Raw genomic sequence first — 225,606 nt, 5'->3', positions numbered from 1 at the left:
CGGCCGGTACGCCTGATCGATAACAGCGGCGGCTACAGGTACGGCGTGATGGGGCCGACCCACCTCGCCGTCAAGGACCATGGCATCCTGTTGCCCCTTCCCAAGATGATGGCCTTCCCGCCGGTATTCGATTTACCTTGATCAAGAAATGCAGCGACTCCAGGACATAAGACATCGGCTGATGCCGCCCCTTCTTGCAGCCTCCGTGTTGTGCATTTTCGCGGGCCTGTACCACTACTCGTCAGGGTTTCCTGCGTATTGGAAGACCAGGGTTTTCCTTGATTTTCTAGCCTGGATCGTGGCTTCCTCGGGTGTCGCGTGGCTGCTCCGGCAAAATGCGCGAACGCAAGCGCCCTATCTCTTTGCCTGTGCAGTATCCATTTATCTTTTCATCGGCGTCGGCCTGCCGGCAAGTCTTGCTGTCGCCTTGCTCTTTGCCTCGGCCTTCCTCTATGGACGTGCGTTGCTGCGCCTTGTCTTCCGGGAAGAATCCGGTGTGCCCAGCTGGTCTCAGTGCCTGTTCGCAGGTCTGCTCCTATTGCTTGCAGTTTTCGGGGTACTCATTCATTTCCCGGTCAACTACAGAGCGCTCTATCTTGCCATTCTTTCCGCCCCGGTCCTGAGCCTGCTTATTTCGGGAAAACTGCTCGATAACTGGCGCAGTTTTGCCAAGGGAGTGGCAACACGGACGAAGGAACTCGACAATATCCCGTACCGGTATTTCGTACTGGCGGTTATCCTTCTGGGAGCGGTCGCGCGGTACGCATTCTTTCCCACTGTCGGGTATGACGAAAATACCCAGCATTTGAGGCTATGGACCGAGCTTGCGTATCGCCACATTTATTCGTTTGATGTTCTGACCCAGGTGTGGGAGGTGGCCCCGTTTGCCGTTGAACTTCTGCACGCCATCGCTTCCCTGACCGCTGGCGCGGATGTGCGCGGTGCGCTGAACCTTGCGTTCCTGCTTCTGCTTTTCACGCAAATCTGGGCGATTCTCGCTGCGTTCTCCTTGAGGCAGTACGACCGGCTGCTTATATTGCTTCTGTTTGCAAGCACGCCGATGCTTGGCAACCTGATCGGGACTTTGCAAACTGAGTTGTTTCTGGCGCTGATGGTGGCAAGCGGCACCAGGTTCGCACTCGAAGCCAAAGACGGCTGGCTCAGTAGCAGGATTCTTGCTGTCATAGCCATTGCCGCGATGTGCTCCGCAACCAAATTGCCTGGCGCGCTGATTGGAGTCCTACTGATGGCGGCTGCCGCCGCTCAGGTCTGGCTGTCCCGCGACGCGCGGGAGCCACGACAGCGGATCAGGAGCCGAGCCGCCCTATTGCTGTTCGTCTGCCTCGCGATGCTGGTGGCGCTGAATTCTTACCTTACCGCCTGGAAGATTACTGGGAATCCATTTTTCCCGCTTTATAACGGCATATTCAAATCCCCATACTTTGAGGCAAAGAACTTCTCCGACACGAGATGGATCAAAGGTTTCAGCCTGAAGACCTACTGGGAGGTGTTCTTCAGGACATCCGGATTCCTCGAATCAAAGGATTTCGTTGCCGGATTCCAGTATTTGTTCCTGCCATTTATCGCGCTGCTCGTGCTTGCCAGAACACACCGCGCGAAGATGATGATCGTGCTGATACCGCTCATCGGATTCGGCGCTGTGATGTTTTCCATGACCCAATACTGGCGTTATGTTTTCCCCGCGCTTCCGCTCGCCACCGTCTTGATCGGAACACTCCTGTGGCAGGAACCTGCCAACAGGGGACCGGCATTGCATCTGGTTATCGCGCAACGCGTGATTCTTATCTGCATAGCCATCAATCTCTTCTTTCTTCCGGGCATTTCGTGGGTCTTCGAAAGCGCGCCCCAACAGGCCTACACGGAACAGGGACGGCTTGCCATTACTGACAAGATCTCGCCAACAAAGTTGATCACCGCATATTTGAATGAAAGACACGATGGCGCCAGGGTACTGTTTCCCGCGTCCGCGCCGTTCGGTGCTGGCCTGCGGGGTAGTCCTATTTATGTCAACTGGTACGCCCCTGCACGCGAGACCCGCTTTGGCGCAATCAAGAGCCTTGAGGCTGCGGCGAGCTTCCTGAAAGACGAGCAAGTGGGATTTGTGGTTTGGAGCACGTCGGACCGGTACACCCCCGAGAATCCGGAATGGTTCCTGCGCGAATATCTTAGCCGTGCCGGTTACCCCGAATTGCAGGCGAGTGGCTATATTCTGTACCGTGTCGTTGGCCACGACCTGGACTATCGCGAGATTTTCAACCTCCGGAAGCAGGTTTCGGACAATGCGGTGATGGTGGGAAACGACCCTCCCGGGACGCTGGCGACGGTCCCTACCAACGGTGCGACCATTATCCGGTATCACGCGAGCCTCGTTTGCCGGTCGCCGGCAGGGCGCTTTGTGGCTCAGATAAACTGGAATAATGGAACATCCTATTACCGTCTCATTCCTTGCGGCGAGATGCCCTCCGATTTCTCGGAGTCGTTGCCCGTACCCAGCGGCGCATCTCGCGCGGAAATCCGTATTGCAAGACAAGACACACCTGAAATCTCGCTGACTAACTTTACGCTAGAGACAAACTGAAATGAGTCTGACGCACGTGGAGCAGGCTGTTGCCGTGGTCATACCTTGCTACAAGGTGAAACAGCATATCCTGGATCTTATCCGGCGAATCGGGCCGGAATGTTCCAGGATATATGCCGTTGATGACTGCTGCCCCGAGGGCAGCGGGGACTTTGTCAGGAACAATTGCCAAGACCCTCGCGTGGTGGTCCTGCTGAACGACGTGAACCTGGGCGTCGGGGGTGCCGTCATGACTGGCTACCGAGCGGCAATCGCAGACGGAATGGATATTATCGTAAAGGTCGACGGCGACGGTCAGATGGATCCCTCGCTGATCCCGGATTTCGTAGCCCCGATATTGGCCGGCGAAGCCGACTACACTAAAGGAAATCGTTTTTTCAACCTGGAGGAGATTAGTGCAATGCCCAAGGCCCGGCTCTTTGGCAACGCTGCGCTCTCCTTCATGACCAAGCTTTCCTCTGGCTACTGGGATTTGTTTGACCCGACGAACGGTTATACTGCAATTCATCGCGAAGTGGCGCAGAGACTGCCCTTCGGCAAGATCAGCCGCCGATATTTTTTCGAGACGGACATGCTGTTTCGCCTCAATACATTGCGAGCCGTGGTAGTCGATATACCAATGGATGCGATCTATGGCGAGGAAGTCAGCAATCTGAAAATCAGCAATATCATCGGCGAGTTCCTCGTCAAGCATGCACGGAATTTTGCGAAGCGCATTTTCTACAACTACTACCTGCGCGACATGTCACTCGCTTCCATTGAGTTGCCGATCGGGATCGCAATGATGCTGTCCGGCTTCATTTTTGGGAGTTATCACTGGATGGTTTCCGGCGAGAGGGGCTCGCCTACACCTGCGGGCACCGTGATGCTCGCGGCCATCCCCCTCCTGATCGGATTGCAATTCGTCCTTGCCTTTATTGCGCATGACATATCGTCCGTCCCACGGCGGGCAATCCACAAGCGCGCCGTCCGCAGCCGGAAGGGGCTGGCAAGAGAATGATCAACCGCCAGTTCATTATCTTCGTCGGCGTAGGTATTCTTTCCGCCGCGATCGACATCGCCGCAATGCAAACCCTGATCCATTGGGGGATACAGTATGGAGCCGCTGTCTCCGCAGGCTTTGGGATCGGGCTGGTGTTCAACTATGCGTGTCACGCCCGCATCACTTTCAGGGCGCGCAGTTCGATAAGGACGGCCTTCAGGTTCGGCATTGTCGTGCTATCTAACTATTTTATTACACTAGCTTTCGTCGTTATCTCTCAACATCTTTTCGGCAGTGTGATGATAGGGAAAATCGCATCGCTACCTGTCGTTGCGGCCAACGGCTTTATTTTAAGCAGGCACTGGGTATTCAGATGATCACTTTTTCGCCAGTCGGTGTCGAGCAGGATAGGCTGCAGCGCTATCAGGAGCTTTTTCTAAAGTGTTTTCCTGCCTCGACGAAATTTGGTGCGGCCTTCTTGAGGTGGTTATACAAGGACAATCCCGATGGCAAGGTGATCGGGTTCGATGCCTTTGATGGAGATCGGTTGGCGGCCCACTACGTCTGCATTCCGGCAACGGTTCGGGTAGGTGGCGCGCCAGTCAGGGCGCTGCTGTCGTTGAATACGGCGACACACCCGGACTATCAAGGACAGGGCCTTTTCACCAAGCTCGCGGAAATGACATACCGGACTGGGGCCGAGCTCGGTTTTCATTGCGTGTACGGGGTGGCCAATGCCAATAGCACGCCTGGCTTCGTGCGCAAGCTGGGTTTCCAGCTTGTGCAACCGCTGGATGCCATGGTCGGGATGGGGCGACTCGGCATCGATTTTTCCCAAGTGTCGCGTGACGCTCAATTTGAACGAATCTGGACACCGGAATCCCTCAAATGGCGATGCTCCAATCCTGTCAATCCTGTCCATGGCTTTGATCTGGCGGACCGACTCGGACTATACGCCCAGGCTTCCGGCCGACTGCTGTCGGCCTACACAGAATTGCCTTTTCCGGCCGATCCTTGCATAGCGGGGCATGGCGGGCCTCGCTCGCCGCTACGCCTATATTTGGGACTTGTACCCGGCGCTTCCCACCGATTCTCGACGTATGCTCATATCCCGCAACGTCTGCGCCCATCGCCCCTCAACATGATATATCGCCCGCTTGACACACAGGGAACGACGCTGGATAGAGATCATATTCATTTTACCTTTCTAGACTTTGATGCCTATTGAAAAGTACAAGGTGAAGCCGGTTTCAGTATTCCTGTTCGCCCACCAGGACGATGAATTCGGTGTCTACCAGCAGATTCTCACGGAACAACGGTTGGGGCGGCGCATCGTCTGTGCATACTTTACTAGCGGCGTACCGCATGGAGCCGACCCGGCGCGCCGTAACCAGGAGTCGCTGGCCGTACTAAGCCGTCTGGGAGTACAACCGCAGGACGTGGTTTTTGCCGGCGCACAGCTCGATATAGCCGATGGCAAGCTGGTCGATTCGCTGCAGCCGGCATTCGTCTGGACCAAAGCGTGGCTGTCGTCGTTTTCATCCATTGGTGCCGTGTTCGTCCCGGCTTGGGAAGGGGGCCATCCCGACCATGATGGCCTGCATGCCTTTGCCGTTCAGCTTTGCACGGAACTGGGACTGGCCGCCGGCGTCAGGCAATTTCCACTTTACAATGCGCTGCGTTGCCCGCGGCCACTCTTCCGCATCCTGAATCCATTGAGCGAGAATGGCCCGGTCAGCACTACACGGATTCGCTGGCGGCAGCGCATCCGATTCCTGGGATATGCACTCAGCTATCCCTCCCAGCGAGGCAGCTGGATCGGATTATTTCCCTTTCTCCTCTTGCATTACATATTCTCCGGAACGCAAGCCGTACAGGCAATCAGCCGGCAGCGTATCCTTGAGCGCCCCCACGATGGTTTGCTGTATTACGAGCAACGCCGTTTTTCAACCTGGACTTCTCTCAGCTCGAAGATACTGGCTTGGCTTGCAAGTAGACCGCCAGAAACGGGGACTTAGTCGCGGCTGGTGAAGGGCAGATCGACAACCGTCGTGCTACACTCGCCACGGTTCATAGGGTACGGGTAAACGCGTCCTTTCTGCCGGCAACGAGGTGCAATCAGCATCACCCCGAAGCGCGACGACAGATTTGGAATCCCTTACCCTGCGCTCCGCCGTCTGCCCTCGACTGTGCAGAAACCGCGCGCCCGGAGACAGCAGACACCCCGAACGCCCGCGCGTACGCGGCGCCACAAAACTGACTGCGTATGGCACACCTTTTCCGCCCTTGAATGCGGCCAGTTTCCATCCGCACGATGCACGATGATTGGGATATTTGTCGGCTGCGGTACATATACGGTCCCTCTCCAAGAGCGCGTGACTACGCGTGTTCTCCGCACGCTGTTAAAGAAAGCCGATGAGCACTTCAATCAAGAAGACAGTACTGTATTTGATTCTGATTCAAGGGGGTAACTACCTCTTTCCGCTGCTGTTGCTGCCATATCTCGGCGGCGTGCTAGGGGTCAAGGAGTTCGGCGTGCTCGCCTATTGCCAGGCTATCATGCAATATCTGACCCTGCTGACCGACTATGGCTACAACCTGACGGCAACCCGGCTTGTATCCTTGCATCGGGACGACCCGCGCATGCTCAGCGAGGTGTTCTCTTGCACGATGGCAGGCCGGTTCGCGCTCATGCTCGGCGCACTCCTGCTTCTCATAGCCGGTATCGCCTTCGTTCCCGATATCACATCGCACTGGGCGGTTTTCGCCGCGGCCAGCCTGGGCCTGATTGCCAACGCGCTGACACCCTTGTGGCTGTTCCAGGGACTCGAGCGGATGAAATCGCTCGTTCTCCCTACCTTCGTTTCGAAGGCGGCAAGCGTACTTTGCGTGGTCCTCCTGGTGAAGGGCAATGGCGATGCGGCATTCGCGGCGCTCGGCATCAGTCTTGGCAATGTGGTGCTCGCCGCGGCGGCTCTGTTGATCGTGGCCAGAAAGAAGCTGGCGTCATTCGTGGCGGTACGGATGCGGGCCATTTACGACACCCTCACCGATGGCTTCCCGGTGTTCCTGTCAGTCGTGATGGTGAGCTTCTATGTAAACTTCAATTCAATCCTGCTGAATTATTTCTATGGCCCGGTGGCCGTCGGCCAGTTCGCAATGGCTGACAAGATCCGCCTGGCGGCACAAGCGGTCTTCGTGGTCATCGGACAAGCGTTCTATCCTCGCATCAGCCAATACAACGCCATTGATCCAACCGCGGCACGGAAGCTTCTGCGCGTTGCGATGCTTGCGATCTTCGGCTCCGCGGTTGTCATGTTCGCCGTGATTCTGCTAGGTGCGAACTGGGCTGTCACGTTCTGGCTGGGTGAGCAATTCCACTCATCGATCGCACTCCTGAAGTTGGAGGCGGTGCTCTTGCCCATCATCGGTGTCGCACTTGTCTTTGGCAATCTTGGCTTGATGGCCATGGGCAAGACCCGGCTGCTGAAGAATGTGTACGTCGCCGCGACGTGCCTCCACTTGATTTATGTCGTGCCGCTCACCCGCTATCTGGGTGCGCAGGGCACCATCCTTTCAGTCATACTGACCGAGTTGTTCGGGGCTGCCGCATTCGCATGGTTCTATTTTCGCGAGAGCAGGCCAGCCATCGACGAACAGGCGAAGCAGGATGCGCCAGCCTGACCGGTCCTGATCGGATACCTGAATGGGAGTTTGCCAGGCGCCTCCCGCTACACGGGCATGGGAAAACGGCGACTCCCATGCTGCCCGGAGCGCAGCAAGGACGATTCGTGTCGATGTTCCACGGCGTGAAGGCCAATGTGGAGCAGCCTCGGCGAGGTGCTCCACATGCGCCCTTGACGCCCGGGATCAGGCAGATCGCGTCATCCCGATCCGCTCGTCAATCGAACGTATCGGCCTCATCCAATAGTTTCCCCGCCGCATCCTTTGCGGCAAGCGTCGGTTCTGCGTCGATCGGCCACTGCACCGCTACGGTGGGATCGTTCCAGACCAGGCTACGCTCATGCTCCGGATACCAGTAGTCAGTGGTCTTATATAGAACTTCCGCGACATCGCTCATGGCAACGAAACCATGCGCAAAACCCGGAGGTACCCAGAGTTGCCGTTTGTTCTCCTCCGAAAGCACCAGGCCTGCCCACTTGCCGAAGTTCGGAGAACTACGGCGCAGGTCGACCGCCACATCAAACACTTCACCACGCGAAACCCGTACCAGTTTTCCTTGGGGATGCTGGATTTGATAGTGCAAGCCGCGCAGCACGCCCTTGGCGGAGCGGCTGTGGTTATCCTGCACGAATGGCGTGTCGACGCCCGTGACCTCCTGGAAATCTCTCTGGTTGAAGCTCTCGAAGAAAAAGCCCCTGTCATCGCCAAAGACCCTTGGCTCCAGAATCAGGACTTCCGGCAACGCTGTCGGTGTCGCTAAAAAAGGCATCTCCGTCCTCTCTAGTTCAATAGGCCAAGCAGGTACTTGCCATATCCATTCTTGGCAAGGGGCGCGGCCAGCGCCTGCACCTTGGCCGCGTCGATCCAGCCTTGCCCGTAAGCGATCTCCTCCGGACAGGCAACCATCAGGCCTTGCCGCTTCTGCAGCGTAGCAATGAAGCTCGCGGCATCCAGAAGGCTGTCGTGGGTACCGGTATCGAGCCAGGCGTAACCCCGCCCCATGATCTCGACGTTAAGCTCGCCTTGTTCCAGATAGCGGCGATTCACATCCGTGATTTCCAGCTCTCCCCGAGCCGAGGGCTTGATCTCGGCAGCAATATCGCAGACCTGCCGATCATAGAAATACAGGCCTGTCACCGCATAGTTGCTCTTGGGCTGCAGCGGCTTTTCCTCGATGCTGATAGCGGCCTGGTTGCCATCGAACTCCACCACGCCATAGCGCTCGGGATCATGCACATGATAAGCAAACACCGTGGCCCCGCTCTGACGGGAATCGGCATTTCTCAGAATTTTCGGCAGATCGTGCCCGTGGAATACGTTATCCCCCAGAACCAGGGCACAGGAATCGCCATTCAGAAAATCCCGGCCGATAATGAACGCCTGCGCCAGTCCGTCCGGTGAGGGCTGTACCGCGTAGCTGATGTTCATGCCCCATTGATGGCCATCCCCAAGCAACTCAGCGAAACGCGGCGTATCGTGCTGCGTGGAAATCACCAGGACTTCCCGTATTCCCGCCAGCATCAGCGTACTGAGCGGGTAGTAGATCATCGGCTTGTCATAAACCGGCATCAATTGCTTCGAAACCGCCTGTGTAACCGGATAGAGCCGAGTCCCCGCCCCACCCGCGAGAATAATACCTTTGCGTGCTGTCATATATTTTTCCTCGGATCGATTCATCACTGATTCCTCGATCATATCCAAAAAGCGCTCAAAACCCTGCTTTCACAGGGGCCGCTTCGGATAACACAACCATAGCCTCCGCACTCAATTCCCTAAATAGGCAACCGCCTCTCGCAGAGACTTGATGACTGCAGTGGCCCCGTTCGGTGCCTGCTCGTAACTCTTGCCCAGCGGGGGGATAAACAGCAAGTTACGAGCGACACCCGCCGCGATACCGGCTGCAATATCCGTGACCTTGTCTCCGACAAGCACCGATCCGGCAAGATCCACTTCAAAATCCTTGGTCGCCTGCACAAGCATTCCTGGCTTAGGCTTGCGGCAATCGCTGTCCCTCTTGTACTGGCCCACGCCATGCTCGGGGTGATACGGGCTGTAGTAGACCGCATCGACCTCCGCGCCGGCAGCCTTGAAGGCATCCTTCATCCACTCGGTCAGGATCTGGAAGTCTTCTTCGGTGTAATATCCACGCCCAATGCCGGCCTGGTTGGTAATAATAAAAACCCAATAACCAAGCTGCTTTGCGGCCCGACAGAGATCAAAAATCCCATCCAGGAACTCGAAATCGGCCGGAGTCGACACATATCCATGGTCAACATTCACGACGCCATCGCGATCAAGAAACAGTGCTGGCCGTCCCATCATTCCCCAATGCCCGCCAATTCGTCCTGGGCACGCGCGTAATCCTCGGGCACGCCGATGTCGATGAAATACCCCCGGGTTACGAAAACATTGAATTGCTGCTCTTTGACGGCATCCGCCAAATACTCGGTTTCAAACGAAAATGTCCGCCCCAATTCAAACTGATCCAGAATTCCACGCGGCAAGACATAGCATCCGGCGTTGATCAGGCCAGGGCCGGACATTCCCTTCTCCGCGAAACCGAGTACACGGCCGCTCAGGGTATCGAGGCGGCCATATCGCTTTGTGTCGGGCACCTCACGAGCCACGATGATCGGAGCGCGATGGCGACTCCAGTCCAGTTCGACGTCGCCGACCTCCAAATCCAGAAAGGTGTCGCCGTTGAAGACAAAGACATGCTCGCTCTTGCAACGGTTCAGGGCAGCCCGCATGGCTCCGCCCGTACCCAAGGGAACATTCTCGACCTCATAAACCAGTTCCATGCTCCCGAAACTGCTGCCAAAATGTCCCATCACCTTGTCCGCCAGGTAGCCGAGCGACAGCACCACCCGCGTGAAACCTTTGCGCGCCAGAGTTGCCAGGAGAGTCTCCAGGAAGGGCCGACCCGCGACGGGAGCCATGACCTTGGGCACATCCGCCACCACTTCGCGGAGGCGAGTACCGAGGCCACCAGCCAGAATGATAGCCTCCATCAAGCGGCCTCCCCGAAGATCTCATTCTCTATGATTCCGCAAAGAGTATGGCCCAGCACCAAATGCCCCTCCTGGATCTTGGGCGTATTTCCCGAGGGAACTGCCAGCAGATAATCGCAAAGTTCCGTCATGGGGCCACCGCGATTACCGGTCAGGCCAATCGTAGCGATGCCGGATTGGCGTGCCATCTCGAAGGCTTTGAGAATATTTGGCGATTTACCCGATGTCGAATAGCCGATCAGCACATCGCCCGGCTTGCCTTGTGCCTGAACCTGGCGTTCAAACAGTTTCTCGAAGCCGTAGTCATTGCCGATTGCAGTCATGATCGAGGAATCGGTCGTCAAGGCGACTGCCGGAAGCCCGGGCCGGTCGAATGCAAAGCGACTCACAAGTTCCCCTGCAATATGCTGGGCATCTGCGGCACTGCCGCCATTGCCCGCCAGAAGAATCTTGCCACCGGCTTTCAGCGATTTCACGCAAGCCAGAGCGGCCGCCTCGACAACTGCCAACAACGCCCGGTCACCGAGCATCTCGCCCATGATGCGCTGTGTTTCCTTGACCTGCTCAACGATGTAGGTGTTGTTCATGCAATGCTCCATGCTTGGGTGCCGTGCTTGGTAAAATGCGCGTTACTAACCTGGCCTTCATAATTATTCAATGTGCGAATCACTTCCATGCGCCGGTCGGGCGGCACAAAGAACATCATGAATCCCCCACCCCCAGCACCAGAGACCTTACCTGCCGACGCGCCGGCTGAAATAGCGGCATCATAGATCTCGTCGATATGCGGATTGGAGACGGTCCGCGCGCTTTTCTTCTTGTTCTCCCACCCTTGCCGCATGGAATCGACAATCCCGGCAAAATCGCCTTTAAGCAGGCACTCCTTCATCACGAAGGCCTCATGCTTGATGTTATGAAATGTCTCCATAGCATCCTGCTTTCCGGACTGCATATTATCACTTTGATCTGCGATTATCTTGGCCGATTCCCGTGACACGCCGGTGTAGAATAACACCAGTGACGCTTCCAGTTCGCTGATAATCCAGCTCTTGATGCGAAGCGGACTGATAAGCGCCCGTTCTTCCGCGTAAAACTCCATGAAGTTGAAGCCGCCGAAAGTGGCCGAGTATTGGTCTTGCCGCCCGCCCTTCAAGCCACAATCGATGCGCTCGATCTTGAAAGCCATGCGCGCAATGGTGTAGTCATCCAGCGGAAGCCTGAGAAGCTCGGCAAACGCCTTGATCATTGTCACGACCAGAGTCGAGGAAGAGCCGAGCCCCGAACCCGCCGGCGCATCGCAGAAAGTCGTCAACTCGAGCGCCATCGGCACCGAATTATTATAGACCTGCATGATTTCGCGATATACCGCGGCGTGCAGCGCCAGCTTTGAGCCGGTCGACAGAACATCATCGACGCTGTGTTCCGAAACAAGCACCTGGTCGGATGCAACAAATCGGACAATCGGCTCGTCAAGTATCTTTATTACTGCATACGCATATCTATCGATAGTCGCATTCAAAACTGCCCCAGTGTGGATGTCGCAATACGGCGACACGTCGGTACCACCACCGGCAAGACCAAGGCGAAGGGGTGCGCGAGCTCGAATAATCATATAATAATCACCTGAAATACACTCATCCAGACGGGGGGGCACCCCAAAATCATCAACTCAATGCCCTGAATTGGTACAGCATCGTTCTAGCCACGTATCACCACCGGCTCTGGCCGGCTCTCAGATCGTGGGAAAGCGATAATCAGCACCACAAAGCCAAGAAAGAAAGATATCGACTCGTGGGCGCTAGTTGCCAGCGATGTCAGAAGCAAATAAATGACGGCGGCCCTGGCGCGAGGGTCGCCCAGATTGATGCGGCGGCATAGCGCATACATCATCCACAGGAAGAATACGCCATACACAAGAAGGAAATCGAGCAGGGTCGATTTTGTCGAGACGTTGTTCAGCCCTTCAACAATATCAACCACCTCTGAAAAATTGAGCGGGAATTGCGCGCCAAGCCAGTTCATCGCCTCCCCCCCGAAGTGCTGCACAGCCCAATAGAAGCCATAGTAGCCGTAGCCTATCGGATCTGACAGCTGGCCGGCCAAGCCGGCAAGCCATAGCGTGAGACGTGTCGACCCTGAAGTGAAATTGCTAAGGTCATATGCAACGGCTTGCGCTTGCTGGAGACCAACCCAAACCACAACCGGCGCAAAGAGGAGGAGATAGGGGATTTGACGCCGGGTCAGGCTGATGCATAAGAACGCCACCAGGATGCTGATTGCAGCCCCCTTTGAACCGACTACCGCCAACAAGACAACCAGGAAGAGCATGAACACCGCCTGCCGCTTCGCCGAATAGCGGCGTGGCATCTCGGCCAGGAGATAGAGCATCATCGCATACCGCCCGACGAGCGTCGCAAAATGGGAGGTCTCCTGCATGAATCCACGCGCACGTGAATCCAGCGTTTCCTGGTATCCAGCGCCGAATATAATCTCCCTGACAGCCGGTGGCAAACTCCCCGAAAAGAAATCACCAAAGATGTAGCCAACTGCACAAATGACGAGCGCAACGATGAGTGCCGCGCGCAGGTGCTGAATGCGCACATGATCAAAGAACAGCAAGGGCGCCAACCAGACGGCCGACAGCACGAGCAGCGTAGCCGACTTCGTTACATATAGCGGTGTGAATCCGAAAAAAAGCGCGGACAGGAATGAGGCTACGAGACCATAACCAATCAGCCACCAGGCATTAATGCTGATAGCCGAATGAGCACGTCCCTCCACCAGGCGAACCAAGAGCACCAACGGCAGGCAACAAGCGATCAGCAAGGTGCCCGGCGAGGCCGCCAGATAACCGAGCATTTCAGGTCGATAAACCGCACCAAATGCCATCAATGAAATTGACGCCGAAAATGCGATTGACAGCAACCAGGAAATGATCATATTAATTCCGGACCGCGTGCTCTACACCACCCATGAGTCGAGTGATTTGCGCACGAATCTCGTCTGCAAAAAGCGTCCAGCTAGCATTGACTTCAACCGCATTGCGCCCGGCCTCGGCGATTCTCGTCCAATATACTTCGTCCCCAATTAGAGGCTCGACACCACGAATGAAGTCGGCCGGCGAATCGAAGGAGATCAGGTTCTCGCCGGCCTGAAAGTAGCCGCAGCTCTCGACATCGAGCCTGGTTGCCATCACAGGCAATTGATTGGCCATCGCTTCGAGTATCTTTTTCCGGATCCCGCCGCCGACATATGTCGGAGAAACCAGCGCAAGCGAGCTTTCGAAAACGGATTTCAGCGACGGCACGAAGCCCAGGGGTTTTACGCGCAGCTCCGCAAGCCTGTCCGGCGTCATGTCGACCAGTTCGGCAAGTCGCCCCATCTCCACCCCGGTGATAACCAGTGATAGCGGTTGCAGCTTTGGTTCGCGCGATGCCGGTACCCATACGGTATGGAGGAAGCGCTTCAAGCTGGCAACACTCTGGGTAGCGCGAGGATTCAGCAGAACCAGCAGGGGGGCCGCAGCAGGTCTCCTTGCCTCACGCCTCGGCGGAATGGGGATCCCTTCGGGAGCAAGGAAAAAATTGCTGCGGGTATCCTGCTCACGCGCGATCGCCAGGTCGTGGTCGGTCAGAAAGGCCACCGCATCGACACGGCGCCAGATGTGCATCTCCTCCATGCGCGTGAGCATGGCAAACAGGCCGGCCGCCAGCCTTCGCGGACCGCTCAGCGAGTCGCGATAGCTACGTACCAGTTCGTATTCAATATTGTGTTCCCGCAGGATGATCGGCACCTGCCAGCCCGTGGAACGCTTGATCTTCTCCGCCAATGCGACGGTGTGCGGGTGGAAACAAAGGATGGCGTCAAACTGGGCCGGGCCGATGGCTTCGATATAGGCTCGCGCGGCCGTCCCGGCCGAGTATTTTTCGAATTTGTATGGCTTCGCCTTGATCGTGGAGGCCAGGATGACGCCGATCGATTCCAGCGGCTTGAATGGCACGGCAATCTGGCGAACGCCGATCTGCTTATAACCCGCAGCCGCATCCTCGCTGTTCTCCGCACGCGGATAGGCATAGGTAACTTCGAGCTGCTCGGCAAGCGAGGCAAGGGCACCGTGAATGCCCTCCTTCCCTCCGTCCACCGGAGGAATCACCTCCTGCGGCCCCAATGCGAGTATCTTTATTCTCTTCATTTACGTCCGACTCGTGAATACAATGCAGCCGCCTTCGCGCACACGCGATAGTTCAGCCCGATATTTATTGGCATGACCAGGCCGCCATGGCGCAATAGCTGCTCGCTGAGCAGGTATTCGAACGCCACCGTGACAGCCTTGCTGAGCAGCAGGTCCTCTGAAACGCCGTCATTCAACCTGCCTTTCCAGGACCACGGGCTCGCCGGGCCAGTCAGGTGCACATGCAGGAGATGCTTCAATGGCGCATGCTTTCCAGCATGATCACTCAACCAGTTGCGAACGTCATCGTTCGATTCGCTCCCGGGTAGCGTATCAACAAGCTGCTTGAATACTGCGAATCCCGCCTGGTTGAGCAAGAAACAGAATGTCGATAAGTGGCGTCGCGTGGGATTCCGCGAATCCAGCAGCAGTAAATCAGTGGAGGGATGGATTTCGCCGGCAGCGGCGGGCTCGCCGATGGCTGCCAAACTGGGAATCATTGCCCGAAGGCGCTTGGCGATCAAGCGCCACGGATGTTTGGTGAACAGGGTGTCGTTCAGGATGAGATATAAGTCATGGCCATCAATGACTGACGCTGCCGAGGCATATGCGGAGATATCGAGATAGCGCCCGGTGCTCGTTATCCAGGACGCCCCTCCTTCTTGCTCTGCCGCGGTTGGCACCGGTGAACGCATGCTGACAAGGTATTCTTCCGCAGCACAGTTATCCGGCAACAAGCCACGCAGGAACGATCCCGTTACCTTCGAGAAGCGCGAAGCGGACGTATAATAACATGCTCCAATAACTGCAACTCGCATGCATTTTTTCTCACGAGTCGCTGGTAGCGGGTTGGTTGTCATTGCAGCTGAATCCAGGGTATTAATTTCGATGCACCGGGATGAAATAACGGGCACCTGATTCATGACGCGGCTTATAGGTCACTGCCTTATATCTCAATAGACCCTATTTCTCGCCATCGGCAGCCCGGCGATAGGCCATGCATGACGAATGAACAGCGTGCGGGAATGGCTCCGGCAGTACAGCACCTGATGCTCTCCTTGTACACGCCATTGATATCCTGCCCGCCACGTACATTCGCCATATAAAGACTCAATGACGCCCGTAGCTGTCCTTGATCCGCACAATGTCGTCCTCATCGAGATAACTGCCTGATTGGACCTCGATGATCTCCAATGGAATGCTTCCCGGATTGGCCAGCCGATGGATTTCGCCAAGCGGGATGTAGGTCGACTGGTTTTCGGTGAGCAGGATGGTCTTATCTCCGCAGGTGATTTCAGCGGTTCCCTTGACCACAATCCAATGCTCGGCCCGGTGATAGTGCTTCTGCAGGCTCAAGCTGGCCTTTGGCTTCACCTGGATGCGTTTGACCTTGAAGCGATCGCTTTCATCGACACTGTCATACCAGCCCCAAGGGCGATGCACCTTCCGATGCAAGGTGTGCTCTTTGCGTTGCTGCTGATCGAGGGTGCTGACGATGTGTTTCACTTCCTGACTGCGAGACTTGTCCGCCACCAGCACTGCATCCGGGGTCTCGACGACAACGAGGTCTTCTACACCAACGAGGGCAACCAATCGACTGGTAGCATGCACCAGAGTATTCCGACTGTCGGAGGTGATCACATCTCCCATATGGGCATTGCCAGCGCCGTCTTTCGGCAGCACATTCCAGATCGCATCCCAGGCGCCCAGGTCACTCCAGCCAGCATTGAGCGGCACCATCCTGATGGGAAACTCACTTCCAGGGCAACGCTCCACCACCGCGCAATCGACAGAGTCAGCCGGTATATCGGCAAACTCGAGATTGCCCGGCCGTATGAAGTTCTCATCCTTGCTCCGCTTTTCCCAGGACCGCCGCGTGGCTAGCAGGACATCGGGGCGGAAGTACTCGAGCGCGGCCAGCCAGAGTGAGGCGCGAAGCACAAACATCCCGCTGTTCCAATAGTAGCCACCCTCGTCCAGGTAGCGCTGAGCGGTGGGTGTGTCAGGCTTCTCGACGAAGGCCTCGACATCGAAGACCGCCGCTGACACATCAGCCCCGGCTTTTGTCTTGATGTAGCCATACCCCGTCTCGGGGCGCTCTGCCGGGATCCCGAGAATCACGATGGCGCCACCGGCAGCTTCGCGGACAGCGACCTGAAGGGCAGCCGTGTAGGCTGACTGCTCCGAAATGGCCTGGTCCGCAGGCGTTACGACAAGAATAGGATCATTCCCCGCCTCCAGTGCAGCAAGCGCCGCAACGGTCAATGCAGGCGCGGTACCGCGCCCGACTGGCTCCAGCAAGGCTGCGCCAAGGGCGGCGCCGATCTCCCGCATTTGCTCCAGGGCCAGGAAGCGGTGCCCCTCATTGCTTACGATAAACGGAGGGGCAACATGGATATCGTCAGAGCCCACCGCGGTGATCCTTTCGACGGCCTGTTGGAAAAGACTCTCCTTGCCCGTCAAACACAGGAACTGCTTTGGGAACCCCGCCCGTGACAAGGGCCAGAGCCTGGTACCAGAGCCACCGCAAAGAATAACTGGAGTAACCGAGATCATTGGTTTTTCCCTTGCCACACCGACACTGACTGCATCATCAAATTACCCACCCGACACATGGATCCGGAGCCTCAATTTCACACGATCGCACAATCTGCCGGCTACGCTACCAGGCGAACGTACGTCGCCATCATCCGCTGCACTGAGACGTCCTCAGTGAACTCGGTCATGAACCTGAGGCGAGCCCCCTCTGAAAGACGGGCGCGCTCCCGATCCGAATCCAGGATCTGATTGCACGCCTTGGCCAGCGCCACGGGATCGTTCACGGGAACGTTGATCCCGCTGACGCCATGCTGATTCACCCAAGGAACGCCGGAGCCTGGAATATCCGTAGCCACGATTGGCAGCCCGTATGCCATCGCCTCCAGCAACACCACGCCGAACGCTTCGGCCCTGGTTACCGAAGGCAGGCAGTAAAGGGCAGCGTGGGCGAAAAGCGCGTGCAAGGCGTCGTCGCTTAGTCTTCCAGCCAGATGGACACGGCTATCCATGCCTGCATTGCGGATTGAGGCCTGGAGCGATTCCTGCAATGGGCCACCGCCGACAATCACGACTACCGTATCGTCTCGAAGATGCTTGGCAGCTTCGATCAGCACGTTGAAGCCCTTGTACGAAACGAGTCGTCCGACGGCAAGGACCAGTTTCTTGCCGGATAGCTTGTTTGCCAGCTCTGGAGGGAGGTGCGACGAATCCTGTGTTGACGTGGTCCGCCCTCGGGTATCCGTCACACCGATCGGGACGACAGACACCTTCTTTGCGAAACGGCTGAGCAGGGGGGAAGCCTCGGCGTAGACCTGCGATGTAGCGACAATGCAGTCCGCCCGCTTCAGCAGGGCGACCTCAAGTGGCTTCATCAGTCTCCCCAGCACCCCCTTGTTAATCACGTCACTATGCCAATGCACCAAGAGGCGTGGCTTTTTGCCAATCAATAGACAGCACAGGGCGCCGAGCATGTTTGGCACATGCAAGTGGATCACGTCAGCCTTGCGCGCCTCTCTCAGGCACACCTTCAGATATTTCAGGCCTAGTGGTTGCGATGCAACCATCTTGCCTATCGGCGAGCGGACTACCCGGACACCATTGACAACACTGTTATCGTCGGCAGGCGCTTTCTTAAAGCAGACCACGGTTACGTTGTAACCCGAATTTGCTGCACCCTGCGCGAGACTGGACGTAACGCTTTCAATGCCGCCGGCGTCTGGGGGATAATATTTCCCGAAATGAACGATCCTTGACATCACCCTCAACACTCCAGCAATTCCCAACCCCAGCATCCCGACGCTTTTGCAAATCCCACAAGGCAAAGGACAGCAACGGGCCCAAAAGCAAAGCACCTCAGCCAGAATGGAATGAATTTCTTCAGCACTGGGATGCTCGTATACTCACAGATGGATGGCGCCAGTTATTCACGATGACGGCGCGACCACTGGATCAGGAGCAGCATCACAGTCAGCGCCAGTCCCGCCAGAATGCCTGCCCCGACAAACGGAGATTTCCGAGGGAAAACCGCACGCGGGCTGACATCGGCTGGTCCTAGCGCATGCGTACCAAATGTGCGGGCCGGGTCCAACTGCTCTTTCAGCGCACGTTGCCTGCGCTGAAGTTGCCGCACAGCCGCATCGTTCTCGGTAAGCAAATGCGTCAGTAGAACCCCTTCGGAGAATTTCCGCGCCACGTCTCCGCCAAACTCTTTCTGCGCAAGCTTCTGCAATTCGGATTTACGTCCTTCCTCCGCAGACAATGACTGCTCGACTGCAGCCTGCTCGTCCTTCAGCCTGTCGATCGTCGGTTTGGCGACTGTGGCATGGACACTGGCTATCTCACTCGCGATCCCGTTGATCGCTGTCCTGGCCTGCTCTCCACTATATCCGTGCACGGATACCTGAAGGAGATCCGAATTCCGCATCTGTGCTACGTTGGTGGATTTCAGAATCAGCTCGGCTTCCGGATTCACTTCATTTTCCGACCGCCGGATGGCAAGCCCGGAAATAACTGCCTCAAGAAACTGCGTGGATTTCATCCGGTCGACCGCTCTCGCCGGAGGTTCCAAAAGGGAGGCGGCCCCCTCATCCCCCGCGATCTGCCCGACCTGCAGCAAGGTACTGGCCTCCCACTGCGGGCGGATGAGAAAAGACGCGCCAAACCCAACGCTTCCGCCGAGAATCGCACCAGCAAGCAGCCAATACTTGGACTTCTTTAGGAACTCCAGTGTCATCCGACCAAGAGCAGCGTCCTGATCATCACGGGATACCGTAGACCTGGTAAATGGCATCGTCATCCTTACTTTCGAAAAATCATCCATCGCGGAACTTGAAAGCGCACAATGCGCCAATATAGCCATACATAAAAAATCATGAATACGGCCGAGAATATCGCAAGGACGATTCCATTATTCCAAAACAGTGTTGCGGGAACGACGGCAAACAAGCTGAGCAACCAGAGGTAAGGGGATGTCATCGAATTGCGCCGAAGCTTATGACGATGATCGGCGCTACCCACAGCCCAACGCATCAGTCGCTTATAGACCAGGGTGTGCAGATGCACGCCATCAGGATGCCCGGCCGGCACGCCCCTGACCACTTTCCGGCGATAGATGCTGAAGAGCGTCTCGAAAATCGGATAAATCACCATCAAGAATGGGTACCAGGCAGATATCTGCGGATGCCTTGCAATGAGCAGGATAGCCAGCTCCGCCAGGACAAATCCAATCAGATAAGCACCACCATCCCCGAGAAAAATTGTACCCGCGGGAAAATTCCAGATAAAGAAACCGAATATCGCCCCAATCATCGCAAAGGCCACGGTCAGCACGAACGCATCGCCAACCTGGAAGGCGACATAGGCCAATGACAAAAACATGATCATCGAGACCATGGATGCAAGGCCATTAAATCCGTCGATAATATTGATCGCATTCGCAAGCCCGGAAACCGCGAGCGCGGTAATAGCAATCGATACGACGGTAATGGAAAGAATCTGATCCACCAGTGCCACATCTACCCGGGCAAGCCTGGCATCGAGAATCCAACTGGCAGCCAAAGCCGAAACCATGGTGGCAATCAATCTCTCGCGCGGCGCCACGGATTTTGTCAAATCTTCCCAGAAACCGGCGCCAAATGCGAACACAGCGCAGGCCACGAGTTTCAGCATCGCGGCGCCAGTCACTACATCCGGCCGGTACCAGGTAATAATCGACACCACGACCAGGCTCGCCGCGATTCCGAGCCCTCCAATTCGAGGAACGGGCTTGGCATGATGTTTCTGTACACCTTGAAGATCCCAGTCGGCAGTGAAATGCTCATGAAGACGCGAGTACCGCACCACAAGGAAAGTGAGCAGCGATGACACGAGAAATGCTAAAGTAATAGTAATCATAGACACCCGTAACTACTGCGCCACATCAACAAGATTAATCATATGCGCAACCCGCGGCCGGATTAATTCCGGGAATCGCAGGAATATCCGACGCGGCAGCGGCTGATTTGCGCTGCCCTCTGAACGCCACAGCACTATCGGCAGATTCAACGCCATCAGATGCACAGAATTTGGTCGAGCAGGTAATGAACGCCCTGCCGCCAGTCTGGCAAGTGGATACCGAAAGTCCCGCGCAGCTTGCCAGTGTCCAGGCGCGAGTTGGCTGGGCGCGGCGCCGGCAGCGGGTAAGCGGTGGCCGGGATCGCTTCAATACGCGCCGGATCCACCTTCAACTCGACGCCGCGTGCCGCTGCATGGCGCAGGACTTCGGTGGCATAGCCGTGCCACGTGGTTTCGCCGGCGGCGGCCAGATGGTACACGCCGCCCGGGAACACTTCGCGCTGGCCGTGCAGCCAGTGACGCGCCACGATCTGCGCCGTCACGTCGGCAATCAGCGCTGCGGTCGTCGGCGCACCGAACTGGTCAGCGATCACGCGCAGGCTGTCGCGCTCCCGGCCCAGCTTGAGCATGGTCTTGGCGAAGTTGCCGCCATGGGCGCCAGCCACCCAGCAGGTGCGCAGCACCAGCGCCTGCGCGCCGGACGCCGCGATGGCCTGCTCGCCGGCCAGCTTGCTCTTGCCGTAGACCGATTGCGGGTTGACCGCATCCGTCTCCACGTAAGTGCCGTCCTTGCGGCCGTCGAACACATAGTCGGTCGAATAGTGCACCAGCAGGCTGCCCAGCGCCCTGGCCTCCTCGGCCAGCACGCCGGCGGCGGCGCCATTGACCGCGAACGCGGTCTGCGCGTCGGTCTCGGCCTTGTCCACTGCCGTGTAGGCGGCAGGGTTGACGATCACGTCGGGCCGGTGCTGGCGGACCAGCCGCCGCAGGGCGTCCGTGCGCGACAGGTCGCATGCGGCTCGATCGAGTGCGATCACATTGCCGAGCGGGGCCAGGCTGCGGCGTAGTTCGAACCCGACCTGGCCGTTGCCTCCTGTTACAAGAAAGGTTGGGATACTCAGCGCCTTATGCTGCATATTGCTTCTCAACCCAGTTCCGGTATTCCCCGGACATCACATCCTGCACCCACGCCTGATTGTCCAGATACCAGCGGACGGTCTTGCGCATGCCGCTCTCGAACGTCTCGGCCGGCTTCCAGCCGAGTTCGCGTTCCAGCTTGCGGGCATCGATGGCATAGCGCCGGTCGTGGCCGGGACGGTCCTTGACGAAGGTGATCTGGTCCCGGTACGAGCCGGACGCCTTGGGGCGCAGCTCGTCGAGCAGGTCGCACAGCGTGTGCACCACGTCGAGATTGGTCTTCTCGTTCCAGCCGCCGACGTTATACGTCTCGCCCAGACGGCCGCGCGCCAGCACTTCGCGAATGGCAGCGCAGTGATCGCCAACATACAGCCAGTCCCGCACGTTCAGGCCATCACCATACACCGGCAGCGGCTTGCCGCCCAGCGCGTTGGCGATGATCAGCGGGATCAGCTTCTCGGGGAAGTGATACGGACCGTAGTTGTTGGAGCAGTTCGTGGTCAGCACCGGCAGCCCGTAGGTGTGGTGGTAGGCGCGCACCAGGTGGTCGGACGCCGCCTTCGATGCCGAATACGGGCTGTTGGGCGCGTAGGCCGTGGTCTCGGAGAACTGTGGATCGCCGGCCTCGAGCGAGCCGAAGACTTCGTCGGTGGAGACGTGCAGGAAGCGGAAGGCCGCCTTGGCTTCATCATCCAGCCCGCCCCAGTAGGCCCGCACCGCTTCGAGCAGCGTGAAGGTGCCAACGATATTGGTCTGGATGAACTCGCCCGGGCCGTGGATGGAGCGGTCGACATGGCTCTCCGCGGCAAAGTGCACCACGGCGCGCGGCCGGTAGGCCGCCAGCAGCTGGTCCAGCGCGGCGCGGTCGCAGATGTCCGTCTGCGAGAAGACATGACGGCTGTCGCCGTCCAGCGAGGCGAGCGTCTTGCGGTTGCCGGCATAGGTCAGCTTGTCGACATTGACAATGCTGTCGGCGCCGTCGGCGCCCAGCCAGTTCAGAACAAAGTTGGCGCCGATGAAGCCTGCACCGCCAGTAACCAGAATATGAGACAAAAGCTGCGCTCCCTGCCCTTCGATGTATTTCGAGAGCCCGGCCAATGCCGAGCGCCCGCCTTGATCCATTGTGGGGACGGCGGGATCTTAAGTACCTGCAGAAGTGGCGGTATTCTATCCGACCGGGGACGGGGCCTTGCCCGGAACTGACATCTTTTTGTAGCCTGTTGTAACGTCTTCCCCGAATTGTCCGCACAATATTGGAAATAAAAAACCAATTTATTGTGCAATTATTCAGGCAAATCAAATTTGTGACTAATACTCAACATTTCGCCATCGGCGACCTGCAAGGCTGCGCGGCCTCTCTGGACGAACTCATCACCCAGCGGCTGCCCGCGGATAGCCGGCTGCGCTTCGTCGGCGATCTGGTCAACCGCGGCCCGGCTTCGGCACGCACACTGCGGACCGTACGCCAGCTTGGCGAGCGCGCCGAATCCGTGCTCGGCAATCACGATATCCACCTGCTGGCCGTTGCCGCCGGCGTGCGCAAAACCGGTCGCGGGGACACCCTGGGGGATATTCTCGAAAGCCCCGATTGTAACGAATTGATCACCTGGCTCAGGCATCGGCCTCTGGCGATCCATGAAAACGGCTTCCTGCTCGTGCACGCCGGCGTGCTGCCGCAATGGACGGCAGCGCAGGTCATGGAACTGGCCGGAGAAGTGGAGCGCGAGTTGCGCGGCCCCGGCTGGAAGGCTTTCCTGGGCGGCGTCTTCGGCAATGCGGCGAACCGATGGGACGCAGGGCTGCGCGGCATCGAGCGTCAGCGAGTGGTGGTCAACGCCCTCACCCGCCTGCGGTTCTGCAACGAGGAAGGCGTGATGGATCTCAAGACCAAGGACGGACCCGGCAGCATGCCGGCCGGCTATATGCCCTGGTTCGACGTGCCCGGCCGGCGCACCGAGGACACCACGGTCGTATGCGGACACTGGTCGACGCTGGGGCTGGTGATGCGACCCAATCTCATGGCGCTGGATACCGGATGTGTCTGGGGGGGCAAGCTGACGGCGGCACGGCTGGCGCGGGATCCGGCGCAGCGCTCGTTGATCCAGGTGGCGTGTCCGCAATATTGCGACCCGCTCGCCTGAAGCCGAAGCCCATGGCCGGGGGCAAACCGCCCTACGGCATGGACGCCGGCACGTGCGTAGCGGCGCGTTCGCCGCTCTCACCCTCCCGGACTGTTGCCGTCCCGGCTTCGCCGTTGACCCGCACCGCCAGTTCAGCAGCGTGCGCCTGCGCACCCTGGCTCAGATGGCTCACCACTTCCCGCGCGGCCTCGGCCAGCTCGCGCCGGCTGGCGCTGGAAGCGGTCAGGGTCGGCGCGAAACACAGCCGCGCGATGATCGGCGGCGACCGCAGGATGGCATCCAGCGTCTGCAGCAGGGTCAGATCCCCGATATACGCCGGTGCCACGGTTGGCTGGCCGGTGGCGGCATCCAGGTAGGCCAGCCCGACCGGCTGCACCGGCAGCCCGCCCGAGATCGGCGCCTGCATCAGGTTGGCATGAAACGGCAGCACGCTGGTGCCGTCCGTGGTGGTGCCCTCCGGGAACACGCAGACCAGGTCACCCTGCAGCATCACGTCGGTGATGGCGTGCAGCACGCGGTGCGCATCGCGCTTGCGCGCGCGTTCGATAAAGATGGTGCCGGTCTGCCCGCACAGCCAGCCGATCACGGGCCAGTCGCGGATCTCGGACTTGGCCACGAAGCGCACGGGTTGCCAGCAATTGATGACGTAGATGTCCAGCCAGGAGATATGGTTGGACACGACCATGGCGCCGCGTGGCGCCGCCTGTCCGGGCTGCAGCCCCTGCACCTCGACCGTGACCCCGCAGATCCGCAGCAGCCGCCGCGACCAGCGGCGGATATGCCATTGCCGCGATGCCACGCCCAGCCATGGGAACAGCACCGCGCAGGTCAGCAGGCCGCGCAGCAGGTGCAGGACCAGCGCGATCTTGCGCAGCCGGATCATGCAAGCCTCGCTGGCAAACCTGCCCGAATCGTCTTGCCCTTGCCCATTTGGCCCGGCATGGCGCTCAGTGCAGTTCGTAGACGACGTGGCCGCCGACCAGCGTGGTGCGCACGCGGCCACGCATGTCGTAGCCCAGCCAGGGCGAGTTCTTGCCCTGGCTCTTGAGCGCGCGCCGCTCCACCTTCCACTCCTGCTCGGGATGGAAGATGCAGATGTCGGCCGCGCTGCCCGCAGCCAGCGTACCGGCTGCCAGGCCCAGCACGCGGGCCGGCTCGGCGGTGATGCGGGCCAGCGCGCGGGACAGCGGCACCTTGTGCTCTTCGGCCCAGCGCAGCGTCAGCGGCAGCAGCAACTCCAGGCCCGTGGCGCCGGGCGATGCCTCGGCGAAGGGCAGCAGCTTTTCATCGTCGTCCACCGGCGTGTGGTCCGAGCACAGCGCATCGATGGTGCCATCCGACAGGCCCGCCACGATGGCGTCGCGATCGCGCGCGCTGCGCAGCGGCGGCGAGAAACGCATCTGCGAGTTGAAATAGCCGATATCCATGTCGGTCAGCGACACATGGTGGATATTGACGTCGCAGGTCACCTCGAGGCCTTCGCGCTTGGCCTGGCGCACCAGCTCGATGCCGGCGGCCGAGGACAGCCGGCACAGGTGCACGCGCGCGCCGGTGCTGCGCATCAGCTCGAAAATCGTATGCAGCCGCACCGTCTCGGCGATCACCGACATGCCGGACAGGCCCAGGCGCGACGCCACCGCGCCGCTGGCGGCCACGCCGCCGCCGAGGTAGGGATCTTCCGGGCGCAGCCAGACGGTGAATCCGAAGGTCTGCGCGTATTGCAGCGCGCGCAGCAGCACCTGGGTATTGCGGATCGGCGCCTCGGCCTGCGAGAAGCCGATGCAGCCGGCCTCGGTCAGCTGCGACATCTCGGTCAGCGTCTCGCCCTTGAGGCCAAGCGTCAGCGCACCCAGCGGATAGACGTGGGTCTGGTTGAGCGTGCGGGCGCGGTACTTGAGCATTTCCACCAGGCCGGGCTCGTCGAGCACGGGGTCGGTGTCGGGCGGGCAGACCAGGCTGGTCACGCCGCCGGCGGTAGCCGCCGCCACCTCGGACTCGAGCGTGGCCTTGTATTCATAGCCGGGCTCGCGCAGCCGCGCGGACAGGTCGACCAGGCCGGGGCAGACAATCAGCCCGGTCGCGTCGATGGTCTTGTTGGCATGGAAATCCGCCGGCGCGCTGCCCACGCCGACGACCTTGCCGGCGGCGATGTAAAGGTCTTGCTGCGCATCGACGTTCGCGGCCGGGTCGATCAGGCGGCCGCCCTTGATGTGGATCTTCATATCGTGTCGCTTGGCTTGTATTCGGTTGTTCTGGCTTGCCTGGGCCGGGTCGGCCGGGCGCTGTCAGTCATTGTTTCCGGCCACGATGCCCATCACGGCCATGCGTACCGCAATGCCGAAGGTCACCTGGTTGAGGATGACGGATTGGGATCCGTCGGCCACGGCGGAGTCGATCTCCACGCCGCGGTTCATCGGTCCCGGGTGCATCACGATGGCATCGGGCCTGGCCAGCGCCAGGCGCTCCGGCGTCAGGCCGTAGGCCTTGAAGTATTCCTGCGCCGACGGCAGCAGTGCGCCGCTCATGCGCTCGTTCTGCAGGCGCAGCATGATCACCACGTCCACGCCCTTGAGTCCCTCCTCCATATTGTGGAAGACGCGCACGCCCATCTGCTCCAGTCCCGAAGGCAGCAGCGTGCGCGGGCCGATGGCGCGCACTTCGGGCACGCCCAGCGTGGTCAGCGCGTGGATGTCGGAGCGCGCCACGCGCGAGTGCAGGATATCGCCCACGATGGCCACCGTGAGCTTGGTGAAATCCTGCTTGTAATGGCGGATGGTGTACATGTCGAGCAGCCCCTGCGTGGGGTGCGCGTGGCGGCCGTCGCCGGCGTTGATGACGTGCACATGGGGCGCGACATGCTCGGCGATCAGGTAGGGCGCGCCGGAACTGGCGTGGCGCACCACGAACATGTCGGCCGACATCGCCGACAGGTTGTTGATGGTGTCGAGCAGCGACTCGCCCTTGCTGGTGGACGAAGCGTTGATGTTCAGGTTGAGCACGTCCGCCGACAGCCGCTTGGCGGCGATCTCGAAGGTGGTGCGGGTGCGTGTGGAGTTCTCGAAGAACAGGTTGAACACACTCTTGCCGCGCAGCAGCGGTACCTTCTTCACATCGCGGTCGGAGTCGGACAGCGAGACAAACTGGCTGGCGGTATCGAGGATGTGCGCGATCATCTCGCGCGACAGGCCTTCGATCGACAGCAGGTGCTTGAGCTCGCCGTTCTTGGTCAGTTGCGGGTTGCGGAACGTCTTGATCATGGCAGGTAGAAAGGGCCGGGCGGTGGCGAATGACAGGTACAGGTCCGAAGCCTGCCGGCCGGCGCGCGCAGGCCGGCCGGGCTGGCAGGCAGGTTTAGTTGCCGGTGGCCTCGTTGGCGAAGGCGAAGCGCATGTCCGCGCCGGCGCCCTCGTGCGACAGCACCAGCGTGGTCTTGGGCGGCAGGTCGACGTGCGCGGCGACGAAATCGGCTGCCGTCGGGAGTTCGCGGCCACCGCGGTCCACCAGCACCGCCAGCGCCACGCGGGCCGGGCGGCCGTAGTCGAACAGCTCGTTGACGGCGGCGCGGATGGTGCGGCCGGTGGCCAGCACGTCGTCGATCAGCAGGATCTTGCGGTCCTGCACGTCGAAAGGCAGCGTGGTGGGCTGGGCCTGGCTGTGCAGGCCCTTCTTGGCATAGTCGTCGCGATGGAAGGCGACGTTGACGACCCCGTGGCCATCGAGCTTCAGGTCGGCGGCCAGCCGCTCGGCAATCCAGGCGCCACCGGAGTAGATACCGGCCACCGACCATTGCGCGCGTTCGGCTTCGGGCAACGCGGCCTGCACCTGGTCGCGCAGCGTGCGGTAGAGCGCCTCGGCGTCGGGAGAGGAAGTCTGGGTCATAGCGGATGCTGGTCGAAGTACTGTTGCAGGATGATGCTGGCGGCTTCGGCGTCGAGCGCGCCGGGCCGGGCTCCGGCCATCTGGGCCAGGCGGGACGTATAGCGCTCGTCGACCCACTCCACCGGCAAGCCGAAGCGGCCATGGATCTGGTTGCCGAAGCGGCGCGCGAGCCGCATGGACGGCTGCTCCCCGCCCTCCGGGTTGACCGGCATGCCGACCACCAGGAGCACCGGCGACCACTCCCGGATCAGGGCAGCCACCGCCTCGAAGCGGCCTTCCACGGTGATATTGGGGAGGATGGTGAGCGGGCGCGCCTCGCGCGTGATGAAATTGCCGAGCGCTACGCCGATCTTCTTCTCGCCGTAGTCGAACGCCAGGGCGGTGCCGTCGGTGGGCAGCGGGCGTGGCGCTGGCGTCGCGCCTGCCTCAGGCATGCCCTGCCTCACCCGAGAGCATGGTGAAATCGATGCCCAACAGGCGTATGGCGGCGGCAAAGCGTTCCTCGGGAGGCACGCTGAAAATGATTTCGGGATCGGCCTGGACGGTCAGCCAGCCGTTGCGGCTGAGCTCTTCCTCGAGTTGCCCTGCGCCCCAGCCGGCATAGCCCAGCGTGAGCAGGAAGCGGTGCGGGCCGCTGCCGTTGGCGACAGCCTCCAGCACGTCCTTGGAGGTGGTCATCTCCAGGCCGCCGGGCACCGCCAGCGACGACACATAGATGCCAACCGGATCGTGCAGCACGAAACCGCGCTCGGTCTGCACCGGGCCGCCGAAATACACCGGCTGCTGCGCCACCGGCAGGATCTCCAGCTTGAGGTCGATCTTGTCGAACAAGGTGGCCATGTCGATGTCGATAGGCCGATTGATCACCAGGCCCAGCGCGCCGCGTTCGTTGTGCTCGCACAAGTAGACGACGGAACCCGAAAAAGTCGGGTCTGCCATGCCGGGCATGGCAATCAGGAACTGATTGGTGAGATTGATTGGGGCTTCCAGCGTCGCCATCCCTGCATTTTATCAAATCGTTGCCATCCGTCCGGAAAAGATTCGCGGATGCCGCACTGCAGCATCCCGGATCCGCTCCGGTGCGCTTCCCTGCCGGCCCTTCTTACTCCTTGCGCGTCAGCGCGGCAAGCTCGTCCGCCGTGAGCCAGCGCCATTCGCCCGGCGCCAGCGTCGGCTCGAGCACCAGCGCGCCGATGGCGCTGCGGTGCAGCGCCGCCACATGGTTGCCGGCCGCCGCCACCATCCGCTTGACCTGGTGGTACTTGCCCTCGGTCAGGCTGAGGCGCAGGCTGTGCTCGCCAGTGGCCTCGCAGCCGGCGGCGGCGATCGGGGCCGGCTCGTCGTCCAGCTTCACGCCGGCCAGCAGGGCCTCGACCTGTGCCTGAGTGACCGGCTCGGCAGTCGTCACCTCGTAGATCTTGGGCACCTTCTTCTTGGGCGAGGTCTGGGCATGGATGAACTGGCCATCGTCCGACAGCAGCAGCAGCCCGGTGGTGTCCTGGTCCAGCCGGCCGACCGCTTGCACGTCGCGCTGGCGCAGCGGCACCGGCAGCAGGTTGTACACGCTGGGATGATGACGCGGCCGTTGCGAGCATTCATAGCCAACCGGCTTGTTCAGCACGAGGTAGGCCTTGCTGTGGCCGATCCACTCTTCGCCGTCCACGGTCAGGCGCAAGCCGTCGACCTCGAACTGCTCGCGCGGGTCCTCGCACAGGGCGCCGTTGACCTCCACCAGTCCGGCGCCGATCAGGTCGCCGCAATACCGGCGGGTGCCGAAGCCTTGGGATTGGAGGATGCGGTCGAGTGTCATGGCCATGGCTTGCTTCTTGATATCTGAATGCTGGGTTACTGGATTGCTGCGCCGGCGCGACAGGATCGGCACCGCGCTCATCCGCCGGTATGTTAGGGTAACAGGCTTCTTCCGCCCATTTCCCGGAGCCCCCGATCTTGCCCCCGCAACCCGCCGAAGCGCGCCAGCCGTACCGGATCGACCGGCGGTTCGGGCGCGGCCTGGTCTGGTTCCGGCGCGATCTGCGCGCCGACGATCATGCGGCGCTGCATTATGCCCTCAAGCACTGCCGCCGGGTATGGTGCGTCTTCGTATTCGACCGCGAGATCCTGGATCCCCTGCTGGCACGGGGCCTGTCCGCGGACCGCCGGGTGGAGTTCATCCTCGCCTCGCTGGCGCCGCTGGACACCGCGCTGCGCGCCGCCGGCGGCGGCCTGATCGTATTGCACGGGCACGCGCGCCAGTCAGTGCCCGCACTGGCCGCCGGGCTTGGCGCCGAAGCCGTGTTTGTCAACCACGACTACGAGCCCGCCGCCCAGGCCCGCGATGCCGAGGTCGGACAGGCGCTGGCGGACCGCTCCTGCGCCTTCTTCAGCTTCAAGGACCAGGTCATCTTCGAGCGCGACGAGATCCTGACCGGCCAGGGCAAGCCGTTCTCGGTGTTCACGCCCTACAAGAACGCCTGGCTCAAGGCCCTGCTCCCGTTCGACCTCAGGCCCTACCCGGTCGAGCCCTATTTCTCGTCCCTGTCGCCCCTCCCCCCGGCTTACGAGCGGCCACTGCCAACGCTGGAGGCGCTGGGCTTCGCGCCCGCCAACCTGGCCGGGATCGCCATGCCCACCGGCAGCGCCGGCGCCCACGCGCTATTTGACGAATTCTGCGAACGCATGGACGACTACGCGGGTCGGCGCGACTACCCCGCGCTGCGCGGCCCGAGCTACCTGTCGGTGCACCTGCGTTTCGGCACCCTGTCGATCCGCACGCTGGTGCGCGCCGCCCACGCCGCCACGCTGCGCGGCGGCGCGGACAGCGCAGGCGCCGCCACCTGGCTGTCGGAGCTGATCTGGCGCGATTTCTATTTCATGATCCTGCACCACCATCCACGGGTCGCCGCAGGTCGCGCCTTCCACGCCGCCTACGACGCCATCCGCTGGGTCGGGGGCGCCACCGGCGAGCGCTGCTTCCAGGCCTGGCGCGACGCCCGGACCGGTTATCCGCTGGTGGATGCGGCCATGCTGCAGATCCGGCAGAGCGGCTACATGCACAACCGCCTGCGGATGGTGGTGGCAAGCTTCCTGGTCAAGGACCTGGGCGTGGACTGGCGGCGTGGCGAGCAGTACTTTGCCGACCAGCTCAACGACTTCGACTTCTCCGCCAACAATGGAGGCTGGCAATGGGCCGCATCCACCGGGTGCGATGCGCAGCCGTACTTCCGCATCTTCAACCCGATCACGCAATCGGAAAAATTCGACCCGCAGGGAAGGTTCATCCGCAAATACCTGCCGCAGCTGGCGCGGCTGCCGGACAAGTACATCCATGCGCCGTGGACAGCGTCGGAGAATGTGCTGGCCGCAGCCGGAGTCAGGCTTGGCGAGGACTATCCACGCCCGATCGTGCAGCACGACGTAGCGCGCAGGGAAACGCTGGCGAGGTATGCCGTGGTGAAGGAAAGAAGTGAAGCGGGATCAGCCCCGAGCGCAGAGGCCGTCAAAGCGAAGGCACCAGCAAACGATCCGGCGTAGCCGTGTGGCCCGCACGCGGAGCAGGCCACACCCACGGCGATGCGAAGCGAGCCGTGGCGATACGACTCCCCGAAGGGGGAGGTGAAACTGCCTTTGACTTTGAAGTTAGAAGCCGTTTCAAAATGAAGCGAAGCGGTCCTGGCTAGGCGCGCGGCCGCAGACAGGACAACGGGTACGGCAAGGCCGCGCAACGACGCCAGAATCATTTCTGAAACGGCTTCTTGGGCAGTGAAGCCTTTGACGTGGCAGTCAACCCCACAAGCAACAAACCCTCACGCCGCCAGCATGGCACTCTCCCGATAATGCCGCTGCGCCTCCTCCGGCCTCTCGGTTTCCTCATACAACCTCGCCAACGCCAGATGCGCCCTGACCCGCAACCGCTTCTGCAAATCCCCATCCGCATACTTCAGCGCCCGCTCGAAACTCGCCTGCGCCTTGCCCCAGAGCTTCTCGCCCAGGCACAGCATGCCCAGCGTGTAATACAGGTCCGCATCCACCGGATGCTGCGCCAGCCATTTCTCGGCCTGCTGGATCTGCGGCAGCGCGTGGCCCGGCTCGGCGCACTCGGCATAGCGCAAGACCAGCCGGCTATCCCAGTTGACCTTGAGCGCGTCCTCCACGATCTTGCGGGCCTCGTCCTGCCGGCCAAGCGCGGCGAAGTAACGCGCAGCGGGTTCAGCGATGCGGGCCGCGCGGCGTTCGTCGGCCGATAGCGAGCGCCAGAGATCGTGCAATGCCTCGCTGTCGTGGCGGCGCTCTTCCAGCAGGGCTTCGCAGGCCATCTGCTTGAGGCGCAGCGCGAGCACCGGATGCAGGGCGTTGCGCTTCTCCAGCGAGCGCGCCAGGCGCAGGACTTCAGCCCAGTTCTTCAGGTGCTGGTGCGCGCGCAGGGCGATGCGCTGCACATGGATCTGGCGCGAGCCCTGCGACTGCAATTGCGCGATGGTTTCCAGCGCGCCTTCGGCGTCGCGCGCGTCGACCAGCAATTCGGCCATCGACACCAGCCGCGCCTGTTCGCGCTCGGGATCGGTGACCTGCGCCATCCAGGCATCGCGGCGCTCGGTTTCCTGCATGCGGTGCGCCGCGCGCGCGCCGATCAGCGCCGCGGTCTGGGCCTGCTCGGGCCAGGCCTGGGCCTCGCGCGCCGTGCGCTCGGCGCGGGCGAAGCGTCCGGCGAACAGGTTCTCGATGGCCTCGCGCAAGGCTGCCTGCGCGCGGTTCATGCGGCTGCGTTCGCGGTAAGCCGCCGCGCGTGCCGGCATCTCGGACAGATGGCGCACGGTGGTGAGGATGGTCCAGACCACGAAAAACGCCAGCAGCAGCAGGGCCAGCGCGAGGTTCAGCGAGAGTTCGACCCGGTATGGCGGGTAGAACAGGACCACATTGCTTTGGTTGAATTGCGTGAACAGCGCCAGCCCGACCGCGCCGCCAAACAGGATCGCCACCCAGAAAAGAAGCCGCATGCGCTACTCCTTCTTGAGCGCCTGCAGCGCGCCGAGGCTTTCCGCCATGGTGGGCAACTGCACCGTCACGGCACCGGCCTGGGCCTGCTTGAGCAGGGTCAGCACGGCCTGCACGCGGCGCGACTTGGTATCGAAATAGCGCCCCAGCATCGCCTGCGCGGCCGCCAGGTCGTTGCGGAATACCGGCTCGTTGCGGGACAACAGCGCCAGGCGCGCATTGAGCAGGCGCAGCTTGACGTTCTCGCGCAGGAACCAGCCCTGGTCGCCGGTCAGCAGCAATGCCTGGGCATCGTCCACGCGCCGGATGCGGATGACCTGCATCAGCTCGTCGCGCACATTGCCCCACAAGCGGCCAAACCAGTTGCCGACCGCATTGCCGGCCGACGCGGCTTCGTCCTTGACGCCATTCCTGGTGGGCTTGCCGGCCCCTGCCTTACCGGCCTTGCCGGCGGCCTCGGCCTTGGTGTCCGATTTGCGCGCATCGGCCTCGCTGCGCTCGAGCATGCGTTCGCTGGACAGCAGCGGCAGCGTGTCCACCTGGTTGATGGCCTCGTCAAGCTTGATGGCCGCGCCGGTCAAGTCGGTGTCGGGCACCGCCTTCATGCGGGCGATATCGCGCGCGATAGCCCGGCGCAGCAGGTTGTACTGGGGCTTGTCGGTACGCGCCAGGCGGGTGTCGGCGCTTTGCAGCGCGGCGAGAGCGACCTGCACATTGCCGGTCAGCTGCAGTTGCTGTCCCGCATTGGTCAGCAATTGCTGGATCTCGGCGATCTCCCAGTCGTCGCGGTTGCGCATCAGGTCCTGGTAGACCTGTTCCAGCGCGGCCTGCTTGTCGCGCGCCTCGCCCACCTGGCCGTCCAGCGCGCCGACCTTGGCCTGCAGTTCCTTGACGGTGTCCTGCGCGTTGCGCGACAGCACGCGGGTTTCCTGCACCAGCGCATCGTTGCTCTGCTGGCGCCGCGCCAGCTCCTGGGTCAGGTGATCGACGCGCTGCTGCAACCACCAGAAGCCGCCGCCAATGGCGAGGATCAGCAGGATGAGCAGCAGCCACCATGGATTGAGCCGGGGCGTAGCGCGTGCGGGCAGCGAGGCGCCGGCCCCGTGGGGCGGGCTGGCAGCGGGAGGGGAGGTAGTGTCTTGCGTCACGCGATCGACCTTCGTTGACGTTGCTGGCGGTGAATTGACGGGTTGGACCGGCGGGGGCGACGGAGCCGCCGCCGGTACGGAAACGGAGGCCGCGTCACCTGCCGGCGGCAGCGCGACCGGCATCGGCGCCGGCGGACCGGCATGCGCCTGGGCCCACTGGCGGCAAGCCGCCAGCAGCCCCTCGTCGCCCGGCGCGGCACGCAGCAATTGCGAAAACCCCAGGGCGGCGGCCTGCTCGGCGATTCTCGCATGGGGCGCGATGCACTGCACCTGGCGCAGGCAGGCCAGCTCTTGCGGGCTGAGCGCCTGGCGCGCCAGCGCATCGAGATTGCGCACCGCTTCGGAACTGGTCAGCAGCCAGGCCTGTGGCGGCGCGCCCGGCTTGAGCCCGTCGCGCACCGCTTGCCACTGCATGCTGCCCGGCGTGGGGATGGAACGCTGGTAGGCTTCGACGGCGCACACCTCGGCGCCCGCCACACGCAGGCGCTCCGCCAGCCAATCGCGCCCGCCATTGCCGCGGACGATCAGGACCTGGCGCCCGTTCAGCGCATCCGCGCCGAACTGGGTTTCGAGCTGCCGCCACAGGGCTTCGGAATCGAAGCGGGCCTCAAAGCCATTGCCAGCATCGGCGCCATCGGCCTCAAAGCCATTGCCGGCAGCCGCAACGCCGGCCGGCGCGATGATGCGATGGGCGGGCACGGCGATCCCGCGCTCGGCCAGGGCCGCGACGCTGGCCGGGCCGACCACCGCGACCGGCACGGCCTCGGGCCACTGGGGCGCGGGCCGGTCCTGCACCTGGGCCAGGGCGTCCAGCGCGAAGGCCACCGCATTGGGACTAACGAAAACGACCAGCGAGAAGTCCGCCAGCCGCGCCAGCGCCGCGCGCAGGCGCCCTTCGTCGGCCGCGGGGCCGATCGCCAGCAGGGGGAAGCCAAGCACGTCCAGGCCGGCGGCCGAAAGGGCCTCGGTCAGTTGCCGGGACTGCCCGGCGGGTCGTGTTACAACGACGGTCGGGCGGGGCATGGGCCGGCCTCAGGCAGGGGCTTGAGGGGATGCCGGATCAGCCAGCGCCGCAAGGATCCCGGCCGCACCCTGTGCCAGCAGGTCCTGGGCAACCGCCTTGCCGAGCGCTTCGGCCTGGCTGGCTGCCCCGGCACCCTCGACCACGGCGGCGGCGCGGGCCCGCACGCAACGGCTGCCGTCCGGCAGCGCCACGAAGGCCTCGATCTGCAGTTGCGAGCCTTCCCAGTGCGCGTGGGCGGCGAGCGGCACCTGGCACGAACCGCCCAGCATGCGCGACACGGCGCGCTCGGCCGTCACCGCCAGCGCGCTGGGCACGTGGTTGAGCGGAGCCAGCCACTCGGCCAGTTCGGGGCGCCCGGCGGGAATCTCGATGCCAAGCGCGCCCTGCCCTGCCGCCGGCAGCGAGCTGGCCGGATCGAGCACGGCGCGGATGCGCGCGGCCAGTCCCAGGCGCTTGAGGCCGGCGGCGGCCAGGATGATGGCGCCGTAGTCGCCGCGGTCGAGCTTGGCCAGGCGGGTGTCGAGATTGCCGCGCAGCGGCTGGATGACAAGGTGTGGATAGCGGGTCCGCAGCGCAGCCTCGCGGCGCAGGCTGGAAGTGCCGACCACGGTGCCGGCCGGCATCTCGTCCAGCGAGGCAAAACTGGCCGAGACCAAGGCATCGCGCGGGTCCTCGCGCTCCATGATGGCGGTCAGGGCGAAGCCTTCGGGTAACTCCATCGGCACATCCTTGAGGGAGTGCACCGCGAGGTCGGCGCGGCCTTCGGCCATCGCGATCTCGAGTTCCTTGACGAAGAGGCCCTTGCCGCCGACTTTGGACAGCGTCCGGTCTAGAATCTGATCTCCACGCGTGGTCATGCCAAGAATGGACACATGGCACGCGGGATAGTATTGTTGCAACGCAGCACGCACATGTTCGGCCTGCCACATAGCCAGACGGCTTTCGCGGGAGGCGATCACGAGCTTGCGCGGTGCAGCGCTGGAGGATGACGGGGGAACGGATGCTTGCATCCGCGAATGTTAGCACGCACCCCAAGCCGCTCCGGGCCAACCGAACGCATAAGAGCCAAGAGATAACAGGAGATTGCATGACGCAGCAAGCCGCGCGCCCCGCCGGCCGGCGCAAGCCAACCGCCAGCCGGGCAGACGCCCCCGAAGCCACCCTGGCCTCCGCACCGCCCCCCGCCACCGCAGCCCCGGCCGGCAAGACCGCCGGCAGCAAGCGCACCGCCCGCGCGGCCGCGCCCAGGCCTGACGCCGTACCGGCGGCCAATACCCCGGCCCGCCGCGCCAGCGACAAGGACCTGCCCCTGCGCGAAGACATCCGCTTCCTGGGCCGCCTGCTGGGCGATTGCGTGCGCGAGCAGGAGGGCGAATCCGCCTTCGAGCTGGTCGAGACCATCCGTCAGACCGCAGTGCGTTTCCGCCGCGAGAACGACCGCGCCGCCGGCGCCGAGCTGGATCGCCTGCTCAAGCGCCTGTCGCGCGACCAGACCAATTCGGTGGTGCGCGCCTTCAGCTATTTCTCGCACCTGGCCAATATCGCCGAGGACCAGCACCACAACCGCCGCCGCCGGGTGCATGCGCTGGCTGGTTCGCCATCGCAGCCGGGCAGCCTGGCCCGCGCCCTGCAGGCCATCGATGCCGCCGGCGTGACCGGCAAGACCTTGCGCAAGTTCTTCGACGAAGCGCTGATCGTGCCCGTGCTGACGGCGCACCCGACCGAAGTCCAGCGCAAGAGTATTCTCGACGCCGAGCGCGAGATCGCCCGCCTGCTGGCCGAACGCGACCTGCCGATGACCGCGCGCGAGCGCGACCACAACACCGCGCTGCTGCGCGCCCGCGTCACCACGCTGTGGCAGACCCGCATGCTGCGCAACACGCGGCTGATGGTGGTCGACGAGATCGACAACGCGCTCTCCTATTACCGCACCTGCTTCCTGCGCGGCATCCCGCAACTGATGAGCGAACTGGAGGAAGACATCGCCGCGGTGTTCCCCACCACGCGCAGGAACAAGTCCGCGCCGGCCAACCCGGATCAGCTCGCGCCCTTCTTCCAGATGGGCTCGTGGATCGGCGGTGACCGCGACGGCAATCCCAATGTCACCGCGGACACGCTGGAACACGCCGCGAGCAAGCAATCGGCGCTGATCCTGGAATGGTACCTGGACGAAGTCCACGCGCTCGGCGCCGAGCTGTCGATGTCGAGCCTGATGGTGGAAGCCAGCCCGGCGCTGCTGGCGCTGGCCGAAGCCTCGCCCGACCATTCCGAGCATCGCGCCGACGAGCCCTACCGGCGCGCCCTGATCGGCATCTATGCGCGCCTGGCGGCGACCTGCAAGGCCGTCACCGGGCACGCCGCGCCGCGCCACCCGGTGGCCGACGCCGCGCCCTATGCCGACGCGCAGTCCTTCGGCGCCGACGTGCAGGTGGTGATCGACTCGCTGCGCGCCCACCATGGCGAGGCGCTCGCGCGCACCCGCATCGACGCGCTGGCCAAGGCCATCGGCATCTTCGGCTTCCACCTGGCCTCGATCGATATGCGCCAGGTGTCCGACGTGCACGAAGCCGTGATCGCCGAACTCTTTGCCGCCGCTGGCGTGGAGGCCGACTACGCGGCCTTGCCGGAAGCCCGCAAGCTGGAACTGCTGCTGGCCGAGCTGCGCCAGCCGCGCCTGCTGACGCTGCCCTGGCACACCTACTCCGAGCAGACCCGCAGCGAGCTGGCCATCCTGAACATGGCGCGCGAACTGCGCGCCCGCTACGGCGCGCGCGTGGCCCGCAACTACATCATCTCGCACACCGAGACGCTATCGGACCTGGTGGAGGTGATGCTGCTGCAGAAGGAAGCCGGCATGCTGCGCGGCACGCTCGGCAGCAAGGCGGACCCGGCACGCACGGAACTGATGGTGATCCCGCTGTTCGAGACCATCGAGGATCTGCGCAATGCCGCCGGCATCATGCAATCGCTGCTGGAGCTGCCGGGCTTCGCCTCGGTGATCGCCCACCATGGCGGCGAACAGGAAGTGATGCTGGGCTACTCCGACTCCAACAAGGACGGCGGCTTCCTCACCTCCAACTGGGAGCTGTACAAGGCCGAGCTGGCGCTGGTGCAGGTGTTCGAGACACGCCGCGTGAAGCTGCGCCTGTTCCACGGCCGCGGCGGCACGGTCGGCCGCGGCGGCGGTCCGACCTACCAGGCCATCCTGTCGCAGCCGCCGGGCACGGTCAATGGCCAGATCCGCCTGACCGAGCAGGGCGAGATCATCAACAGCAAGTTCGCCAACGCCGAGATCGGCCGGCGCAACCTGGAAACGGTGATCGCCGCCACGCTGGAAGCCTCGCTGCTGCCGACGCAGAACGCGCCCAAGGACCTGTCCGCCTTCGAAGCCGTGATGCAGCAACTCTCGGACCGCGCCTTCTCCGCCTACCGCGACCTGGTCTACGAGACGCCCGGCTTCAAGGACTACTTCTTCGCCACCACGCCGATCACCGAGATCGCCGACCTGAACCTGGGTTCGCGCCCGGCCTCGCGCAAGCTGATGGACAAGAAGCAGCGCCGCATCGAAGACCTGCGCGCGATTCCCTGGGGCTTCTCCTGGGGCCAGTGCCGGCTGCTGTTGCCGGGCTGGTACGGCTTCGGCAGCGCGGTCAAGGCCGTGCTGGACGAGGCGCCGGACGAGAAGGCGCACAAGGCCGCCGTTGCCACGCTGCGCCGCATGGTCAAGACCTGGCCGTTCTTCTCCACGCTGCTGTCCAATATGGACATGGTGCTGGCCAAGACCGACCTGGCAGTGGCCTCGCGCTATGCCCAGCTCTGTGAAGACGCCGCGCTGCGCAAGACCGTGTTCGCGCGCATCAGCGCCGAGTGGCACCTGACCTGCGAGATGCTGGCGCTGGTCACCGGCCGCCAGGAGCGCCTCGCCGACAACCCGCTGCTGGCGCGCTCCATCAAGAACCGCTTCGCCTACCTGGATCCGCTCAACCACTTGCAGGTGGAGTTGCTCAAGCGCTTCCGCTCTGGCAAGGACGGCGACGACATCCGCGTGCGGCGCGGCATCCACCTGACCATCAACGGGGTGGCGGCGGGCCTGCGCAACAGCGGTTGAGTCAACGCTGCGCGCAAAAAAGCCGCCATGGTGGCTGGCACCATGGCGGGAATACCCGTCCGGCCGGCAGGCCGGACGGCGCAGAGCGTGGCCCGCCTGACCATTGCGGCCGGTCATCCCGGCCGACACGGTAGCGGGCGGGCGCGGTTCAGGCGGCCAGGCCTGGTGTCAGGCGTCACCCAACGAACGCGCCCGGCACCGGATCTTCGCCGAGCACCGAAAGCAGGATGGCCCAATGCATCGCTTCATCGCCAAGGATGCTGCCGGCGGCCTTGGTCAGCTCGCGGTTATGGAAATTCGGCAACACGCCCAGATAGGCCGCGGTGGCCCCTTTCTCCAGCCCGGCGGCGAAGCGCAGTACATCGGCCTGCGTCTTGAGCTGATCGGTCGGGAAGTTGTACTCGGCCGGCTTCTTCGCCATCACCGGACTGCCGCCCAGCTTGGACACGGTGCCCCCCAAGACTTGCGCGTGCGCCTTGTGATGCGTCTGGAACTTGACCGCCGTATCCAGCACCGGTTTTTGCAGCAGGCCGCTCTCGGCACCCACCTGATAGGCCGCGATGGCCTGGTATTCCAGCCCCAGGGCGACGTTGAGAATCGCGATATCGTCCTTGGTGCTGCCGGACCGGGTCTGGGCCCATGCCGGCATCGACTCGCCCAGGCTCATCACCGCCAGCGATCCCAGCGCGAATAGCCCGGGTACCTTGAGCAAGCCGCGCCGGCGCGCATCCGGCGCGGCGAGGATGCGGCCGTCCGTTTCCTCGCTGGCCTGGCGCTTCGTCTGCTCGGACATCGACTGCATGCGTTCCATGGTGTTCTCCTGTGTACTGACTAGGGTCTAGAGAGGGACGGCGCCCGCTGTGGTGGCGCCTGTCTCTTTTACGCACGCATTTCGCAATCGGATGCACACGCGGATTCGCATGCCGTAGCCGGCCCGTGCCTATAATCCGGACACATCTCTCGGCACTTAGCACTTAGCACTTAGCGCCACTTACCGAACCCTGCCCCCGGTGCCCTCTCCCGCCGAACCCGCCTTCGCCCCCAGGCCGGCCGACGCCGACCGGCTCGCCGCATTGCTGCAAGCCGCCGCGATGGGCGACCGGCAGGCCTTGCGCCAGCTCTATGAGCAGACCGCGACGAAACTGTTCGGGCTCGCGCTGCGTATCACCAGCAGGCACGACTGGGCGGAGGATGTGGTGCAGGAGAGTTTCGTCAGCATCTGGCATCACGCCGGCGACTACCGGCCGCACCTGGCCGCGCCGATGACCTGGATGACGGCCATCGTGCGCAACCGGGCACTGGACTGCCTGCGCCGGCAGGCGGCGGCCCGCGCCGGCCAGACCGTGGAACTGGACGACAGCCTTGGCGAGTGGCTGGCCGACGATGCGCCCGGCCCCGCGGATCTGGCGCTCGCCAGCCAGGAAGCGCGGGCGCTGAACCAGTGCCTGCAACGGCTGGAACAGCCGCAACGCCAGGCGATCTCCCTGGCCTACCTGAAGGACATGAGCCATAGCGAACTGTCCGAGCAATTGCAGGTGCCGCTGGGCACCATCAAGTCATGGATACGGCGCGGCCTGGAACGCCTGCGCACGTGCCTGGAAAGCCTGTCATGAACCTTAGCCGCCACCCCGACCTGATCGACCGCCTCGCCGCGCAGTACGCGCTGGGCGTGTTGCGCGGGGGCGCGCGCCGGCGCTTCGAGCAACTGGCGCGGCAGGAACCCGCCATCCGTGCCGCGATCGGGCACTGGCAGTCGAGGCTGGCCGGCCTTGCGGAGCTGCAGCCGGCGTCGGAGCCCGTCGACAAGGTGTGGTGCGGGATCGAGCAGCGGCTGGGCTGGCAGCCCAAGCCTGACGCCGCCGCTCCAGCCGCTGAGCCGGGAGGCTGGTGGCGGCGCCTCTGGGTCACGCCCGTCTTCTGGCGTGGCGCCACCCTGGCGGCGGCGGCCCTGGCTGCCGTGGCGATCGGCCTCAATGTCCGCATGGCGCGCGAGCTGGAGGCGGCCCCGCCGGTCAATGCGGTGGCGGTGCTGAACGACGAGCGCGCCCAGGCAGCTGTGCTTGTGACGTGGGATGCACGCTCACAGGCCTTGACGCTGCGTCGCCTGGATCACTTGCCGCTGAACGACGCGCAGGCGTTGCAGCTCTGGGCCTTGCCGGAAAGCGGCAAGCCCCAGTCCCTGGGCGTGATCGGGCACCAGCGCCTGGTGCGCCTGACCGTAGCCCAACAGGTCGGCAAGGTGCCGGCGCTGGCCATCAGCGTGGAGCCGCCAGGCGGCTCGCCCGATCCGAACGGGCCGACCGGGCCGGTGGTATTCAAGGGCCAGGTCATCGCCAACACCCCCAACACCCTTTAGGCAAGGCTGGGAGGACGGCGCTGGCGTCGCTGCGCGGCCTTGTCGTACCCTTTGTACTGCCTGCGGCCGCGCGATGCCCGGCAGCGATATAATCCCGGTTTCCCCGATTTTTCCCGCTCGCGCCGCGGCCCGCCGCCGGCTTGCGAGCCAACCCAGCCTTACCGCCCATGACCTCCCAACTTGCCAAGAAAGGCGAAGCCTGGTCCGCCCGCTTCTCCGAACCGATGTCCGACCTGGTGAAGCGCTACACCGCTTCGGTGTTCTTCGACAAGCGCCTGGCCCTGTTCGATATCCAGGGTTCGCTGGCGCATGCCGCCATGCTGGCCAAGCAGGGAATCATCGCCGAGGCCGACCGCGCCGAGATCGAGCGCGGCATGACGCAGATCCGTGGCGAGATCGAGGCCGGCGGCTTCGAGTGGAAGCTCGACCTGGAAGACGTTCACCTGAATATCGAAGCACGCCTGACCGCGCTGGTCGGTGATGCCGGCAAGCGCCTGCACACCGGCCGCTCGCGCAACGACCAGGTGGCCACCGATATCCGCCTGTGGCTGCGCAGCGAGATCGACACCATCATCGGCCTGCTGGGCGCGCTGCGCGGGGCGCTGCTGGACCTGGCCGAAAAGAACGCCGACACCATCCTGCCGGGCTTCACCCACCTGCAGGTGGCCCAGCCGGTCACCTTCGGCCATCACCTGCTGGCCTACGTGGAGATGTTCACGCGCGACGCCGAGCGCATGGCCGACTGCCGCCGCCGCGTCAACCGCCTGCCGCTGGGCGCCGCCGCGCTGGCCGGCACCAGCTACCCGATCGACCGCGAGTTCGTGGCGCAGCAGCTGGGCTTCGACGGCGTGTGCCGCAATTCGCTGGACGCCGTCTCCGACCGCGACTTCGCCATCGAGTTCTGCGCCGCCGCCGCGCTGGTGATGACGCATATCTCGCGCTTCTCGGAAGAGCTGGTGATCTGGATGAGCCCGCGCGTGGGCTTTATCGACATCGCCGACCGCTTCTGCACCGGCAGCTCGATCATGCCGCAGAAGAAGAACCCGGACGTGCCCGAACTGGCACGCGGCAAGACCGGCCGCGTCAACGGCCACCTGATCGGCCTGCTGACCCTGATGAAAGGCCAGCCGCTGGCCTACAACAAGGACAACCAGGAAGACAAGGAGCCGTTGTTCGATACGGTGGACACCGTGGCCGACACGCTGCGCATCTTCGCCGACATGGTGCCGGGCATCTCGGTCAAGCCGGAAGCCATGCGCGCCGCCGCGCTGCAGGGCTATGCCACCGCCACCGACCTGGCCGACTACCTGGTCAAGCGCGGCCTGCCCTTCCGCGACGCGCACGAAGCCGTGGCCCACGCGGTGCGCGCCTGCGACGACCGCCGCTGCGACCTGGCCGACCTCACCGTGGCCGAGCTGCGCGACGCGACCGGCCTGGGCGACAAGGCCGCGCTGATCGGCGACGACGTGCACGAAGTGCTCACGCTGGAAGGCTCGGTCGCCGCGCGCAACCACATCGGCGGCACCGCGCCGGCGCAGGTTCGCGCTGCCATCGCCGCCGCGCGCGCGACGCTTTGAATCAGCGCGCCGGCGCTTGAAGCAGCGCAGCACGCCGATGTAAGTCTCGCGCCAGTTCCGCATTGGAAAAAGCCGCCAGGGCCCATGCCCCGGCGGCTTTTTTTATCCATTCGATTCTTGCGCAATGCGGTAGGTATTAGCCCCAAGCGCCGAAGCATTTTGTTACAGATAAACTAAATGCCGAAAAAACAGGGGGAGACAACCCATGTATTACTTGCTTGGTCTGTCACGGCAGATCGACAGGTTGAATCAGCACACGGGCAGGCTTGCAAACATCATGATCCTGCTGTCGTGCCTGATCAGCGCAGGCAACGCCCTGCTGCGTTACGGCTTCAACCTCAGCGACAACTGGCCACTCGAGCTGCAGTGGTATATGTTCGCCATCGCGGTGATGTTCGGCGCGTCCTACACCTTCCAGCGCAACGAGCATGTGCGCGTGGACCTGATCTACGGCAACGTATCGGAGCGCGCGCAGCACTGGATCGACATCTTCGGCATTATTTTCTTCCTGCTGCCTTCCTGCGTGCTATTTACCTGGCTGTCGTGGGAATCGCTGTTCCTGCCCTCGTGGCGCATCCTCGAGCAATCCGGTAATTCCGGCGGCCTGCCGCGTTACCCGATCAAGCTGGTGGTGCCCCTCGGCTTCGGCCTGCTTGCCTTGCAGGGCGTATCCGAGCTGATCAAGCGCTTCGCCGCCCTCAAGGGCCTGGTGCGCATCGAATCGAAATACGAGAGGCCGGTGCAATGATCCCATTGGAATATATGCCGCCGCTGATGTTCGGCGGCCTGGTGGTATTCATGCTGATCGGTTTCCCGGTCGCATTTTCCCTGTCGGCGGTGGGGCTTGCCTTCGGCATCCTGTCCATCGAGTTCGGCTATTTCCCGGTCAGCTTCCTGCAGGCGGTGCCGAGCCGCGTGTTCGGCAGCGTGCTGGCCAACGAGCTGCTGCTCGCCATCCCGTTCTTCACCTTCATGGGCGCGATCCTGGAGAAGTGCGGGCTGGCCGAGGACATGCTCGACTCCATGGGCCAGCTGTTCGGCCCGGTGCGCGGCGGCCTGGGCTACTCGGTCATCATCGTGGGCTTTATCCTCGGCGCCATCACCGGCACCGTGGCGGCGCAGGTGATCGCCATGGCGATGATCTCGCTGCCGGTGATGATGCGCTACCGCTACAACATGAAGTACGCCACCGGCGTGCTGGCGGCGTCGGGCACCATTACGCAGCTGGTGCCGCCGTCGCTGGTGCTGGTGGTGCTGGCCGACCAGCTCAAGACGCCCGCCGGCAGCGCCGACGTGGGCAGCATGTACCTGGGCGCCTGGGGCCCGTCGGTGATCCAGATCGCGCTGTTCGCGCTCTACACCTTCGTGCTGGCCCGCATCAAGCCCGACTGGCTGCCGCCGGTGCCGGCGGAGGAGCGCACGCTGCGCGGCTGGGCGCTGTGGCGCAAATGCCTGCGCGGCATCATTCCCTGCGCGGTGCTGATCTTCCTGGTGCTGGGCACCATCATGATGGGCATCGCCACCCCCACCGAGTCCGGCGCCATGGGCGCGATCGGCGCGCTGGTGCTGGCGGTGCTGCGAGACCCCGGCTTCGGCAAGCTCGACCGCAATATCTACCGCACCGGCCTGGCCGCCACCGGCGTGGCCATCGTCGCCGGCACGGTCGCCTTCGGCTCGCATGCCTTTCGCATTCCGCTGGCGGTGGTCTACCTGGCCATCGCCTGGCTGCTGCTGCGCGCCGGGCAACTGAGCGAACTGCGCGGCCTGATCATCGATGCCTACCAGTCCACGGCGCGCATCACGGCCATGGTGGTGTTCATCCTGATCGGCTCCACCTGCTTCTCGGTGGTGTTCCAGGGCGTGGACGGCGGCGCCTGGGTGGAGCATATGTTCACCTCCCTGCCCGGCGGCTGGATCGGCTTCCTGCTGGTGGTCAACCTGTTCATCTTCTTCCTCGCCTTCTTCCTCGACTTCTTCGAGATCGCCTTTATCGTGGTGCCGATGCTGGCGCCGGTGGCAGTCAAGGTGCTGGCGCCAGTGGTGGCCGACTCGATGGGCGGCAACCCGGAAGCGGCGGCCACCGCGGCGCTGGTGTGGTTCGGCGTGATGCTGTGCGTGAACATGCAGACCTCCTTCATGCACCCGCCGTTCGGCTTCGCGCTGTTCTACCTGCGCGGCATCGCGCCCAAGGAAGTGAAGAGCTCCGACATCTACTGGGGCGCCCTGCCCTGGGTGGGCCTGCAGCTGATCATGGTGGCGCTGGTGATGTTCTGGCCGGGCATGGTCACGATGTTCCTGGACAAGGGCTCGCTGCACCATACCAATGCGGCTGAGGTCAGCATTCCGCTGGGGGGTGAAAGCAGCGGACCGGCCTCGGCGCCTTCACCGGGCAGCGGCACCCTGGAGCTGCCGTCGGCGCCGGCCGAGAGCGAACCTGCCGCGCCGCAGTTCGAGTTCGACAAGAAGAAATAGCGGGCCTGACGCCCGGCGGCGGCAATTGCCAGAGTCAAAAGGCCCCGCGAGAGCCGGGGCCTTTCCTTTAACTGCATGTGTTGAAAAACTGCTGAAGAACGGGGGGAGTTGCCTTGGAACCAGTGCCCGGCCCAGGCACTTTCTTCCGATCCTGCCGATGCATGTCAGACGGCAGGTATTGCCCAGCCTTCGAAATGAAGCTGCGGCACACGCTTGAACTCGCGCACGTTGTTAGTCACCAGCACGGCACCGGCTGAAACGGCATGGCCCGCGATGGCGGCATTGTTCTCTCCGATCGGCGTGCCGCGGCTCGCCAGCTCGACACGGATGGCCGTCGTCGCATCAACAGCAGCCGCATCCCACGGCAGGACACCGTCAAGACGGGAATCGAAGGCGGAAACCAGGGCCGCATGCTTCGGCGATGCCTTCTTGCCGATCGAGCCGAAGCGCATTTCGGCGTAGGTCACCGCCGAAATGACGATGCGGTGCTGAGCGTCGACGCAAGACTGGAGCTTTGCGAGCACTTCAGGCGGCCGTTCACGCATGATGAAGGAACAGATGTTCGTGTCAAGCATGTAGAGCCGCGTCACTGGCCCGCCTCCTGGCTGCCGTCGTCCGCGCCAGACAGGTCAAAACGCCCTGTCTGGACGACGGGTGGACGTTGCGCCAGGAAGTCCGCGTCCGCCAGCGGCTCGTTTGCGAACGACGCCCAGGTCGGCCGTACCGGTCGCAACAAAATGGTATCCCCCTCGCGGCGGATCTCGAGTTCTGTTACACCCTCGAATTGCATGTCCTTGGGAATTCGGACAGCCTGGTTCGCGTTGTTCTTGAAGATGGAAACGGTTCGCATGGACGCCTCCTCAACATGCTGAAGAACCACGACACCATTCTATACATATGCCAGCATATGTCGATTTTGAGGTGCATACCGGCAAACACTTGCGGGAAGGGCCGGGGCAAGGGGGAAAAGCCGTCGCCATGAGAGACGGCTTTGGCGCATCCGGCTACTTCACGCAATCCACGAAGTACGCCTTGCCGCCACCTTCCACCTCCTCCTCGACCAGGCCGTGGATATCGGTCTCGAAGCCGGGGAACAGCTTGTTGAAGTCGCGCGCGAACTTCAGGTACTGCACGATGATGCGGTTGAAACGCTCGCCCGGGATCAGCAGCGGGATGCCCGGCGGATACGGCGTCAGCAGGATGGCGGTGACGCGGCCTTCCAGTTCGTCCACGGCAACGCGCTCGATCTCGCGGTGCGCCATCATGGCCCAGGCGTCCGACGGCTTCATCGCCGGCTCCATGTCCGACAGGTACATCTCGGTGGTCACCCGCGCCACGTCGTTGGCCTTGTAGACGCTGTGGATCGCGTCGCACAGGTCGCGCAGGCCCATCCGCTCGTACTGCGGGTGCTTGCCGACGAATTCCGGCAGCACGCGCCACAGCGGCTGGTTCTGGTCGTAGTCGTCCTTGAACTGCTGCAGCTCGGTCACCAGCGAGTTCCAGCGGCCCTTGGTGATGCCGATGGTGAACATGATGAAGAACGAGTACAGCCCGGTCTTCTCGATGATGATGCCGTGCTCGGCCAGGTACTTGGTGACGATGGCCGCGGGGATGCCGCGCTCGCTGAACTCGCCGTCGACGTCCAGGCCCGGCGTGATGATGGTGGCCTTGATGGGGTCGAGCAGGTTGAAACCATCGGCCAGGTCGCCGAAGCCGTGCCAGCGCTCGTTGGCCTTGAGCATCCATTCCTCGCGGTCGCCGATGCCGTCCTCGACCAGCGCATCGGGGCCCCACACCTTGAACCACCAGTCGCCGTTCATGCCGGCGTCGTAGTCGCCTTCCACCTTGCGCATGGCGCGGCGGAAATCGATCGCCTCCTGGATGCTTTCTTCCACCAGCGCGGTGCCGCCCGGGGCTTCCATCATCGCCGCCGCCACGTCGCAGGAGGCAATGATCGAGTACTGCGGGCTGGTGGAGGTATGCATCAGGTACGCCTCGTTGAACCGGTAGCGGTCCAGCTTGCGCGTGTCCGAATCCTGCACGAGGATCTGCGAGGCCTGCGACAGGCCGGCCAGCAGCTTGTGCGTGGACTGCGTGGCGAACACCAGCGCGTCCTTGCTGCGCGGACGGTCGCGGCCGATCGCGTGCATGTTGTGATAGAAGTCGTGGAATGCCGCGTGCGGCAGCCAGGCTTCGTCGAAATGCAGCGTGTCGATCTCGGTGGCCAGCATCTCCTTGATCTGCTCGGCGTTGTACAGCACGCCGTCGTAGGTGCCCTGGGTGATGGTCAGGATGCGCGGCTTCTGGTTCTTGGCCTGGCTGGCGAACGGGTGCGCCTCGATCTTGCGGCGGATGGTCTCCGGATCGAACTCGCTCTTCGGGATCGGGCCGATGATGCCGTAGTGATTGCGCGTGGGCATCAGGAACACCGGAATCGCGCCCGTCATCATGATCGCGTGCAGGATCGACTTGTGGCAGTTGCGGTCCACCACCACGATGTCGCCCGGCGCCACGTTGGCATGCCACACCATCTTGTTCGAGGTGGAGGTGCCGTTGGTGACGAAATACATGTGGTCGGAGTTGAAGATGCGCGCGGCATTGCGCTCCGAGGCCGCCACCGGGCCGGTGTGGTCGAGCAGCTGGCCGAGCTCGTCCACCGCGTTACAGACGTCGGCGCGCAGCATGTTCTCGCCGAAGAACTGGTGGAACACCTGGCCGACCGGGCTCTTCAGGAAGGCCACGCCGCCGGAGTGGCCGGGGCAGTGCCACGAGTAGGAGCTGTCCTGCGCGTAGGCGATCAGCGCCTTGAAGAACGGCGGCGCCAGCGAATCCAGGTAGACCCGGGCCTCGCGGATGATGTGGCGCGCGACGAATTCCGGCGTGTCCTCGAACATGTGGATGAAACCGTGCAGCTCGCGCAGGATATCGTTGGGGATATGCCGCGAGGTGCGGGTCTCGCCGTACAGGAAGATCGGCAGGTCGGTGTTGCGGCGGCGCACTTCGTTGACGAAGGCGCGCAGCTTCTCGATGGCCGCCGCCTCGGGGCGGTCGTCCTCGCTGACGAATTCGTCGTCGTCGATCGACACGATGAACGAGGAGGCTCGGCTGGACTGCTGCGCGAACGAGGTCAGGTCGCCGTAGCTGGTCAGGCCCATCACCTCCATGCCTTCCTGCTCGATGGCTTCCGCCAGCGCGCGGATGCCCGAGCCGGAAATATTCTCGGAGCGGAAGTCTTCATCGATGATGATGACGGGGAAACGGAATTTCATAGGGCATCCTTGGACGGCAAGAAGGACTTGAGCCACATGGCCCGGGGACTGCGCCCCCGGGTCGGCATGTGGCTCGACATTCAGGCTTGGCGCGCGGCCCGGCTGGCTTACCGGCGGGGCCGCGACGCGCGCATTGTAAAGCGATCAGGTCTTCGGCAGTGTGACACCTTGCTGACCCTGGTACTTCCCGCCGCGGTCGCGGTAGGAAGTCTCGCAGATCTCGTCGCTTTCGAAGAACAGCACCTGGGCGCAGCCTTCGCCGGCATAGATCTTGGCGGGCAGCGGCGTGGTGTTGGAAAACTCCAGCGTCACATAGCCTTCCCATTCCGGCTCGAACGGCGTCACGTTGACGATGATGCCGCAGCGCGCGTAGGTGCTCTTGCCCAGGCAGATGGTCAGCACGCTGCGCGGAATGCGGAAATACTCCATGGTGCGCGCCAGCGCGAAGGAGTTGGGCGGGATGATGCAGACATCGCCCTTGAAGTCGACGAAGGATTTCTCGTCGAAGTTCTTGGGATCGACGATGGTGCTGTTGATATTGGTGAAGATCTTGAATTCGTCGGCGCAGCGGATATCGTAGCCGTAGCTCGAAGTGCCGTACGACACGATCTTGCGGCCGTCTTCCTCCCGTACCTGGCCGGGCTCGAAGGGCTCGATCATGCCGTGCTGTTCCGCCATGCGGCGGATCCACTTATCGGATTTGATGCTCATAGGGGTATCGGGATGAACAAATGAGGGCAGGCTCGGGCGCGGTCGGGAACGACCGGGAACGCTGCTCGCATTTGCTCACAGGCGCGCCGGACCTGCCGGGGCCTTGCGATGGGCCGCATTGTACAACCAAAATCCGGCATCCCCGCCGTCAATGGGGCCCCGCCCCGGGAACGGGCCACCTGGCCCCGGGCTTCAGGCGCTGGTCTGCTCCGGCGCCTGGTAGCGAAAGCGCTGGCGTCCGGTATAGAGCAGGAAATGGCGCCCGGTACACCGGGCGAACAGGGTCAGGTTGACGCGCTGGGCCATGCGGTAGCCGATCTGCGTCACGCCCGAGCGCGACAGCAGGAACGGTTGCCCATCGCGCTTGTCCAGATAGACCGTCAGCGGGCGCTCGCCGGGCAGGAAGACCTGCCGCGCGCGCCCCTGCTCGTCGACCACCTCGATCTCTTCGATCAGGGGGACGGCGGCCTGGGTCAGTTCGGGGCGCAGGGACATGGGAAACCGGCGCCGAGGGGCCGGGCCGTCAGGACTTGGCGATGACGCCGCAGGCGATGCGACCGCCCGAGTTGCCCGTGGGCTGGGTCTTGTAGTCGTCCGGGTCCTTGTGGACGACCACCGCGCGGCCCACCACGCTGGCGGGGCCCGGGGCCACGGTCACGTCGGACAGCTCGAAGCTGGCCTGCGCGCGGCCGCTGGCGTCGGCCTTGAGGTTGTTGATGTCGCCGGCATGGTGGTCGGGCATCGACATCGAGCCGTGCGGCTTGGCCGTCGGGTTGAAGTGGCCACCCGCGCTCATGGCGTCGGGCGCGGAGCAATCCCCTTTCTCGTGCACGTGAAATCCGTGCTCGGTATTGGGCGGCAGGCCGGTCACATCGGCCTTGACCAGCACGCGGCTGCCATGCTGGGTGAAGGTAATGACGCCCTGCGTGGCGGTGCCGCTCCTGGAAGCCAGCGTGGCGACGGCGGTATCCGCCCCGCCCATGCCAGCGCCGGCGCAGCCGGCCAGGCCGCCTGCCAGGGTTCCCGCCACCATCAAACCGAAAAGTACACGCTTCATGCCAAACCTCCTCTCACGGTATTGTCCGGGGCGATTGTACTGCTCCCATGCCCGGCGCCGCGGCCCGTTTGTGATCCGGAGGCGCCGCGGCCGGGGCGATGTACGTGCCGTATGCAGCACCGCCATCACCGCGCCGGGACCTGGGCAGCGGAATCGGCGGGCGTGTCCGTGGCGCTCAGGTGTTCTGCACCACGATGCTGGGGAACTTGCTGGTCATGTCGCGGGCGCGGTCGGCCACCTTGACCGCCACCTTGCGCGCCATGGCGCGGTACAGCTCGGCGATCGGGCTGCCGGGGTCGGACACCACGGTGGGATGCCCGGTGTCGGCCTGCTCGCGAATCGAGCGGTTCAGCGGCAGGCTGCCCAGCAGGTCCACGCCATAGTCCGCGCACATCTTCTCGCCGCCGCCCTCGCCGAAGATATGCTCGACGTGGCCGCAGTTCGGGCAGCAGTAGACCGCCATGTTCTCCACGATGCCGAGGATGGGAATGCCCACCTTCTCGAACATCTTCAGGCCCTTCTTGGCATCCAGCAAGGCGATGTCCTGCGGCGTGGTGACGATCACGGCACCCGTGACCGGCACCTTCTGCGACAGGGTCAGCTGGATATCGCCGGTGCCCGGCGGCATGTCGACGATCAGGTAGTCCAGGTCGTGCCAGTTGGTCTGACGCAGCAACTGCTCCAGCGCCGAAGTGACCATCGGGCCACGCCAGACCATGGGATTGTCCTGCTCGATCAGGAAACCGATCGAGTTGGCCTGCAGGCCATGGCCTTCCAGAGGCTCCATGGTCTTGCCGTCGGTCGATTCGGGGCGGCCGTCGATGCCCAGCATCATGGGCAGGCTGGGGCCGTAGATATCGGCGTCGAGCATGCCCACGCGCGCGCCCTCGGCGGACAGCGCCAGCGCCAGGTTGACGGCCGTGGTGGACTTGCCCACCCCGCCCTTGCCCGAGGCCACGGCAATCACGTTCTTGACGCCGGGCAGCAGCTTGACACCGCGCTGCACGGCGTGGGCGACGATCTTCATGCTCACGGCAACGTTGACGTTGCTCACACCGGGCAATTGCCGCAGCGCCGCCGCCACCTGCTCGCGGATCGGCTCGAGCTGGCTCTTGCCGGGATAGCCCAGCTCGACTTCCAGCGACACATCGCCGCCTTCGACCCGCACATTGCGGGCTGAGCGCGTAGACACCAGATCCCGGCCCGTGTTGGGATCGATCACGGTGCGCAGGACTTCGGTAACCTGGTCGACGGTGAGGCTCAAGACAATCTCCGCTACAAAAAATGGGGAAGGCGCGTACTGTATCAAAGTATGCGCGAAGGGCCGGCCGGGAGTGGCGCCGGGTCGGTAAGCCCATGCGTCGCACATGGAATTACACGCACTTACAACTTTCACAGCCGGATGCTTGTGCACCCGGCTTCATGTCCATATTGTAGTGCGCCAGGAAGGCGTAGCCGCCGAATAAGGTCCAGACCCTTGTCTTCGGGTGCCTTCCGCGTTATTTCTATCGGTGTTGCGCGCACCACCAAAAATCTGCCAAGAAAATTCGTCCTGAAGGAGAAAGCATGAAACTCAAGCTCGCCAGCCTTGCCATCGTCGCCGTCCTGGCCGCAGGTTGCGCCACCGAACAAGGCACCCAGACCGCGATCGGCGGTGGCGCGGGTGCCGCGGTGGGCGCCGGCCTGGGCAATCTGATCGGCGGCAACACCAAGGGCACGCTGATCGGGGCCGCCGTGGGCGCCGCCGCCGGTAGCGCGCTCGGCTACAACTGGAACGCGATTCGCGGCAAGCTGAACAAGGACACGGCAGGTACCGGCACCCAGATCACGGAGCAGCCGGACGGCTCGCTCAAAGTGAACATTCCGAGCCAGGTGACCTTCGACACGGACAGCAGCAGCATCAAGCCGTCATTCCGTTCGGTCCTGGACCAGGTTGCGCAAACGCTGAGCCAGCACCCGGACGTGGCCGCCACGGTGGTGGGCCATACCGACAGCACCGGCAACCCCAATTACAACATGCAGTTGTCGCAACGGCGCGCCCAGAGCGTGGCCGGCTACCTGGGTGACCGCGGCGTCGCACGGGGCCGCCTGGCAGCCGAAGGACGAGGGCAGACCCAGCCGGTGGCGGACAACGCCACCGAAGCCGGCCGCCAGCAAAATCGCCGCGTCGAAATTTTTTTGAAACCAATTCAAGGATGACGCAGTCATAGAAACAGGTACCGCTTGTCACCGTTGCTGGCTCGCGATGGGTGGCTGACCTCCCGGGCGGTACCTGATTTCTCCTCCTTTTCCGTTGTGGAAAGCTGCGCCGGTTCTTGACCGGCGCTTTTTTTGCCCCCATGCTTTTAAGTGCAGTATGAGACACTAAAAGCACGCTCTTCCCGCTGCGCCCGCCCTGAGTGCACGCGCTGCCTGCCCCGCTTGTTAGAATAGCCCTCTCACGGTGCCCGCCTGCGCTCGCGGCGACATCCCTGCCTTCTTGTCCAACCCCCTCCTGACCGGCAATCCTTCCATGACCGCACGTCGCATCCTCGTCACATCTGCCCTGCCATACGCCAACGGCCAGATCCATATCGGCCACCTGGTGGAGTACATCCAGACCGACATCTGGGTGCGCTTCCAGCGCATGATGGGCAACGAGGTCTACTACGTCGGCGCGGACGACACGCACGGCACGCCCGTGATGCTGCGGGCCGAAAAGGAAGGCATCACGCCCAAGCAGCTGATCGACCGCGTGTGGACCGAGCACAAGCGCGACTTCGACAGCTTCATGGTGTCGTTCGACAACTACTACAGCACCGATTCCAGCGAGAACAAGGAACTCTCCGAAAAGATCTACCTGGCGCTCAAGTCCCAGGACCTGATCGCCGAGCGCGAGGTCGAGCAGTTCTACGACCCGGTCAAGAACATGTTCCTGCCGGACCGCTTCATCAAGGGCGAATGCCCGAAATGCGGCGCCAAGGACCAGTACGGCGACTCCTGCGAGGTGTGCGGCACCACCTATGTGCCCACCGACCTGAAGAACCCGTACTCGGTGGTGTCCGGCGCCACGCCGGTGCGCAAGTCCTCCGCGCATTACTTCTTCAAGCTGTCCGACCCGCGCTGCGAAACCTTCCTGCGCGAATGGGTGGGTGACCTGGCGCAGCCGGAAGCCGTCAACAAGATGCAGGAATGGCTGGGCGCCGAAGGCGAAGCCTCGACCCTGTCGGACTGGGACATCTCGCGCGATGCGCCCTATTTCGGCTTCGAGATCCCCGGCGCGCCCGGCAAGTATTTCTATGTGTGGCTGGATGCGCCGATCGGCTACTACGCCAGCTTCAAGAACCTGGCCGAGAAAAAGGGCATCGATTTCGACGCCTGGGTGGGCCCGCACTCCAACGCCGAGCAGTACCACTTCATCGGCAAGGACATCCTGTATTTCCACACGCTGTTCTGGCCGGCCATGCTGCGCTTCTCGGGCTACCGCACGCCCACCAACGTGTTCGCCCACGGCTTCCTGACGGTTGACGGCGCCAAGATGAGCAAGTCGCGCGGCACCTTCATCACCGCGCAGAGCTATATCGACACCGGCATGAACCCGGAATGGCTGCGCTACTACTTCGCTGCCAAGCTCAACGCCAGCATGGAAGACCTCGACCTGAACCTCGAGGACTTCATCGCCCGCGTCAACAGCGACCTGATCGGCAAGTATGTCAATATCGCCAGCCGCGCCGCCGGCTTCCTGGTCAAGCGTTTCGACGGCGTGGTGAACGAGCCCGCGCTGGCCCATCCGCTGCTCAAGCAACTGCGCGAAGCCGCGCCGCACGTGGCGCAGTTCTATGAAGGCCGCGAGTACAGCAAGGCGCTGCGCCTGGTGATGGAGCTGACCGACGCCGTGAACGCCTTCGTCGACACCGAGAAGCCGTGGGAACTGGCCAAGGACGAAGCCAAGCGCGACGCCCTGCACGCGGCCTGCTCGGTCTCGCTGGAAGCCTTCCGCCTGCTGACCGTCTACCTCAAGCCGGTGGTGCCGCAGATGGCCGCCGGCGTGGAGCGCTTCCTCAATATCGAGCCGCTGAACTGGCGCGGCATCGACAAGCAGCTGTCGGCCTCGCGTCCGGTCCAGCCCTACTCGCACCTGATGACGCGCGTGGACGCCAAGCAGGTCGACGCGCTGCTGGCGGCCAACCGCGACTCGCTGCAAGCCACGGCACCGGCCGGCCAGGCGGACACGGCCGCGGCCGCCATCGAGCCGATCGCCGACACCATCACCATCGATGACTTCGCCAAGATCGACCTGCGCGTCGCCAGGATCGTGGCCTGCCAGAAGGTGGAAGGCTCGAACAAGCTGCTGCAGCTCACGCTGGACCTGGGCGAAGGCAAGACGCGCAACGTCTTCTCCGGCATCCAGTCGGCCTATACGCCTGAACAGCTGGTGGGCAAGCTCACGGTGACGGTGGCCAACCTGGCGCCGCGCAAGATGAAGTTCGGCCTCTCGGAAGGCATGGTGCTGGCCGCCTCGGCAGCCGATGAAAAGGCCACGCCGGGCCTCTATATCCTGGAGCCGCACGAAGGCGCAGTGCCGGGCATGCGTATCCGCTGATGCCCCAGGGCGGCCCGGCGCGCCGGACCGCCGATTGACGCAGCGCCGCCGGGAAGCCCATACTGCACCCGTACCCGACAGGGTGTAGATGGGATCCCAGGCATGCCCGACAGCGTTCCCGGCCACGCCGACTCCGGCGCGCCAGCTCCACTCGCCGGCGGCGCCCGGCTGCGCCAGCCCTTCCCGCTCGCCGCCTTCCACCCCCGCCTGCTCGACACCCTGCGCGACTACGGCCGCGCCACCTTCTTCAAGGACCTGGCCGCCGGCCTGACCGTAGGCGTGGTGGCACTGCCGCTGGCGATGGCCTTCGCCATTGCTTCCGGCCTGCCGCCGCAGGCGGGGCTGTTCACCGCCATCATCGCCGGCTTCCTGATCGCCGCGCTGGGCGGCTCGCCGGTGCAGATCGGCGGTCCCGCCGGGGCCTTTATCGTGATCGTCTACGGCATCGTGGCCCGCTACGGCGTGGCCAACCTGCTGATCGCCACCATCCTGGCGGGTGGCCTGCTGTTCGCCATGGGCCTGTTCCGGCTCGGCACGCTGATCCGCTTTATCCCGGTAGCCATCGTGATCGGCTTCACCAACGGTATCGCGGTACTGATCATGGTGTCGCAGATCGCCGATTTCCTCGGCCTGCAAACCGGCAAGCTGCCTGGCGACTTCCTCTCGCAGATGCGCGTGCTGGGACGCTCGCTGCCGACGGTATCCTGGCCCACGGTGGCGCTGGCAGCCGGCTCGCTGGTGGTGGTGGCAGGCTGGTCGCGGCTGGCCCTGCTGGCTGGCCAGCGCTGGCGGCCTGCGCCGGCGAACCCGGCTGATGCGCACGGCCGCCTTGGCCGCGCACTGGCGATGGTCCCCGGCACGGTGGTAGCGCTGGTGCTTGCCACCACGCTCAATGCACTGCTGCATCTGCCGGTGGAAACCATCGGCACCCGCTTCGGCGGCATCCCGCAGGGCCTGCCGCCGTTCGCGCTGCCGCACCTGAGCTGGCAGCTGGTCCAGCAACTGGTGGCGCCCACCCTCACCATCGCACTGCTGGGCGCCATCGAGTCGCTGCTGTGCGCGCGGGTGGCCGACAGCCTGATCGACGATCGCCACGACCCCAACCAGGAATTGATGGCACAGGGCATCGCCAACATCGTCACGCCCTTCTTCGGTGGCATCCCGGCCACCGGCACCATCGCCCGCACCGTCACCAATGTGCGCAGCGGCGGGCGCACGCCGGTGGCGGGCATGATCCACGCGGCCACGCTGCTGCTGATCGTGCTGGCGGCGGCGCCGCTGGCCAGCGCCATCCCGCTCGCCACGCTCGCCGCCATCCTGCTCTATGTGGCGTGGAACATGGGCGAATGGCATGTCTTCGGGCTGGCGCACTTGAAGCGCTACAGCAACAACTACCGCATCATCATGCTCGGCACCTTCCTGCTGACGGTGGTGTTCGACCTGACCGTGGCGGTGCAGGTGGGCCTGGTGCTGGCCTGCCTGTTCTTCATCTACCGCATGGCCGCGCTCACGCAGATCGAAGCCATCGCCCCCGCCGCCCTGCCGCCGGCGGCCGACGGCAGCCCGCTGCCGGCCGGCGAGGTGGCGGCCTACCACATGACCGGCGCGCTCTTCTTCGGCGCGGTCAACAAAGTGGAAGCGCTGATCGACCCGCGCGACCGTACCCGGCCGGTACCGGCGGTGCTGATCCTCGATGTGGGCAAACTGGTGGCGCTGGATACCACCGGCCTCGATACGCTGGATGCGTTGCGCAAGACGCTGGCGCGCCGCGGGGGCACGCTGGTGCTGTGCGACGCGGCCGCGCAGGTGATGTCGCTGATGCGGCGCGCCGGCTTCCTGGAGAAGCTCGGGCCGGCCAATTACTGCGGCACGCTGGCAGCGGCCTGCACCCGCGCCGGCGCGCTGCTGGCAGAGCAGAGCGGCCGGTCCGTACCGCCCGCTGCCAGCTAGCGCAGCGGGCGGCCTTCGCTCAGCCGCCCTGCGTCCGCGAGGGATCGTCGCTGCGCGAGGTGTGGGTCACCTTGCCGCCGGCGTCGAAGTGGACATTGAAGAAAGCCTTCTCCTGCGCGCTTTCCCACCAGCGGTAGCCCCACACCTCCTCCTGCTTGAGCGCGAAGGCTTCCACCTTGGTGGGCTTGCCCAGCAGGCGGCGGATATCGTCCTGGCTCATGCCGGCGCGCACGCGCGCGAAATGCTCGGCGCTCAGCACCTGCTCGATGACGCGCACCGTGCCGTCGGCGCCGATCGTCACCATCCAGGTGGTCGCACCCTCCGGCCCGCGCGGGTACTCCAGCCGGCGCCCGCCGCCCTCCTCTTCCCAGACGATCTCGGGACGCCCGGCCTGGCGCCGCACGTCGTCCTCGCTGGATTCGCCCACCACGATGCCCTTGAACAACTGGCTGTCGGGCTTGACCGAGTTCCAGGTGGCGCGCGCGGTATCGCCCGCCTTCTTCATGGCTTCGTCGACCTTCTGCTGGTCGCACCCGAACAGGGCGAGCACGGAGGAAATCAGTCCCATGGCGGCGAGGCGTCGGTACGACGCGGTAGTGGCTGGAGTGGCTGCCCGGCCGGCGCGCGCACGCCGCGCCTCAGGGCCGTGCGGCAGCGGCTGCGCCCGAGGCGGCGGCCGGCGCGTTGTCCATTGCATTGCTGTCGGTATCCTGGCTGGCATCGGTCTGGCTCCTGGTATTTCTGGCGCGGTTGCCGCCGCCGCTGAACAAGTTGCCCCAGCTATCGAAACGGCGGTTGAACAGCAACGATAACCCATTGATCGAGCCGCCCTTGGCAATCAGCGACCAGCGCCGCGAGAATGCCCAGGTCAGCTTGACCACATTGGTGGCGCTGGTCAGGCTCTGCTCGTAGCCCACCGAGATCTTCTCGGTGACCGCCTTGCCGACACTCACCACCTGCTGGTCATTCAGCCCGGCAGCGCTCGGCCCGATCGAGAACTCGTCGATGCCGAGATGCTGCACGATGCCCTTGCCGGCGCGCCCGCCGAGCATGCCCAGCGCCGCGCCGCCCAGGGCCGCGCCGCTGAGCTGCTGCTGGCCGGCGGCGGCGCCTTCCGCGCCGTAGCCGAACATCAGCCACGACAGCTTATCCTCGTCCGGCACGTTCGGCTCGGACACCAGCCTGACGCGCGGCAGGCGCACCGTGCCGGTCACTTCCACGCCGGCCTCCACCTCCTGGTTGCGCCGCATGGCGCGGATATTGAGGTTGGGATTGTCCACCGGCCCGTTGAAATTGACGATGCCGCGATCGATGTTGAGCTTGCGCCCGAACGCTTCATAGGTGCCGTCGGTCACGCGGATGGTGCCGGTGGCGCGCAACGGGGCGAGCGGCGCGCTCCGGACACCGAGCTGGCCGGCCAGGCGCAGGTCGGCGCCGGCACCGCGAAAGCGGAAGTCGTCGCCCAGGTCGAGCGTGAGATCGATCAGCGGGCTGAAGCGGCTCGCCGGCTTGGATTCCGGGGTGGGGGTGGCGGCGGTCTTGATCTGGCGCTGGTCGCGGCGGCGCACCACCACCACGTCGTCGCCCAGTTCCGGCGCGCCGGCCTTGGGCAGGTCGAACAGCCCGCGATCCACGCGGAACTTGCCGCGGATCACGATCTGGCGGTTCTCGTTGACGATGCTGGCGTCGCCGGAGACGATCAGCGTGCGCTCGGGGCTGGCGAAGATCTGCAGCTTGTCGGCCACGATCTTGCCGGCCAGGTTGGGATCGGTCTCGCCCAGCTTCACATTGCCGGTGGCGACGATCTTGCCGTCGCCGCCGCGGAACTCCACCTGCTTGAGTTCGATGGTGTTCTGGTCGAGCACCACGCGCACGATGCCATCGGTCAGCTTGATGCCTTCGTCGTAGAGCGTGAGCGCGATGCCGCTGCCGTCGATATTGCCCGCGAGCAAGGGCTTGCCGACCGTGCCGGCCAGTTGCAGGGTCGCCGCCAGCCGGCCGTCGAACGCGTATTGCGGCCCGCTCAGCGCTTCCAGGGTCTTGATCCGGGGCACGTCCAGCGAGACCTTGCCCGCCAGCGTGGAGTCCGGCGTCACCGTCATCAGGCCCTGCTCGCGGACCAGCCCGGCCGAGGCGTCTACCGCCAGCTTGCCGATCCGCGCGGCTTCCATCCCGCCGCGCAGGTTGATGCGGTTGCCGGCCAGATCGGCGCGCAGCGCGGTCTCGCCCAGGCCCAGCGTGGTGAAGCCGCGCCCGGCGTTCACCGAGACATCGCCACTGCGGCGGCGCAGTTCGGCAAATCCGGAGGCGGTCTCGGCCAGCGTGATGTTCCAGCGACCGTCCAGCACCAGGTCCGAGCGCAGCGGCGGCGCCTCGCCCGTGAAGGCCTCGGCCAGGCCCAGCAGGTTGGCCACCTGCAAGCCATCGAGGTTGCCCTGGGTACGGATGCGGCCGTGGTCGAACTCGAAGGCTTCCACATGGACCCGGGCATGGTCGAACAGCAGGCTGGTCGCGCCCAGCCGCACGCGCTGGCCGGCTACCTGCAGCTGGGCCGGCGCGGACAGGCGCACATTGGCGGTGCCGCGCTCCTCCAGCGTGGCGATGGTGCCGCTCCAGCCGGCCTGGCCCTTCCAGCTGCCCTGCCCCGACAAGGCAAGCTGCAGCGGCTTGTCATGCATCGCGCCGGCCGCCTTCAAGTCGAAGGCGTGCCTGGCTTGCGTACCGCTGAGCGTGGCATCGAGCGTGCGCAGCATGGCGAAGGGGCCGCGATAATCGCGCGCGCTCAGTTGCAGCGCCAGCGGTCCGTCCAGGCCCCCGCGCAGTTCGGCCTTGCCGCTGGCGCTGGCGACGCGGTGCGGACCCACCACCAGCGCCTGGGCGTTGTAGCTTGCTGCGATCTCTGGCCGCGCCAGGGTGCCGGTGATATCGGCGTCGAGCTTGAGCACGCCGGCCACGCCGAACTTGAGCCGTTCCAGCTGCGGGGCGTCCACATGCAGTTTCAGGCGATCGCCGCGCGCGCCGAAGCTGCCGCTGAGCTGTGCCAGGTTGCCCGCCATATCGAGCGTGGCCTGGCTCGGCAGCAAGCGCTCGCCGGCCAGGCGCAGCTTGCCCTCGCCGCGCATCGGCAAGCCCGCGTAGACGCTGTCGCGCACCGCGAAATCGAGCGCCACGCGGCGCTCCGGCGCCAGCGTGCCGCTGGTGGTGAACTCGGCGTTGATGCGGCCGGGCGCCACCTGGGCCAGCCGCGCGGGATCGAAGTTCGACAGCTTGCCCTTGAAGCTGAAGGGCTGCCCGTCCTTGAGCGAGAGCTTGCCTTCGGCGTTCAGCGTGCCAGGGCCGATGCCCGCGCGCAGCGACGCCAGCGTCAGGGCGTCGGCATCCAGGCGCGCATCGGCGAACAGCTTGAATTCGCCGCCGGACAAGTCCAGCGCCACGCTCTGGCGGCCAGGTTCCAGCCGCAGGATCACCGGCCCGGACAGGCCGGCACGCTTCAGGCTGCCATAGAGCGCCTGCGGATCGAGGTTGCGCACGTCCAGGTCGAAGCCGCCACGGCCGCCGCGCAACTCGCCGCCGCCGCGGATCTCGCCGCGGCCGGACAATGCCACCTGCAGGTCGCGCACCGCCTGCGCGGCCTCGCTGACTTCGATCTTCGCCTGTACCGACTCCACCGGCAGCTTCCCGGTGTCGTACGGGCCTGCGTCATGATTGGCGATGCGCACTTCGCCCGCTACCCGGAGGGGCGTGTTGTCAGCTGCGCCTCCGGGCCTGGCGCCGGCATCGGAGGCAGGCGCCGCGCTGGCGCCGGAAGCAGCCGCTGCCGCCCCGCCCGCGCCGGCCCCGGCAGCCCCGTCCACCGGGCGCAATTCGGCCTGCACGGTGAGGTTGGCCCGCGGCGCGGATGGGCTGAACAAGCGCGGATTGATATGCTCGCCATTGACCAGCACGTGGGTGAACGGCACCTTGCCGAAGGGCGTCAGGTCGGCCTCGGCGCGCCCCCGCAGGCGGTCGCCGCTGGCCTCGGCCTCGGCGCGCAAGGCCGCCAGCGAGCCACGCAGTTTGGCACTGATGCTGAAGGATTCCTGCTGCCAGCTGCCTTCCAGCAAGGCCGTGCCGGTCAGCGCGAATGGCGCCTGGCCGGCAAGCTGCGCATTGGCGGCGAGCCTGCCATAAGGCGTGAGCAGCCGTTCGATGCTGGCCAGATGGCGCTGGCCGTCGGAATGCAGCGACCCCGCCAGATCCGAGAACACCATCTCGCTGGGCGTGGCCGGCGGCCCCTGCAGCAGGGTCAGGTGTTCGAGTGTCAGCGTATCGACGTCCACCGCCAGCGGCAGTTCGAGCGATTTGGGCAACGTGGCGGGCGGCGCTTCCGGTGGCGACGGAGGCAGCCGCAGCGTCACGGTGCCGATGCGCAGCCAGTCGACATGCAGCCGGGTCGGCGACCAGGCGAACGACCAGCTGCCGTCGAAGCGGTCGACGGTGACCCGCGTCTGGCCAGCGGCGAACACCACATCGCGCAGGTGCAGGCCGCGGGCCACGGTGCCGCCCTCCAGCTTGCCGGCCAGGGTCCCGGCGGACAGCCGCGTGGCCAGCGACCACAGCTGGCGCGTGCCGGCTTCGGTGCGCAGCGCCAGCACCGCCGCCGCCAGTACCGCCAGCACCAGAACCAGCAGCAGCGCGGCCAGCCAGCGGCCCAGGCGCGCGCGGCGCGGTCGCGCCGGCCCGGGCGCGCCGCTGTCGCGGGCGGGTACAGGGGGCATGTCGGGGATGCTCATGCGGCAAGCACCATGCGGCTGCTTCGAGACGGATCGCCGGACTGGCGGCAGAAGGCCATGGCCGTGGTCATCAGAATGCGACTCCCAGCGAAATATGCGGGCGGAACTGCTTCTGCTGGATGCCGTAGCCGACATCGAGCTGCACCGGCCCCACCGGGCTGCGCCAGCGCGCGCCGACGCCAACGCCGTTGTAGAGCTTGACGCCGGTCAGGTTATCGGTGGCCGTGCCCGTATCCCAGAAGATCGCGGCGCCCCAGTCGTGCAGGAACCAGTACTGATACTCCAGGCTGGCGGTGCCCAGGTATTTGGCGGGCAGCACGCTGGCGCCATTGCGCGTACCGATCGACTGATAACCGTAGCCGCGGATCGAATCGGTGCCGCCGGCGCGAAAGCGCAGCGATGCCGGGATCCCGGTGACGTCGCCGCGGGTGATGTCCGCGCCCAGCTCGAGCCGCGCCACCACCAGGTCGCGCTTGCCCACGGGAATGTACTGGCGGATGCGGCCATAGAGACGGAGAAAGGTTTCGTCGCTCAGTACGTTCTTGACCGCCACCCCGAGCTGCGTGTTGACGACATTGCCGCGGCGCGGAAACACCGGGTTGTCCACATCGCGCCGCGCCCACGCGAAGGCAGGCACCAGCGCCCGGCTCAACTGGGCCTCCTCGCCGAAGGGCTGCAGCCTGTCATAGTAGTAGTCGAGCGACATGGCGGTGTCGTACTTCTCGCGCGAGCGCGAGCGCTTCAGGCCGGTGCGCAGGCTGGTCAGGTCGGTGCTTTCCAGGTCGATGGTGCGCTCGTAGCTGGCGTAGACGCTGTTGCGGTAGGTCCGGCTGTCGGGCGGCATGGCGATCTCGCCGAACGCATACTGGCGCTTCTGCTCCACGCGCGCCTGCGAATCGAACATCCAGGCCCGGTTGAACAGGTTGTAGTAGGAGTACCGGCCTTCGACCTGGGCGCCGGTATCGGTGGTGTAGCCCACGCCGGACGACAGCCGGTTGACCGGGTACTCGCGCACGCGGACGTGCACCGGCACGGTGACGCTGTCGGCGTTCATGTCGACTTTCTGGGCGTTGCTTGCGCCGGTGCCGGCCTCGACCACCTTGCCGTCTTCCGTCGCCTCCTGCTCGCCGAGGTCGATCTGCACATTGGAGAAGTAGGGCTGGTTCTGGATCGCACGCTGGAATTCCAGCAAGCGCTCCACGCGGTATGGCTCGCCCTCGTACAGCGGATTGACATTGCGGATGATCTGTTCGGGATAGCGGCGCAGGCCGCTGATCCGCAGCGGCCCGAGACTGTACGCCGGCCCGCTGGCAAAGCGCGCGCTCAGGTCCGCCGCTTGTTCGTCGGGGTCGACGCGCGCCTGCGAGCTGGCCAGCCGGGCACCGTAGTAGGTATGGCTCTGCAATTCCACCAGCGCGTCTTCCTTGGCCTTGGACCAGTCCGCCTGGCGGAACGGTTCGCCCGCCGGCAGGCCCCATTTGGCCCGCATCTCGGCCACCTGCTCGGGCGAGCGGGTCGCGGCCGGGCCGGTCACCGTCACGTCGACCGCACGGATCACCGTGCGCGCGCCGGGATCCACCGTGATGTGGACGACGCGCGCGTCGCCGCTGCCTTCCACGCGCGCGGTGGTCTGGGGATCGAAGTAGCCTTCGGTGGAAGCGAACTGGCGCACCTGGTCGCCCACCGTCTCGACCATATAGTTGAACTGGTCCGGCGAGATATCGTCGCGGTCCCGGTAACGCGACAGGTCAAGGTGCTCCTGCAGGATGTCCTTGATTGCCTTGGGAGCGTCCACCTCGACTTGGTAGGCGGCCGCGGCCGGGCCGGCGCACAGCGCCATGGCGGCCAGTAGCAAGGGCATCAGGCGGCGCGGCGCGGCCGTCGTCCCCGGCGGTCCGCCGGAGGGGGCGACAGAGCCGCCAGGCGGGTTGCGCTGGTTCCCTGGATCCATCCTCATCGATTGGTGCGTGTCGGGCAAAGTCCATATTTGACCACACCCGCGCGTCCGGCCTGCCCGAGCGGGCCAAAAAGACCACCGCCGCGGCCAAATCGAGCCAATCGCATGCAATCCCGTTGCAGGCCCTCCCGATACGGTAAAATCCGGGCTGTTCGCCAATTTCACCCAGATTCCCGCCATGGCCCTGTACGAATCGGATATCACCCAGTTCCTGAAGTCGCTCAAGGAAGAACACCCTTCCCTGGAAGCAGAACAACGGCAGGGCCGCGCCCTGCTGTGGGACAAGACGCCGATCAACCTCGAGGAGCGTGCCCGCGCGGAAGTCTCCCGCGTGCCGCAAAAGCCATACGTCTACTCGCTGGACTGAGCCTTTACCGGCCCGTCCCGAGATGAACCAGAGCGAGCAGGACAAGCTGGCGCCGGCGCTCGAGCTGCCGAGCGTGGCACCCGGCCAGGACTCCACCCCGGCCGCTGTCGATGGCATGGCGTTCGCGCGCCTGTACGGCGAGCCGCTGTTCAAGCTGCCGCAAGACCTGTACATCCCGCCGGATGCGCTGGAAGTCTTCCTGGAAGCCTTCGAAGGGCCGCTGGACCTGCTGCTCTACCTGATCCGCAGGCAGAACTTCAACGTCCTTGATATCCCGATGGCGCAAGTCACGCGCCAGTACCTGGCGTATATCGAGCAGATCCGCAAGAGCAACCTGGAACTGGCGGCCGAATACCTGTTGATGGCGGCGATGCTGATCGAGATCAAGTCGCGCATGCTGTTGCCGGTGAAGAAAGCCGACAACGAGGATGAAGCCGAGGACCCGCGCGCCGAACTGGTGCGCCGCCTGCTGGAATACGAGCAGATGAAGCTCGCAGCCATGCGCATCGACCAGGTGCCGCAGCTCGGGCGCGATTTCCTGCACTCCCAGGTCTATATCGAACAAAGCCTCGCGCCGCGCTTCCCTGACGTCGAGGTAGCGGACCTGCAGGCCGCCTGGGCCGACGTGATCAGGCGCGCCAAGCTCAACCAGCACCACAAGATCTCGCGCGAGGAATTGTCGGTGCGCGAGCATATGAGCCACATCCTGCGCCGCCTGCAGCATGCCCGCTTCATGGAGTTCACCGAGCTGTTCGAAGAAGCCGTGCGCTCCGGCAAGGGCGTGCCGGTGGTGGTGGTCAACTTCATCGCCATGCTCGAACTCTCGCGCGAATCCCTGGTGGAGATCACCCAGGCAGAGCCCTTCGCGCCCATTTATGTGCGATTGGCGTACATTCCAAGCTAAGCCCTGCCGTTAGTGCCGCCCGCCCCGGGCCACATGCTCTACAATCCGCCGACAGTCGGCGCCATCAAGAGCACCAGACCGGCTTCTCGGGCGCGCAGCGCGCCAGGGTCATACCTACCACGACCAGCACACCAACTTCATGAAAGTCATCTCCTCCATTCACGAGTTGCGGGACCAGTTGCGCGGGCAGAACCGGGCGGCCTTCGTACCCACCATGGGCAACCTGCACGAAGGCCACCTGTCGCTGATGCGCCTGGCGCGCCAGCACGGTGACCCGGTGGTCGCGTCGATCTTCGTCAACCGGCTCCAGTTCGGCCCCAATGAGGATTTCGACAAGTACCCGCGCACGCTGCAGGACGACATCGAGAAGCTGCAGAAGGAAGGCGTGTACGTGCTGTTTGCGCCCACCGAGCGCGATATGTACCCGGAGCCGCAGGAATACCGCGTGGAACCGCCGCACGACCTGGGCGACATCCTCGAAGGCGAATTCCGCCCCGGCTTCTTCAAGGGCGTCTGCACGGTCGTGATGAAGCTGTTCTCGTGCGCGCAGCCGCGCGTTGCCGTGTTCGGCAAGAAGGACTATCAGCAGCTGATGATCGTGCGCCGCATGGTCAACCAGTTCGCGCTGCCGATCGACATCATCCCGGCCGAGACGGTACGCGCCGAGGACGGCCTGGCGTTGTCTTCCCGCAACCGCTACCTGACGCCCGACGAGCGCACCGAGGCGCCGGTGCTCTACAAGACGCTGCACGAAGTACGCGACACCGTGCTGGCCGCCAACCGCGCCAGCGCCGACCTGGCCGCGATCGAGGCCGGCGCCCAGGCCGCGCTGCAAGCGCGCGGATGGAAGCCGGATTACATTGCCATCCGCAAGCAGGTCGATCTGCAGGCCCCGACCCGCGAACAACTGGTTGCCGGCGAGCCGCTGGTGATCCTGACGGCCGCGAAGCTGGGGGCAACGCGCTTGATCGATAACCTGGAGATCTGACCTGATACGCCCAGTGCGCCAAAACCGCCGGGCACTCAGGTTTCTCCCATGAAAAAGGCCAACCACGCGGTTGGCCTTTTTCATCGGCATGCACCCAGCCGGACTGCCCGCAAGAAACCTCAAGCCCCCCGCACCCCGGCACGCTGCAGCGTCTTCGCCACATGCCGCCGATGGCCGCTCCGCCGCTTCCACCAGATCAGCACGCCGGTCACCGCGAACAGCAAGGGCACCAGCCCGAACACCGAGATAAAGATCCGCCCCGGCAACCCAAAGGCCTCGCCGGTATGCAGCGGGTACATCCAGTTGAGGAAGGTATCCCCCGCCGGGGCATCCATCGGATCTCGCGCACCCAGGCGCCTGCCGGTGTGGGCGTCGAGCCAGATGCGGGTGGCGCCGCTGCCCTGGCGCACCTCGCCGGGCTGGCGCACGCGGACCTCGAAGGGATCGCCGGCCTTGCGCGGAAAGCTCACGCGCGTCACCAGCGCGGCCGGATAGAGCGCCTGTGCCGTGCTCACCGCCTGCGCGGCACCCAGCTGTGGCGTGCCGGCCGGCGCCGGGGCCGAGACCGGCTTGCCGGGCGGCGTCACCGTCGCCACGCTGGCCACCAACGGCGTCACCCACTTCGGCAGGTTCAGGTACCAGCCGGAAAACGCGATGGTGGCGAGCACCGGTGCCACCAGGATGCCACCGGCGCGATGCAGCGAGTAATTGAAGCGTGACCACGAGCCACCATGGCTGATGCGGAACGCCTGCACGATGGCACGCAACCTGAACCTGGGCCACCACAGCACCACCCCGCCGATCACCATCACCAGCAGCAGCATGCCGGCAATGCCCAGGATGGTCCGCCCGGTCTCGCCGGACAGCAGGTAGTGGTGCAGCTGAAACAAGGTCGGCATCAGCAGCGGCCGCGACAGGCCGGGCTCGCCCCAGACCCGTTCGCCCTTCACCGCCAGCGTCACCGGATCGACCATCACCTGGCGCGAACGGCCGGCGCTGGGCGGCCCCTTGAGCGGATACCAGGCCACGAACACGTCATGCGGCGCGGCCGGCAGCATCAGCAGGCCGGGACGGCCATAGCGCGGATCGCCCTGGAGCTTGTCGGTCACCGCCTGGACCGTCGCCGGCGCGACCGGCAACGGCGTCTCGGCCGAAGCGGCGAGCAATTCCGGATTGAGCAGCACATCGATCTCGTCGCGCCAGGCGATGGCCGCGCCGGTCAGTCCGAGCATGATGAAGAACAGGCCCAGCCACAGGCCGATGTAGAGGTGGATCTTGACGAAAACGACGCGCAGGCGGCCGGTGACCATGGGAAAGGGAAGCGGTTGTGTGGGGTGCGGGGGTGCGGACTAGGGATCGCATGCCAGTGAAACAACTCAGGCATCACACCGGCAATAATGAGAATGCGAAAGATTCGCGATTCTATCAGGCGGCGCCCGCTGCGGCACGCCACCTTGGATGATCGGCCTGGCGACGGCCGATCCTTGCCGGTTTGCGGCAGAATGGCGAATGCCGCACCGCCGGAACCCCTGCGCTGAACATGACCCGATCGATCGAACTATTGCCCGCCGGCGCGCAAGACGCCGCCCTGATTGCCGATCTGCACACGCGCAGCTGGCAATTCGCCTACCACGGCCAGTTGCCCGCGGATTACCTTGAGCACACCGCCCCGGCCGAGCGCCTGCAAACCTGGCAAGCCCGGTTGCAGCAAGGCGCCGAGGCTCCGCTGGAGGTGATCCTGGCCCGCGTCGACGGCGAACCCGCCGGCTTTTACTGCCTGCAGCCCGAGGCCGAGCCGCAATTCGGCATCTACCTGGACAACCTGCATGTGCTGCCGCAGTGGCACGGCCTGGGCCTGGGCAAGCGACTGTTCGCGCATTGCGCGCGGCGCGTGGCCGGCGGCTGGCCCGGGCAGCCGCTCTTTCTCTATGTGCTGGAAGGCAACACGCAGGCGCGCGAGTTTTACCGGCGCCTGGAAGGCATCGAATGTGAACCGTTCGACGATCTGTTTCCCGGCGCCAAGCTCATCGTGCCCGTGCGCCGCGTGCGCTGGCCCGACGTGGACGCGCTGCTCAGGCGCCTGGGCGGCCAGCCGGAGCCCGCTGCTCCAGCCAGCCGATGATGGGTTGCCACTGCTCCCAGTCGCGCGCCACGCGCGAGGGCGCCACGTCCCACAGGGTCAGGCCGTGCGCGGCCAGTTGCACGTAGTTCTGGGTGTCGCGCAGGAAACCCAGCACCGGCAGCCCCAGGTCCGCAACGAAGCGCTGCAGCTGGTCGGCCGAGCGGGTGCGCAGGTCGACCCGCATGCCGATCACGCCAACCTCCACCTCGCCATGGCGCACGCGCTTGTCGCCGGCCAGGCGGGCAAGGAATTCCTGGGTGGCGAGAATATCGAACAGCGAAGGCTGCAACGGCACCACCACGCGGTGCGCCAGCTTCATCACATCGTTGTAGCGCCAGCCGTGCAGGCCGGCGGGGGTGTCCAGCACGACATGGGTGGTGCCCTTGGGCGGACGCGCGATCTGGTCCGAGCTGATGTCCCAGGTGCGGATCGGCGGTGCCGAGGCCGGGCGCAAACCCAGCCAGGCGCGCGAGGATTGCTGCCGGTCCGTGTCGCCCAGCATCACGGCATGGCCGGCGCTGGCGAAGTAGCCCGCCAGGTTGGTGGCCAGCGTGGTCTTGCCTACGCCGCCTTTGGGATTGGCAATTACGACAACGGGCATGGGAAGTCTCCGGGATATCGTGCCACGGCAGCGCTGCCCGCAGGCGCGCCGCTCCGGTTTCCGCCATGGCCTTGCCGCCTCCAGGCCCTGGCGGAGCAAGCCCGTCCACGAGTTTAGCAGTTGCCGTGGGGCAGCGGCTCGGCCGGCAAGGCTTGCAGCGGCGCCAGCAAGGCCGCCAGGTCGAGGTGCGCGGCCAGGGTGTCCGCCAGGCGCTCCAGTGACGCCTCGCGCAGCGCGGCCAGGTCCACGCCTTCGGCCCGTGCCAGCCCGGCCCAGCGCAGCAGCGCGCCGCACGCCCCGGGCTGGTCGAACAGGCCGTGGACGTAGGTCGCCAGCACCTGCCCGTCGTCCGATTGCGCGCCGTCGGGGCGCTCGCCCTCCAGCCACAGCGCCGGCCGCGCCAGCGCCGGGCCGGTGGTGACGCCCATGTGGATCTCGTAGCCTTGCACCGCGGCGGGCGCCTCGGCCACCCCCAGCGCCAGCCGCCCGCTCACCACGCGCAACTGCTTGTGCGGCGCCAGCAGGGTGTCGAAGTCCAGCAGGCCGAAGCCTTCGCTGCTGCCGGCCGGACCCTCATTGCCGGCCGGATCCGCCACCTGCCGCCCCAGCATCTGCATGCCGCCGCAAATGCCGATCACCTTGCCGCCATAGCGCAGGTGCCGCCGCAAGGCCGGCTCCCAGCCATGGACGCGCAGGAAGGCCAGGTCAGCCCGCACGCTCTTGCTGCCGGGCAGCACGATCAGGTCGGCCGGGGGAATCGGCATGCCCGGGCCGATAAAGCGCAGGTCGACCTGCGGATGCGCGCGCAGCGCGTCGAAATCGGTGTGATTGGAGATGCGCGGCAACACCGGCACGATCACGCGCAGCAACTCGCCCTGCTTCGCCGCCTGCGCGCCGACGATGGCGTCTTCGGCATCCAGGTGCAGCCCGTGCAGATAGGGCAGCACGCCCAGCACGGGCTTGCCGGTGCGCGCTTCGAGCCAGTCCAGCCCGGGCTGCAGCAGCGCGATGTCGCCGCGGAAGCGGTTGATGATGAAGCCCTTGACGCGTGCGCGCTCGGACTCCGACAGGCAGTCCAGCGTGCCCACCAGGTGGGCGAACACGCCGCCGCGGTCGATGTCGGCCACCAGCACCACCGGACAGTCCACCGCTTCGGCAAAACCCATATTGGCGATATCGCGGTCGCGCAGGTTGATCTCCGCCGGGCTGCCCGCGCCCTCCACCAGCACCACTTCGTAGGCGTCCGCCAGGCGCCGGTGCGAGGCCAGCACCGCCTGCATCGCCACCGGCTTGTAGGCGTGATAGGCGCGTGCATCGAGATCCAGCCGCGCCTGGCCGTGGATGATGATCTGCGCGCCGGTGTCGCTGCTGGGCTTGAGCAGCACCGGATTCATATCGGTATGGGGCGCCAGCCCGGCGGCCTGCGCCTGCAGGGCCTGGGCGCGCCCGATCTCGCCGCCGTCGGCGGTGACGGCGCTGTTGAGCGCCATGTTCTGCGGCTTGAACGGGACCACGCGCACGCCCGCGCGCGCCAGCACCCGGCACAGGCCCGCCACCAGGGTGCTCTTGCCCGCGTCGGAGGTGGTGCCCTGCACCATCAAGGTACCGCGCAAGCCACCCGCGAACGCCCGGGCGCCGGCTTTGGAGAGATTTTTTTGCATCGTGGGATTATCGCACCGGCACGCCGCCGGCCAGCCCGCCGGGCGCCATTGCGAGCGTGCGGTCGCGGGAGGCGCCCGCTACAATAGCCGGATGACTCCGGCCCATGCTTCCGCCACTGCCTCCGCCGTCGAGCCCGCCAGCGCATCCAGCCATGCGCCGGCCGGCGAACGCGCAGCCCAGGCCGCTACCGCGCCGCACGCCAGGGTGCCGGCCGTCCCGGTACGCCAGCTCACGCTGGTACTGGGCGGGGCGCGCTCCGGCAAGAGCCACTTTGCCGAACAGATGGCCACCGATCACGCCGCCGCCACCGGCGGCCCGGTCACCTATATCGCCACCGCGCGCTACGACGACGACACCTCCGACGAGGAAATGCAGCTGCGCATCGCGCTGCACCGCGCCCGGCGCCCGGCCGACTGGGGCCTGGTCGAATCCCCGCTCCACCTGGCCGATGCGCTGTACGCCAACGCCCGCCATGACGGCTGCATCCTGGTGGACTGCGTCACGCTGTGGCTCAACAACCTGCTCTTCCTCGACGGCCGCAGCTATCCCGACCATGGCCTGGTCACGCCGCCATCCGCCTTCACCGAAGAAATCGATGCCTTGCTGGCGGCGCTGCCCACCCTGCCCGGCCATGTGATCCTGGTCTCCAACGAGATCGGCTTCGGCGTGGTGCCGATGGGTGCCATCACCCGTTTCTATGTGGACGAACTGGGGCGCCTGAACCAGAAGCTGGCCGCCGCCGCGGACCGGGTGCGGCTGCTGGTGGCCGGCATTCCCATCAGCGTCAAGGGCGCCGATCCGGCGTGCTGATGCTGTCCTCGCTGTCGCCACTTGCGCCGCTTTCGTCGCTGACGTCGTGGTGGCCGTTCCCCATCTTCACCTGGCCGGCCTGCGTGGCCGCCGCCATCGCCGGCGTGCTGCTTGACCAGTGGCTGGGCGAGCCGCGCCGCTGGCATCCGCTGGTGGGTTTCGGCAAGCTCGCCGCCGCGCTCGAACGCCGTCTCAACCGTGGCGGCGCACCGCTGCGCCAGCGGCTCGCCGGCCTTGCCGCCTGGTCGCTGATGGTGCTGGTGCCGGCCGCCCTCGCCGCCCTGCTGGTGCATGCCGCCGCGCAATTCAGCGCGCTGCTGGCCTGGCTGCTGCAGGCGCTGGCGCTATACGCCGCGCTGGGCGCGCGCAGCCTGGCCCAGCACATCGCCCCGATTGCCACCGCGCTGGCGCAAGGCGACCTGGCCGACGCGCGCCGGCTGACCGCGCGCATCGTCTCGCGCGACACCACGGACGCGGATACCGAGGCCCTGGCGCGCGCCGCCTGCGAATCGGCGCTGGAGAACGGCAACGACGCCGTCTTTGGCGCGCTGTTCTGGTTCCTGGTGGGCGGCGCGCCGGCCGTGCTCGCCTACCGCCTCGCCAACACGCTCGATGCGATGTGGGGCTACCGTACGCCCAGGCTGCTGTATTTCGGCTGGGCGGCCGCACGCCTGGACGATCTCCTCAACCTCGCCCCCGCCCGCCTTACCGCGCTCTCCTACGCCCTGCTGGGACGCACCGCGCAGGCGCTGCGCTGCTGGCGCGTGCAGGCGCCGGCCTGGTCCAGCCCCAACGCGGGACCGGTCATGGCCGCCGGCGCCGGCGCCGTCGGCGTGGCGCTGGGCGGCCCCGCGCGCTACCACGGCGAATGGGAAGACCGTCCGCCGCTGGGCGCGGGCCGCGCCCCCGGCGCCGCCGACGTGCAGGCCTGCCTGCGGCTGGTGCAGCGCACGCTCTGGCTCTGGCTGGCCATCGCCGCCGCCAGCGCCCCCCTCCTCCACTACGGCATCGCATGAGTACAACGATCCGCCACGGCGGCGACCTGCTCGCCGCCGTGCGCCGCTTTGAACGGCCCGCCGAAGACTGGCTCGACCTGTCCACCGGCATCAATCCCGACGGCTATCCGGTACCCGCGCTGCCCGCCGACGCCTGGCAACGGCTGCCGCAGGACGACGACGGTCTGGCCGGGCTGGCGGCGCAAGCCTATGGCGCGCCATCCGCCTTGCCGGTGGCCGGCTCGCAGGCCGCCATCCGCAACCTGCCGCCATTGCTGAAGCCGGGCCGCGTCGGCGTGGCCACGCAGGGCTATAGCGAATACGCGCCGGCCTTCGCCCGCGCCGGGCATGAGATCGTGCCGCTGGCCGAACCGGATTTCGCCCGCGCCGATCTTGCCGCGCGGCTGGACCATCTGGTGGTGGTCAACCCCAACAACCCGACCGGCCGCACGCTGCCGCCAGGCACGCTGCTGGCCTGGCACGCAGAACTGGCCGCGCGCGGCGGTACGCTGGTGCTCGACGAAGCCTTCATGGACTGCACGCCGGCGCTCTCGCTGGCGGCCCTGGCGGAGCGCCCCGGCCTGGTGGTATTGCGCTCGCTGGGCAAGTTCTACGGCCTGGCCGGCGTGCGCTGCGGCTTCGTGCTGGCCGAACCCGCTTTGCTGGCGGCGCTGGCCGGGCAACTGGGACACTGGACCGTGGCCGGCCCGGCACGCGCGGTGGCGCGCCTGGCCCTGGCGGATCACGCCTGGCAGGCCGCCACGCGCGAACACCTGGCGCAGGCCGGCACGCGGCTCGAGGCGATGCTGCGCGGACATGGCCTGGCGCCGGTGGGCCGCCCCCTGTTCAGCTGGGTGCCGCATGCCGATGCCGTCCTGCTGCACGATGCGCTCGCGCGGCAGGGTGTATGGACACGGCTGTTCGACGCGCCGGCTGGTGGCCTGCCGAGCCTGAGGCTGGGTTTGCCACCGGCGCGGGAAGCGGCATGGCAACGGCTTGACGAGGCGCTGGCCCATGCCTGTGCCGCGATTTCCACGGGCGATCGCCGCCCCGCAACCCTGCCGGCAGGCAACCTTCCCGACTGAGCCGATGACAACGCACACCCCGATGACTGCCCACACCCTGCTGGTCCTCGCCACGCTGGCGGGCGGCGCCGTTTGCGGCAACGCCGGCGCTGCCGTCTCGGTGATTGACGACGCCGGGCAGACCGTCACGCTGGAGCAGCCCGCGCGCCGCGTGATCTCGCTGGCGCCGCACGTCACCGAGATCCTTTACGCCGCCGGCGGCGGCTCGCGCATCGTCGGCACGGTGAGTTACAGCGACTACCCGCCGCAGGCGCGCGACATTCCGCGCGTGGGCGACAACAAGGCACTGGACCTGGAGCGCATCGCCGCGCTCAAGCCGGACCTGATCGTGGTGTGGCGCCATGGCAATGCGCAGAAGCAGACCGACCGCCTGCGCGCGCTCGGCCTGCCGCTGTTCTACAGCGAGCCGCGCAAGCTGGAAGGCATTCCCAGCAATATCGAGCGGCTGGGCGTGCTGCTCGGCACCGAGGCTACCGCCAACAGTGCCGCCGCCAGCTTCCGCCAGCAGGTCGACAAGCTGCGCCAGGCCTACGCCGGGCGCCCGCCGGTCACGGTGTTCTACCAGGTGTGGCAGCAACCGCTGATGACGCTCAGCGGCCAGCATCTGATCAGCGACGTGCTGGCGCTTTGCGGCGGGCGCAACCTGTTCGCCAACGAGGCGCTGCTGGTGCCCACGGTATCGGTGGAGTCTGTTGTGGCCGGCAATCCGGAAGCGATGATGACGGCGAGCATGGGTGCGACCCGTTCCGACCGGCCGCTGCCCGACTTCAATATGTGGGAGCGCTGGAAGCAGGTCACGGCCGTGGCGCGCGGCAACCTGTACGCGATCGACGGCGACCTCGTCAACCGGGCCGGGCCGCGCATCGTCCGTGGCGCGGAGATCGTGTGCAAGGATCTGGAAAACGCGCGCAGCAAGCGGCCGGCGCAGTAGCGCCTGGCTGGCCCCGGTTCAGCGCGTCAAAGCCGGTTCCACCAGCGCAGGCGCGCCGTGGCGCCGCCGAGCGTGAAGCGGCAGCTCGCGCCCCAGGCGATGTCCCAGCCGAGCGTGGTCGCCAGCGGCACACCGAGCCAGTGGGCAGCCAGCATGCGTATCGGCCCGGCATGGGTGACCACCCACAGGCAATCGGGCGCCGCCGCCGGCAAGGCATCTGCCCATTGCGCCACGCGCGCCATCGCCTCGGCCGCGCTCTCGCCGCCGTGCGGGCGCGCATGCAGCAAGTCCGCCGCCCACGCATCCAGCTCGGCACGCGGCACCGCATCCCAGGCGCGCCCCTCCCAGTTGCCGAAATCGAGTTCGCGCAGCCGCGCGTCGGCTTCGGGTTCCAGGCCAGGCAGACCGTCCGCCAGCAGCGCGGCGGTGGCGCGGGCGCGGGCCATCGTGCTGCTGACGATGCGGCCGGGCGCCAGGCCCTGCAGCGCCGAGCGCATCTGCGCCGGCGCCGGCGAGACGGGCTGGGCCAGCGGCAGGTCGAGCGCGCCGTAGCAGATGCCCTCGGCCACCAGCGGCCGCGCGTGGCGGATCAGGACCAGGTCCATGCTGCCGCCGCCAGATAGACCGCCAGTTCGGCCAGTTGCTGCGCCATGCCGAGACAGTCGCCGGTATAACCGCCGATGCGGCGCACGAAATAGCGGCCAAGCAGCAGGCGCAGTACCAGCAGCACGGCCAGCACCACGGCCGCGAACCAGGGCGAAACCAGCAATAGCGGCAACGCGCCGCACAGCAGCGCAAACAACAGCCCGATGCCGGACAGGCGCTGCGCCACCGGCTTGGCCTTGCCCTCGGCGCGCACATAGTCGAGCGTGGCGAGGTAGCTCACCGCCATGGCGCGGCTTGCCGCATGCGCGGCCACCAGCACCAGCAACAGCTCGCTTATGCCGCTGCGCGCGGCGATCGCCACCAGCAGCTGCCACTTGAGCAGCAGCGCCACCACCAGCGCGATCGCGCCGAACGCGCCGATGCGCGAGTCGTGCATGATGCGCAGCACGTCCTCGGGGCGATAGCCGCCGCCGAAGGCATCGACGCAATCGGCCAGGCCGTCCTCGTGGAAAGCGCCGGTCACCAGCAAGGTCACGGCCATGCCCAGCAGCAAGGCCACGCCGGGCGGCCACCATTGCATCGCCCCCCAGCTCGCCAACGCGCCAAGCACGCCCACCAGCAAACCCACCAGCGGGAAATAGCGCGCCGCCGCGTTCAGGTAGTGCGGCGCGAAGCCGACCCAGCGCGGCACCGGCACCCGCGTGAAGTAGCCGACCGCGGTCAGGAAATAGCGAAGTTCATCGAGCATGGGCCATTGTGGCAGGATTGCCGCCGCGCGCTAGTGATTCAGGACACTGTCTAGGCCGCAGCCGTGCTGACGCCGGCGGCGTCGAAGGTGGCCATCTCGCGCAGGAAGGCCGCGGCCGAGGCCACCAGCGGATAGGCCAGCGCGGCGCCGGTGCCCTCGCCCAGGCGCAGGTCCAGCGCCAACAGCGGTTGCGCACCGAAGTGATCGAGCAAGCGGCGGTGGCCGTGCTCGTGCGAGCAATGCGAGAACACGCAGTACTGCAGCACCTCGGGCGCGAGGCGCTGCGCCACCAGCAGCGCGGCCGAGGCAATGAAGCCATCGACCAGGATCACCATGCGGCTGGCGGCGGCGGCCAGGAAGGCGCCGGTCATCATGGCGATCTCGAAGCCGCCGAAGGCAGCCAGCACGTCGAACGGTGCCACCGCGTCGGCGTGCAGCGCCAGCGCCTGCGCCAGCACCGCGCGCTTGCGCGCCAGGCCGGCATCGTCCAGGCCGGTGCCGCGGCCGATGCACTCGTCGATCGGCGTATCGGTGAGACGGCTCACCAGGCAGGCCGCCGACGACGTATTGGCGATGCCCATCTCGCCGAAGCCGATCACATTGCTGCCCTGCTGGGCATGGCGCAACACGCGCGCCATGCCTGCGGTGAGGGCCGCCTGCACCTGCTCCGCGCTCATCGCGCGCTCCTGCGCGAAGTTGCGCGTGCCCGCCGCGATACGGCAGTTGACCAGGCCCGGCGCGGACGGCAGCGGCGCGCGCACGCCCGCGTCCACCACTTCGAGCGCCAGCCCGTGCAGGCGCGAGAACACGTTGATGGCGGCGCCGCCAGCCAGGAAATTGAGTACCATCTGCGCCGTCACCTCGGCCGGATAGGCACTCACGCCGGCATCGGCCACGCCGTGGTCGCCGGCAAAGACGATCACGGCCGGCCGCTTTAGCTCAGGCGCGGCGCTGCCGGTGATCAGGCCGATCTGCAGGGCCAGGTCCTCGAGGCGGCCGAGCGCGCCGAGCGGCTTGGTCTTGGCGTCGATGGCGGCTTGCAGCGTGGGGCGCAGGGTGGCGTCGAGCGGGGCGATGGTGGGTAACAGCATGGTGTTCGCAGCGACGAATCGCTGAAGCTAGAAGAGGAATGAATAGCCGTGATCTTACATTTCCACGCCGCGCTGGGCCTTGATGCCCTGCTGGAAGGCGTGCTTGACCGGCGTCATGTCGGTCACCGTGTCGGCCGCCTCGATCAGCGCCGGCGGCGCGCCGCGGCCGGTGATCACCACGTGTTGCATCGGCGGACGGGCGCGCAGGTCTTCGATGACGGTGTCGACATCGAGGTAATGCAGCTTGAGCGCGATATTGAGTTCGTCGAGCAGCACCAGGCCGATGGCGGGATCGCGCAGCAGCCCGCGCGCCACTTCCCAGGCTGCCTGCGCCTTGGCCACGTCGCGCACACGGTCCTGGGTTTCCCAGGTGTAGCCCTCGCCCATCACGTGGAAGGCGCACTGCTCGGGAAAGCGGCGCAGGAACATTTCCTCGCCGCTGGGAAAGGCACCCTTGATGAACTGCACCACGCCGGCCTGCATGCCGTGGCCCAGCGCGCGCACCACCATGCCAAAGCCGGAACTGGACTTGCCCTTGCCGTTGCCGGTGGTGATCACGATCACGCCGCGCTCGTCCTGGGCCGCTGCGATCTTGGCATCCACCACGTCCTTCTTGCGCACCATGCGCGCCTTGTGGCGCTCGTCGCGGGCGGCGTCTTCGGATGAGGGGGAGGGATTGGCTTGGGGTTCGGTCATGATCTTGCTCGGTTCGATTCTGGTCTAGGTCCGGTCCGGTTGCGGACGGGTATTCGGATAGCCGTCGGCAATCAGCGCGGTATGGAGGCCGTCGCTGACGCTGACAATCGGCGTGCGCAGCGCGTGCGAACAATGCGCGGGGGTCAGCACCTGCGCTGCCGGCCCGTGCAGGCAAAGCCCGTCCTCGGCCAGCAGCAGGGCATGGCTGGCGTAGCGCCGCGCGAGATTGAGGTCGTGCAGGATCACCACGATGGCGTGGCGGCCGGCGCGCGCCAGCCCCGCCAGGGTTTCCAGCACCATGATCTGGTGGCGCAGGTCGAGGTGGGCCACCGGTTCGTCGAGCAGCAGCAGCGGCGCCTGCTGCGCCAGCGTGGCCGCCAGCGAGACACGCTGGCGCTCGCCGCCTGACAGGGTCAGCACGTCGCGCGCGGCCAGCGCATCGAGGTCCAGCTCGCGCATCACCGCCGCGACCACCGCGTCGTCCTCGCGGCCGGCCCAGCCCCATCCGGAGAGGTGCGGGTGACGGCCCACGGCCACGGCGTCGCGCACGGACATCGAGAAGGTATCGTGCACCGCCTGCGGCAGGTAGGCGCGGCGCAGCGCCAGCGCCGCGGGCGGGATCTCCAGCGGCGCGCGGCCGTCGAGCCGCACGGCGCCGCCGTCGGGCTTGCGCAGCCCTGCCAGCACCGCCATCAGCGTCGACTTGCCGACGCCGTTCGGCCCGACGATGCACCACAGCTCGCCGGCCTGCACGGACAGGCTCAGGCCATCGAGCAGCGCGCGCGCGCCGGCCCGCAGCTGCAGCGCCTGCAGCGTCAGCGGCGGACAAATCGAAGCGGGTTCGTTCCAGCTTGGCATAAGGATCAGCGCGGCCTGCGCAACAGCAGGAAGAGAAAGGTCGGCACGCCCAGCAGCGCCGTGATCACGCCCACCGGCAACTGCGCCGGCGCGATCACGGTGCGCGCCACCAGGTCGGCTGCCATCAGCAGCGTACCGCCGAGCAATGCCGAAGCCGGCAGCAGCAGGCGCTGGTCGTTGCCCCAGGCCAGGCGCACCAGGTGCGGCACCACCAGGCCGACAAAGCCGATCGACCCGGCCGATGTGATGGCCACCGCGATCGCCAGCGAGGCCAGCACGAACACGGACATGCGTACCGCGCCCACCCGCACGCCCAGCGACTGCGCCACCGTTTCGCCGAGCAGCATCACGTTGAGCGCGCGCGCCAGCGGCATGGCCAGCAGCACGGCCAGTGCCAGCGCCCCCAGTGCAAGCCCGTAGCTGGCGGTGCCGCCAAGATCGCCGGTGAGCCAGAACAGCATGCCGCGCAGGCGCGCCTCGGGCGCCACGCTCAGGATCAGGGTGATCAGCGCACCCCAGCCCGCGGCCAGGATCACGCCGGTCAGCAGCAGCCGCGAGCCGGCCTCATGATGGCCGCCCTGCACCTGCGGGTGCAGCAGGTCGCGCCGCGCCAGCACGGCCACCAGCACCATCGAGAACAGCGCGCCACCGGCAGCGCCGGCCTGCACCGCCCACAACGGCCACATCATCAGCATGGCGGTCAGCGCGCCCGTGGCGGCGGCGCCCGACACGCCCAGCACATACGGCTCGGCCAGCGGATTGCGCAACAGCACCTGCATCAGCGCGCCGGTCAAGGCCAGCAAACCGCCGCAGGCAAACGCAGCGGCCGCGCGCGGCAGGCGCAGCTCACGCACGATGGCGCCGGCGGTATCGTCAGTGGCACCGGACAGCGCGTGCCAGACCTGGGCGCCCGACAGCGACACGCTGCCCACCGCCAGCGACAGCAGGAACACCGCCACCCCGGTGGCGGCCAGCATCAGCCAGACGGCGAATGCGCGGCGCATCTCAGGCGGCCACCATCAGCGCTGGCGCCAGCCCAGCGTGATAAAGCCGGCGCGTCCCTGCGTGTTGAAGGGGTAGGCGAGCTGGTAGTTCTTGTCGAACAGGTTTTCCACGCGGGCGGCGACGAACCATTGCTTGTCGATGTTGTAGCGGGCATTGAGGTTGACGATACCGTATCCGCCCAGCGTACGCGAGCCGCTATCGAGACGCGCCGACGAGATGATCCACTCGCCGCCCAGGCGGAAGTCGCCGAACTGGCGGCCCACGTCGAAGGCGACATGGCGGCGCGCGCGGCGCAGCAGCTGCGTGTTGCTCTGCTCGTCCACCGGGTTCTGGAAGGTCGCGCTGGCGCCCACGTCGGTGCCCATCAACCTGGCGCGCCAGGAAGCCTCGATGCCCTGCACCTTGGCCTTGTTGACATTCTGCGCCAGGTACAGGCCGCTGGGCTGCAACGCCGCGGTGATCAGGTTGTCGTAGCGGGTCTCGAACGCGGTCACGCGCAGCAAGCCGGCGCTGTCCGTGCTGTATTGCGCGCCCACCTCGACCGACTTGGCGCGCTCCGGCTTGATGCCGGGCTGGCCATAGTTGGGGTAGTAGAGTTCGTTGAAGGTGGGAGCGCGAAAGGCATTGCTGGCGTTGGCGATCAGCTTGATCGCGTCGGTCACGTTGTAGCCGTAACCGGCGAAGTAGCTCGCCTGGCTGCCGAAATCCGAATAGTGGTCGTTGCGCACATTGAGCTGCAGCTGGTGCTTGCCCAGGCGGCCATCGTAGCCGCCGAACACCGATGCAATATTGCGGCCCGGGGCGCCATAGACATTCGAGCTGAACTCCTGCTGCGCGTACTCCGTGCCGAACAGCAGCTTGTGGGTGGGCGCCAGCGCGTATTCGTTCTGCCAGGTGTACTGCCGGTTGCGCGTATTGAAGTTGCTGTTGAACAGGCCGTTCAAGGTGTTTTCGCTGTTGTCCCCGCTCTGGGCCACCTTGAAATGCGTGGTCCAGTCCCGGGTCAGCTTGCCATTGACGAACGCCGACACCGTGTACAGCTCGCTGTTCATCCACCAGACATCGGTGGGCTTGCCCGTGGTGCTGTCGTAGGAGAGCTTGCTCTTGGAATAATAAGCGCTGACACCGGCGTCCCAGTCGCTCGAGAATCGGTGCTTGAGCTGGCCCGATACACTCTTGTTGTCGTAGGGATTGTCGTTCGGGTTGGGGCCGATACCCTTCTTTGCCTTGGCCGGATTATCCCCGTTCCACTGCGCGGCGTTGATCGCCGAGAAGCCATCGGTCTTGAACGCGGAGCCGGTGACGTTGAACGAGGTGTCGCCCACCTGGCCGCCGTAGCCCACCGTAGCCTGGCGCGTATTGTTGCTGCCATACTCGACCTGTGCATTGGCCGTCGGCGGCTGGCCCTCGCCGCTCTTGGTAAAGATCTGCACCACGCCTCCGATCGCGTCCGAACCATAGAGCGCCGAGACGTTGCCGCGCACCACCTCGATATGGTCGATCTGGTCGGGCAGGATATTCGACAGCTGGGCGGTGCCGCTGCTGGCCGCCGAGACCCGCACGCCGTCGATCAGGATCAGCGTCTGGTTGGAATTGGCCCCGCGCATGAACAGGCTGGTATTGGCGCCCATGCCGCCATTGGTGGCAAACTCCACGCCGGCCTGGGTGCGCAGCAATGAACGCAGATCGGGCGCCTGCGAATTGACGATGTCCTGCCGGGTCACCACCGTGGTGTGCGGCAGCGCCTCGGTCAGCGGTTGCGCGGTGCGGGTGGCGGTAACCACCACCGGTGCGAGCTGGGTGTCGGCAACAGGCTGAGCGGCTGGCTGGGAGGCCGGCTGGGCGGTGGACGACTCGGCCGGCTGGGCCATGGCAACACCGGATGCGCTTGCGGCCAGCAAGGCGACCAGCGCGGCGGGCAGTTGGCGGGAGACGAAAACGGTAGCGGTGTGGCAGTGCGCCGGCAATGCCGGACGGCTCGACCTGGAAGACGATGAGCGCATGATGCGAAGTGGGAGAGAACAGCCTGGTCCGTTCCCCCGCGGACCGTCTGGCGACGAAGCGCGCCGCTGCTTCGTGCCGGAAGGCGGTGAAAAAAGCGGGCGCGCTCTCGTTCAGGCCGGTATCCGGGCTGACGACATCGGTCCGACCGCCTTCCCGAACCTTGCGGTTCAGTGGCATGTGGGTCGGCCTTGCGATCTTGCGATCGCGGTCGCTTACCGTTGCGGGGGCAGCACAGGTTGGCCCTACCCTGCCCTGGCGGCGGTGGCTGGCTCCCTGTTTCCCGTTGAACTGCAACCCTGTAGTGAATAGGATTACGAGCACCTGGAACGTGCGCGAGTGTATGCAGTTTCCAGTCCAGCGTCAATGGTGCGGGAAATCAGCAGGAAAACGGCTGGAAACAGGCATAAAGACGTCGCCACGAATGCCGTTAAGCGACGATGCGTGCAACTTTCGACGCGTTGGCCCGGTCACACCCGACTGCTTTCGCCGTGTGCGCGATGGCGCTTGGGCTAAAATCCCAATACCCGAGACCCTAGATATGACAGGCTCCATGCTCACCGAACTCGAACAACTCGCCGCCAAGATCGGGCGCGTGCTGCACCATGCCGACACCCTCGCGGCCGAGAACCAGCGGCTGCGCGAGGAAATCGACCGCCTGCAGGCCGAGGCCAGCCAGCTGCGCGGTGATCGCGAGGCCATGGCGGCCGACCGCGAACTGCTCAATATCAAGATCGAGGAAGCGCAGCTGCGCATCCAGTCCATCCTCGACAAGCTGCCCACCGCCAGCGACGCCCGCCAGCTCGACCTGCTGGGCGAAGGCGAGACACCCGCCCGCGGCGGCGAAAAAGCTACCGGAGAAAACGCATGAGCAATAAGCAAGTCGAAGTCAACATTGCCGGCCAGTCCTACCGGTTCGCGATTTCGCCCGACAACGAAGCCGCGCTGCTCGAAGCCGTGGCACTGGTAGACGACCAGATGACCCGACTAAAGGGGGGAGTCTCCGCCAAGGGCGTGGAGCGCGTGGCCGTGATGGCAGCCATCAGCATCGCCTCCGACCTGCTGTCGCTCAAGCGCAAGCAGCAGGAGGACGGCGCGATTCCCGTCGACGCGGTGCGCGCGCGCATCCGCGAACTCAACGAGCGCGCCGACGAAGCGCTGCGCCAATACGCCCACGTGGGCACCAATACGACCGCGCCGCGCGGCTGAAAATGCAGCCACTGGCGGTGCCCCGCACGGCACAGCCAGGGCGGCGATGCGTGCGCCGTGCATGCGTTATGTGGCCGACGTGCCGCGCGCGTCAGCAAAATGTAACGACAGGCAAAGACGGGCTTGGTATTGGAAAGCAGTGCGGTGTATAGTGGAGCCAAGCCGCACGAAGCCACATAGTTGCGGCGCTTAGGTCGGGTTATCGCGCCTGACCGCCGTTTTCATCCCATCCTAGTTCGAAACGGCAAACGTCTGACAGCACGTCCGGAGCAGTATGTTCGGTAGTGCAACAAAGTCAGACGTTTGACAGTTTCCCTGCCTGGTTCGTCAGGATCATATTCCTTGAACCGATAAGCATTTGTTGGTGCGGGATAATGCCGCGTGGGCGAGCGCGTCACTCGATTCATAGTCTGCAGTCCGGGACTCCCTGATTTGGTGATGTACCCGAAATGCGGCTTCCGCAGCCACTCTGAACCTCACTTGGGTTCAGGATGCCGATCCAGCGGCCGAGGCGGGGACCCCTCTAAAAGGCGGTGGTTTTTTGACCACCGCCTTTTTCTTTGCCCACGTTTTTTGCCCGCGTTTTTGCACGGGGCGCCCGCTTTCGCTTCTCCGCGCGCAGCCACCGGTGCCCGCGCACAGTTTTCTTTTACCCGGGCTTGCTGCACCATAGCGCTGTTGCCAACGCCACGCCTGCCCTGCCCATGAGCCGATCCCCGCAAGCCGATACCGCCGCGCGCGCCCGCCAGTACTGGCTGATGAAATCGGAGCCCGACGAGGCCAGCATCGACACCCTGGCCGAGCGGGGCACCTTGCCATGGACCGGCGTGCGCAACTACCAGGCGCGCAACTTCATGCGCGACGCCATGCGCATCGGCGATGGCGTGCTGTTCTATCACTCCTCCTGTCCGCAGCCCGGCATTGCCGGCCTGGCCGAGGTCAGCTCGCAACCCTACCCCGACCCCACCCAGTTCGACCCGAAGAGCGATTACTACGATGCAGCCTCCAGGCAAGACGAACCGCGCTGGATGCTGGTCGACGTGCGCTTTGCCGGCAAGAGCCCGCTGATCTCGCTGGCCGACCTGCGCGCGCACGAGGAACTGGCCGACATGGTCGTGCTACGCCGCGGCAACCGGTTGTCGATCACGCCGGTGACACCGGCCGAATGGCGCTTCATCACCACGCGGCTGATGCGCTGAAGCCGCGCTGCACCGGCGCGCATCGCGGCGCGACTGCGCCCAGCGGCGCAAGGCAGCGTGGAAACAGGCTGCCGGCAACATAACGGCAACACCCGCAAATTCGATCCCGCCTCATGAGCCCTTCCCTGATTCCCGGACTGCTGCTGCTCGGTGCCTTCACCGGCTTCTGCGCGGGCCTGCTCGGCGTGGGCGGCGGCATGATGATGGTGCCGTTTCTCACGCTGCTGTTCACCGCCATGGCCTTTCCGGCCGAGGCCATCGTGCATATGGCGATCGCCACCTCGATGGCGACCATCCTGTTCACCTCGCTGTCCTCGGTGCGCGCCCACCACAAGCGCGGCATGGTGCGCTGGAAGCTGGTGCTGGCCCTCGCGCCGGGCATCCTGATCGGCGGCATGATCGGTGGCGGCAAGGTATTCGCGGCCCTCAAGACCGGCTGGCTGTCGTTATTGTTCTCGCTCTTCGTCGGCTTCTCCGCGTGGCAGATGCTGCGCAACCGCAGGCCGGCGCCGCACCGGCAGCTGCCGGCCACGCCGGGCATGCTCGGCGCCGGCGGAGTGATCGGCTTCCTGTCCAGCCTGGTGGGCGCGGGGGGAGGCTTTGTCTCGGTGCCGTTCATGACCTGGTGCAATGTGCCCATCCACAACGCCGTGGCCACCTCGGCCGCGCTAGGCTTTCCCATCGCGGTGGCGAGCGTGATCGGCTATGTATGGAGCGGGCTGGGCCAGGCCGGGCTGCCGCCCGGATCGCTCGGCTATATCTACCTGCCCGCACTGGCGGTCATCGCCACGGCCAGCGTGCTGACCGCGCCGCTGGGCGCGCGCACTGCGCACAGCATGGACGTCGCACAGCTGAAGAAGATCTTCGCCTGCCTGCTGTTCTGCCTGTCGGCCTACATGCTGTGGAAGGCCTGGCATGCGTTCTGAACATCCGCATGGCGAAGAAAAGCCAGAGCGCGGCGGATACAAGTAGATACAAGGCCGATCGCGACGTTACGGAACGATCACCCGAGCCGCGCGTCTGATACGCATCGTTTTGAAAGGGAGAACGTCATGAAACAACTGCTTGCCGCAACGCTGCTGGGTACCACCGCCATGGCCGCTTCCGCCCAGGGCGGCGGTCCGGTCCACGAGCCGGCGCCCGCCGGCGTGCTGTCATTGTCCGCCCAGGCCGCCACCGAAGTGCCGACCGACGTGGTCCACCTCACGCTGACGGCCGAGCAGGAAGGTGCCGAGCCGGGCGCCATCTCCTCGTCGCTGTCGGCCAAGACGCAGGAAGTGATCGCGCAGGCAAAGCGTACCAGCGGCGTGCAGGCGCAATCCGGCGGCTTCAGCATCTATCCGTCCAACGACAAGAACGGGCGCATCAGCACCTGGCGCGGCCGCGCCGAGGTGATTCTGGAATCCCGCGACTTCACTGCGGTATCCAGGCTCGCGGGCCAGCTCGCCAGCCAGATGCAGGTGCAGAACATCAGCTTCTCGCTGTCGCGGGAAGCACGCCAGGCGGCCGAAGCCAGGCTCACCGAACAGGCCGTGGCCTCGTTCCGCGACAAGGCGCAGGCTACCACCAGACTGTTCGGCTACGGCAGCTATACCATCCGTGAAGTGCAGGTGGGCGAAGTCGGCGCGGTGCAGCCGATGCCGCGCATGTACGCGGCCAAGGCCATGATGGCCGACTCCGTGCCGGTACCGGTCGAGGGCGGCAAGGCCCAGGTCACCGTGACAGTGAACGGTTCGGTGCAGATGCTGAAGTAAGCCGCGCGCTCGCCGGCGGGGCGCATGCTTCCGTCTCCCATGCCTCGGGAGAGAACGAGCGCCTGCACCGCGTGACGACGGGGCGGCGGCATCGACCGCCACCCCGACCGGCCCGACCGGCCTACAAGGCCGCGAACTGCTGGCGCAGCACGTTCTTCTGCACTTTGCCCATGGTGTTGCGCGGCAATTCTTCCACCAGGTGCACGCGCTTGGGCACCTTGAAGTTGGCGATGTGCCCCTTGAGCGAGCCGATCAGGTTGGACTCGTCGAGCGCGGCGCCCGGCTTGCCGACCACCACCGCCACCACGGCCTCGCCGAAATCCGCGTGCGGCACGCCGATCACGGCGCTCTCCGCCACGCCGGGCATCTCATCGATGAAGCTCTCGATCTCCTTGGGGTAGACGTTGTAGCCGCCGGAGATGATCAGGTCCTTGCTGCGGCCGACGATGGTCAGGTAGTCGTCTGGCACCTTGCGCTCGCCGGCCTGGCTGACGATGGCGCCGCCGAAGCGGCCGACGTCGCCGGTCTTGAACCAGCCGTCTTCGGTGAATTCTTCCAGCGTCTTTTCCGGCATGCGCCAGTAGCCCTTGAACACATTGGGGCCGCGCACTTCCACATTGCCGATTTCGCCCGCCGCGCACGGCTTGCCGTCGCCATCCGCCACGCGCACCGACACGCCCGGCAGCGCCTTGCCCACGGTGCCGCCGATACGCTCGCCGGCCTCTGTCTCATACGGATTGGAGACCAGCATCACGGTCTCGCTCATGCCGTAGCGCTCCAGGATGGTGTGCCCGGTGCGCGCGCGGAACGCATCGAAGGTTTCCATCAGCAGCGGCGCCGAGCCCGACACGAACAGCCGCATGCGGCGGCAGGTGTCGTCGTCGAAACGCGGCTCCTGCAGCATGCGCACGTAGTAGGTCGGCACGCCCATCATCACCGTTGCGCGCGGCAGGAATTTCAGCACCTGCGCCATGTCGAGCCTGGGCGCCCAGATCATCTTGGCGCCGGCCAGCAGCGCGCCATGCGAGGCCACGAACAGGCCATGCACGTGGAAGATCGGCAGCATGTGCAGCAGCACGTCATCGCTGCGCCAGCCCCAGTATTCATGCAGGGTCCTGGCGTTGGCGGCCAGATTGCCGTGGCTCAGCATGGCGCCCTTGCTGCGGCCCGTGGTGCCCGAGGTGTAGAGGATGGCGGCGAGGTCGTCGGCGCCGCGCGCCACCGTGCGGAAGGTGTCCGGCTGCGCGGCGGCGCGGGCCAGTAGCGAGCCTGAGCGGTCCTCGTCCAGCGTGAAGACATGACGGGTGCCGTGGCGGAACGCCACCTTGGAGACCCAGCCGAAATTGGCGCTGCTGCACACCACCACGGCCGGCTCCGCGTTGCCGACGAAGTAGTCGATCTCGGCTTCCTGGTAGGCGGTATTGAGCGGCAGGTAGATGTAGCCGGCGCGCAGCGTGGCCAGGTACAGGAACAACGCCTCGGGCGACTTCTCCACCTGCACCGCCACCCGCGCGCCCTCGGGCAGCTTGAGCGCGCTCAGCAGGTTGGCCAGCTTGGCGGTGGCGCGGTCAAGGTCGTCCCAGCTGTAGTAGAGGCCGTCGTGGGTTTCAATGCAGCAGGCGCTGCGGTCCGCCGGAAAGCGGGATTCGAACAGGGCGAACAGGTTGGCGTTCATATTGCGGAAGATATAAAACGGAATCGGCAATAGCATAGGCGTGGGCGCTCGATAGCCGGCCAGCTCAACAGCCGGTCATGATAGGCCCGTTGCTACTGCCCGGTAAAGCGCGGCGGGCGGCGGTCCAGGAACGCGGCCACGCCCTCGGCATGGTCGGCGCTGCCGCCGTAGCGGAAGTGCGCGTCCTGTTCCGCCGCGCTCAGCGGCTCGGGCGACGCCGACAGGCGCCGGATGGTTTCCTTGTTGATGCGGGCAGCAAGTGGCGCGCCGGCAACAATGCGCGTCACCGCCGCTGCCACTTCGTCGGCCAGCCATTCGCGTGGCACGACCCGCGTCAGCAAGCCCTTGTCGCGGGCCTCGGCGGCGTCGAACACGCGCCCCTCCAGCAGGATTTCCAGCGTCACGGCGCGCCCCGCCAGGGCCAGCAGCCCGCCGAGCTCGCCGGGCGCCATGGGAAACCCGAGCCGGTTGATGGGCACGCCGAAGCGGCTGTCGTCGGCGGCGATACGCAGGTCGCAGTGACAGGCGATCTCCAGCCCGCCGCCCACGCAGACCCCTTCGATCCAGGCCACCGTGGGATGCAGGCAGCCGCAGACGGCGGCCAGCGCCGGCGCGATCACGTCGGCATGATAGCGGCGCAGCGCGGCGGCATCGCCACGCTCTTCGGGAAACTCTGCGATGTCGGCGCCGGCCGCAAAATTGCCGTCGGCGCCACGCACCACCACGCAGCGCAACGAGGTATCGGCCGAGAGCCGCGCGAAGCCTTCCGCCAGCGCGCGCCACATCGCCACCGAGATGGCGTTGAGCTTGCCCGCGTGCGACAGCGTGACGGTGGCGACGTCGCCGTCACGCGTGAACTCCACCGCACCGCTCATGCGCGCTCTCCCGGCATTCCGGGCGTATCGGTATGCATGCTTCGATTCCTCTTCAATCGGTTCAATCGACTCAATCGATCTTGGCGCCGGACTGCTGCACCACCTGGGCCCAGCGCTTGATCTCGGCGCGCTGGAACTGTGCAAACTGTTCCTGCGTGTAGACCGGGATATCCGAGCCGTTGGCAAGCCAGATCTGCTTCATCTCGGGCGTGCTCAGTGCTTTCTCCACTTCGGCATACAGTTTATCGACGATCTCCTTGGACGTGCCCTTGGGCACCCACATCGCATACCAGGTGGAGACGTCATAGTTCTTCACGCCGGCCTCGGCCGCGGTCGGCACGTTGGGAACGGTGGCCGAACGCTTGTTCGATGCCACCGCCAGCGCCTTGATGCGGCCGCCGCGGATATGCTGGGCCGAGGAACCGAGCCCGTCGAACACCATGTCCACCTGGCCGGCCATCAGGTCCGACAGCGCCGGCCCCGCCCCCTTGTAGGGAATATGGGTGATGAAGGTCTTGGTCTGCAGCTTGAACAGCTCGCCCGCCAGATGGTGGGAAGAGCCGTTGCCGGCCGAGCCGTAGTTGAGCTTGCCGGGATTCTTCCTGGCGTAGTCGATCAGCTCGCCCAGCGTGCTGGCGGGCACCTTCGCCGGGTTCACCACGATCACCTGCGGCGGCTGCGCGATCACCGTGACCGGGATGAAATCCTTCTCGATGTCGTAGTCCAGCTTCTTGTAGAACGACGGTGCGATCGCATGGTGGGCACCGCCGATGAAGACGGTGTAGCCATCCGGTGCCGCCTTGGAGGCGATGCTGGCGCCCACCGTGCCGCCGGCGCCGCCGCGATTGTCGATCACGAACTGCTTGCCCATCTGCTTGGAAAGCTGCGCGGTGAGCGGACGGGCAAAGGCGTCGGTGCCGCCGCCGGCTGGGAATGGCACGATCACGGTGACCGGCTTGGACGGCCAGGCATCGGCCTGCGCCGCGGTGGCAACCGCGCCAAGACCCGCGCCGAGCGCGCAGGCCAGCCCTGCCAGTTGAAACTGACGACGATTCATTGTTCTGTCTCCTCTCTCTTATGCTGCGGAAGGTATTTCGAAGGATCAAGCAAAGGGCTGCCCGAACAGCCCGGCGACAAGGCCCTGCCTACGACCTGGCCAGGGTCACAACAACTTCCCGACGGCGCGGCTGATCCGTGGGTTGCCGTTGCCGAGGCGAGCCAGATTGTCATCCAGCGCCTCGGTCACGTAGAGGTAGTTGACCATCATGCCCAACGACTGCGCGCGCCCCTTGCGGGACAGGTCGGCAGCCCAGTTCAGGCGCTCCACGCAGGCGCCGTTGCCCAGGTGGAAGCGCGCCACCGGATCGGCCGGCAGCGCCTGCTGGCGCTCGCGCACCAGATAGTGCGCGGCCAGCGCCAGCGCGGTGTCGCGCACCTGCGCGTCCTCCGAGCCGGCAGGCAATGCGGCGAGCCAGGCGGCGCCATCCGCCGGCTGGCTGCCATGATGGCCGCGCCAGCGCGCGAGCCGCTTGTCGCCCAGCACCCTGGCGACCGTCTCGCCATCCTGCTTGCGCAGCCACTCGGCGAAACCGGGAATCGGCGACAGCGTGGCGAACTGCTTCAGCTTGGGGAATTCGCGCTGCAATTCCTCGATCACCCGCTTGAGCAGGAAGTTGCCGAAGCTCACGCCGCGCAAGCCCGCCTGCGTATTGGAGATCGAATAGAAGATGGCCCACTTCACGCGCCGCAGGTCCTCCAGCGGCGCGGCCTCGTCCAGCAGCGCATGGACGTTGGCCGCCATCTCTGGCACGAACGCCACCTCGACGAAGATCAGCGGCTCGCGCGGCATGCGCGGATGGAAGAAGGCGTAGCAGCGGCGGTCCGAGTCGAGCCGGTTGCGCAGGTCGGCCCAGGAGGCGATCTCGTGCACGGCTTCATAGCGGATCAGCTTCTCCAGCAGCGAGGCCGGCGAGTCCCAGGTGATCGGCTGCAGCTCCAGCAGGCCCACGTCGAACCAGTTGGAGAACAGCGCCTCGAGATCGTCGTCGAGCGGACGCAGGCCCGGCACGCGTTTATGCCAGCGCAGCATGTCGGCGCGCAGGCCGATCAGGAAATGCAGGCCGCAGACGCTGCCGCCCTGCTCGCCGTGCAAGGCCGCCAGCCGCTTGAAAAAGCGGATGCGCGCGTTGGACAGCGCTTGCGACAGTCCGGAGGCGGACTTGCCCGCCTTGCCGTCCTCGCCCGCCTCCGCGCTGCCGCTGGCCGCCACTTCCGCCAGCACGCCGAGCATGGCCTGGCGCGCATCGTCTCCGGCCGCCTCGTACTCGGCGCGCCAGGATTGCGCGGCGGTATTGGCGGCGCCGTCGGTCAGGCGCGCGTCGAAGCACTGGCGCAATTGCTCGCGCTGCCGGCGCAGCACGCGCGCCGGCAATACCGCAGCCTTGGCGTCGGCCCTGGCATCCGGCCTGGCCTTACCGGCGGCATCGCGCTCGCCCTTGCGCCCCCACCAGCGGCCAAAGCGCGACAACAGGGTTTCACCGGCGGGCTCGTGGCCGCTGAGCGGCGCGCTGACTTTCTGTTCGCTGAGGGAATCCATTGGCTACCTGCTATCGATCGATGGAAGATTTGTCCGACGAGCCGGCGCTGCCGCCGTCCTTGCCCGCCAGCCGCAGGCGTCCACGCCGCGGCGCGCGGGTATCCGGCACCGCGTCGGCGGTGCCGGCATGCGGCGCCGCCTCCGCCGCATCCAGCGCCCGGAGCGCGCCGCGCTGGCGCAGCAGGTGCGTCTTCATCAGCGTTTCGGCGCCCTCGGGATCGTGCGCCTTGAGCGCGGAGAACACGGACAGGTGCTCGGCGCAGGACTCCTGCATGCGCCCTGGCAATTTCAGGCTCTTGTGGCGCGACAGCCGCAGCACCTTGCGCAGGTCGCCGATCAGGCCGGACAGCCAGCGGTTGCCGGCCAGGCGCTGGATCGCTTCGTGGATCTGGTAGTTGGTTTCGTAGTAGGCGTCGATATTGCCGGCCTGCGCGTAGCGCGCCAGGTCGGCGTGCAGGCTTTCGAGCGCGTCCAGGTCGGTGCTGGTGGCATTGCGCGCGGCCTCGTAAGCGCAGCGCCCTTCCAGCAGCGCCATCAGCGGAAAGATTTCGTCGAGGTCCTGCTCGGACAGCGCATTGACGAAGCACCCCCGGCGCGGCTCGAGGCGCACCAGCCCTTCGGCGGCCAGCACCTTGAGCGCCTCGCGCATCGGCGTGCGGGAGATCCCCATCGAGCCGGCCACGCTGGCTTCGTCGATCCACGCGCCGGGCATCAGTACGTGCTCGTCGATCATGGCGCGCAGGCGCTCCGCGACTTCGAGATACAGGGCCTGCTGGACGATGCGCATGACGTCTCCGGAGGGAAGATGGCGTTGGCATCGGGATGGCTGCCGCAGTGTCTTGCCAGTCCCAATAATTCATAATTATGAATAACCGTAGCGGGATGACAAGCGAATTCGATGCTGCGGAGCCGCATAAGTCACTCCCGCATGGCAGGCGGGACTGCCGGAAGGCGGCTCGCGAGGCGCCGGCGCGGCGAAGCCGGGGACCGTGCGCGGACCGCGCTTATCCGGCCTGCTGCAAGATCCTGCGCGCCCGCTCCAGCACCGGCCGGTCGACCATCTTGCCGTCGACGGCGACCGCAGCGCCATTGGCATCCGCGGCAGTGGCCACGATGCGCTGCGCCCAGGCGAGCTGGTCGGCGGACGGCGCCAGGCCGGCATGCACCGGCGCCACCTGCTGCGGATGGATCAGCAGCTTGGCGCCAAAACCGAAGCGGCGCGCGCGCGCGGTGTGCCGGGCCAGTTCCGCGGCATCGCCCAGCGCCGTGCAGACGCCGTCCACCGGCGCCGGCAAGCCCGCCGCGCGCGAATGCGCCACCAGCTTGCTGCGGAAATAATCCAGCGGCTCGTCCTCGTCCGCCACGTCAAGGTCGAACATCAGGTCGATGCTGCCGAACAGCAGCCGCACCACGCCGGCGGCGCGGCTCACGTCGCGCAGGTCGGCAAAGCCGGCCGCGGTTTCCATCAGCGGATAGCAGCGGGCCTGCGGCATGGCGCGGGCCAGGGCCGCCAGCGCCACCGCGTCGGCCTTTGGCAGCACCAGGCCGAAGGCCTGCTGCGCGCGGCACCAGTCCAGGTCGCCCGCGTGATACTCGCTGCCGGCGGCATTCACGCGCACCAGCAGTGCCACGCCGGCAGCAGCAGCCTGCGCCTGCCATTGCGCCCAGCCTGCGCGCAGGCCCTCGCGGGCGGACACCTTGGCCTGCGGCGCCACCGCGTCCTCGAAATCCACGATCACCGCATCGGCACCCGATCCGATGGCGGGACCGATGCGCTCGGCACGCGTGGCGGGCACGAACAGGTAGCTGCGCGCCAGCGCATGCAGCTTGGCGGTCGCGCTCATACCGCCCCCACGCCGCGCAGCGCCTCGACTTGCGCGGGCGTCAGGCCCAGTTCGGCCAGCACCGCGCCGGTATGCTGGCCGACCGCGGGCACCGGGTCCATGCGGGCGTCCTGCGCGCCCGGCGGCAACAAGGCCGGCACCGGGCCCGCCGGCGTTTCGACCTGCCGCCAGCGTTCGCGCGCGGCCAGCTGCGGATGGGCCCAGACGTCGGCCATGGTGTTGACGCGCGCATTGGCGATGCCCGCCGCGTCGAGGCGCGCGGCAACCTGCTCTGCGTCGAGGGCGGCAAAGGCTGCCACGATGCGCGCGCGCAGCGCGGCGCGATTGGCGCTGCGCAGGCTGTTGTCGGCATAGTCGGGATGCGCTGCCAGCGCCGGGTCCTCCAGCACGCTCGCGCAAAACACCTTCCACTCGCGTTCGTTCTGCAGGCCCAGCATCACGGTCTTGCCATCGCCGGTGGGAAACGGGCCATACGGGTAGATGGTGGCGTGGGCCGCGCCGGCGCGCGGCGGCGGCTCGGCGCCGTCGAAGGCATAGTAGAGCGGAAAGCCCATCCACTCCACGGTGGACTCCAGCATCGAGATGTCGATGCGCTTGCCGCGCCCGCTCTGGCTGCGCTCGATCAGGGCCGCCAGGATATTGCTGTAGGCGTACATGCCGGCGGCGATGTCGGCCACCGAGGCGCCAGCCTTGACGCCTTCCGCAGGCGTGCCCGTCACCGACACGAAGCCCGATTCGCTCTGCACCAGCAGGTCGTAGGCCTTCTTGTCCCGGTAGGGACCATCGGCGCCATAGCCCGAGATATCGCAGACGATCAGGCGCGCAAAGCGCTCGCTGAGCGCGGCGTAGTCCAGCCCCAGCCGCGCCGCCGCGCCGGGGGCCAGGTTCTGCACCAGCACGTCGGCCCTGGCCAGAAGCGCATCGAGCACGGGCGCCGCCTGCGCGTGCTTGACGTCGAGCGTGAGGCTTTCCTTGGAACGGTTGGTCCAGACGAAGTGCGAGGACAGACCGTGCACGCGGCCATCGTAGGCGCGCGCGAAATCGCCCGCGCCAGGGCGCTCTATCTTGATCACGCGCGCGCCGAGATCGGCCAGCTGGCGCGTGCAGAAAGGCGCGGCGATGGCCTGCTCCAGGGAAACGACGGTGATGCCTTTCAGCGGTTGGGACATGGCTTGATCCGGTGGCACGGTGGTGCGATGACGGGTTGGAAGGTGCCGGCGCGCACGCGAGCGCGCACGGCCAGCCCACAATCTAGCCGCAGCCGCGCCCGCTGGGAAATAGGGAATACCTGGCGGGCTATAAGTAGAATAAATACCTGCCCCGTTCCTACCCTTCCTCCAGCATCCAAGGACACCCGATGGATATCCGCTCCATGCGCTACTTCGTGGCCATCGTCGATCACGGCAGCCTGACCCGCGCCGCCGAAGTGGCGTGCGTGGCGCAGCCCGCGCTGAGCCAGCAGCTGGCCGCGCTCGAAGCCGAGTACGGCGTGCCGCTGGTGCACCGCGGCCCCAAGGGCGTGAAGCCCACCGAAGCCGGCAAGACGCTGTACCGTCATGCGCGCACCATCCTCAAGCAGGTGGAAAGCGCCGGGGCCGACGTGCGGGCCGCGGGCGCCGAGGTCTCCGGCGCGGTCGCCATCGGCCTGCCCACCACGGCCGCCGCCGCCTTCGGCATGCCGCTGATCCGCGCGGTGCGGGAGCGCTATCCGCAGGTGCGCCTGCAGCTGTTCGAAAGCATGAGCGGCTATATCTCGGAACTGCTCAACAACAACCGGCTGGATTTCGCCATCCTGTTCCGCGATACGCCCTCGCGCGCGATCGAACCCGAGGCGCTGGCGAGCGAGTCGCTCTACCTGATCGGCAACCTGCCGGAGAGCACCGGCGCCCGCCGGCGCCGCCCGGCCGGGGCTGGCCGCGACACCATCGCGCTCAAACAGCTGGCGGGCGTGCCGCTGGCGCTGCCAAGCGGTTCGCAGGGCCTGCGCGAAGTGCTCGAGCGCAACTTCGCGCAGGCCGGCGTTGCGCCGAACGTGGTGGCCGATCTCGACTCCCTGTCCTGCCTGCTGGCCACCGCGCGCGAGGGACTGGCCTGCACCATCCTGCCGGCCTCCGCGGTGAACCCCAGCGATGCCGCCATGCCCACCCGGCTGATCCTGCCCGAGCTGCGCCGTACGCTGTCGCTGTGCTGGCCGCGCGCGTTGCCGCGCACGCGCGCGGCGGAAGCGGTGGCCGAGATCCTGCGCGAGATCGTCGCCGCGCGCATTGCGCAGGGCGGCTCGCTGAAGCCGGCGCCGGGCATGCCGGACGCCGTGCCGGAATAAATAATACTTATGGCGCTAGTCGGCGATTGAATTTCCCGGGCGTGAACCCCTCGTGTAGAGTTGCCGCCAGCAACGGGCAAAGGCGCGGCCAGACGAAAAAGCCGGTGCGCCACCCGACATCGAGGAGACACCATGCAACGCACCCGCCATGCCCTGGCCGGCATCGCCGCGGCGATCACGCTGTTCGCCAGCGTCGCCGCGCAGGCCGAGGCCTACCCGGTCAAACCCATCCAGATGATCGTGCCGCAGGCGCCCGGCGGCACCAACGACATCGTCGCCCGCCTGGTCGCGGCCGATCTGTCGCAACGCCTCGGCCAGCAGGTGGTGGTGGAAAACCGCCCCGGCGCCGGCGGCAATATCGGCACGCAGGCAGCCGCGCGCGCCGCGCCCGACGGCTACACCCTGCTGATGACCATCAGCAGCACACAGGCCATCAATCCCTCGCTGTACCGTCAGGTGCCGTTCGACCCGGTGCGCGATTTCGAGCCGATCTCGCCGGTGGCAAGCGTGCCCAATGTGCTGGTGGCCAATCCCGCTTTCCCGGCCAGGACGCTGCCGGAGCTGATCGGCATGGCCAGGGCCAAACCCGACTACTACCGCTTCGCCTCTGCCGGCAACGGTACCCTGAACCACCTGCTGGGCGAGATGCTCAACAGCATGGCCGGCATCAAGCTGGAGCACGTGCCCTACAAGGGCGTGGCCCCGGCGCTCAACGACGTGCTCGGCAACCAGGTGCCGCTGGCCTTCGCCAGCCTGCCGTCGGTGCTGCCGCATATCAAGGCGGGCAAGGTGCGCGCGCTCGGCGTCAGTTCCGCCAAACGTTCGCCTTTCGCGCCGGACATCCCCACCATCGGCGAGACCGTGCCGGGCTATAGCGGCGACCTGTGGGTGGGCCTGTTCGCGGTCAAGGGCACGCCCAGGGAGGTCACGCAGAAGCTGTCCCAGACCATGCAGGCAGCGCTCGCCGACAAGGCCCTGCGCGACAAGCTGGCAGCGCAGGGGGCGGAAGCGCTCACCGGCACGCCGCAGCAGTTCGCCGCCATGCTCAAGGCCGATATGGACAAGTGGGCCGTGATCGTGAAGAAGTCCGGGGCGCAGGTGGACTGAGGCCGCAGCGGGCGGCTTGATGGTCAGAGCGAGGCCTCGTGGCACGGCCGGTTCGCTCCCCTCTCCCGCTTCGCTTCTTGTAGCTACTAGCCCCCCTCTCCCCATGCGCGGAGAGGGAGTGACAACCATCGGGCACTTCAAACTGCGCTGGCGCGTCCGGTCAGCCTGGTCCGGCGCTTTGGGCTGAGGTTGTCAAGCGTGTGAGGCCAGCAGAGCAGCCTGCACCCGCTATCCTTTCATCCGCCGCCAAAGGCGCTATCGCACCGAAGCCTGCGCCGCATGCCCGCGGCGATAAGCCCACACCACCATCGCCACGCCCGCCAGGATCATCGGCAGGCTGAGCCACTGGCCCATGGAGAAGTTAAGCGCCAGCAGGCCAAGGAAATTGTCCGGCTCGCGCGCAAACTCGGCGAGGAAGCGGAAACCGCCGTAGCCGATCAGGAACACGCCCGAGACCGCGCCCATGGGCCGCGGCTTCCTGGAGAACAGCCACAGGATGATGAACAGCGCCACGCCTTCGCCGGCGAACTGGTAGAGCTGGGAAGGATGGCGCGGGATATTGTCGCCGGCCTGCGGGAAGATCATGCCCCACGGCAGGTCGGTGGGGCGGCCCCACAGTTCGCCGTTGATGAAGTTGCCGATGCGCCCTGCGGCCAGGCCGCAGGGGATCATCGGCGCGATAAAGTCGGTGACCTCCATCCAGTGCCGGCCGCGCAGCTTGGCGAACAGCCACATCGCCACCACCACGCCCAGGAAGCCGCCGTGGAAGGCCATGCCGCCCTCCCACACCTTGAAGATCTCGAGGGGGTGGGAGAAATAGTAGTCGGCCTTGTAGAACAGCACATAACCGAGGCGCCCGCCCAGGATCACGCCCAGCACGCCATAGAACAGCATGTCGTCCAGGTCCTTGGCGCTCCATCCCTGGGCGGCGATATGCGGCTGGCGGATGCGCAGCCGGCCGAACCCCAGGAACATGATGAAGCCGGCGAGGTACATCAGCCCGTACCAGCGGATGGCGAGCGGGCCGAGGTGAATGGCGACCGGATCGAATTGGGGATGAATCAGCATGTTTGCCGTGAAGTTGGGTTGTAGGAAGACCGCATGCGTCCTGTGTCCGGTGACCTGCGCGCCCTGCATCGGGAAGCCGCCGGGGCGCCGGACTCAGCGCTCGGGCTGCGGCTGCGCCGGGCGCCTTCTGCCCGGCTTGCGGTCCGGTTGGTCGCCGGGTTTTATTTCCGGCTTTATGCCAGCCTTTTGCGTCACGGTCATGGCAGCAGCCAGCGCCCCGGCAATCTCGATAAACGACCCCAGCACCGGGCTTACGCTGCCCGCGCCGGCCTCCCGCCAGACCAGGCCGGTCTCGATATCGGGCCCGGCACCGCGCAACGGCAGGTAGGACACACCGGTACGCCGAAGGTTGCAAAGCGAGGCCGGCACCAGCGCCACGCCCATGCCGGCCGACACCAGGCTGACGATGGTCTGCATCTGGATGGCCTCCTGGGCAATGACCGGCGTCAGGCCTTCGCGCGCATAGCAGCCCGTAATGATGTCATAAAACGCCGGCGCGCTTCGCCGCGGGAAGATGATAAGCGGCTCATGCCCCGCATCTTTGAGTGAAACACTACCATCCGCAGCGGCGCCCTCCCCTTCGGCGCCAGCCGGACGCCAGCCCTGCGGCACCGCCATCACCAGCGGTTCGCGCACCAGCGGCAGGTAGCAAACGCCAGGCGGCATCGCCGGCAGTTGCGGACGGATCACCAGCCCGGCATCGATGCTGCCCTCCATCAGCGCCTCCAGCTGGATATCGCTGGTGGCTTCACGCAACTGCAGGTGCACCATGGGATGGCGCGTGCGAAAGCGCCGCAGCAGGTCGGGCAGGATGCCGTAGTCGGCCGTGCTGACAAAGGCCAGCGAGAGCGAGCCGGCCTCCCCCCGCGCCAGCCGCTGGGCGAGTCCCGGCAGCGCGGCGGCGTCGGCCAGCACGCGGCGCACCTCGGGCAGCCATTGCTGGCCGGCCGGGGTCAGCGCCACGGAACGCCGTGTGCGGGCGAACAGCTGCACCCCGATCTCCTCCTCCAGCGCCTGGATCTGCTGGGATAGCGGGGGCTGGGTCATGGCCAGGCGGCGCGCAGCATGGCCAAAATGCAGCTCTTCGGCCACGGTGACGAAATAGCGCAACCGGCGCAGGTCCACATCGGCTCCTGATATGTCTTTCGACTCAATAAAGGTTGAATAATATATTTGACACCATAAAAGGCAAGCGGCATGCTCTCCTCGACAACATGGCGAGCGCCTGCCCGGTCTTCAGGTGGCAGATAGCTGAACCAGCCAAACCGCCTGCGCAGGCCGGCACACTTCCCCCCGGAGATTCCCATGGCATACAACAAACGCTCGCAGCACATCACGCAAGGCGTGGCGCGCTCCCCCAACCGTTCGATGTACTACGCGCTGGGCTACAAGAAGGAAGACTTCGACAAGCCGATGGTAGGCATCGCCAACGGCCACTCCACCATCACGCCGTGCAACTCCGGCCTGCAACGCCTGGCCGACGCCGCTGTTGCCGCCATCAAGGCCTCCGACGCCAATCCGCAGATCTTCGGCACCCCGACCATCTCGGACGGCATGTCGATGGGCACCGAAGGCATGAAATACTCGCTGATCTCGCGCGAGGTCATCGCCGACTGCATCGAGACCGCGGCCCAGGGCCAGTGGATGGACGGCGTGGTCGTGATCGGCGGCTGCGACAAGAACATGCCGGGCGGCATGATCGCGCTGGCGCGCACCAATGTGCCGGGCATCTACGTCTACGGCGGCACCATCAAGCCGGGCAACTGGAAGGGCAAGGACCTGACCATCGTGTCGTCGTTCGAGGCCGTGGGCGAATTCACCGCCGGCCGCATGACCCAGGAAGACTTCGAAGGCGTGGAAAAGAACGCCTGCCCGTCGTCGGGCTCGTGCGGCGGCATGTACACCGCCAACACCATGAGCTCCTCGTTCGAGGCGCTGGGCATGTCGCTGCTGTACTCGTCGACCATGGCCAACCCGGACCAGGAAAAGGTCGACAGCGCCGCCGAGTCGGCACGCGTGCTGGTCGATGCCATCAAGAAGGACATCAAGCCGCGCGACATCATCACGCGCAAGTCGATCGAGAACGCGGTCTCGCTGATCATGGCCACCGGCGGCTCCACCAACGCCGTGCTGCACTACCTGGCGATCGCCCACTCGGCCGAAGTGGAATGGACCATCGACGACTTCGAGCGCATCCGCCGCAAGGTGCCGGTGATCTGCAACCTGAAGCCCTCCGGCCAGTACGTGGCCACCGACCTGCACCGCGCGGGCGGCATTCCCCAGGTCATGAAGATCCTGCTCAAGGCCGGCTTGCTGCATGGCGATTGCCTGACCATCACCGGCCGCACCCTGGCCGAGGAACTGGAAAACGTGCCCGACACCCCGCGTGCCGACCAGGACGTGATCCTGCCGATCGAAAAGGCGCTGTACAAGGAAGGCCACCTGGCCATCCTGAAGGGCAACCTGGCCGAAGAAGGCGCGGTCGCCAAGATCACCGGCCTGAAGAACCCCGTCATCACCGGCCCGGCCCGCGTGTTCGAGGACGAGCAAAGCGCCATGGACGCCATCCTGGCCGACAAGATCAACGCCGGCGACATCCTGGTGCTGCGCTACCTGGGCCCCAAGGGCGGCCCCGGCATGCCTGAAATGCTGGCCCCCACCTCGGCCATCATCGGCAAGGGCCTGGGCGAATCGGTCGGCTTCATCACCGATGGCCGCTTCTCGGGCGGCACCTGGGGCATGGTGGTCGGCCACGTCGCTCCGGAAGCCCACGTGGGCGGCACCATCGCGCTGGTGCACGAAGGCGACTCCGTCACCATCGACGCGCACAAGCTGCTGCTGCAGCTCAACGTGAGCGAGGAAGAGCTGGCCAGGCGCCGCGCGGCATGGAAACAACCGGCCCCGCGTTACACGCGCGGCGTGCTGGCGAAGTTCTCCAGGCTGGCTTCGACGGCGAGCAAGGGGGCTGTGACGGACTGAGGCTGAGGCATACGGTCCGGTCTTCACTGCCGAAATGGAAAAAGCCCGCGAGCGATCGCGGGCTTTTTCCATGGTGCGATGGAGGCTGCGTGAGGCCAAGCGAATTGCCCTGACATGCAATCCCCCACAGCCACAGTCCGAAGAACGAGAACGAAGGACCGAAGGGACCGAAGGCCCGAAGCATCCCAAGAAAGAAGCGCTGTTCCCCCAACACCGACTCGGTGTAGCCGTGTTTGCCGCCTCGAGGGGCGGCAAACACCCAAGCGCGATGCGAAGCGAGCCGTCAGGGTTTGCTGGCCGTATGGGGCGCCTTCTTTGCCTACTTTCTTGGCAAGACAAGAAAGTAGGCCGCCTCCCCGCAGGGGAGGTGAAACTGCCTTTGACTTTAGGCTTTTGAAGTTAAGCAGTTGCAGTTGCAATCAAACCGTACCCCCTCCCCTCACATCCCGCCCGGGTCCCGCTCGATCTCTTCCAGCGTGGCGTCCAGCCATTCCACCAGCCGGGCCTCCAGCGCCTGCGTCAGCTCCGACGCCAGCTGTGCTGTCAGCGGGGCCAGCCGCGATTGCAGCGTGGCCTCGGTATGGGCCTCCACCACCTGCGGCCATTCGGTGCGAAAGCGCATCATCACGCGGGTCAGCAGCTCGCTGCGTACCGCGCGCAGTTCTTCCTCGCTGGGCGGCGGCGCGCTGGCGTGGGAAACGGAATAGGCGCCGTCACGCGTGGACGGCGCCGGCTGGGACAGCGTCGGCACGTCGGGCACGGGAACGGCAGAGCCAGGCTCCATCGGCATGACGACGTGGGTCACAGCCCCAGGCCAGGCCGCGTCGTTAAGCTGCGCAGGCGGGCCGGCGTCACCGGCCCGCGCCGCGGCGCCGGGCATGGCCCCCGCGCCGGGCAGGGGCGGCGTGGCGCCATCGGCGGGCAGTTCAACGACCTCCGTCAGCAACGGGATGCTGTCGTTCGGCCCCATGCGCGGAATCACGCGCGAGGTGGTGCGTTCGGTCATGCGGCGCCCCCCTTGCCCTGCCCGGCCTGGGCAATATCGTGGTGAGCCAGCGGATAGCCGCGCTCACGGTAGAGCCGGAAGCGCTCGCGGCCCGCGGCGCGGTCGTCGGCGTCGCTGCCCACCACCTCGATCATGCGCTCGAAGCTGGCGAACTGCGCGGGCGGCCGGGTGTCGAGGTTGATCAGGAGCTGGTGATGCGGGGCCTGGTCCAGCGTGGCCGCCAGCACGATCGGCGTCACCTCGGCGTGCGGGCTGTCGACCCCGCAATGGGGCAGGAAATCAAGCGCGGAGAATGTCCACAGGCGCATGTCGAGTTGCGCCAGCTGGTCCGGCGTGCCATGCACCACCAGCTTCTGGCCGGCGCCGTAGGCCTTGCGGACCAGCCGGCAGGCGTAGCCGAGCTTGTCGGGCACGTTGCTGTGGAAATCGATACGCGTCATGGGCAAAGAAGACAATCCTGTGAGGATGCGACGGGATGGGACGGCGCGCGCAGGCGCCGTCCCATCCCGTTTCCAGCGTCAAGCATCATGCGGCAGGCATCAGCCGGCGCGGTCCATCAGGAACTGCGTCAGCAGGGGCACCGGACGGCCGGTCGCGCCCTTGGCCGCGCCGCTCTTCCAGGCGGTGCCGGCGATGTCCAGGTGGGCCCAGTCGTACTTCTCGGTATAGCGCGCCAGGAAGCAGGCCGCGGTCACGCTGCCGGCCGGGCGGCCACCGATATTGGCCATATCGGCGAAGTTGGACTTGAGCTGGTCCTGGTAGTCATCGTCCATCGGCATGCGCCAGGCGGTGTCCATGGCCTTGCGGCCGGCTTGCTGCAATTGATCCGCCAGGCCGTCGTTGCGTGCATAAAGGCCGCTGTTGACGTGGCCCAGGGCAATGATGCAGGCGCCGGTCAGGGTTGCCACGTCGACCACGGCGGCCGGCTTGAAGCGCTCCACATAGGTCAGCGCGTCGCACAGCACCAGGCGGCCTTCGGCGTCCGTATTGAGGATCTCGATGGTCTGGCCGGACATGCTGGTCACCACGTCGCCGGGCTTGATGGCATTGCCGCTGGGCATGTTCTCGCAGGTGGGCACCACCGCAATCACGTTCAGCTTGAGGCCCATCTCGGCCGCTGCCTGCAGCGTGCCCAGCACCGAGGCGGCGCCGCACATGTCGTACTTCATCTCGTCCATGCCCTCGCCGGGCTTGAGCGAGATGCCGCCGGTATCGAAGGTAATGCCCTTGCCCACCAGCACCACCGGCGCCTGCTTGGCCGAGGCGCCGTCGTAGCGCAGCACGATGAACTGGGGCGGCTCCACCGCGCCCTTGGTGACCGCCAGGAAGGCGCCCATCTTCAGGGCTTCGAGCTGCTTGCGGCCAAGCACTTCCACCTTCAGCTTGTGGCGCTTGGCGATGCCGCGGGCGGCATTGGCCAGGTAGCTCGGCGTGCAGATATTGGACGGCAGGTTGCCCAGGTCCTTGGTGAGTTCCATGCCGTTGGCGATGGCCGCGCCGCGGACCACGGACTGGGCCGCTGCCTTGGCGTCGGCCGCGTCGACGGTCAGCACCACCTTGCGCAGGCCGGCGGGCTTGTCGCCGCCGTTGGACTTGCCACTGGCACTGGCATTGACGCGCTTGAGGTCGGGATGGCGTTCGTGCAGGCGGTAGCCGGCTTCGCGGATCAGGGTGACGGTGGTGATCAGGCGCCAGGCCAGGTCGCGCGCATTGCCGGCCTGCTGGGGTGCCTGCTGCTGGGCGAGGCACCACAGCACATTGACGGCGCGCGTGCCGGACAAGGCACGCAGGGCGGTGCGCACGGCTTCGGCAAAGGCCTTGTCGCCGAACTCGGCTTCCTTGCCGAAACCCACCAGCAGCACGCGGGCGGCACCCACGCCGGCCACTTCGTGCAGCATCAGCTGCGTGCCCCGCTTGCCCTCGAAATCGCCCAGCTTGATCAGCCGGGACACCAAGCCCTTGGTCGCCACGTCGAGCGCCTTGGCCACGCCTGCCAGGCTCTGCCCTTCGAACAGGCCCACCACCAGGCAATCGGTCTTGGTTGCCAGGAAACCATTTTGGCCCGCTTTACTCCAATCCAGGGCTTTTGTGCTAAATTCCATCGCGCTTCCTTCCAGGGGCTCGTCCACCACGAAAGCTCCTATTATCCGCGATTTGCTGCAGCCGGTCCGCTATCCTCAATTGGCAGGGTCCGGCGCACCGCATCGCCCGCGCCGGCCGGCAGCCCGGAACCGACACCGCATGATCTTTCAACAAGCCTTGCGTCGCGAGCTCGCATACACCGCCGGCGCGGTGTTCCTGGTCATGCTGACCTTCATGCTGACCTCGCTCGTAATCCGCATTCTCGGCATGGCCGCCAACGGGCAGGCCAGCCCCAACGACGTCCTGATGCTGATCGGCCTGGCCACCATCGGCTACCTGTCGATCCTGCTATCGGCCACGCTGTTCATCTCCACCCTGATCGTGCTGACGCGCTGGTACAAGGACTCGGAGATGGTGGTGTGGTTTTCGGCCGGCATCTCGCTGCGCGACCTGGTCAAACCGGTGCTGCAGTTCGCCGCGCCGTTCATCATCATGTCGCTGCTGCTGGGCATGTTCGCCTGGCCGTGGGCCAACCAGCAAAGCGCGCTGTTCCGCGACCGCTTCGAGCAGCGCGGCGTGCTGTCGATGATCGCCGCCGGCCGCTTCATCGAGCCGGCCAAGGGCAATTACGTGCTCTTCATCGAAGGCATCGACGCCGACATGAAGCACGCGCGCAACGTCTTCGTCGCCAACGCCGAAGCCGACAAGATCGGCGTGGCCCTGGCCCACCAGGGCGAGTTCCAGACCATGCCCAACGGCGACCGCATGGTGGTGATGGAGAACGGCCGCCGCTATGCCGGCACGCCGGGCAAGATCGACTACCGCATCGTCGAGTTCGATCAGTACGCGGTCAAGGTGGACAACAAACCACCTGAATCCGATGCCAACCTGCCCACCAAGAGCCGTGACACCATCGACCTGCTGCGCAACCCGACCAATGAAAACCTGGGCGAACTGCTGTGGCGGATGTCGCTGCCGCTGCTGGCCTTCAACTTCGTGCTGATCGCCATCCCGCTCGCCTACGTCAACCCGCGCCTGGGCCGCTACACGCCGCTGGTGTTCGCGGTGCTGATCTACCTGACCTACAGCAACCTGATCAACCTCTCCCAGGCCTGGGTGCGCTCCGGCTCGATCCCCTTCGCCATGGCCTGGTGGCCGTTCCACCTGATCGCCCTGCTCGGCTCGGTGCTGCTGTTCCGCTACCGCCAGAACCGCAGCCTGGGCGGCTGGCGCGCGGTCTTCGGCCTGCAGCGCAAGGCCAAGGGAGGCCAGGCATGAAGATATTGCGCGTCTATGAGCGATATTTCGCGCGGCTGATCTACGGCGTCTTCGCCTTTATCCTGTTCGCGGTCCTGTCGCTGTTCGTGTTCTTCGACATGCTCAGCGAGCTGGAAAGCGTGACCGGCCGCTACACCTCGCTGGTGGCGTTCTTCCACGTCATCCTGCAGGCGCCCACCCGTATCTACGAGATGCTGCCGATCGCCGTGCTGATCAGCGCGATCTATGTCTTCTCGCAGCTGGCCAGCCAGTCCGAGTTCACCATCTTCCGCGTGGCCGGCCTCAATACGCGGCAGGCGCTGTTCTCGCTGTTCAAGCTGGCGATACCGCTGGCCATCGCCACCTTCATCTTCGGCGAATTCATCGGCCCGGCGGCGGAGCAGTATGCGCAGAAGATCAAGCTGGAAGCGCTGGGAGCCACGGTCTCCTCGGGCTTCCGCTCCGGCGTGTGGGTCAAGGACCGCGACCGCGACGCCACCAAGGGCCACGAGGTCACCCGCTTCGTCAATGTGGCCGGCCTGCGGCCCGACCAGAGCATCACCGGCGTGACCATCTACGAGTTCGACGACCAGTACCGGCTCAGCGTGATCCGCGTGGCACAGGAAGGCCACTACCAAGGCAACCAGTCCTGGCAGCTTTCCGGCGTCACCGAGACCCGTTTCCTGGAGTTGCCGAGGGGCGAGGCGGGCAAGGCCGATCCGCTGGCGCCGGCGTTCCGTGGCGAGCAGCATGCCTTGTCCACCATGGCCATGCGCTCGGAGCTGACGCCGCAGATCCTGTCCGTGCTGCTGGTCGAACCCGAGCGGATGTCCACGCTCGACCTGTTCCGCTACATCCGCCACCTGCGCGACAACAAGCAGGACACCCAGCGCTACGAGATCGCCTTCTGGAAGAAAGTGATCTACCCGCTGACGCTGTTCGTGATGGTAGCGTTGGCCCTGCCCTTCGCCTACCTGCACGCGCGCGCCGGGGCGGTGGGCGTGAAGGTATTCGGCGGCATCATGCTGGGCTTGTCCTTCCACCTGTCCAATACGCTGTTCTCGCACGTTGGCTTGCTGCATACCTGGCCGCCGATCGTCTCGGCCCTGATTCCCGGCACGCTTTACCTGCTGGTGGCGCTCGGCGCGTTGCGCTGGGTTGACCGGCACTAAGGACCGGACGTGAGCACGCCCGCCACGCCCGCCCCCCGCCAGGCCCTGGTGCTGTTCGGCCACGGCGCGCGCGATGCGCGCTGGCGGGAGCCGTTCGACCGGCTGCACGCCAAGCTGACGGCTGCGCTGCCGGATTGCGCGGTGCGGCTGGCCTTCCTGGAACTGATGTCGCCTGCACTGCCGGACACGCTGGCCGAACTGGCCGCGGCGGGCGTTGCCGATATCGACGTGGTGCCGGTCTTCTTTGGTCAGGGGGGGCATTTGCGGCGTGATCTGCCGGCCCTGCTGGACGACTGCCGCCGGCAGCATCCGCGGGTGGCGATCCGCTGCGCGACGGCGGTGGGCGAGGCTGAAAGCGTGCTGGATGCGATTGCGGCTTATTGCGTGGGGACGCTCGGCGGAGCGGGACAAAGCGCCTGAGACACTGAGCGGGGAACCGGCAAGATACGCCAAAACCAGCACGCGGCGGCATTTGACGCGCCCGCCCTCTCCCCGGTTGCTCTCCCGCCAGCGGGAGAGGGGAGCAGACCAGCACATGGCATCCTCGTAACGCATGATTGGATGCAAGGGCCACGCGCAAGCCCAAGACCCAAAGACAAAGCCGGACAACGCTACGTTGCCCGGCTTTTTCCTTCCCGGCGCCCCTGCATCAGGCTGCGCGGGTTTCCCCATACGCAACGCCGCCGTCCACGTCCTGCGGCACCGCCTCGCTGGCCCTCGACGCCAGCGCTTCGCCGATCATCAACAGGCTCGGCTGCGCCGGATCGATCCACGTCGCCGCCTCTCCCGCCGCCATCTGGCGCAGCGTGAACTGGCGGCTGCGCTGGTGCGCCGAGGTAGCAGCCTCGACCACCCACGCAGGCGTGGATGCCGGCTTGCCATGGGCGATCAGTTGCGCCGCAATGGATGCCGCCTGGTCGCGGCCCATGTAGTACACCACCGTATCGGCCTTCACATCGGCCTCCACGTCGATCGTGTCCGCTGCCTTGGCCTGGGTGGCGAAGGCGACGCTGCGCGCCACGCCACGCTTGGTAAGCGGCTTGCGGATGGCGGAAGCGGCGGCCAGCGCGGCAGTGATGCCCGGCACGATCTCGTACTCGATACCGGCCTCTTCCAGCGCCTGCAATTCCTCGTCGGCACGGCCGAACAGCATCGGGTCGCCACCCTTGAGACGTACCACGCGATCCTGCTTGCGCGCCTGGTCGATGATCTGGCGGTTGATGAACAACTGCGCGGTGGAACGCTGGCCGCAGCGCTTGCCGACCTCGATCAGCTGCGCCTGCGGACACCATGCCAGCATCTCGGGCGATACCAGCGCATCGTGCAGCACCACCTGGGCTTCGCCCAAAAGCCGTGCACCGCGCACCGTAATGAGGTCCGCGGCACCGGGACCTGCCCCGATCAGGTAGACCTTGCCCATGCCATGCTCCTTCGCGTTTGCTTGATCGATTCGCCTATCCACTCGCCTCAGGCGAACGCACGAATCATGCCCGCAGCCACCGTGTGGTTGGTGGCTTCGTCGATCAGCACGAAAGCGCCGGTGGCCGGGTTGTCGCCGTAGACGTCGCAAACGATGGGCTTTTGCAGCGAGATCTGCACCGAACCGATATCGTTCAGGCGGATATCGTGGCGGCCGGTTTCATGCGACAGCGTATGCACGTCCAGTACGCGGTCCACCGACGACACGCGCGCGAACACGCTGGCCGTGGTGTGCTTGAGCACGTACTTGCGGGCCGGATTCAGCGATTCGTCGTCGAACCAGCACAGGTCGGCCGTCAGCTTCCTGGCCGAAGCGCTGTCCGCACCGGCGGCCACGAACATATCACCGCGCGACACATCCACGTCTTCGGACAGGCGCACCGTCACGGTCTCGCCGACGCTGGCCGACTCGGCCATGCCGTTGGGGGTCAGCACTTCCGCCACCACGGCGTCGCGGTTGGCCGGCAGCACGCGCAGCTTCTGGCCCACGCGCACGGTGCCTGCCTCGACCCGGCCGGCGTAGCCGCGAAAATCGTCCGCCTGGGCGCCATCCTGGCGGATCACCAGTTGCACCGGGAAGCGCAGCGCGGCATCGCCCTCGGGAGCGGGTTCTTCCACCGGCAGGGCTTCCAGCAGCGGCAGCAGCGACTCGCCCTGGTACCAGGGCATGGCCTGGCTGGCGTGCACGATATTGTCGCCGCGCAGCGCCGACACCGGCACGTAGCGCACGTCCTTCAGGCCGAGCTGGCTGGCCAGCTCGGCGTAGGCGGTGCGGATCTGGTTGAAACGCTCCTCGCTGAACTCGACCAGGTCCATCTTGTTGATGGCGACGATCACGTGCTGCAGTTCCAGCAGCTTCAGGATGGCCGAATGGCGCTTGGTCTGGGCCAGCAGCTCGGCGCGGCCGCCGGTCACGGTCACGCGGGTGGCATCGACCAGCACGATGGCGGCATGCGCGGTGGACGCGCCGGTCACCATGTTGCGGGTGTACTGCTCGTGCCCCGGCGTGTCGGCAATGATGAATTTGCGGCGCGCGGTGGAGAAATAGCGGTAAGCCACGTCGATGGTGATGCCCTGCTCGCGCTCGGCTTCCAGGCCATCGGTCAGCAGCGAGAAGTCGATCTGCTCGCCGGCGGTGCGCTTGTTCTTGGCATTGGTCAGCGCGGTCAGCTGATCCGACAGCACGGACTTGCTGTCATACAGCAGGCGGCCGATCAGCGTGCTCTTGCCATCGTCGACCGAACCGGCGGTGATGAAACGCAGCAGGCCTTGGTGTGATGCTTGTTTGGTCATGTCAAATCCTTTCTTCTTCCCTCCGCAGCGCCCGCTCCGGCGCTCAGGCGGGGGGCAGCGCTAGGCGCGTGAGGGCGACGTGTACATTGGTACACGAGCACTCTCGCAACGACGCGATGTGCCCGCCTGAGCATCCGGGTTAGAAGTAGCCTTCTTTCTTGCGGCGTTCCATCGATGCTTCGCTGGTCTGGTCGTCCATCCGGGTCGCGCCGCGCTCGGTGATCTCGGTCACGGCCGTCTCGGCGATGATCTCGATCGGCGAGGCCGCGGTGCTGGCCACCGGGCAGGTGCAGCTGATGTCGCCCACGGTGCGGAAGCGCACCGACAGCACTTCGCTGACGTCGCCGTCCTGTTTGGGCGTGATCGGCGTCACCGGCACCAGCAGGCCGTTCTTCTTCACCACTTCGCGCTCGTGCGCGTAGTAGATCGGCGGCAGTTCCAACGCTTCGCGGGCGATGTATTGCCACACGTCCAGCTCGGTCCAGTTGGAGATGGGAAACACGCGCATCTGCTCGCCGGCCGCCATGCGGGCGTTGTACAGGCTCCACAGTTCCGGGCGCTGGGCCTTCGGGTCCCATTGGCCGAACTCGTCGCGGAAGGAAAAGATGCGTTCCTTGGCGCGCGCCTTTTCTTCATCGCGGCGGGCACCGCCCATCAGCGCGTCATACTTGTTCGACTCGATGGTTTCCAGCAGCGTCACGGCCTGCGCCGCGTTGCGCGAATCGGTTTCCTTGCGCAGGCGCACGGTGCCGCGCCTGATGGAATCTTCCACATGGCCCACCACCAGGCGCGCGCCGAGCTCGGCCACGCGCTGGTCGCGGAAGGTGATCACTTCCGGGTAGTTGTGGCCGGTGTCGATATGCACCAGCGGGAATGGCAGTTCGGTCTTGCGCTCACCCAGGCGGAAGGCCTTGAGCGCCAGGTGCAGCATGACGATGGAATCCTTGCCGCCCGAGAACAGCAGGGCCGGGTTGCGGCACTCCGCCACCACCTCGCGGATGATGTAGATGGATTCCGCCTCGAGCTTGTCGAGGTGATCGTTCTGCACTTGCAGCAAATGCGCCACGTCCGGCGCGCCCGCGATTTCGTTCATGATGCCCATTTCGTCTGGCCTCAATGCTTGATGTTCTGTTCGTGAAGCCCGCACTCTTTCGAGTCCTTGCTCTCCCACCACCACCGTCCGGCGCGCACGTCCTCGCCGGCGCGCACGGCACGCGTACAAGGCTCGCAGCCGATGCTGGGGTAGCCCTTGGCATGCAGCGCGTTGACCGGCACGTTATGGCGCTTCAGGTAAGCCCACACCTCGGCCTCGCTCCAGTCGGCGAGCGGGTTGAACTTCGGAATGCCGCGCGCCTCGTCCATTTCCTCGAACGGCAGTTCCGCGCGCGTCACCGCCTGCTCGCGGCGCTGGCCGGTCAGCCAGGCATCGGCGTGCGACAGGGCGCGGTTCAGCGGCTCCACCTTGCGGATGCCGCAGCAGCTCTTGCGCAGGTCGACGCTGTCGTAGAACGCGTTCAGGCCGTGGTTCTTCAGGTAGTTCTCGATCGCCTCGGGGTCCGGCGTGAAGCGCTCGATGTCGTAGCCGTAGTGCGCCTTGACCTCGTCCAGCACCGCCAGCGTCTCCCCATGCAGGCGGCCGGTTTGCAGCGTGAAGACGCGGATGCCGGCGCGGACCTGCTCGGTACCGCGCAGGATAGCATCCGTCACCACCATGTCTTCGGCCGCCAGGCTCGACGCAAAGCGCGCGCGAAAAAAACGGCCGGCGATGCCCGCCAGGCGCTGGCCCAGCTCACGCTCCTTGACCTCGAGATCCGCCACGCTGCCGGTGTATTCCGGCGCGGTCCACAGTGCCGGGGGGCGCAGCGAGGAGACGGGGGCCTCGACGATAGCGATCTCGCTCATACCGTTTCCTTGCCCAGCGCTTCGGCGCGGTTGCGGCGGAACAGCGGCAGCGGCTCGTCCACCGATGCCTGGTAGGCCACGGTGAACTCGGTGAAGCCCTTGATGGCGTCGTCGATGTTCTTGTCGGCGCGCACCGCGAAGGCATCGAAGCCGCAGCGCTTCATGAAGTTGAGCTGGTCGCGCAGCACGTCGCCGATGGCGCGCAGCTGGCCCCTCCAGTCGTAGCGGGTGCGCAGCAGGTAGGCGGTGGAAAAGCCACGGCCATCGCGGAACACGGGGAAGTCCACCGCCACCACGGACACGCCGGCGAAGGCGGCCTGTGCGTCGGCGGGTTCGTCTTCCGGTGCCAGCCAGATGCCGGTGATGCCGGCGGCGCGGCCGGCCAGTACGCCGTCCTTGTGCGCCAGCCAGGCGCTCAGCGGAAACAGCACAGCGTCCTTGCCTTGTGCCGCGGCGACAATCTGCTCGTCGGTCAGGGCCTGGCCCTCGGCGCCGCGCAGCACTGTCCACGCGTCGTCGACGATGACCGGGGTGGGGTTGGCGCCTTCGCCGCGTTGCAGTTGAATGATCTTTGCCATGTCGTTATCTCCGGTGCTCAGGCTTCGGCGCGTTCGCGCTGCCCGCTGGTCCTGCCCTGGGCATAGACGCGTTCCTTGAACGGGGCGATGCCGATACGGCCCAGCACGTCGATGAAGCCTTCGTCCTCGTGGCGGTTGGCCACATAGGTATCGATGATGCGCGACACCACGTCGGGCATTTCCTCGGCCTTGAACGACGGGCCGATCACCTTGCCGATGGCGCTCTGGTTGCCTTGCGCGCCGCCCAGCGTGACCTGGTACCACTCCTCGCCGTCCTTATCCACGCCCAGCACGCCGATATTGCCGACATGGTGGTGGCCGCAGGCGTTGATGCAGCCCGAGATGTTGAGCGAGATCTCGCCCAGGTCGTGCACATAGTCCAGGTCGTCGAAACGCGCCTGGATGGCCAGCGCGATGGGGATCGACTTGGCATTGGCCAGCGAGCAGAAATCGCCGCCCGGGCAGGCGATGATGTCGGTCAGCAGGCCGATGTTGGCGGTCGCCAGGCCGGCCTTCTTCGCCTCTTGCCACAGGTCGTACAGGTCGTGCTTGCGCACGTCCGGCAGCACCAGGTTCTGCTCGTGCGCCACGCGCAGCTCACCGTAGCCGTAGCGGTCGGCCAGGTCGGCGACCAGGTCGATCTGCGCATCGGTGGCGTCTCCCGGGGGCGATGCCGCGCCCGGCTTGGTCGACAGGGTGACCGCGGCGTAGCCCGGCACCTTGTGCGCATGCACGCTGCGGCTCACCCAGCGGGCGAAGGCCTTGTCTTCCAGCAAGTGCTTTTCATACGAAGCATCGGTGTCGGCCAGCTTGTCGTAGGCCGGCGGCGCGAAGTACTGCGCCACGCGGTCGAACTCGGCCTGCGTGATGGTGGCGGGACCATCCTTGCTGTGCTGCCATTCTTCCTCGACTTCCTCGGCGAACTTCTCCACGCCGATGGCCTTCACCAGGATCTTGATGCGCGCCTTGTACTTGTTGTCGCGGCGGCCATAGCGGTTGTACACGCGGATTGCCGATTCCACGTACGACAGCAGGTGCTGCCAGGGCAGGTCTTCCTTGATCACCGAACCCAGGATCGGGGTGCGGCCCAGGCCGCCGCCGGCCAGCACGCGCAGGCGCGTCTCGCCCGCGGCGTTGCGGTAGGCGTAGATGCCGATATCGTGCATCTGCACCACGGCGCGGTCGTCGTCCGAGGCGGAGATGGCGATCTTGAACTTGCGCGGCAGGAAGGCGAACTCCGGCTGGAAGGTGCTCCACTGGCGCAGCAGTTCGGCCAGCACGCGCGGGTCCACGGACTCGTCCGGGGCCACGCCGGCGAACTGGTCGGTGGTGATGTTGCGCACGCAGTTGCCGGAAGTCTGGATGCCGTGCATTTCGACGCTGGCGAGTTCGGCCAGCACGTCAGGCACGCGCTCCAGTTCCATCCAGTTGTACTGGATGTTCTGGCGGGTGGAGAAGTGGCCATAGCCGCGGTCGTACTCGCGCGCGATATGCGCCAGCATGCGCATCTGCCTGGAGGACAGCAGGCCGTACGGAATCGCCACGCGCAGCATGTAGGCATGGCGCTGCATGTAGAGGCCGTTCTGCAAGCGCAGCGGCAGGAATTCTTCCTCGCTCAGTTCGTCGGCGATGCGGCGGCGCACCTGGTCGCGGAACTGGGCCACGCGTTCGTTGACGATGCGTTGGTCATACTGGTCGTACTGATACATGGTGTGGGTCCGTTCAGTATTCGTTAAATTCGTTGGATTCAGGAGACGAGCTTGATGGCGACCAGCGTCAGCGTGGTCGCCAGCGCGGCGCGCACCAGCCGCTCGGGCAGCGCCCGCGACAGTTGCGCGCCCAGCCAGATGCCGGGGATCGAACCCACCAGCAGGGCGAGCAAAAGCGTCCAGTTCACCGTGCCGAGCCACACATGGCCCAGGCCGGCAAGCGCCGTCAGCGGGACGGCGTAAGCGATATCGGTGCCGGCCACTTCAGCCGGCTTCATACGCGGATAGAGCAGCAGGATCAGGGTGGCGCCAACGGCGCCCGCGCCGATCGAGGACACCGTCACCAGCACGCCGATCACGGCGCCCACCAGTACGGTGGCGATGGTCTGGGCACGGCCTTCGAGCTGGAATTGCGGGTTGCGCGACAGCCAGGCCAGCAGTTGCTTGCGGAACAGCAGCGACAATACCGTCAGGATCACCGACACGCCGATGGTCAGGCGGATCGCGTGCAGCCACTGCGCATTGAGTTCGCCGGCGCTCTTGAGCACCAGGATGGCCACCACCGCGGCCGGCAGGCTGCCGATGCACAGGCGGCGCACCACCTGCCACTGCACGTGGCCGTGGGCGCGGTGCGCCAGCGTGCCGAACCCCTTGGTGATGGCGGCGAACGCCAGGTCGGTGCCGACCGCCGTGGCCGGCGAGAAGCCGAACAGCAGGGTCAGCAGCGGCGTCATGAGCGAACCCCCGCCCACCCCGGTCAGACCGACGAGGACGCCTACTAGCAGACCGGAAACGGTATAGGCAAGGGACATGGGGAGCTCACGAGGCCGGTGGGTGCCCGCCACTGCCTGAAAACGAGGCACGCGCGCGGAGGTTCCGACGGTTCATTAACAAAGTTCGAGAATCGTAATAAACTGGCCTCATATCTCAAACTAATAAGAAGTTGTTTGTTTATACGAACACAGTTATATGAACCTGCACCAGTTCCGCTTTGTGCGCGAAGCAGTACGTCAGAACTACAACCTGACCGAGGCCGCTAAAGCGCTCTACACATCACAACCAGGCGTTTCCAAGGCCATCATCGAGCTGGAGGAAGAGCTCGGCGTGGACATCTTTACCCGCCACGGCAAGCGCATCCGCAGCCTGACGGAGCCGGGCCGGCGCATCCTGGTGTCGGTGGAGAAGATCCTGCAGGAAGTGGAGAGCCTGAAACGGGTCGGCAAGGACTACGCCGCCCAGGACCAGGGCAACTTCACCATCGCCACCACCCACACCCAGGCGCGCTACGCCCTGCCGCGGGTGATCGCGGAGTTTACCAAGCGCTACCCGAAAGTGCGCCTTTCCATCCAGCAGGGCAATCCGGCGCAGATTGCGGACATGGTGCTGCACGATCACGCCGACATCGGGATCGCCACCGAAGGCATCTCCGCGGACAAGAACCTGATCTCGTTGCCGGGCTATCAATGGCAACATGTGCTGGTAACGCCACCCGAGCATCCGCTGCTGGAAAAGAAGCACCTGGCGCTGGAAGACCTGATGGGTTACCCGATCATCACCTACGACCCCAACTTCGCCGGCCGCCCCAAGATCGACAAGGCCTTCGAGCTGCGCCACCTCAAACCGGACATCATCCTGGAGGCCATCGACGCCGACGTCATCAAGACCTATGTGGAGATTGGTCTTGGCGTGGGCATCGTCGCCGGGGTAGCCTTCGACGCCGAGCGCGACCGCAACCTGCGCGGCATCCCCGCCGGCCACCTGTTCGGCACCAATGTGACGCACCTCGCGGTCAAACAGGGCGCCTACCTGCGCAGCTTTGTGTATACCTTTATTGAGTTGTTTTCGCCGACCCTGAACCGCAAGCTGGTGGAACAAGCCATGTCGGGCGAGCACGAAGCCTACGAACTCTGATTTTCCGCCCCTCGGGCGCGGTCCCGCCAGGGGTGCGCCGGCCGCCAGCCGGCGCGTGTGGCGGCTGACCGGCTTTCATCGATTTACCACGTTGGCCAGACTCGCCAGAGTCGACTGGCCGACTTCATTGGCCACCCTACCCGGCCAGAAAGACAACATGATCAACAACTGCTTCACCCTCCTGCCCAATCTTCAGGCTCTCGCTACCCAGTCCAGCCACCCGGAGGCCTGCCAATGACCACGCAAGCCACCCTCCACTGGACCGAAAACGGCGAAGAACGCAGCGCGGACTGGCGCTCCGAGGCCGGCATGCCCCCGCCCAAGCGCGTGGTCATCGCTGACGACACCACCAGCGCCGACACCGCCTACCGCCTCGCCTGCGAAGGCACCGCCATGCTCTGGCGCGGCGACTTCCAGAACGCCCGCCAGCTGCTGCAGGCCCTGGCCCGCCGCGCCGACAAGCCCAAGAAGGCACCCAAGGCCGGCAAAGCGCCCCTGGTGAAGCCCACGCCCACCGAAGCCTTCCACCTGCACCGCCAGGCCCAGTCCCAGCGCGCCCGCACCCTGGCCATGCTGCTGCTGCCCTTCGACGCCGACCACCTGGTGCCGCTGCGCCGCGCACCCGACACCCGCGAAGCCTGCCTGGAAGCCTACGGCGAGGCCGACGCGCCCTACGTGGCATCCATGCGCGAACTGCTCGGCCTGATCGGCGCCCACGAATGGCGCAAGAAGGGCGTGGAGATCCCCGCCCTGGGCGACCGCATCCACCCCTACTACGGCGTGTTCTCCCCGGTGCGCGGCGAATACATCGACCTGGTGGCCAAGGCGCAGCTGCCCGCCGGCGCCGCCAGCCTGGCCTTCGACATCGGCACCGGCACCGGCGTGCTGGCCGCCCTGCTGGCCCAGCGCGGCGTCAAGCGCGTGATCGCCACCGACCAGGACCCGCGCGCGCTGGCCTGCGCCAGCGAGAATATCCGCCGCCTCGGCATGGACGACCAGGTGGAAGTGACCGAAGCCGACCTCTTCCCTGCGGGCCGCGCCCCGCTGGTGGTCTGCAACCCGCCCTGGGTGCCCGCACGCCCCAACTCGCCGATCGAGCGCGCCGTGTACGACCCCGACAGCCAGATGCTCAAGGGCTTCCTCGCCGGGCTGGCCGAGCATCTGGAACCGAAGGGCGAAGGCTGGCTGTTGCTGTCCGACCTGGCCGAGCACCTGGGCCTGCGCACGCGCGAAGCGCTGCTGGGCTGGATCGGGGAAGGCGGGCTGAAGGTGTTGGGACGCCTGGAGGTCAAGCCGCACCACCCGAAGGCCGCCGACCAGACCGACGCGCTGCATGCGGCGCGCTCGGCCGAGGTGACTTCGTTGTGGCGGCTGGCGATACGCTAGGCGTTCACTGCATCGCCTTCATTCGCTGCAGCAATGCAGCAATGAGCGAACCGGATCACGGCCCGGACAACATGCCGCGCAAGCTGGATCAGGATGCGTGGTTTCTGTGCGAAACCACCTCCATCCGCTACTAGGCATTGTGCGCGAGGCTGTGCAGAGCCGGCGGACCACAATGCTTCGCTGATCCAGCATGCCGGCACCATCATGGAGGAGCAGGGCGAGATCGCCCGCTTCGCCGCCAAGGCCCCGCGCCTGACCGAACTGCCCGTGCCCAATGCGCCGGATTCCGGTTTCTTCCAGGTCCCGCTGCCCCACCTGTCGATGCTGCGGATCGGCGGCGGCGATGTCGCCGACAAAACAGGTATTTATCACGCCGCCGATATGTGCTGGCCCCGTTCAGTCCCGGCACTATTGCATATACGGTATCAATGCATTGCGGTGAACGGCATGAGGCGCCACGAGACGCGCCAGCGCTGGTCTGGACAGGGTTGCCTGGCAAGCCGGAAAACCTGTTGCCGTATCAGGGTTTCCCCTTGTGCGTGCCACAGGAGTAAATTCATGCTTCGCCATGCCCGATCCGGCTCCAGCCACATGGATGCCAGGATCGGAAACTGGAGATCGGAGTGGAGACCATGCCGTGCCAGGCTGTCGACGCAAGGCCGGGATGCGGCGTTATCCCTCTGGAAGGACAGTGATCATGTTGCGCTCCGCCATCGGCAAGCAGGATTTCACGCCACTGGCGAGCCACGTGCCCAAGCGCCCCCCGGTGCTCTTTTACTCAAGTCAGCAGGAAAGGAAGCAAACCCATGAGCTCCACCATCGAAGCACTGTTCCCGAAGCATGAAGGCGCCCCCGACAGCATCGTCAGCGCGCTCAACCACCAGCAGATCGTCGTCGCCTTGTCGGCACTGGTGGCCGAGCAGCGCGTTGCCGTGCTGCATATGCTGTACCCGCGTACCGACGCGCGCACGCACCGCAGCCTCGACACGCTGGTCAGCACGCTGCACGGCCACGGCCTGCACGAGGTCGCCACGCTGATCTCGCAGGAAGCGCACTATCTCGCGTTCAAGGATCCCGTGAAGGCCTGGAAGGCGTTCCAGGAAATCCGCCATGACTCGCTGGCGATCGGCGTTCACCTGTATTACAAGGGGAGCACCGGTGATGATGCGGAGAAGGCCCTCGATGCGGATGCGCATCCGAAGACCGACACCTCCCCGCGCCACTCCTGAACGGATTGCCGCCGAGACTGGCGGCATGGCGGGCGTTGGCGGCTGACGCCTGCGCCCGCGATGGCCCCGCTTGCCCTGGGTAGGGCAAGAATCGCCACCGCTCCCGTCCGGGCCAGGTGTGGTAGTTCACTACCAGGAATCCGCCTCCGCGCTGCTATTCCAAAAATTCCTCCCGCGATGTGTCGATATTGACGCCCGCGGTTCGTCGTCTCAATGGCGGCGCGCGTTGTGTCCGCCTATTCTGCAGAGAATCACAAAGGAGATCGGACATGCATTACATCGATGGATTTGTCGTCCCCGTGCCGACGGCCAACCGGGAAACCTACCGCAAGTTCTCCGAGGCTGCCGCGGTGGTGTTCAAGGAACATGGCGCGCTGTCCCTCGTCGAGTGCTGGGGCGACGACGTGCCCGAAGGCAAGCTCACCTCATTCCCGATGGCGGTCAAACTTGAGAAGGACGAGACCGCGGTCTTTTCCTGGATCACCTGGCCGTCGCGCAAGGTCCGCGACGAGGGGATGAAGGCCGCCATGGCCGATCCCCGCTTGCAGAACCAGGGAGAGATGCCCTTCGACGGCAAGCGGATGATCTTCGGCGGCTTCGAGATGATCGTGAACACGTAGCCGGACAGGCCGCCGGCCGGCACCACGGGTCCGATGCGCCTCCTTCGGGACGCAGACCGGACCCGGCCTTGGCGCCTCGTGTGGCGAGATGCACGAGGGCATGCCCAGCCTGGGCACCGATGCGCCTTTTTCCTATTACGTCGTCCCTGCGCCAGAGCGCGAAAGCCGCTGCGACCTCGGCAGCGACGACTGCGCCATCGACGATTTCGGCACCGGGCACAGCTCGCTGGTAAGCGTCGCGGCAAGGCCGTGTTGACTACTTGCACCCAATGCGATTCAGGTGCGTGAACCGCATCCATTATTGCGGGCGTCCGTACCCTGAGGGCCGCTACCGTATGGCTCGCGCCATCACGATGACGTCACCAGTGAATCTCGGATTGCTTGTGCGATATAGGATGTCGAAGCCCTCCCGCTGCCAGAACGCGAACGCACGCGGATTCGTGGAAATCACAGCCAGCCGAATCATCGTGCAACCCCAGCCTCGCGTCATCTCCTCAATCAAACGCAATGCGGTCCGTCCGTAACCCCGACTCTGATGTGCTTCAGAGAAGATCAGCAATCCGATGAATGCACAGTCGCTGGTCGGATAGGCTCGAATCACATCGGCGCAACCCACCATGTCTGTACCAACACAAAGTCCAATCGTGAATTTGTCGGCTGCTTCCTTCCCCGCGGGCATACTGTTGAAAAAATCATCGACGTCGGCATTCGAAGGCGCGCGCCCCTCGACCAAATGAGAGTACGAAGGGGCCTCCATAAAGACCCGCAAAACCTGCGCTGCATCGCTTGCTGAATCGGGAGTAAGGGTGCGAATGGTGAGCATAAGAGTCTGGGCGTGACTAACCGCTACCAATTCTAAACCGCCAGCCACTATGCGCAGGGGCGGCCGGGGTCTCGCCGTGTGTGATTCCAGTTCGATATTCTTACCCTGCCAACCGGTGGATCCACGAAGGCAAGGTAGCGTCTCGCCGGGATGGCTCCTGGCTGCATTTCCGTTGCCTGCGCAGGCGCATACGGATCGCAAACTGGATCCCGAGCGGCCAATGCATGTCGGTTGACCCACGCCAGCGCTGCAAATCAGATATTCAAATCAGATATTCAAATTTATCAACGCAAAACCCTTTGACCGGCACGCGTCAGCCACCTAGGCTAGTCACACCTGCCGACGAGCAGCATGAAAAATCGCCGGAACGTGACCCGGAGATGTCCGTATTTCCTTTCATGAAGCGGAAATACGGACATCCTTGAATTCACTGCAATTCAGGCATTTTTCACCATTTATCCAGAGACACCTGCTCAGCAACAAAGCTCAAGATCTTGCCTTTGCCGCGCATCCGCGCCGCCTGTTTCCAGGCAGGCCGGAGCACGGACACGGGCTCCTTTTTTCAGGCGGACCCGCTCGCTGCGCCCTGAACGCGCGAGGCATTTCCCCTGGCGTCATCAGCATCCTTGCATTTTTCACCCCGGCATACTCGCGCCGGATCTGTAGTGACGTTAATCGTCATCAAACCTGCAGTCTTAACTGAATGGTGGATCTCATGGAAAAGTCTCAAGTCACTGAGCAAATCAAGAGCTATATCCGCGCTATCGAGTTGCCTGCGCCGGAGGCGCGGCTGCAGTCGGTGTACAACCCGCGCGCGGCGGCGTTCCAGGACGACACCGCGGGCGCTGCCGTCAATGCCGGCAGCCTGGTGTCCTTCGTGTCGGGGCTGACCGCGCAGCACAAGAGCGACGTGCTGAACTCCACCCTGCTGGCGCAGCTTGCCGCCAACAAGAAATTCGACCGCTACAACCAGACGCGCCAGTGGTATGACTTCTATGTCTCGGTGCTGGCACAAGTGGGCTGGGTGGTGCCGGCCTTCGCCTACAGGCAATACACCCCATCCGGCAGCTCGCTGGTGCTATCCGACGCGGTGCTGGCCATCCTGAGCGCCGTGGCCACGGGCAAGGAACTGGAAATCGTGCGCGTCACGCTTGAATCGCTGAAGACCAACCCCGGCAATGAAGGGCCGCTCGTCCTGTTCGACCAGCAAAGCTTCCCGGAAAACCTGGGCACTTTCCAGATCTTCCCGGTCGGCGAAGACGACGGCCAGGTGGTCATGGCGCTGGCGGCGATGGAATTCAAATCGCAGCGGCATGTGACGCGCTTCCTGTGGTTCACCTGGGAAAGCCGATCCGTCCAGCTGTTCCAGAGCGCCCAGAAGGCGGTGCTGAACGAAGACGTCTATGGCCGGGTACGTCAGGAGGTGATCAACAAGCTGGGCGATCGTGCCTCCCAGTACATCAAGGACATCGAGATCTGAAGTGGCCTCCTGACCTGAGCAAGCCGACTCCAGCCACGGCCATCGCGAGAGCGGTGGCCGTATTCCGACGCAAGGATCCCTACCATGCCCTACCCCATTGAAACGCAACGCAACCTGCCAGAGGCCGCGGGTAACGTGGATGCCGGAAACCTGGTGACCTTCGCGCACGATGTCCCGGCGCAAGCCCGGCAGGATCTGCTCAACTCCAACCTGCTGGCCCAACTGGCGGCGGACAAGCAGATCTCGCGCTTCGCGGAAAGCGCCGCGTGGTACAAGCGCTACGGCGACACGCTCAGCAACCTGACCTGGCAGGTCACGCGGATGCGCTTCTCGCGGTATGTGCCGCCGGGCCTGCAGTTCAACCCGCGGGAGATCGTGCTGGCGGAAATGTCCAAGGTGGAGTCCCCACAGAACGTTGGCCTGGTGCGCAACACCATCGATACGCTGAACAGCCTGCCCGATGACGCCAGGGCCCGCGAGGTGCTCCAGCGGTTCAGCAGCACGGATCACGAGCTGAACCTGCAGGTCAGCTTTGGCGACGGCGGATCGGCCGTCGACATCGTGTGCGTGATCTTCGCCACGGAGGAAGATATCGTGGATCCGCTCGTGCAGGAGTTCGACGTCGCCGCGTTGAAGAGCGAGATCCGCATTGCGCTGCTGTCGGGGGTGATCAACGAACGGCTCTACCCGGCGATCAGGCAGAGTGTGATCGACAAGCTGGGGGACAAGCGGGGGGAATTCATTGTGGCGGTTGAGTCGGGAAACGCCAACAGTCTTGTTGCGTAGCTGTATGCGTGGACGGCGTCGGTCTGCTGTGTCCACCCCGAAAGGCTGTATTCGACCTGGCTCGTGAAGTGCAGTTTTCTGGGGCCTCGTAGCTGCTGATGCAGATCTGCGTGAAAGGGGTTCTTTTGGGGCTTCTAGCTGCTGGCGCGGCTGTAAGCCCCAAAAAACTACCCCCTTACGCCCCACCAACGCCGCCCCCTGATTAAAGACCCTTTCCTAACACGGCTTAGCCCGCCAGCTTCCGGAAGGTCTCCAGCACGGCATCGCCCTTGAACGGCTTGACGATCCAGCCCTTGACGCCGGCCGCCCTGCCCCGGTCCTTCATGGCCGGGCTGCTTTCCGTCGTCAGCATGACGATGTTGACGGTCTTGTTCGCGAGCTCTCCGCGAATTTTCTCGACCATGGTCAGGCCGTCCATATTGGGCATATTGACATCGCTGATGACCAGCCGGATGCCGGCATTCGCCTTCATCTTGGCCAGACCGTCCTTGCCGTCCACGGCGGTGTCCACGTCCAGGCCGTTCTTCCTCAGGAAGCCCGCCACTTCATCACGCACGGTGCCCGAGTCATCCACAACAAGAATCTTTGCCACTTTTCTTCCCCTGTTTTTTTGGTCAGAACAGCTCCAGCTCCCCGCCGCTCTCCTCGACAGCTTCTGTGTCTGCAACGAAGTCGAGCGGCGCACTCGTAAACACGCATACCGTTGCGCCGAGCTGCACGGATGCGTTGATCGAGACGGTGTACGAAGCGCGATAGTCCGGCTTCAAATCCTCAAGGTGCGAAACGCAGTGCGCGCTCAGCACATACGGCGTCGACATCCCCAGGTCGGGGAAATGCCGCAGCAAATCCTGGTTGACGGCCCCGCAGCAAAGATTGCCGGTTTCCACGAAGGCCTCCCGCAACGCGCCCTGCGCGCCATCCCGCATGAAATACGCACGCGTGGCTTCGTCATCCTCGAAATGCAGCACCAGCAGCAAGCGGAAGACCACGGACGAGATGGTGAGGACGACGACTTCGGCATCCGCCGCATCGCTCTCCCACACATGCCGGGCCGGTGAAACAACGCAGGCGTCGTCCGCCTGCACGGTCAGCCGGGACTGCGCCGCCCGGAAAAAGATGCGTTCGAAACTGTCCTGCGCGCGAGAACTGATCACGTCGATGCCCGATGTCTGGTTTGCCCGAGGTTTGCCCGAGGTTTGCCCAATTGCCGATTGCCGATTGCTCAATGCAGCTGCGCCTGGAACTGGTTGGCAAGCGCCTCGACGCTGCTAAGCGACGCGGTGATCATCTTGCCGCCCGCCTGGATATCCTGGAACGTGGCCGTCGTCGTCAGGTCGTTCTTGTGCAGGCTGTCGCTATAGCTCTTCGACAATGCCTCCGACCGCGCGGCGAGCGTCCTGACCTCCCCCGCCACCACCGCAAAGCCGCGCCCGACCGTGCCCGCGCGAGCCGCCTCGATCGACGCATTGAGGGAGACGATCACCACATGCCTGACGATGGAAGCCAGCTCCTGGTTCTGCACATGCATGGTCTGGTTGCGCTCCATCAGCGAGATCATCTGCTCATGCCAGCGCTCGAACGTGGATGCCAGACCCCGCAGCCGCGCCGCTTCGCCGGCGATCATCCTGGCCTGGCCGGCCCATTGGTCCCGTTCCGCCCGCGCCGCCTTGAGCGCCGCGCGAGCATCGTCGGCGGCCTCCGACTGTTTTGCCGCATCGCCGCGCAGCTGCTGGATTACCGCTTCCAGCGCGCGCTTTTCCTGCTCGCCCTGCTCGAGGCGCTCGGTCTGGCCTGCATTGACCTTGCCGAGCGCCTCGAGCCGGGCCTCCATGTCGGATCGCAGCAAGGCCATCGCCTTCGCGCTGTAAGACCTGTGCGCCAGCCGCGCCAGCGCGGCGGTCACGGCGCCGCCGGCGAGGGCCGCTACGAGATACTGCCCAATCTGTCCCATCTGTCCCATCGCAAACAATCCTTCTTGATCCGCATCAGATATTGGTCATGGCTGGCGCTTCGGCCTGCATGCCCACGCTGTCCACGGCCAACGAGTCCGGCAGGCAGACGATGGTCTGGAACTGGCGGAATTCCGCGCCCTTGCGATCGTCGGTAAAGCGCAGCGCGATGCTGCCGTTCTCGCGCATCAGGAACGCGTGCACGGCGTCCATGCCCACCCCGCGCCCCGACACCGCCGTGACGGTTTCCGCAGTCGAGAAGCCGGGACGGAAGATAAGCTGCGCGATTTCCTCGTCGGCAAGCACGTCGCCGACGCCGATCCATCCCCGCTCGACGGCGATGTCCCGGATCCGGCCAAGGGCCAGGCCGCGGCCGTCATCGCTGAGGGTGATCTGCAGCGAGCCCTGGTCGACACCGACTTCGATATCGATGTTGCCGGCGCCCGGCTTGCCCTGTGCGTTGCGCACCTCGGCGTGTTCGATGCCGTGATCCATGGCATTGCGCAACAGGTGCGTGAACACGTTCTCCAGTACGGCAACGGCCTCATCGCGCAGGCGATAGCCGTTGTCGTCGATGCGCACGACAGGCGTTGCCTTGCCCAGTTCGCTCGCCAGCGAAGGCAGCGACGCCAGCACACCGGAAAGCGCCTCGCCGAAGCTCTCGGTGCCGAGCAGGCTCAGCGTCTGGCGCACCGCGTCGCGCATCGACACCAGGTCGTGCAGATTGGCGGGATTCGCCGCTTCGAGCAGCCGCAGGCTTTCGCGGATCTTTTCCTTGCCGGCCATCATCAGCGCTGCCGCGCCGGCGCCATGGCCGGGGCCCTTGCGGCCAAGGCTGACCTCGTTGATGCTGGCGTAGCGCTCGATCGCCTCCCGCACGCGCGCCAGTTCCTCCATCAGGCCGGCCTGGTCCCAGGCACGGCTATCGTCATCCGACTGGCGCAGCGAGGCATAGCGCTGCTCCGTCTCGTGCACCACGTTGGTCAGGTGCTGCAGGTTGTAGGTGCGCGCATTGCCCTTGATGGTGTGCATATTGCGGAACAGCGCGGCAACGGCAGCGCTATCCGCCTCCGAGTACTGGCGGATGATGCGCTCGTTCTCATGGACAAAGCCGGTCGAACTCTCGATGAACTTGTGGAACTTCTCCTGGCTGACCGCCAGGATTTCCCCGATGATCTCCAGGCTGCGCCTTTGCTCGCTGGCTTCCGCCGCCAGCTGGCGCAGCTGGGTCACGTCGCGCACGCACAGCATCAGCCGCGTCACGGTGTCGTTGTCGTCGGTGATGGCCGACCAGCTCAGGTCGAGCACCTTCAAACGGCCGTCCGGCATGCGCCTGGACACCTCGCCGGCCAGCAGATGCTGGTTGAACACGAAGTTCATCGCATCCTGCCCCAGGCAGGCCCCGACGGCGGCTTCGATCTGCGACAGGCTGTCCGCGCCCAGATCCGTGTCCGCGAAGACCAGCTCCATGAAATCGCGCCCCGCGATATCGGTGGTCTCGAAGATCTCCTCCAGGTACACCGAGTATTCCGGATGCACCACCGCGCCTTCGACCACGGTCAGGATGCCCTGCTGCATGTTCTGCAGGATCGCCTGGATATCGGCCGTCTTCTGGCGCAGCAGCGCGGCGTTCTCCTGGATCTTCTCGATCATCTGGTTGAACGCCACGATGGAATGGCCGATCTCGTCCATCCGCCCCACCGGCACGCGGCGCGTGAAATCCTGGCTGGCGGCAATCTCGCTCATCATCGCCTGCATGCGCGTCAGCGGACGGGTGATCTGCCGGTACAGCAGCGCGCCGACGATCGTCAGCACGATGACGGCGATGCCGCTGACCACGCCGATGGCGGTGGTCGTCGTCGCCAGCTTGCCGTTCAGGCCGGTGATGGCCTGGTCCTTCTCCCGGTTCTTCTCGACGCGCAGCGTCTCGACGATCTTCTCCATCTCGTCGCGATACCGGGCCACATTGGCAAACAGGAAGGCTTGCGCAATATCGTTGCGGCCGGCGGCCTTCATCTCCGCCGTTTCATGGATCGCCCCGAAATAGTTCTCCAGGCTCTCCCCGGCCTGCGTCAGCAAGCCCTTCTGCGCATGGCTGTTCGCGCTCTTCGACTGACGCGCCAGCGCCTCGCGCAGGGCCGCCTCCCTGGCCTTCAGTTCCTCCTGGGCCTGCGTCACCAGATTGCCATCCGGCGCGTACACCAGCGCCATCGTCGCCAGCTGCACATCCTTGACCAGCGACACCACGTCGGCCGAAGCCAGCGCGCTGGGCACCACGCCCTCCGTCACCTCCCTGACCTCCGATGCACCGGCCCGGGTCTGGTAGACGGCATAACCGCCAATCGCCAGCAAGGCCACGAACATCAGGACAACCAATAGCGTAATGCGATGACGGATGGTCATTGATCCAAGCCCCTGTCAGCAAGTATTTCAAGCCCCGGAATAGGGGAAAAATTGCCCGTTTTAAACGGAACGAGTAGTGGTGCGACAGGATTATTGCGGCACGAGTGTGACTGCGAGATGACGCAAGCGTGCGTGGGCCAAAATGTGTGCCGCCCCTCGAAAGAGGGGTTCATAAGTGCTCAACTGTTCTGTTTTGCCTGTTCTTCTCGCAGTTTCTCCGCGTTGAATCGGCTGGCGCTTACGGTGGCCGCAAGGTACTGACATGCCGCTGTCACCTCTGGCCGCTAGCCTCTGCGCCACCCTTGGGGAGGGCGAGCGATGGAAAGTCTGGTTGGGTTGCTGGAGAAAACGGAGGCAGGCCGCGCGGCACTCGGACAGCGCGCCGGGACCCTCTGCCGGCGCAGCCGCGCGCTGCTGATCATGGTGGATGGCCGGACCAGCGTGCAGGACATGGTCAGCCGGGCCGGGCAACTGGGGCTGGATGCAAGTGCGGTCACGCAACTGCTGGAAGACGGACTGATCAAGGTCGCCGCCGGACACATGGACGCGACGCATCGCAAGCCAGCCGGGGACGCGCAGCTTGATTCACCGGCGCCCGCCGATGCCACGCGGAAGCGCTCGCTCGCGGCGGCCAGGATGTACCTGATGGATGTGATGGCGCGCACGTTCGGCACGGCGGATCATCCGATTCGGGCGCGGCTGGTGGAAGCGACGGACCGGGCTGCTGTTGAAGCGGCGTTTGAAGAATTCCTTGTGGTGCTGGGGGATATGGCCAGTCCGTCGCTGGTGGCGCATATCGAGGGAGCGTTCCGGGAACTGCTGCCGTTGGGGTGAGTGGATTTTGCCCTGGCTGGGTGGTTTCCCGATTGTCTCCCCTCTCCCGCCCTGCGGGAGAGGGCGAGCGAGGGAAGAAGACATAGCGATCTCATCCGAAAGTCGAGCCGCGAACCGGCGGCCATTCGTCTGTGACTTTGCGGGTTCCCACGCCCGATTACCCTTGATTGCAGTGACTGGAGGATAGTCGGCTACCCGGTTGGCGATGTCAATTCGGGGCCAGACGGTGCCGTGCTCCAATCGTGCGCCCGATTCTCGCCATTGAGTCTTGCGCCCGACTGCTCCCCTTCATTGACGGTGAAAGAAATGAAGAGGAGCATTGCCGCCGACATAGGAGCGAACGTCTCCGCTCGGCCACAGGCGTTGAAATAAGGTCTGGTGCACAGAATGAAAAGCGATATCTCCAACGTCGACACCCTGCGGCGCGCACTCTCCGAACTCGGCACGGACGCCATCAATCACCACGGCCGTCCGCTAACCGAGCATCTCGTCGGCACCTACGAACTACTCCGCGCCTGGGGCAATCCCGACTTTATCTCGCTGGCCGGCGGCTTCCATAGCATCTACGGTACAGAAGAATTCGCCACCAAAGCGCTACCTCTTTCCAGCCGCGGCACGATTTTCGCCCTGCTGGGAACGCAGGCTGAAAACCTGGCCTACCTCTTCGGCATTGCCGACCGGAGAAGGCTCTACCACGTCCCGATCTCCAGCCCGTTTCATGTTGTCATCCCGGCGAGTGGGCACCAGATCGCTATCAAAGGCGAAACCTACGCGGCGCTGCTGGAGATCGAAGCGGCGAATATTGTCGAGCAGGCGGCCAACCAGAAGGGGGTTCCCCAGAGCGTGGTTCAATTCTGGCTGGATGCCTTTGAATCGCGGCGGGCATTTCTCTCCGATGGCGCGGTGGCAGCCTATCGCGCCGCGCTGGCTGGCTAACGCGCAGGACAGGATCATGGCAATCAAGGCGGTATTCTTCGATGTTGGCGAGACCCTGGTCGACGAAAGCCGAGACTGGGGCGCTTGGGCCGACTACCTGGGCGTTTCAAGGCTTTGTTTCTTCGCCGCGCTCGGCGCCGTCATCGAGCGCGGCCATCATCATCGCTCCGTGTTCGAACTGCTCCGGCCGGGCGTGGATTTCGCGACTCTGCGCCATGAGCGGGATGCGACCGGAGACCGATACTCGGTCACGCCACAGGATCTTTACCCCGACGTTCTTCCCTGCCTGCATCTTTTGCGCGAAGCCGGGATTCTGATTGGCATCGCGGGCAATCAGCCGATCGAGGTGGAAGGCGCCTTGCGCTCCCTCGGCGTGCCGGCTGACATCATCGCCTCGTCGGCTTCGTGGGGTGTGGAAAAGCCCGACGCTGCTTTCTTTGAGCGCGTGATTGCCTCCACGAACGGCCTTGCGCCGAACGAGATTGCCTACGTCGGAGACAGGCTCGACAACGATGTTGAGCCGGCCCGAAAGGCTGGGATGGCTGCGGTGTTTTTGGTCCGTGGGCCTTGGGCGGCGATTCAGTCCAGCCAGGGACACTTTCCGACCCCGCCGCATACCATCGCTGACCTTTCCTCTCTCCCTGAACTTCTGAGTCGCTTGTGACGGAGCCATGATGCTTTTCATGGCACGGAAGCTGCTGCTTGACTGGTCCGTTCTAGAATCATGAATACATGCAGACTTCGAATCTCAGGAGACAAACCTATGCTGAAAGTCTGGGGCCGCCGCAGCTCCTTCAATGTACAAAAAGTCCTGTGGCTGATCGGCGAACTCAACCTCCCCCACCAGCATATCCCCGCCGGGGGCAGCTTCGGTGTCAACGGAACGCCTGAATTCCTGGCAATGAACCCGCATGGCAAAGTCCCCGTCATCGACGACAACGGCACTGTCATCTGGGAATCCCACAGCATCCTCAGATACCTCGCCGCCACCTACGGCAGCCCGGGCTTCTGGGTTGAAGATGCAGGCCAGCGCTCCAACGCGGACCGCTGGATGGACTGGTCCCAGACCACCCTGCAGCCAGCCTTCCTGACCGGTGTGTTCTGGGGCTTCTATCGAACGCCCCCGGCCTTGCGGGACTGGAGCCGCCTCAACAAGAGCATCGAACAGTGCGCGCAGCACTTCCAGCTTCTGGACCGCGTTCTTTCGGACCGTCCATTCCTCGCCGGCGACAGCCTGACGCTGGCGGACATCCCCGCCGGGACCAACCTCTATCGATACTTCGAACTGGAAATCGAACGCCCCGACCTGCCCAATGTGCAGGCGTGGTACGAGCGGCTCAGGCAACGTCCGGCCTATCGCCAGCACGTGATGGTTCCGTTCGACGAGTTGCGTGGGCGGCTGGACTATTGAGCCAACCAAGCCAGCTCGAGGCGGCGGGCGACACCGATGTATAGCGAGACACAATACGGTAGAAAACTACCTGATAACGGAGCGGGACTCTCGCGAAAGGACGCCGAGCTGGTGATCGACCAGATGCTGGACCTGGCAACGGACGCGGCCTTCAGGAAAGTCGCCAAAGGGCTCGCTGAGCATTGGCGCAACGATTGAGGCTAACCGGAAGCGCCTGGCCAAGGTGTGGATACCCATTCAGACAGCGGGGCTCCCAGGACACCACCAAACGTCCCCGGCAAGCCCCTGCACGCTCTACACATCGAAGGAAGCGTCGCTCAGGAAATCGTCAGAGCGCGCTCTGCATGGCAGTCCGCAATCTCAGACGCTACCCGTGATTCCGCCGTGCTCAACCCGCACCCGCTGGCCTACCCCGACATCGGGCTGCTGATGGTAGGTGACCACCCGGCTGGAGCCATCTTCCATGCGGACACGCACCTGGTAGTCGGTGTCGCTGCGCACACGCTGCTCCACCATATTGCCCGCGACCCCGCCGCCAAGCGCGCCCAGGACGGTTGCCACGGTCCGGCCCCTGCCCCCGCCGATCTGGTGCCCGAGCAGGCCGCCAGCCACCGCGCCGCCCACCGCGCCCAGCCCGCTGGCCTGGCCTGGCTGGGTAACCGGCGTGATGGATTCGACCGTGCCGACATTGCCGTTGAAGGCGACATGCTGTTGCCAGTCGGGCGAGTAGGCACGCTCGACATGGGTGATATGAGAGACCGTATGGATGCGCGGCCGGACGACGGCCGGTGCTGCCGCTTGGGTCGTGCTGTAAGCGGGCGCCGTAGTGGCTGCCATCTGGGTGGGGACGGCCCGCTGCGCCAGAGGTGTCGCGTCGCTGCCGTGAACCGCGGGCAGCATGCCCGTCATCGCGGCCACGCCGACGAGGCTGGCGACGATCACCGCACCTGCCGCGGTGGCAATCAGCGGATGCAGGCGATTCGATTGCTGGCTCGTGTTTTCCATCTCGATCTCCGTGAAGATGCCGCGCTTGGTCTGCGAATTACAGTTTTCTAAAAAGCGGAGAGACCCAGCTTGCCTGTCGGCCAACCAGCCTCTCCGCAAGGCTCCCGCGCTCGAGCGTTGTCGCCATGGCCTGCGGCCGAGCAACTTGCCCTCCCGTCCGTCATGCGGGAGCCGCTTATGGATCGTTTCTTATTGCTTATTGCTTATTGCTTGCTGGCCTTGTCGACGTTTGCATTGGCCGTGGCCTTAGCCGAGACGGCCGGCGCATCGGCCTTGGCCTGCGCCTTGTTCGCGTCATTGCTTGCCTCGACTTTCGTCTTGCTGGCCGTTGCGTGCGCGACGTGCTTTTCCTTTGCCTTCACATGCGCCTTGGCCGGCTTGCCGTGCGCATCCTTGGCCGGCATTGCCTTCCCACTGGCTGCCGGTGCCGCGGCAGCTGCCTTGCCGGCATCCGCCGGTGCGCCCATCTTGTCCTTGTCGGCCTTTACCTGGCTTTTGGCCGCCTCGGCTTGCGGATGCGCAGCGGAAGCGGGGGCACCGGTCTGGGCGAATACGGTCGTGACGAGTGCAGCGGAAGCGAGAGCAACGAAGAGCTTTTTCATGACTGGGACTCCATAAGATTCTTGAGATCATCGGCTCGGCAATACGCCGCGCTTACATGCAAAAACGGGCGCCTCGCAGCGCCCGTTGACCCTCAACTCGTGACAATCCGTAAGTTCTGCAACCGGCAAACGAACATTGTCGACCGCTGTCGCCGCGCTGCCCGACGCGCCAGCACGGATTGCGCCGGCTCGCCGACCGGTTGCTGGTAGACCGAAAGCGCCTTCGCGCCCTCTGTGTTGATCGGCAGAACACGCGAGCCGGCGTCGAGTCCGGCGGACCGGGACAGTGCCGCGCCGCTACGCGACAGGGAAGCGCTCGAACAACCCGTCCCGCATCCATCGCCACGCGCGTGGGCGGGTCGATGGCAAGCGGGGACAATCCTGTCATCCGCTACGGCAGTTGTTTGCCTCGGAGGGTAGGCGCTTGCCGATGCGGATTGCCGGCGCGCCTTTGGTGCCGACCTTCGGCGCGCGCCCGCCCCTTGTCGCGTCCTGCTGCATTGAGGCCGTTGCGATCGGGCATGCGATTGTCGGGATGGTCGCCGAAATCGTATCCGATCCGGACTTCTTCGCCCATGCCGCCGCGAACATACTGCGCGTGCGCGGCTACCGAGGTAGCGGCCAGGATGGCGCTTGCCATGAGGGGGAACAAGCGGATCCTGTTCATACGATTCTCCTGCGTTCCATGTTGTTCGAAATAGAGGGTAGAGACGAATGGAGAGCCCCGAAGGCACAGATCCCGCTCGTGACGAGCCCGCCCCCGCATGCCGCAGGTTTGGGGCTCGGCGAGCATAGTTGGAGCGGGCCACTTGCGTTGTAAGTATTTGTAATGCCCGCCAGGTGCGTAAGGGGAATCAACGCGGGGCACCGCGCGGCTCCCTTTGCCTTCCCGTCAACAGTCTGAATCGGAATGTCGGCTTCATCGCACTGCGGATCCGGCGATGCGCCCCGCTCCTGAGCCGCAGCTCATACCGCCTACAATATTGTCCATGAGCAAGCGGCCCCGGACAGCATCATGCTCATGCATCCGCTCGGCGGCTTGCGGGGCCATTCACAGGAACAACCTTCGTGCAAAATCAGAAGCGCATATTGGCTGCCTTGTTCGCGTTGACGCTCTGCCCGCTGGCCAGGGCCGACGTCCACGAGGCAGCGCATGACGTCAAGGAAGCCACCGTGCATGCCGCCAAAAGAACCGGTGAACTGGCACGGGACGCGGGTCACGGCATCGGCCAGGCCGCCAAGGCCGTGGCCCACGATGTAGCAAGCAAGGCACGCGAGGGCTATTACGCTACCAAGCGCGCTGTACATAAAGAGTCACAATAGTCAGCCGCGGTCGCCTGCCAGCCCCTTGCCCGGGTTGATCAGGAACTTCTCCCCTGTCGCGCGCTTGTTGTAGATGGCGATCACGTCAGGATCCAGCGCCTCGGCCAGCGATATCTCCTGCGAATAGTGGCTGGCGAACGTCGTCTTCAACTCCGCGACCACACGCTGCTTGAGCACGTTCGCCGACTCGGCCCCGATCTTCTGCAAGAAGGAAAACAGCAGCCAGCCGCCCATTCCCCAGGCCATGCCGAAGTTGCGGCTGAACTCGGTCGAGGACGTGTCCAGCCCCCCGTAGAGGTAGACCTGCTTGTGCGTGGTCGAGCCATAGCGGCTGTACTCGCCGCCTTTCCTGCTCAGCGCCGCCTCCATGCAGGACAGGATCTGTCCTGCCAGCTTGCCGCCGCCGGTGGCGTCGAAGGCGATCGTCGCGCCGGTGGCGGCGACGGCCTCGGTGAGATCCTGCATGAACGTGGGCGAGGCCGCGTTGCATACGTGGATGGCACCCTGTGCCTTGAGCAGGTCCGCCTGCTCCTGCTTGCGCACGATGTTCACCAGGCCGATGCCATCCTTGAGGCAGATCTTGTTGAGCATCTGGCCCAGGTTGGACGCCGCGGCGGTGTGCACCAGGGCGGTATGTCCCTCGCGGCGCATGGTTTCGACCATGCCCAGCGCGGTGAGCGGATTGACGAATGACGAGGCGCCTTCGGCAGGCGTGGCGCCGTCCGGCAGGGCCAGGCACTGGTCCACCGGGAGGCACCGGTATTGCGAGTACATCGCGCCGCCGATCACCGCCACCGTCTTGCCCAGCAGCGCCTGCGCCGCCGCGGACGCGCCGGCCTCGACCACCACGCCGGCGCCTTCGTTGCCGACCGGCATGGATACGTCCAGCCGGCCCGCCATGCTCTTCATCGCGCCGTCGGGAACGCGTGCGGTGACCACAGGACGTTCGGCCGTCCCGCTGCCCTTCGCCGTGCTCATGTCGGCGGCGCCGAACAGCAGCCCGAGGTCGGACGGGTTGAGCGGAGCGGCTTCGATGCGAACGAGCACTTCGTTGGCGCCCGGCCGGGGAACATCGACGCTGGCGAGCGACAGTTCCAGTTCGCCGCTGCGCTTGATCAGCGAACGAAGTTGCAGTGCAGTGCGTGTGCTGTCGATGCTCATTTGGGTCTCCTGGGTCGTTTGGCATGCGGCGGGCCGGTGGCACCGGCGCCGCGGGATCTGGCCGGCAAGGGACAAGCGCGGCCTGCCAGCAGCGAGCAATGTAGCAAGTTCCGGCGGAACGCGCTGGCGGCGGAAATGCGAGGATCCCACCCGCCCCGCTTGCTCTGCTGTTCCAGCCTGAAGCGCACAGGCAGGCTGCGGCATCCGCAAGGTTGCGGGCTTGACCTAGACTCAGACCATGAGCGCCGGGGACCCGCATGAAGAATCCAGTATCGACCGACGAGATGGCCAGCAGGTTTGACGTGCATCCCGACGTGCTCAAGCTCGGTCTGGTCAGTTTCCTGACCGATCTCAGTTCCGAGATGATCTTCTCCGTGTTCGCCATCTTCTTCATGACGATTGCCGGGGCATCTGCCGCCTTGCTCGGCATGATCGAAGGACTGGCCGATCTATCCGCCTCCTCGCTGAATTACTTCGCCGGCTGGCTGTCGGACCGCAGCGGCAGGCGCAAGGTCTTTGCCCTGGCCGGATATGGCTTCTCCACGCTGGCCAAGGTCATCCTGCTAGCCGCCACCACGATCGCCGGGCTCGGTGTCTTCCGTGTCGTCGAGCGGCTGGGCAAGGGCCTCCGGGGACCACCGCGCGACGCGTGGTTGTCGGCGCTGGCCGACCAGGAACGCAGGGGCTATTCGTTTGGCGTACACAAGGCGCTGGACAAGGCAGGCGCGGTCGCCGGTCCCCTCGCGGCTTATGCCCTGCTCTCGTGGCTTGGCGAGGGCGCCCGGACGTTCCGGATACTCTTCTGGATCGCGCTCGTTCCCGCCCTGCTGAGCATCGTGGTCTTGTGCTTCATCACGGACCAGCCGGGGGTCCGGCACGGGCGCGAGAACATGCTCGATACGTGGGAAACCCTCAGCCCGGATTTCAAGCGCTACCTGGTCCCGGCGGGCATTTTTTCGCTCGCCTATTTCAGCTTTGGCTTTCTGCTGCTGCGGGCGCACGGCACCGGTTTTTCCGTCAAGGACATCGTGCTGCTTTACGCCTTGTTCAATCTCTCCTTCGTGGTGGCTTCGCCGCTGATAGGCCGGCTCGGCGACAGCGTGGGACGCGCGCGCATCATCATGCTGGGCTACCTGATCTATCTGTTGATGAGCCTTGGATTCGCGTTCGCGACCCGGCAATGGCAGACCATGGTCCTGTTCGTGCTCTACGGTGTGTTCTTTGCCATCGACGAGGCCCAGAGCAAGGCGTTCATCGCGGATATCGAACTGGAGCGGCGCGCCTCCGCGATCGGGCTCTACAACTTCGTGACCGGCCTGCTCTACCTGCCTGCGTCGCTGATCGCCGGGGCGCTGTGGCGGCTGCACCCGGCCAGCGCTTTCCTCGCCGCTGCGTGCCTGGCCCTGACTGCGCTGATCGCGTTCGCATTCCTGCGACCGGGCCAGCGGCATCGCGCCGGCACGCTTCCCCCGGCCGGTTGAATGGACGGGCGCGAGGAAGTCCACCGCTCCCGCCGCGCGTTCGCTCCCTTGATACCCTAGGGAACTCGACCTCCAGATCGCTGGCTGATCGAATCGGCTCGCGCTGGGCGCCTTCCGCATTGAGATCCCGAACGCAGGCTTACCGGACCGGCGAGCACGCCATCGCTGGCTGGTCCCCTCCGCCTCGCTTCCCTCAACCTGCCGCAGGCGTTTCGAAGCCGGTCGCGATCTCGTCGATATCATCATCGACTTCACCGGCGCCCTCTGCCTGGAGCGCAACGTCCGCTCGCTGGCGGACGGCGGACGCTTGATCCAGGTCGGCATAATGGGCGCCCGCAAGCCGTCCGCGCCTTTCTCAAAACTGAGCCGAGTACTGCAGCAGCAGGAAATTGATGCCAGGGTTGGGCCGCTTGATCCTGCCGTTGGAGTAATGCTGCAGGCGCAGCGCAAGCTCGGAGCCGGCGGCATCGCCGAAGTGATAGCCGACGCCCAGCCGGTCGCCGAACTGGAACGCCGTGGAGAAGACGGTCGAATCCGAGATCCGCGTGCGCGAGAGCAGGTGGGCGCCCACGCCAAGGTCTGTGAAGAAGCCTGTGCGGCCTGCGCCCTGCAGGCGGAGCACGGGCGTCAGACCGATGTCGCCCATCACGCCGCTGCTGCCGCCGTGCGGATCCCAGGCGCCGACGGAGGCTTCCAGGCCCAGGCGCAGCCGTAACCACCCGGATACGGGCGACCAGAGATCCTGCTTCAGGTCCCAGCGGACCTCGAAGCGGGCAAGGGAGGCTTCAGGGGCTGCGCCAAGGGAGATGCCGGCGCGAGGCGGCTCGAACCAGCCCGCGCCGGCGACGGGCGGCCCCGCCTGGGCCAGGGCGCTGCCGCCGCAGAGCATGAGGATGGCGGCAAAGCGGGAGGTGCGCATTGTGGGATCCTCTTGTAACGCAGCCGCGGCACTCTTCCCAGCGTAGTTCAATTTCCTGAGGACCGTGCGGAGCATTCATCGCGCAGCAAGGTGGAAAAGACACCGAGGCACGATTCCGGCTTGCACGCGCATGCAGGCTCTCCCGCCCCCGATTGCCACATTCCCTTTGGCTATGTCCTCATAGCCGATGATGCATTGCGGCGACAGCCGGTGTCTCCCAGACTATGGCGGAAACCACGAATCGCGATGGAGACACCATGCAGGCAACAAGCGCGTACAGCGCAAGCAAGACGCGCGGCGGCGCATCGATTGCAGTCGCGGCCATGGTGGCGGCCGCATCCGCCCTGGCCAATGCACAGGGCCAGGCCGACACCACCGACCCGGTCCGGCTTGGCGTGATGCAGGGCTTTCCGCCCGCACCGGACAAGCGCGTCACCAAAGCCAATGCATTCCAGCTGCCGAACCTCCGATGGGCATTCCGCCACACCCGCGAGACCTCGCCTACCGCCGGCATCGATCGTGCCGCTTCCGCCCTGCCACTGCCGGCACATCCGGCGGGGAATCTCGACGATGTGACATTCGAATGCGACGGGAAGCCGGTCAGGCTATCCAGCTACCTGCGCGATACGTACACCGACGGCTTCATCGTCCTGCACGAGGGGCAGGTTGTCTACGAACGCTACTTCGATTCCTTCGGCCCCCGGCAGCCGCATATCTGGGCCTCGATGACGAAGTCGATCACCGGCCTGCTTGCCGCCATGCTGATCGACGAAGGCAAGCTGGATCCCCAGGCAAAGCTGGCAACGTACGTGCCGGAACTTGCCGGGAATCCCTTCGGGGAAGCGACGATCCAGCAGAACCTGGACATGGAGGTCGCGCTGAGCTACCCCGCGAGCCTGCCTCCGGATCTCGGCCTGTTCGGCGCCGTTGGCATCGTGCCCCGCCGGGAGGGTGCGCCCGACAATATCTACGACTTCCTGAAAGTCGCCCGCAATCCACAGGACGCCACCGGGGCCAGGGTCTGGTACTACCAGAACGGTTCGCCCGAGGCGGTTGCCTGGGCGCTGCGCAGGATCACCGGCCAGTCCTGGAGCGCGCTGGTCTCCGAGCGGATCTGGTCGAAGTTCGCACAGGACGATGCCTATATCCAGGTGGACCCGCTCGGCACCGAGATGGCCAGCGGCGGCATGAACAGCACCCTGCGCGACGCTGCCCGCTTTGCCGAGGCCATCCGCAAGGCCAGTGCGGGAGCGGACCCCGACGGCATCCCTGGCAAGGCGGTTCGCCTTGCCCTGAGGCCCAACGGCAACCAGGCATTGTTTGCCAAGGGCAACCTGGCCAACGGCAGAAGCAACTACGCGTACCGGGACTACTGGTACCAGGTGAACGACGGCGACGGCTCCATCGAGGCAAGCGGGCGCTTCGGCCAGAAGATCTATATCAACCCGAAGAAGGCGCTGACGATCGTGAAGTTTTCGTCCAATCCGGACTCCGCGCCACGGGCCACCAGCGCCAGCGCGGCACCGGCCGCACCGGCACCGCGCCGGCCCGTTGAATCCCCGGAGGCGTTCGCGGGTGCCGCCAAAGCCATCTATGCAGCGATTCCGCGATAGGCCAGGCCCGGGCGCGGCCGGCCAGTCCGCTCACGGCATGCCGCTCGCCGGCTCGCCGCCCGTGAACCGCGGCGTCCGCTTCTCGATAAACGCCTGCACGCCTTCCCGTGCATCGGCGCTGCCAGCACGCGCCACAAGCAACGCCTGCTCCAGCGCGAGGTGCTCCCGCAGGCCGCGCGCGGGCGTGCCACTGCACAGGGTCTTGATGGCGGCGAGCGAGCCGCCCGCCGCGCGCGCCAGCCGCGCCACCAGCGCCTCGGCGGCCCCGGCGAGTTCGGCTTCCGGGTGCAGGGCATCGATCGCCCCATGCTGGAGGCAGCGCTGCGCGTCGATCGCCTCGCTGAGCATCAGCCACTGCTGCGCCCGCACGGCGCCGACACGGCGGGCCAGGAAGTACGAGGCCCCGGCATCGGGCGACAGTCCTATGGCGGCATAGCCGGTGCGCAGCACCGTCGACGGCGTTCCCAGCACAAAGTCCGCGCATAGCGCCAGGCCGATGCCCGCGCCGGCCACCGGCCCGTTGACCGCGGCCACCACCGGCAGCGGCGCCGTGGCCAGCCGGTACAGCGCCGGGTGCAAGGGGGTGAGGATGTCGTCCACCAGCGCATCGAGCGCCGTCCCCGCCGCCGCGAACTCGCCGATGTCGCCGCCGGCGCAAAAGATGCGCCCTTCGGCGGCGAGCAGCACCGCGCGCGGCTTGCGCGCCAGCACGTCGTCGATCGCACGCACCAGCGCGCGGCTGGCGGCGAGGGTCAGCGAGTTCGCGCGTTCGGGCCGGCTCAGCACGATGCGGCCGATCTCATCGGCCATGCCCCAGCTCACACCGTCGGATTGTTGCATTGCTTCGTCCGCATATGCGTGTATTGCGTGGAGTGCGTGTACTGCGTGGAGTGCGCCAGATACCAGCGGCGCTTCATGCCGGCAGTTTCCGCGCGATCAGTTCCTTCATGATCTCGTTGGCGCCGCCATAGATGCGCTGCACGCGCGCGTCCGCGTACAGGCGCGCGATCGGGTACTCCATCATGTAGCCGTAGCCGCCGAAGAGCTGCAGGCATTCGTCGGTCACCTTGCCCTGTTGCTCGGTGCACCACCACTTGGCCATATAGGCCGCCGTATCGTCGAGCGTGCCGTCCAGCAGCCGCTGGATGCAGTCGTTGACGAAGCTGCGCACCACATGGGCCAGCGTGGCGCACTCGGCGAGCTTGAAGCGGGTGTTCTGGAAATCGTACAGCGACTGGCCGAAGGCCTTGCGCTGCTGGGTGTGCTCCAGCGTCAGCGCCACCGCGCGCTCGATCACCGCCGCGGCCGGCACGGCAAGCAGCATGCGTTCATAGGGCAACTGGCTCATCAGCTGGGCAAAGCCCCTGCCCTCCTCCCCGCCCAGCAGGCGATCGGCCGGCACCCGCACGCCATCGAAGGACAGCTCGGCGGTGTCGGAGGCATGCTGGCCCAGCTTCTCCAGCCGCCGCCCGACCTGGAAGCCGGGCAGATTCTCCGTCTCCAGCACGATCAGCGACACGCCCCGGCCGCCGGCCTCGCCGGTGCGCACCGCCACCACCAGCAGATTGGCGGTGAAGCCGTTGGTGATGAAGGTCTTGGCGCCGTCGATCACATATGCATCGCCGTCGCGCCGGGCGCGGGTGCGCAGCGCCTGGAGATCGGAGCCACAGCCGGGCTCGGTGAGCGCGATGCCGGCCAGCATCTCGCCGCTGGCGAGCCTGGGCAGCCAGCGTTGTTTCTGCGCTTCGGTGCCGTAGTCCAGGATGTAGTGCGCCGCGATGGTGTGCACCGCGGTATTGGCGGGCACCTCGGCCTTGGCGAGTTCGTCCTGCACCACGCACTGGTAGGCCAGGCTGGCACCGGCGCCGCCATAGGCCTCGTCCATTTCAGGCAACAGGAAACCCATCTGCCCGAACGGGCCCCAGACCTCGCGCGGGATATAACCCTGGCGGCGCCAGCCGTCCAGGTGCGGCGCCAGCTCGCCGGCGACATAGCGGCGCACCTGCTCGCGGAAGGCCTCGATCTCTTCGTCCATCCATTGATGGCGGTACGGTTGCGGCAGCATGGTTCAGATTCCCGTCATGCCGCCGCTGCACATCAGCGTCTGGCCGCTCACGTAGTCCGACTCCGGAATGCAGAGCATGTACACCGCGCCGGCGGCCTCGTCAGGGGTGCCGCCTCGACCCAGCGGAATGGCCCGTTCCATCATCGCCATCAGGTCCGGGTTGACGCCGACCTTGATCTCGCGCCCGTCGATATTGGCGGTGGCTTCGTCCGCGGTGCTGCCGGTCAGGCGGGTCTTGATCAGGCCGAAGGCCACGCAGTTGACGGTCACGTTCATGCGGCCCCACTCCTTGGCCAGCGTCTGCGTCATGCCGACGATGCCGGCCTTGGCGGTGGCGTAGTTCGCCTGGCCCGCGTTGCCGAACAGGCCGGCCACCGAGGAAATATTGACCACCTTGCGCACCACGCGCGTGCCGGCGTCGGCTTCGGCCCTGGCGAACCCGCGGATCACCGGCTGCGCGGCGCGCAGGATGCGGAACGGCGCCGTCAGGTGGCAGTCGAGCATGGCGTACCACTGCTCGTCGGTCATCTTCTGGATCACGTTGTCCCAGGTGTAGCCGGCGTTGTTGACGATGATGTCGAGGCCCTTGTACTCACTGACGGCAGTGCCGACGAAGCGCTCGGCGAAGTCCGGCGCGCTCACGCTGCCGACGCAGGCCGATGCCTCCCCGCCCACGTCGCGGATGGCTTGCACCACCTCCTGGACCGGTTCGGCATCGAGGTCGTTGATAACGATGCGCGCGCCTTCGCTGGCCAGCTTGAGCGCGATCGCGCGGCCAATGCCACGGCCGGCGCCGGTGACGAGGGCAACCTTGCCTTCGAGTTTTCGAGTCATGGCTATGTCTCCTGCGATATGTGGATATGTGGATATGTGGATATGTGGAGTGGCAGACGGGGCTCAGGGCAACGCGACCAGCGCTTCGCCCGCGATCTTGGTTTGTCCGTACTGGTTGGCGCTTTGCACCTCGATGCGCACGCAGCGTTCGCCGTCGACGTCGAGCTTGCCAACCACGCGGCCACTGCACTGCACGATATTGCCCAGATGGGTGATGCCCTGGAAACGCACGTCGAAACGGCGCAGGCGCGACTGCGGCGCCCAGCCGGTGAGCAGCCGCCCCAGCCACGCCATGCCCAGCATGCCGTGGGCGAACACGTCGGGCAGGCCGGCGCGGCGCGCGAAGTCGAGGTCGACATGGATGGGGTGGTGATCTCCGGAGGCGCCGGCGAACAGCGCCAGCGTGCGGCGGTCCACCGGGGGCAGGGTCAATGCGGGCAGCGTGTCGCCGACCTGCACCGAATCGAAGCTGGGGGTTGTCATGCCAGCCTTGCCAGTCATGTCGCTCATGTCCGCTCCTTCAATTGCGCACCACGGTCAGCGCCCGCATCCGGGCCACCAGCTCGCCACGCTGGTTCGTCGCCCGCGACTCGGTCTCGATGAATTCGAGCGCGCCGTTCTTCTTGTCGTAGATGTCCTTGATCCGGGAGCGGACGGTTACCGTGTCGCCCGCGACGACGGGGCCGAGATACTCGAAGCTCTGCTCGCCGTGCAGCACGTTCTGGATCTTCACGCCGAGGCGGTCGAGCAGGCCGAACATCGCGCCTGAATCCAGCTCGGCGGTGAACAGGAAGGTCGGTGGCGCCGGCAGCCCGGCATAACCCGCATCGTGCGCGGCGGACTCGTCCGTGTAGACCGGGCTGGTCTCGCCGATGGCCTTGGCGAAGAACTGCAGCCGGCCGCGCTCGACGGGCAACGCCGAGCTGCCGAGCTCAAAGCCTATCCATTTCCTGTCGATCATGATCCGGCGCGCTCGTAGAGGGTGACCACGCAGGCGCCGCCGAGGCCCAGGTTGTGCTGCAGCGCCAGCCGCGCGCCGTCCACTTGCCGCGCCCCGGCCCGCCCGCGCAATTGCTCGACCAGTTCCGTGCATTGCGCCAGCCCCGTGGCACCCAGCGGGTGGCCCTTCGACAGCAGGCCGCCGGACGGGTTGGTGACCACCTTGCCGCCATAGGTGTTATCGCCGTCGACCACGAATTTCTCCGCGCCGCCCAGCGGGCACAGGCCGAGCGCCTCGTAGGTGATCAGCTCGTTATGGGCGAAGCAGTCGTGGAGTTCCACCACGCCGATGTCCTCGGGACCCACGCCGGCGGCTTCGTACACCTGCCGCGCGGCGCTGCGCGTCATGCCGAAGCCCACCACGTCGCGCATATCGCGCGTGCCGAAGCTCTCCGGCGTATCGGTGGTCATGGCCTGCGCGCGGATGCGCACCGTCGCGTCGAGACCATGCTTCCTGGCGAACGCCTCGGACACCAGGATCGCCGCCGCCGCGCCGCAGGTCGGCGGGCAGGCCATCAGGCGGGTCATCACGCCGGGCCAGAGCATGGGCGCGGCCATCACCTCTTCCTCGCTCACCACGTTGCGGAACAATGCCAGCGGATTGTTGGCAGCGTGGCGGCTGGCCTTGGCGCGGATCTTGGCGAAGGTCTCGACCCGGGTGCCGAACTCCTTCATATGGGCAAGCCCCGCGCCGCCGAAGTAGCGCAAGGCCAGCGGCAGTTCGACATCGGTCAGCTCGGCGGCAAGCGCGTCGAAGCGCTCGAAGGGACTGGGCCGGTCGCTGAACACCGCGCCTAGCGCGCCCGGCATCATCTGCTCGAAGCCGAAAGCCAGCACGCAATCGGCCACGCCGCTCGCCACCGCCTGACGCGCCAGGTAGAGCGCGGTCGAGCCGGTCGAACAGTTATTGTTGACGTTGATCACCGGGATGCCGGTCATGCCGACTTCATACAGCCCGCGCTGGCCGGCGGTGGAATCGCCGTACACGTAGCCAGCGTACGCCTGCTGCACGCTGGCGTACCCGACGCCGGCATCCGCCAGTGCGGCCCGCACGGCCCTGGCGGCCATCACGGGATAAGGCTCGCTTGCCCCCGGCTTGGTGAATGGAATCATGCCGGCGCCGGCAACGATCACGGATGAGGCCATGGCTACTCCTTGCGTATGGTCAGAATGGTCAGGATGGTCGGGTTCAGCCGACTTGCCGCTGTTGCCCTTCCCAGAAGGGCTTGCGCAGTTCGGTCTTGAGGATCTTGCCCGCGCCGGACAATGGCAGGGCGTCGCGGAACTCCACGCTGCGCGGGCACTTGTAGCCGGCGATCAGCGTCTTGCAGTGGGCGATCAGCTCCGGGGCCGTGGCGCCGGCGCCCGGCTTGCCCACCACCACGGCATGCACCGATTCGCCCCACTCGGCACTCGGGATGCCGATGACGGCGCTGGCCATCACGGCGGGATGCTGGGCGAGCGCGTTCTCGACCTCGGCGGAATACACGTTCTCGCCGCCGCTGACGATCATGTCCTTCATGCGGTCGACGACGAAGACAAAGCCGTCCTGGTCCATGTAGCCGCCGTCGCCGGTGTGCATCCAGCCGTCTCGCACGGCCGCGGCGGTCTGCTCCGGCTTGTTCCAGTAGCCCTGCATCACGGTGGGGCCGCGCACCGCCACCTCGCCCACCGCGCCGCGCGGCACTTCGATGCCGTCGCCGTCGACGATGCGGACCTCGGAGGTGTAGCTGGCGCGGCCGGCGGAACGCAGCTTGCCTTGCTTGCGGCCCTCCGGCGTGTGATACCAGGCGGGATTGATGGTCGCCAGCGGCGACAGCTCGGTCATGCCGTAGGCCTGCACGAAGCCCACCCCGGGCAGCGCGGCCATGGCGCGCTCGAGCACCGTCTCGGAGATCGGCGAGGCGCCGTAGAGGATGGTCTGGAGCGCACTCAGGTCGCGCGGCTTTTTCATCGCAGGGTGATCGACCATCATCTGGATCATGGTCGGTACCAGCAGCACATGGGTGACGCGGTCGCGCTCCAGCGTATCGAGCACCAGTTCGGGATGGAAGGCCGGGACGATCGCGTGCGTGTTGCCCTCGATCCATTGCGGCATGGCGAGCCCCATGTCGGCCAGGTGGAACATCGGCGCCGCGTGCAGGTAGGTGCCGCCGGGCGTGGCCAGGCCCTCGGCGCGCAGCGCCAGGCCCGAGCAGCACAGATTGGCGTGGCTCAGCATGACCCCCTTGGGAAAACCCGTGGTGCCGCCCGTGTAGAAGATGCCCGCGAGGTCTTCATCGCGCCGCACGGCATCGGGGACGGGAGCGGTGCCGGCCAGCAGCGCGTCGTAGCCATGCATGCCGGGCGGCACCTCGCCATCGCCGCAGTAGATCAGTTCACGCAGCGTGACGGCGTCGCGGCGAAGCTGCGCCGCGAGCGTGCTGAAGGTCTCGTCGACCAGCAGGATGGTCGAGCCCGAGTCGTCCAGCGAATACAGGATCTCCGCCGCCGACCAGCGCGTATTGCAGGGATTCAGCACGCCGCCGGCCCAGGGCACCGCCATCTGGTATTCGAGGAAACGGTCCGAGTTCAGCGACAGCATCGCGACGCGGTCGCCGCTCTGCATGCCCAGCTTTTGCAGGGCGCCGGCCAGGCGCGCCACGCGCTCGGCCAGCTGGCGGAAGGTGCGCTGGCGATCGCCGCAGCGCACCGCGATGCGCTCGGGGTGTTGCTGCACTGCACGATGCAGTGCCTGCGTGAGGTACATGGCTGTCTCCGTGTCGTTTTGGCGAATACGCTGGCGTCTTTGTGCGTCTTTGCTCGTCCTGCGCGCCTTGTATTTCTTGTATTGCTTGTGCCGCCCATGGTAGAAACGCGCGGCTGGGCGTGCAATTGCGCATCACGTCGAATGCATGGCAGAAGACCTCAATCCACGACTCTCTCCCGATCCATGCCACCTCCGCCGGTCACCATCTCCATCGCCCTGGTGCACGGCATGCTTGCCGGGGTGCAGGCCCGCGGCCAGTCTTGCGACGTCTACCTGGCCGATGCCGGCATCGCCCCCGCGTTGCTGCAGGAGGCCGGCTCCCGCGTGACCGCGGCCCAGTACATCGACCTCTTCCGCTCCCTGATCCACCGCCGCGGCGACGAAGGCCTGGGCTTCCTGTCGCGGCCGCTCAAGCCTGGCAGCTTCGCCCTGACGGCCCGCTCGGCCCTGGGCGCACCCAACCTGGAGACGGCCATCCGGCGCATTGCGCGCACTTTCCGGCTGGTGCAGGACGACCTCGAACTGCGCCCGGTGCGCGAAGGCGAACTGGCCGGGCTGGCGTTGCACTTCGTCAACCCCGCGGCGGCACGGACGCCCTTTCTGCACGAGATGCTGCTGCGTGTCTTCTGGCGCCTGCTGGCATGGATGGCGGGCGGACAGCTGCCGGTGGCGCGCTTCGATTTCGCCTTCGATTGCCCGCCGCATGTGGGCAGCTATGGCAAGGTCTTTCCCGCGCAGCTGAATTTCGGCCAGCCCCGGTCGGCTTTCTGGTTCGACGCGGCCCGGCTGGAAAACCCGGTACGCCGGGACGAGGCCGCGCTGCGCGCCTTCCTGGCGGAAGCACAGGCCAATGTCATCATGCCGCGCCGCGGCGAAGAAAAGACCAGCGCGCGCGTGCGCGCGCATCTGCAGACCGGGCAACCCGCCTGGCCCGACCTGGCCGCCACGGCGCAAGCGCTGCATATGTCGACCTCGACGCTGCAAAGACGCCTGGCCACGGAGGGAACTTCGTTCCAGGCATTGAAGGACGCGCTGCGCCGTGATATCGCGATCGTCCGCCTGAACACCGGCACGGCGCCCCTGGCAACGCTGGCGCAGGAACTGGGCTTCACCGACAGCGCGGCATTCCAGCGCGCCTTCAAGGGCTGGACGGGCAGCGCGCCGGGGACATATCGCCGGGGCGGCGCGTAAGCGCGCGAGGGGCACGCGCCGGACTGCACTGGCGCCGACGATGCGGACGATGTGCATGACGCGAACGGCGCAGATGACGCGCCGCGCGATCCGCCCCCGCCGAAGAATGGTTAAGATACCCGTTCCGCAGTCTGGCCGGACACCGATAACAAAAGACCCAGAGGAGACCACGCATGCCCAACCCGTTCATCCGCACCACCCTGCTGGCCACCGCCCTGCTGCTGGCCTCCCTCTGCGCCCGGGCCGATATCCGCGTCGGCATCGACGTCTCCACCACCGGCCCGGCCGCCTCCATCGGCATCCCTTCCAAGAACACCGTGCTGATGTGGCCGCAGACCCTGGGCGGGCAGCGCGCGCAATACGTGATCCTGGACGACGGCTCGGACCCCGCCGCCGCGGTGCGCAACGTGCGCAAGCTGATCTCCGAGGAAAAGGTGGATGTGGTGGTCGGCCCCAACATCACGCCCACCGCCATTGCCGCGCTGGACGCGGTGGCGGAAGGCGAAACGCCGATGCTCGCGCTGGCCGCCTCCGCCGCCATCATCGAGCCGCAGTCGGACCCCAAGCGCCGCTGGGCCTTCAAGATGCCGCAGAACGATTCCCACATGGCAACGGTGCTCACCGAGTACATGAGCAACCACGGCGTCAGGACGGTCGGCTTTATCGGCTTCAACGATGCCTATGGCGAGAGCTGGTGGCGTGAGTTCTCGAAGCTGGCGGAGGTGCGCAAGCTCAGGGTGGTGGCCAGCGAGCGCTTCTCGCGCAACGATACGTCGGTGACCGGGCAGGTGCTGAAGCTGATGGCCGCAAACCCGGATGCCATCCTGATTGCCGGCGCGGGCACGCCTTCGGTGCTGCCGCAGAAGACGCTGGGCGAGCGCGGCTACAAGGGCAAGGTGTACCAGACGCACGGCATCGCCACCTGGGATTTCCTGCGCATGGGCGGCAAGGATGTGGAGGGGACGCTGTTCCCCACCGGGCCGGTGGTGGTGGCGCGGCAGTTGCCGGATGGCCATCCTGTGAAGAAGGTGGCGCTGGAATTCGTGACGCGCTATGAGGCAAAGTACGGGGCCGACAGCGTGACGCAGTTTGCCGGGGATGCCTGGGGCGCCTGGATGCTGCTGGACGACGCGGCGCGCCGTGCCGCCAGGAGCGGCGCGCAGCCGGGCACGCGGGAGTTCCGCCACGCCATGCGCGATGCGCTGGAGGCCACGGCCAACCTGACCATCCCCAACGGCGTGATGAATATGAACGCGAAGGACCACCAGGGCTTCGACCAGCGCTCGCGCGTGATGGGTGTGATCCGCAATGGCAGGTTTGCCTACGCGGGCGACCAATAAGAGCAAGGACGTTTTGACATGAGCAATGCAACGACAGCAACTTCGCAGGCTTCGGCCTTGACGGTCGGCTTTATCGGCCTGGGCGCGATGGGCACGCCGATGGTGCGCCACCTGATTGCCGCCGGCCACGGCGTGCGCGCGCTGGTGCGCCGCCCGCAAGCGCGGGCCAGCGCCCTCGCGCTTGGCGCCCAGCCTTGCGCCACGCCGGCCGAAGTCGCGCGCGGCGCGGCGGTGGTGTTCACCAACGTGACGTCGTCCGAAGACGTGCGCGCGGTGCTGCTGGGCGAGCACGGCGTGATCGAGGGCGCTGCGCCCGGCACCATCTGCATCGACCACAGCACCATCTCGCCCATCGTCACGCGCGAGATTGCCGCCAGGCTGGCGGAGCGCGGCATCGAGGCGCTGGACTGCCCGGTCTCGGGCGGCACGGCCGGCGCCGAGGCAGCCAGCCTGACCATCATGGTGGGCGGCAAGGCGGAGTTGCTGGAGCGCGTGCGCCCGCTGCTGGCGCTGCTGGGCAAGACCATCACCCATATCGGCGGCAACGGCGCGGGACAGGTCGCCAAGCTGTGCAACCAGATCGCGCAGGTGGTCAATATCGAAGGCATTGCCGAAGCCATGCGCTTTGCGCAGGCGCAGCAGGTGGACAGCGGCCGTGTGCTGCAGGCCATGGCCACCGGCATGGCGGGCAGCCGCATGCTAGACCTGATGGGGCCGAAGATGGTGGCGCACGACTTCGCGGCCGGCATCGAGGCACGGCTGCACGACAAGGATTTCGGGCTGGCGGCCGACATCGCCAGGCAGCTCGGGCTGGAACTGCCTGCCATGCAGGCCACCTCCCGCCAGCTGGGCATGCTGATGGAGAAGGGCTGGGGCAAGGACGATACGTCGTCGCTGCTGCGGGTGCTGGAGGGCTGACCGGGGCGCTATGCCACGCCCATCATCCGCCGTACCGCCATCGTCAGCGGGCTGTCCCGGTCCGCCAAGTCGTTCATCGCATTGAAATGGTGCTTGTCCGGCATCGGCACATGCGCCGTGCCGGGCGCCGATGCGTTGGCGGGCCCGGCGCCGGCATAGCGCAGGTCCTCCAGCCAGCACCTGGCGCGGCAGCGCCGCCCCGCTGGCCGGAGCCAGTTGTGACCTGGCGGGATTTACGGCATAATTCCCGGCTCAGCACCGTGCTGGCACGCCGGACTCCCGGCAAATCCGCCAGCACCCACTCCGCCCGGGTGGTGAAACAGGTAGACGCAGGGGACTCAAAATCCCCCGCCGCAAGGCGTGTCGGTTCGAGTCCGACCCCGGGCACCAATGCCGAAGAAGCCGTCCCGGTTCCATCCGTGACGGCTTTTTCATTTCCCGAATGCCGTCACGACATTGAAGACGCGACCTTGAATACGCGACCGTCGAGACACGACCGTCAGGACCCGCCCCGCTCCACCAGCACAATGGTCACCAGCAGCGAAGCATCGCTGATCGCCGTCACGTCGTGCGCCGCGCCGGACGCCAGGTAGACCAGGTCGCCCGGGCGCAGCAGCCGGTGGCTGCCGTCCACGCCGATATCGACGTCGCCCTCCAGGCATTGCACGGTGATTGGCCCGGCTACCGCATGCGCCGGCAGGTGCTTGCCGGCGCTCAGCACCAGCCGCATGACCTCCAGGCGGCTCTCCTTGAAGAGCGCTGTGGTGGGCGTCTGCCCGAGGCGTTCGCCCAGCGGCAGCACGCTGGCAACCTGGCCGGAGGATAGGTGTGGCAGGGACATGGACGGCTCCTCGTTATGTTCGGTGTGGGGCGTGGCGACCCTTTCTGCTTGTGTGGCGTGTGCGGCGTATGCAACATGGACGACATGCGCGACCTGCTACGTACAGGAAAACTCGACGCGTTCCCCGGCGTCGCTCATCGGCTGGCCAAACGTAATCCAGCCGTGGCCCCGGAGCGCGACCTCGTCGCGGCGGAGGATGATTTCGTCGTCGCCGTCCATGGTGATATGGGTGCCGTTCGCGCTGCGATCGATCAGTATGTACTTGCCGGCGCGGGACTCGACGATCGCGTGGAATCTCGAAGCCTGCCGGTCCGCCACCACGATGGTCATGGCGGCGTCGCGCCCGATGGTGGCCGGTGGCGACGCGCCGTCCATGCGGACCTGGGTCTCCCGATGCCGCAGCGTCAGCAACGCGGGGCGGCGCGCGCGCGGATTCGCTTCGGCCAGCACGGTCATGTCGGCATTCTGCTGCCATATGGCTTCGAACAGTTCGATGGGCCGCTCCTTGCCGCGCACCTGTATCGGGTACAGGTAGCGCGTTGCCTGGCGCAGCCTTGCGGACAGATGCGCCACCGCATCCTTGCTGGTGATGATCTGTCCCCGCGAGGCGAGCTTGGCAAGGCGAGCGGCAAGGTTCACCGTGTCGCCGAACACGTCGCCCGCGCCGTCCCGCAGGATCGGGCCATGGTGAAAGCCGATATGGATCGACAAGGGAACGCCGGATACCGGTGGCAGCAGGGCGACAGCCTGCTGCATGTCGAGTGCCGCCTGCATCGCCTCCCCGGCCGATGGAAACAGCACCATGACCTCGTCCCCGATGGTCTTGACGACCCGTCCCTGCAAGGCCGACGAGCAGGATTTCATCACGGCGATGCATTGCCCGATGGCGCCGAAGGCGGCCGCATTGCCGGCCGTCTCGTACAGCCTGGTGCTGTTGCTGACGTCCGCGAACAGCACTGCCCCATCTCCATCGGACACGTCAGGTTTCGGTTCCCGGTCCATATGCGTCTCAACCCATCCGGTCCACTCAGGATCCGCTCAGGATCCACCCGGCCGTTCGCGCGGCGCTCTGCACTGATGGTAGTACGCGCACGGGTTTTGTCCCAACCGCGGCAGGCATGGGCGCAGTACGGCCCCGCCGCTCAGAGGAATGTTTCCGCGATATCGATCGAGGAGCGCTGGCCAAGCGCGTCGAAGTTGTTCGCCAGCCAGGCATCGGCCCGTTCGCGGCCCAGCGTAAAGAGGCCGCGCAGGAAGTCCCAGTCCGCATTGAATTTGCTCGACGCGCCGAGCCGCGCCATTTCATTTTCGGCATCGATGCTGTGGATCAGCATGCGGCGGTAGCGCGCCGGATCGAGCGCGCCCTCGTCGATCAGCCGGGTGATGAACTCGATGGCGCGCATCTCGCGCATCAATGACGAGTTGAAGCTCAGCGTGTTGATGCGGTCGAGGATGTCGCGTGCGGTGGTCGGTACCTGGGGGATGCGGATCGGGTTGAGGCGAATGATCAGCACGTCCCGGCTGTCGGTCTCGTAGATCAGCGGATAGATCGGCGGATTGCCCATGAAGCCGCCATCCCAGTAATACTCTCCGTCGATCTCCACCGCCTGGAACAGCGACGGCAGGCAGGCCGAGGCCAGCACCGCCTTGGCGCAGACCTCCCCGGTGCCGAACACGCGGATGCGGCCGCGCAGCACATTGGTGGCGCACAGGAACAGCTTGACGCTCTTGCTGTCCCGCAGCACGTCGAAATCGACCGTTTCGGCCAGGATGTCCTGCAGCGGGTTGAGGTTGCACGGGTTGAACTGGTAGGGCGAGTAGAAGCGCGTGAGATGGTCGAACATCATCCACGCCGGCGACAGTTCCATATGGCCGCCGCCCATCATCCGGTCCAGCCAGGTGGGTTGCATGGGGCTCAGCCGCGCCCAGTCGGATACCTTGCGCCAGCAGGTCTCGAGCGAGCGCCGCGCCCCTTGCGCGCCGCCGCTGGCGAGGCCGTAGGCGAGCACGGTGGCGTTGATCGCGCCGGCGCTGGTGCCGCTGATGCCGTCGATACCGATGCGTCCGTCTTCAAGCAAGCGGTCGAGCACGCCCCAGCTGAAGGCACCGTGGGTGCCGCCCCCCTGCAGCGCGATATTGATGCGGCGGACTGCGGGGGGTTGCTTCGCTTCCACTTCCATGGCGGCCTCCTGGGCGTGCTTCGGGTGGCGGCCGCCGGTTTCAATCCTGCCGTGCCGGTTGAGGCACCGGCTGGGCAAGCCGCCATGCCAGGTTGCGGCGGGCGCGGGCTTCGCAGCGAGCCTGGAATACCTCTGTATGGTAGATGCGGGGCCGCGCCAGCAGGGTGGCCAGGAAGGCCCGGGCGCTGGCGTCGAAAGCGGCATCGTCCAGTCCCGGCTGCTCGGCCCGCAGGTTCGCTTCGTTCTGGCGGAATCGCGCCCGGCTTCCCCCCAGGTCCGCCAGGTCGACATCGAGGGCGAACCGGGTATCGGGATCGGCAGGCGCGCACGCGTGCGTGGTGGCCAGGATCATCCGGGCAACGTGGCCGGCCGCGGCAATGCGGCCACCGGCGTGGCGTTGCAGCCACGCGGCGCTGCGCTGCTCGTTGTCCGCGGCGCCGGGGCTATAAATCACATCGTGGCACCACAGCGCCAGCTCCACGGCGTCCGCATCGGGAATCCCGGCGCGCGCCCAGTCCACATGGCGCAGACAGCGGCGAATGTGGTGGAGCGTGTGATAACGGCGCGCCGGCTCGGCATAGTGCCGCGCCAGGTCGGCATAGACGGCTTCCCCGTGCGCGCCGCCACAGCGCGACCACAGCGCCAGGAAGCGCGCTTGCGTCTGGTTCATTCCACCTCCTTCGCGCCGGCACTTCGGAATATCTCGTCCCTTGCGCTGCCCGGGCAGGCAACTCCCTCGACTATTCTATGTTTGGGCGCCATGCCCGACACGCCTTCCGGCGAGGCCAGCCGGCCTTGGGAGTACCGGCGTGCCGACGCGGGAGCATTGCCATGCAAGCTCGATTGGCCGGTCCGGTCTGCGCAGCCATCTTCTCGGTCTGCGCCTGCGCAAGCCTGCAGCCCGAGCAGACCGGGAACAGGTTGATCGGCAGCCCGGAAAGCAGCGTGCGCGATACGTTTGGCGCGCCCAGCGAGCGCTACCGGCTGGCCAACGGCGCAACACGCTGGATCTATTCCCGGCAACCCCTCGGCTTTTACGTCTACGCAGCGGATTTCGATGCCGGCGGAAAGCTCACCGGCTTCCGCCAGATGCTGACGGAAAATGAGATTTACAAGGCACAGGTCGGAGTCTGGACCAAACGCGACATCGAAGAACGCTTTGGCAAGCCGCGGGACCCGATCCAGTATTACCCGCTGATGAAGCGGGAGGCCTGGTCCTATCGTCTCTACAGGGACGGTTACCTGCCGGCCCACTTTAGCTGCTATTTCGACGACAGCGGTGTGTTGCAGCAGACCATGATCATTGTCGATCCGTTGGGCGGCGGCGGCCATGGCAGGGTCAGGTGAGGGAGCGTGATTCGTCCCTGGCTATTTGGCTATTCACTTTGCATAGCGCGTTGCATGCGGGGCGGGCTGCTTTCATGAAGCCTCCCCCACCAGCGCCCGGATCCATGCATGCACGACCCGCACCTCCGGCGAAGTCTCGATCCGCTCCGAAGCCATCAGGTAGTACGAGTGCGCCGACGACAGGCTGACCGGCGACAGCCGCACCAGTTGCCCGGACTTGAGCAGATGCAGCAGCAGCGAGCGGCGTCCGTACGCGATGCCTTGCCCGCGCATGGCGGCGTCCAGCATCAGGCCGGTATCGGTGAACGTGGTGACGCGATGGCTGCGCGGCATGGGCAGGCCCGCCTCCCGGAACCAGGGCTCCCAGCCGTGGCGGCTGTGCGAGAGCAGCATGGCTTCGCCGAACAGCCTGGGCAGCGCGCGCTGCGATAGCGTGGCGAGGTAGGACGGCGCGGCCACGGGAAACCACTCGTCGTGCCCGAGATCGAGATGCGGCTCGACCGGCTTGGCGCGGGCGAAACGCAGCGCGATGTCGGCCTCGCCGTGGCGCGGCACGATCATCTGGCTGGTGGGGTCGAGCGCGATGGCGATCTGCGGATGGTTGCGCTGGAACTCGGCCAGCGCGGGCACCACGCGAAAGCGGGCGAACGACGGCAGCAGGCTCACGCGCACGGTGCGCGCATCGCGTGGCGGGCCAAAGGCTTCGCCCAGCGTGACCAGCGCCTGCCGCACCGGCCCAAGCAGGCGCTCGGCCTCGGGCGTGGGCGTCACGGTGCGCGTGGTACGCGCGAACAGCGCCACGCCGCATAGTTGCTCGAGCTCGCGGATGCGATGGCTCACCGTACTGTGGGCCACGCTGAGCTCCTCGGCAGCGCGGTGGAAGCTGCGCAGGCGCGCGACGGCATCGAAGGCCAGCAACAGCGGAATTGGCGGGATGTGCTTCATGATGGGGCACGCGGGCCATCCGCCGGCTCAGCGCAGGCGGCCATGGCCATGGTTTCGGCTATGCCCGGGAAGCAGCCGGAAGCGACGACGCGAGAAACGGAAAGGCTTCGGATGACGATGCGCGATCATAGCGCACGCGCGGTTCGCCACGCCCAGCCAAAGAGGCCGGCGAAGGCCAGCGGGCCCCACGCGTACAGCAATTCGCCGAGGTCCGGCAGCCAGGCGCGCTGTGCCAGCGCGGCGTCCCCGGCGCGTGCCCAGTCGGCGGCCAGCAGGGTCAGGCAGGCCGCCTGCACCAGGATGCTGCGGCCCGCCCGCTCGGTGCCGATGGCGGCAGCGGCGGCCAGCGGCAGCAGGCCAAAAGTCAGGGCGGACAGCATGGGCATCTCCCGGCGCCGTGGCGCGCTTCTTCTACGGATGGAAAGACGCCACTGTAGGTCCGGACCGCCCCCGCTTTGATGAAAGATGCAGCGGGATTATGCGATGCGGCCGACCAATGCGCTTCCGACCGGCCTGACGAAGCCTGCGCTGCCAACCAGTGCAGGCGGCACGCCGGGGCGCGTCCGCGCGGCTCTGGTATGGTGGGCGCTCCGCCTTCCGCCGCCACCGAGCCGCATGCCTGCCTCCTTGTCCGCCACGCTGTCCGCCACCTTGCTGCCAGCCGCCTGGGTTTCCTCGCTGCCGGGCGCCTTGCCGATGAACCCGTCCTGGTGGTGGCCGGCGCTGTTCACGCTGGCCGAATGGACGATCCGCCTGGCCATGCTGGTCTACGTGCCGCAGCGCCGCGCGCCGGCGGCGGCGCGCACCTGGCTGCTGCTGATCTTCTTCCTGCCGTGGCTGGGGCTGCTGCTGTATGCCCTGTTCGGCCGCATCTACTATCCCAAGTCGCGCCGTGTGAAGCTGGCGCGCATCAACCAGGGCATCGAGCGCGTGCGCGGCCCGCTGGAGCGCTTCGCGCCGCTGCAGCCGCTGCCCGCTGGCGTGGCCGCCGATACCGCCGGCCTGATCGAGCGGCTCGGCTCTTACTGGCCGATGCGCGGCAATGCCGTGGCGCTGATGGATGACTACCAGGCCGTGGTGGCCAGGATGATCGCCGATATCGATGCCGCCACGCGCCAGGTCCACCTGCTGGTCTACATCTACGCCGACGACGGCACCGCGCGCGCCGTCACCGATGCGCTGCTGCGGGCCAGCGCACGCGGCGTGCAGTGCCGCCTGCTGGTGGATGCGCTGGGCGCCCGCGCGGGATGGCGCGCTTTCTCCGGCATGCTGCGCGAGGGCGGCGTGGAAGTGGTGCAGGCCCTGCCGATGCGCTCGCTGTCGGCGGTGCTCAAGGGCAAGAGCGCGCGCTTCGACCTGCGCAACCATCGCAAGATCCTGGTGGTGGACGGCCGCATCGGCTACATCGGCTCGCAGAACGTGATCGATGCCGAGTCCATGCCGGGGCTGCCCAACGAGGAGCTGGTGGCGCGCGTGACGGGACCGGTGGTGGCCCAGCTACAGGCGGTATTCCTCGCCGACCGCTACCTGGAAACCGGCGAGAACGGCGGCGGCGGCTTCACCCCGGAGAACTTCCCGCCGGTGGAGCCGCAAGGCCCGCATACCGCGCAGATGCTGCCCAGCGGCCCGGGCTACGGTACGCAGAACGCGCAGATGGCGCTGATCAGCATGATCCACCAGGCGCGCAGCGAGGTGGTGATCACCACGCCCTACTTCGTGCCGGACGAAGCCTTCCTGCAAGCGCTGCACCTGGCCTGCTACCGGGGCGTGGCGGTGCACCTGGTGCTGTCGCAGCGGATCGACCAGCGTTTTACCCAGGCCGCGCAGGAAGCCTACTTCGGCATGCTGCTGGACTCGGGCGTGCGGATCCACCTGTATCGCCCGGCTTTCCTGCATGCCAAGCACGTCACCATCGACGACGCCGTGGCAATGGTGGGATCGACCAATATGGATATCCGCTCTTTCGCGCTCAACGCGGAAGCCGCGCTGGTGATCTACGACCGCGCCGTGGTGGCCCGCATGCGGCAGATCCAGCAGCGCTACCTGGCCAATAGCGCGCTGGTGGATCGCGCGGAGTGGCAGCGGCGTCCGCTGCATACGCGCACCTGGCAGAACCTCTGCCGGCTGGCGGATTCGCTGCTGTAGCGGCGCGGCCGCGGGCATCGGCGCCCGCGGCCGGCATGCCGGCGGCTTAGCGTGCTTCCACGAAGCCCAGTACCGTTTCCAGCATGGTCTTGAGGGTGGGCTGCAGGCGCGTGGCCAGGACCTCGTCATAGGCGAACGGATAGGTCTCGCTCATATAGACCGACTGCGCCAGTTCGAGCTGCACCGCGTGCACGCCCTGCGCCGGCGCGCCATATTGGCGCGTGATGTAGCCGCCCTTGAAGCGGCCGTTGAGCACGGAGGTATAGCCGGGGGCGGCGCTGGCGATCTCCAGCAACTGCTCGGCCAGCGCGGCATCGCAGCTGGCGCCGTTGGCGCTGCCGAGGTTGAAGTCGGTCAGCTTGCCGTCGAAGAAGCGCGGCAGCACCGAGCGGATCGAGTGCGCGTCCCACAGCGCGATGGTGCCGTGCGCGGCGCGCAGGCGGGCCAGCTCCTCGGCAAGGGCAGCGTGGTACGGTCGCCAGATGGCGTCGCGGCGCGCCGCGATCTCGTCGTCGGCGGGGCCGTTGCCGTCGGCGTACAGCGGCATCTTGTCGAAGGTATCGACCGGGCACAGGCCGGTGGTGTCCTGGCCGGGATAGAGATTGGCGTTGTCGGGCGGGCGGTTCAGGTCCACCACATAGCGCGAGTGCGTGGCCACCAGGATGGAGGCGCCGATTTCGCGCGCGAAATCGTAGAGGCGTTCGAGGTGCCAGTCGGTATCGGGCACCGTACGCGCCTCGGCGGTCAGCCGTGCGGAGACGGAGGCCGGCAGGTGGGTGCCGACGTGCGGCATCGACACCAGCAGCGGGCGGGTGCCGCGATGCAGCGTGAAAGCGGGGGTATCGGTCGAGAAAGCCATGTTTTGTGTTTGCAACCTATAGGCAAAGGCAAAGGCGCTGGTACTCGCTGATGCGGCCTGAAACTTGTATCGTCAAGCATCAGGCCGCATGCGGGGCGCCGGATTTCAGTCTGTCAGCAGGCTGGCGCGCGCCGCGGCGAAGCGCTTGCCGGCCTCGGCCTGCGCCGGGTGCGCGCCATGCCGCACGCGCGTGCGGCCCGCCGTGCGGACTTCCGCTAGTGTCTCATGTCCGTGGTTGGTGAACACATGGACCGCCAGCGCCTGGCTGCCGGACAGGCCCGCCAGCGCCGGGTGCGCCCCGTCGAGCACCACGAAATCGGCCTGCTGCCCGACTGCCAGCGCGCCGATGGCGCGGCCCGAGGCGCGCGCGCCGCCGGCCGCGGCGTCCAGGTAGAGGCGGTCGGCCACTTGCCTGTGCGTGTCCGATGCCAGCACGTTGCGCTTTTGCAGGGCAAGGCGCTGGCCGTACTCGAACAGCCGCAGTTCTTCCGCCAGGCTGACGCTGGCATGGCTGTCGGAACCGATGCCCCATGCGCCGCCCTGCGCCAGGTAAGGCGCGGCGTCGAACACGCCGTCGCCCAGATTGGCCTCGGTGGTGGGGCAGATGCCGGCCACCGCGCCGCTATGCGCAAGGCGCCGCCGTTCGTCCCAGTCCAGGTGGGTGGCATGCACCAGGCACCAGCGGGCGTCGACCTGCGCATGGTCGAGCAGCCACGCCACCGGGCGCGTGCCGGTGAGCGTGATGCACTCGTCCACCTCGCGCTGCTGCTCGGCGATATGGATGTGCACCGGCGCGCGCGGGTCCATGGCGTGCAGGCCCGCCACGGCATCGGCAAGGCTTTGCGGCGGCACCGCGCGCAGGGAGTGCGGCGCCAGCCCCAGCCGCGCCTGGCCGTGGCATTGCGGGGCCAGGCGGCCGAGCAAGGCCAGCATGGCGTCGACGTCGTGCAGGAAGCGGCGCTGCTCCGCCAGCGCGGGCTTGCCGCCGAAGCCGGCGGTCTGGTACAGCACCGGCAGCAGCGTGATGCCGATGCCGGCGGTCGCGGCCGCGCGCAGCAGGCGCAGCGACATCTCGGCGGGATCGGCGTAGGGCTTGCCGTCCGGGTCGTGATGCACGTAGTGGAACTCGCACACGCTGGTATAGCCGGCGCGCAGCATCTCGATATAGAGCTGCGTGGCGATGGCCTCGAGCGTATCGGGCGAGAGCCGCAGCGCGAAGCGGTACATCAGCTTGCGCCAGCTCCAGAAGGAGTCGCTCTCCTGGCCCTCGGCCAGCGCTTCGCTGCGGTATTCCGTCAGGCCGGCAAAGCCGCGCTGGAACGCGTGCGAGTGCAGGTTGGCCATGCCCGGCAGCAGCGGGCCGGCGGCACGCGGCACGGCGCTGGCCGGCACGGCGCCGGCCTGCACGGTGGTGAGCGCGCCGGCATCGTCCCAGGCCAGCAGTACATCGCGGGCCCAGCCCGTGGGCAGCAGGGCCTCGGGGGCGAACAGGCTTCCCGCTCTCATGGCTGCACGCCTTGCGCCGGCGCGGCGCCCGGGTAGACCTTGCCCTGCCGCACCACGGCGGCGGCCGGATTGCGGCCGAACCAGTAGGCCAGCTCGGCCGGCGAATCGACCTGCCACAGCACGAAATCGGCGGCGCGCCCCGGGGCCAGCAAACCGTGACGATCCGCCGCGCCGAGCGCGCGCGCTGCATGCGCGGTGACACCCGCCAGCACTTCGGGCACGGTCAGCCTGAACAGGGTGCACGCCATATTCATCATCAGCAGCAGCGAAGTGACGGGCGAGGTGCCGGGATTGTGATCGGTGGAGATCGCCATCGGCACCCCATGCCGGCGCAGCAGTTCGATCGGCGGCAGGTGGGTGTCGCGCAGGAAATAATAGGCGCCCGGCAGCAGGACCGCCACCGTGCCCGACTCCGCCATGGCCATGACGCCGGCTTCGTCGAGATGCTCCAGGTGGTCGGCCGACAGCGCGCGGTAACGCGCGGCCAGCGCCGAGCCGCCCAGGTTGCTGAGCTGCTCGGCATGCAGCTTGACGCGCAGGCCGTGGCGCTGGGCGGCCTGGAATACGCGCTCGGTCTGCGCCAGGCTGAAGCCCACCGATTCGCAGAACGCGTCCACCGCATCGACGAGTCCCTCCTCGGCCAGCGCCGGCATCATGGTGTCGCACACCAGCGCGATATAGTCGTCGGCGCGGCCCGCGTATTCCGGCGGCAGCGCGTGCGCGCCGAGAAAGGTGGTGTGCACCGTCACGCCGAAGGCCTCGCCCAGGCGGCGCGCCACGCGCAGTTGCTTGCGCTCGCTGGCGAGGTCCAGGCCGTAGCCGGACTTGATCTCCAGCGCGGTCACGCCCTCGGCCAGCAGCGGCGCCAGGCGCGCGGCCGCCAGTGCGAACAGCGTGTCCTCGTCGGCGGCGCGGGTGGCGCGCACGGTGGAGACGATGCCGCCGCCCGCGCGGGCGATCTCCTCGTAGCCGGCGCCGGCCAGGCGCATGGCGAACTCGTCCGCGCGCTGGCCGCCGTAGACCAGGTGGGTGTGGCAATCGACCAGGCCAGGCGTGATCCACGCGTTGCCGGCATCGAAGCGCGGCAGCGCGGCGTAGTCCCGCGGCAGTTCGGCCAGCGGGCCGAGCCAGGCGATGCGGCCCTGCTGAACGACCAGCGCCGCGTCGCGGATGGCCCGGGCGGGATCGCCATCGGGCAGCAGGTGGCAGCGATGCCAGACGCCGTCGGCGGACGCGGCGGGCGGATGGGTGACGGCGGCCTGCGCCGGGTTCAGGTTCATTACGGGTTCTCCATTTCCAGGGTGACGCACAGGCAGAGCGCGGGCTCGGACATCGCCTGCAGGCGGTACGGCACCGCCACGCCTGCGGCGAACAACAGGCCATCGTCGCTGGCCAGCACGGCCTGGCCGCCCTGACCGGCGGCGCCGTGCCGCCATGCCCCCTCGATGACAAACAGCAGCACGGCATGCGCGCCGGGGGCCAAGGTGAATGCTTCGCGCGCCGCGACCAGGCTGGCGCGGCAGCGGCCGCGGCGCGTCATTACGTTGAAGTCGCGCGTGGTGCCGTCCAGCAGCGTGGCCTGCACGCCGCGCTCGCCGGCAAAGGCGAACGGCGCGCCGACGGTATCCAGGCGATGGTCGAAGCTGCCGTCGTCGGCCTGCAGGCGCACGCCCGCGCCTTCGAGCAGCACGATCTGGCGGTCGATGCCGGGGAAGGCCGAGAACGGACCGTCGGCCGCGATATCGGCCACGCTGACGCGCCACTGGAAATCACCCATGCCGGCGCCCTCGGGCCATGCCGCGATCTCGCGGGTGACACCTCCGCCGTTCTTCCAGGGCTGGGGCGCCAGCGCGCCGAGCGAGAAGCGCTCCATGCCGCGCATGCCTTCCAGTGCGTCGCTCATGCCTCGCCCGCCTTCGGTGCCTGCGCCAGCATCGGCAGCTTCAGGCCCTTCTCGCGCGCGCAGTCGATGGCGCTTTCGTAGCCGGCATCGGCATGGCGCATCACGCCGGTGGCCGGATCGTTCCACAGCACGCGTTCGATGCGCCTGGCGGCGGCATCGGTGCCGTCGCAGACGATCACCACCCCCGCATGCTGCGAGAAGCCCATGCCCACGCCGCCGCCGTGATGCAGGCTGACCCAGGTCGCGCCGCCGGCGGTGTTGAGCAAGGCGTTGAGCAGCGGCCAGTCGGACACGGCATCCGAGCCGTCGCGCATGGCTTCGGTCTCGCGGTTGGGGCTGGCGACCGAGCCGCAATCCAGATGGTCGCGGCCGATCACCACGGGCGCCTTCAGCTCGCCGCTCTTCACCATCTCGTTGAAGGCCAGGCCCGCGCGGTGGCGCTCGTCCAGCCCCACCCAGCAGATGCGCGCGGGCAGGCCCTGGAAGGCGATGCGCTCGCGCGCCATATCGAGCCAGCGATGCAGGTGGCGGTCCTCGGGGAACAGCTCCTTCATCTTGGCATCGGTCTTGTAGATGTCCTCGGGGTCGCCCGACAGTGCGACCCAGCGGAACGGGCCCTTGCCGCGGCAGAACAGCGCACGGATATACGCCGGCACAAACCCCGGGAAGTCAAAGGCATTGGCCACGCCCTCGTCAAAGGCGACCTGGCGGATGTTGTTGCCGTAGTCCAGCGTGGGCACGCCCATCTGCTGGAAGGCCAGCATGGCCTGCACATGCTTGACGATGGAAGTCCTGGCGGCCGCCTCGACCGACTTCGGATCGGCCGTGCGCGCGGCTTCCCATCGGGCGACGCTCCAGCCCTCGGGCAGATAGCCATTGACCAGGTCGTGCGCCGAAGTCTGGTCGGTGACGATATCCGGACGCATGCCGCCGGCCTGCGCGCGCCTGACCAGCTCCGGCATGATCTCGGCGGCATTGCCGAGCAGGCCGACGGAAATGGCCTGCCGGTTGCGCGTGGCCTCTGCGATCATGGCCAGCGCCTCGTCGATGCTGGTGGCCTTCTTGTCGACGTAGCGCGTGCGCAGGCGGAAGTCGATGCGCGACTCCTGGCATTCGATCGCCAGCACGCAGGCGCCGGCCAGCACGCCGGCCAGCGTCTGCGCGCCGCCCATGCCGCCCAGGCCGGCGGTCAGGATCCACTTGCCGGACAGGTCGCCGTTGTAGTGCTGGCGGCCGGCTTCGACAAAGGTCTCATAGGTGCCCTGCACGATGCCTTGCGTGCCGATGTAGATCCACGAGCCGGCGGTCATCTGGCCGTACATCATCAGGCCGGCGCGATCGAGTTCGTTGAACTTGTCCCAGGTGGCCCAGTGCGGCACCAGGTTGGAATTGGCGATCAGCACGCGCGGCGCGTCGGCATGGGTGCGGAACACGCCCACCGGCTTGCCGGACTGCACCAGCAGCGACTCCTCCTCGCCCAGATTGCGCAGGCTGTCGAGAATGGCGTCGAAGCATTCCCAGTTGCGCGCCGCCTTGCCGATGCCGCCGTACACCACCAGGTCCTGCGGGCGCTCGGCCACGTCGGGATCGAGGTTGTTCTGGATCATGCGGTAGGCGGCCTCGATCAGCCAGTTCTTGCAGTGCAGCGCGGTGCCATGCGGGGCGCGGATCTCGCGCGGGCCGCGCTGGGCTGCCGCCATGGTGAATTGTTGTTCGTTGGCGTTCATGTCTGGTTCTCCTGCGGGTTGGTTTCAACCTGCGCTGCGGTAGTTGGCCATGCGTCGTATCCAGGCACGCCTGGCCTCTCCCCTCACGGGGAGGGGGTTGGGGAGAGGGGCGGTTTGGCGAGGAGCCACTTGAAGCGGAGCCAATGGTGTTGTCCGGCCTGCGTGCTTATGAAGAAACGCCCACCTGCGACGGCAGGATCTGCCGCACCGCTTCCGGCCAGCCGGCACCCGCATCGCCCTGCGTCACCCACTGCTTCATCGCCTCGATGTCCGGCGCGAGGTAGCGGTCCCCTTCCACAAAGGCCACGCGTGCGCGGATGCGCGCCAGTTCGCTTTCGATCAGCGGCGAGGACTGCAACGGCCGGTGGAACTCGATGCCCTGCGCCGCGGCCATGGCTTCGATGCCGACCACCACCGCGGTGTTCTCCGCCATATCGCCCAGGCGGCGCGCGCCATAGGTCGCCATCGACACATGGTCCTCCTGGTTGGCCGAGGTGGGCAAGCTGTCCACGCTGGCGGGGTGCGCCAGCGATTTGTTCTCGGAGGCCAGTGCCGCGGCGGTGACCTGCGCAATCATGAAGCCGGAGTTGAGGCCACCGTCGCGCACCAGGAACGGCGGCAGGCCGGACAGGCCGGTATCGAGCATCAGCGCCAGGCGGCGCTCGGAAATGGCGCCGATCTCGGCAATGGCCAGCGCGATGATGTCGGCGGCGAAGGCCACCGGCTCGGCGTGGAAGTTGCCGCCCGAGATCACGTCGCCTGCTTCGGGGAATACCAGCGGATTGTCCGACGCGGCGTTGGCCTCGATCTGCAGCACGCGCGCGGCGTGCTGCAGGTTGTCCAGGCAGGCGCCCATCACCTGCGGCTGGCAGCGGATGGAGTACGGGTCCTGCACATGGCCGCAGGTCTTGTGCGAATCGACGATGGCGCTGCCGTCCAGCAGCGCGCGCACCGCGCCGGCCACGGCGATCTGCCCGGCCTGGCCGCGCGCGGCGTGGATGCGGGCGTCGAAGGGCTTGACCGAGCCCTTGATGGCCTCCAGCGACAGCGCGCCCGCCACCAGCCCGGCGGCGAACACGTCTTCGGCGGCAAACAGGCCGGCCAGCGCCAGCGCGGTGGAGACCTGGGTGCCGTTGAGCAGCGCCAGCCCTTCCTTGGGGCCCAGCGTGAACGGCTCCAGCCCGGCGTGGGCCAGGCCCTCCACAGCCGGACGGCGCACGCCGCCGATCATCACCTCGCCCACGCCGATCAGCGTGCACGACATATGCGCCAGCGGCGCCAGGTCGCCCGAGGCGCCCACCGAGCCCTTGGCCGGGATGCAGGGCGTGACGCCGTGGTTGGCCAGCGCCAGCAGCGCCTCGATGATCTCCGGACGGATGCCCGAATGGCCGCGCGCCAGGCTCACCGCCTTGATCGCCAGGATCAGCCGCACGGTGTCGGCGGCCAGGTCGGCGCCGGTGCCCACGCTGTGCGACAGCACCAGGTTGCGCTGCAGCTCGGCCAGCTTGTCGTGCGGGATGCGGGTCTGCGCCAGCTTGCCGAAACCGGTGTTGATGCCGTAGACCACCGCGTCGGCGTCGATGATGTCCTGCACGGTGGCCTGGGACGCGCGCACGCCGGCCCAGGCGGATGCATCCATGGCCAGGCGCACTTCGCCGCGATGGATGCGGCGCAGGTCGGCCAGCGTGACGGCGCCCGGCTGCAACGTCAGCAGCGGCCGGGAGGCTTGAGTGGTTTGGTTTGCGCTCATTTGTATGTCCCTGTCTATACAGCCAGATTTGTAATTGGCCCTGGTTTCTGAAAACACGGCGGACGGCTGGGTCAGCCGAAGGCCGGATTGCCGTCGGCGCGGAATCGGCTGCCGAGGCGATAACGGTTGCCTGGATGCAGGCAACGCACGAAGGTAACGGGGGTGCCGCTGGTCCAGGTGCGGCGGGTCAGCAGCAGGCAAGGCTGGCCGGCCGGCATTTCCAGCCGGGTGGCCTGCTCCGGGGTGGCGGAGATGGCGTCGACCACGTGCTCGATCTGGTCGTAAGGCACATGGCGCAGCAGGTATTCGCCCGGCTTCATGCCATCGGCCGCGGCGAAATCCTGGTTGATGAAGTCCGGCGCCGCGCGCGGATTCACATAGCGGTCTTCGAGTTGCACCGGCACGCCGTCCTCGCGATGCACGCACACCGAATGGAACACCGATTCGCCGGTGTGCAGGTCGAGCGCGGCGGCCACCTCGATGGAGGCCGCCACGCGTTCCACGACGATGACGTCGCAGGCGTAGTCATGCCCGCGCATGCGGATCTCGTCCTGCAGGTTGACCACGTTGAGCAGCGTCGATTGCGGCTTGTGCTCGGCCACGAACGTGCCCACGCCGGCCACGCGCACCACCCTGCCCTGCTCGGCGAGTTCGCGCAGCGCGCGGTTCACCGTCATGCGCGACACGCCAAAGCGGGTCACCAGTTCCTGCTCGGACGGCACGCGGTCGCCCGGCTGCCACGCGCGGCTCTGGATATGGCGCGCGATGTATTCCTTGACCTGCTGGTAGAGCGCGGCGGGAGCGGCATCGGGAACACCCCGGCGGTTGGCGGTGGCGGCTTTCATGGCTCAGTGCTCGGCCGAGGCCATGGCCTCGGCGCGGATTTCCTCGGTCAGCAGCGCCTTGAGTTCGGAGAACGCCGGCGAGGTCTTGATAGTGTAGTGGCGCGGATGCGGAAAGCCGACGTCGATGGTGCGCTTGATGCGGCCCGGCCGCGCCGAGAACACGGCGACGCGGTTGGCCATGAAGATGGCTTCGTCGATATCGTGCGTGACGAACAGCACCGTCTTGCGCGACGCCTCCCAGATGCCCAGCAGCAGTTCCTGCATCAGCACGCGGGTCTGGTTGTCGAGCGCGCCGAAGGGCTCGTCGAGCAGCAGGATCTTGGGATCGTTGGCCAGCGCGCGGGCAATGGCGGTGCGCTGCTGCATGCCGCCCGAGAGCTGCTTGGGATAGTGATGCTCGAAGCCGCGCAGGCCCACGCGCTGGATGAAAAAGTCGCTGCGTTCGCGCTGGTCGGCCTCGCTCATGCCGCGCTCGCGCAGGCCGAAGCGCACGTTCTGCTCGATGGTCAGCCACGGAAACAGCGTGTACGACTGGAACACCATGCCGCGGTCCGCGCCGGGGCCGGTGACAGGCTGGCCGTCGAGCAGCACGCGCCCGGTGGTGGGCGTGTCCAGCCCCGCGACGATGCGCAGCAGCGTGGACTTGCCGCAGCCGGAGGGGCCGAGGATGGTGACGAAGTCGTTGTCCGCCACCTCGAAATCGGTCGGCTGCAGGGCCACGGTCTGGCCGCCGCGCGGGTTGACGAAGGTACGCGAGACCTGCTGGATGGACAGCGCGCTCATTTGATCGAACTCCACGGGAACAGGCGCTGGTTGGCCAGCTTGAAAGCCAGGTCGGAAACCAGGCCGATACAGCCGATCACGATGATGCCGAAGATGATCTGCCCGGTATTGAGCAGCGCCTGGCTGTCGGTGATCATGTGGCCGATGCCGGAGGACGAGCCGATCAGCTCGGCCACGATGACGTAGGTCCAGGCCCAGCCCAGCACCAGGCGCAGGATCTCGGCGATCTCGGGCGCGGCACCCGGGATCAGCACGCGCCGCACGATGCCGCTGCTGGAGGCGCCCAGCGTGTAGGCCGCCTCCACCAGGTCGCGGCGCGCGGCGCCCACCGTCACCGCCACCATCAGCACGATCTGGAAGAAGGAGCCGATGAAGATCACCAGCACCTTCTGTGCCTCGCCGATGCCGGCCCACAGGATCAGGAGCGGAATGAAGGCCGAGGCCGGCAGGTAGCGGCAGAACGAGACAAAGGGTTCGAAGAAGGCTTCGGCCGCCTTGTAGGCGCCCATGAAGATGCCCAGCGGCACCGCCAGCGCGGCGGCCAGCACGAAGCCGCCCAGCACGCGCCACACCGTCATGCCGATATCGCCGGCGAAGTTGTACTCGGTGAACAGCAGCACGCCCTCATGGGCCATGGTCATCGGGTCGGCCAGGAAGGTGCGCGGCACCATGCCGCCCAGGGTCACCGCCGCCCACACACCGAAGAACAGCACGAAGAACAACAGACCCAGCACCCAGCGCGCGCGCTGGGATACCGGCGCCAACGGCGCCAGCCAGGGATGCCGGCGGGCCGGCGCGGCGGCGGCCCTGGGCGCCGCCGTCTTGGCCGCCGGCGTGGCGGCGGGCGAACCGATGCGAACCTGCGTCATGGCGCCGCCCTCTTTACTTGATGAAGCGCGCGTCGTACAGGGCCGTGACGTCCGGCACCTGGCGGATCACGCCGATATCCAGCAGCACCTGCGCCGCTTCCTTGCTGAAGCTGGCCAGCTCGCCGCCGAAGAACTTGCGGTTGGCCTCGCGGTCCTGCCAGCGCAGGTAGGCGGACGACTTGGCGAACTGCTCGCCGCTCTGCTTGACCGCCGCGCCCATGATGTCGTTGGCCTTGGCCGGGTCCTGCCTGATCATGTCGAGCGCTTCGAAGTAGCTGTCGACCAGCGCCTGCGCGGCCTTGGGATTGTCCTTGAGCCACTTGGGCGCGCAGCCCAGGGTGTCCATCACCATCGGGTAGTCCAGCGTGGTGGCCAGGATCCTGCCCTTGTCCGGGTTCTGGCGCACCGACGACAGGTACGGCTCATAGGTCATGGCGGCGTCGTTCTGGCCCGAGACGAAAGCCTGCGCGGCCGCCTGCGGCGACAGCGTGGTGGTCTTGACATCCTTCAGGGTCATGCCGTTCTTCCTGAGCATCCAGGCCAGGCCGAAGTAAGGCGCGGTGCCGGGCGCATCGACGCCGATGGTCTTGCCCTTGAGGTCGGCGAAGCCCTTGACGTCGCCGCGCACGGCCAGGCCGTCGGCACCGTAGGATTTGTCGAGCTGCACGATCTGGGTGATGGGCACGCCGTTGGCGTTCCACGCCACGTGGGTCTCGACCGTGGTGGCCGCGCACTGGATGGCGCCGGCGGCGAGCGCCAGGTGGCGGTCCTTCTGCGGAATCATCTTGATGTCGACGTCGACCCCGTGCTTCTTGAAGATGCCCGCCTTGTCGGCCAGCGTCAGCGGCGCGAAGCCGGTCCAGCCGCTCATGCCCAGCGTGACCTGGGTGGTCTGGGCCTGCGCGGTGCCGGCGGCACCGGTGGTGACAGCGGCAACGGCGGCAAACACGGCTAGCGAGAGACCGCTACGGATACGAAATCCCATCTTCCTGGCTCCTTTGGTGTGATGCGAACGAGGGCCGCGCCAGCATCGGCAACGGCCGGACCGCCCGGCTCGGGCGGCGCCGTACTTGCGGCGCCGGTCATTTGCCAGGCAATTTAGCAACCCTGTATATACAAGTCAATGCAGTAGTTAACCCGAGGCGAGAGGCGAAACCGGCGTTAGCGGCACCCAGGATCCGGCATGCCGCGCATCGGCCACAAACCAAGGGAATACACCGGGTTACGCCGCCAGGCCGGACGCCGCGCCTTGCCCTCTGCCGGGGCGTCCGCACTGGAAACGGCCCGGTTCGCGCACCAGAGCGGTGTCGTGTTGCCGGCGGGACATCACTTGCTGTCTATACAGGATCGGGCGGCGACATCTACGCAAACGGCGTGCCACGAGGACGCCGCACAAGGAGCATCCCGCCAGACGGAATGCAGGCGCCGGGCGCAAGGCGTCAAGCGTCGAAGAAGGACACCACCGTGGGATAGCGCAGCCGCAGGCGCAGCTCGCGTTTGAGACGGGCGTTTTCCAGCCGCCGGGATTCGCTCATGAAGCTGAGCAGGGTGGGCTCCACCGCCTCGCGCAACTGCGCGCGGGCCAGGCGCGGCGGGCGCGGCAGGCCACGGCGGTCGGCCACCAGGTCGAAATAGTCGGCCATGCGCATTTCCGAATCGTCGCTGGCATGCACCACCCGCTGGGCCCGGCCGCGGAAGAGCGCGGCCACCATGGTGCGGGCCAGGTCGTGCGCGTGGATGTGGTTGGTATAGACATCGTCCTGGGATGCCAGCGCCGGCGTGCCTTTGGCCAGGCGCGCCAGCGGCAGCCGGTCTTCGGCGTAGATGCCGGGGATGCGCACGATCGAGGCGCGCCAGCCGGCATCGCGGCCAAAACGGCGCACGGCGCCTTCGGCCGCCACGCGGCGCCGTGCGCGCGCGGTTTGCGGGCGCACCGGGTGCGATTCGGCCAGCCGGGCGCCGCCGCGGTCGCCATACACGCCGGAGGTGCTGGCATAGACGAAGGCCGGCCGCCCGGCGCCTCGCGCGGACCCGCTGCCGCCTCGCTCGGGTAGAATGGCGGGCTTGGCAGACCAGCCGGCAGCACGCGCGGGAGACCGCCGCCAGGCACCGCGCCGCAAGGCGCGCAGCAGCGCCAGCGTGCGTGGATCGCCCTCGCCTCGGGCGGGTGGCGGCGCCAGGTGGAGCACCCTGCCGGCCAGGCCGGCCAGGCGCGCCAGCGTGGCGGGCCGGTCCAGGTCGGCTACCAGCGGCACGGCGCCGTTGTCCCGTAGCGCAGCGCGGCGGGACGGCTGCGAAGTGACGGCAAAGACGCGCCAGCGCGTCGACAGAATACGCAGGCAACGCGTGCCGATGTCCCCGCAGCCGACGATGAGAAGGCGCGGGCGACCCAGGCGGCGTCGCGACAGATTTTTGCTCATAGAGTGATTATGGCTTATCAAGTTACCGTCATGCCCAGTGGCCGCACGTTCGAAGCGGCCGCGGACGAATCCATCCTCAGCGCGGCCCTGCGCCACAGCATCGGCCTGCCCTACGGCTGCAAGAACGGCGCGTGCGGGTCCTGCAAGGGCCGCGTCACCGCCGGCGACATCGTCCAGGGCGATCATGCCGCTTCCGCGCTTTCCGCGCAGGAAGAGACCGAGGGCCGCGCGCTGTTCTGCTGCGCCAGGGCCGCCTCGGACATCACCATCGAATGCCGCGAGGTGCAAGGCGCCGGCGACATTCCCATCAAGAAGATCCCGTGCCGGGTCGCCTCGATGGAACGCGTGGCCGGCGACGTCATCGTCGCCCGCCTGCAACTGCCCGCCACCGAGCGCATGCAGTACCTGGCCGGCCAGTATGTGGAATTCCTGCTGCGCGACGGCAAGCGCCGCAGCTACTCGATCGCCACGCCGCCGCACCAGGAAGGCCCGATCGAGCTGCACTTCCGCCATATGCCGGGGGGCACCTTCACCGATTACGTGTTCGGCGCCAAGGACGGCCAGCCGGTCATGAAGGAGCGTGACATCCTGCGCTTCGAAGGCCCGCTGGGCAGCTTCTTCCTGCGCGAGGATTCCGACAAGCCCATCATCCTGCTGGCTTCCGGCACCGGCTTCGCGCCGATCAAGGCCATCGTCGAGCACGCCGCCTACACTGGCATCACGCGCCCGATGACGCTCTACTGGGGCGGTCGCCGCCCGGCCGACCTCTATATGCATGCGCTGTGCGAGCAGTGGTCGCGCGAGCTGCCCAATTTCCGCTATGTGCCGGTGATCTCCGACGCGCAGCCCGCCGACGACTGGGACGGCCGCACCGGCTTTGTCCACGAGGCCGTGATGGAAGACCACCCGGACCTGGCCGGCTTCGAGGTCTACGCCTGCGGCGCGCCGGTGATGGTCAACGCGGCGCGCAAGGACTTCTCCCTGCGCTGCGACCTGCACGAGGACGCCTTCTTTGCCGACTCGTTCACCTCGGAAGCCGACCTGCACCCGGCCGGCTCGGTGCCGCCGGCGCCGGCGGCCTGAGCGCCGCCCGGTCCGTTCCCTAGCTGCAACAATGCCCGGCTCGCGCAAAATTCGTTTTGACAGCCGGGCGCATGCGCCTTATATTGGCCGCCATGAACTACGCTATCAATCGACGCAGCTACCGTACGTTGCTCCCCACCGGGGTGCCTCGCGGCTGACCGTCCATAGCATCTGTTCAGGTCGACAAGCCACGGGCAATCCCCGTGGCTTTTTGTTTTTCCGCTCTCCTCTCCCCTGTTTCACGCCGACCCCTGGAGTCCGCCATGGCATTTGCTGAGTACCCTGTCCAATCCCTGATGTACATCACCAACCGGCCCGAGCTCGTCTTTACCGAAGGCAAGGGCTCGTGGCTGACGGACCACAATGGCAAGCGATACCTGGACTTCGTGCAAGGCTGGGCGGTCAACTGCCTGGGGCACTCCAACCAGGGCATGATCGACGCGCTGGTGGCGCAGTCGCAAAAACTGTTCAACCCGAGCCCGGCGTTCTACAACGAACCGATGCTCAAGCTGGCCAAGCAGCTCACCGACACCAGCTGCTTCGACAAGGTTTTCTTCGCCAACAGCGGCGCCGAGGCCAACGAAGGCGCGATCAAGCTGGCGCGCAAATGGGGCCGCAAGCACAAGCACGGCGCGTTCGAGATCATCACCATGGACCACAGCTTCCACGGCCGCACGCTCGCCACCATGAGCGCGTCGGGCAAGGCCGGCTGGGACACCATCTTCGCGCCGCAGGTGCCGGGCTTCCCCAAGGCCGACCTGAACGACCTGGCCTCGGTGGAAAAGCTGATCACCGACAAGACCGTGGCCATCATGCTGGAGCCGGTGCAGGGCGAAGGCGGCGTGATCCCCGCCTCGCGCGAGTTCATGCAGGGCCTGCGCAAGCTGGCCGACCAGCACAAGCTGCTGTTGATCGTCGATGAAGTGCAGACCGGCTGCGGACGCTGCGGCACGATGTTCGCCTACCAGCTGTCCGGCGTGGAGCCGGACATCATGACGCTGGGCAAGGGCATCGGCGGCGGCGTGCCGCTGGCGGCCCTGATGTGCAAGGCCGAAGTGGCCAGCTTCGAAGCCGGCGACCAGGGCGGCACCTACAACGGCAACCCGGTGATGACGGCAGTCGGCAGCGCCGTGATCTCCCAGCTGACCGCGCCCGGCTTCCTGCCGAGCGTGGTGGAGAAAGGCGCCTACCTGCGCGAGCAGCTGCTGGCGCTGTCGTCCGAGTTCGGCCTGGGCGGCGAACGCGGCGAAGGCCTGCTGCGCGCGCTGGTGCTGAACAAGGACATCGGCCCGCAACTGGTGGAAGAAGCGCGCGACATGCAGCCGGAAGGCCTGCTGCTGAACTCGCCGCGGGCCAACCTGCTGCGCTTCATGCCGGCGCTGAACGTCACCATCGGGGAAATCGACCAGATGATCGGCATGCTGCGCACGCTGCTGAAGAAGCTGGCCTGATAGCATCCTGGTCCTGTTGACGAAAAAAAGCCCGGTGCATTTGCACCGGGCTTTTTTTTCCGGGCCATCGGTCTGCTCCCTCTCCCGCTTGCGGGAGAGGGAGCGACAGCCGTCGTCATGGCAGATGGTCTTGGCCGATCCGGCGGCCTCGGCCGGCGTTTCGGCGATCTTGCCCAGGCGATCTCACTCGCCCAGGTAAGCCGCCCTCACCTTCGGATCGTCCAGCATCTGCTTGGCGTCGCCGCTCATGGTGACGAGGCCCGACTCCATCACATAGCCGCGGTGCGCGGCCTGCAGCGCCAGCCGCGCGTTCTGCTCCACCAGCAGCACGGTCACGCCCATCGCGGAAACGTCGCGCACCACCTCGAAGATCTTCGCGACCATGATCGGTGACAGGCCCATCGACGGCTCGTCCAGCAGCAGCAGCTTGGGCTGGCTCATCAGCGCGCGCGCCATGGCCAGCATCTGCTGTTCGCCGCCCGACATGGTGCCCGCCAACTGGTTGGCGCGCTCCTTCAGGCGCGGGAAGATGCCGAACATGCGGTCGATGTCCGACTTGATGCCGGCCTCGTCGGTGCGCGTGTAGGCACCCATCTGCAGGTTCTCGGTGATGGTCATGCGCGCGAACACGCCGCGCCCTTCCGGCACCATCGCCAGGCCCTGCTTGAGCAGCGTGTAGCTGGGCACACCCTTGATGGATTTGCCCATGTACTCCACGTCGCCGCCGGCCCAGCCCTGCAGGCCGGTAATGGCCTTCATGGTGGTGGTCTTGCCGGCGCCGTTGGCGCCGATCAGCGTCACCAGTTCGCCGTCCTTGATCTCGAGGTCGACGCCCTTGACCGCCTGGATGCCGCCGTAGGCGACCTTCAGGCCGGAAATCTTCAGTACTGTGTCTTTCATGGTCTCTTTCCCCCGTCAGTGCGCCGGGGTACCGAGGTAAGCCTCGATCACCGCTGGGTTGCTCTGGACTTCATGCGGCAGGCCTTGCGCGATGACCTTGCCGTAATCGAGCACGGTCAGGCGGTTGCACAGGCCCATCACCAGCTTCACGTCGTGCTCGATCAGCAGGATGGTCTTGCCGTCGCTGCGGATCTTGTCGAGCAGGCCGCGCAACTCCACCTTCTCGGTGGCGTTCATGCCGGCGGCGGGTTCATCCAGCGCCAGCAGCTTGGGCTCAGTGGCGAGCGCCCGTGCGATTTCCAGGCGGCGCTGGTGGCCGTAGGAAAGATTGCGCGAGGTGAAATGGGCATACTTGGCGATGCCCACGTACTCGAGCAGGTCGTGCGCCCAGTCTTCCACCGACTCTTCCTCGCGCCGCACCGAGCGCGGACGGAATACCGCCCCGAGCAGGCCCGCCTTGGTGCGAACATGGCGCCCCACCATCACGTTTTCCAACGCGGTCATGTCGCCGAACAGGCGGATGTTCTGGAAGGTCCGGGCAATACCGGCCTTGGCCACCTCGTGCACGGCGGTCGGCCGGTAGGGCGTGCCACCAAGCACGAACTCGCCGGAGTCCGGCGTGTACAGGCCGGTGATCACGTTGAAGAACGTGGTCTTGCCGGCCCCGTTGGGACCGATCAGGCCGTAGATCTCGCCCGGCTTGATCTGCAGGCCCACCTCCGACAATGCCTGCAGGCCGCCGAATCGCTTGTTGACCCCCTGTACCGACAGGAGGATGTTCTCGTTGCTCATAGTGTCCTCCTGGTCAGAAACGGCCAACGCTGCCCGGGCGGCGCACCACCGGCCGGTCTTCCTTGCGCGGCGACGGCCACAGGCCCGCCGGGCGATACAGCATCACGCCAACCAGCGCCAGGCCGAACAGCAACTGGCGCAGCACTTCGGCGTCGACGATGGTGTGGCCGAAGAGCATGTTCTGCGCCGGCTCCGCCACCGCGCGCAGCAGTTCCTGGAAGCCGACCAGCAGGATCCCGCCCAGGATCACGCCCGGGATATGGCCCATGCCGCCCAGCACCACGATGGCCAGGATATAGATGGACTCCCACAGCACGAACGATTCAGGCGAGACGAAACCCTGGAAGGCGCCGAACACCGCGCCCGACGCCCCCCCGAACGAGGCGCCCATGGCGAACGCCAGCAGCTTGATGTTGCGGGTATTGATGCCCATCGCCTTGGCGGCGATCTCATCTTCGCGGATGGCCACGAAGGCGCGTCCGATCCGCGAGTTCTGCAGCCGCAGGCAGATGAACACAATGGCCATCACCAGCACCACCAGCAGGTAGTAGTACATGAACACCGGCGTGAACTTCAGGCCGAAGATCTCGTGCGACTTGGAGAAATCGAAGCCGAAGATGTGGACCGGGTCCACCGCGGTAATCCCCTTCGGGCCATTGGTGATGTTGAGCGGGCGGTCGAGGTTGTTCAGGAAGATGCGGATGATCTCGCCGAAGCCCAGCGTCACGATGGCGAGGTAGTCGCCGCGCAGCTTGAGCGTTGGCGCGCCGAGCAGCACGCCGAAGGTTGCCGCCACCATCACCGCCAGCGGTAGCACGAACCACATGGAGACGTGCAGGCCATGCGGAAAGAGCTGGTGGATCCACTCGAACTGGTTAGCCAGGTGAGGCGAACCCAGCAAGGCCATCATGTAGGCGCCGACGGCATAGAAGGCGATGTAGCCCAGGTCGAGCAGGCCGGCGAAGCCCACCACGATGTTCAGGCCAAGCGCCAGCATGATGTAGATCAGCGCAAAGTCGAGCACGCGCACCCAGTAGTTGCCGCCCAGCGTCTGCACGAGGAACGGCGCGCACAGGGCGATCACCAGGAAGCCGAGCAGCGCGGCCATGGTCTTGGCCGGCGTTTTGGTCACCGGCGCTGTCTGCGCCGTGGATGGAATCGGGGTATTCATGGATTCTCTCCTTGGGCTTAGGCGCGTTCGGAAACCCGCTCGCCCATGATGCCGGACGGACGGAAGACGAGGACGATGATCAGCACGATGAAGGCGAACACGTCCTGATAGTTGGAGCCGAACACCCCACCGGTGAGGTCACCGATATAGCCGGCTCCCAGCGCTTCGATCAGGCCCAGCAGCATGCCGCCGACCATGGCGCCGGCGAGATTGCCGATGCCGCCCAGCACTGCGGCGGTGAACGCCTTCAGGCCAGGGATGAAGCCCATGTAGAAGTGGGCATTGCCGTAGTTGGTGGCCATCATCACGCCGGCCAGCGCAGCCAGCGTGGCGCCGATCATGAAGGTGGCGGAGATCACGAAGTTCGGGTTCACGCCCATCAGGCCCGCCACCTTCTGGTTCTCGGCGGTGGCGCGCATGGCGCGGCCGAGCTTGGTGCGGTTGACCAGGAGCAGCAGGCCCGACATCACCATCAGCGCCATGCCGATGATGACGATTTCCTTGCCCGTGATGGTCGCGCCGGTCGAGCCGATATCGATCGGGCTGGACGGCAGCAGTTGCGGGAAGGTCAGCGGGTTGCGCGACCAGATCATCATGGCAAGTGTCTGCAGGATGATGGAAACGCCGATGGCGGTAATCAGCGGGGCCAGCCGGGGCGCGTTGCGCAACGGCCGGTATGCCACCCGCTCGATGGTGTAGGCCAGCACGGCGCAGACCGGCATGGCGATCAGGGTCGCGATCACCAGCGTGAGCCACTCGGGCAACCCGGGGAAAAATTTCTGCAACCCAAGAATGGCTGACAGGGCGGTCAGGGCGCCGATCATCAGCACGTCGCCGTGGGCGAAGTTGATGATCCCGAGAATGCCGTAGACCATGGTGTAGCCAAGTGCGATCAGCGCATAGATGCTGCCGAGCACCAGACCGTTCACGATCTGCTGGATAAGGATATCCATGAAAACTCCTTGCTTCCGTCCGAACCTCCATAGTGTGGATGCCGGTCGGACGGTGATATATGAGTGGTTTGGTAGTGTGGTCGTTTGCTGGTAAGCGGCCCGCCTACTCCACCCTTGGTAAGGATGCCGTACGTATGGCAAGGCTAAAAAAACGGCACCGCAAGGTACTCACGGTGCCGTTCGGATGGGCCGGTAAGCCCGGTTTACATCTTCACGACGTCAAGTACGGTCTTCTTCTTGTCCTTGTATTCGTAAAGGGTGATGGTGCCTTCCTTCATGTCGCCCTTCTCGTCGAAGGCGATGTTGCCGATCAGGCCCTTGTAGTTCGTCTTGGGCATCTCGGCCAGGATCGCAGCGGCATCGGTCGAGTTGGCGCGTTTCATGGCGTCGACGATGACCATCACGGCGTCATAGGTAAACGGTGCGTAGATCTGCACCGGCGTATTGAAGCGAGCCTGGTAGCGCTTGTCGAAATCCGCGCCCTGCTCCATCTTCGACAGGGCCAGACCGGCCTCCGAGCAGATGATGTTGGACACGGCGTCGCCAGCCAGTTCGGCCACCTTGTCGGTACACACGCCGTCGCCGCCCACGATCTTGGCGGGGATGCCCAGCTCCTTGGCCTGCTTGGCGAACGGACCGCCAGTGGCATCCATGCCGCCGTACATGATCACGTCGGGTTTCTTGCCCTTGATCTTGGTCAGGATGGCCTTGAAGTCGGTGGCCTTGTCGTTGGTGGCTTCGCGGGCCACCACGTTCACGCCGGACGCCTTGGCGGTCTTCTCGAACTCGTCGGCCAGGCCCTTGCCGTAGGCGGTGGCATCGTCGACGATGGCCACGGTCTTGGCATGCAGGCTCTTGGACGCGTAGTTGGCCAGTGCCGGACCCTGCTGGGCATCGGTAGCCACCACGCGGAAGGTGGTCTTGAAACCCTGCTTGGTGTAGTCGGGATTGGTCGACGACGGCGAGATCTGCACGATGCCCGCATCGCTGTAGATCTTGGAGGCCGGGATCGATACGCCTGAGTTCAGGTGGCCAACCACGGCCACGACCTTCTCGTCCACCAGCTTCTGCGCCACGGCGGTGCCCGTCTTCGGGTCGCCTGCGTCGTCTTCGCCGACCAGCTCGAGCTTGATCTTCTTGCCGCCGATCTCCAGGCCGGTCTTGTTGACTTCTTCCACGGCCAGGCGGGCGCCGTTTTCGTTGTCCTTGCCAAGGTGGGCGATACCGCCGGTGAGCGGTGCCGCATGGCCAATCTTGACTACGACTTCACCGCCGCCTGCCGGGGCCATGGCCGCGGCAGGAGCCGACGCTGCCGTTTCGGCCGGCTTTTCTTCCTTCTTGCCGCAAGCAGTAACCAGCGCCACTGCAGCCGCGATCGGCAGAATCTTGGCAAACGTGATTTGCATGAGTGATCTCCTAGGATTCACATGATCAGGGTAAACCAACGCCCCCCGGACGTTTCCCTGAACCGCCATTGTTTAGTTTCAATTTGAAACGCGCGAATTGTATTCCCTTTTTATACGGATGCAATACGCGACGCAACAACCTGAAGGATTAACCCGCCAAATGAGCTAGGGAATTTCCCCAATGCCGACATTGGGGCAATTCCCGTCTATAAGGCGGGGAGCTGTTGATACTAACAAGAATCGTGCCTACCTCACACCACAGGCCGCCTTTGCAGCGTTTTCGTCACTCCCGGCGGGCCCGTATTAAATAGGTGTTTCATTTAATATGAACCGCCGCATTCAAATAGAGCACACACACCCGCCAGCACCATAATAGGGAAATCCCCAATTATAGGGATTTCCCTAAATTGTATTGTCTTGCAGATAGGCATACGGACTTCAGCACCGGCGCTGTGCATTATCAGGCGATATATCGATGCGATAAATTGGTGCCACCGAAAGGAAATAAGAGTTTACGCGGCACAATGGAATGCACCAAGATTGGGCAATGCATTTCCGGTCCCCACGCAAGGGTGGATCGGCGAAACGCAGCGGCGGCACGACAGAAAGGGAGCGGATTAGCACCCGGCGCGAGCACTTGGCCAGGAGGCGAAGCTGTGTGCCGGGGATCGGCGTTGGCACACAACGCGGCCACGGAAGCCGGCGGGAGGGATGCCGCTCAGGGGAAAGGAAGGAAGGACGGGGGCGGGCGAACACCGCCGGCATGCCGGCGCCCCTCCCAGGGGCCGCCCGGCATGCCGTCGGGGAATCAGGCGGAGGTCACCTGCTGCAGGCCGCGCGGCAGCGGGAACGACATTTTTTCCTCGATGCCATCCAGCGCCCGCACGTTGCGTGCACCCAGGAGATGCAGGCGCTCGACAATGGACTGGGCCAGCGCTTCCGGTGCGGACGCACCCGCGGTCAGGCCGATACGGCGCTTGCCGGCAATCCATTCCGGACGCAACTGCTCGGGGGCGTCGACCATATAGGCCGGCACGCCCAGCCGCTCCGCGAGTTCTCGCAGGCGATTGGAGTTCGAGCTGTTCGGGCTGCCCACCACGATCACCACCTCCACCTGGGGCGCCATGAACTTCACGGCATCCTGGCGGTTCTGCGTGGCGTAGCAGATGTCCTGCTTCTTGGGCTCGCGGATCAGCGGGAATTGCGCCTTGAGCGCCTGCACGATCTCGAGCGTCTCGTCGACGGAGAGCGTGGTCTGGGTCACGAACGCCAGACGCGCGGGATCGCTCACCCGCAGCCTGGCCACATCGGCGACGGACTCGACCAGCAGGATGCCGCCTTCGGCCTGACCCATCGTGCCCTCGACCTCGGGGTGCCCCTTGTGGCCGATCATGATGATCTCGCATCCCTCGGCACGCATCTTCCCGACTTCCACGTGCACCTTGGTCACGAGCGGGCAAGTCGCGTCGAAGACATTAAGGCCACGCGCGGTGGCATCGGCACGCACCTCCTTGGAGACGCCATGCGCGCTGAAGATCACGGTGGAGCCCGGCGGCACTTCTTCGAGTTCGTCCACGAAGACTGCGCCCTTGCGCCGCAGGTCGGCCACCACATAGGCATTGTGGACAATCTCGTGGCGCACGTAGATAGGCGCCCCAAAGCGTTCAAGGGCGCGCTCGACGATCTCGATGGCGCGATCCACGCCGGCGCAGAAGCCGCGCGGCTGCGCCATCAGGATCTCGGCATCGGGGGCAGTGGTGGGTTCAGACATGCAAGGATTCGATTCAAGGGTGCCGGCGACTGGCCGGGCGGTGGTCTGCTCAGAGAATGCCGATCAGTTGGACATCGAACAGGATGGTCTGTCCGGCCAGCGGGTGGTTGAAATCGAACAGCGCCGAAGTCGCGCCGATCTCCTTGAGCACTCCTGCATACTTACCGCCGCCTGGCGCGTTGAACTCGACCAGGTCGCCCGGGGCGTAGTCCTCTTCGAAAGAGCTGTTCTCGCGCAGCGTCGCCAGCGAAACCCGTTGCAGCAACTCGGGGTTGCGCGGGCCGAAGGCGTGCTCCGGCGCCAGCCGGTAGGTCATGCGCTCGCCCTCGGGCATGCCCAGCAGCGCCTGCTCCAGGGTGGGCGCGAACTGGCCCTGCCCCAGCAGCAGCGTAGCGGGCTTTTCTTCGAACGTGCTGACGATCTCAGTGCCGTTCTCGAGGGAAATGCTGTAGTGCAGGGTCAGGAACGAGTCCGCCAGTACGGTCTTGCGACCGTCCGCGGCGCCGTCCTTCGGGCCTGACGCAAAAGTTTGCAAATTCATGGATGCTCAACCTGTCAACAACCCGTATTGTAAGCGACTCGACCGCGCGCCGCCTTGTCCGCGGTCCCATTGTTCGGGGGGGATCGTGTCATGCGCATTACCGACTGGCCCAGCAACGAGCGGCCGCGCGAAAAGTTGCTGCTGGGCGGCGCCGCCGCGCTCTCGGATGCCGAACTGCTCGCCGTGTTCCTGCGCGTGGGCATGGCCGGAAAAAGTGCGGTTGATCTCGCACGCGAACTACTGAACGACTTTGGCACCCTCAGCGCCCTCTTTTCCGCCAGCCAGGAGCAAGTGGCCCGCGTCAAGGGCATGGGCGCCGCCAAGTACGCCCATTTCCAGGCGGCGCAGGAACTCACGCGGCGGGCGCTGGCCGAGCGGCTGTCGTTGCCCGACGGGCTCGATTCGCCCACCGCTGTGCGCGACTACCTGCGCCTGACGCTGGCACAGCGTCAGCATGAAGTCTTCCTGTGCCTGTTCCTCGATGCGCGCAACCGGCTGCTGGCCAGCGAGGAACTGTTCCGTGGTACCCTGACGCAAACCAGCGTATACCCTCGCGAAGTGGCGCGACAGGCACTGTTTCATAATGCCGCCGGCGTGATCGTCGCACACAACCACCCGTCGGGACACGCCGCACCCAGTGCGGCCGATCTCGCCATGACGCGCGCGCTGGCGCGTTCCCTGGCCTTGATCGACGTCCAGGTGCTGGATCACTTCATCGTGGCGGGCAGCCATGTCCACTCCTTTGCGGAACATGGCCAGCTATGAAGCCAGGTGTGGCGCGAACGGCACGGATGGGCCGCACCTGCACGGCAAAGTGCGGAAGGCATTGATTTGCCGACGCTTTCCGGTCTATAATGCTCGTTTTGCTGAAGTCTTAACCGCTGCAGTCCGGGCCAGCGCGCCTTTTGTTGATCTGTTGCGAACATTGTCCACGAATAGAAGATTTAGGAGTGCTTCATGGCACGCGTCTGTCAAGTGACCGGGAAAGCGCCGATGGTCGGCAACAACGTTTCCCACGCAAACAACAAGACCAAGCGCCGTTTTCTGCCCAACCTGCAGAATCGTCGTTTCTTTGTTGAATCGGAAAACCGCTGGGTGAGCCTGCGCGTCTCGAACGCCGGCCTGCGCCTGATCGACAAGAAAGGCATCGACTCCGTGCTCGCAGACCTGCGCGCACGCGGCGAAGTCTAATTAGGAGCACATCATGGCCAGCAAGGGCGGACGCGATAAAATCAAGTTGGAGTCGACTGCAGGTACGGGTCACTTCTACACGACCACCAAGAACAAGCGCACGATGCCGGAAAAGATGGAGATCATGAAGTTCGATCCCGTCGTCCGCAAGCATGTGTCGTACAAGGAAACCAAGATCAAGTAATTGATCCTGTCTTCCGCATGCCGATCGCGCGGCATGTCTGTGAAAACCCCGCATCCGCGGGGTTTTTGCTTTTTCCGGGCCGGCTCTGCGCCATCTGTGCGCCACCATATGCACTGAGCGCCGCAAAACGCCGCCGCGTTGCGCACCCGCCTCTCCCCGGCACATGCGCACACCCACGCAGCGGTGCGGTCGGTGTACACTTTCCAGCTTTCCTGCCTCCCGACCGCGCGCCGCGCGCGTCTCTCGCACCATGAACTTCGATGTCGCCATTGTCGGCAGCGGACTGGCCGGTCTGACGGTCGCGCTGCAACTGGCCGACACCCATCGGGTTGTCATCATTTGCAAACGGGCCATGACGCAAGGCGCCAGCGACTGGGCACAGGGCGGCATCGCCGCCGTGCTGGACTCGGGCGACAGTCATGACGAGCACCACCAGGACACCCTGGTGGCGGGCGCGGGTCTGTGCGACGACAGTGCGACACGCTATATCGTCGAGCACGGGCGCGAAGCGATCCAGTGGCTGATCGACCGCGGCGTGCCGTTCACGCGTGACGACCAGGCCGAACTGGGTTACCACCTGACCCGCGAAGGCGGCCACAGCCGCCGGCGCATCATCCATGCCGCCGACGCAACCGGCCATGCCGTCGTGTCCACGCTCACCGAGCAGGCGCGCCAGCATCCCAACATCACCATCATTGAAGACCACTTCGCGGTGGACCTGATCACTTCGCGCAAGCTGGGGTTGCCGGGCAACCGCTGCTATGGGCTGTATGTGCTGAATGACGCCAGCGGCGAAGTGCAGACCATCACCGCCACGCACACGGTGCTGGCCACGGGCGGCGCGGGCAAGGTCTATCTCTACACCACCAACCCCGACACGGCCACCGGCGACGGCATCGCCATGGCCTGGCGTGCGGGCTGCCGGGTGGCGAACATGGAATTCATCCAGTTCCACCCGACATGCCTGTACCACCCCTACGCCAAGTCCTTCCTGATCTCGGAAGCGGTGCGGGGCGAAGGTGGCCTGCTGAAGCTGCCCGACGGTACCCGCTTCATGCCGGAACACGACGCGCGCGCCGAACTGGCCCCGCGCGACGTGGTGGCGCGCGCCATCGACTTCGAAATGAAGAAGCGCGGCCTGGACTATGTGCACCTGGACATCAGCCACCAGCCCGAGTCCTTCCTGCGCGAGCACTTCCCGACCATCCACGCGCGCTGCCTGGAACTCGGCATCGATATCGCGCGCGAACCGATTCCCGTGGTGCCGGCCGCGCACTACACCTGCGGCGGCGTGGTGACCGACACTTTGGGCCGCACCGACCTGGCTAATCTCTACGCCGTGGGCGAGACCGCCTGCACCGGCCTGCACGGCGCCAATCGCCTGGCCTCCAATTCACTGCTCGAATGCATGGTGATCGGGCGCGCGGCGGCCATCGATATCGCCTCGCAGGACAAGGCGGGGCAACCGGATATCGCCCTGCCCGCCTGGGATGAAAGCCGGGTGGCCGATGCCGACGAAGAAGTGGTGGTGTCGCACAACTGGGACGAACTGCGCCGCATGATGTGGAATTACGTCGGCATTGTGCGTACCAGCAAGCGCCTTGAACGCGCACAGCACCGCATCAGCCTGCTGCGCGAAGAGATCGCCGAGTATTACGCCAACTTCCGCGTCACGCGTGACCTGCTGGAGTTGCGCAACCTGGTGGAAGTGGCGTCGTTGATCGTCGATAGCGCGTATTCGCGGCACGAAAGCCGGGGCCTGCACTTCAGCCGTGATTATCCGGAGACGCTGCCCAAGGCGCTGCCGACCGTGATGCAGCCGCTCCTCAAGCGCGAGCGGAGAAAGTAACCAGGGGCATGGGGAGAAGCACCAAGGATATGCTTTTCTCCCCTCTTCCCATCAGGGGAGAGGGTGAGAACGGAGCGCAACGCTCGTCGCGCTAGGCCAGGATGCGCAACGAATAGTCCGTGGCCCGCACATCCTTGGTCAGCGCGCCCACCGAGATCCGGTCCACGCCGGTTTCCGCGAACGTGCGGATGGTGTCGGAGTTGACCCCGCCGGAGACTTCCAGCAAGGCTCGCCCGGCATTGATGCGTACCGCATCGCGCATCATCGCCTCGGTAAAGTTGTCGATCAGGATCGATTTCGCCCCGGCCGCCAGTGCCTCTTCCAGCTCGGCCAGGCTTTCCACTTCAACCTGCACCGACACGCCGGCGTCAAGCGCCGCCGCTGCCTGCATGGCGGCCGTGATGCTGCCTGCCGCGGCGATGTGGTTCTCCTTGATCAGGATGCCGTCGTACAGCGCCAGGCGCTGGTTGTCGCCGCCGCCGATCCTGACCGCGTATTTCTGCGCCAGCCGAAGCCCGGGCAGGGTCTTGCGGGTATCGAGCACGCGCGCGCTGGTACCCTCGACCAGGTCGGCATAGCGCCGCGTAGCGGTGGCCACGCCGGACAGCAGCTGCAGGAAGTTCAGCGAAGGCCGTTCGGCGGTCAGCAGCGAGCGTGCCGGGCCGGTGATCTCGCACACCACCGAGTCCGGCGCCATGCGCGCCCCTTCGGCCTGCTGCCAGCACACCTGCAGCGCGGGATCCACCGCGCGCATGCAGGCCTCGAACCAGGGCTGGCCGCACAGCACCGCCTGCTCGCGCACGATCACGCGCGCCCGCGCCGGCTTGCCGGCGGGTACCAGCAGGCCGGTCAGGTCGCCGCTGCCGACGTCTTCCGCGATGGCCGCACGCACATTGGCTTGCAACGCTTCGGCAAGCGCCGGGCCATAGCTATCGAAAACAGGATTCACGCTTGAAACCACGGCTGAAGTTACGGTTGAAGTCATGTTTGGAGGGATGCTCATGCCGGACCGATGCCCTTGAACAATGCCTGCTCGCTGGCCAGATCGGCCTTCGGCCGTACATTGGCTTTCTGCTGCGCGGCAAAATCGAGCATGCGGTCGATACAGGTCACGGCCTGGCGGCCGATGCCGGCATCGACGTGGATCTCGTTGCGGCCATTCTCCAGCACCTCGGCCAGGTTGGTCAGCGCGTTCATCGCCATCCACGGGCAGTGCGCGCAACTCTTGCACGTGGCGCTGTTGCCCGCAGTCGGCGCTTCAATGAAATGCTTGCCCGGCGCGGCCATGCGCATCTTGTGCAGGATGCCGTTGTCGGTCGCCACGATGAATTCGGTGGCGTCCAGCTGCTGGGCCGCCGCGATCAGCTGCGAGGTGGAACCGACCACATCCGCCTGCTCCACCACATTGGCCGGAGACTCCGGATGCACAAGGATCTTGGCCTTGGGAAACTCGCGGCGCAGCAGGTCCAGCTCGATGCCCTTGAACTCGTCATGCACCAGGCAGGAGCCTTGCCACAGCAGCATATCGGCGCCGGTCTGCTTCTGGATATAGCTGCCCAGGTGCTTGTCCGGGGCCCACAGGATCTTCTCGCCGCGCGCGTGCAGGTGCTCGACGATTTTCAGGCCGATGCTGGAGGTCACCATCCAGTCGGCGCGCGCCTTCACGGCGGCGCTGGTATTGGCGTAGACCACCACCGTGCGATCGGGGTGCGCATCGCAGAAGGCGGCGAATTCGTCGGCCGGGCAGCCCAGGTCGAGCGAACAGGTCGCGTCGAGGTCGGGCATCAGCACCGTCTTTTCCGGACTCAGAATCTTGGCGGTCTCGCCCATGAAGCGCACGCCGGCCACCACCAGCGTCTTGGCGGGATGGTCGCGGCCGAAGCGCGCCATCTCGAGCGAATCCGACACGCAGCCGCCGGTTTCCTCGGCCAGGTCCTGCAGGTCGGCATCGACGTAATAGTGTGCCACCAGCACCGCATTGCGCTCTTTGAGCAGGGCCTTGATACGTTCCTTCAGCGCCGTGCGCTCCTGCGCCGACAGCACGGGGGGCACCTTGGCCCAGGCGTGGGCGACGCAACTGCCGCCCGCGGGTGACTCCGTCAAGAGGTTCGGTTTCTCGAACTCGACGGACTTGATCGTTTGTGGGGTCATCTCCGATACTCCTCTTGGCCGCGCGCCTTGGTCTCGCTGCAGGCCCTTGCATTGGGGGAGTTTAGCGAAAACAAAAGCCCCGCCAGGGGCGGGGCTTTCGGGCGAGCTAAATTGTATCAGGCCACGCCGGATCAGGCATCAGCCCGCGTCAGGCATAGCGGCGCAGGCGCAGCGAGAAATCATGCAGGGCCTGGATGCCGCTGGCCTCGGCGCGATGGCACCAGGCCTGCAGCTGCTGCAGCAGTTGTTCACGCGTCAGGTTGGAGCGGCCCCAGATCGCGGCCAGCTCGCGGCGCATTTCCACAAAGGTGTGCAGCGACTGGTTCTGTTCCACGATGCTGGCCAGTTGCTGGCGCTGCGGATCGGCCAGCTTGGTTTCCTCGCGGTGGAACCACTTGCGGGCAGGCTTGAAGCTGCTGTATTCCGCCCCGCGGGCTTCCTTCAGCTTTTCCAGTTCCTGCTTGTAGGCGCTCTTGACCGCCTTGGCATAGCGGGCCATCACGTCGTAGCGATTGGCAATGATGGCTTCCAGCGTGTTGTGGTCGACCGGACGGGCCTCCACCAGGCGTGCCTTGGGCGGGGTCTTCTTGACCTTGGCCAGGCCGACCGCCTGCATCGCCCGGATATAGCCCCAGCCGATATCGAACTCGTACCACTTGATCGAGAACTTGGCCGAGGTGGGATAGGTGTGGTGGTTGTTGTGCAGTTCTTCGCCACCGATGATGATGCCCCACGGCGAGACATTGGTCGAAGCGTCCTCGCAATCGTAGTTGCGATACCCCCACCAGTGACCCAGGCCATTGATGATGCCGGCGGCATGGATCGGGATCCACAGCATCTGCACCGCCCACACGGTCAGGCCGATCACGCCGAACAGGGCGACGTCGATGATCAGCATCAGGCCGACGCCCTGCCAGCCGAAGCGCGAATAGACATTGCGCTCGACCCAGTCATTGGGCGTGCCATGGCCGAACTTGGCCATGGTTTCCTTGTTCTTGGACTCGGCGCGATACAGCTCCGCGCCTTCCAGCAGCACCTTGCGGATGCCGCGGGTCTGCGGGCTGTGGGGATCCTCTTCGGTCTCGCACTTGGCGTGGTGCTTGCGGTGGATCGCGGTCCACTCCTTGGTGACCATGCCGGTGGTCAGCCACAGCCAGCCACGGAAGAAATGCGAGGCAATCGGGTGCAGGTCCAGCGACCGGTGCGCCATGCAGCGGTGCAGGTAGATGGTGACGCCCGCGATGGTGATGTGCGTCACCACCAGGGTGTAGATCACGATCTCCCACCAGGACCAGTTGGCGAGGCCGTTAGCGGCCCAGTCAAGAATAGTGTCGAACAAACTGTGTTCTCCGTCGGTTAAACAGGGGCATTCAGCGCGGCACGACAGGGCGGGCCGCAAACAAGGTGCAGAAAAAGGACTGCGAACTCAATGATTGCGTCGTATGGCGCCTGCCTGAAACCCCGGCACTCGCCGGAGCCCCCAGGCATACGCGTCTGGCGCCGTGGGCATAAGCTGCCTGTCGGCGGAACTGGACACGAGCCGCTGCAATCTGGCGGCTGTCTGGTGTGGGGGCGGGAGGTCGAACAAACCCGTCCAGGAAAAACAATGCCGGACGGACCCGCAACTAAGCTCAATTCTACCGGAACGTCATCAAGGGGACATCCGCTTTTTCCCCAGGTTTGATGTTAAGCAACAGGGATCGTTCCGCAAAGTGGCCTAACCGGCGCTGCCTTGACCGCCGGCCTGCGTGGCATCAGCCGGTAGAAGTGTCTCATAGTCATCTTTTTGCCGAGCCTCGGCACCGTCCGCCGCAATCGGACCCAGCACACGGACCTCGCGTTGCGGATACGGAATCGAGATGCCATTCTCCTTGAATTTCCGCCATATAGCCCTGTTCAGCGCCGATTGCACTCCCAGCTTGCCGTTCTGGGGATCGGCGATATAGCCCGCCAGCTCATATTCGATGCCATTGTCGGCGAACAGCACCAGAAACGCGGAGGGCGCAGGATTCTTCAGCAGGCGCGGAATATCGCTGGCGGCTTCCACCAGCAGTGCCAGCACTTTCTCGGGGTCGGCGGCGTAATCGGCCTGCACGCGCGTCGCAACACGCACATTGGTATTGGAAAAGGAATGGTTCTGCACGGCCTGCGCCACCAGTTGCTCATTTGGCACCAGGGTCTCGCCGTCGCCGTTGCGGACCACGGTGTAGCGCGTGCGAATCTGCGACACGATGCCGGTGTATTTATCCACCGTGATCTGGTCGCCCAGCTTGACGGAGCGGTCGAGCAGGATGATGAAGCCGGAAATATAGTTGCTGGCGATCTTTTGCAGGCCCAGGCCGAGGCCCACGCCCAGCGCGCCGCCGAACACGGACAGCACCGTCAGGTCGATGCCGACCAGGGACAGGCTCAGCAGCAGGGAGACGAGCAGCAGCAGAGCCTTCGAAAGCCTGGTCAAAACCACTTTCAGGTTGCTGTCGAGGCCGGTGGAACGCATCAGGCGCTCTTCCAGCCACGAGCCAAACCACATGGCCACCAGCACGGTCAGCAGAATCCACACCGCCGCCACCAGGGTATCGGCCAGGCTGATCTTCTGCTTGCCGCCGATCGAGAAGCGCACACCGTCCATCCAGTACACCACGTCCCACAGCAGCCCCAGCACATAAAGCGCCATCGCCGCCCAGACCAGGGTGGTCAGCACCTTCTCCACCAGCAGCAGCATGCCGTGCAACTGGCCATTGCCGGAGAGCACGCGCCGCAGGATATAGAAAGCGAAATAGAGGAAGGTAATGCCAAACAACGGCACCAGCGCCAGCCGCAGCACGCTGATCGACATCATCGGCTCCAGCCCGAAACGGGCCGCCATCACCAGCAGCCACCCGAACAGCGGGAACATGGCGCGCTCGAGGCTGGCGGCAGCGAAGCGCAGCGCGAAGCTGGACCCCGCATGGCGCATTTCGAGCCGCTTGACGATCAGCCGCGCCAGCGGCCACGCCACCAGCAGGCAGGCGGCCAGTACCGCCAGCTGCCAGATAAATCCTGGGCCGCCGGCATCGCGTATCAGATCGTCGAGCATCTTGCCGAAGGCGGGATGCGTCGTCATATGCAGTTCTTCCAGGGGGTTCGAAGTCATGAATCCGAAATGGCCGGACGGATCCGGCAAAGGCAGCGAAACAGATGCCCCGCCGATTCTAGCCGCCCTGCCCGCCCCTGGGCATCGGGCATGGACAGACGGCAAGACATGGGGACGGCAGGGAGACAGGGATACGGCGGCAGGCAGGGCGCCGCGGCAGGCCAGCGGACGCCGGGAAAGCGGGCAGGTACCGTCCGGGACACCGCGGACCGGCGGTGGTCCGCGGAAGGGGCATGCCGCCGGCCGGCACCACGGATGGGCATCCGCAGCGCCAGCCGCTTCCGGCTGACCCGTTGCTTATGCAGCCAGCGCTTTAGCTGACGCGCTCCAGCACGGCCGCGAAGAAGCCGTCGGTCTGGTGCAGGTGCGGATAGAGCGCCAGCATCTCGGCATCCTCGGGCAGGCCGGGCACCGCGATCTTTTGCTCGGCCAGCACCTGGGCCGCCGGCACCAGGCGGAAAGCCGGGTGCGCCGCGAGGAAGCCGCGCACGATGCCTTCGTTCTCGGCTTCCAGCACGCTGCAGGTGGCATAGACCACACGGCCGCCCACCTTGACCAGGCGCGCTGCGGATTCGAGGATGGCCGCCTGCTTGGCAGTCAGCTCCAGCACCGATTGCGGCGACTGGCGCCACTTCAGATCGGGATTGCGCCGCAGCGTACCCAGGCCGCTGCACGGCGCATCCACCAGCACGCGGTCGATCTTGCCAGCCAGGCGCTTGATCTTGGCATCATGCTCGGAATCGATCTGCACCGGATGCACGTTCGACAGCCCGCTGCGCGCCAGCCGCGGCTTGAGGTTGGCGAGGCGTTTCTCGGACACGTCGAAGGCGTAAAGACGGCCGGTGGAGCGCATCAGCGCGCCCAGCGCCAGCGTCTTGCCGCCCGCGCCCGCGCAGAAATCGACCACCATCTCGCCGCGCTTGGGCGCGACCAGGTTGCACAGCAACTGGCTGCCTTCGTCCTGCACTTCGACCAGGCCGTTGACGAACAACGGCAGCTGGTTCAGCGCCGGCTTGCCGGCCAGGCGAATGCCCGACGGCGCGATCGGCGTCACCTCCGCCTTCAGTCCGGCGGCGGTCAGCTCGGCCAGCGCGGCTTCCTGGGAAGTCTTGGCAAGGTTGGCGCGCAGGTCCAGCGGCGCCGGACGCAGCCAGGCATCACCGAGGGCCTCGACGAAAGCTTCGCCGTGGCGGGCCGCCAGCTGGTCGTACAGCCACTCGGGCAGGTTGGCGCGCACGCGCGGCGCCAGGCTGGAGCGCTCGATGGTGGTCAGGCGATCGAGCCATTCCGCCTCTTCCGGATGCAGGAAGGGCGTCAGCACGTCGCGCCCCATGGTGGCGGCCAGTCCGAGCAGCGCCAGACGGCGCTGCGAGGCACCGGTGCCACTGGCAGCGAACTGCGCGAACTCGACGCGCCGGCGCAACACGGCAAACACGGCCTCGGCGATGATGCCGCGCTCGCGGTGGCCCAGCTTGGGATTCTCGCGGAAGTAATAGCTGACCACCACGTCGCTCGGGCGGGTGAACATCAAGACCTTGCCCAGCAGGCGGTCGATGTGCTGGATATGGGCTGCATGCAGGCCGCCATGCAGCGCGCGGCCTTGCGCCGGCGCCTGGCCATCGACGGATTGCGGGCGCGCGGCCTGGCGGATCGGCGTGCCCTTGCGCTTGTTGCGAACGGGCTGGCGTGCCCCTGCGGTATTCCGGCTCATGACTGCATCTCCGTAGCGGCAGCAAAGGCCGTAAATAATTGGGATTCGGGCGGTTCGACCCGTACTACGCCGGCCTGCACGCGCAGCCGGCCTTCGACAAACCAGCGCACGGCGCGCGGGTAGATGACGTGTTCGCTTGGCAGCAGGCGCGCAGCCAGGGCCTCGGGCGTGTCGCCCGGCAGCACGTCGAGCGCGGCCTGGACGATGACCGGGCCGTGATCGAGCTCCGGCGTGACGAAATGCACGCTGGCGCCGTGTATCTTGACGCCTGCCTCGATGGCCTGCCGGTGCGTGTGCAGGCCCGGAAAGCATGGCAGCAGCGAGGGGTGGATATTCAGCATGCGTCCGGCGTACTTCTCGACGAACGCCGGCGTCAGGATACGCATGAAGCCGGCCAGCACCACCAGGTCCGGCGCGTACGCGTCGATGGCATCGGCCAGCGCGGCATCGAAAGTAGCGCGGTCGCCATATTGTTTATGATCCACCACACCGGTGGCCACGCCATGATCGGCGGCGAATCCAAGACCCTCGGCGTCCGGCCGGTTCGACAGGACTGCCGCCACGCGCGCCGGCCAGCCTTCGGCGGCACAGGCGCTGACGATGGCTTCCATATTGGAGCCACGCCCTGAAATCAGGATAACGATATTTTTCATCGCGCAATTCTACCAAGGCGGGGCCTGTACACGGCCAAAGCGAGCACATTGGGCACTTAAAACACGTGAAACCCTCGCCGCAGCGCCATTTCGCATGGCCTGTACGCAACGTCCACCCCCGTGTCATGGATTGTGACGCCCCGCCCGCTCTGCTAGAGTGACTGCTATCGTCCACGCGCAGACCGTTCCGACGGCTTTAAGTGACAACAAGGACGAACTGGGAAATTAGACGGGAAATCGCATGTCGAACGCTGCACCGACCTTGTTGGTGGTCGATGATCATCCTATGGCCCTGTCCGGCACCACCGCGTTTCTAGCGGAAGTGATGCCCGACATCGCCGTTCACGCCGCCGGCAGCGCCAAAGAGGCGCTGAGCACCCTTCAGCAAGGGCTCAGGCCCGATATCGTGCTGCTGGATATCTGGCTGACCGATGGCACGGGCTTTGACGCCATGCAGGCGCTCAAGACGTTCATACCCTCCGCGCGTTTTATTTTCATGTCGGCCGAGGCCACCCCCGAGATCGTGGGCCGCGCCCGCGCGCTCGCCGCCTATGGCTTCGTCGGCAAGCACCTCGACGCCAACGCCTTCACCGCCGCGGTCCGCAAGGTGCTGGCGGGCGATACCGCCTTTCCCTCTGACGAAGCGCTCAGCGGCCGTGCGCAGACGTTCGGACCGGCCCATGGCATTCCGGTCACCCCGGCCGAACTGGGTCTGACCCCGCGCCAGGGCTCGGTGCTGGCACTGGTCCTGGAAGGCTTGCCGAACAAGGTCATCGCGCGCCGCCTGGGCCTGACGGAAAACACGGTCAAGGAACACGTCTCGGCCATCCTGCAGCGTCTCGGCGTGCGCACCCGCATGCAGGTCATGTCGCGCATGGAACGCTTCCGCCTGCGCCAGTAACGCGGGGCGCGGCCGGCCAGCGCCTTCGCGCCGGCCGGTGGCCGCTCAGGCCGGATGCAGCCAGCGCCTGAGCAGCAGCCTCAGCGCCGCCGGATCGACCGGCTTGGGCAGCACGAAGTAGCCAGCCTCCTCGGCGGCCGCCAGCGCGGCGGATTTCAGATCGCCCGACAACAGTGCGCTGCGCGCCTGCGGCTGCGTGTTCTGCCAGCGCTCGAGCAGGTCCAGTCCATTCTCGCTGCCCGGCAGGCGCAGGTCGCAGAAAATGATGTCCGGCTTGAGTCCCTGCAGGAACAACCGGTCGGCGTCCGCGCCATGGGCGGCGCAGGCCACCTGGATACCCCAGGCTTCCATCAGCGCAATCCAGGCCTTGCGGATCTGGGTGTCGTCGTCCACCACCAGCACGGTGCCGCGCAGGTGGTCGGGCTTGGCGTCTTCCGCCAGGGCGGTGGCACGCACGGCGCGGATGGTGGCCACCGTCTCGGCCGCCACCGGCGCCAGCGAGAACCAGAATACCGACCCGCGCCCGGGCACCGAACGCACGCCGTAGGTGCCGCGCATCAGGCGTACGCATTCCTTGAAGATGGCAAGGCCGAGCCCCAGTCCCTGGGACGGATCGCGCTGCGGGTTATGCACCTGGTAATACGGCGAAAAAATATCCGGCAGGTGCTCGGGCGTAATCCCCGCCCCGGTATCCCACACCTCCACGCGGATATGCTTGCGCCGCTCCCGCGCGGTCACCAGCACGCCGCCGCGCCGCGTATAGCGCAGGGCGTTCTGCACCAGATTGAACAGCGCGCGGCGCAACAGCACCGGCTCGGCCATCGCGTACAGCTCCTCGGGCACGCGCGGCGTCAGCGTCAGGCCGCTCTCGCGCGCGTCGGCCGCGAACTGGCTCATCACTTCGCTGATCAGGCGGCCGAGCTCGCACGGCTCCAGGGTCGGCAGCACCTTGCGGCCCTCGAGCTTGGACAGGTCCAGCAGCGAACGGAACAACAGGTCGATGGTCTGCGTACCCGCCGCCACCTGCTCCACCAGCGGATGCAGGGAAGACGACTTGTTGCGCGCGCGCAGCGCCTCCACCAGCATCACCAGCGCATGGACGGGCTGGCGCAGGTCATGGCTCGCGGCGGCCAGGAAGCGCGATTTCTCCTCGCTCGCGTGCAGGGCCCTCTCCTTCTCCTCCTGGAACTGCTTGGCCAGGCGCCGGCTGTCGCTCTCGAGCTGGATGGCCCGCACCAGCGTGCGGTGCAGGTTCAGGGCATGGCGCGTGAGCATGATGGCATAGACCACCAATAGCATCTGCACATAGGTGCCATGGCCCGGAAACGCGTACTCGGCCAGCAGGATATTGGGCACCAGGATCGGGATGCCGGCGTAGACCAGGTTGGATGGCACCGGGGACTGCGCGGTAACGCCGCCGGCCAGCACGCCGAGCGCCAGCAGGTAGAGCACGCTGGAGAACACGGTGGACCCCGTGTAGAGGTGCAGCAGCGCGGAACTGCCCCAGGTCAGTCCGGTCAGGAAGGCCAGCGCGCGCATGCTGGACCACCATTTGCGCGTATGCGCCGAGCGGTTCATCGTGGTGCAATCGCGCAGATAGCCGAAATAGAACCAGACGGAGGCGCCGGTAAGCACCAGCATGACACAGCACCAGCCCACCAGGGCGGCGTGATCGGCGGCGGACCAGAACGCCGTGGCAGTCAACGCCGGCAGCACCAGCGAGGCAACGATGGCGGTGGGCGAGACGCGATGGATGGTCGCCAGCAGCTTGGCCCGCGTATCGGTATCGAGCGGAGGCCCTGGCGGCGGCAGGATTCGGTTTAGCAGCGCGTTCAAGGGAGGGCTGGGGCAACAAGGGCGATCTGCCATATCATGCCGCCTTTTGGGGCGCTGCGCCACGACAATGGGCCGATCCGTGCACAAAAACGCCACCCCGGGGGCGTGACCCGCCGCTGCGGGGCGAATCTTGGCTCCCATTCCCCTTATAATGCTCGCTTTACCCAAACGCTTGTCGCCGTCCTCGTGAAAGTCTTCCGTGGCCTGCCCAACGCCGAGAGCCGGGCGCCCTGCGCCCTCACCATCGGCAATTTCGACGGTGTGCATCGCGGCCACCAGTCGCTGCTGGCGCGCGCGCGCGCCGCGGCCGACGCACGCGGCCTGCCGCTGTGCGTGATGACCTTCGAGCCGCATCCGCGCGAATTCTTTACGCCGGACAAGGCGCCCACGCGCATTGCCCTGCTGCGCGACAAGCTCGAGAGCCTGCGCCGCAACGGTGTCGACCGTGTCGTGGTCGAGCATTTCAACGCGCACTTCGCCGCGCAGTCCCCGCAAGCCTTCGTCGAAAACGTGCTCTGGCATGGCCTGCACACGCGCTGGCTGCTGGTTGGCGACGATTTCCGCTTTGGCGCCAGACGTGCCGGCGACTTCGCTTACCTGCAGCAGGCCGGCGGCCGGTACGGCTTCGACGTGGAACAGATGGGCTCGGTCTCCGAAGGCGGCGTGCGCATCTCCAGTTCCGCGGTGCGCCAGGCGCTGACCGACGGCGACCTCGAACATGCGCGCCGCCTGCTCGGCCATGGCTATGCCATCAGCGGCCATGTGGTCCACGGCCGCAAGCTCGGGCGCGACCTGGGCTTTCCCACCATCAACCTGCGCATCTCGCATAAGCGGCCGGCCGTCAATGGCATCTTCGTGGTGCAGGTGCACGGCCTGGCCGAACACGCGCTGCCGGGCGTGGCCAGCATCGGCGTGCGGCCGACCATCGAGGATGCCGGCCGGGTATTGCTGGAAGTCCACCTGTTCGACTTCAATCAGAGCATCTACGGCAAGCTGGTGCGGGTCGAATTCATGAAGAAGCTGCGCGACGAAGCCCGTTTCGACAGCCTGGATGCGCTGACCGCGGCCATTGCCAAGGACAGCGCGGACGCCCGCGCCTTTTTCGGCCTGACCGTGCCGGGCACGCCCGAGGGCACGTCCCCGGCCGCGGGCGGCCGCGACTTCGCCACCTCCGCCACCGACCGAATTAGCTAGCGCCCCGTTCCCGCGCAGCGGGACCCGGGTCGCTACCCCAACCCGCGGCTCCCCCCGCAGCCAGTCCACGCCATAACGCGCGCCCGCATCCAGCCGAGCTAGTGCCGCGCGTCAACCGAATTGCCCCGAGAATCGACATGTCCAACGACAAACGCGCCAAGCCCGAAAAAAGCAAGTATCCGGTCAACCTGCTGGAGACTCCCTTCCCGATGCGCGGCGACCTGCCCAAGCGCGAGCCGCTGTGGGTCAAGCAGTGGCAGGACAAGCAGCTCTACAAGAAGATCCGAGCAGCACGCAAGGGCGCCAAGAAATTCGTCCTGCACGACGGCCCCCCGTACGCCAACGGCGACATCCACATCGGCCACGCGGTCAACAAGGTCCTCAAGGACATGATCGTCAAGGCCCGCGGCCTGACCGGCCTGGACGCGGTCTACGTGCCGGGCTGGGACTGCCATGGCATGCCGATCGAGATCCAGATCGAAAAGCAGTTCGGCAAGGGCCTGCCGGTGCAGGAAGTGCAATCGCGCGCGCGCGCCTACGCCACCGAGCAGATCGCCCGCCAGAAGCTGGATTTCGAGCGCCTGGGCGTGCTCGGCGACTGGGAGCACCCCTACCTGACCATGAACCACAGCAACGAAGCCGACGAGCTGCGCGCGCTGGGCAAGATCATGGAAAAGGGCTTTGTGTTCCGCGGCCTGAAACCGGTGAACTGGTGCTTCGACTGCGGCTCGGCACTGGCCGAGGCCGAGGTCGAGTACAAGGACAAGACCGATCTGTCCATCGACGTGGGCTTCCCCTTCGCCGAGACCGACAAGCTGGCCCATGCCTTCAAGCTGCCGGCGGAGCAGCTTGCCGCCAAACCCGGCTGGATCGTGATCTGGACCACCACGCCGTGGACCATCCCGTCCAACCAGGCGCTCAATGTGCATCCGGAAGTCGAATACGCGCTGGTCGACACCGCGCGCGGCTTCCTGCTGCTGGCGACCGAGCGCGTCGAGGAACAGCTCAAGATCTACGAACTGGAAGGCAAGGTGCTCGCCACCACCACCGGCGCGGCGCTCTCGGAAATCCGCTTCCGCCACCCGCTGTCGAAGATGGACGCCGGCTATGACCGCCTGTCGCCGGTCTACCTGGGCGACTACGTCACCACCGATACCGGCACCGGGATCGTGCACTCGGCGCCGGCCTACGGCGTGGAGGATTTCCAGTCGTGCAAGGCGCACGGCATGCGCGACCACGACATCATCAGCCCGGTGATGGGCGACGGCGTCTATGCCAGCACGCTGCCGCTGTTCGGCGGACAAAAGATCTGGGACGCCAACCCGAAGATCGTCGAAGTGCTGGAGGCATCGGGCAACCTGTTCAACCAGCACAGGTACACCCACAGCTACATGCACTGCTGGCGCCACAAGACGCCGATCATCTACCGCGCCACTTCGCAGTGGTTCGCGGGCATGGACGTGGACCCCGTCGACAACGGCCCGACCCTGCGCGAAACCGCGCTGGCCGGCATCGAGGCGACGGAGTTCTACCCGGCCTGGGGCAAGCAGCGCCTGCACAACATGATCGCCAACCGGCCCGACTGGACCCTGTCGCGCCAGCGCCAGTGGGGCGTGCCGATGGCTTTCTTCCTGCACAAGGAGACCGGTGCGCTGCACCCGCGCACGCCTGAGCTGCTGGAGGAGATCGCCAAACGCGTCGAGCAGCACGGCATCGAGGCCTGGCAGACGCTCGATCCCAGGGAACTGCTCGGCGAAGAAGCCGCGCAGTACGAAAAGAACCGCGACACGCTCGACGTCTGGTTCGACTCCGGCACCACGCACTGGAGCGTGATCCGCGGCTCCCACCGCGAAGACCTGTACGATCCGGCGGCCGACCTGCCCGATGGCCGCCTGGCGGACCTGTACCTGGAAGGCTCGGACCAGCACCGCGGCTGGTTCCATTCCTCGCTGCTGACCGCGTCCATGCTGTACGGCAAGCCGCCCTACAAGGCACTGCTGACGCACGGCTTCACGGTGGATGGCGAAGGCCGCAAGATGTCGAAATCGATCGGCAATACGGTGTCGCCGCAGGACGTATCCAACAAGATGGGCGCCGAGATCATCCGCCTGTGGGTGGCCTCGACCGACTACTCCGGCGAACTGTCGATCTCCGACGAGATCCTGAAGCGCGTGGTGGAAGGCTATCGCCGCATCCGCAATACGCTGCGCTTCCTGCTGGCCAACCTGTCCGATTACGACCACGCGCAGCATGCGTTGCCGGCATCGGAATGGCTGGAAATCGACCGCTACGCCGTCGCGCTGACCGGGCGCCTGCAACAGGAAATCCTGTCGCACTACGACGGCTATGAGTTCCATCCGGTGGTCGCCAAGCTGCAGACCTTCTGCTCGGAAGACCTGGGCGGCTTCTACCTCGACGTGCTGAAGGACCGCCTGTACACCACCGCGGCCAACTCGAAGGCGCGCCGCGCCGCGCAGAACGCGGTATACCACATCACCCAGGCCATGCTGCACTGGATGGCGCCATTCCTGTCGTTCACGGCGGAAGAGGCCTGGCAGATCTTCGGCCATGGCACCGAGCACACCGACACCATCTTCACCAGCACCTACTACGACGTGCCGGCGATCGACCAGGCCGACGACCTGCTGCAGAAGTGGCACGTGATTCGCGAAGCCCGCGCCGAAGTCACCAAGCAGCTCGAAGCGGTGCGCGTGGACGGCGAGATCGGTTCCTCGCTGCAGGCGGAAGTCACCATCCAGGCCGGCGGCCAGGTGCTGGCTGCCCTGCAGAGCCTGTCCGACGACCTGCGCTTCGTGCTGCTGACCTCCGCGGCCAAGGTTACCCCGGCGCCGGAAAGCGGCGACCTGCTGGTCACCGTGACGCCGTCGATGCATGCCAAGTGCGAACGCTGCTGGCACTACCGTCCCGACGTCGGCCGCGACCCGGCCCACCCCACCCTCTGCGGCCGCTGCGACAGCAACCTGTTCGGCGCCGGTGAACACAGGAGCCACGCCTGATGGCCGCCACCACCACGCGCTCCGCGCGCGGCACCAAACGCGCCGGCAGCAAGGGCACCAAGAGCAGCAACACCACCCCGCTGCTGTGGATGGCGTTCGCCCTGCTGGTGATCGTGCTCGACCAGTTCTTCAAGATCGTCATCGTCAGGACCTTCGCCTACGGCGAATCGCGCCCCGTGACCGGCTTCTTCAACCTGGTGCTGGTCTATAACAAGGGGGCCGCCTTCAGCTTCCTGGCCGATGCCGGCGGCTGGCAGCGCTGGTTCTTTACCGGCCTGGGCGTGGTGGTGGGCCTGTTCATCGTTTGGATGCTCTACCGCCATACCGGGCAGCGCCTGTTCTGCTTCGCGATCTCGCTGATCCTCGGCGGCGCCATCGGCAATGTGGTGGACCGCGTGGTGTACGGCCATGTGGTCGATTTCCTCGACTTCTATGTGCGCAACTACCACTGGCCGGCGTTCAACGTGGCGGACTGCGCCATCACGGTGGGCGCGGTGCTGCTGATCGTGGACGAATTGCGGCGGGTGCGAAAGCACTGAGACCGGGCAGCGGCCGGTGACCGGCCTCAGTACCTGTAGCGCAGGATGTACCAGCCGCGCTTGACGTACTCGGCGAGCACGGCCCCCGCCTCGTAAAGCACCAGGGACTTGCCCAGGCTGACGCCGGGATAGACGCCATGCGTGCCCCAGTCGACTTCGCTCCAGGCCTGGCGGAACGACTTCAGGGCCCGGCCGGTGTGGTACCAACTGGTCACCAGCACCGCCCGGCGCGGTGCGAACCGCTCCAGTTGCGCCCGCGTCATGCGGGCGTTTTCCATGGTGCTGCCGGACTGGCATTCATAGCCGATACGCCCGCGCGGCACCCCGGTCATCGCCAGGCGCCGCACGATCAGCATGCAGTCCCCGCCCCCGCTGACGAACACATAGGGCGCCACGCCAGCGTGATACAGCTCCGCCGCGCCGATCACGCGCTGACCCGACTCCCCGCCCAGCACCACGATCCAGTCCGCCCGCGGCGGCACGCTCTCACGCGCCAGCCAGGCCTTGGCATTGTCCAGCAGCACAGCGCTGGCCAGCAGCACGAGCAGGGCGCAGACGCCCACCAGGCAGAACAGATCTTTGAGGGATTTCGGGCGCAGCAAGCGGTCAGGCATAAGGAGTGGGACGGGGTTGGAAGGACGCACGGCGGATCGGCACCGCGCCACGTTCGACGCCGCCGCCAACGCGCGCGCGGGCAAGCCGGTATTATTGACGTTTCTCCGGCGCGGCGATAGCAACCCCTGCCGCGGCACACGGACCACAACCCTCAAGCGAAGAGCATATCCATGGATCTGCGAGGCAAGCATCTCGTCCTTGGCCTGACCGGCGGCATCGCCTGCTACAAATCGGCTGAACTGGTCCGCCTGCTGACCAAGGCCGGCGCGACCGTGCAGGTGGTCATGACCGACGGCGCCACCCGGTTCATCACGCCTGTGACCATGCAGGCACTCTCCGGGCGGCCGGTCTTCACCTCCCAATGGGACGCGCGCGTGGGCAACAACATGGCCCACATTGATCTCTCGCGCGAAGCCGACGCCATCGTGATCGCACCGGCGTCCACCGATTTCCTCGCGAAGCTCGCGCATGGCCTGTGCGATGACCTCCTGACCACCCTGTGCATCGCCCGCGACTGCCCGTTGCTGGTGGCTCCCGCCATGAACCTGCAGATGTGGTCGGCACCCGCCACCCAGCGCAACGCCGCCCAACTGCGCGCGGATGGCGTAACGGTTCTGGGCCCGGGCAGCGGCGACCAGGCCTGCGGCGAAGTCGGCGACGGCCGCATGCTGGAACCGTCGGAGCTGCTCGACGATATCGTCGCGTTCTTCCAGCCCAAGCCGCTGGCAGGCCGGCGCGTGGTGATCACGGCCGGCCCCACCTTCGAAGCCATCGATCCGGTACGCGGCATCACCAACCGCTCCTCAGGCAAGATGGGCTTTGCCATCGCGCGTGCCGCGCGTGAAGCCGGTGCGGATGTGGTCCTGATTGCCGGCCCGACGGCACAACCCACGCCCCGCGGCGTCGCCCGTACCAACGTGGAAAGCGCGCAGCAGATGCATGATGCCGTGATGGCGGGCCTGCCCGGCACCGATGTGTTCATCGCCGTGGCGGCGGTGGCCGACTGGCGCCCGGCCGAGGTGGCCGGACAGAAGCTGAAGAAGGCCAACGACAGCGATACGCCCACGCTGCGCTTCGTGCAGAACCCCGACATCCTCGCCGCCGTGGCAGCGCGGCCAGAGGCGCCCTACTGCGTGGGCTTTGCCGCCGAGAGTGAAAAACTCGAGCAATACGGCGAGCAGAAACGCCAGCGCAAGAACGTGCCGTTGCTGGTGGGCAATATCGGCCACCATACCTTCGGCATGGACGACAACGAGATCGTGCTGTTCGATGCCCAGGGCATGACCCGCCTGCCGCGCGCCGACAAGCTGACGCTGGCGCGCGACCTGGTGGCGGCCATCGCCCGGCGCCTGCCCGCGCGCCACTGAACCCGCGCCAGCTCGCGCCCCCGCCGCCACAGAACCTCAACCGGCCCCAACCCTGAACATGTCCGCAAGCCAACCGAAACTGCGCCTCTCGGTGCTCGACCAGAGCCCGGTCATCGCCGGCCACACCGCGCGCGACGCACTGGCCGCCACCGTGGAGCTGGCGCAGGCCGCCGACGGGCTCGGCTACACCCGCTACTGGTGCGCCGAGCACCACGGGCTGCGTGGCGTGTGCAACCCGGCGCCGGAAGTCATGCTGGCCCGGCTGGGCAGCGTCACGCAGCGCATCCGGCTCGGCTCGGGCGGCGTGATGCTGCCCTATTACAGCCCCTTCAAAGTGGCGGAGCAGTTCCGCATGCTGGAGGGCCTGTTCCCGGGGCGCATCGATCTCGGGGTGGGACGCGCGCCGGGCGGCGATATGCGTACCGCGCAGGCGGTGGCCATGGGCCAGTACAACCGCGGCGATCACTTCGCCGAACAGGTGCAGGACCTGTCCTGGCTCCTGCGCGGCGAAGTACCGCCAGGCCATATCGCCGAGGGCGTCGTGCTGCAGCCCGAGATCGATACCAGGCCCGAGCTTTGGGTATTGGGCTCCAGCGACTACGGCGGTGCCCTGGCGGCGCGGCTTGGGTTGCGCTTTGCCTTTGCCCACTTTATCAATCCGCATACGGGCCATGCCGTGGCGCAGCAGTACCGCAACGATTTCGAGCCGGGCTACGACGAGCGGCCCTACAGCGCTGCGGCCATCTTCGTGATCTGCGCCGACAGCGAGGCCGAAGCGGCGGAACTGGAGCGCGCCGTGGACCTGCGCCGCCTGCAGATGGCCTACGGCGTGAACGCCCCGATCCCGTCCTTGTCCCAGGCCGCGCAGCACGAGCCAACCGAACGCGACCGCCTGATCGTCGAACGCGAGCGTCCGCGCACCATCTGCGGCACGCCCGAACAAGTGGCGCAGCGCATGCTGGCCCTGCGCGAGCGCTTCCTTGCCGACGAACTGGTGGTGCTGAGCGTGACCGCCAGCTATGCCGCGCGCCTGCGCACCTACGAGCTGCTGGCGCAAGCCTTCGACCTGTCGGGCGACTGATCCCCCCGGGCTCTCGACGCGGCAGGGACGGCCGGCGGCAATGACTGCCGCCGCGCCCCGCTCGGCTATCATCTCGGGTTGCCAACGTTTTTTGTCTTTTTTGTCTTTCCGGGACTGACCAGCCATGACCATCGAAGCCAACCCGACCGTCGAAATCAAGGTGCTCGACGCACGCCTGTACGAATGGGGCCTACCGGCTTACCAGAGCGATATGGCGGCAGCGATCGACCTGCACGCCTGCCTGGACGCGCCGCTCACCATCGAAGCCGGCACACCGGCGCAGCTGGTGCCAGCCGGCTTTGCCGTGCACATGGGCAACCCCTATATGGCGGCCACCATCGCACCGCGCTCGGGGCTGGGCCACAAGAAGGGGCTGGTGCTGGGCAACTCGATCGGCGTGATCGATGCCGACTACCAGGGTCCGATCATGGTGAGCGTGTGGAACCGCAACGCGCCCGGCACCGAGCCGATCGTGATCCAGCCGGGCGAGCGGATCGCGCAGATGATGTTTGTGCCGGTGCTGCGGCCCGTGTTCAAGACCGTGGAAGACTTCTCCGCAGACACCGTGCGCGGCGCGGGCGGCTTCGGCTCCACCGGCGTGCATCACGCCAAGAGCGGCGCCTGAGGCCAGGGCAAGGACGCGCTCAGCGCGCCTGTTCGAACAGCAGTGCCACGCCGCCGGCAGCGGAGGCAGGAATCAGGCTCTCGCCGGGCCCCAGGTCGAGCGCGTCCACGCACGCCGCGCGCCAGCCTTCGCGTGCCGCCGCGAGATCGCCAGTGCGCAGGCGGATGGCCGCATAGCCAGGCACGGCGCGGCGCACGTGCCCCGTGCCGGTCGCGGCGGCAAGCGCCTGGGGCGTCGTGACCACCAGCGTGGCACCGTCCAGTGCCAGGCTGCAGATGTGATCGCTCAACTGCGTCATCTCGCCGCCGGTGAGCTCGGCATAGGCGCGGCCGGCGGCCTCGACGAGTGCCGGCGCCACCACCAGGAACATCGTGGCAATGCCCGTCGCGCCATTGGCGTGCGTGGTCCACTCGGGGCGCCATAGCAGCTCCGGCGTCTGGTGCTCGCAGAAGAAGAAGCGCGCACCCGGTGCATCGTCGATCGCCGTCACGCGGAAGGTTGCGGGACGCTCCGTGCCGTCGTCGAGACGCACCGGGCGCGAGAACTCGATCGGGTCCGAAGTGTGCCAGCCACCGCCGCGCAACTGCGCGGCGGCCGAGAAGGCGTCGCCGCTCTTGCAGGAAAGCGCCGCACAGCCGGCCCCGGCCTGCTGCGCGTCCCAGTAATAGCGCCGCGTCGGGCTGGGCACGGTGACATGCAGCAGCTCGAGATAGTCGCGCGCCAGCATCACGCAATGATTCTGCGATCCGAGCGAGTGGTGGCCGCGCGGCGTCAAGGTGAAGCCAAACCTGCGCCAGGCTTGCGCCGCGGCGTCAAGGTCGGGACACACCATTACAGCGTGGTCTAGCGGTTCCATCGTCATCGCAACCTCTCGCATCAATCGAACTGAATATTTGCCTTGCGCGCCACCGCCTGCCATTTGTCGTGCTCGCGCCGAACCAGGCTGGCCAGTTCGGCCGGGCTGCCGCCAACGATCTCGAACCCCTGCATGGCCAGCGCATCGACCACGCGCTGCTGCCGCAATGAACGGACCAGTGCGTCGTGCAGGCGTGTCACCGTCGGCTCCGGCAGGCCGGCCGGGCCGAATACGCCGATCCAGGAATAGGCCTCGAAACCGCGGTAGCCCTGCTCCGCCACGGTCGGCAGCTGCGGGAACTGGCGCAGGCGGGTCGTGCCGGTCACGCCGAGCAACTTGACCGTCTTGGCCGCCACGTGTGCCTGCACCGCCGCGTAGCTGGAAAAAAATACGTCGACTTCGTTGGACAGCACCGCCTGCACGGCCGGACCGCCCCCTTTATACGGAACATGGAGAAGGCGCACGCCGGCCTCGGTCGCCAGCGCCTCGGCGGCGAGCTGGTTGAGGCTGCCGATGCCGGAAGACGCATAGTGGATGCTCTCTGGCTTCTCCCGCGCCATGGCAACCAGTTCTTTCACATTGGACGCCGGCAGGGAAGGATTGGCGGCAATGACCAGGGGGAAGCGTACCAACTGCGTGATCGGCGTGAAATCGCGGAACGTGTCGTACGGCAGGCGCTTGTAGGCAAACGGGTTGATGGCATGGGTATCGAACGCCATCAGCAGGGTGCTCCCATCCGGCTTCGCGCGGGCCACCGTACCCGATGCGATCAGGCCGCCGGCACCGGGCTTGTTGTCGATCACCACCGTCTGGCCAAGCGCGCCCTTGAGGCCGGGCTGCAACTGGCGGGCAACGATATCGACGCTGCCCCCGGGCGGGAACGGCAACACCATGGCGATCGTGCGGCCAGCACCGCTCGCCGTGGCATCGCCACCCAGGGCAGCCAGGCAAGGCGTGGAAATCATGGGCATCGCGCCAAGCGGCAGCGATTTGAGCAGCAGGCGGCGCAGCCGCGTGCATTCAGGTCGGGACATCGGGTACTCGGGCGAATGGCGGGCATACAGCAGCAGCGGCAACCGCGCCCGTCCAATACAAAAAGGGCGGCATCGCTGCCGCCCTGTATTTTGCCCGAGGATAGCACGAAATGCAGGCCAGCAGAGCTGCCGCCGGCACTCGTGCCCCTCCCGCGCCTAGACTTCCGCCTTTTCGTTCTCCGGCGATTCCGGCGGTTCGGCGGCAGCCTCGGCGAAGTCCAGTTTGATCTGGTCCTGCTCGTCGAGATCGACCACCACCTTGCCACCCGATACCAGCTTGCCGAACAGCAGTTCGTCGGCCAGCGCCTTGCGGATCAGGTCCTGGATCAGGCGCTGCATCGGCCGCGCGCCCATCAGCGGATCGAAGCCCTTCTTCGCCAGGAACTTGCGCAGCCTGTCGCTGAAGTTGGCTTCCACCTTCTTCTCGTGCAGTTGCTCCTCGAGCTGCATCAGGAACTTGTCGACCACGCGCAGGATGATCTCCTCGTCCAGCGAGCGGAAGCTGATCATGGCGTCGAGACGATTGCGGAACTCCGGCGTGAACATGCGCTTGATGTCGGCCATCTCGTCGCCCTGCTCCCGCGTCGAGGTGAAGCCAATGGTGGCGCGGTTCATGGTTTCCGCTCCCGCGTTGGTGGTCATGATGATGATCACGTTGCGGAAGTCGGCGCGGCGGCCGTTGTTGTCGGTCAGCGCGCCATGGTCCATCACCTGCAGCAGGATATTGAAGATATCCGGATGCGCCTTCTCGATTTCGTCCAGCAGCAGCACGCAGTGCGGCTTCTTGGTGACGGCCTCGGTCAGCAGGCCACCCTGGTCGAAGCCGACGTATCCCGGCGGCGCGCCGATCAGCCGGCTCACCGCATGGCGCTCCATGTATTCGGACATGTCGAAGCGCAGCAGTTCGATGCCCATGATGAAGGCGAGCTGCTTGGCGACTTCGGTCTTGCCCACCCCGGTCGGGCCGGAGAACAGGAAGGAGCCGATCGGCTTGTCAGTCTTGCCCAGGCCGGCGCGCGACATCTTGATGGCCGAAGCCAGCGCCTCGATGGCCGGATCCTGGCCGAACACCACGGACTTCAGGTCGCGGTCCAGGGTCTGCAGCTTGCTGCGGTCGTCCTGGTTGACGCTCTGCGGCGGAATGCGGGCGATACGCGAGACGATATCCTCGATCTCGCCCTTGCCGATGGTTTTCTTCTGCTTCGACTTGGGCAGGATGCGCTGGGCCGCACCGGCCTCGTCGATCACATCGATGGCCTTGTCGGGCAGGTGGCGGTCAGTGATGAAGCGTGCCGACAGTTCGGCCGCCGCGGTCAGTGCCGCCGCAGCGTACTTGACGCCATGGTGCTCCTCGAAACGCGACTTCAGGCCGCGCAGGATCTGCACGGTCTGGTCCACCGATGGCTCCACCACGTCGATTTTCTGGAAACGGCGCGACAAAGCCGCGTCTTTCTCGAAGATACCGCGGTATTCAGTGAAGGTGGTGGCGCCGATGCACTTGAGCTGTCCCGAGGACAGCGCAGGCTTGAGCAGGTTGCTCGCGTCGAGCGTGCCGCCCGAAGCGGCGCCCGCGCCGATCAGCGTGTGGATCTCGTCAATGAACAGGATCGCGTTCGGATTGTCCTTGAGCGACTTGAGCACGCCCTTCAGGCGCTGCTCGAAATCGCCGCGGTACTTGGTGCCTGCCAGCAGGGCGCCCATGTCGAGCGAGTACACAACCGCCTTTTCGAGGATGTCGGGCACTTCGTTCTTGGTGATGCGCCAGGCCAGGCCCTCGGCGATCGCGGTCTTGCCGACCCCGGCCTCGCCCACCAGCAGCGGGTTGTTCTTGCGCCGGCGGCACAGTACCTGGACCACCCGCTCGACCTCGCTCTCGCGGCCGATCAGCGGATCGATCTTGCCGGCACGGGCCAGCGTGTTCAGGTTCTGGGTGAACTGCTCGAGCGGGCTTTCCTTGCCATCGCCGCCTTCGCCCTCGGCCGCGCCGTCGCCATGCTTGGCGGGCTCGGCCTGGTCCTTGCGGATGCCATGGCTGATGAAGTTGACCACGTCCAGCCGCGTCACGCCCTGCTGCTGGAGGTAGTACACCGCATGCGAGTCCTTCTCGCCGAAGATCGCCACCAGGACATTGGCGCCAGTCACTTCCTTCTTGCCGTTGGAAGTGGACTGGACATGCATGATGGCGCGCTGGATGACGCGCTGGAACCCCAGCGTGGGCTGGGTATCCACCTCGTCGGTGCCAGGCACCACGGGCGTGTTGTCCGCGATGAAATTCTTCAGACTGGTGCGCAGGTCCTCGATATTGGCTGCGCAGGCGCGCAAGACTTCCGCTGCCGTAGGGTTGTCAAGCAACGCCAGTAGCAGGTGCTCCACGGTGATGAACTCGTGGCGTGCCTGCCGGGCTTCAACAAACGCCATGTGCAGGCTGACTTCCAATTCTTGCGCAATCATGCTTCCTCCATCACGCACTGCAACGGATGACCCGCCTGCCGTGCGTGGGTTGACACCAGCTCGACCTTCGTCGCCGCGATATCCCTGGTATAGATACCGCAGACCCCCTTGCCTTCCCGGTGGACGGTCAGCATGATCTGCGTCGCCGTCTCCCGGTCCCTGCTGAAATACTGCTGCAGGATCATCACGACGAACTCCATCGGGGTGAAGTCGTCATTCAGCAGCAACACCTTGTACATGGCGGGCGGTTTGAGCGCCTGCTCTTTCCGCTCCAGTACGGTGCCTGCTTCGCGTTGTGGGACATTTGCCAGCCGTGTAGCCATGGCTTTATTCTAACCCTTACGCACAACTCTGCAATTTGGGGAAAAGACACCGGATTCAAGAGGCCGATGCAGCGACCGTCCAAAATCCGGAGATGCCGAATGCATCCGGTTACAGCTCGCGGGGCGCGCGGCCTTGCCCGGCCCCTCACCCCGCCAAAATACCACCGACCGCCGTTCCTTTCGCGCCACACCCTACCAGGAGTGGGGAATCTGCCAACTTGACAGTGTGCTGGTTTGACAGAAGAATCGATTGCACATTCACGTCTGGTTACGCGAGCCAAGCAATAATCCGGACCTGGGTGATCCGTGAGCAGGGAGGCCCACGAATCCGGCGGCGGCGAGTCAGCATATCAAACTGGCCGCCAGGCGGTGCCCGCAAAGTCGTGCCATTGTGCCCGGCCCGGTCCTACCGGGCTGGAGGGCATGGACCGGCTCCGGGCACCCGGCTGGCCGCGGCGCCTTCCCCCGCTCGTATCGTGCTTTTTTCGTTGGGGGAGTTTATGGCAAGCGGTATCGTCAAATGGTTCAATGACGCCAAGGGCTTTGGATTCATCAAGCCGGACGACGGCGAAGAAGAACTGTTTGCGCACTTTTCGGCCATCCAGATGAGTGGCTTCAAGACCCTGAAAGAGGGTCAGCGCGTGTCCTTCGAAATCATCCAGGGTCCCAAGGGCAAACAAGCCACCAATATCCAGGACGGCGCCTGAGGACAAGGCGTGCGGCCGCACCAGCCGGCAGAGCTTGAGGCGGCCACGACAGGATGCGGGGGAATCATCCCCGGAACGGGATCGGCCTGCCGCCCCCAGGGCATGGCCTGGCTTTGACAGCCAGCGTGTCCATGCCCGGACCAGCAGACTGAACAGCAGCACGTAGCGCATCCGACAAAAAGCCCGGTCAGGTCAATGCCGGGCTTTTTGTTTGCCTGCTCGCGGCCGGTACCTTGGCCTGCCAATCCGCTTCTCCGCTGACTCCCGGTCGCTTTCCCCTTTGTTTTGGCAGGTTCTTGCGCCGTTCTGGCTGTCTTGGACAAGTCCATGTCGGGGTATCGGCATCTTCCATTGCCTCCGCACGGCCCGAGCGCCAGCACACCATGCCACGCAGCATGAAGTGCCTCAATCACTACATGATCTGTCGAAGGCGAATGCCGCCAAGGACTGGGGCGGTGCGACCGTCGCCTCAAAGGGCCTCCGCGGTCCAGGACCCGCCCCAATGAAAAGCCCCCGGGCCTCCTTGCGGAAGCCCGGGGGCTCGTTGCCACGCCGCGCATCGCCGCCTGAGCGATCAGGCCGCGACGTCGGGGGGCAAGGATCACATGTTTTCGATCATCACCTGCCCAAAGCCCGAGCACGACACCTGCGTCGCGCCTTCCAGCAGGCGGGCGAAGTCATAGGTGACCTTCTTCGACAGGATGGACTTCTCCATCGACGAAATGATCAGGTCGGCGGCTTCGGTCCAACCCATGTGGCGCAGCATCATTTCGGCGGAGAGGATCTCGGAACCCGGGTTCACGTAGTCCTTGCCGGCGTACTTCGGTGCGGTGCCGTGGGTGGCTTCGAACATGGCCACGGAGTCGGACAGGTTGGCGCCCGGGGCGATGCCGATGCCGCCGACCTGCGCGGCCAGCGCGTCGGAGATGTAGTCGCCGTTCAGGTTCAGCGTGGCGATCACCGAATACTCGGCCGGGCGCAGCAGGATCTGCTGCAGGAAGGCATCGGCGATGGCGTCCTTGATCACGATTTCGCGGCCGGTCTTCGGGTTCTTGAACTTGCACCACGGGCCGCCATCGATCAGCTCGGCGCCGAATTCCTGCTGCGCCAGCTCGTAGGCCCAGTCACGGAAGCCACCTTCGGTGAACTTCATGATGTTGCCCTTGTGCACGATGGTCACCGACGGCTTGTCGTTGTCGATCGCGTACTGGATGGCCTTGCGCACCAGGCGCTTCGTACCTTGCTTGGAAACCGGCTTGACGCCGATGCCCGAGGTATCCGGGAAACGGATCTTCTTCACGCCCATTTCGTTCTGCAGGAAGGCGATCAGCTTCTTGGCCTGGTCGCTTTCCGCTTCCCACTCGATGCCGGCGTAGATGTCTTCCGAGTTCTCGCGGAAGATCACCATGTCGATCTTTTGCGGCTCGCGCACCGGCGAGGGTACGCCCTTGAAGTAGGCCACCGGCCGCAGGCAGACGTACAGGTCCAGCTGCTGGCGCAGCGCCACGTTCAGCGAGCGGATGCCGCCGCCGACCGGCGTGGTCAGCGGACCCTTGATCGACACCACGTATTCCTTCAGGACCTCCAGGGTCTCCTCGGGCAGCCACACGTCCGGGCCGTAGACCTTGGTCGACTTCTCGCCTGCGTAGATCTCCATCCAGGAGATCTTGCGCTTGCCGGCGTAGGCCTTGGCCACCGCGGCATCGACCACCTTGATCATCACCGGGGTGATGTCCAGTCCCGTACCGTCGCCTTCGATGAAAGGAATGATCGGATTGTCCGGAACATTCAGCGAAAAATCCTGGTTGACCGTGATCTTTTCGCCGGCCGGAACCTTGATGTGTTGATACATGACGTCTCCAGTACGGAACGGGGTTCGCAACGAGCCGCCGGGTTCGTGACCAGACGGCGAGATTGGGGTGGCGCGCGGGCATTTTAGCGGGGATCGGCGCAGTCACGGTACTGCACCGCAACATGCGAGGCTTGCCCGGACCCGGACACGCGTCAAGCGCATTCAGTCTTATATAAGACACAAGACTGTTTCGTATTATGCAGCAAAATTTCATGATCCGCCATCCTGGCGGGACTGCCGGCCCCCGCCGGCTGCGGCATACTGGCGCCCTTGAATGGCGCGGCTGCCAGCGCTACCGCCCGATATCCGCCCCCTCCCAATGACGCTGATTGCCCTGAACAAACCCTTCGGCACCATGAGCCAGTTCTCCGCGCACCCGACGCGCCCGACCCTCGCCGACTGCGTGGCGATGCCCGGCATATATCCGGCGGGACGGCTCGATGCCGACAGCGAGGGCCTGCTGCTGCTGACCGACGACGGCGCGCTGCAGGCACGCATCGCCGATCCGCATCACAAGCTGCCCAAGACCTATCTGGCGCAGGTGGAAAACGTGCCGGACGAAAATGCGCTGGCGCGCCTGCGCGATGGCGTCGATCTCGGAGACTTCCGCACACTGCCGGCACGCGCGCAACGCATCGATGAACCGGACTTCCTGTGGCCGCGCCAGCCGCCGGTGCGTTTTCGCGCAGCCATTCCTACCCAATGGCTCGAACTGGAGATCCGCGAAGGGAAGAATCGGCAGGTACGGCGCATGACGGCGGCCGTGGGCTTCCCGACCTTGCGCCTGGTGCGCGTTCGGATCGGCGCGCTCGATCTGCGCACGCTGGGACTTGCGCCCGGGCAGTGGTGCGAAATCGCGCCCGCGGCGCTCGGGCTGGAAGGCGCAGCGTTGCCGGAGCAGGCTTCCATCCGGAATGGCATGCGACCGAATGCCGCAGATGGTCCGCGAAATCAGCGTCACAAGCGGCAGCCCAAAAGAAGTTACAAAAATTAACATGTCGTGAGTCAACCCCTCGCCGCTCCGTTTCGTTTTTGACACTGACACGTCGCATACGGGTCACTCTCTTCAGAAACGACTCACCTCCCGAGGTAAATAAGCATGAACAAACTGATCGCTGCTCTCGTTGCCGGCCTGTTCGCCACCGGCGCTTTCGCCCAAGCCGCTTCGGCACCGGCAGCACCGGCAGCCGCTGCAGCACCCGCAGCAGCAGAAGCGCCGGCTGCCAAGCCGGCCGCCAAGAAGAAGCACCACAAGAAGCACGCGCACAAGAAGGCAGCCGCTGCTGCTTCCGGTGCAGAAGCTGCAACGAAGTAATTCTTTGCAGGCAGGCCGGCCATTTGGCTGGCACGCAAGGCAGGCTGCCGGCGAGGCGCCTGCCTTTTTTGTTGCCTGCGCATGGTGTTTGCAAACACGCCGCAACGCAGCGAAACACTTTGCGGGCGCCGCTGCGCTTGCAGCTGCGCTATGCTGGCGGCTGTTCCGAACCCGTCATTCGCCCTCCTCCTCCATGCGCCCTGTCATCAAGAATCTGCTCGCGGGCGGCTGCGCCGTCGCCGCCCTGAGCTCCGCGTTCGCCCAGGCCCAGGCCAGCCTGCCGGTCAGGCAACTGACCGCAGGCATGTACGCCATCAAGGCGGAAATCGCCGCCACGCCCGAATCCCGCGAGCTTGGCCTGATGTATCGCAAGACCATGCCTGCCAACGAGGGCATGCTGTTCGTGTTCGAGGAAAAGGCCGGCCACTGCTTCTGGATGAAGAATACCGACCTGCCGCTGTCGATCGCCTTCCTGGCCGATGACGGCGCCATTGTCAATATCGAGGATATGGCGCCCCAGACCGAGGACAACCATTGCCCGCGCGCGGCGGTGCGCTATGCGCTGGAGATGAACAAGGGATGGTTCGCGCAGAAGGGGCTCAAGGCCGGCGCGAAGATCGGCGGGCTGCCGCAGCCACGCTGAAGACCAGGCGCGGCGGCACGGCCGCCACGCCCGATTGCGGCGGCCAGATCAGTCGCGGAAGTTGTTGAAGTCCAGCGGTGCTTCGGCAACGTCCTTGCGCAGCAGCGCGATCACGCTCTGCAGGTCGTCCCGCTTGGTGCCCGACACGCGCACGGCATCGCCCTGGATGCTGGCTTGCACCTTGATCTTGCTGTCCTTGATCATCTTGACGATTTTCTTGGACAGGTCGCCGGTGACACCCTTCTTGATGGTGATGACCTGCTTGACCTTGTCGCCGCCGATGCGCTCGGTCTTGCCGTAGTCGAGAAAGCGCACGTCGACATTGCGCTTGGCCATCTTGCCGATCAGCACGTCCTTGACCTGGCCGAGCTTGAAGTCATCGTCGGCAAAGGCGGTGAGCTCATTTTCCTTGTGCTCGACCCGCGCATCCGAGCCCTTGAAGTCGAAACGGGTCGAGATTTCCTTGTTGGCCTGCTCGACCGCGTTCTTCACCTCGATCATATTCGCTTCGCACACTACGTCAAACGACGGCATTGCATTCTCCTTGTCTTGCTGCGTGTTGCTTGTTGCTTGTTGCTTTGTTGCCTGTACCGGGCGCGCGCCGGCTGCCGGCGGCGCTTACGTATAATCCAGCCTACCCTGCAGTCCGGTGCCGTCGACCACGGCGGCCGCCTCACCTTTTCCTTGCATGGCAGATTTCCACGAATTTTATCCCCTGCGTCGCCACAATACATTCGGATTCGACGTCCGCGCGCGCTTTGCGGTGCATGTGCGCAGCGAAAGCGACCTGCAGGCCGCGCTGGCGGATCCGCGCGCGCAAAACCTCCCCCTGGTTGTACTGGGCGGTGGCAGCAATGTGGTCCTGACGCAGGACCTGGACGCCCTGGTGCTGTTGATGGAAATCCCGGGCTATGCGGTCGCCGCCGCGAACGAGGCTTTCCTGGTGACCGCTGGCGCCGGCGAGAACTGGCATGCGCTGGTCTGCCGCACCATCGCGGACGGCATGCCCGGCCTGGAAAACCTGGCCCTGATTCCCGGCACTGCCGGCGCCGCGCCCATCCAGAATATTGGCGCCTACGGCGTGGAACTGCGCGAGCGCTTCGACAGCCTGCGCGCGTTCGACCGCTACAGCGGCGGCTTCGTCCACCTGTCGCTGGAACAATGCCGGTTCGCGTACCGCGACAGCCTGTTCAAGCGCGAAGGCCGGGACCGCTACATCATCACCGCGGTCACGCTGCGGCTGCCCTCACCCTGGCAGCCGGTGCTCGGCTATGTGGAACTGGCGCGCGAGCTGGTGCAGGATACAACGGCCACGCCCACGGCGGACCGCATCCGTGATGCGGTGATCGCGATCCGCTCGCGCAAGCTGCCCGATCCGGCACAGGTGGGCAATGCCGGCAGCTTCTTCAAGAATCCGGTGGTTGACGCGGGCCAGCGCGACGCGCTGCTGGCGCGATACCCCAACCTGGTCAGCCATGCCCAATCCGATGGCAGCTACAAGCTGGCCGCCGGCTGGCTGATCGACCAGTGCGGCTTCAAGGGGGTGAGCGACGGCCCGGTCGGCGTCTATGGCAAGCAGGCCCTGGTGCTGGTGCACCACGGCGGCGGCACCGGCCAGGAATTGCTGGCGCTGGCGCGCCGCATCGCCGACGCGGTACAAGCCCGTTTCGGCGTGCGCATCGAGCCCGAGCCCGTGGTGCTTTAGACCACGCGCGCGGGCCGTCGCCCTGCACCGTGCTCAGGCGAAGTGGCAGACGTAGTCCAGCGTTTCCGTCACTTCGATATCGAAGCTGCTGTCGCCGGGCACGTTGAACTGCTGGCCGGCGCCATAGGTATTCCACTGGTCTTCGCCAGCCAGCTTCACGCGGCACACGCCGGCATTGATTTCCATGATTTCCGGGGCGCCGGTGTTGAACGTCAGCGCGGCGGGGAAAATCACGCCCAGCGTCTTGCGGGTGCCGTCCGGGAACAGCACAGTGTGGCTCACGCACTTGCCGTCGAAGTAGAGGTTGGCTTTCTTGACGACGGATACATTGTCGAACTGACTCATGCTTTTTCTCCTTGATGCTTGGTTCTTGATGCCTGGAAGCTGGAATTCCGGATCTTCTGAATGGCGGCGCGGCGCAAAAAAAAGGGGCCGTGACGGCCCCTCTTCCTGCTGACTACCCGGCCCAGGCCCGAAACGAGCCGGAACCGGGAGGCCCGCCTCACTCGCCGCGCTGGCGGCGTGCGTTCTCGGCGATGCGCATGCGCAGCGCGTTCAGCTTGATGAAACCGCCGGCGTCGGCCTGGTTGTAGGCGCCGCCGTCGTCGTCGAAGGTCGCGATGGTCTTGTCGAACAGCGTGTCCTTGGAATCGCGGCCGGCCACGATCACGTTGCCCTTGTACAGCTTGACGCGCACCCAGCCGTTGACCTTGGCCTGGGTGTGGTCGATCAGCACCTGCAGCGCGCGGCGCTCCGGGCTCCACCAGTAGCCGTTATAGATCAGGCTGGCGTAGCGCGGCATCAGGTCGTCCTTCAGGTGGGCCACTTCGCGGTCGAGCGTGATCGACTCGATGGCGCGATGGGCCTTCAGGATGATGGTGCCGCCGGGGGTTTCGTAGCAGCCGCGGCTCTTCATGCCGACGTAGCGGTTTTCCACCAGGTCCAGGCGGCCGATGCCGTGCTTGCCGCCCAGGCGGTTCAGCTCGGTCAGTACTTCGGCCGGGGTCATGCGCTTGCCGTTCAGGCCGACGATGTCGCCGCCCTCGAACTCGATGTCCAGGTACTCGGCCGCGTCCGGTGCGTTCTCCGGCGACACGGTCCAGCGCCACATGTCTTCCTCGGCCTCGGCCTTGGGGTCTTCCAGGTGACGGCCTTCGAAGGAGATATGCAGCAGGTTGGCGTCCATCGAGTAGGGAGCGCCGCCCTTCTTGTGCTTCATGTCGATTTCGATGCCGGCCTTTTCTGCATAGGCCAGCAGCTTCTCGCGCGACAGCAGGTCCCACTCGCGCCACGGGGCGATGACCTTCACGCCTGGCTCCAGGCCGTAGTAGCCCAGTTCGAAGCGGACCTGGTCGTTGCCCTTGCCGGTGGCGCCATGCGACACGGCGTCGGCCCCGGTGCTGCGCAGGATCTCGATCTGGCGCTTGGCGATCAGCGGACGCGCGATCGAGGTGCCCAGCAGGTATTCGCCTTCATAGACGGCATTGGCACGGAACATCGGGAAGACGAAGTCGCGCACGAATTCTTCGCGCAGGTCGTCGATAAAGATGTTCTCCGGCTTGATGCCGAACTTGAGCGCCTTCTGGCGGGCAGGTTCGAGTTCCTCGCCCTGGCCGATGTCGGCGGTAAAGGTGACCACCTCGCATTGATAGGTGTCTTGCAGCCACTTCAGGATCACCGAAGTGTCCAGCCCGCCGGAATAGGCGAGCACGACTTTCTTGATATCGCTCATGTTCGACTCGATGCGCAAAGTAAGCGCGGCCGGTACTGACGCCGGACACGCGAAAAAGAATGCGGGAAAATCGCTATTTTGACACGTTCGCCCCGGCTTGGGCGGCACTTGCCGCCTGCAGGCTGTCCTCGGTCGGCCTGCGGGCGCCGGTTTGGCGCGCCATATGTGCGCCAAGCGTGGCGCCGACAAGCAGGATCAGTAGCGCCCGCAGAGCAGGAACTCCATCAGGGCCTTTTGCACGTGCAGACGGTTCTCTGCCTCTTCCCACACTACGCTCTTGGGGCCGTCGATGACAGCCGCCTCGACTTCCTCGCCGCGGTGGGCGGGCAGGCAATGCATGAAGAGCGCGTCGGGATTGGCGCGGTCCATCATGGCCGTGGTCACCATCCAGTTCTGGAAGGCACGCTTGCGCACGTCGTTCTCGGCCTCGTAGCCCATGCTGGTCCACACGTCGGTGGTGACGAGGTCGGCGCCCTGACAGGCCGCCAGCGGATCGTCGAACACCTTGACCAGGCCCGCCGCCGACGCCGGCACCATGGCCGGATCGAGCTGATAGCCCGGCGGCGCCGAGAAATGGAAGGTGAAGCCAAGGCGTTCGGCCGCCTGGATCCAGGTATAGGCCATATTGTTGGCGTCGCCGATCCATGCCACCGTCTTGCCGCGGATGCTGCCACGCTGCTCGATATAGGTGAAGACATCGGCCAGTACCTGGCAGGGATGGTATTCGTTGGTCAGCCCGTTGATCACCGGCACGCGCGAATGCGCGGCAAACCGCTCGATGATGTCCTGGCCGAAGGTGCGGATCATGATGATGTCGACCATGCGCGATATCACCTGCGCCGCATCCTCGATCGGCTCGCCGCGCCCGAGCTGGGAGTCGCGGGTATTGAGGAATACGGCATGGCCACCCAGCTGGTGGATGCCGGCCTCGAACGACAGGCGCGTGCGGGTCGAGTTTTTCTCGAAGATCATGGACAACGTGCGGTCGTGCAACGGGTGCCATGTCTCGTAATTCTTGAACTTGGCCTTCAGAATCCGCGCGCGGTCCAGCAGGTACTCATACTCGTCGGGAGTCAGGTCGCTGAACTGGAGGTAATGCTTGATCGAAGTTGGGCTCATAAAACAAAGAAGGCGGCTCGGTGGTGGCTGGCCGCCATGAAGGGTTCATGGCCTGACCATGCCGCGGAGCCGCCTTTCGCGTCGCTTACGCAATTTAACTGTAAGAATCATAAGGGATTATTGTTGCTTTGGCGAGCCTGTGCGGCACCTCGTCAGGCAGGGAGGCTTATGCGCGAGTCTTATATAAGATATAATACTGGCTGATTCACGCGGGGCCCGGCATACCCATGCTACCGCCCGCTGCCGGCATCAAAAGTGCCCCCGCCGACACCGAGGTACCCGCCGCCACGGCCGAAAATGAAACGAACCAAACGTTTCCTGGCCGCGTCAAACGGGCTCCCGTTTAGTCAGTCTGGCGGGTTTACCGTCGAGTCACCCGTCTTATCCCCCGCAGTCTCATGAATCCCACAGTTCGCGAATATTTCATCCAAGGCATTACCAAGGAAGGCAAGACCTTCCGCCCAAGCGACTGGGCTGAACGACTGTGCGGCGTGATGGCGCAATTCCGACCCGAAGGCGACACTGGCGACCCCCGCATCACATATTCGCCTTACGTGCGGCCCGTGATGGCCGGTGGCGTGAAGAGCGTGGTGGTCGATGTGCGGTTGCGCGACATCGAGCCCAAGGCACTGGACTTCGTGCTCAACTTCGCCCGGGACAACAACCTGCAACTGGTCGAGGCCTGCTCCCTGGACTAAGCCGGCACGCCGGATGCCGCGGCATCCGGCGCATCGCCCCGCCGCTCCCGGGAAGCGATCGCGCACGCGAAAACAAAAAAGCTCGTCAAATGACGAGCTTTTTTTCAGGCAAACCACCGCGAAGCGATTTACCCTGCCAGCCGACTACCGACGGCCGGCATGCAGCCGGAAGGCGCCTGGCGTATCGCCCGGCGCCGGCAGCCGCTATCAGGCAGCCATCGACTTGATGGCCGACGACAGGCGCGACTTGTGGCGTGCAGCCTTGTTCTTGTGCACGATCTTCTTGTCGGCGATAGCGTCGATGATCGATTGCGAGTTCTTGAAGATCTCGGCAGCGGCAGCCTTGTCGCCGGCTTCGATCGCCTTGCGAACAGCCTTGACAGCGGTACGCAGACGCGAACGCAGGCTGGAGTTGTGGGCGTTCTGGGCGACGGCTTGGCGCGCGCGCTTGCGAGCTTGTGCGGAATTTGCCATTTAAGTAGATTTCCTGAATTCAGATGCGTGCCCTACGGATGCAAGAACGCAACCACGGACACAATTAAGTGCACATCAAGCGACCCGGGATGCACTGGCACACGAATCCGGAACGCAACTAGCCTTGTGAATCGGCAATTATACACACAAGAAAAAGCGGGTGGCAAGCTGGGACGCGTTTCATGTCAGGCGGGTGACGCAAAGGACGATACACGGCCGGCAGCGGGGGCTGTCCGTATAATACGCGCCACACCGGCCCCGACTTGCGTGGCCCCGATGCAACTTTGGCGCGTGCCCGGCGTCTGACCCGGGTTCGTACTGGCGGCAAGACGCACGCCGCCGCCGCCTCCCCTTGCCGCCGACCCATCTTGAACCTGCTTAAAGCGCTCGCCACCATCAGCAGCCTGACGATGCTGTCGCGCATCACCGGCCTTATCCGCGAGATCCTGATCGCCCGCGCCTTCGGCGCCTCGGACATGACCGACGCCTTCAACGTGGCGTTCCGCATCCCCAACCTGCTGCGCCGCATCTTCGGCGAGGGTGCGTTCTCGCAGGCCTTCGTGCCGATCCTTGGCGAGTATCACAGCAAGCGCGGCGAGACCGAGACGCGGGCGCTGATCGACGCCGTCGCCACGGTCATGACCTGGGTCCTGATGGGCGTGTCGCTGCTTGGCGTGATCGGTGCGCCACTGGTGATGGTCGTGGTCGCCACAGGCTTCCGCCAGCATGGCGGCGAGACCTACGACGCCGCGGTCTTCATGACCCGCGTGATGTTTCCCTACATCGGGCTGATCTCGCTGGTGGCGCTGGCTTCCGGCATCCTCAATACCTGGCGCCGCTTCGCCATGCCTGCCTTCACGCCGGTGCTGCTCAATCTCTGCCTGATCCTTGCCGCGCTGTTTGTCGGGCCGCACCTCGCGCAGCCGATCTACGCGCAGGCCTGGGGCGTGCTGGTGGGCGGCATCCTGCAACTGGCGGTGCAGATCCCTGCGCTCAAGCACCTGGGCGTGATGCCGCGCCTGCGCTTCAACCTGCGCGCGGCGTGGTCGGAGCCGGGCGTGCGCCGCGTGATACGCCAGATGGCGCCGGCCCTGCTGGCGGTTTCGGTGGCGCAGATCAGCCTGATCATCAATACCAATATCGCCTCCCGGCTGGCCGCCGGCAGCGTGTCCTACCTGACCTATGCCGACCGCCTGATGGAATTCCCGACCGCGCTGCTGGGCGTGGCGCTGGGCACCATCCTGCTGCCAAGCCTGTCGAAAGCCAGCGCCGAGGAGAACCGCGCCGAGTATTCCGGCCTGCTCGACTGGGGCCTGCGCCTGACCTTCCTGCTGGCCGTACCGTGCGCGGTCGGGCTGTTCGTCTTCGGCGCGCCGCTGACCGCCGTGCTGTTCAACTACGGCAAGTTCGACGCCCATGCGGTAGAGATGACCCGGCAGGCGCTGGTCTCCTACGGCACCGGCCTGCTCGGCCTGATCCTGATCAAGATCCTGGCGCCCGGCTTCTATGCGCGCCAGGACATCCGCACACCGGTCAAGATCGCCCTGCTGGTGCTGGTGATCACGCAGTTGTCCAACTACGTCTTCGTGCCGCGCTTCGGCCATGCCGGCCTGGCGCTGTCGATCAGTTTCGGCGCCACCGTCAACGCGCTGCTGCTGTTCCTGGGCCTGCGCAAGCGCGGCTTCTACAAGCCGGCAAAGGGCTGGCCGCTGTTCCTGGCCCAGTTGCTGACGGCCGTGCTGCTGCTGGCTGGCATGCTGCTCTGGTTCGCCCGCAGCTTCGACTGGGTCGGCCTGGGCGCCACGCCGCTGCTGCGGGTCGCGCTGCTGGCTTCGTGCCTGGTACTTGCGGCGGTCGTCTACTTCGGTACACTGTGGCTCATGGGGCTGAGATACTCCGCTTTCAAGCGGAGAGCCGGCTAAGAGGCCCCCGCCTGCCGATACTTCCGGCCGGCGCCCCTGTGGCGCCGGGCAAAGGTGCGGCAGCGCGCGGTGCAGGGTCAAGGTAATTGAGGGTTGTGCCAGAATGAAGCAAGGCGGTTCCGCCCAGGCACGCGGCCACGGACGCAAGCAATGCACCGTCCGGGCGCGCGCGCCGCGCCGCCCGCGCCCATTCGGAACAGCCGCCAAGCCGCAATCAGGAAAGCCGCAATGACAACCACGAAAGTCCTGGAATACTTTGCCAGTCTCGTGGCAGACGAGGACGGTATCCCGCTTACCGAGACCGTGCTTTCGATCGCCCAGGATGCCTACCCGGACCTGGACCTGCAGGCCGAGCTCGCCACGCTCGACATGCTCGCGGTACGCCTGAAGCGCCGTGTCGCAGAGGGCACGCCGGCCATCCAGCGCATGCGCCTGCTCAACCATTTCTTCTACCGCGACCTCGGCTTCGGCGCCAACGCGAACGATTATTACGACCCCGACAACTCTTACCTGAACGTCGTGCTCAAGCAGCGGCGCGGTATTCCGATCTCGCTGGCGGTCCTCTATATGGAACTGGGCCAGCAGATCGGCCTGCCGCTCAAGGGCGTGTCCTTCCCCAATCATTTCCTGGTGCGGATGTCGATTCCCGCCGGCGAGGTCGTGGTGGACCCGCTCACCGGCGAGACGCTGTCGAAGGAGCAGTTGCAGGAGATGCTCGACCCGCACCTGGAGCGCGAGGGCATTGCCGACCCCAACGAAGTGCCGCTAGGCCTGTTCCTGCAGGTGGCAAGCCACCGCGAGATCGTGGCGCGCGTGCTGCGCAACCTCAAGTCGATCTATCTGCAGGAGTCGCGCTGGCAGCGCTTGCTGGGGGTGCAGAACCGGCTGGTGATCCTGCTGCCGGGCTCGATCGAGGAAGTGCGCGACCGGGGGCTGGCCTATGCCAACCTGGAGTGCTTCCGGCCGGCGCTGGCCGACCTGGAAGCCTATGTGATGGCGCGCCCGGATGCCGCCGACACCACCCAGATCCGGGACCGCATGCCCGCACTGCGCATGATGAGCCGCAGCGTGAGCTGATCGCCGGCGGGGCTGTCGCGGCTACCGCCGCGCCAGCCCCGCCCGCCTGCCTCAGGAAGTACGGCGCTTGCCGCCGCGCACGAGTTTCCACAGCCCGCCCAGCATCAGCGGCACGATGGCCGCGCCGATGCCCGCCAGCACGATCAGGTTCAGGTACTGCTTGATGAAAGGCAGGTTGCCGAAGAAATAGCCGGCGAACACCAGGCCCAGGACCCAGGCGGCCGCGCCAAGCACGTTGAACAGCTGGAACTTGGCGAAGGTCATCTGCGACACCCCGGCAACGAAGGGCGCGAAGGTGCGCACGATCGGCAGGAAGCGGGCCATGACCAGCGTCTTGCCGCCGTGGCGCTCATAGAAATTGTGGGTCTTGCGCAGCGCCTGCTGGTCCAGGAAGCGCCAATGGCCGTCGAACACCTTGGGGCCCACCCAGCTGCCCACCAGATAGTTGACCGTATTGCCGCCGATGGCCGCCACCAGCAGCATGCCGACCAGCACCCATTCGTTCATATGGCCCGTGGCGCAGAAGGCGCCGGCGATGAACAGCAGCGAATCCCCTGGAAGGAAGGGCAGCACCACCAGGCCGGTCTCCGCGAAGACGATGGCAAAGAGAATGGCATAGACCCACGCGCCGTAGTTCTGGATGACGGTGCCTAGGTATTTGTCGACGTGCAGCAGCATGTCGAGAAACTGCAATACGATATCCAATTCGATCCCCGTTCTAGATTCGAAATTCTAAGTTCTCAATTCAGCCGACATCATACAAGACCGGGCTGACGCCAAAGTCACCTTATTGGGCCATTGGGCCGCCAGCGCGCACCGGATGCGCGGAGCCCAGGCGATGCACCCACGTATAATTCCGTCCATGCCCGCCCAAGCCTCGCACCCCGCTCAGCCGCTCCGTCCCATCCGCCCCCTGCCCGACCAGCTGATCAGCCAGATCGCGGCCGGCGAGGTGGTGGAGCGTCCCGCCTCCGTGGTCAAGGAACTGCTTGAAAACGCCCTCGACGCCGGTGCCACCCAGCTCAATATCCGCCTGGAAGAAGGCGGCGTGCGCCGGATCGTGATCGCCGACAACGGCTGCGGCATCCCGGCCGCGGAACTGCCGGTCGCGCTGATGCGCCACGCCACCAGCAAGATCGCCTCGCTGGACGAACTGGAAGCGGTGCTGACGCTGGGTTTCCGCGGCGAGGCCCTGGCCTCGATCGCCTCGGTCTCCGAGCTGACGCTGACCAGCCGCACCGCCGGCGACTCCCATGCCATGCAGGTCGTCGCCGACACCGGCAGCGTGCAGCCTGCCTCGGGCGGCGTCGGGACCACCGTCGACGTGCAGCACCTGTACTTCAACACGCCGGCGCGCCGAAAGTTCCTCAAATCGGAACAAACCGAGTTCGGCCACTGCCTGGAGATGGTGCGGCGCGCGGCGCTGGCACGCCCGGACGTGGCCATCTCGGTGCACCACAACGGCAAGCCGATGGAGCACTGGAACGCGGGCGACGTCGCCACGCGCACCGGCCAGGTGCTCGGCGCCGAGTTCGCGCGGGCCCGCCTGGCGCTGGACGAAGAGGCCGGCGACCTGCACCTGTATGGGTTCGCCGGGCTGCCCACGGCGTCGCGCGGCCGCCCCGACCAGCAGTTCTTCTTCGTCAACGGCCGTTACGTGCGCGATAAGCTGCTCACCCACGCGGTGCGCAGCGCCTACCAGGACGTGCTGCACGGCGACCGTTTCCCCTCCTATGTGCTGTGCCTGGACCTGCCGCCGGAGATGGTGGACGTGAACGTGCACCCGTCCAAGATCGAGGTGCGCTTCCGCGAATCGCGCGGGGTGCACCAGTTCGTCTACCACGCCGTGCAGCGCTGCCTGGCGCGCCAGGCCGGCGAACAGGGCGACAGCCTGCATACCAGCCCGGACGCCGATGACGCGCCCGCCCCGGCTGGTGCCTCTGGCACCAGCGGCTTCGGGAGCGCCGGCAGGCCTGGCGGATCGGGCGGCTTCGGCGGCTCGGGCAGGACCGCTGGCGCCGGTGGCACAGGCGGCCCCAATGCCGGCGCTCGCCCGTGGGTCGATTACAGCGCCGCCGCGCGCCAGACCGAACTCGGCATCGCCCAGCCGCGGCAGGCCTACCTCGGCATGATGCGCGACGCAATCCAGCCGGCAGCCGGGGCAACCGCAAATGGCTTCTCCCGCTCCCCGGCCACCGGCCCCGGCAGCACGCCCCCGGCCTGGCTGGCCGATGCGCAGGCCGCGCGCGAGAACGACCCGCCCGGCCTGCTCGAACAGCTGCCCCGGCAGGAATTCGCCGAAGACGACGCCAACCCGCTGGGCTATGCCATCGCGCAGCTGCACGGCATCTATGTGCTGGCGCAGAACGCGCGCGGCCTGGTGCTGGTGGATATGCACGCGGCCCACGAGCGTATCCTGTACGAGCAGATCAAGACCGCGCTCGAGGCACGCGAGCTCGCGGTGCAACCGCTGCTGATCCCGGTCACGCTGACCGCCAGCCCGGTGGAAATCGGCGCCGCGGAGGAACACCAGGAAACCCTTGCCCTGCTCGGCTTCGACATCGCCCCGGTCTCGCCCACCACGCTGGCGATACGCGCCATCCCGGCCCTGCTCAAGCAAGCCGACACCGAAGCGCTGGCGCGCGACGTGCTGCGCGACCTGCAGGCCTTCGGTGGCTCGCGCGTGCTGGTCGAGCGCCAGAACGAACTGCTGGCCACGCTGGCCTGCCACAGCGCGGTGCGCGCCAACCGCAAGCTCACCGTGGAAGAAATGAACGCGCTGCTGCGCCAGATGGAACAGACCGAGCGCGCCGACCAGTGCAACCACGGCCGGCCCACCTGGGTGCAGTTGTCGGTGGCCGAGCTCGACCGCCTGTTCCTGCGCGGGCAGTAAGCCCGGCCATGGCCTGACCCGCTTTATCATCCCATTGCCTTGACCACTACCGCTTCCTTGACCGCACCGGCCCACGCGCCGGTGGTCTGCCTGCTCGGCCCCACCGCCTCTGGCAAGACCGCCGCGGCGCTGGCGCTGGCCGCGCAGGCGCCGATCGAGATCATCAGCCTGGACTCGGCACTGGTCTACCGCGAGATGGACATCGGCACCGCCAAACCCTCGCCGGCCGAACTGGCCGCGGTGCCGCACCACCTGATCGACATCATCGACCCGGCGGACAGCTACTCGGCCGCCCAGTTCGTGACCGACGCCGAGCGGCTGATCGCCGATATCCGTTCGCGCGGCCGCGAACCGCTGATCGTCGGCGGCACCATGCTGTACTACAAGGCGCTGACCCAGGGCCTGAACGATCTGCCGCAGGCCGACCCGGCCGTGCGCGCGGAGCTCGACGCACTGGCCGCGCAACGCGGCTGGCCGGCGTTGCACGCGATGCTGGCGCAAGCCGACCCGGTCACGGCGGCGCGGCTGGCGCCCAACGATGCCCAGCGCATCCAGCGCGCGCTGGAGATCCACCGCCTGACCGGCCAGCCGATGTCCGCGCTGCTGGCGCGGCAGGCCGACGAGCGCACCTTTGCCGGCGCCGCCGATCGCCGCTATCGCGTGATCGCGCTGGAGCCGTCAGACCGCGCGGTGCTGCACGCGCGCATCGCCACCCGCTACGACGCCATGCTGTCCGGCGGCTTGATCGAGGAAGTGGAACGGCTGCGCGCGCGCGGCGACCTGCAGCCCACGCTGCCTTCGATCCGCTGCGTCGGCTACCGCCAGGTGTGGGAATACCTCGACGGCGAGACCGACTTCGCCACCATGCGCGAACGCGGCCTGGCGGCCACCCGCCAGCTCTGCAAGCGCCAGCTGACCTGGCTGCGCAGCACGCCGGAACGCGAGGTGGTGGACTGCCTGGCAGCAGGCTATGCCGCGCAGGTGGCGCGGCTGGCAAGGATCGGGCAGGCGTAGCGGCGCCATGGCGGGATGTGACGGATAGGCGATAATCGCTTTTTTGTCCCTTGCCGATACCGTCAAACCCGCCATGCCCGCCACCGATTTCATACTGCGCCCCGCCACCCCCGACGACTGCGCAACCCTGCTCGCGCTGATCACGGCGCTGGCCGAATACGAGAAGCTCACCCACCTGGTCGAAGCCACGCCGGAAAAGCTGCGCGCAGCCCTGTTCGGCGCGCACCCGCATGCCGAGGCGGTGCTGGTGGAGGCGCCGGGTGCACAGGGTGCGCAAGCCGTCGGCTTCGCCCTGTTCTTCCACAATTTCTCCACCTTCCTGGCCAAACCCGGGCTGTATCTGGAAGACCTCTATGTGGACCCGGCATGGCGCGGCCACGGCCTGGGCAAGATGCTGCTCAAGTACCTCGCGGCGCTGGCGCTCGAGCGCGGCTGCGGCCGCTTCGAATGGAGCGTGCTGGACTGGAACACACCGTCGATCGAGTTTTACCGGGCGATGGGGGCGGACGTGATGCCGGACTGGCGGATTTGCCGCGTTACCGGGGAGGCGCTGGAGAAGCTGGGAGCGGTTGCGTAACCCGGTCCTCCATGCATCGACGGTTTGCCCCTCTCCCCATGAGGGGCTGAGTAAACACCGTCGTCATTCCAAGCGGTTCTGGCGCATGCTGTCGGCTTCGGCCTGCGCTCCATCGATAAAAAAAACGGCACATGCCTGAGCATGTGCCGTTTTTTTATCGAAAGCCGGAAACTCAGGCCACGATGGTCTGCGCCTGGCCTTCTTCACGCTCGCGGATCTCGCCGATCTGCCACACGGCTTCGCCGGCGGCCTGCAGGTGGCGGATGGCGCGGTCAGCGTCTTCCTTGGCGACGATCACCACCATGCCGATGCCGCAGTTGAACACGCGGTGCATTTCGTCGTCGGCCACGTTGCCGTGGGCTTGCAGCCACTGGAACAGCGGCGGCAGGGTCCAGGCGTCGCGTTGCAGCACGGCGGTGACGTTCTGCGCCAGCACGCGCGGCACGTTCTCGGTCAGGCCGCCGCCGGTGATGTGGGCCATGCCCTTGACCGGCAGGGTCTCGATCAGCGACAGCAGCGGCTTCACGTAGATGCGGGTGGGCGCCATGATGGCGTCCTGCAGGCGCTGGCCGTGGAAGTCGCCGTTCAGGTCCGGCTTGGCCACTTCGATGATCTTGCGCACCAGCGAGTAGCCGTTGGAGTGCGCGCCCGACGAAGCCAGGCCCAGCACGACGTCGCCCGGCACGATGGTGCTGCCGTCGATGATGCGGCTCTTCTCCACCGCGCCCACCGCGAAGCCGGCCAGGTCGTATTCGCCATCGGGGTACATGCTCGGCATCTCGGCGGTCTCGCCGCCGATCAGCGCACAGCCCGACAGCTCGCAGCCATGGGCGATGCCCTGGATCACGGTGGCGGCGGTTTCCACGTCAAGCTTGCCGCAGGCGAAGTAGTCGAGGAAGAACAGCGGCTCGGCGCCCTGCACCAGGATGTCGTTGACGCTCATGGCCACCAGGTCCTGGCCCACGGTGTCGTGGCGGTTGAGCTGGAAGGCCAGCTTGAGCTTGGTGCCCACGCCGTCGGTGCCTGACACCAGCACCGGCTCCTTGTACTTCTTGGATAGCTCGAACAGCGCGCCGAAGCCCCCGATGCCGGCCATCACGCCCTCGCGCATGGTGCGCTTGGCAAACGGCTTGATACGATCGACGAGCGCGTCGCCCGCGTCGATATCGACGCCGGCATCGCGGTAGGAAAGGCCTGCCTGGCCGGAAGTGGGGGATGCGCTCATGTGAACCTGCTTGTCCTGGAGGTGTGAAGTGAGTAATGCGGCGCTCACGACGGCGATTTGCGGCCGCGAGTCCAGTAGAATTGCAATTTTAACGGATACAGGCTTCCGGCTTCCAGTTTCCGGTGTGCCGCGTCATGAAGCCCTGCCCCCAGCCATTCCCGATGAAGTTGTTTCCGGCGGCCATTGGCCGGTCTGGCCACGCCTGCGAGGCGGTCGGCGCAAGACCGGCGCGACGCGTTTACCTGACAGCTGACCTTTACCGTAAGTAACCGATACGTCATGTTTTCGCGCCCCAAGCAGCTTTCGCTGGAACTTGGCAGTCCGCCACCCTCGACCTTCGAGAATTTTTTCGTGGCTGCCAACCGCGAACCGGTGCAACGCCTGCGCGACCTGGCCGCGGCCGTGGCGCAGGAGCGGGCCGCCGACCGCCTGATCTATCTGTGGGGCGAAGTGGGCTCGGGCCGCACTCACCTGCTGCACGCGGTGTGCGACAGCGGCTACCAGGCCGGCATCCGCTGCCGTTACCTGAGCCCGCATCATGCCTTGTCGGATTTCATCTTCGACCCGAGCTGCCAGCTCTACACCGTGGATGACGTCGAACTGCTCGACGAAGCGCGCCAGATCGCCGTGTTCTCGCTGTACAACGAGGTGCGCGCCCACGTGCGCACCGCCATCGTGGTAGCCGGCAGCCAGGCACCGCTGGCCATGCCGGTGCGCGAGGACCTGCGCACCCGGCTGGGCTGGGGCCTGGTCTACCAGCTCGCGCCGCTGTCCGACGAGGACAAGATGACGGCGCTGGTGCAGGCCGCCCGCGAGCGCGGCCTGCAGCTTTCGCCGGAAATCCCGCACTGGCTGGTCACGCGCCACTACCGCGACATGCCCAGCCTGATGGCGTTGCTGGATGCGCTGGACACGTATTCGCTGGAGCGCAAGCGTGCCGTCACCCTGCCCCTGCTGCGTGAAATGTTCGCCGAACTGCGGGAGTGAGCAAGGGCTGCCGGTGTAGCGCACGCTGCCCTTGGCATGCCCCATGCTTGTATCCGACGTCACCCAGCTACTTAAAGAAACGGCCCAAGTCACGTTAATGTAAAATCGCCGCCCATGAATCTGGCATTGTTCGACCTCGACCACACCCTGCTCCCAACCGACAGCGACCACGAATGGGGGCGCTTCCTGGTGCGCCTAGGCGTTGTCGACGAGGAAGCCTACCGCCGCAGGAACGACGAGTTCTATGGGCAGTACAAGGCGGGCACCCTGGATATCCGGGCTTTCCTGCGTTTCGCGCTGGCGCCGCTGGCCGCCAATCCGCGCGACCGCCTGGAGGCATGGCGCGGGCAATTCATGCGGGAAGTGATCGATCCGGTGGTCACGCCGCAGGCGCGTGCGCTGGTCTACAAGCACCTCGACGCCGGCGACCTGTGCGCGGTGGTCACCGCCACCAACAGCTTTGTCACCGCACCGATCGCCACGGCCTTTGGCATCAAGCATCTGATCGCCACCGAGCCAGCGACCGCCAGCGGCCTGCCCGACGGCGCCTTCACCGGCGAAGTCGCAGGCATTCCCTGCTTCCGCGAGGGCAAGATCGCCCGCGTCGAAGCCTGGCTCAAGAGCATGGGCACCCAATGGGATGCCTTCGAAACCACCACCTTCTACAGCGATTCGGCCAACGACCTGCCGCTACTGGAAAAGGTCAGCGAACCGATCGCCGCCAACCCGGACGATCGCCTGCGTCACCACGCCGCCGCGGCCGGCTGGCGCATCATGGATCTGTTCTGACGTGATCAAGAAGCTAATCAACCGGCTGCTCGGCAAGCCGGGCTCCCAGCAGCGCCCCGCCGCCAAACGCCGTGGCAGCCGTGCCCATACGCCGCGCATCGTGGCGCATGACGAACATCAGATCGACCAGTCGCTGATCTCGCGCAACGCCATCAAGGTCACCTCCACGCTGCAGCAGGCGGGATACCAGGCCTTTATCGTCGGCGGCGCGGTGCGCGACCTGTTGCTGGGCATCAAGCCCAAGGATTTCGACGTCGCCACCAATGCCACGCCGGACCAGGTGCAAGCCCTGTTCCGCCGCTCGCGCATCATCGGCCGGCGCTTCCAGATCGTGCATGTGACCTTCTACGGCGGGCGCGAGCAGGAGATCATCGAAGTCTCCACCTTCCGCGCCCTGGTCGATGCCGTCGCCAGCGAGACGCTGCCCGAAGGGCGCCGCCTCAAGCGCGCCGAACTGGACAGCAAGACCCATGCGATCGACGCCTCCGGGCGCGTGCTGCGCGACAACGTATGGGGCTCGCAGTCGGAAGACGCGGAACGCCGCGACTTCACCATCAACGCGATGTATTACGACCCTGCCCAACAGACGGTGCATGACTATCACCAGGGCATGGAAGACATCCGCGCGCGCACGCTGCGCATGATCGGCGACCCGGTCACGCGCTATCGCGAAGACCCGATCCGCATGCTGCGCGTGGTGCGTTTCGCCGCCAAGACCGGTTTCACCATCGACGAGGCCACCCGCCAACCGATCGCCGACCTCGCCTCGCTGATCCACAACGTGCCCAGCGCGCGCCTGTTCGACGAGATGCTCAAGCTGCTGATGTCGGGCCACGCCTGGGCCTCGCTGCAGGAGTTGCGCAAGGCCGGGCTGCACCGCGGCCTGCTGCCGCTGCTGGACGTCGCGCTGGAGCAGCCGATGGGCCAGCGCTTCGTGCAGCTGGCGCTGGACAACACCGACCAGCGCGTGCAGGTCGGCAAGCCGGTGTCGCCTGGCTTCCTGTTCGCCGCGCTGCTGTGGCACCACGTGCTGCAGCGCTGGACCACGCTGCGCGAGGAGGGCGAACACGCCATCGCCGCGCTCAATACGGCCATGGACGACGTGCTCGAGCGCCAGACCGGCCAGCTCGCCATCCAGCGCCGCTTTGTCACCGATATGCGGGACATCTGGGGCATGCAGCCGCGCTTCGAGAAGCGCGTGGGCCGTATGCCGTTCCGCCTGATCGAATCCCCGCGTTTCCGCGCCGGCTACGACTTCCTCTACCTGCGTTGCGAATCCGGCGAGCAGCCGGCCGAACTGGCACGCTGGTGGCAGGACTTCCAGAACGCCGATAGCGAGGGCCGCGAAGCCCTGATCGATGCCGTGCGCCCGTCGCGCGGTGGCGGCAAGCAGGGCGGCGGCGCCGGTGGAACCGGCGGCGGCGAGAGCGGCGAGTTTGCCGACGACGGCGAGGGTGGCGGCCCGGCACGCAAGAAGCGCCGCCGGCGCGCTCCGCGGAAATCGGATAAAGTTTCTGCGCGCAGTGATATGGACGCGAGCCCGGAACCCGGCTCGACTGCAGACCGGAAAGCCGGCAAGGTGCGCGTCCAGCCGGAGGAATCGTAATGACACTTGCCTTTATCGGCATCGGGGCCAACCTGGGCGACGCCCGGCAGGCCCTGAAAGATGCCATCGTATGCCTGGCCCAGCAGGTCGGCATCACGGTGATGGCGAGATCGTCGCTCTATCGCACGGCTCCCGTCGATGCGACAGGCGACGACTATTACAACGCAGTGGTCAAGGTGGAAACCTCGTTTACCGCCCTCCAGCTGCTGCGCATCTGTCACCACATCGAAGACCAGTTCGGCCGCGAGCGGCCGTTCCACAATGCGCCGCGCACCCTCGACCTGGACCTGCTGCTGTTCGGCGGCGAAATCCACCAGGAAGAGCACCTGATCGTGCCGCATCCGCGCGTGACCGAACGCGCCTTCACGCTGGTGCCG

At 65.8% G+C, this 225,606-nt stretch carries 210 protein-coding genes, 1 tRNA gene, 1 other RNA gene and 1 riboswitch (2 of these 213 only partly in view); of the genes, 86 read left to right on the top strand and 126 right to left on the bottom strand.

The genetic code is table 11. The features are described 5' to 3' along the window. The 7 genes from AC3FOF_RS01320 to AC3FOF_RS01290 all read left to right on the top strand — a co-directional run. Positions 1-141, top strand: the 3' portion of a protein-coding gene (locus AC3FOF_RS01320) for a hypothetical protein (protein WP_017230049.1). The gene continues 24 nt to the left of window position 1, outside the view; only the last 141 of its 165 coding nucleotides appear in the window; its start codon lies off the left edge, out of view; it ends in the stop codon at positions 139-141. A 40-nt stretch (positions 142-181) separates the two neighbouring features. Continuing rightward, the gene (locus AC3FOF_RS01315; RefSeq protein ID WP_488725572.1) at positions 182-2,599 is read left to right on the top strand and encodes a hypothetical protein; all 2,418 of its coding nucleotides are present in this window, start codon (positions 182-184) and stop codon (positions 2,597-2,599) included. 1 nt (position 2,600) lies between these two features. Then, complete coding sequence (locus AC3FOF_RS01310; protein ID WP_276268097.1) at positions 2,601-3,599, top strand: glycosyltransferase family 2 protein; 999 nt, start codon at positions 2,601-2,603, stop codon at positions 3,597-3,599. Then, positions 3,596-3,958, top strand: a complete 363-nt coding sequence (locus tag AC3FOF_RS01305) for a GtrA family protein (RefSeq protein ID WP_276268096.1) — start codon at positions 3,596-3,598, stop codon at positions 3,956-3,958. The genes AC3FOF_RS01310 and AC3FOF_RS01305 overlap by 4 nt, the downstream gene beginning before the upstream one ends. Further along, positions 3,955-4,809 (top strand): GNAT family N-acetyltransferase, encoded by an 855-nt coding sequence (locus AC3FOF_RS01300; protein WP_488725571.1) that lies wholly within the window; start codon positions 3,955-3,957, stop codon positions 4,807-4,809. Before AC3FOF_RS01305 ends, AC3FOF_RS01300 begins: the two co-directional genes overlap by 4 nt. Next, complete coding sequence (locus AC3FOF_RS01295) at positions 4,799-5,599, top strand: PIG-L deacetylase family protein (RefSeq protein ID WP_488725570.1); 801 nt, start codon at positions 4,799-4,801, stop codon at positions 5,597-5,599. Before AC3FOF_RS01300 ends, AC3FOF_RS01295 begins: the two co-directional genes overlap by 11 nt. A gap of 397 nt (positions 5,600-5,996) precedes the next feature. Next, positions 5,997-7,265 (top strand): oligosaccharide flippase family protein, encoded by a 1,269-nt coding sequence (locus AC3FOF_RS01290; protein ID WP_017230044.1) that lies wholly within the window; start codon positions 5,997-5,999, stop codon positions 7,263-7,265. 217 nt (positions 7,266-7,482) lie between these two features. Here AC3FOF_RS01290 and rfbC read toward each other — a convergent pair whose 3' ends face one another. The 15 genes from rfbC to rfbB all read right to left on the bottom strand — a co-directional run bounded on the left by rfbC (position 7,483) and on the right by rfbB (position 22,508). Beyond that, positions 7,483-8,034 (bottom strand): dTDP-4-dehydrorhamnose 3,5-epimerase, encoded by a 552-nt coding sequence (gene rfbC / locus AC3FOF_RS01285; RefSeq protein WP_488725569.1) that lies wholly within the window; start codon positions 8,032-8,034, stop codon positions 7,483-7,485. An 11-nt stretch (positions 8,035-8,045) separates the two neighbouring features. Further along, positions 8,046-8,918 (bottom strand): glucose-1-phosphate thymidylyltransferase RfbA, encoded by an 873-nt coding sequence (gene rfbA, locus AC3FOF_RS01280; RefSeq protein ID WP_035816487.1) that lies wholly within the window; start codon positions 8,916-8,918, stop codon positions 8,046-8,048. 111 nt (positions 8,919-9,029) lie between these two features. Next, a complete protein-coding gene (gmhB, locus tag AC3FOF_RS01275) occupies positions 9,030-9,587 on the bottom strand; it encodes a D-glycero-beta-D-manno-heptose 1,7-bisphosphate 7-phosphatase (RefSeq protein ID WP_488725568.1) in 558 nt (185 codons plus the stop codon). Continuing rightward, positions 9,584-10,276, bottom strand: a complete 693-nt coding sequence (locus AC3FOF_RS01270) for a nucleotidyltransferase family protein (protein WP_488725567.1) — start codon at positions 10,274-10,276, stop codon at positions 9,584-9,586. The genes gmhB and AC3FOF_RS01270 overlap by 4 nt, the downstream gene beginning before the upstream one ends. Then, positions 10,276-10,863: a D-sedoheptulose 7-phosphate isomerase gene (locus AC3FOF_RS01265; protein WP_017230039.1), complete on the bottom strand. Its 588-nt coding sequence runs from the start codon at positions 10,861-10,863 to the stop codon at positions 10,276-10,278. The genes AC3FOF_RS01270 and AC3FOF_RS01265 overlap by 1 nt, the downstream gene beginning before the upstream one ends. Beyond that, entirely contained in the window at positions 10,860-11,888 is a 1,029-nt protein-coding gene (locus tag AC3FOF_RS01260) for a GHMP family kinase ATP-binding protein (RefSeq protein WP_035816483.1), read from the bottom strand. Before AC3FOF_RS01260 ends, AC3FOF_RS01265 begins: the two co-directional genes overlap by 4 nt. An 86-nt stretch (positions 11,889-11,974) precedes the next feature. After that, positions 11,975-13,216 (bottom strand): hypothetical protein, encoded by a 1,242-nt coding sequence (locus AC3FOF_RS01255; protein WP_017230037.1) that lies wholly within the window; start codon positions 13,214-13,216, stop codon positions 11,975-11,977. Position 13,217: 1 nt separating this feature from the next. Beyond that, positions 13,218-14,468 carry a glycosyltransferase gene (locus tag AC3FOF_RS01250; RefSeq protein WP_488725566.1) on the bottom strand — a complete coding sequence of 417 codons (1,251 nt, stop codon included), beginning with the start codon at positions 14,466-14,468 and terminating at the stop codon, positions 13,218-13,220. Continuing rightward, on the bottom strand, positions 14,465-15,370 hold the full coding sequence (locus tag AC3FOF_RS01245; RefSeq protein WP_276268088.1) for a hypothetical protein: 906 nt from the start codon (positions 15,368-15,370) through the stop codon (positions 14,465-14,467). The genes AC3FOF_RS01250 and AC3FOF_RS01245 overlap by 4 nt, the downstream gene beginning before the upstream one ends. A 187-nt stretch (positions 15,371-15,557) precedes the next feature. Next, positions 15,558-17,003, bottom strand: coding sequence for a mannose-1-phosphate guanylyltransferase/mannose-6-phosphate isomerase (locus AC3FOF_RS01240; RefSeq protein ID WP_488725565.1), 1,446 nt, complete (start codon positions 17,001-17,003; stop codon positions 15,558-15,560). A gap of 101 nt (positions 17,004-17,104) precedes the next feature. Next, positions 17,105-18,241: a glycosyltransferase gene (locus tag AC3FOF_RS01235; protein WP_488725564.1), complete on the bottom strand. Its 1,137-nt coding sequence runs from the start codon at positions 18,239-18,241 to the stop codon at positions 17,105-17,107. Between the two features lie 164 nt (positions 18,242-18,405). Further along, complete coding sequence (locus AC3FOF_RS01230) at positions 18,406-19,281, bottom strand: Wzz/FepE/Etk N-terminal domain-containing protein (RefSeq protein WP_488725563.1); 876 nt, start codon at positions 19,279-19,281, stop codon at positions 18,406-18,408. Between the two features lie 2 nt (positions 19,282-19,283). Beyond that, positions 19,284-20,378, bottom strand: coding sequence for an MraY family glycosyltransferase (locus tag AC3FOF_RS01225; protein WP_276268084.1), 1,095 nt, complete (start codon positions 20,376-20,378; stop codon positions 19,284-19,286). 155 nt (positions 20,379-20,533) lie between these two features. Continuing rightward, entirely contained in the window at positions 20,534-21,454 is a 921-nt protein-coding gene (gene rfbD, locus AC3FOF_RS01220; RefSeq protein WP_488725562.1) for a dTDP-4-dehydrorhamnose reductase, read from the bottom strand. Beyond that, positions 21,444-22,508 (bottom strand): dTDP-glucose 4,6-dehydratase, encoded by a 1,065-nt coding sequence (gene rfbB, locus AC3FOF_RS01215; protein ID WP_488725561.1) that lies wholly within the window; start codon positions 22,506-22,508, stop codon positions 21,444-21,446. The genes rfbD and rfbB overlap by 11 nt, the downstream gene beginning before the upstream one ends. Before the next feature lie 242 nt (positions 22,509-22,750). On the opposite strand from rfbB, the gene AC3FOF_RS01210 reads away from it, so the two are divergent. Beyond that, positions 22,751-23,596, top strand: a complete 846-nt coding sequence (locus tag AC3FOF_RS01210; RefSeq protein ID WP_488725681.1) for a symmetrical bis(5'-nucleosyl)-tetraphosphatase — start codon at positions 22,751-22,753, stop codon at positions 23,594-23,596. A gap of 31 nt (positions 23,597-23,627) precedes the next feature. Here AC3FOF_RS01210 and AC3FOF_RS01205 read toward each other — a convergent pair whose 3' ends face one another. From AC3FOF_RS01205 to AC3FOF_RS01175, 7 genes are all read right to left on the bottom strand, one after another. Further along, a complete protein-coding gene (locus tag AC3FOF_RS01205; RefSeq protein WP_017225533.1) occupies positions 23,628-24,479 on the bottom strand; it encodes a 1-acyl-sn-glycerol-3-phosphate acyltransferase in 852 nt (283 codons plus the stop codon). Positions 24,480-24,543: 64 nt separating this feature from the next. Next, complete coding sequence (locus AC3FOF_RS01200) at positions 24,544-25,818, bottom strand: dihydroorotase (RefSeq protein ID WP_276268080.1); 1,275 nt, start codon at positions 25,816-25,818, stop codon at positions 24,544-24,546. Positions 25,819-25,881: 63 nt separating this feature from the next. Further along, complete coding sequence (locus AC3FOF_RS01195; RefSeq protein WP_017226470.1) at positions 25,882-26,853, bottom strand: aspartate carbamoyltransferase catalytic subunit; 972 nt, start codon at positions 26,851-26,853, stop codon at positions 25,882-25,884. A gap of 94 nt (positions 26,854-26,947) precedes the next feature. Further along, a complete protein-coding gene (gene pyrR, locus AC3FOF_RS01190) occupies positions 26,948-27,475 on the bottom strand; it encodes a bifunctional pyr operon transcriptional regulator/uracil phosphoribosyltransferase PyrR (protein WP_017226469.1) in 528 nt (175 codons plus the stop codon). Next, positions 27,472-27,909, bottom strand: coding sequence for a Holliday junction resolvase RuvX (gene ruvX / locus AC3FOF_RS01185; RefSeq protein ID WP_017226468.1), 438 nt, complete (start codon positions 27,907-27,909; stop codon positions 27,472-27,474). The genes pyrR and ruvX overlap by 4 nt, the downstream gene beginning before the upstream one ends. Continuing rightward, positions 27,902-28,474: a YqgE/AlgH family protein gene (locus AC3FOF_RS01180; protein WP_017226467.1), complete on the bottom strand. Its 573-nt coding sequence runs from the start codon at positions 28,472-28,474 to the stop codon at positions 27,902-27,904. Before AC3FOF_RS01180 ends, ruvX begins: the two co-directional genes overlap by 8 nt. Positions 28,475-28,577: 103 nt before the next feature. Beyond that, positions 28,578-29,285, bottom strand: coding sequence for a 16S rRNA pseudouridine(516) synthase (locus AC3FOF_RS01175; RefSeq protein ID WP_276268138.1), 708 nt, complete (start codon positions 29,283-29,285; stop codon positions 28,578-28,580). A 137-nt stretch (positions 29,286-29,422) separates the two neighbouring features. Between AC3FOF_RS01175 and AC3FOF_RS01170 the strand changes: the two genes are divergently transcribed. Beyond that, positions 29,423-31,006, top strand: a complete 1,584-nt coding sequence (locus tag AC3FOF_RS01170) for a cryptochrome/photolyase family protein (RefSeq protein ID WP_488725560.1) — start codon at positions 29,423-29,425, stop codon at positions 31,004-31,006. Between the two features lie 272 nt (positions 31,007-31,278). On the opposite strand, the gene AC3FOF_RS01165 is transcribed toward AC3FOF_RS01170, so the two are convergent. Genes AC3FOF_RS01165 through hemC form a run of 3 tightly spaced genes read right to left on the bottom strand, consistent with a single transcriptional unit; the run spans position 31,279 to position 35,649 of the window. Then, complete coding sequence (locus AC3FOF_RS01165) at positions 31,279-32,469, bottom strand: heme biosynthesis protein HemY (protein WP_276266962.1); 1,191 nt, start codon at positions 32,467-32,469, stop codon at positions 31,279-31,281. A gap of 3 nt (positions 32,470-32,472) precedes the next feature. Then, positions 32,473-34,638 carry a fused uroporphyrinogen-III synthase HemD/membrane protein HemX gene (hemDX, locus tag AC3FOF_RS01160; protein WP_488725559.1) on the bottom strand — a complete coding sequence of 722 codons (2,166 nt, stop codon included), beginning with the start codon at positions 34,636-34,638 and terminating at the stop codon, positions 32,473-32,475. A 9-nt stretch (positions 34,639-34,647) separates the two neighbouring features. Beyond that, positions 34,648-35,649 (bottom strand): hydroxymethylbilane synthase, encoded by a 1,002-nt coding sequence (gene hemC / locus AC3FOF_RS01155; RefSeq protein ID WP_488725558.1) that lies wholly within the window; start codon positions 35,647-35,649, stop codon positions 34,648-34,650. Between the two features lie 77 nt (positions 35,650-35,726). On the opposite strand from hemC, the gene ppc reads away from it, so the two are divergent. Further along, positions 35,727-38,747, top strand: coding sequence for a phosphoenolpyruvate carboxylase (ppc, locus tag AC3FOF_RS01150; RefSeq protein WP_276264107.1), 3,021 nt, complete (start codon positions 35,727-35,729; stop codon positions 38,745-38,747). A 175-nt stretch (positions 38,748-38,922) separates the two neighbouring features. On the opposite strand, the gene AC3FOF_RS01145 is transcribed toward ppc, so the two are convergent. After that, on the bottom strand, positions 38,923-39,558 hold the full coding sequence (locus AC3FOF_RS01145; protein ID WP_017225425.1) for a ferritin-like domain-containing protein: 636 nt from the start codon (positions 39,556-39,558) through the stop codon (positions 38,923-38,925). Between the two features lie 190 nt (positions 39,559-39,748). Between AC3FOF_RS01145 and AC3FOF_RS01140 the strand changes: the two genes are divergently transcribed. The 5 genes from AC3FOF_RS01140 to AC3FOF_RS01120 all read left to right on the top strand — a co-directional run bounded on the left by AC3FOF_RS01140 (position 39,749) and on the right by AC3FOF_RS01120 (position 45,152). Next, positions 39,749-40,360 (top strand): RNA polymerase sigma factor, encoded by a 612-nt coding sequence (locus AC3FOF_RS01140; RefSeq protein ID WP_276264111.1) that lies wholly within the window; start codon positions 39,749-39,751, stop codon positions 40,358-40,360. Further along, complete coding sequence (locus AC3FOF_RS01135) at positions 40,357-41,103, top strand: anti-sigma factor (RefSeq protein WP_488725557.1); 747 nt, start codon at positions 40,357-40,359, stop codon at positions 41,101-41,103. Before AC3FOF_RS01140 ends, AC3FOF_RS01135 begins: the two co-directional genes overlap by 4 nt. Before the next feature lie 167 nt (positions 41,104-41,270). Continuing rightward, complete coding sequence (gene argH / locus AC3FOF_RS01130; protein ID WP_488725556.1) at positions 41,271-42,680, top strand: argininosuccinate lyase; 1,410 nt, start codon at positions 41,271-41,273, stop codon at positions 42,678-42,680. A 205-nt stretch (positions 42,681-42,885) separates the two neighbouring features. Then, the gene (locus AC3FOF_RS01125) at positions 42,886-43,428 is read left to right on the top strand and encodes a TRAP transporter small permease subunit (protein WP_017230751.1); all 543 of its coding nucleotides are present in this window, start codon (positions 42,886-42,888) and stop codon (positions 43,426-43,428) included. Next, positions 43,425-45,152 carry a TRAP transporter large permease gene (locus AC3FOF_RS01120; protein ID WP_488725555.1) on the top strand — a complete coding sequence of 576 codons (1,728 nt, stop codon included), beginning with the start codon at positions 43,425-43,427 and terminating at the stop codon, positions 45,150-45,152. Before AC3FOF_RS01125 ends, AC3FOF_RS01120 begins: the two co-directional genes overlap by 4 nt. Before the next feature lie 164 nt (positions 45,153-45,316). Here the strand turns inward: AC3FOF_RS01120 and AC3FOF_RS01115 are convergent, their stop codons facing one another. From AC3FOF_RS01115 to apbC, 7 genes are all read right to left on the bottom strand, one after another. Then, on the bottom strand, positions 45,317-45,742 hold the full coding sequence (locus tag AC3FOF_RS01115; protein ID WP_488725554.1) for a type II toxin-antitoxin system VapC family toxin: 426 nt from the start codon (positions 45,740-45,742) through the stop codon (positions 45,317-45,319). Continuing rightward, the gene (gene vapB, locus AC3FOF_RS01110; RefSeq protein WP_017230748.1) at positions 45,739-46,002 is read right to left on the bottom strand and encodes a type II toxin-antitoxin system VapB family antitoxin; all 264 of its coding nucleotides are present in this window, start codon (positions 46,000-46,002) and stop codon (positions 45,739-45,741) included. Before vapB ends, AC3FOF_RS01115 begins: the two co-directional genes overlap by 4 nt. 154 nt (positions 46,003-46,156) lie before the next feature. Next, positions 46,157-48,421 (bottom strand): arginine/lysine/ornithine decarboxylase, encoded by a 2,265-nt coding sequence (locus tag AC3FOF_RS01105; RefSeq protein WP_017230747.1) that lies wholly within the window; start codon positions 48,419-48,421, stop codon positions 46,157-46,159. Between the two features lie 144 nt (positions 48,422-48,565). Next, the gene (gene dcd / locus AC3FOF_RS01100) at positions 48,566-49,132 is read right to left on the bottom strand and encodes a dCTP deaminase (RefSeq protein WP_017230746.1); all 567 of its coding nucleotides are present in this window, start codon (positions 49,130-49,132) and stop codon (positions 48,566-48,568) included. A 192-nt stretch (positions 49,133-49,324) separates the two neighbouring features. Continuing rightward, positions 49,325-49,627: a formate dehydrogenase accessory sulfurtransferase FdhD gene (locus AC3FOF_RS01095; protein WP_488725553.1), complete on the bottom strand. Its 303-nt coding sequence runs from the start codon at positions 49,625-49,627 to the stop codon at positions 49,325-49,327. A 28-nt stretch (positions 49,628-49,655) separates the two neighbouring features. After that, a complete protein-coding gene (locus AC3FOF_RS01090; protein ID WP_276264102.1) occupies positions 49,656-50,189 on the bottom strand; it encodes a superoxide dismutase family protein in 534 nt (177 codons plus the stop codon). A 175-nt stretch (positions 50,190-50,364) separates the two neighbouring features. Further along, the gene (gene apbC, locus AC3FOF_RS01085) at positions 50,365-51,453 is read right to left on the bottom strand and encodes an iron-sulfur cluster carrier protein ApbC (protein WP_276264101.1); all 1,089 of its coding nucleotides are present in this window, start codon (positions 51,451-51,453) and stop codon (positions 50,365-50,367) included. Positions 51,454-51,755: 302 nt separating this feature from the next. Between apbC and AC3FOF_RS01080 the strand changes: the two genes are divergently transcribed. From AC3FOF_RS01080 to AC3FOF_RS01070, 3 genes are all read left to right on the top strand, one after another. Next, positions 51,756-52,388 (top strand): YiaD family glycine zipper/OmpA-like lipoprotein, encoded by a 633-nt coding sequence (locus AC3FOF_RS01080; RefSeq protein ID WP_017230742.1) that lies wholly within the window; start codon positions 51,756-51,758, stop codon positions 52,386-52,388. Between the two features lie 313 nt (positions 52,389-52,701). Then, on the top strand, positions 52,702-54,771 hold the full coding sequence (gene metG / locus AC3FOF_RS01075) for a methionine--tRNA ligase (RefSeq protein WP_276264100.1): 2,070 nt from the start codon (positions 52,702-52,704) through the stop codon (positions 54,769-54,771). Positions 54,772-54,873: 102 nt separating this feature from the next. Next, positions 54,874-56,721 (top strand): SulP family inorganic anion transporter, encoded by a 1,848-nt coding sequence (locus AC3FOF_RS01070; RefSeq protein WP_488725552.1) that lies wholly within the window; start codon positions 54,874-54,876, stop codon positions 56,719-56,721. Between the two features lie 19 nt (positions 56,722-56,740). Here AC3FOF_RS01070 and bamE read toward each other — a convergent pair whose 3' ends face one another. The 3 genes from bamE to AC3FOF_RS01055 all read right to left on the bottom strand — a co-directional run bounded on the left by bamE (position 56,741) and on the right by AC3FOF_RS01055 (position 63,354). Next, the gene (bamE, locus tag AC3FOF_RS01065) at positions 56,741-57,289 is read right to left on the bottom strand and encodes an outer membrane protein assembly factor BamE domain-containing protein (RefSeq protein ID WP_276264098.1); all 549 of its coding nucleotides are present in this window, start codon (positions 57,287-57,289) and stop codon (positions 56,741-56,743) included. Between the two features lie 70 nt (positions 57,290-57,359). Beyond that, complete coding sequence (locus AC3FOF_RS01060) at positions 57,360-61,493, bottom strand: translocation/assembly module TamB domain-containing protein (RefSeq protein ID WP_488725551.1); 4,134 nt, start codon at positions 61,491-61,493, stop codon at positions 57,360-57,362. A 70-nt stretch (positions 61,494-61,563) separates the two neighbouring features. Beyond that, the gene (locus AC3FOF_RS01055; RefSeq protein WP_488725550.1) at positions 61,564-63,354 is read right to left on the bottom strand and encodes an autotransporter assembly complex protein TamA; all 1,791 of its coding nucleotides are present in this window, start codon (positions 63,352-63,354) and stop codon (positions 61,564-61,566) included. 274 nt (positions 63,355-63,628) lie between these two features. On the opposite strand from AC3FOF_RS01055, the gene AC3FOF_RS01050 reads away from it, so the two are divergent. The 3 genes from AC3FOF_RS01050 (at position 63,629) to panC (ending at position 65,709) form a co-directional block, all read left to right on the top strand. Then, positions 63,629-63,817, top strand: coding sequence for a DUF3460 family protein (locus AC3FOF_RS01050; RefSeq protein ID WP_017231351.1), 189 nt, complete (start codon positions 63,629-63,631; stop codon positions 63,815-63,817). A gap of 22 nt (positions 63,818-63,839) precedes the next feature. Next, positions 63,840-64,721 carry a segregation and condensation protein A gene (locus tag AC3FOF_RS01045; protein WP_017231350.1) on the top strand — a complete coding sequence of 294 codons (882 nt, stop codon included), beginning with the start codon at positions 63,840-63,842 and terminating at the stop codon, positions 64,719-64,721. A gap of 139 nt (positions 64,722-64,860) precedes the next feature. Continuing rightward, positions 64,861-65,709, top strand: coding sequence for a pantoate--beta-alanine ligase (gene panC / locus AC3FOF_RS01040; protein ID WP_017231349.1), 849 nt, complete (start codon positions 64,861-64,863; stop codon positions 65,707-65,709). A 119-nt stretch (positions 65,710-65,828) separates the two neighbouring features. Here panC and AC3FOF_RS01035 read toward each other — a convergent pair whose 3' ends face one another. After that, positions 65,829-67,019 (bottom strand): PepSY-associated TM helix domain-containing protein, encoded by a 1,191-nt coding sequence (locus AC3FOF_RS01035; RefSeq protein WP_488725549.1) that lies wholly within the window; start codon positions 67,017-67,019, stop codon positions 65,829-65,831. Between the two features lie 230 nt (positions 67,020-67,249). Here AC3FOF_RS01035 and AC3FOF_RS01030 point away from each other — a divergent pair, with 230 nt between their 5' ends. Then, on the top strand, positions 67,250-67,831 hold the full coding sequence (locus AC3FOF_RS01030; protein WP_035809305.1) for a GNAT family N-acetyltransferase: 582 nt from the start codon (positions 67,250-67,252) through the stop codon (positions 67,829-67,831). On the opposite strand, the gene AC3FOF_RS01025 is transcribed toward AC3FOF_RS01030, so the two are convergent. Both AC3FOF_RS01025 and AC3FOF_RS01020 read right to left on the bottom strand, forming a co-directional pair. Next, complete coding sequence (locus AC3FOF_RS01025) at positions 67,782-68,432, bottom strand: ParA family protein (RefSeq protein ID WP_017225799.1); 651 nt, start codon at positions 68,430-68,432, stop codon at positions 67,782-67,784. The genes AC3FOF_RS01030 and AC3FOF_RS01025 overlap by 50 nt on opposite strands. 113 nt (positions 68,433-68,545) lie before the next feature. Then, positions 68,546-70,030, bottom strand: coding sequence for a cobyric acid synthase (locus AC3FOF_RS01020; protein WP_276264110.1), 1,485 nt, complete (start codon positions 70,028-70,030; stop codon positions 68,546-68,548). A 154-nt stretch (positions 70,031-70,184) separates the two neighbouring features. Here AC3FOF_RS01020 and cobU point away from each other — a divergent pair, with 154 nt between their 5' ends. From cobU to AC3FOF_RS01000, 4 genes are read left to right on the top strand one after another with little or no spacing between them, the layout of a single operon-like run. Beyond that, a complete protein-coding gene (gene cobU / locus AC3FOF_RS01015; protein WP_276264093.1) occupies positions 70,185-70,904 on the top strand; it encodes a bifunctional adenosylcobinamide kinase/adenosylcobinamide-phosphate guanylyltransferase in 720 nt (239 codons plus the stop codon). Beyond that, positions 70,904-71,920, top strand: a complete 1,017-nt coding sequence (cbiB, locus tag AC3FOF_RS01010) for an adenosylcobinamide-phosphate synthase CbiB (protein WP_488725548.1) — start codon at positions 70,904-70,906, stop codon at positions 71,918-71,920. The genes cobU and cbiB overlap by 1 nt, the downstream gene beginning before the upstream one ends. Continuing rightward, positions 71,917-72,984, top strand: coding sequence for a threonine-phosphate decarboxylase CobD (gene cobD / locus AC3FOF_RS01005; protein ID WP_488725547.1), 1,068 nt, complete (start codon positions 71,917-71,919; stop codon positions 72,982-72,984). The genes cbiB and cobD overlap by 4 nt, the downstream gene beginning before the upstream one ends. Positions 72,985-73,006: 22 nt before the next feature. Beyond that, on the top strand, positions 73,007-73,915 hold the full coding sequence (locus AC3FOF_RS01000) for a cobalamin-binding protein (protein ID WP_276266122.1): 909 nt from the start codon (positions 73,007-73,009) through the stop codon (positions 73,913-73,915). Positions 73,916-73,941: 26 nt separating this feature from the next. Here the strand turns inward: AC3FOF_RS01000 and cobC are convergent, their stop codons facing one another. From cobC to AC3FOF_RS00965, 7 genes are read right to left on the bottom strand one after another with little or no spacing between them, the layout of a single operon-like run. After that, positions 73,942-74,520 (bottom strand): alpha-ribazole phosphatase, encoded by a 579-nt coding sequence (gene cobC, locus AC3FOF_RS00995; RefSeq protein ID WP_276266123.1) that lies wholly within the window; start codon positions 74,518-74,520, stop codon positions 73,942-73,944. After that, complete coding sequence (locus AC3FOF_RS00990) at positions 74,505-75,269, bottom strand: adenosylcobinamide-GDP ribazoletransferase (protein WP_488725546.1); 765 nt, start codon at positions 75,267-75,269, stop codon at positions 74,505-74,507. The genes cobC and AC3FOF_RS00990 overlap by 16 nt, the downstream gene beginning before the upstream one ends. A 50-nt stretch (positions 75,270-75,319) precedes the next feature. Continuing rightward, a complete protein-coding gene (gene cobT, locus AC3FOF_RS00985) occupies positions 75,320-76,360 on the bottom strand; it encodes a nicotinate-nucleotide--dimethylbenzimidazole phosphoribosyltransferase (RefSeq protein WP_488725545.1) in 1,041 nt (346 codons plus the stop codon). Positions 76,361-76,414: 54 nt separating this feature from the next. After that, a complete protein-coding gene (gene cobO / locus AC3FOF_RS00980) occupies positions 76,415-77,056 on the bottom strand; it encodes a cob(I)yrinic acid a,c-diamide adenosyltransferase (RefSeq protein WP_488725544.1) in 642 nt (213 codons plus the stop codon). 24 nt (positions 77,057-77,080) lie between these two features. Then, entirely contained in the window at positions 77,081-77,914 is an 834-nt protein-coding gene (locus AC3FOF_RS00975) for an ABC transporter ATP-binding protein (RefSeq protein ID WP_488725543.1), read from the bottom strand. Positions 77,915-77,919: 5 nt separating this feature from the next. Continuing rightward, on the bottom strand, positions 77,920-78,918 hold the full coding sequence (locus tag AC3FOF_RS00970) for a FecCD family ABC transporter permease (protein ID WP_488725542.1): 999 nt from the start codon (positions 78,916-78,918) through the stop codon (positions 77,920-77,922). A 15-nt stretch (positions 78,919-78,933) separates the two neighbouring features. Continuing rightward, positions 78,934-80,790 carry a TonB-dependent receptor plug domain-containing protein gene (locus tag AC3FOF_RS00965; RefSeq protein WP_488725680.1) on the bottom strand — a complete coding sequence of 619 codons (1,857 nt, stop codon included), beginning with the start codon at positions 80,788-80,790 and terminating at the stop codon, positions 78,934-78,936. Between the two features lie 229 nt (positions 80,791-81,019). Next, positions 81,020-81,264, bottom strand: a riboswitch (cobalamin riboswitch). Between the two features lie 209 nt (positions 81,265-81,473). Here AC3FOF_RS00965 and AC3FOF_RS00960 point away from each other — a divergent pair. The 6 genes from AC3FOF_RS00960 to AC3FOF_RS00935 all read left to right on the top strand — a co-directional run bounded on the left by AC3FOF_RS00960 (position 81,474) and on the right by AC3FOF_RS00935 (position 85,082). Further along, positions 81,474-81,791 (top strand): hypothetical protein, encoded by a 318-nt coding sequence (locus tag AC3FOF_RS00960; RefSeq protein WP_017225216.1) that lies wholly within the window; start codon positions 81,474-81,476, stop codon positions 81,789-81,791. Further along, on the top strand, positions 81,788-82,129 hold the full coding sequence (locus tag AC3FOF_RS00955; RefSeq protein ID WP_017225215.1) for a cell division protein ZapA: 342 nt from the start codon (positions 81,788-81,790) through the stop codon (positions 82,127-82,129). Before AC3FOF_RS00960 ends, AC3FOF_RS00955 begins: the two co-directional genes overlap by 4 nt. A gap of 309 nt (positions 82,130-82,438) precedes the next feature. Beyond that, positions 82,439-82,651, top strand: a non-coding RNA gene (ssrS, locus tag AC3FOF_RS00950) — 6S RNA. Positions 82,652-82,833: 182 nt separating this feature from the next. Then, positions 82,834-83,328, top strand: coding sequence for an EVE domain-containing protein (locus AC3FOF_RS00945; RefSeq protein WP_017225214.1), 495 nt, complete (start codon positions 82,834-82,836; stop codon positions 83,326-83,328). Positions 83,329-83,441: 113 nt separating this feature from the next. Further along, the gene (locus AC3FOF_RS00940; protein ID WP_017225213.1) at positions 83,442-84,254 is read left to right on the top strand and encodes a sulfite exporter TauE/SafE family protein; all 813 of its coding nucleotides are present in this window, start codon (positions 83,442-83,444) and stop codon (positions 84,252-84,254) included. Between the two features lie 126 nt (positions 84,255-84,380). After that, positions 84,381-85,082, top strand: a complete 702-nt coding sequence (locus AC3FOF_RS00935; RefSeq protein WP_017225212.1) for an SIMPL domain-containing protein — start codon at positions 84,381-84,383, stop codon at positions 85,080-85,082. A 121-nt stretch (positions 85,083-85,203) separates the two neighbouring features. Here the strand turns inward: AC3FOF_RS00935 and AC3FOF_RS00930 are convergent, their stop codons facing one another. The 7 genes from AC3FOF_RS00930 to AC3FOF_RS00900 all read right to left on the bottom strand — a co-directional run bounded on the left by AC3FOF_RS00930 (position 85,204) and on the right by AC3FOF_RS00900 (position 93,241). Next, positions 85,204-86,757: a malonate--CoA ligase gene (locus tag AC3FOF_RS00930; protein WP_488725679.1), complete on the bottom strand. Its 1,554-nt coding sequence runs from the start codon at positions 86,755-86,757 to the stop codon at positions 85,204-85,206. 92 nt (positions 86,758-86,849) lie between these two features. Then, the gene (locus AC3FOF_RS00925) at positions 86,850-87,632 is read right to left on the bottom strand and encodes an enoyl-CoA hydratase/isomerase family protein (RefSeq protein WP_276269406.1); all 783 of its coding nucleotides are present in this window, start codon (positions 87,630-87,632) and stop codon (positions 86,850-86,852) included. Between the two features lie 70 nt (positions 87,633-87,702). Then, entirely contained in the window at positions 87,703-88,689 is a 987-nt protein-coding gene (locus AC3FOF_RS00920; protein WP_488725541.1) for a Bug family tripartite tricarboxylate transporter substrate binding protein, read from the bottom strand. 105 nt (positions 88,690-88,794) lie between these two features. Beyond that, positions 88,795-90,228 (bottom strand): malonyl-CoA decarboxylase domain-containing protein, encoded by a 1,434-nt coding sequence (locus tag AC3FOF_RS00915; protein ID WP_488725540.1) that lies wholly within the window; start codon positions 90,226-90,228, stop codon positions 88,795-88,797. A gap of 10 nt (positions 90,229-90,238) precedes the next feature. Then, positions 90,239-91,015: a GntR family transcriptional regulator gene (locus AC3FOF_RS00910; RefSeq protein WP_488725539.1), complete on the bottom strand. Its 777-nt coding sequence runs from the start codon at positions 91,013-91,015 to the stop codon at positions 90,239-90,241. 217 nt (positions 91,016-91,232) lie between these two features. Next, positions 91,233-92,072: an HpcH/HpaI aldolase/citrate lyase family protein gene (locus AC3FOF_RS00905; RefSeq protein WP_488725538.1), complete on the bottom strand. Its 840-nt coding sequence runs from the start codon at positions 92,070-92,072 to the stop codon at positions 91,233-91,235. Continuing rightward, positions 92,069-93,241, bottom strand: a complete 1,173-nt coding sequence (locus AC3FOF_RS00900; protein WP_488725537.1) for a CaiB/BaiF CoA transferase family protein — start codon at positions 93,239-93,241, stop codon at positions 92,069-92,071. The genes AC3FOF_RS00905 and AC3FOF_RS00900 overlap by 4 nt, the downstream gene beginning before the upstream one ends. A gap of 188 nt (positions 93,242-93,429) precedes the next feature. Here AC3FOF_RS00900 and AC3FOF_RS00895 point away from each other — a divergent pair, with 188 nt between their 5' ends. Together AC3FOF_RS00895 and AC3FOF_RS00890 are read left to right on the top strand one after the other, a co-directional pair. Next, a complete protein-coding gene (locus AC3FOF_RS00895; RefSeq protein WP_488725536.1) occupies positions 93,430-94,395 on the top strand; it encodes a LysR substrate-binding domain-containing protein in 966 nt (321 codons plus the stop codon). A 132-nt stretch (positions 94,396-94,527) separates the two neighbouring features. Then, a complete protein-coding gene (locus tag AC3FOF_RS00890; RefSeq protein ID WP_488725535.1) occupies positions 94,528-95,502 on the top strand; it encodes a Bug family tripartite tricarboxylate transporter substrate binding protein in 975 nt (324 codons plus the stop codon). A 255-nt stretch (positions 95,503-95,757) separates the two neighbouring features. On the opposite strand, the gene lgt is transcribed toward AC3FOF_RS00890, so the two are convergent. Further along, complete coding sequence (gene lgt / locus AC3FOF_RS00885; protein WP_488725534.1) at positions 95,758-96,570, bottom strand: prolipoprotein diacylglyceryl transferase; 813 nt, start codon at positions 96,568-96,570, stop codon at positions 95,758-95,760. 93 nt (positions 96,571-96,663) lie between these two features. After that, positions 96,664-97,695, bottom strand: coding sequence for a LysR family transcriptional regulator (locus tag AC3FOF_RS00880; RefSeq protein ID WP_488725533.1), 1,032 nt, complete (start codon positions 97,693-97,695; stop codon positions 96,664-96,666). A gap of 180 nt (positions 97,696-97,875) precedes the next feature. Between AC3FOF_RS00880 and ilvD the strand changes: the two genes are divergently transcribed. After that, positions 97,876-99,549: a dihydroxy-acid dehydratase gene (ilvD, locus tag AC3FOF_RS00875; protein WP_017228593.1), complete on the top strand. Its 1,674-nt coding sequence runs from the start codon at positions 97,876-97,878 to the stop codon at positions 99,547-99,549. A 439-nt stretch (positions 99,550-99,988) separates the two neighbouring features. On the opposite strand, the gene AC3FOF_RS00870 is transcribed toward ilvD, so the two are convergent. The 3 genes from AC3FOF_RS00870 to AC3FOF_RS00860 all read right to left on the bottom strand — a co-directional run bounded on the left by AC3FOF_RS00870 (position 99,989) and on the right by AC3FOF_RS00860 (position 102,657). Then, on the bottom strand, positions 99,989-100,555 hold the full coding sequence (locus AC3FOF_RS00870; protein ID WP_017228592.1) for a hypothetical protein: 567 nt from the start codon (positions 100,553-100,555) through the stop codon (positions 99,989-99,991). Beyond that, on the bottom strand, positions 100,552-100,995 hold the full coding sequence (locus tag AC3FOF_RS00865) for a DNA polymerase III subunit chi (protein WP_017228591.1): 444 nt from the start codon (positions 100,993-100,995) through the stop codon (positions 100,552-100,554). The genes AC3FOF_RS00870 and AC3FOF_RS00865 overlap by 4 nt, the downstream gene beginning before the upstream one ends. Before the next feature lie 99 nt (positions 100,996-101,094). Continuing rightward, positions 101,095-102,657: a leucyl aminopeptidase gene (locus AC3FOF_RS00860; RefSeq protein WP_017228590.1), complete on the bottom strand. Its 1,563-nt coding sequence runs from the start codon at positions 102,655-102,657 to the stop codon at positions 101,095-101,097. Between the two features lie 139 nt (positions 102,658-102,796). On the opposite strand from AC3FOF_RS00860, the gene lptF reads away from it, so the two are divergent. The 3 genes from lptF to AC3FOF_RS00845 are packed head-to-tail and all read left to right on the top strand — an operon-like array spanning position 102,797 to position 105,486. After that, a complete protein-coding gene (gene lptF, locus AC3FOF_RS00855) occupies positions 102,797-103,915 on the top strand; it encodes an LPS export ABC transporter permease LptF (protein ID WP_276264383.1) in 1,119 nt (372 codons plus the stop codon). Beyond that, positions 103,912-105,066 (top strand): LPS export ABC transporter permease LptG, encoded by a 1,155-nt coding sequence (gene lptG / locus AC3FOF_RS00850; protein WP_017228588.1) that lies wholly within the window; start codon positions 103,912-103,914, stop codon positions 105,064-105,066. The genes lptF and lptG overlap by 4 nt, the downstream gene beginning before the upstream one ends. A 9-nt stretch (positions 105,067-105,075) precedes the next feature. Beyond that, positions 105,076-105,486 carry a sirohydrochlorin chelatase gene (locus tag AC3FOF_RS00845; protein WP_488725532.1) on the top strand — a complete coding sequence of 137 codons (411 nt, stop codon included), beginning with the start codon at positions 105,076-105,078 and terminating at the stop codon, positions 105,484-105,486. Between the two features lie 229 nt (positions 105,487-105,715). On the opposite strand, the gene cobA is transcribed toward AC3FOF_RS00845, so the two are convergent. The 7 genes from cobA to AC3FOF_RS00810 form a co-directional block, all read right to left on the bottom strand. Continuing rightward, on the bottom strand, positions 105,716-106,486 hold the full coding sequence (gene cobA, locus AC3FOF_RS00840; RefSeq protein WP_017228586.1) for a uroporphyrinogen-III C-methyltransferase: 771 nt from the start codon (positions 106,484-106,486) through the stop codon (positions 105,716-105,718). 47 nt (positions 106,487-106,533) lie between these two features. Next, positions 106,534-107,838, bottom strand: coding sequence for a sulfate adenylyltransferase subunit 1 (locus tag AC3FOF_RS00835; protein WP_488725531.1), 1,305 nt, complete (start codon positions 107,836-107,838; stop codon positions 106,534-106,536). A gap of 139 nt (positions 107,839-107,977) precedes the next feature. Beyond that, positions 107,978-108,940 carry a sulfate adenylyltransferase subunit CysD gene (gene cysD / locus AC3FOF_RS00830; RefSeq protein ID WP_488725530.1) on the bottom strand — a complete coding sequence of 321 codons (963 nt, stop codon included), beginning with the start codon at positions 108,938-108,940 and terminating at the stop codon, positions 107,978-107,980. Positions 108,941-108,951: 11 nt separating this feature from the next. Continuing rightward, the gene (locus tag AC3FOF_RS00825) at positions 108,952-109,740 is read right to left on the bottom strand and encodes a phosphoadenylyl-sulfate reductase (RefSeq protein ID WP_017228583.1); all 789 of its coding nucleotides are present in this window, start codon (positions 109,738-109,740) and stop codon (positions 108,952-108,954) included. Continuing rightward, positions 109,737-110,318 (bottom strand): DUF934 domain-containing protein, encoded by a 582-nt coding sequence (locus AC3FOF_RS00820; RefSeq protein ID WP_017228582.1) that lies wholly within the window; start codon positions 110,316-110,318, stop codon positions 109,737-109,739. The genes AC3FOF_RS00825 and AC3FOF_RS00820 overlap by 4 nt, the downstream gene beginning before the upstream one ends. A gap of 17 nt (positions 110,319-110,335) precedes the next feature. Then, positions 110,336-112,027 (bottom strand): nitrite/sulfite reductase, encoded by a 1,692-nt coding sequence (locus tag AC3FOF_RS00815; protein WP_276264378.1) that lies wholly within the window; start codon positions 112,025-112,027, stop codon positions 110,336-110,338. Between the two features lie 38 nt (positions 112,028-112,065). Beyond that, the gene (locus tag AC3FOF_RS00810) at positions 112,066-112,839 is read right to left on the bottom strand and encodes a sulfite exporter TauE/SafE family protein (protein ID WP_035813982.1); all 774 of its coding nucleotides are present in this window, start codon (positions 112,837-112,839) and stop codon (positions 112,066-112,068) included. 157 nt (positions 112,840-112,996) lie between these two features. Here AC3FOF_RS00810 and AC3FOF_RS00805 point away from each other — a divergent pair, with 157 nt between their 5' ends. From AC3FOF_RS00805 to AC3FOF_RS00785, 5 genes are all read left to right on the top strand, one after another. After that, positions 112,997-113,938 (top strand): CysB family HTH-type transcriptional regulator, encoded by a 942-nt coding sequence (locus tag AC3FOF_RS00805; RefSeq protein WP_276264377.1) that lies wholly within the window; start codon positions 112,997-112,999, stop codon positions 113,936-113,938. Positions 113,939-114,172: 234 nt separating this feature from the next. Beyond that, positions 114,173-115,324 carry a 50S ribosomal protein L11 methyltransferase gene (locus AC3FOF_RS00800; RefSeq protein WP_488725529.1) on the top strand — a complete coding sequence of 384 codons (1,152 nt, stop codon included), beginning with the start codon at positions 114,173-114,175 and terminating at the stop codon, positions 115,322-115,324. Positions 115,325-116,130: 806 nt separating this feature from the next. Continuing rightward, positions 116,131-116,553: a hypothetical protein gene (locus AC3FOF_RS00795; protein WP_488725528.1), complete on the top strand. Its 423-nt coding sequence runs from the start codon at positions 116,131-116,133 to the stop codon at positions 116,551-116,553. A 269-nt stretch (positions 116,554-116,822) separates the two neighbouring features. Continuing rightward, positions 116,823-117,173, top strand: coding sequence for a DUF1428 domain-containing protein (locus tag AC3FOF_RS00790; protein ID WP_488725527.1), 351 nt, complete (start codon positions 116,823-116,825; stop codon positions 117,171-117,173). 88 nt (positions 117,174-117,261) lie between these two features. Then, positions 117,262-117,429 (top strand): DUF2199 domain-containing protein, encoded by a 168-nt coding sequence (locus AC3FOF_RS00785; protein ID WP_017228573.1) that lies wholly within the window; start codon positions 117,262-117,264, stop codon positions 117,427-117,429. A 72-nt stretch (positions 117,430-117,501) separates the two neighbouring features. Here AC3FOF_RS00785 and AC3FOF_RS00780 read toward each other — a convergent pair whose 3' ends face one another. Further along, a complete protein-coding gene (locus tag AC3FOF_RS00780) occupies positions 117,502-117,996 on the bottom strand; it encodes a GNAT family N-acetyltransferase (protein ID WP_276264373.1) in 495 nt (164 codons plus the stop codon). A 715-nt stretch (positions 117,997-118,711) separates the two neighbouring features. On the opposite strand from AC3FOF_RS00780, the gene AC3FOF_RS00775 reads away from it, so the two are divergent. Together AC3FOF_RS00775 and AC3FOF_RS00770 are read left to right on the top strand one after the other, a co-directional pair. Further along, positions 118,712-119,476: a hypothetical protein gene (locus AC3FOF_RS00775; RefSeq protein WP_276264372.1), complete on the top strand. Its 765-nt coding sequence runs from the start codon at positions 118,712-118,714 to the stop codon at positions 119,474-119,476. An 84-nt stretch (positions 119,477-119,560) separates the two neighbouring features. Next, positions 119,561-120,262 (top strand): hypothetical protein, encoded by a 702-nt coding sequence (locus tag AC3FOF_RS00770; RefSeq protein WP_017228570.1) that lies wholly within the window; start codon positions 119,561-119,563, stop codon positions 120,260-120,262. A gap of 226 nt (positions 120,263-120,488) precedes the next feature. Here the strand turns inward: AC3FOF_RS00770 and AC3FOF_RS00765 are convergent, their stop codons facing one another. From AC3FOF_RS00765 to AC3FOF_RS00750, 4 genes are all read right to left on the bottom strand, one after another. After that, entirely contained in the window at positions 120,489-120,854 is a 366-nt protein-coding gene (locus tag AC3FOF_RS00765; RefSeq protein WP_035813973.1) for a response regulator, read from the bottom strand. 22 nt (positions 120,855-120,876) lie between these two features. Continuing rightward, positions 120,877-121,416, bottom strand: a complete 540-nt coding sequence (locus AC3FOF_RS00760) for a hypothetical protein (protein ID WP_276264370.1) — start codon at positions 121,414-121,416, stop codon at positions 120,877-120,879. A 68-nt stretch (positions 121,417-121,484) separates the two neighbouring features. After that, positions 121,485-122,213 carry a methyl-accepting chemotaxis protein gene (locus AC3FOF_RS00755; protein ID WP_488725678.1) on the bottom strand — a complete coding sequence of 243 codons (729 nt, stop codon included), beginning with the start codon at positions 122,211-122,213 and terminating at the stop codon, positions 121,485-121,487. A gap of 34 nt (positions 122,214-122,247) precedes the next feature. Beyond that, positions 122,248-124,614, bottom strand: a complete 2,367-nt coding sequence (locus tag AC3FOF_RS00750; RefSeq protein ID WP_488725526.1) for a HAMP domain-containing protein — start codon at positions 124,612-124,614, stop codon at positions 122,248-122,250. 318 nt (positions 124,615-124,932) lie between these two features. Here AC3FOF_RS00750 and AC3FOF_RS00745 point away from each other — a divergent pair, with 318 nt between their 5' ends. The 4 genes from AC3FOF_RS00745 to AC3FOF_RS00730 all read left to right on the top strand — a co-directional run bounded on the left by AC3FOF_RS00745 (position 124,933) and on the right by AC3FOF_RS00730 (position 127,795). Continuing rightward, on the top strand, positions 124,933-125,448 hold the full coding sequence (locus tag AC3FOF_RS00745; protein ID WP_488725525.1) for a hypothetical protein: 516 nt from the start codon (positions 124,933-124,935) through the stop codon (positions 125,446-125,448). A gap of 387 nt (positions 125,449-125,835) precedes the next feature. Then, a complete protein-coding gene (locus AC3FOF_RS00740; RefSeq protein ID WP_488725524.1) occupies positions 125,836-126,384 on the top strand; it encodes a DUF6817 domain-containing protein in 549 nt (182 codons plus the stop codon). Positions 126,385-126,400: 16 nt separating this feature from the next. After that, complete coding sequence (locus AC3FOF_RS00735; RefSeq protein WP_488725523.1) at positions 126,401-127,048, top strand: HAD family hydrolase; 648 nt, start codon at positions 126,401-126,403, stop codon at positions 127,046-127,048. Positions 127,049-127,147: 99 nt separating this feature from the next. Continuing rightward, the gene (locus tag AC3FOF_RS00730; RefSeq protein WP_017228562.1) at positions 127,148-127,795 is read left to right on the top strand and encodes a glutathione S-transferase family protein; all 648 of its coding nucleotides are present in this window, start codon (positions 127,148-127,150) and stop codon (positions 127,793-127,795) included. Between the two features lie 360 nt (positions 127,796-128,155). Here the strand turns inward: AC3FOF_RS00730 and AC3FOF_RS00725 are convergent, their stop codons facing one another. From AC3FOF_RS00725 to AC3FOF_RS00715, 3 genes are all read right to left on the bottom strand, one after another. After that, positions 128,156-128,800 carry a glycine zipper 2TM domain-containing protein gene (locus AC3FOF_RS00725; protein WP_276266231.1) on the bottom strand — a complete coding sequence of 215 codons (645 nt, stop codon included), beginning with the start codon at positions 128,798-128,800 and terminating at the stop codon, positions 128,156-128,158. Positions 128,801-129,003: 203 nt separating this feature from the next. Beyond that, positions 129,004-129,402 carry a hypothetical protein gene (locus tag AC3FOF_RS00720; protein WP_017228559.1) on the bottom strand — a complete coding sequence of 133 codons (399 nt, stop codon included), beginning with the start codon at positions 129,400-129,402 and terminating at the stop codon, positions 129,004-129,006. Positions 129,403-129,793: 391 nt separating this feature from the next. Continuing rightward, the gene (locus AC3FOF_RS00715) at positions 129,794-130,069 is read right to left on the bottom strand and encodes a hypothetical protein (protein ID WP_017228558.1); all 276 of its coding nucleotides are present in this window, start codon (positions 130,067-130,069) and stop codon (positions 129,794-129,796) included. A 401-nt stretch (positions 130,070-130,470) separates the two neighbouring features. Between AC3FOF_RS00715 and AC3FOF_RS00710 the strand changes: the two genes are divergently transcribed. Next, a complete protein-coding gene (locus AC3FOF_RS00710) occupies positions 130,471-130,725 on the top strand; it encodes a hypothetical protein (RefSeq protein ID WP_276266229.1) in 255 nt (84 codons plus the stop codon). Here the strand turns inward: AC3FOF_RS00710 and AC3FOF_RS00705 are convergent, their stop codons facing one another. Next, positions 130,726-131,886 carry a zinc-binding dehydrogenase gene (locus tag AC3FOF_RS00705; RefSeq protein WP_488725522.1) on the bottom strand — a complete coding sequence of 387 codons (1,161 nt, stop codon included), beginning with the start codon at positions 131,884-131,886 and terminating at the stop codon, positions 130,726-130,728. A gap of 257 nt (positions 131,887-132,143) precedes the next feature. Between AC3FOF_RS00705 and AC3FOF_RS00700 the strand changes: the two genes are divergently transcribed. After that, positions 132,144-133,367, top strand: coding sequence for an MFS transporter (locus tag AC3FOF_RS00700; protein ID WP_488725521.1), 1,224 nt, complete (start codon positions 132,144-132,146; stop codon positions 133,365-133,367). Between the two features lie 355 nt (positions 133,368-133,722). Here AC3FOF_RS00700 and AC3FOF_RS00695 read toward each other — a convergent pair whose 3' ends face one another. Then, positions 133,723-134,286 carry an acyloxyacyl hydrolase gene (locus AC3FOF_RS00695; RefSeq protein WP_017228554.1) on the bottom strand — a complete coding sequence of 188 codons (564 nt, stop codon included), beginning with the start codon at positions 134,284-134,286 and terminating at the stop codon, positions 133,723-133,725. A gap of 257 nt (positions 134,287-134,543) precedes the next feature. Here AC3FOF_RS00695 and AC3FOF_RS00690 point away from each other — a divergent pair, with 257 nt between their 5' ends. After that, entirely contained in the window at positions 134,544-135,899 is a 1,356-nt protein-coding gene (locus tag AC3FOF_RS00690) for a serine hydrolase domain-containing protein (protein WP_488725520.1), read from the top strand. Positions 135,900-135,929: 30 nt separating this feature from the next. Here AC3FOF_RS00690 and AC3FOF_RS00685 read toward each other — a convergent pair whose 3' ends face one another. The 7 genes from AC3FOF_RS00685 to AC3FOF_RS00655 form a co-directional block, all read right to left on the bottom strand. Next, complete coding sequence (locus tag AC3FOF_RS00685; protein WP_276266224.1) at positions 135,930-136,739, bottom strand: enoyl-CoA hydratase/isomerase family protein; 810 nt, start codon at positions 136,737-136,739, stop codon at positions 135,930-135,932. Positions 136,740-136,812: 73 nt separating this feature from the next. Beyond that, on the bottom strand, positions 136,813-137,964 hold the full coding sequence (locus tag AC3FOF_RS00680) for an acyl-CoA dehydrogenase family protein (RefSeq protein WP_276266223.1): 1,152 nt from the start codon (positions 137,962-137,964) through the stop codon (positions 136,813-136,815). A gap of 3 nt (positions 137,965-137,967) precedes the next feature. Beyond that, a complete protein-coding gene (locus AC3FOF_RS00675) occupies positions 137,968-138,798 on the bottom strand; it encodes an SDR family NAD(P)-dependent oxidoreductase (RefSeq protein WP_488725519.1) in 831 nt (276 codons plus the stop codon). Positions 138,799-138,861: 63 nt separating this feature from the next. Next, entirely contained in the window at positions 138,862-139,281 is a 420-nt protein-coding gene (locus AC3FOF_RS00670; RefSeq protein WP_488725677.1) for a MaoC family dehydratase, read from the bottom strand. Positions 139,282-139,318: 37 nt separating this feature from the next. Continuing rightward, positions 139,319-139,759 carry a MaoC family dehydratase N-terminal domain-containing protein gene (locus AC3FOF_RS00665; protein ID WP_488725518.1) on the bottom strand — a complete coding sequence of 147 codons (441 nt, stop codon included), beginning with the start codon at positions 139,757-139,759 and terminating at the stop codon, positions 139,319-139,321. After that, positions 139,756-140,943, bottom strand: a complete 1,188-nt coding sequence (locus AC3FOF_RS00660) for a lipid-transfer protein (RefSeq protein ID WP_488725517.1) — start codon at positions 140,941-140,943, stop codon at positions 139,756-139,758. Before AC3FOF_RS00660 ends, AC3FOF_RS00665 begins: the two co-directional genes overlap by 4 nt. 43 nt (positions 140,944-140,986) lie before the next feature. Beyond that, complete coding sequence (locus AC3FOF_RS00655; protein ID WP_488725516.1) at positions 140,987-142,546, bottom strand: long-chain-fatty-acid--CoA ligase; 1,560 nt, start codon at positions 142,544-142,546, stop codon at positions 140,987-140,989. A 183-nt stretch (positions 142,547-142,729) separates the two neighbouring features. Between AC3FOF_RS00655 and AC3FOF_RS00650 the strand changes: the two genes are divergently transcribed. The 4 genes from AC3FOF_RS00650 to AC3FOF_RS00635 all read left to right on the top strand — a co-directional run bounded on the left by AC3FOF_RS00650 (position 142,730) and on the right by AC3FOF_RS00635 (position 146,385). Then, positions 142,730-143,737, top strand: a complete 1,008-nt coding sequence (locus AC3FOF_RS00650; protein WP_488725515.1) for an AraC family transcriptional regulator — start codon at positions 142,730-142,732, stop codon at positions 143,735-143,737. Positions 143,738-143,910: 173 nt separating this feature from the next. Next, the gene (locus AC3FOF_RS00645; protein WP_488725514.1) at positions 143,911-145,077 is read left to right on the top strand and encodes an ABC transporter substrate-binding protein; all 1,167 of its coding nucleotides are present in this window, start codon (positions 143,911-143,913) and stop codon (positions 145,075-145,077) included. A gap of 18 nt (positions 145,078-145,095) precedes the next feature. Next, entirely contained in the window at positions 145,096-145,995 is a 900-nt protein-coding gene (locus tag AC3FOF_RS00640) for an NAD(P)-dependent oxidoreductase (RefSeq protein ID WP_488725513.1), read from the top strand. 305 nt (positions 145,996-146,300) lie between these two features. Continuing rightward, a tRNA-Leu gene (locus AC3FOF_RS00635) sits at positions 146,301-146,385 on the top strand. 109 nt (positions 146,386-146,494) lie between these two features. Here the strand turns inward: AC3FOF_RS00635 and AC3FOF_RS00630 are convergent. The 4 genes from AC3FOF_RS00630 to AC3FOF_RS00615 form a co-directional block, all read right to left on the bottom strand. Then, positions 146,495-146,836: a cupin domain-containing protein gene (locus AC3FOF_RS00630; protein ID WP_017224215.1), complete on the bottom strand. Its 342-nt coding sequence runs from the start codon at positions 146,834-146,836 to the stop codon at positions 146,495-146,497. Between the two features lie 96 nt (positions 146,837-146,932). Continuing rightward, positions 146,933-147,838 carry an adenylate/guanylate cyclase domain-containing protein gene (locus AC3FOF_RS00625; RefSeq protein WP_488725512.1) on the bottom strand — a complete coding sequence of 302 codons (906 nt, stop codon included), beginning with the start codon at positions 147,836-147,838 and terminating at the stop codon, positions 146,933-146,935. Positions 147,839-147,978: 140 nt separating this feature from the next. After that, on the bottom strand, positions 147,979-149,016 hold the full coding sequence (locus AC3FOF_RS00620; RefSeq protein WP_017224213.1) for a patatin-like phospholipase family protein: 1,038 nt from the start codon (positions 149,014-149,016) through the stop codon (positions 147,979-147,981). Positions 149,017-149,056: 40 nt separating this feature from the next. After that, a complete protein-coding gene (locus tag AC3FOF_RS00615; protein ID WP_488725511.1) occupies positions 149,057-149,686 on the bottom strand; it encodes an HD domain-containing protein in 630 nt (209 codons plus the stop codon). A 161-nt stretch (positions 149,687-149,847) separates the two neighbouring features. Here AC3FOF_RS00615 and AC3FOF_RS00610 point away from each other — a divergent pair, with 161 nt between their 5' ends. After that, the gene (locus AC3FOF_RS00610; protein WP_488725510.1) at positions 149,848-150,363 is read left to right on the top strand and encodes a hypothetical protein; all 516 of its coding nucleotides are present in this window, start codon (positions 149,848-149,850) and stop codon (positions 150,361-150,363) included. Positions 150,364-150,435: 72 nt separating this feature from the next. Here AC3FOF_RS00610 and AC3FOF_RS00605 read toward each other — a convergent pair whose 3' ends face one another. Further along, the gene (locus AC3FOF_RS00605) at positions 150,436-151,308 is read right to left on the bottom strand and encodes a LysR substrate-binding domain-containing protein (protein ID WP_488725509.1); all 873 of its coding nucleotides are present in this window, start codon (positions 151,306-151,308) and stop codon (positions 150,436-150,438) included. Positions 151,309-151,433: 125 nt separating this feature from the next. Then, a complete protein-coding gene (locus AC3FOF_RS00600) occupies positions 151,434-151,688 on the bottom strand; it encodes a hypothetical protein (RefSeq protein ID WP_276266215.1) in 255 nt (84 codons plus the stop codon). Between the two features lie 235 nt (positions 151,689-151,923). Between AC3FOF_RS00600 and cls the strand changes: the two genes are divergently transcribed. Next, on the top strand, positions 151,924-153,453 hold the full coding sequence (gene cls / locus AC3FOF_RS00595) for a cardiolipin synthase (protein ID WP_488725508.1): 1,530 nt from the start codon (positions 151,924-151,926) through the stop codon (positions 153,451-153,453). A 46-nt stretch (positions 153,454-153,499) separates the two neighbouring features. On the opposite strand, the gene hutG is transcribed toward cls, so the two are convergent. The 11 genes from hutG to AC3FOF_RS00540 all read right to left on the bottom strand — a co-directional run bounded on the left by hutG (position 153,500) and on the right by AC3FOF_RS00540 (position 166,115). After that, positions 153,500-154,312, bottom strand: a complete 813-nt coding sequence (gene hutG / locus AC3FOF_RS00590) for an N-formylglutamate deformylase (protein WP_488725507.1) — start codon at positions 154,310-154,312, stop codon at positions 153,500-153,502. Between the two features lie 105 nt (positions 154,313-154,417). After that, positions 154,418-155,818 (bottom strand): formimidoylglutamate deiminase, encoded by a 1,401-nt coding sequence (locus tag AC3FOF_RS00585; RefSeq protein WP_276266212.1) that lies wholly within the window; start codon positions 155,816-155,818, stop codon positions 154,418-154,420. Next, positions 155,815-157,098, bottom strand: a complete 1,284-nt coding sequence (gene hutI, locus AC3FOF_RS00580) for an imidazolonepropionase (protein ID WP_276266211.1) — start codon at positions 157,096-157,098, stop codon at positions 155,815-155,817. Before hutI ends, AC3FOF_RS00585 begins: the two co-directional genes overlap by 4 nt. Continuing rightward, positions 157,098-157,721: a HutD/Ves family protein gene (locus AC3FOF_RS00575; protein ID WP_488725506.1), complete on the bottom strand. Its 624-nt coding sequence runs from the start codon at positions 157,719-157,721 to the stop codon at positions 157,098-157,100. The genes hutI and AC3FOF_RS00575 overlap by 1 nt, the downstream gene beginning before the upstream one ends. Then, the gene (gene hutU, locus AC3FOF_RS00570) at positions 157,718-159,448 is read right to left on the bottom strand and encodes a urocanate hydratase (protein WP_488725505.1); all 1,731 of its coding nucleotides are present in this window, start codon (positions 159,446-159,448) and stop codon (positions 157,718-157,720) included. Before hutU ends, AC3FOF_RS00575 begins: the two co-directional genes overlap by 4 nt. A gap of 166 nt (positions 159,449-159,614) precedes the next feature. After that, the gene (gene hutH / locus AC3FOF_RS00565; protein ID WP_276267145.1) at positions 159,615-161,198 is read right to left on the bottom strand and encodes a histidine ammonia-lyase; all 1,584 of its coding nucleotides are present in this window, start codon (positions 161,196-161,198) and stop codon (positions 159,615-159,617) included. 71 nt (positions 161,199-161,269) lie between these two features. Beyond that, complete coding sequence (gene hutC / locus AC3FOF_RS00560; RefSeq protein ID WP_017224952.1) at positions 161,270-162,043, bottom strand: histidine utilization transcriptional repressor HutC; 774 nt, start codon at positions 162,041-162,043, stop codon at positions 161,270-161,272. Positions 162,044-162,046: 3 nt separating this feature from the next. After that, positions 162,047-162,826, bottom strand: coding sequence for an ABC transporter ATP-binding protein (locus AC3FOF_RS00555; RefSeq protein ID WP_017224953.1), 780 nt, complete (start codon positions 162,824-162,826; stop codon positions 162,047-162,049). Further along, entirely contained in the window at positions 162,823-163,695 is an 873-nt protein-coding gene (locus AC3FOF_RS00550; RefSeq protein WP_488725504.1) for an ABC transporter permease, read from the bottom strand. Before AC3FOF_RS00550 ends, AC3FOF_RS00555 begins: the two co-directional genes overlap by 4 nt. Positions 163,696-163,708: 13 nt before the next feature. Continuing rightward, positions 163,709-164,680, bottom strand: coding sequence for an ABC transporter substrate-binding protein (locus tag AC3FOF_RS00545; RefSeq protein ID WP_017225899.1), 972 nt, complete (start codon positions 164,678-164,680; stop codon positions 163,709-163,711). A 454-nt stretch (positions 164,681-165,134) separates the two neighbouring features. Continuing rightward, positions 165,135-166,115, bottom strand: a complete 981-nt coding sequence (locus AC3FOF_RS00540) for an NAD-dependent epimerase/dehydratase family protein (protein ID WP_276267143.1) — start codon at positions 166,113-166,115, stop codon at positions 165,135-165,137. A gap of 9 nt (positions 166,116-166,124) precedes the next feature. On the opposite strand from AC3FOF_RS00540, the gene AC3FOF_RS00535 reads away from it, so the two are divergent. Continuing rightward, positions 166,125-167,198: a CDP-6-deoxy-delta-3,4-glucoseen reductase gene (locus AC3FOF_RS00535; RefSeq protein WP_035808627.1), complete on the top strand. Its 1,074-nt coding sequence runs from the start codon at positions 166,125-166,127 to the stop codon at positions 167,196-167,198. Between the two features lie 263 nt (positions 167,199-167,461). After that, on the top strand, positions 167,462-168,649 hold the full coding sequence (locus AC3FOF_RS00530) for an acetylornithine transaminase (protein WP_488725503.1): 1,188 nt from the start codon (positions 167,462-167,464) through the stop codon (positions 168,647-168,649). Positions 168,650-168,832: 183 nt separating this feature from the next. Here AC3FOF_RS00530 and AC3FOF_RS00525 read toward each other — a convergent pair whose 3' ends face one another. From AC3FOF_RS00525 to AC3FOF_RS00495, 7 genes are all read right to left on the bottom strand, one after another. After that, on the bottom strand, positions 168,833-169,549 hold the full coding sequence (locus AC3FOF_RS00525; RefSeq protein WP_017227106.1) for an ABC transporter ATP-binding protein: 717 nt from the start codon (positions 169,547-169,549) through the stop codon (positions 168,833-168,835). Between the two features lie 15 nt (positions 169,550-169,564). Next, positions 169,565-170,341, bottom strand: a complete 777-nt coding sequence (locus AC3FOF_RS00520; RefSeq protein WP_017227107.1) for an ABC transporter ATP-binding protein — start codon at positions 170,339-170,341, stop codon at positions 169,565-169,567. Between the two features lie 13 nt (positions 170,342-170,354). Further along, positions 170,355-171,512: an ABC transporter permease subunit gene (locus AC3FOF_RS00515; protein WP_017227108.1), complete on the bottom strand. Its 1,158-nt coding sequence runs from the start codon at positions 171,510-171,512 to the stop codon at positions 170,355-170,357. 17 nt (positions 171,513-171,529) lie between these two features. Next, positions 171,530-172,465, bottom strand: coding sequence for a branched-chain amino acid ABC transporter permease (locus AC3FOF_RS00510; RefSeq protein ID WP_017227109.1), 936 nt, complete (start codon positions 172,463-172,465; stop codon positions 171,530-171,532). Between the two features lie 203 nt (positions 172,466-172,668). After that, positions 172,669-173,871, bottom strand: coding sequence for a branched-chain amino acid ABC transporter substrate-binding protein (locus tag AC3FOF_RS00505; RefSeq protein ID WP_017227110.1), 1,203 nt, complete (start codon positions 173,869-173,871; stop codon positions 172,669-172,671). Between the two features lie 808 nt (positions 173,872-174,679). Beyond that, positions 174,680-175,642, bottom strand: a complete 963-nt coding sequence (ispH, locus tag AC3FOF_RS00500) for a 4-hydroxy-3-methylbut-2-enyl diphosphate reductase (protein ID WP_017227111.1) — start codon at positions 175,640-175,642, stop codon at positions 174,680-174,682. Positions 175,643-175,691: 49 nt separating this feature from the next. Continuing rightward, positions 175,692-176,183 carry an FKBP-type peptidyl-prolyl cis-trans isomerase gene (locus AC3FOF_RS00495; RefSeq protein ID WP_017227112.1) on the bottom strand — a complete coding sequence of 164 codons (492 nt, stop codon included), beginning with the start codon at positions 176,181-176,183 and terminating at the stop codon, positions 175,692-175,694. Positions 176,184-176,273: 90 nt separating this feature from the next. Here AC3FOF_RS00495 and radC point away from each other — a divergent pair, with 90 nt between their 5' ends. From radC to nadB, 4 genes are all read left to right on the top strand, one after another. After that, entirely contained in the window at positions 176,274-176,948 is a 675-nt protein-coding gene (gene radC / locus AC3FOF_RS00490) for a RadC family protein (protein ID WP_017227113.1), read from the top strand. A 192-nt stretch (positions 176,949-177,140) separates the two neighbouring features. Next, positions 177,141-177,374, top strand: coding sequence for a 50S ribosomal protein L28 (rpmB, locus tag AC3FOF_RS00485; protein WP_006575661.1), 234 nt, complete (start codon positions 177,141-177,143; stop codon positions 177,372-177,374). Between the two features lie 13 nt (positions 177,375-177,387). Next, positions 177,388-177,558, top strand: coding sequence for a 50S ribosomal protein L33 (gene rpmG, locus AC3FOF_RS00480; protein WP_017227115.1), 171 nt, complete (start codon positions 177,388-177,390; stop codon positions 177,556-177,558). A 250-nt stretch (positions 177,559-177,808) separates the two neighbouring features. Next, positions 177,809-179,407 carry an L-aspartate oxidase gene (gene nadB, locus AC3FOF_RS00475; RefSeq protein WP_017227116.1) on the top strand — a complete coding sequence of 533 codons (1,599 nt, stop codon included), beginning with the start codon at positions 177,809-177,811 and terminating at the stop codon, positions 179,405-179,407. Between the two features lie 91 nt (positions 179,408-179,498). On the opposite strand, the gene nadC is transcribed toward nadB, so the two are convergent. The 6 genes from nadC to purN all read right to left on the bottom strand — a co-directional run bounded on the left by nadC (position 179,499) and on the right by purN (position 187,055). After that, positions 179,499-180,392 (bottom strand): carboxylating nicotinate-nucleotide diphosphorylase, encoded by an 894-nt coding sequence (gene nadC / locus AC3FOF_RS00470; protein WP_488725502.1) that lies wholly within the window; start codon positions 180,390-180,392, stop codon positions 179,499-179,501. A gap of 14 nt (positions 180,393-180,406) precedes the next feature. Continuing rightward, positions 180,407-181,558, bottom strand: a complete 1,152-nt coding sequence (gene nadA, locus AC3FOF_RS00465) for a quinolinate synthase NadA (protein WP_276267139.1) — start codon at positions 181,556-181,558, stop codon at positions 180,407-180,409. Positions 181,559-181,706: 148 nt separating this feature from the next. Further along, positions 181,707-182,897 carry a DesA family fatty acid desaturase gene (locus tag AC3FOF_RS00460; RefSeq protein WP_276267138.1) on the bottom strand — a complete coding sequence of 397 codons (1,191 nt, stop codon included), beginning with the start codon at positions 182,895-182,897 and terminating at the stop codon, positions 181,707-181,709. 378 nt (positions 182,898-183,275) lie between these two features. Beyond that, on the bottom strand, positions 183,276-184,691 hold the full coding sequence (locus AC3FOF_RS00455; RefSeq protein ID WP_488725501.1) for a mechanosensitive ion channel family protein: 1,416 nt from the start codon (positions 184,689-184,691) through the stop codon (positions 183,276-183,278). Between the two features lie 313 nt (positions 184,692-185,004). After that, positions 185,005-186,402, bottom strand: a complete 1,398-nt coding sequence (locus AC3FOF_RS00450; protein WP_276267136.1) for an RsmB/NOP family class I SAM-dependent RNA methyltransferase — start codon at positions 186,400-186,402, stop codon at positions 185,005-185,007. Continuing rightward, a complete protein-coding gene (gene purN, locus AC3FOF_RS00445; RefSeq protein WP_488725500.1) occupies positions 186,399-187,055 on the bottom strand; it encodes a phosphoribosylglycinamide formyltransferase in 657 nt (218 codons plus the stop codon). The genes AC3FOF_RS00450 and purN overlap by 4 nt, the downstream gene beginning before the upstream one ends. A 241-nt stretch (positions 187,056-187,296) precedes the next feature. Here purN and AC3FOF_RS00440 point away from each other — a divergent pair, with 241 nt between their 5' ends. After that, a complete protein-coding gene (locus tag AC3FOF_RS00440) occupies positions 187,297-187,956 on the top strand; it encodes a response regulator (protein ID WP_017227123.1) in 660 nt (219 codons plus the stop codon). Between the two features lie 45 nt (positions 187,957-188,001). On the opposite strand, the gene AC3FOF_RS00435 is transcribed toward AC3FOF_RS00440, so the two are convergent. Continuing rightward, positions 188,002-189,825, bottom strand: a complete 1,824-nt coding sequence (locus tag AC3FOF_RS00435) for a hybrid sensor histidine kinase/response regulator (RefSeq protein ID WP_051078480.1) — start codon at positions 189,823-189,825, stop codon at positions 188,002-188,004. 153 nt (positions 189,826-189,978) lie between these two features. Between AC3FOF_RS00435 and AC3FOF_RS00430 the strand changes: the two genes are divergently transcribed. From AC3FOF_RS00430 to lspA, 3 genes are all read left to right on the top strand, one after another. Continuing rightward, the gene (locus AC3FOF_RS00430; protein WP_017227125.1) at positions 189,979-190,986 is read left to right on the top strand and encodes a bifunctional riboflavin kinase/FAD synthetase; all 1,008 of its coding nucleotides are present in this window, start codon (positions 189,979-189,981) and stop codon (positions 190,984-190,986) included. A gap of 137 nt (positions 190,987-191,123) precedes the next feature. Beyond that, on the top strand, positions 191,124-194,003 hold the full coding sequence (gene ileS, locus AC3FOF_RS00425) for an isoleucine--tRNA ligase (RefSeq protein ID WP_017227126.1): 2,880 nt from the start codon (positions 191,124-191,126) through the stop codon (positions 194,001-194,003). After that, positions 194,003-194,542, top strand: a complete 540-nt coding sequence (lspA, locus tag AC3FOF_RS00420; protein ID WP_017227127.1) for a signal peptidase II — start codon at positions 194,003-194,005, stop codon at positions 194,540-194,542. Before ileS ends, lspA begins: the two co-directional genes overlap by 1 nt. Before the next feature lie 26 nt (positions 194,543-194,568). Here the strand turns inward: lspA and AC3FOF_RS00415 are convergent, their stop codons facing one another. Then, a complete protein-coding gene (locus AC3FOF_RS00415; protein ID WP_488725499.1) occupies positions 194,569-195,156 on the bottom strand; it encodes a YdcF family protein in 588 nt (195 codons plus the stop codon). A gap of 171 nt (positions 195,157-195,327) precedes the next feature. Here AC3FOF_RS00415 and coaBC point away from each other — a divergent pair, with 171 nt between their 5' ends. From coaBC to dut, 3 genes are all read left to right on the top strand, one after another. Next, positions 195,328-196,524 carry a bifunctional phosphopantothenoylcysteine decarboxylase/phosphopantothenate--cysteine ligase CoaBC gene (coaBC, locus tag AC3FOF_RS00410; RefSeq protein WP_017227129.1) on the top strand — a complete coding sequence of 399 codons (1,197 nt, stop codon included), beginning with the start codon at positions 195,328-195,330 and terminating at the stop codon, positions 196,522-196,524. A 58-nt stretch (positions 196,525-196,582) separates the two neighbouring features. After that, positions 196,583-197,605: an LLM class flavin-dependent oxidoreductase gene (locus AC3FOF_RS00405; RefSeq protein ID WP_488725498.1), complete on the top strand. Its 1,023-nt coding sequence runs from the start codon at positions 196,583-196,585 to the stop codon at positions 197,603-197,605. 124 nt (positions 197,606-197,729) lie between these two features. Beyond that, a complete protein-coding gene (gene dut / locus AC3FOF_RS00400) occupies positions 197,730-198,230 on the top strand; it encodes a dUTP diphosphatase (RefSeq protein ID WP_488725497.1) in 501 nt (166 codons plus the stop codon). A 19-nt stretch (positions 198,231-198,249) separates the two neighbouring features. Here the strand turns inward: dut and AC3FOF_RS00395 are convergent, their stop codons facing one another. The 4 genes from AC3FOF_RS00395 to clpS all read right to left on the bottom strand — a co-directional run bounded on the left by AC3FOF_RS00395 (position 198,250) and on the right by clpS (position 202,894). Continuing rightward, positions 198,250-199,092, bottom strand: coding sequence for a VOC family protein (locus tag AC3FOF_RS00395; protein ID WP_276268176.1), 843 nt, complete (start codon positions 199,090-199,092; stop codon positions 198,250-198,252). Positions 199,093-199,106: 14 nt separating this feature from the next. Continuing rightward, entirely contained in the window at positions 199,107-200,120 is a 1,014-nt protein-coding gene (locus AC3FOF_RS00390) for a Bug family tripartite tricarboxylate transporter substrate binding protein (protein WP_035815730.1), read from the bottom strand. 156 nt (positions 200,121-200,276) lie between these two features. Beyond that, positions 200,277-202,571, bottom strand: coding sequence for an ATP-dependent Clp protease ATP-binding subunit ClpA (clpA, locus tag AC3FOF_RS00385; RefSeq protein ID WP_017229667.1), 2,295 nt, complete (start codon positions 202,569-202,571; stop codon positions 200,277-200,279). Further along, the gene (gene clpS, locus AC3FOF_RS00380; RefSeq protein ID WP_006157525.1) at positions 202,568-202,894 is read right to left on the bottom strand and encodes an ATP-dependent Clp protease adapter ClpS; all 327 of its coding nucleotides are present in this window, start codon (positions 202,892-202,894) and stop codon (positions 202,568-202,570) included. The genes clpA and clpS overlap by 4 nt, the downstream gene beginning before the upstream one ends. Positions 202,895-203,394: 500 nt before the next feature. Between clpS and AC3FOF_RS00375 the strand changes: the two genes are divergently transcribed. Beyond that, complete coding sequence (locus AC3FOF_RS00375; RefSeq protein ID WP_017229665.1) at positions 203,395-203,601, top strand: cold-shock protein; 207 nt, start codon at positions 203,395-203,397, stop codon at positions 203,599-203,601. A 601-nt stretch (positions 203,602-204,202) separates the two neighbouring features. Here AC3FOF_RS00375 and icd read toward each other — a convergent pair. After that, positions 204,203-205,453 (bottom strand): NADP-dependent isocitrate dehydrogenase, encoded by a 1,251-nt coding sequence (gene icd, locus AC3FOF_RS00370; RefSeq protein WP_017229664.1) that lies wholly within the window; start codon positions 205,451-205,453, stop codon positions 204,203-204,205. A 319-nt stretch (positions 205,454-205,772) separates the two neighbouring features. Here icd and AC3FOF_RS00365 point away from each other — a divergent pair, with 319 nt between their 5' ends. From AC3FOF_RS00365 to AC3FOF_RS00355, 3 genes are all read left to right on the top strand, one after another. Beyond that, positions 205,773-206,447 (top strand): pseudouridine synthase, encoded by a 675-nt coding sequence (locus AC3FOF_RS00365; RefSeq protein WP_035815729.1) that lies wholly within the window; start codon positions 205,773-205,775, stop codon positions 206,445-206,447. Positions 206,448-206,552: 105 nt separating this feature from the next. Continuing rightward, complete coding sequence (locus AC3FOF_RS00360) at positions 206,553-206,768, top strand: hypothetical protein (RefSeq protein ID WP_017229662.1); 216 nt, start codon at positions 206,553-206,555, stop codon at positions 206,766-206,768. Positions 206,769-206,961: 193 nt separating this feature from the next. Then, entirely contained in the window at positions 206,962-207,411 is a 450-nt protein-coding gene (locus AC3FOF_RS00355) for a DUF192 domain-containing protein (protein WP_276268173.1), read from the top strand. Positions 207,412-207,459: 48 nt separating this feature from the next. Here AC3FOF_RS00355 and AC3FOF_RS00350 read toward each other — a convergent pair whose 3' ends face one another. Beyond that, the gene (locus AC3FOF_RS00350; RefSeq protein ID WP_017229660.1) at positions 207,460-207,945 is read right to left on the bottom strand and encodes a YajQ family cyclic di-GMP-binding protein; all 486 of its coding nucleotides are present in this window, start codon (positions 207,943-207,945) and stop codon (positions 207,460-207,462) included. Between the two features lie 154 nt (positions 207,946-208,099). Between AC3FOF_RS00350 and murB the strand changes: the two genes are divergently transcribed. After that, complete coding sequence (gene murB / locus AC3FOF_RS00345) at positions 208,100-209,116, top strand: UDP-N-acetylmuramate dehydrogenase (protein WP_488725496.1); 1,017 nt, start codon at positions 208,100-208,102, stop codon at positions 209,114-209,116. A gap of 33 nt (positions 209,117-209,149) precedes the next feature. Here murB and ppnP read toward each other — a convergent pair whose 3' ends face one another. The 3 genes from ppnP to argF all read right to left on the bottom strand — a co-directional run bounded on the left by ppnP (position 209,150) and on the right by argF (position 211,967). Continuing rightward, the gene (ppnP, locus tag AC3FOF_RS00340; RefSeq protein ID WP_017229658.1) at positions 209,150-209,461 is read right to left on the bottom strand and encodes a pyrimidine/purine nucleoside phosphorylase; all 312 of its coding nucleotides are present in this window, start codon (positions 209,459-209,461) and stop codon (positions 209,150-209,152) included. 157 nt (positions 209,462-209,618) lie between these two features. Beyond that, positions 209,619-210,848 carry an argininosuccinate synthase gene (locus AC3FOF_RS00335; protein ID WP_017229657.1) on the bottom strand — a complete coding sequence of 410 codons (1,230 nt, stop codon included), beginning with the start codon at positions 210,846-210,848 and terminating at the stop codon, positions 209,619-209,621. 195 nt (positions 210,849-211,043) lie between these two features. Continuing rightward, the gene (gene argF, locus AC3FOF_RS00330; RefSeq protein WP_017229656.1) at positions 211,044-211,967 is read right to left on the bottom strand and encodes an ornithine carbamoyltransferase; all 924 of its coding nucleotides are present in this window, start codon (positions 211,965-211,967) and stop codon (positions 211,044-211,046) included. Between the two features lie 398 nt (positions 211,968-212,365). Here argF and AC3FOF_RS00325 point away from each other — a divergent pair, with 398 nt between their 5' ends. After that, positions 212,366-212,665: a DUF3579 domain-containing protein gene (locus AC3FOF_RS00325; RefSeq protein WP_017229655.1), complete on the top strand. Its 300-nt coding sequence runs from the start codon at positions 212,366-212,368 to the stop codon at positions 212,663-212,665. Between the two features lie 207 nt (positions 212,666-212,872). Here the strand turns inward: AC3FOF_RS00325 and rpsT are convergent, their stop codons facing one another. Next, positions 212,873-213,139 (bottom strand): 30S ribosomal protein S20, encoded by a 267-nt coding sequence (rpsT, locus tag AC3FOF_RS00320; protein ID WP_006157537.1) that lies wholly within the window; start codon positions 213,137-213,139, stop codon positions 212,873-212,875. A gap of 368 nt (positions 213,140-213,507) precedes the next feature. Between rpsT and murJ the strand changes: the two genes are divergently transcribed. Continuing rightward, entirely contained in the window at positions 213,508-215,061 is a 1,554-nt protein-coding gene (murJ, locus tag AC3FOF_RS00315) for a murein biosynthesis integral membrane protein MurJ (protein ID WP_017229654.1), read from the top strand. Between the two features lie 228 nt (positions 215,062-215,289). Further along, positions 215,290-216,138, top strand: a complete 849-nt coding sequence (locus AC3FOF_RS00310) for a SirB1 family protein (protein ID WP_017229653.1) — start codon at positions 215,290-215,292, stop codon at positions 216,136-216,138. 51 nt (positions 216,139-216,189) lie between these two features. Here the strand turns inward: AC3FOF_RS00310 and AC3FOF_RS00305 are convergent, their stop codons facing one another. After that, a complete protein-coding gene (locus tag AC3FOF_RS00305) occupies positions 216,190-216,831 on the bottom strand; it encodes a VTT domain-containing protein (RefSeq protein ID WP_488725676.1) in 642 nt (213 codons plus the stop codon). Between the two features lie 169 nt (positions 216,832-217,000). Here AC3FOF_RS00305 and mutL point away from each other — a divergent pair, with 169 nt between their 5' ends. From mutL to AC3FOF_RS00290, 3 genes are all read left to right on the top strand, one after another. Next, on the top strand, positions 217,001-219,031 hold the full coding sequence (gene mutL, locus AC3FOF_RS00300; protein WP_276269263.1) for a DNA mismatch repair endonuclease MutL: 2,031 nt from the start codon (positions 217,001-217,003) through the stop codon (positions 219,029-219,031). Between the two features lie 57 nt (positions 219,032-219,088). Continuing rightward, positions 219,089-220,045 carry a tRNA (adenosine(37)-N6)-dimethylallyltransferase MiaA gene (gene miaA / locus AC3FOF_RS00295; RefSeq protein ID WP_488725675.1) on the top strand — a complete coding sequence of 319 codons (957 nt, stop codon included), beginning with the start codon at positions 219,089-219,091 and terminating at the stop codon, positions 220,043-220,045. A 73-nt stretch (positions 220,046-220,118) separates the two neighbouring features. Next, complete coding sequence (locus AC3FOF_RS00290) at positions 220,119-220,622, top strand: GNAT family N-acetyltransferase (RefSeq protein WP_276269261.1); 504 nt, start codon at positions 220,119-220,121, stop codon at positions 220,620-220,622. Between the two features lie 172 nt (positions 220,623-220,794). Here AC3FOF_RS00290 and purM read toward each other — a convergent pair whose 3' ends face one another. Then, positions 220,795-221,847: a phosphoribosylformylglycinamidine cyclo-ligase gene (gene purM / locus AC3FOF_RS00285; RefSeq protein WP_017225789.1), complete on the bottom strand. Its 1,053-nt coding sequence runs from the start codon at positions 221,845-221,847 to the stop codon at positions 220,795-220,797. A 279-nt stretch (positions 221,848-222,126) separates the two neighbouring features. Here purM and hda point away from each other — a divergent pair, with 279 nt between their 5' ends. From hda to folK, 4 genes are all read left to right on the top strand, one after another. Next, positions 222,127-222,834, top strand: coding sequence for a DnaA regulatory inactivator Hda (gene hda / locus AC3FOF_RS00280; protein ID WP_017225790.1), 708 nt, complete (start codon positions 222,127-222,129; stop codon positions 222,832-222,834). A gap of 114 nt (positions 222,835-222,948) precedes the next feature. Further along, positions 222,949-223,623, top strand: a complete 675-nt coding sequence (locus AC3FOF_RS00275) for a histidinol-phosphatase (RefSeq protein WP_276269260.1) — start codon at positions 222,949-222,951, stop codon at positions 223,621-223,623. 1 nt (position 223,624) lies between these two features. After that, positions 223,625-225,229: a polynucleotide adenylyltransferase PcnB gene (pcnB, locus tag AC3FOF_RS00270; RefSeq protein ID WP_488725495.1), complete on the top strand. Its 1,605-nt coding sequence runs from the start codon at positions 223,625-223,627 to the stop codon at positions 225,227-225,229. Then, positions 225,229-225,606 carry the 5' portion of a 2-amino-4-hydroxy-6-hydroxymethyldihydropteridine diphosphokinase gene (folK, locus tag AC3FOF_RS00265; protein ID WP_017225793.1) on the top strand. The gene runs 141 nt beyond the window's last position, so the window shows 378 of its 519 coding nt (coding positions 1-378); its start codon is at positions 225,229-225,231; its stop codon lies beyond the right edge, outside the window. Before pcnB ends, folK begins: the two co-directional genes overlap by 1 nt.

This window comes from Cupriavidus sp. 96C5-1 (genome assembly GCF_057798855.1).
This window is presented reverse-complemented; position numbering and strand designations above follow the sequence as displayed.

Bases quoted from the DNA above. Each gene is read 5' to 3' on its own strand.
- mutL (WP_276269263.1), top strand. From the start codon at position 217,001: ATGCCCGCCCAAGCCTCGCACCCCGCTCAGCCGCTCCGTCCCATCCGC.
- AC3FOF_RS00395 (WP_276268176.1), bottom strand. From the start codon at position 199,092: ATGACGATGGAACCGCTAGACCACGCTGTAATGGTGTGTCCCGACCTT.
- AC3FOF_RS01255 (WP_017230037.1), bottom strand. From the start codon at position 13,216: ATGATCATTTCCTGGTTGCTGTCAATCGCATTTTCGGCGTCAATTTCA.
- AC3FOF_RS00600 (WP_276266215.1), bottom strand. From the start codon at position 151,688: ATGCTGTCCGCCCTGACTTTTGGCCTGCTGCCGCTGGCCGCCGCTGCC.
- AC3FOF_RS00820 (WP_017228582.1), bottom strand. From the start codon at position 110,318: ATGGCAAAGATCATTCAACTGCAACGCGGCGAAGGCGCCAACCCCACC.
- hutH (WP_276267145.1), bottom strand. From the start codon at position 161,198: ATGAGCGCAAACCAAACCACTCAAGCCTCCCGGCCGCTGCTGACGTTG.
- dcd (WP_017230746.1), bottom strand. From the start codon at position 49,132: ATGAGCATCAAATCCGATAAGTGGATCCGCCGCATGGCGGAACAGCAC.
- AC3FOF_RS01165 (WP_276266962.1), bottom strand. From the start codon at position 32,469: ATGCGGCTTCTTTTCTGGGTGGCGATCCTGTTTGGCGGCGCGGTCGGG.
- AC3FOF_RS00440 (WP_017227123.1), top strand. From the start codon at position 187,297: ATGTCGAACGCTGCACCGACCTTGTTGGTGGTCGATGATCATCCTATG.
- purN (WP_488725500.1), bottom strand. From the start codon at position 187,055: ATGAAAAATATCGTTATCCTGATTTCAGGGCGTGGCTCCAATATGGAA.
- hutU (WP_488725505.1), bottom strand. From the start codon at position 159,448: ATGAACGCCAACGAACAACAATTCACCATGGCGGCAGCCCAGCGCGGC.
- AC3FOF_RS00665 (WP_488725518.1), bottom strand. From the start codon at position 139,759: ATGATCGACAGGAAATGGATAGGCTTTGAGCTCGGCAGCTCGGCGTTG.
- cysD (WP_488725530.1), bottom strand. From the start codon at position 108,940: ATGGGCATCATGAACGAAATCGCGGGCGCGCCGGACGTGGCGCATTTG.
- AC3FOF_RS01295 (WP_488725570.1), top strand. From the start codon at position 4,799: ATGCCTATTGAAAAGTACAAGGTGAAGCCGGTTTCAGTATTCCTGTTC.
- AC3FOF_RS00990 (WP_488725546.1), bottom strand. From the start codon at position 75,269: ATGCTCGATGAACTTCGCTATTTCCTGACCGCGGTCGGCTACTTCACG.
- AC3FOF_RS01270 (WP_488725567.1), bottom strand. From the start codon at position 10,276: ATGGAGGCTATCATTCTGGCTGGTGGCCTCGGTACTCGCCTCCGCGAA.
- AC3FOF_RS00890 (WP_488725535.1), top strand. From the start codon at position 94,528: ATGCAACGCACCCGCCATGCCCTGGCCGGCATCGCCGCGGCGATCACG.
- AC3FOF_RS00905 (WP_488725538.1), bottom strand. From the start codon at position 92,072: ATGAGCGCGACCGCCAAGCTGCATGCGCTGGCGCGCAGCTACCTGTTC.
- AC3FOF_RS00325 (WP_017229655.1), top strand. From the start codon at position 212,366: ATGAATCCCACAGTTCGCGAATATTTCATCCAAGGCATTACCAAGGAA.
- AC3FOF_RS00620 (WP_017224213.1), bottom strand. From the start codon at position 149,016: ATGGAAGTGGAAGCGAAGCAACCCCCCGCAGTCCGCCGCATCAATATC.
- AC3FOF_RS00730 (WP_017228562.1), top strand. From the start codon at position 127,148: ATGCTGAAAGTCTGGGGCCGCCGCAGCTCCTTCAATGTACAAAAAGTC.
- AC3FOF_RS01070 (WP_488725552.1), top strand. From the start codon at position 54,874: ATGCCCGACAGCGTTCCCGGCCACGCCGACTCCGGCGCGCCAGCTCCA.
- cls (WP_488725508.1), top strand. From the start codon at position 151,924: ATGCCTGCCTCCTTGTCCGCCACGCTGTCCGCCACCTTGCTGCCAGCC.
- ppnP (WP_017229658.1), bottom strand. From the start codon at position 209,461: ATGAGTCAGTTCGACAATGTATCCGTCGTCAAGAAAGCCAACCTCTAC.
- cobD (WP_488725547.1), top strand. From the start codon at position 71,917: ATGAGTACAACGATCCGCCACGGCGGCGACCTGCTCGCCGCCGTGCGC.
- AC3FOF_RS00350 (WP_017229660.1), bottom strand. From the start codon at position 207,945: ATGCCGTCGTTTGACGTAGTGTGCGAAGCGAATATGATCGAGGTGAAG.
- AC3FOF_RS00505 (WP_017227110.1), bottom strand. From the start codon at position 173,871: ATGCAAATCACGTTTGCCAAGATTCTGCCGATCGCGGCTGCAGTGGCG.
- AC3FOF_RS01105 (WP_017230747.1), bottom strand. From the start codon at position 48,421: ATGAAATTCCGTTTCCCCGTCATCATCATCGATGAAGACTTCCGCTCC.
- AC3FOF_RS00960 (WP_017225216.1), top strand. From the start codon at position 81,474: ATGCTCACCGAACTCGAACAACTCGCCGCCAAGATCGGGCGCGTGCTG.
- nadC (WP_488725502.1), bottom strand. From the start codon at position 180,392: ATGACTTCAACCGTAACTTCAGCCGTGGTTTCAAGCGTGAATCCTGTT.
- AC3FOF_RS00725 (WP_276266231.1), bottom strand. From the start codon at position 128,800: ATGGAAAACACGAGCCAGCAATCGAATCGCCTGCATCCGCTGATTGCC.
- ruvX (WP_017226468.1), bottom strand. From the start codon at position 27,909: ATGCCTGAGGCAGGCGCGACGCCAGCGCCACGCCCGCTGCCCACCGAC.
- AC3FOF_RS00720 (WP_017228559.1), bottom strand. From the start codon at position 129,402: ATGAAAAAGCTCTTCGTTGCTCTCGCTTCCGCTGCACTCGTCACGACC.
- AC3FOF_RS00675 (WP_488725519.1), bottom strand. From the start codon at position 138,798: ATGACTCGAAAACTCGAAGGCAAGGTTGCCCTCGTCACCGGCGCCGGC.
- AC3FOF_RS01310 (WP_276268097.1), top strand. From the start codon at position 2,601: ATGAGTCTGACGCACGTGGAGCAGGCTGTTGCCGTGGTCATACCTTGC.
- ilvD (WP_017228593.1), top strand. From the start codon at position 97,876: ATGGCATACAACAAACGCTCGCAGCACATCACGCAAGGCGTGGCGCGC.
- AC3FOF_RS00700 (WP_488725521.1), top strand. From the start codon at position 132,144: ATGAAGAATCCAGTATCGACCGACGAGATGGCCAGCAGGTTTGACGTG.
- AC3FOF_RS01240 (WP_488725565.1), bottom strand. From the start codon at position 17,003: ATGATCTCGGTTACTCCAGTTATTCTTTGCGGTGGCTCTGGTACCAGG.
- AC3FOF_RS01035 (WP_488725549.1), bottom strand. From the start codon at position 67,019: ATGGTCACCGGCCGCCTGCGCGTCGTTTTCGTCAAGATCCACCTCTAC.
- AC3FOF_RS00835 (WP_488725531.1), bottom strand. From the start codon at position 107,838: ATGACCAAACAAGCATCACACCAAGGCCTGCTGCGTTTCATCACCGCC.
- lspA (WP_017227127.1), top strand. From the start codon at position 194,003: ATGGCCGCCACCACCACGCGCTCCGCGCGCGGCACCAAACGCGCCGGC.
- AC3FOF_RS00540 (WP_276267143.1), bottom strand. From the start codon at position 166,115: ATGAGCAAAAATCTGTCGCGACGCCGCCTGGGTCGCCCGCGCCTTCTC.
- hemDX (WP_488725559.1), bottom strand. From the start codon at position 34,638: ATGCCCCGCCCGACCGTCGTTGTAACACGACCCGCCGGGCAGTCCCGG.
- cobO (WP_488725544.1), bottom strand. From the start codon at position 77,056: ATGACCGAACCCCAAGCCAATCCCTCCCCCTCATCCGAAGACGCCGCC.
- AC3FOF_RS01000 (WP_276266122.1), top strand. From the start codon at position 73,007: ATGACTGCCCACACCCTGCTGGTCCTCGCCACGCTGGCGGGCGGCGCC.
- cobA (WP_017228586.1), bottom strand. From the start codon at position 106,486: ATGGGCAAGGTCTACCTGATCGGGGCAGGTCCCGGTGCCGCGGACCTC.
- AC3FOF_RS01095 (WP_488725553.1), bottom strand. From the start codon at position 49,627: ATGTCCCTGCGCCCCGAACTGACCCAGGCCGCCGTCCCCCTGATCGAA.
- AC3FOF_RS00925 (WP_276269406.1), bottom strand. From the start codon at position 87,632: ATGAGCGGTGCGGTGGAGTTCACGCGTGACGGCGACGTCGCCACCGTC.
- AC3FOF_RS00930 (WP_488725679.1), bottom strand. From the start codon at position 86,757: ATGAACGCCAACCTGTTCGCCCTGTTCGAATCCCGCTTTCCGGCGGAC.
- AC3FOF_RS00745 (WP_488725525.1), top strand. From the start codon at position 124,933: ATGGAAAGTCTGGTTGGGTTGCTGGAGAAAACGGAGGCAGGCCGCGCG.
- AC3FOF_RS00355 (WP_276268173.1), top strand. From the start codon at position 206,962: ATGCGCCCTGTCATCAAGAATCTGCTCGCGGGCGGCTGCGCCGTCGCC.
- AC3FOF_RS00780 (WP_276264373.1), bottom strand. From the start codon at position 117,996: ATGCTCACCATTCGCACCCTTACTCCCGATTCAGCAAGCGATGCAGCG.
- rfbD (WP_488725562.1), bottom strand. From the start codon at position 21,454: ATGCAGCATAAGGCGCTGAGTATCCCAACCTTTCTTGTAACAGGAGGC.
- rpsT (WP_006157537.1), bottom strand. From the start codon at position 213,139: ATGGCAAATTCCGCACAAGCTCGCAAGCGCGCGCGCCAAGCCGTCGCC.
- radC (WP_017227113.1), top strand. From the start codon at position 176,274: ATGCGCATTACCGACTGGCCCAGCAACGAGCGGCCGCGCGAAAAGTTG.
- cbiB (WP_488725548.1), top strand. From the start codon at position 70,904: ATGCTGTCCTCGCTGTCGCCACTTGCGCCGCTTTCGTCGCTGACGTCG.
- AC3FOF_RS00550 (WP_488725504.1), bottom strand. From the start codon at position 163,695: ATGACGCAGGTTCGCATCGGTTCGCCCGCCGCCACGCCGGCGGCCAAG.
- AC3FOF_RS00510 (WP_017227109.1), bottom strand. From the start codon at position 172,465: ATGGATATCCTTATCCAGCAGATCGTGAACGGTCTGGTGCTCGGCAGC.
- AC3FOF_RS00715 (WP_017228558.1), bottom strand. From the start codon at position 130,069: ATGAACAGGATCCGCTTGTTCCCCCTCATGGCAAGCGCCATCCTGGCC.
- AC3FOF_RS00785 (WP_017228573.1), top strand. From the start codon at position 117,262: ATGCACGAGGGCATGCCCAGCCTGGGCACCGATGCGCCTTTTTCCTAT.
- AC3FOF_RS00375 (WP_017229665.1), top strand. From the start codon at position 203,395: ATGGCAAGCGGTATCGTCAAATGGTTCAATGACGCCAAGGGCTTTGGA.
- AC3FOF_RS01175 (WP_276268138.1), bottom strand. From the start codon at position 29,285: ATGACACTCGACCGCATCCTCCAATCCCAAGGCTTCGGCACCCGCCGG.
- AC3FOF_RS00705 (WP_488725522.1), bottom strand. From the start codon at position 131,886: ATGAGCATCGACAGCACACGCACTGCACTGCAACTTCGTTCGCTGATC.
- AC3FOF_RS01200 (WP_276268080.1), bottom strand. From the start codon at position 25,818: ATGAAGATCCACATCAAGGGCGGCCGCCTGATCGACCCGGCCGCGAAC.
- AC3FOF_RS00390 (WP_035815730.1), bottom strand. From the start codon at position 200,120: ATGTCCCGACCTGAATGCACGCGGCTGCGCCGCCTGCTGCTCAAATCG.
- AC3FOF_RS00975 (WP_488725543.1), bottom strand. From the start codon at position 77,914: ATGCCAAGCTGGAACGAACCCGCTTCGATTTGTCCGCCGCTGACGCTG.
- AC3FOF_RS00455 (WP_488725501.1), bottom strand. From the start codon at position 184,691: ATGACTTCGAACCCCCTGGAAGAACTGCATATGACGACGCATCCCGCC.
- AC3FOF_RS00655 (WP_488725516.1), bottom strand. From the start codon at position 142,546: ATGTACCTCACGCAGGCACTGCATCGTGCAGTGCAGCAACACCCCGAG.
- AC3FOF_RS00640 (WP_488725513.1), top strand. From the start codon at position 145,096: ATGAGCAATGCAACGACAGCAACTTCGCAGGCTTCGGCCTTGACGGTC.
- AC3FOF_RS00495 (WP_017227112.1), bottom strand. From the start codon at position 176,183: ATGAATTTGCAAACTTTTGCGTCAGGCCCGAAGGACGGCGCCGCGGAC.
- vapB (WP_017230748.1), bottom strand. From the start codon at position 46,002: ATGCGAACCGTTTCCATCTTCAAGAACAACGCGAACCAGGCTGTCCGA.
- AC3FOF_RS00895 (WP_488725536.1), top strand. From the start codon at position 93,430: ATGGATATCCGCTCCATGCGCTACTTCGTGGCCATCGTCGATCACGGC.
- AC3FOF_RS00970 (WP_488725542.1), bottom strand. From the start codon at position 78,918: ATGCGCCGCGCATTCGCCGTCTGGCTGATGCTGGCCGCCACCGGGGTG.
- AC3FOF_RS00775 (WP_276264372.1), top strand. From the start codon at position 118,712: ATGGAAAAGTCTCAAGTCACTGAGCAAATCAAGAGCTATATCCGCGCT.
- AC3FOF_RS00965 (WP_488725680.1), bottom strand. From the start codon at position 80,790: ATGGCCCAGCCGGCCGAGTCGTCCACCGCCCAGCCGGCCTCCCAGCCA.
- AC3FOF_RS00920 (WP_488725541.1), bottom strand. From the start codon at position 88,689: ATGAATCGTCGTCAGTTTCAACTGGCAGGGCTGGCCTGCGCGCTCGGC.
- purM (WP_017225789.1), bottom strand. From the start codon at position 221,847: ATGAGCGCATCCCCCACTTCCGGCCAGGCAGGCCTTTCCTACCGCGAT.
- AC3FOF_RS01125 (WP_017230751.1), top strand. From the start codon at position 42,886: ATGTATTACTTGCTTGGTCTGTCACGGCAGATCGACAGGTTGAATCAG.
- AC3FOF_RS00520 (WP_017227107.1), bottom strand. From the start codon at position 170,341: ATGAGCAACGAGAACATCCTCCTGTCGGTACAGGGGGTCAACAAGCGA.
- AC3FOF_RS01180 (WP_017226467.1), bottom strand. From the start codon at position 28,474: ATGGCGACGCTGGAAGCCCCAATCAATCTCACCAATCAGTTCCTGATT.
- AC3FOF_RS00805 (WP_276264377.1), top strand. From the start codon at position 112,997: ATGAACCTGCACCAGTTCCGCTTTGTGCGCGAAGCAGTACGTCAGAAC.
- cobC (WP_276266123.1), bottom strand. From the start codon at position 74,520: ATGGACCTGGTCCTGATCCGCCACGCGCGGCCGCTGGTGGCCGAGGGC.
- AC3FOF_RS00515 (WP_017227108.1), bottom strand. From the start codon at position 171,512: ATGAATACCCCGATTCCATCCACGGCGCAGACAGCGCCGGTGACCAAA.
- AC3FOF_RS00690 (WP_488725520.1), top strand. From the start codon at position 134,544: ATGCAGGCAACAAGCGCGTACAGCGCAAGCAAGACGCGCGGCGGCGCA.
- lgt (WP_488725534.1), bottom strand. From the start codon at position 96,570: ATGCTGATTCATCCCCAATTCGATCCGGTCGCCATTCACCTCGGCCCG.
- AC3FOF_RS01030 (WP_035809305.1), top strand. From the start codon at position 67,250: ATGACCCGATCGATCGAACTATTGCCCGCCGGCGCGCAAGACGCCGCC.
- AC3FOF_RS00770 (WP_017228570.1), top strand. From the start codon at position 119,561: ATGCCCTACCCCATTGAAACGCAACGCAACCTGCCAGAGGCCGCGGGT.
- ppc (WP_276264107.1), top strand. From the start codon at position 35,727: ATGACGCAGCAAGCCGCGCGCCCCGCCGGCCGGCGCAAGCCAACCGCC.
- panC (WP_017231349.1), top strand. From the start codon at position 64,861: ATGAAAGTCATCTCCTCCATTCACGAGTTGCGGGACCAGTTGCGCGGG.
- argH (WP_488725556.1), top strand. From the start codon at position 41,271: ATGACCTCCCAACTTGCCAAGAAAGGCGAAGCCTGGTCCGCCCGCTTC.
- AC3FOF_RS01090 (WP_276264102.1), bottom strand. From the start codon at position 50,189: ATGAAGCGTGTACTTTTCGGTTTGATGGTGGCGGGAACCCTGGCAGGC.
- AC3FOF_RS01225 (WP_276268084.1), bottom strand. From the start codon at position 20,378: ATGATTACTATTACTTTAGCATTTCTCGTGTCATCGCTGCTCACTTTC.
- AC3FOF_RS01060 (WP_488725551.1), bottom strand. From the start codon at position 61,493: ATGAGCATCCCCGACATGCCCCCTGTACCCGCCCGCGACAGCGGCGCG.
- AC3FOF_RS00360 (WP_017229662.1), top strand. From the start codon at position 206,553: ATGAACAAACTGATCGCTGCTCTCGTTGCCGGCCTGTTCGCCACCGGC.
- AC3FOF_RS00865 (WP_017228591.1), bottom strand. From the start codon at position 100,995: ATGACGCGTATCGATTTCCACAGCAACGTGCCCGACAAGCTCGGCTAC.
- AC3FOF_RS01315 (WP_488725572.1), top strand. From the start codon at position 182: ATGCCGCCCCTTCTTGCAGCCTCCGTGTTGTGCATTTTCGCGGGCCTG.
- hemC (WP_488725558.1), bottom strand. From the start codon at position 35,649: ATGCAAGCATCCGTTCCCCCGTCATCCTCCAGCGCTGCACCGCGCAAG.
- pyrR (WP_017226469.1), bottom strand. From the start codon at position 27,475: ATGACCCAGACTTCCTCTCCCGACGCCGAGGCGCTCTACCGCACGCTG.
- AC3FOF_RS00365 (WP_035815729.1), top strand. From the start codon at position 205,773: ATGACGCTGATTGCCCTGAACAAACCCTTCGGCACCATGAGCCAGTTC.
- rpmB (WP_006575661.1), top strand. From the start codon at position 177,141: ATGGCACGCGTCTGTCAAGTGACCGGGAAAGCGCCGATGGTCGGCAAC.
- nadA (WP_276267139.1), bottom strand. From the start codon at position 181,558: ATGACCCCACAAACGATCAAGTCCGTCGAGTTCGAGAAACCGAACCTC.
- AC3FOF_RS00650 (WP_488725515.1), top strand. From the start codon at position 142,730: ATGCCACCTCCGCCGGTCACCATCTCCATCGCCCTGGTGCACGGCATG.
- AC3FOF_RS00310 (WP_017229653.1), top strand. From the start codon at position 215,290: ATGACAACCACGAAAGTCCTGGAATACTTTGCCAGTCTCGTGGCAGAC.
- AC3FOF_RS00790 (WP_488725527.1), top strand. From the start codon at position 116,823: ATGCATTACATCGATGGATTTGTCGTCCCCGTGCCGACGGCCAACCGG.
- AC3FOF_RS00335 (WP_017229657.1), bottom strand. From the start codon at position 210,848: ATGAGCGATATCAAGAAAGTCGTGCTCGCCTATTCCGGCGGGCTGGAC.
- gmhB (WP_488725568.1), bottom strand. From the start codon at position 9,587: ATGATGGGACGGCCAGCACTGTTTCTTGATCGCGATGGCGTCGTGAAT.
- AC3FOF_RS00900 (WP_488725537.1), bottom strand. From the start codon at position 93,241: ATGTCCCAACCGCTGAAAGGCATCACCGTCGTTTCCCTGGAGCAGGCC.
- AC3FOF_RS00615 (WP_488725511.1), bottom strand. From the start codon at position 149,686: ATGAACCAGACGCAAGCGCGCTTCCTGGCGCTGTGGTCGCGCTGTGGC.
- argF (WP_017229656.1), bottom strand. From the start codon at position 211,967: ATGAGCCCAACTTCGATCAAGCATTACCTCCAGTTCAGCGACCTGACT.
- hutC (WP_017224952.1), bottom strand. From the start codon at position 162,043: ATGAAAGCCGCCACCGCCAACCGCCGGGGTGTTCCCGATGCCGCTCCC.
- AC3FOF_RS01135 (WP_488725557.1), top strand. From the start codon at position 40,357: ATGAACCTTAGCCGCCACCCCGACCTGATCGACCGCCTCGCCGCGCAG.
- cobU (WP_276264093.1), top strand. From the start codon at position 70,185: ATGACTCCGGCCCATGCTTCCGCCACTGCCTCCGCCGTCGAGCCCGCC.
- AC3FOF_RS01235 (WP_488725564.1), bottom strand. From the start codon at position 18,241: ATGTCAAGGATCGTTCATTTCGGGAAATATTATCCCCCAGACGCCGGC.
- AC3FOF_RS00525 (WP_017227106.1), bottom strand. From the start codon at position 169,549: ATGAAAGACACAGTACTGAAGATTTCCGGCCTGAAGGTCGCCTACGGC.
- AC3FOF_RS01195 (WP_017226470.1), bottom strand. From the start codon at position 26,853: ATGATCAAGACGTTCCGCAACCCGCAACTGACCAAGAACGGCGAGCTC.
- AC3FOF_RS01025 (WP_017225799.1), bottom strand. From the start codon at position 68,432: ATGCCCGTTGTCGTAATTGCCAATCCCAAAGGCGGCGTAGGCAAGACC.
- lptG (WP_017228588.1), top strand. From the start codon at position 103,912: ATGAAGATATTGCGCGTCTATGAGCGATATTTCGCGCGGCTGATCTAC.
- AC3FOF_RS00915 (WP_488725540.1), bottom strand. From the start codon at position 90,228: ATGGATTCCCTCAGCGAACAGAAAGTCAGCGCGCCGCTCAGCGGCCAC.
- AC3FOF_RS00945 (WP_017225214.1), top strand. From the start codon at position 82,834: ATGAGCCGATCCCCGCAAGCCGATACCGCCGCGCGCGCCCGCCAGTAC.
- AC3FOF_RS01305 (WP_276268096.1), top strand. From the start codon at position 3,596: ATGATCAACCGCCAGTTCATTATCTTCGTCGGCGTAGGTATTCTTTCC.
- AC3FOF_RS00800 (WP_488725529.1), top strand. From the start codon at position 114,173: ATGACCACGCAAGCCACCCTCCACTGGACCGAAAACGGCGAAGAACGC.
- AC3FOF_RS00435 (WP_051078480.1), bottom strand. From the start codon at position 189,825: ATGGCAGATCGCCCTTGTTGCCCCAGCCCTCCCTTGAACGCGCTGCTA.
- metG (WP_276264100.1), top strand. From the start codon at position 52,702: ATGACCGCACGTCGCATCCTCGTCACATCTGCCCTGCCATACGCCAAC.
- murB (WP_488725496.1), top strand. From the start codon at position 208,100: ATGGCAGATTTCCACGAATTTTATCCCCTGCGTCGCCACAATACATTC.
- AC3FOF_RS00750 (WP_488725526.1), bottom strand. From the start codon at position 124,614: ATGACCATCCGTCATCGCATTACGCTATTGGTTGTCCTGATGTTCGTG.
- clpA (WP_017229667.1), bottom strand. From the start codon at position 202,571: ATGATTGCGCAAGAATTGGAAGTCAGCCTGCACATGGCGTTTGTTGAA.
- AC3FOF_RS01245 (WP_276268088.1), bottom strand. From the start codon at position 15,370: ATGAATCAGGTGCCCGTTATTTCATCCCGGTGCATCGAAATTAATACC.
- ileS (WP_017227126.1), top strand. From the start codon at position 191,124: ATGTCCAACGACAAACGCGCCAAGCCCGAAAAAAGCAAGTATCCGGTC.
- AC3FOF_RS01045 (WP_017231350.1), top strand. From the start codon at position 63,840: ATGAACCAGAGCGAGCAGGACAAGCTGGCGCCGGCGCTCGAGCTGCCG.
- AC3FOF_RS00405 (WP_488725498.1), top strand. From the start codon at position 196,583: ATGTCCGCAAGCCAACCGAAACTGCGCCTCTCGGTGCTCGACCAGAGC.
- AC3FOF_RS00825 (WP_017228583.1), bottom strand. From the start codon at position 109,740: ATGAGCGAGATCGCTATCGTCGAGGCCCCCGTCTCCTCGCTGCGCCCC.
- AC3FOF_RS00755 (WP_488725678.1), bottom strand. From the start codon at position 122,213: ATGGGACAGATTGGGCAGTATCTCGTAGCGGCCCTCGCCGGCGGCGCC.
- AC3FOF_RS00695 (WP_017228554.1), bottom strand. From the start codon at position 134,286: ATGCGCACCTCCCGCTTTGCCGCCATCCTCATGCTCTGCGGCGGCAGC.
- bamE (WP_276264098.1), bottom strand. From the start codon at position 57,289: ATGGGACTGATTTCCTCCGTGCTCGCCCTGTTCGGGTGCGACCAGCAG.
- rpmG (WP_017227115.1), top strand. From the start codon at position 177,388: ATGGCCAGCAAGGGCGGACGCGATAAAATCAAGTTGGAGTCGACTGCA.
- AC3FOF_RS00680 (WP_276266223.1), bottom strand. From the start codon at position 137,964: ATGCTGCCGCAACCGTACCGCCATCAATGGATGGACGAAGAGATCGAG.
- AC3FOF_RS00625 (WP_488725512.1), bottom strand. From the start codon at position 147,838: ATGGACCGGGAACCGAAACCTGACGTGTCCGATGGAGATGGGGCAGTG.
- AC3FOF_RS01020 (WP_276264110.1), bottom strand. From the start codon at position 70,030: ATGGTGCAGGGCACCACCTCCGACGCGGGCAAGAGCACCCTGGTGGCG.
- AC3FOF_RS00660 (WP_488725517.1), bottom strand. From the start codon at position 140,943: ATGGCCTCATCCGTGATCGTTGCCGGCGCCGGCATGATTCCATTCACC.
- AC3FOF_RS00940 (WP_017225213.1), top strand. From the start codon at position 83,442: ATGAGCCCTTCCCTGATTCCCGGACTGCTGCTGCTCGGTGCCTTCACC.
- AC3FOF_RS00735 (WP_488725523.1), top strand. From the start codon at position 126,401: ATGGCAATCAAGGCGGTATTCTTCGATGTTGGCGAGACCCTGGTCGAC.
- ispH (WP_017227111.1), bottom strand. From the start codon at position 175,642: ATGTCTGAACCCACCACTGCCCCCGATGCCGAGATCCTGATGGCGCAG.
- AC3FOF_RS00685 (WP_276266224.1), bottom strand. From the start codon at position 136,739: ATGCAACAATCCGACGGTGTGAGCTGGGGCATGGCCGATGAGATCGGC.
- AC3FOF_RS00275 (WP_276269260.1), top strand. From the start codon at position 222,949: ATGAATCTGGCATTGTTCGACCTCGACCACACCCTGCTCCCAACCGAC.
- AC3FOF_RS01230 (WP_488725563.1), bottom strand. From the start codon at position 19,281: ATGACGATGCCATTTACCAGGTCTACGGTATCCCGTGATGATCAGGAC.
- AC3FOF_RS00530 (WP_488725503.1), top strand. From the start codon at position 167,462: ATGGCATTTGCTGAGTACCCTGTCCAATCCCTGATGTACATCACCAAC.
- AC3FOF_RS00645 (WP_488725514.1), top strand. From the start codon at position 143,911: ATGCCCAACCCGTTCATCCGCACCACCCTGCTGGCCACCGCCCTGCTG.
- rfbC (WP_488725569.1), bottom strand. From the start codon at position 8,034: ATGCCTTTTTTAGCGACACCGACAGCGTTGCCGGAAGTCCTGATTCTG.
- hutI (WP_276266211.1), bottom strand. From the start codon at position 157,098: ATGAACCTGAACCCGGCGCAGGCCGCCGTCACCCATCCGCCCGCCGCG.
- coaBC (WP_017227129.1), top strand. From the start codon at position 195,328: ATGGATCTGCGAGGCAAGCATCTCGTCCTTGGCCTGACCGGCGGCATC.
- AC3FOF_RS00610 (WP_488725510.1), top strand. From the start codon at position 149,848: ATGCAAGCTCGATTGGCCGGTCCGGTCTGCGCAGCCATCTTCTCGGTC.
- rfbA (WP_035816487.1), bottom strand. From the start codon at position 8,918: ATGACAGCACGCAAAGGTATTATTCTCGCGGGTGGGGCGGGGACTCGG.
- AC3FOF_RS01050 (WP_017231351.1), top strand. From the start codon at position 63,629: ATGGCCCTGTACGAATCGGATATCACCCAGTTCCTGAAGTCGCTCAAG.
- AC3FOF_RS00450 (WP_276267136.1), bottom strand. From the start codon at position 186,402: ATGAGCCGGAATACCGCAGGGGCACGCCAGCCCGTTCGCAACAAGCGC.
- AC3FOF_RS00955 (WP_017225215.1), top strand. From the start codon at position 81,788: ATGAGCAATAAGCAAGTCGAAGTCAACATTGCCGGCCAGTCCTACCGG.
- AC3FOF_RS00555 (WP_017224953.1), bottom strand. From the start codon at position 162,826: ATGAGCGCGCTGTCCATCCAGCAGGTCTCGCGTACCTTCGTCAACCCG.
- AC3FOF_RS00810 (WP_035813982.1), bottom strand. From the start codon at position 112,839: ATGTCCCTTGCCTATACCGTTTCCGGTCTGCTAGTAGGCGTCCTCGTC.
- icd (WP_017229664.1), bottom strand. From the start codon at position 205,453: ATGTATCAACACATCAAGGTTCCGGCCGGCGAAAAGATCACGGTCAAC.
- AC3FOF_RS00910 (WP_488725539.1), bottom strand. From the start codon at position 91,015: ATGCGCATCGTCCAGCAGGCCCTGTATCTCGAAGTCGCGGAGCGCCTG.
- AC3FOF_RS00870 (WP_017228592.1), bottom strand. From the start codon at position 100,555: ATGACCGAACGCACCACCTCGCGCGTGATTCCGCGCATGGGGCCGAAC.
- AC3FOF_RS01260 (WP_035816483.1), bottom strand. From the start codon at position 11,888: ATGATTATTCGAGCTCGCGCACCCCTTCGCCTTGGTCTTGCCGGTGGT.
- hda (WP_017225790.1), top strand. From the start codon at position 222,127: ATGTTTTCGCGCCCCAAGCAGCTTTCGCTGGAACTTGGCAGTCCGCCA.
- AC3FOF_RS00795 (WP_488725528.1), top strand. From the start codon at position 116,131: ATGAGCTCCACCATCGAAGCACTGTTCCCGAAGCATGAAGGCGCCCCC.
- cobT (WP_488725545.1), bottom strand. From the start codon at position 76,360: ATGCTGTTACCCACCATCGCCCCGCTCGACGCCACCCTGCGCCCCACG.
- AC3FOF_RS00935 (WP_017225212.1), top strand. From the start codon at position 84,381: ATGAAACAACTGCTTGCCGCAACGCTGCTGGGTACCACCGCCATGGCC.
- AC3FOF_RS00415 (WP_488725499.1), bottom strand. From the start codon at position 195,156: ATGCCTGACCGCTTGCTGCGCCCGAAATCCCTCAAAGATCTGTTCTGC.
- AC3FOF_RS00815 (WP_276264378.1), bottom strand. From the start codon at position 112,027: ATGTATCAGTACGACCAGTATGACCAACGCATCGTCAACGAACGCGTG.
- AC3FOF_RS00575 (WP_488725506.1), bottom strand. From the start codon at position 157,721: ATGAGCGACGCACTGGAAGGCATGCGCGGCATGGAGCGCTTCTCGCTC.
- AC3FOF_RS00535 (WP_035808627.1), top strand. From the start codon at position 166,125: ATGGCTTATCAAGTTACCGTCATGCCCAGTGGCCGCACGTTCGAAGCG.
- AC3FOF_RS01265 (WP_017230039.1), bottom strand. From the start codon at position 10,863: ATGAACAACACCTACATCGTTGAGCAGGTCAAGGAAACACAGCGCATC.
- AC3FOF_RS01300 (WP_488725571.1), top strand. From the start codon at position 3,955: ATGATCACTTTTTCGCCAGTCGGTGTCGAGCAGGATAGGCTGCAGCGC.
- AC3FOF_RS00860 (WP_017228590.1), bottom strand. From the start codon at position 102,657: ATGGAATTTAGCACAAAAGCCCTGGATTGGAGTAAAGCGGGCCAAAAT.
- AC3FOF_RS00585 (WP_276266212.1), bottom strand. From the start codon at position 155,818: ATGAGAGCGGGAAGCCTGTTCGCCCCCGAGGCCCTGCTGCCCACGGGC.
- AC3FOF_RS01250 (WP_488725566.1), bottom strand. From the start codon at position 14,468: ATGAAGAGAATAAAGATACTCGCATTGGGGCCGCAGGAGGTGATTCCT.
- AC3FOF_RS00545 (WP_017225899.1), bottom strand. From the start codon at position 164,680: ATGGGATTTCGTATCCGTAGCGGTCTCTCGCTAGCCGTGTTTGCCGCC.
- AC3FOF_RS00740 (WP_488725524.1), top strand. From the start codon at position 125,836: ATGAAAAGCGATATCTCCAACGTCGACACCCTGCGGCGCGCACTCTCC.
- AC3FOF_RS01055 (WP_488725550.1), bottom strand. From the start codon at position 63,354: ATGCCCTTGCTACTGGCCGCCATGGCGCTGTGCGCCGGCCCGGCCGCG.
- AC3FOF_RS01080 (WP_017230742.1), top strand. From the start codon at position 51,756: ATGAAACTCAAGCTCGCCAGCCTTGCCATCGTCGCCGTCCTGGCCGCA.
- AC3FOF_RS00290 (WP_276269261.1), top strand. From the start codon at position 220,119: ATGCCCGCCACCGATTTCATACTGCGCCCCGCCACCCCCGACGACTGC.
- AC3FOF_RS00630 (WP_017224215.1), bottom strand. From the start codon at position 146,836: ATGTCCCTGCCACACCTATCCTCCGGCCAGGTTGCCAGCGTGCTGCCG.
- hutG (WP_488725507.1), bottom strand. From the start codon at position 154,312: ATGGCTTTCTCGACCGATACCCCCGCTTTCACGCTGCATCGCGGCACC.
- AC3FOF_RS01205 (WP_017225533.1), bottom strand. From the start codon at position 24,479: ATGATCCGGCTGCGCAAGATCGCGCTGGTCCTGCACCTGCTGCGCGGC.
- AC3FOF_RS00605 (WP_488725509.1), bottom strand. From the start codon at position 151,308: ATGAAGCACATCCCGCCAATTCCGCTGTTGCTGGCCTTCGATGCCGTC.
- AC3FOF_RS01145 (WP_017225425.1), bottom strand. From the start codon at position 39,558: ATGGAACGCATGCAGTCGATGTCCGAGCAGACGAAGCGCCAGGCCAGC.
- clpS (WP_006157525.1), bottom strand. From the start codon at position 202,894: ATGGCTACACGGCTGGCAAATGTCCCACAACGCGAAGCAGGCACCGTA.
- nadB (WP_017227116.1), top strand. From the start codon at position 177,809: ATGAACTTCGATGTCGCCATTGTCGGCAGCGGACTGGCCGGTCTGACG.
- AC3FOF_RS00670 (WP_488725677.1), bottom strand. From the start codon at position 139,281: ATGACAACCCCCAGCTTCGATTCGGTGCAGGTCGGCGACACGCTGCCC.
- lptF (WP_276264383.1), top strand. From the start codon at position 102,797: ATGATCTTTCAACAAGCCTTGCGTCGCGAGCTCGCATACACCGCCGGC.
- AC3FOF_RS01120 (WP_488725555.1), top strand. From the start codon at position 43,425: ATGATCCCATTGGAATATATGCCGCCGCTGATGTTCGGCGGCCTGGTG.
- AC3FOF_RS01290 (WP_017230044.1), top strand. From the start codon at position 5,997: ATGAGCACTTCAATCAAGAAGACAGTACTGTATTTGATTCTGATTCAA.
- dut (WP_488725497.1), top strand. From the start codon at position 197,730: ATGACCATCGAAGCCAACCCGACCGTCGAAATCAAGGTGCTCGACGCA.